Consider the following 230,686-nt stretch of genomic DNA (forward strand, 5'->3'; position numbering starts at 1 on the left):
AAGAACCCGCGACCACCTCCGAGAAGTCGATGGTCAGTTCGCCCGGACCGTGATCTCCTCGGAGTACGGCGGTCAGGCGATGACGGGCGGCGCCTCCTGCGGGGTGAGGTCGTCGCGCAGACGAACGAAGCGGACCGGGATGCGGTGGTGCAAGTCGTCAACGGCCGCCGCCGGATACGGGCGAGCACCGGCGTCGGCCGCGAGGAGGCGCATGCGATTCAGAGGCCCGCGGCGTCCCGGCCGCCTATGCCGAGCGGGCCAGGGCGCCTCGAACCCTTCGATAGGCCCTCGTGATGGAGTGGCCTCGCACCCGGTCGGAGTGCTCGCGAAGGAGAACCGGAGGATCGGAGCGCCGGGTGAGTTGTCGTAGCTTGGTGCGGCTGCTGTGCTCGACGAGAATCGGCACGTAGTTAGGGATACGAGCGTTGCTGAGCGGCTGGTAGCAGTCCTGCACCACATCCCGCACAACTGCAGCCGTCAGCAGGTCGGCGTAGGCGGCCGTCAGTCGGTCCGTCAGCTCATGAATAGGGTCAGGTACCGCGGCTTCGGCCGTGTTCGCGCCCATGGGGCGCTCCTCACTGTCGCAGAAGGCCGACTACGGCATCCGATCAGGATCCGGGTGCTCGGTGGCGGCCTGTCCACGTCCCATACTTGCACGGACCGCGGTCCGGGGACCGGCTCACCGGATCTGTTCATGAGCTCGACATGTCGGATGGGTCGACCTGCGGGCTGGGCGGCCGAGGGGTTCGCGATGGCCGCAGGAGCCACCAAGCCCCACCACCTCACCGACGCCGTCGCCGCGCTCGACGTCGAACTCACCGATGACGAGGTCACACAGGCCTTCTCACGTCATGCCCAGCAGCGCGCAGCCGCCGTCGCGCACCCCGGTCGGCGAAGGTTCCGAGCCCGGACTGGACCGGCGCGCCGAGCTACGGGAATTCCTCCGATCCCGCCGACCCCGGCTGAGACCCGAGGACGTCGGGCTGCCGCCATCCGGGCGACGCCGAGTGCCGGGACTGCGCCACGAGGAGCTCGCGCAGCTGGCAGGAGTGTCCCTCGCGTACTGCACCCGTCTGGAACAGGGGCACGGTGACACCATGTCACCCGAGGTGCTGGACGTTGTCGCCCGCGCACTGCGCCTGAGCGGAGACGAGCACGCACATCTGTTCCACCTTGCCTGGCCGGAAGTTCACGGGAAACGCCACGCCATGCTCCAGGGCCAGCAGTTGCGGCCCGGCGTTCAGCAAGTTCTGGACGCGCTGGACGGGGTCCCCGCGTACGTCTGCGGCCAGCACCTGGCCTCCTGGGCTGGAACAGGCTCGCCACCACCGTGTTCGGCGACTGGTCCCGGCTCCCGCCCCACGAACGCAATCAACTCCGGGCCACGGGATTCTAGGCGGCGCGTTGGGCGCGGTGGCGGACTTCCCGGATTCGGACCTTTGACGGGAGGCGGTCCAGGCCGGCCGAGTCTCGTGCGTGTGCGAGCGCTTCCTGGCTCAGTTGCCCCAGGGTCCATGCTGGATCCGCGTGCGGCTCCAGCAACAGCCGTACGCGTGCGGTGGGAGCGGTACTTCGGCCCGTCAGCCGTACATGAGCCCGTGAGACCCCGTCGAGGGCCTGCGCCTCTTCCTCGATCACGTCTTCCAGCGTGCGGCCGTCGAGTCGGGCCGCCGTGCCGTCTTCGCTGTTGACGAGGACTCGGCCCAGGCGGTGTCTGCGCTGTGCAAGGAGCCACCACAGCAGCAGCACCAGCAGCACGGCGAGCACCGCGATGACGGTGGGCCACCACCAGCCTTCATCCCGCCACCGGGTGCGGCCCTCGGCGCCCAGCACCACATCGTCCGGCCCGCGGAAGGGCCACCAGCCCGGCATGCCGAAATCCCAGTGGCGTTGCAGATCCAACCCGCCCACCAGCACGCCGCCGCCCAGGGCGAACAGTCCGAGGCCCAGGAGCCCCAGCAGCACCCGGTTCGCTGTCGCGAGCATCGGGATCACCTCAGCCCTTCTTCGGGCGCCGGACGTCGACGGTCAGCGTGGGTTGCCGGGCGAGGCACAAGGACGTCAGGGCTTCGCCCAGCGTGGCGTCCAGGTCCGTGCGCACCTCCGCGAGATCGCGGAAATGGGCCCATGCCCGAGCTTTGACTTTCCGGCGGCCGACAGCGACTTGTGCCGATTGGACACCGGGCACCCGCATGGCCCGGTCGCGTAGAACCAGCGCTGCCGCGCGGCGGTCGAGCCCGGCACGGACCTCCTCTGTCCCGGGGGTACCGGTGGGCTGCCGCATGGGCAGCAGCCTGCGCAGTCCCGGCGTCACCGCCAGCAGGAAGAGCCACAGGCCGAGAGCCATCGCCACTGCAGCCCCGACGATCATCCAGATGTCGTCCAGCGGCCGTGTGGCCAGTTCCTCGGCGAGCCGCCGTCGCCAGCGCATCCCGGGCCGGCCTGCCCGCACCGACACCACGTCGTACAGGAGCAATCCAATGGCCGCGACCGACAGCAGGGCCGCGATGGTCGCGGGGATCCGCCGCGCAGACCAGAAGCGGTGGGGCGACTTGCCCGATTCACGGGCTGTCGCTGTCGCGCCGGTGTCCGGGGGTTCCTCCGTGGACGAAGGCCCTTGAGGATCGGAGGGACGGTCGATGTCGCCGGTCGGCTGCCGCCGGGTGTTCGCGCTCATCTCACCCTCTCATGGTCCCTGTGCCGCGAGTGGAGCTTCTCCACCGACACCACGAGGTCGGACACCTCCATGGCGGCCCATGTTCTGAGCCGTTCGGTTACCTCCCGGCGCACCGCGGCGCACTGCGCCCCGATGTCGGACGGATAGCCGAGCTCGACGGTGATGCGCATCCGTGCCTCGAAGAGCAACGCCTGCCGTCCGGCAGCAGACTCGGCGTCTCGTCCTGCGGTGTTCCGCTCCGGCGCCCGCCGCACGGATGTGGTCACGCGTGGCGTCCTGCGGCCGGGTGGTACGTGGTCGGCCGACTCGTTGAACCGGCTCAGCGCGTCGCGCGCCACCTTAGACGCGATCTTCGCAACGACCCGGTCGGTGACGGTGATCGCGCCGCGCTCCCCGCGGGGGACGCCCGAACGCCGATCCGTTTCACCGGTCACTGCCGCTTCGCCGGTCACTGCCGCCAGTCTCCCCGAGACCGTCGCCGGTCATCGCGGATCCGATCCTGTCGGTCTCGGCGGCGAACGAAGTCGCCCGGTTCGAGATCGCCTTCCATGAACCGCCCGATCATGAGACCGACGACGCCCAGTCCCAGCACCAGCAGAAAGGCCCAGAAGTCACCGAAATACGCGGCGAAACCCAGGGTCATTCCGGCTATCAAGCCCACCACGGCCCTGCTCATCACGCGCTCCTTCACTCAACCGGGCTGCTCGGCCCCGGCTACTGGATCCGCTGCCGCTCTTCCCCTTCGTCCGCTTCGTCCTCCTCGTCGGGCAGCTTCACGTCACTGACCATGATGTTGACTTCCACAACTTCCCGACCTGCCATCCGCTCCACGGCGGAGATCACGTTCTCCCGCACCGCACCGGCCACGTCCGTGATCGAGACGCCGTAGTCGACGACGATCTCCAGATCGATGGCCGCCTGCAGCTCTCCGACCTCGACACTGACGCCACGCGTGACGGACTTGCCACTACCGGCGCCAGGCATCCGCTCCCGCATGGATCCCATCGAGCGTGCGAATCCGCTGCCCAGGGCATGGACGCCGAGCACGTCCCGTGCCGCCATTCCGGCGATCTTCTCCACCACCACATCGGCGATGGTCGTCCGGCCACGAGAACCGGGCGCACCGCCATACTTTGCGCCGGTGTCCTCAGTCATCGAGATATTCCTCCCTCGAAGAGGCGCACATGGCACTGCTTGTTGGAATTATAATCGCTTTAGGGCCTTTTGTTCGAGTTACGGACTTTGCGGTGGAGTGGCCAGACGAGGGGTTCGACCACCCTCCCCGAACCTCTCGCGGACACTCCGGGCGCAGCGCGACAGGGAGAGAACTGAGGCCATGGAAAGAAGGCGGGTGAGAGGCCGGTGACGGAGCCGTGGACGCAGGCAGTACGGCACCAGCTCGGCCTGGGTCGGCTGCTCCCGCTCGGTGGGCCCGGCGACGGGACATGGATCACCGAGCAAGCGGCCGTCCGTGCCCTCGGGCGTGCTGCCGCTGAGATTCCCGGTGTGTGGCTGGACTCTCTGCGCATAGGATCGGCGCCGCTCGCGCCAGTGTCCGAGCCGGCCGTCCGTCCGCCGGCCAGCGCGCTACCGCCTGGCCCGCTCAGGATCGAGGCCGCCTTCACAGCATCCCTCGAGCAGCCGCTGCCCGAAACCGCCGACCAGTTGAGAAGCGCACTGCTCAACGCGGCCACCGAACGGCTCGGCCTGGCCGCCGTGACAGCTGACCTACGCGTCACGGATCTCCATGAGGGCCCGGAGACAGACGCGAAGTCGCGGACCGCCACGAGGGCCGTGAGGTCGGAGCCGGAAGCGGCGGCCGCGCGAAGCTCGCCCCCGGTGACCGGAACAGGATCCATGCAAGGGCCAGCCAGGCAGTCCGCGGACGTCGCGGCGGCTGTTCCAGGTGTCGCCCGCCTCACCACCGTGCTGGGAAGCCGCCCGGTCAAGGTGTCGGACCATGACGATCCACCCGGCCGGCACATCGAAGTCCACCTCGCGGTCGCCCCCGGACACCATCCACTGGAAGTCGCCCGGGCCGTCCGGGAGGCCGTAGCCGCCGCAGCCACCACCGACACCCCGCGCCCGGTCACCGCCGCCGTCCTCATCACAGAGACCGCGACCTGACCAGCCAGGAGTCAACGGCAGCTCTACGCCTTCGGCCATCACCGTGCTGAGCGGACCGCTTCACCGGGCCGCGTTCGGTTCTGCCATGAAAGCGCACGGACCGCTCCACAAGCCTGTCCTGCCACGGTGTGAGACCTGCCTGGCAGGGAACCCGCGTTCAGATGAGGGCCTGCGCGGCCGCTGGCTGACCAAGCAAACGTCGTCCTCGCCCCTGCGATGTGCTTCCCCCAGCGGAGGAAGCACGTACCTACCTGCGGCCCGGTCTCAGCGGCTCCCAAGGCGGCGCCGAGCCATCCGCCTCCTTCGGAGAGAGCTTCACCACCATGAGCAGAATCAGCACGGTCCGTCCACCACTCTCGGAGACGTCTGGCAGCGACTTCGCCCGATTGTCGAGAAAGATCGCTGATGCCGGCCTGCTGGGACGCCGTCCCGGCTATTACGCGCTGCGGATCACGATGGTGGCCGGGCTCTATGTCAGTGGGTGGGCCGCCGTCGCCCTCGTCGGCGACAGTTGGTGGACACTGGCGGTCGCCGCCTTCCTGGCCGTTGTCTTCGGCCAGGTCGCCCTCCTCGCCCATGACGCAGCCCACCGCCAGGTGTTCCGGCGACGCCGGGCCAGCGAGGTGTCCGGCCGGATCGCCGGTGCCGGTATCGGGATGAGCTACGGGTGGTGGCATGACAAACACACCCGCCACCACGCCAACCCCAACCATGAGGAACTCGACCCCGACCTCGACCCCGACCTGCTGGTCTGGTCCCAGGATCAGGCCCGGGCCGCCAAGGGTCTCCCCCGCCTGATCGGCCGCTGGCAGGCGTTCCTGTTCTTCCCGCTCCTCACACTGGAGGGCTTCAACCTTCACGTGTCGAGCGTGAAGGCGCTGGCCAATCGCTCACTCAAGCACCGAACGCTCGACGGCGTCCTGCTGTTCGCGCATTTCGCGGCCTACCTGACCGCCTTGCTCTGGCTGCTGCCGCCCGGCATGGCGATCGCCTTCCTCGCCGTCCACCAGTGCCTGTTCGGCCTCTACCTTGGCTCCCTCTTCGCGCCCAACCACAAAGGCATGCCGATCCTGACAGGCGAAGACCGCCCGGACTTCCTCCGCCGCCAAGTGCTCACCTCACGCAACGTGCGCGGCGGCAGGTTCATCGACATCGCACTGGGCGGGCTGAACCATCAGATCGAGCACCACCTGTTTCCCAGCATGCCCAGCCCCAACCTGCCCAAGGCCCGAACCATCGTGCGGCGCCACTGCCAGGAACTGGGTCTGGACTACGTGGAGACCGGGCTGATCACCTCCTACCGGCTGGCCCTCGCAAGCCTCCATCAGGCCGGAGCACCACTCCGGCATGCCCGCGTCCCTGCCTAGAGACGTGCCCAAGCCATCGGCCGAAGGACCGGTGACCATGAGGCGGTGTATCAGCCCTCCCGGCGGACCTGCTGGAAGCGCCCCGAGGCCAACCGGGAGATAGCCGACGTCATGGCCACCGCTCCGGGTCATTCGGCTCACCAATTGTGGGCATTCGATCTGTTGGTCGACGAACCAGCCGCCCGCCTGTGGCAACGCGAGTGCGGTGAGCTGCCATCTGTAGATGCGCGTGAGCGATGCATGAGCGGACGGCGTGAGACGAGTCGTCACACACTGATCCTTACCTCCATGCCCCCAGGCCCTGATCGACCCACGGTGCAAAGTAGGGCGAGGCGAGAGAACGGGATGCGCAGGTCGGCCCGTACAACCATGCGCCCTTCTGCCCCGCACTGAGCACGACGCGGATCATCCGTCCGCTGACTCATGCCGTCGTTTCGATTCGGTGACGGGGCGGGGACTGGCTTGGTGAGGGGCCGTGCGTTGTATCGACATGAGACCCCGCATCGCCGTGATCGGCAGCGGCCCCGCCGGCCTTACCTTTGCTCGCGTCCTGCACCCGGGCGACCGGGCCAATCCCGAGATCGACCGCGGGCAACTCCGTGACTTGTTGCTGGGACCTCCGGACGTTCAGTGGGGGCGGGTCGTAACGAAGGTGGTGCCGGAGAGCCGGGATGGCGTGCTGGTCCATTTCGCGGACGGGCGACAGGAGACGTTCGACCTCGTGATCGGCGCGGACGGTGCCTGGTCCCGGGTCCGCCCGGCGGTCTCGTCCGCGACGCCCCAGTACACCGGCGTCACCTTGGTCGAGACCTCCCCCCGCCCCCTCTACGCCCTTCCCGTGTCCCACACCTGGGCCACGTCTCCCGGGCTGACGCTACTGGGCGACGCCGCCCACCTGATACCCCCGTTGGGGGTGGGCGCGAACCTCGCGAGGCTGGAAGGCGCCGAACTCGCCGAGTCCATCGCCGCCGCCCCCCGGCCCTGGAGATCTGGACGAGGCCGTGCGCGCCTTCGAGGAACAGATGTGGGCACGGGCCGTGAGGTGGGCGAACACCACGATGGCTGGTCTGGAACGCCTCGTAAGCCCGGACCTCTCCGATGCCCTCGCCCTCTTCGACGAGGTCCAGCCTTCCTGACACATTCGGGCCAACGAGACGTGGGCTGAACCAGAAGAGCCTGAGCCGCGCCAGTCCCCAGGGGAAAGCAGCTGAACCCGGCCTGCCTACAAGGCCCCTGTCCCACCGGGCCCCACGTGCGCAGTCGGGCCGACAGCAGGCAGGCGCTGAGCTGCCGCTCAGCACCGTACGTGAGCAGGGGTTACGCCCCCCGCCCACCCCTCCTTCACCTCGGGGCACACACACCCCACCTCAGCGTGCACGTCAAGGGCTGGCTGGTTGGGTCCTGGCGCAACAGGTCGGAGCGGGCACAGCGAGTCGGACACGTCCTGCGGGGGCGGGAAGATGGTGCGGAAGGTGGGCAGGACGGTGTAGAGGACAACGTCCTGCGGACTCATGCCGATCATCGCTCAGAAGGAACTCACCCAGGTGCGGCATTTGCCTGGCCGCCCTGTACAAGCGGCTGAGTGCGCTGCGTTCTGGCGTTCAGGGCTGGGTGGCAGCGTGGCTGTCAGGAAGAACGGGGAAGATCTGGTCGAGGCCGACGACGTTCAGTACGCGCAGGGTACGGGCAGGGACGGCGGCGAGTGCGATGTCTGCCCGGGCGGCGTGGGCGAGGTTTCGCGCGGCTATCAGGGCGGTGACACCGTTGGAGCCGCAGAAGTCCATGCCGGCCAGGTCCAGGACGAGGCGCTGGCCTGGCTGGAGGGTGAGAGTGGTGAGCAGGTCCCGCAGCTCGGCGGCGTTGGCGTAGCCGAGTTCGCCGGTGATCTCCAGAACGGGACCGGTCGCGGCGTCTCGGGTGATGATCTTCAGCAGGCGCATTCCGTGTTCTTCGTCGTAGAGCGGTCGGTGGGGACGCCGAGGGCCAGTAGCGCCGTGTCGTCGTCGAGGCCCTCACCGAAGTCGTCCAGCAGGCCGCCCAGGCCTGGATGACGGCATGTGCGGGCTTGCCGGCATCGCCGATGGCGAAGGCGCGTAGGGCCTCGTCGCCGTACAGGGTGGTGCGGTCGTCACCGGTACGGGCCTCTGTGAGGCCGTCGGTGTAGAGGAGGAGGGTGTCGCCGGGGTCGAGGTGGTGGCGGCGGTGCTGAACGGGGCGGAGGGCAGCAGCGTGGACAGATACCCGCACGGTGCGCTTTCGTACAACTCCTCGACGCTGTCCTCCAGCAACGCGGCGAACGCCGCATTGGATGTTCCCTCGTCGCCTGCGCCCGGCGGGTCGGGTAGCTGCCCGGTCCGGCACATCGGCGCATGTCCGCCAGGAAGGCGGTGATCGCCTCATCGGTGGCCTCGGGCGCGGACAGGTGCGGGCAGTGATCGGTCGCATCGAGAGTGACCAGCGTCGAGCCGGGAATCGCCTGGTGGACGAAGGCTCCGACCTCGCGGGGGGCGATGACGTCCTGGGTGCATTCCAGCACCAGCGTCGGCACCTGAACGGTTTTCAGGTCGTCCCTCGAATCCGACAGGAACGTGGTCCGGGCGAAGACACGTGCCATGTCCGGGTCGGTGGCGCAGAAGCTGTTCGTCAGCTCCTCACCCAGCTCGGGACGCTCCGCGTTACCCATGATCACCGGGGCCATCGCCGCCGACCAGCCCAGATAGTTCGACTCCAAGGACGCCAGCAACTCGTCGATGTCCTCCGCGCTGAACCCGCCCCGGTAGCCGTCGTCGATGTAGCGCGGCGACGGTGCGACCATCACCAGCGCCCCGATCCGTTCCGGCGCCATGTCTGCGGCGAGTCCCCCGATCATCGCGCTGACCGAGTGCCCCACGAACACCGCATCGCGCAGGTCGAGCGCTTCACACACATCCACCACGTCTCGGGCATAACCCCCCAGAGAGGCGTAACGGTCCCCCGAGAACGCGGACAGATCTGCGCGCCCCGAACCCACGTAGCCGAACAGCACCACCCGGTAGTCCTCGACCAGAGCCGGCACCGTGAGCCGCCACATGTTCTGGTGACAGCCGAACCCGTGAGCCAACACAACAATGCCGTTGCCGAAGCAGGCAGCCCGCCTGGCTCCGCCGCACACGCCTTGAGCCTGGCCCTTTGGGGCAGATAGGACACCGACCCGTCTGGCCGTCATCGCTGAGAGCTGGGATGGGCGCGCTCGCCGATGCCTGGCGGGCAACTATCGCTGTCCCCGCGGCAAGAGCGTCACCGCCTGCTTTCACGCACCCGCACACGCCCGGAGCGCAGCGATTGGTCTGGCGGGCGAAATGCGGCAGGAGGATGCGCGGGTTCTTTCGCGCGTGCCCGACCCGCAACCGTCACACCCTAAGAACGCCTAACATAATGAGTTGGATCGGCCCTGATGGCCGTGTCCGGGGCGGCAGTTGAGCGTTCGGCTCGGTGTGGGGACGTCGCCGTGGATCGTGTCGGATGAGCTGTGGGACTGCCTGGAGCCGTTGCTGCCGCAGCGAGAACGGCGCTTTCGCTACCCGGGCCGTAAGCCGTTACCGGACCGGGAGGTGCTGTGCGGGATCCTGTACGTACTGCACACCGGCATCCAGTGGGAGTACCTGCCCAAGGACCTCGGGTTCGGCTCGGGGATGACGTGCTGGCGCCGACTGCGGGACTGGAACGAGACCGGCGTCTGGCAGCGATTGCACGAGGTCCTGCTCGCCGAGCTCAACGCGGCTTCGCGACTGGACTGGTCCCGCTGCGTGGTCGACTCCTCCCACGTCAGGGCCCTAAAAGGGCGCAGCACACGGGCCCGTCGCCGGTCGACCGGTGCCGGGCCGGCTCGAAACACCACGTGATTACCGACGGGCACGGCACTCCGCTTGCGGTCCTGCTGACCGGCGGCAACCGCAACGACGTCACCCAGTGCCCCTGCTCGACGCGATCCCATCGGTCCGCGGCCGAGTCGGCCGCCCTCGCCGCAGACCAGACTCGCTGTTCGCCGATCGTGGTTACGACCACGACATCTACCGCGATCAGGTTCGCGTCCGCGGCATCGTGCCGGCCATCGCACGCCGAGGCACCCGGCACGGCACCGGACTGGGCACATACCGCTGGGTGGTCGAGCGCACCTTCGCCTGGATCCATGGCTTCCGCCGCCTGCGCATCCGCTGGGAACGACGGGCCGACATCCACGAAGCGTTCCTCAAACTGGCCTGCTGTCTCATCACCCACCGACAACTCGGCTCATTGTGTTAGCCGTTGTAAGTCTGTTTTTTTGCGCCTTCGCCCGGGGCTGATGCGCCGCGTTCCCGCGTTCGTTGGGCACAAACGTAGGGCCCGGCCGTCATGACGGCCGGGCCCTACGAAGGGTGCGCGCGAAGTTCAGATCACCATCGATACCACCGGCCGCGGCCACCGCCGGCACTGGTGGAGCGCATGACGAAACCGAGCAGCCACACCACCAGGACGGCAAGGGCCACCCACCAGAGGATCTTGACGGCGAAGCCGGCGCCGAAAAGGATTACCGCGAGAAGCAGAACAAGAAGCAGGGGAACCATAGTTATCAACCTCCTGCCCTCCGACTGCCCGGAAATTCACCACTCATTCCCGCGTAACACCTTGTTTATGAAGGGAAGGCCGGGGCACGCGTGGGTTTACCGCTACGGCGACACCAAAGGCTACGAGGAGGCATTCCAAGACTGCCGGCGAGAAGGCCAAGGCGAAGACCGAGCAGGCCAAGGGAAGACCAAGGAAGCCCTGGGAAGCGCCACCGGCAACGACCGCATGGCCGCCGAGGGACAGGCAGAAAAGAGCACGGGTGACGCCCGCGAGGCCAAGGAAAAGGCCAAGGACGCCTTCAAGCACTGACGTACCCTCTTTCCCCGACAGAAGGGCCTTCCCGCAAACACTCCGGGAAGGCCCTTCTCAATTCAGCAAGCAACCGCGCCTTGCTCGCGCTCTGACCGTCTGGTGACGACAGGTGCAGTCTGATCCGCTCGACGATTCAGACTGCTGCGGCCGACAAGTTCGAAGGCCGAGTCAGCATCGCGCCGTGTAACCGGGAGCGCATCATGAACAAGGCGACAGCGGGTACACGTAATTGCGCGATAACGACAACCTCGATGAAATCGACAAGGAACGACCCACGGGAAGAGTTCTATGGTCACACCGCTGGATAATCGGTCATCGTACGAACGAGACCCTGCGGCGCCCCTGCGACACAGCATCGCCTGGTACACGGACACATCGCTCGCCCAAGCCCGCGCGGCCGTACGCGCGCTGCTGGCCAGGGCCGGCTACGACCCCGACCACCGGCCTGGCCAGGACGCACAGCTCATCGTCACTGAACTGGTCACCAACGCGCTGCGCCACGCACCCGGCCCGGGAAGCCTGGCGCTGGAAGTGACACCCGACGCCGCCTTGCTGCGCATCACCGTAAGCGACAGTTCCCCTCGCCTGCCCGAACTGCGAACACACGACGGCCGCCGCGTCGGCGGTCACGGCCTGCGCCTGGTTGCCCGGCTGTGCGACCGGTTGCACACCGTCGCCCTGGATACCGGCAAGCAAGTCGCCGCTCACCTTGACCTGCGCAAGCCCGCCAATTAGCGGGCGTGTGAGGTAGCAAGAGCGCATTCGCATGTCCGCCATTCAGGAAGTCGCCGGTCCGTCGGCAGGCGTCAGGTGCCCGCCATGCCCGGGGCCTCCTCTCAGTTGTTGACGAGCATGCCTTCCCGCAACCGGGCGAGGGTGCGCGACAGCAGCCGGGAGACGTGCATCTGCGAGACGCCCAAGCGCTCGCCGATCTGGGCCTGGGTGAGTTCCTCCACGAACCGCAGGTGGATGATCTGCCGGTCCCGCTCTTCCAGTTCGGCGATCAGCGGAGCCAGGGCGTGGAAGTCCTCCACCAGCTCCAGCGCCTGGTCCTCGGTACCGATGAAGTCCTGCAGGACGCTCTCGCCGTCGTCGCTGGAGCCGACCGCGGCGTCCAGGGAGGAGGAGTTGTAGCCGTTGGCGGCCAGGCGGGCCTCGATGACCTCGTCCTCGGGCAGGCTCATCAGCTCCGACAGTTCCTTGACCGTCGGCGTGCGGCCCAGGCGGCTGCGGAGTTCCTCGGTGGCTTGGGCCAGTTGGACGCGGGCTTCCTGGAGCCGGCGAGGGACGTGCACGGCCCAGGTGGTGTCACGGAAGAACCGCTTGATCTCCCCCACGATGTAGGGGATGGCGAAGGAGGTGAACTCGACCTCCCGGGTCAGCTCGAACCGGTCGATGGCCTTGATCAGACCGATCATGCCAACCTGAACGATGTCCTCCATCTCCTCCGGCCCACGGCTGCGGAACCGCCCGGCCGCGAAACGGACCAAGGACATGTTCATCTCGATCAATGTGTTCCGCGCGTAGCTGTACTCGCGCGTGCCCTCCTCCAACACCGCCAGCTGATCGAAGAACATCCTGGACAGCTCGCGTGCGTCCTTCGGCGCCACCCGGGAAGGAGCGGCAACCTCCGGCAACTCGCACGCCTGCGCGTCCGTCGCCGCCGCGCTCATGAGCGCCATGACAAACCCCTCCCACCAACAAGACCAACCGCCGCTGCCGGCCGGATGCGACCGGCGCCGACGCGCGTCTACCCCCTCACCCTGCATGTATGCCGACTCGTATGGATGGAGGTGGGAACACACCGACAGGCGGCACGCAAGCGGTGGCCCGAAGCCGTCAGCACCGACTGGACCGTGTTCACCCCGACCGGCGAGCCACCCGCACGGCTGACCACTCAGGTGTTCCGAAGCAGCGGCAAGGCTGCCAGGCCGGCCACACTGCCGCGGGCGAAGGCACGAGGGACATGTTCATCTCGATCAGCGCGTTGCACGCGCCCTGGTACTCCAACGGCGAGGAGTATTGAGCCTCTGACGCTCACGAGGGAACGTGCACCGGTCAGAACGGCATGTGGCCGCGGGCCCGTCGACCAGCCGAACCGCTGCGGCCGGCAGCCTTGGAACTGCTGCGGAAGGGCTTACTGAGAACGCGCCCCAGGAAGCCGGGGGCCTTCCCGCCGGCCCGTGCTCCGGCGCCGAGTGTGCGCTGGGTGCCGCGTTGCGGATGGTGTGACAGGCGAGGTAGGAGGAAAGCGAGAAGCGCGAGAACGACGCATAGCGCGACGATTCCGACGATCATCATCATGCGACTCCTGAACGTGAGACGTGTCTGTCGGTTGCCCTCAGGGCACGAGGCCATGCGCGACGGGCAGGGGCGAAGGCGCCGATGCCACTGACGAGCAGATGTCCATGTCGGGTACCCGGGTACTTCACGGAACTACCGAACTCGCCGTGCTTTTATGCCTGGTCGTCGCGAGCGGAGCGTCGGCGAAGCCAGATGGGCAATCCGTACCAGCACATGGCGAACCACAACATGACACCGCCGACCAGCAATTCGGCGAGAAGGCTCGGCACGACGACGTGGAGGAGAAGCAGTAGCGTGCCGCCGATCGTCAACGCGAGAAGCACCATTCCGAACACCATCAGCCTGCCTGCAACCCTGACGATGTGGTCCTTCATGCGTTGCCCGGACAACAGCCGGTGTATGGACACCGGAGCAATCAGCGCCCCAGTAGCGGAGGCTCCGAGTATCACAGTGATCACGTAGACCACGTGATCGAAGGTTTCCAACTTGTGGAAGTGCGCAGTGAAGGCCACGCTCAGCAGGAAACCGAAGAGAATCTGCACACCGGTCTGCGCGACCCTTGTCTCTTGCAGGATCTCGTTCCACCTGCGATTCAGACGTTCCCGTTCCGGTTCCTGCGGTTCCGGGGTTCTGTGATCTCCCGCTTTGCGGCAACAGGGGCAGCCGGGCTGTGGCGCGTTGGACAGCGAACGGTCGGTCATGCTCAAGGCGTCCTCTCGTCGGGGAATACCCGGATGCCCGCCATCGGCGATTTCACGTCCCTCGGAGAAGGGCGACATGCTTGAGATCCGCGCCATGTGCCATGACGGGAATCGCTCCGTACCTCTGCCCCGAGGCACCTCTCGCTGGCCGAGAAGCAGCTCCGTAGTCAAGGGGGTTCACGGGGTACGCAGACCGGTGGGCGGGCCGTGCTGCGGCTGAGGAGCGCGGCGATGGCACCCGCCCCCCTGTGCCACGAGCTGCGATGATGGCGCCGATAACGGCGGCGAGTTCTGCGTCCCATCGCGCCACAGTGGCCGCTGGTGCGCGACCGGCTCGAAACGATGATCAGCCATCGGCGTCAACGGCCCTTGATGACCCGGCTGATCCCGTACGGAACCACCTCCGCCGCCCCTACGACGGTGAGGCGCGGCGCTATCTGCGGCTGGTCAACGCGGCGCACGAACGGGCCGATTCCTCGTGAGGGCCCGGCTTAGCCAACGCCCGGACCCGGGCCCTCACCCCTCTAATCGGGTGACAGAGGGCTCTGAGCAACCCGAGCGCTGGCTACTCGCGCGAGGCGGGGGTCGGACAAAAGCCGCAGTATGCGTCCTGCGGCCTGCGGGCCCGGAGGACGCATGCGTTGTGTCACACAGCAGGCAGGTGGATGCTGAAATGGACTGCGGGCAGGCGTGCGACATGACCGTGACCCGTTGCATCCGTGGATGAGCTCATGGCTACCTCCGAACGCTCCGACCAGGCGCTTCCCACCACAGACAGCAATCTGCGGGCGGAGGTGGAGCGGCTGAGTGTGGAGACCCAGCACCTGCACCAGGCAGTCGTCTCCCACGCCGTGGTCGACCAGGGCATCGGCGTTTTGACCGTCGTGGGCCAGATAGCGTCGGAGGACGGCTTCGCCATGCTGCGGGAAGTCTCCCAGCACACCAACATCAAACTGTCCGCCGTCGCAGAACACATCCTCAAGCACGCCCAAGGCGCCACACTCCCCGACATTCTGCTGGCAGAACTGCGCGCAGCCCTGGCCCGGCACGCCACCTCTCGGCCGGCTGGCCCGTGAACCGCACAGGCCGCCCATGCAACCTACTGAGGCCGGCCCCGGGGAGCGTCATCGCCGACCAGAGGGATACGGGCCGTGATGCGTTTGCCGACCGGCTCTCGCCGGGCATCGAAACCCTCAGCGACGGCCAGCACGATCTCCAGACCGTGCTGGCCCACCCGGCCGGCATCAGCGGCCCGCGCCACCGGCAGCACCGGGTCGGAATCCCACACCTCGACCTCCACCACACCGCCCTCGATCCTCAGATCCATCAGTACCGGACCGGGCGCGTACTTACAGGCGTTGGTGACCAGCTCACTGACAACCAACTGCGTGAGCTCCATACACCGCTGCGAGACCGCCACCCCGTGTTCGCTCTGGATGCGCCTCAGGAAGTCGACGGCCAGATGACGGGCCTGAGCAATGGTCGTGCCATCACCCTCCAGAGCCACCGTGCTCTGCAAGGAACAACGCCCGGCCCCGCCGTCCTCGCCCAGCGGCCCCGCTTGGCTCATCAATACCGTCGCTCCCCGTTCACACACTGCGCCTACCCGCCCGCACCCGATTGAGTCCACCGCGTACGGTGACACCGCAGCGGCGTGCAGGCTCCACTATCAAGACGGTTCACCCGAGCGATGCGGACAGTACTTGGGGCGAAACTCCGGGCGTGCCAGTATCGCCGACATGGCTAAGGAAGAAACGAAGGGTACGGAACAAGCTGTCCAACTGGGCCTGCTTTCGGTCGTTACCACCGTCAATGGCGATATCCGCGTGGTCTCCCCCACCGGCGAGATCGATCAGCAGACTGGCGAACCTCTACGGCAAGCCCTTGACGCCATCACTCCTCCCGGCCCCTGCGTCGTCGCCGACATGAGCGGCGTCAGCTTCATGGACTCCACCGGCATCAACATCCTCATCACCGCCCACCAGGATCTCGCGGAAGCCGGCGGCTGGCTGCGCCTGGCCGCACCCACCGAAGCTGTGCTGCACACCATCCAACTCGTCGGCATCGACACCGTCATCGACTGCCACAACACCCTGCGCCAAGCCCTCCACGCCTGACATCCCGCCCAGCGATGCTCACTCACTGCGTCCCAGCGCAGCAGGTCGGGCCGGGCGTCGGCGAGCTCGAAGGCCCGTTTGAGGCCCTCGTGAGGGCAGGTTCGATCCGGTGGATCCGCCTGCGGTCGGAGGTGCCGACCGGCAGGGGTGCGCTGCCGGTGACGGAGGTGATGGTGGCCAGGGCGAAGGGGCGTTGTTCGCGGCACCCAGGTGTGCAGTGTGTCCGCGATGTTCAGCATGGGGTTCTCCGTCGCGGGAGGCCGGGCGGATGGGGCGGGCCGCCGCACTGGAAGGCGTCCTGATCGATGAACGCCTGTTGCAGGGGGTGGAGTTGGTCGCCGTTGGCCAGGCCCTCGATCGTGGTGACCTCGGCACCTTCGGTCCGTACGGCGAGGGTGAGGCAGGCGTTCTGCCGACGTCCGTCGACCAAGACGGTGCAGGCCCCGCAGGCGCCCGGATCGCAGCCCTTCTTCGAACCGGTCAGGCCCAGGTGCTCGCGCAGCAGGTCCAGCAGGGAGGTGCGGTTGGCGACCGTGACCGTGTGGCGGGTGACATTGACGGTCGCGGTGAGGCGGCTGGAGGGCACCGAGGCGGCGGCTGCCGCCTCGGGCTGGGCCAGGAGGTCGGTGCCGAGGACGCCACCGGCGACCACGGCGGTGCCGACGGCCGTACCGGTGGCAATGAAGGTGCGCCGGGTCGGCGCTGTACGCGACTCCGGGCCGGCGGGTACGGCGACGGATTCTTGCGGGACGGGTTCGGTGGGCATGTGGGGAAACCTTCGCGTCGTGGAAACGGTCAACAGCACAGAGGTAGCGCCCGTGCGGGGCATGGCGGCATTGCCTCTTGGCGGCCAAGAGGCTTACGCGGGTTCGGTTCGGCTTGTACGAGAGCGGGACCGGGACGGGGGCCGGTAGGGCCCGGCCGGGGTGGTTACCGGGCGGTGCAGCCGCCGTCCACGGGGAGGCCGATGCCGGTGACGTAGCTGGCGCCGTCGCTGCACAGCCGCAGGACGGCCTGGGCAATCTCGTCGGCGGTGCCGAGCCGGTCGATGGCCTGGCCCGCTTCGGCCTGGCTGCGGTCGAGCTCTCCGCCTTCGACCATGGCGTCGACCATCGGTGTGCTGGTCGTGCCGGGACAGACGGTGCTGATACGGACTCCGCGGGAGCCGTATTCGAGGGCGGCGCTCTTGGTCAGGCCGATCACCCCGTCCTTGGTGGCGTGGTAGGCGGCGCGGGCCGGGTTGCCGACGAGGCCGCCCAGGGAGGAGCAGTTGACGATCGCTCCGCTGCCCTGGCCGCGCATGTGGCGCAGCTCGTGCTTCACGCTCGCCCGGATGCCGCGCAGGTTGATGGCCTGGACGCGGTCGAACTGCTCCGCGCTCTCGTCGGCGGCGTCGGTGGGCGGCGGCATGATCCCGGCGTTGTTGTAGGCCATGTCGAGCCGCCCGAACGTCTCCACGGTGCGGTCGACGGCGGCGGCGACCTGATCCTCGTCGGTGACGTCGCAGACCAGCGCGAGTACCTGGTGGCCCTCGTTGGCAAGCTGATTGGCGGCGGCGTTGACGCCGTCCTCGTTGATATCGGCGAGCGTGACGGCGGCCCCCGAGGCGGCGACGGCGCGGGCGGTGGCCAGGCCCATGCCGGAGGAGGCACCGGTGACGAAGGCGACCTGTCCGGAGAAGTCGTAGGTGGGATTCATGACAGGTGCGCCAGCACAGGTGTACGGACGTGGAGTTCAGCGGGCGCTCGTCGCGGTTGCATCGGCTGCCTGCTGCGGCTCGGCGGTGCAGGTGGTGTGGTGGGCGACGATCCGGGAGGGGCAGGTGGTGCCGCTGAGGGCGAGGGCGATCAGTGGCAGCAGGGTGAGTGCGGCGAAGACCGCGCCGGTCAGGGCTGGTCCGGTCAGCCCGAGCGAGGAGTCCAGCGCCTGGGCCGCGAGGGCCGAACCCGCGGCGATGCCGGTGTTGTATGCGGAAGTGGTCAGCGCCGAGGTGAGGGTGGGCGCGTCGCCGGCGAAGCGGACGGCGAGGGAGGTGACGACCGGGTTGACGGTGAATCCGGTCAGTGCCATGCCGAAGACCAGGGCCACGGCGGCCGCCGGGCTGTTCGAGGCCGGGATCAGGGCCAGCAGGATGAGGGCGGTGGCCGCCGCCGCGGCGATCGTCGTGGCCATCGGGTGGCGATCCCCGAGACGGCCGCCGATGGCGGTGCCGCCCAGCGCGCCGACACCGAAGGCGATCAGGACCAGTGGCACGGCGCCGGCCGGGATGCCCGCCCGGTCGGTCAGCAGCGGCGTGATGTACGTGTACGTCGCCAGAACCCCGCCCATGATCAGCACGGCAGCGCCGAGCGCCAGCCACAGCCGGCCCTGCCCAAGGGCCCGCACCTCGGCCTGCACCGACGTCACGGCCCGCTGCTCGGTACGGGGGATGAACCGGCCGACGAAGGCGGCGCCCAGGGCGGCGAGGACGGCCAGCGCCCAGAACGGGCCGCGCCACCCGGTGTAGTGGCCGACGAAGGAGCCGATCGGCACGCCGACGACGTTGGCCAGCGTGAGGCCGCCCATCATGACGCCGACCGCCCGCGTGGCGCTCGCGGGCCCGGCGGCGGTGGTGGCGATCACGAAGCCGACAGCCCAGAACGCGCCGGTGGCCAGGGCGGTCACCACACGGGCGGTGAGCACGACAGTGAAGGACGTGCTGAGCGCGGCGACGGCGTGCCCGACAGCGAAGACGGCCAGTGCGACGACAAGGGTGTGGCGCTGGGGCAGGCGCAGGGTGGCCATGGCCATCGTGGGCCCGCCGACGATCATCCCGACGGCGAACGCGGTGATCAGCAGACCGGCGTGCGACACACTCACATTCAGGTCGGCGGCCATCTCGGGCAGCAGGCCGGCGATGACGAACTCGGTGGTGCCCATCAGGAACGTGCCGCCGGCGAGCACCCAGACAACGAAGGGCAGTCGGCCGGGGGCAGGCCCGGTGGCGGAGAGCATGCGAAAACTTCTTCCCATACGAGGAGAGGTGGTGGGCGAGGTCAGGAGGCAGCCTCGATGGTGATCCGGTCGGCCCCGGACAGCAGGTCGGCGTCGGCGTCGATGTGGCCGAGGATCAGCAGGTCGGAGGAGGCGGAGGGGCCGTCCTTGTAGAAGATGGCGAGGTTGCCCCAAGGGGCGTAGTAGGTGAGGTCCCCGGTCTTCGGTGCTTGCGGTTCGGGGGCGTCCTCGGTGGTCAGCTTCCTCGGCGGGTCGGCGATCCGCTCGGTTCCGTGGAAGTCCTCCAGGTCCAGGATCAGCGGGAGCAGGGAGCCAAGGTCACGGGCGGCAGGACTGTCGTTCAAGGTCGCGTCGACGGGTCGGCCGTCGATGGTGATGCGGATGTCCATCGGAGTGCTCCTGTCTGTGCCGGACGGGCTCGCCGAAGCCGAGGTCTGCGGCTGCCCGGACGCCGGGGCGGACGATGAGGCGGAGGCTGTGGAGGAGGACTGCTCGGCCGGTGAGTCGTCGGAGCAGGCGGTCGCGGCAAGCAGCAGTACGCCGGTGGTGGCGGTGGCGGTCAGGGCCCGGCGAAGGGTGGAAGTCATGGGGTGCCGTCCTACGGCGCGGGCATGGGCTCGGCGTAGTGGCGGAAGCCCTTGCGGTCGGTGTGCAGGCCGTGCAGCCGCTCGGCGAGGACCTCGGGGCTGGAGTGCTCGGAGTCGGGGCTGATCGCGCCGGGGACGATGAGCTGCGCGGCGTGGATGTTCTCCGGGGCGAGCGCGGTGTGGAGCATCGCCGCATAGGCGCTCTCGGCGGCGAACGCGATCGAAGTGCCGGCCACGCTGGGCTTCGGGTGCACCGCGCTGCCGCCGTTGACGAACAACAGCGTGCCCCTGCCGAGCTCCCGCATACCGGGCAGAACAGCGTTCACGCAGGTGAGAGGGCCCTTCACGGAGAACGACAGCGGAGCATCCAGGTCGGCGGCACTGGTTTCCAGCACCGGCTTCATGAAGTCCGCCCGCGGCACCGGGCTGTACTGCAGGATCTCCACGGTGCCCAGATCCACAGCCGCCGTGTGCAGGGCCCCGGTCAGCGAGTCGGGGTCGAGGACGTCGGCAGAGTAGCCGCGGGCGCGGATTCGGTCGCTGCCCAGCGTCGCCACCAGTTCGTTGAGTCGAGCGGTGTGGCGGGCGAGGAGTGCGACGCTGTGGCCTGCCTTGCCGAATCGGCGGGCGGCAGCCAGTCCCAGGCCGGGACCTGCGCCGACCAGTGCGAACGTGGTCATGGTGAGTCCTTGGCGAAGAGAGGTACGAGGCGAGGGAAGGCGGCCAGCCGCAGCGGGTCAGCGGGCAGGGCGTGAGTGAGGTCGACCGACCTGTCCCGGATCAGCCGGTGGCCGGTGCGGCGGCGTATTCGTGGTCGGTGACGGGGTTCAGCCAGTGCACGACGGCGTGGTCGTCGTCGCCCTCGTTGATGGCCAGGTGGACCATCAGCCGGTTCGGCGCGGCGCCGTGCCAGTGCTCCTCGTCGGCCTCGAACAGGACACGGTCGCCGGGTCGGATGACGTCCACCGGTCCACCCCGGCGCTGGCACAGGCCGATCCCTTCGGTGATGAAGACGGTCTGGCCCAGCGGGTGGCGGTGCCAGTGGGTGCGGGCGCCGGGCATGAAGTGCACCAGGTTGGCGGTGACCCGGGACGGGGCCGGTGCTGCGGCTACGGCGTCGATGTAGACGTCGCCGGTGAACCAGTCGGCCGGGCCTTTCACGGTGTCGATCGAACTGCGGGTGATCTGCATGATCGCTCTCTGTGCGGTAGGAGGCTCAGGGGGTGAGGAGAGTCTTGATGGCGCGGCGTTCGTCCATGGCCTTGTAGCCCTCGGCGACCTGGTCGAGAGGCAGGGTGAGGTCGAAGACCTTGCCGGGGTCGATGGTGCCGGTCAGGACTCGGTTGATCAGGTCGGGCAGATAGCGGCGCACGGGCGCGGGGCCGCCACGCAGGCCGACATGGGAGAAGAACAGCTCCTGCCCATCGACGGCGACCTCGTGGGGGACGCCGACGAAGCCGACGTTGCCGCCGGGGCGGGTGGAGTGCAGGGCCTGCTGCATGGACTGGGCAGTGCCGACGCACTCCAGGACGCTGTCCGCGCCGATTCCGCCGGTCATCTCCTTGATCCGGGCCACACCCGCCTCGCCGCGTTCGGCGACGATGTCTGTCGCGCCGAACTCGCGGGCCAGCTTCTGCCGGGAGGCGTGGCGGGACATGGCGATGATGCGCTCCGCGCCCATCTCCTTCGCCGCGATCACCGCGCACAGGCCGACCGCGCCGTCGCCGACGACCACAGCGGTCGAGCCGGGCTTGACCTCGGCGGCCTCCGCAGCCCACCAACCGGTTCCCATCACGTCCGAGACCGCGAGCAGGCCGGGCCAGAACCGTTCGTCTGGAATCGCATCAGTGGCGACCAGCGTGCCCTGGGCGTTTGGGATGCGGACGTAGTCGGCCTGGCAGGTGGACATGAACTCGCGGTTCAGACAGCTCGACTGGAACCCGTTGCGGCAGTTCGCGCAGACGTTGTCCGAGGTGGCGAAGGAGCCGACGACGAACTGGCCGGGCTTGACCGCGGTGACCTCAGGCCCGACCTCCTCTACGAAGCCGACGTACTCGTGGCCCATCGGATGGGCGTGATCGGTCGGTTCCGCACCGCGGTACGGCCACAGGTCCGAGCCGCACACGCACGTCACCGCCGTGCGAATGATCGCGTCGGTCGGGTTCTCGATCTTCGGGTCTTCCAGAGTCTCGAAGCGGATGTCGCCGGGAGCGTGAATCACTGCGCCGCGCATGAGAGGTTCCTTTGCGTTACCGGGTACAGGGTGCAGACCCCAAGCACAGGCGGCGGACCGCCCGAGCCGGGTGCGGGGCCCCGCCCAGGTGGCAGGGAGGAGAAGCACCGCGTCCAGGTAAGCGCTTCTGCACACGCGTAGCGAGTCACTGACAAAGGGTGTACTGGCAGTACATCCCTATGACCTCGTTCGGGACGTACCGTCGATGGCATGGACAACCGTGAGGAGGTCCGCGAGTTCCTCACCTCGCGGCGCGCGAAGATCGCCCCCGACCAGGCCGGGCTGCCGTCCGGATCCCGGCGCCGTGTGCCGGGCCTGCGCCGCAGCGAGGTCGCGGCCCTCGCCGACATGAGCGTCGAGTACTACTCCAAGCTGGAGCGCGGCAACCTCGCCGGAGTCTCCCCCGCCGTCCTCGAAGCTCTCGCCCGCGCCTTGCAGCTCGATGACGCCGAACGCGCCCACCTGCTGAACCTGGCCCAGGCCGCCGACGGCTCCGAAGCCCTCGCGCGCCCCCGCCGCCGTGCCGCCACCCGGCAGTGGACACCGCACCGCAGCCTGCAATGGACCCTGGACGCGATCACCGCCGGACCGGCGTTCGTCCGCAACGGCCGGATGGACATCCTCGCCGCCAACCAGCTCTTCCGCGCCTTCTACACCGACGTCTACGCCTCACCCGACAACCAGCAGAACCTGGCCCGCTTCACCTTCCTCGACCCCGCCTCCCGCCGCTTCTACCCGGACTGGGACGCCTTCGCCGACATCACCGTCGCCATTGTGCGTGCGGAAGCCGGCCGCAACCCGCACGACAAGGACCTGCACGATCTCGTCGGGGAGCTGTGCACCCGCAGCGACGCCTTCCGCACCCGGTGGGGTGCGCACAACGTCCGCCACCACGGCACCGGCACCAAGCACTTCCACCACCACGCCGTCGGCGACCTCTCCCTGGCCTTCGAGGGCCTGGAGATGGCCGCCGTTCCCGGCCTCACCCTCACCATCTACACGGCCGAGCCCGGCTCACCCTCCGAAGAAGGACTGCGCCTCCTCTCGACCTGGGCCGCCACCCGGGAAACCGACCCGGACACGGAACGATCTGCGACCAGCTGAACGCCGACAGCGCCGAACCCAACAGGGGTCGGCGCTAGCGGTGCAGAGCTCCTCCGCTACCTCGTCGGCCGGCGTGGCGCATTTCGGGTCCGCAGGGCACCGGGCCTATCGCAGGGTGGCCTCGGTGCGCTGCGCGTAGGCGTCGAGCAGGGTGTCCTGCGCGCGGCTGTCGCCCACCGCGGGATGGACGTCGACCTCCGGTTCGCGGTGGAAGAAGAACCCGCCGAACCCTCGACTCGCCAGCTCTCTGCCCTCGGACAACCAGACCTGCGTCATGTAGCCCGCACGGAGACCATCGGGGGCGTACGGGCCGTTGGCGAACCCCATCAGCGTCGGCACCCCGCCCGGGGCCACAGCCGTGGCGCGGACCCTGGGCCGCCGCCGCGGGTGCTGCCTTCTCTTCCGGGGAGTCGCTTACAAGCCGGGACCCGTGAGGAAGCCCGGCGTACGGTGAGCCCGAGCACAGAGCAGCCGCCCTGGCCGCCACGCCCGCTTCCGCACCAGGAAGTCAACGCGCCAGCCGGCCTTCCCGGTGGTCCGTTCCCGAAGGGCGCGATGAGGCAGGCCCGGTTGATGGGTGTACTGGCAGGGCCACTGACCCAACTGGGCAAACCCCAAGCTCTACACGAACCACAGCCGCGCCCCCCAGTACATGGTCAACAGCAAGGAGCCCCGCGGCGGCCACACCATCACCTCGACCGCAACGCCTGGGACGCCCCGGTCGCCTCACCGGATGAGATCGAGCCTCACGCCGGGCTGAGGCTCTTTGCCAGCAAGCAGCCAATGCAGGAAATACGCCGCCCTCCTCGAACTGGCGCAGCTGCGCCGGACGGCCGGCGACCACCGGCATGCCGAAGCGCGCCCTGGGGGCGATACCGAAGTGGGCTGCTCTCCAGACTGCGCGAGTGGACCGGCGTGTCGACGCGGTCGAGGCCGGCTGAGTCGTGGTCGGCGCGGGGCGGCTCGACGTCGTGGGGCGGCGGCCGGTGGAGCGGGTGAGGGCGCTCCGCCAACCGCCGCTTTTCCTGCGTCAATACGTCAGTGCGTCAATACGTCAGTGCGTCAGACTTGACCGGCGCCTCCGCCATCGGGGCCGTATGACGCTGTCCCGTCACGCTGCCGAGCCAGCCGAGCAGGAACGCGACGGGCAGCGACACCAGGGCGACTGTCTGGAGCGGGAACCAGTCGATGTGCCACTCGGGCACCAGCGCCATCGGGTTGCCCGAGAAGACAGGGCTGCACACCTGGAGTCCGATCGCGGAGCCCAGGCCGCCGTACAGCGTCCACAGCAGCCCTCGGCGGGTGAAGCCCCTCCAGAACAACGCGTACACCAGCGCCGGGAGCAGGCAGGAGGCCGCCACGGCCAGGGAGAGCGTGGACAGGAAGCCCATGTTCCAGCCCTGGACCCACACCGCACAGCAGATGCTCAGCACCCCGACCAGAGCGGACGCGATACGGGCCGCGGCCACCTCCCGGCCCTCGGTGGTGCGCCCGCGGCGCACGACGTTGGTGACGAGATCGTGGGCGACCGCGCCCGCCGCCGCCAGGGTCACGCTCGCGACGACCGCCAGCGTCGTGAGGAACACCGCGCAGGCGACCAGCACGACGAGCCATGCCTCGCCCGTCTTCGCCGACGATCCTCCTGCCAGATCGCCGGTGAGCATCAGCAGGCTGCTGGTGGCTCCGGGGTCGGCGGCGAGAATCTTCGGGGCACCGATCATCGCCGCGGCACCGAAGCCCATCACCGTGGTGACGAGGCAGACGGCGCCGACGATGCCGATGGTGTGGCGGACCGTACGTCGGGCGGCGGCCGGGTCGGGCGCGGTGTTGAGCTGGGTGGCGACATGGGGCAGGCACGCCACTCCCAGCACCACGGTGATCATCAGGCCGATGAAGTCGAGCGTGCTCTCGACCGGGCCGCCGGCGGCGAAGCGCAGGCCCGGACGCAGATAGCCCTCGGGTCGGCCGCTGCCCTGAGCGGCGGCGTCGATGAGGGAGTCGGCACTCCAGTGGAAGCGGTGGAGCAGCACCGCGGCCACGGCGAGCGCCATGGCAAGCAGGAAAACTGTCTTGATCATCTGGAGCGCGATCATGCCTCGCATCCCGCCGAAGGCCGTGGCGCAGACGACGAGCGTGCCGATCATGACGATGACGGTCTGTTCCGCACCCGGCCCGGATAGGCCGAGCAGCATGGCGGTGGTCCGGCCCGCGCCGGAGAGCTGGACGATCAGATACGGGATACAGGCGCTCAGCGTGACGACGGCGGCCGCGATCCGCACGCCGGGCCCTGGGGCGCGCAGGGCGAAGGTGTCGCCGAGGGTGTAGCTGCCGCGCTCGCGCAGCGGACCGGACAGCAGGAGCAGGACGCCGAGCGACAGCACGGTGCACAGGGCGACGAACAGTCCGTCGAAGCCGAAGACCGCGACACTTCCCGTCGTACCGAGCACGGTCGCGGCCGAGAGATAGACGCCGGAGAGGACGATGGCGCCCTGCACGGGGCGCAGCCTGCGGCCCGCGGTGTAGAAGTCGTTGACCCGGTCGCGCTCGGGGCCGTTGAGCACACAGACGAGCAGCATCGGGACGATGAACGTCATGAAGCCGACGAGGACCCAGGAGCGGGTGTCCGCATCCAGGTCGAGGGAGCCGGGTGTCCCTGCGGCGAGCAGCATCTGAGGAAGCATCAGCGCTCCCCGTGCGGCTCGTACGCGGCCTCGCCGTAGGGCGCGCCGTCGTGGGCCTCGCCGTAGGGGGCCCCGTCGTGGGCGTCGCCGTAGGGGGTGCGGTCGTAGCGCGCCGCCGTCCACAGCAGGAGCGAACCCTGGGCGAGGAGTGCGACGACGCCGAGGGTGATCTGTCCGGCGACTCGCGTGGCCAGCAGGTCCTCGGCGGTGCAGGCGAGCAGGAGGTGGACCGCGAAGGTCAGTCCGTTGACGAGCGCGAAGGATCTGCCGGGCGGGTGGGGCCAGGGTCTTTGATGCGGCTGGGGGGTGTGCGGATGGACGTGCTGATGGGCCATGGAGCTCTCCTGGCGGGCAGGCAAGCGCGCATCGCCTGGCTCGGGCGATGCCTTGCGCGGGCATTGCCCCTGACGGCAGTGCCCCTGATGAGGGCTCACGAGAGCACGTACCGACCAGTCAGTCCATGCGCTTCGCGCGCGCCGTTGTCCGCTCCCAACGGCGGAGGGCGGTGACTGTGCTGATGCCCATTCAGCCACCCCCGGGAAGGGAACCGGCCACGGCGGTGCGGCCGTCGGCGGAGCCGAGGGGTATGTGCGGCGGGCCCTGCCTGGCACGCATCGCGTGTTCGCAGCGGGCCCACGTCGCTGTCTGCGGCCTCAGCCGTCGACGTCGCGATCCCAGGTGTCCGCGCAGCCGAGGACGGTCGCAGGCCCGAGCAATTGGAGTGCGTCGAACGCGAGCGTGAGCCGTACGAGGTCGCGGGGTCGGGACAGTTCGAGCCCTGTGATCTGCTCGAAACGGCGCAGCCGGTTCAGCACCGTGTTGCGGTGGCACAGCATGTGCCGGGCAGCCTGGACCGCCGAGCCGCCCTTCTCGATCCACACCCCGAGCGTGTCGATCAGCGTTTCGCGGTCGGCGGGCTCCAGTTCGTACAGCGGTCGGAGCACCCGAAGTGCGAGTCCGGCGGACAGGTCTGGCCGTGAGACGAGCAGGCCGTCGGGCAGACGGGCGTCCAGCCGGGCGACCTCGCCGTCTCCCCGGCAGGTGCGCAGGGCGAGTCCGGCCATGTCCCGCGCCCGGGGCAGGTTCTCCAGACCGTGCACGACCGGGCTGACGCCGATGCGCATGCCGGGACCGGCGTCGAGGGCGGAGACAAGCGCGTCGAGGGCGCGGTCGCCGAGATGGGCGACGAGCACATCGCGCCGACCCCCGGTGTGGCGCAGGACGCGCATGCCCCGGATCTCCGGGACGGCGTCGGGCGTGCGGCCGACGGGCGGCGTGGCCCGTATCTCCGCGACCGCGAAGCGTCCGTCGGGCGGCAGGTTGAGGATCGATGCCGCGTCTCGGATGAACGCAGGGTCGTTGCGGCTCTCCAGTACGGCGGCGAGGATCAGGCGTACGCGCTCGTTGTGGCGGCTGGCCACACCCTTGGCGACCTGGCGGTAGGCGTCGGCCAGCAGGACGCAGTCGCGGTCGTTGCTCTTCCAGACCAGCTCGGCCACATGCACGAGGTGACGCTGATCGCCGAGGCCGTCCCGCTCCACTGCGCCGATGATCCCGTTCCAGACCTCCGAGCCGGCCACCCGGAAGGCGTGCAGCACCTCGTCGAGGGGGCGGCTCTCTTCGGCCCGGCGGATGCCGAGCTCACGGGTGTAGCGCTCGACGTCCGCCATCCGGCCAGGGTCGAGAGCGGCCTCCAGGGTGATGCGTACGCCCTTGTACGCGGACTGCGGCAGGTCGGGGGGTGCGAGCACCGGGTCCGCGTAGTACGGCACCTCGCTGCGGATCTGGTCCACCACGATGTCGCTGAATGCCTGGCCGCGCCCGAGCAGGCGCCGACAGGCATGGTCGAAGAGCTGGTGCGGCGAGGGCTCGTCGGCGGGCTCCGGCAGGGGCAGCGGCGAGCCGACGGCAGTGGTGCCGGGGGGTGGCGGACCGACGGCAGTGGCGCCGGGGGGTGGCGGACCGACGGTGGCGGCCCCAGGCCGCGGACCGGCGGTGGCGGTGGTGACGCGGGGGCGGACCGCGCCACTAGCGGAACTGGTGTGCATGGACCCTCCAGACAGACGGGGCGTGCGAGAACACCACGGCGGGTCGCCATGTCTTGCGCTGCGCGGGGCGCAGGTGGGTGGCTCCACCGGTCGGCGATGGGCCTGTGCCGATGGAGCGCACTTCAAGGAATCCACATGCTAAGCAGTCGGTCACCCCCTGGGGCGAAACGGCCGTCAAATCGTGACGAGCCACGCACGGCAGGAGGTACGGATTGTGCCCCTTCACAAGCGGACCACGCCCCGGCTGGGAACTCACAGCGGCTCGCTCCCAGTCCATGGACGCCCTGCCACCGCCGTGTTCTCGTAACGCTCCAGCCCGGCGCCGGCACCCGCCCGCTCGACGATGAGCAAGGAGAACGCCCAGATGAGCCCACCAGAGACCGAGGTCGAGAGCGAGGCTGAGACCGAGGCCGGGACCCTTCGGGTCAGCGATCTGCACGTCAGCTATGGACGGTCCGTGCAGGCGCTCCACGGGGTGTCGCTGACCGTTCCGCAGGGTCGGATCGTGGCCGTACTCGGCTCCAACGGAGCGGGAAAGTCCACGCTGCTCCGTGCGGTCTCCGGGACCCTCGCCCTGCACCGCGGCACGGTCGAGCGCGGCACGGTGCACTTCGACGGCGCACGACTGAGCGGCGACGCCGCGCGGTCCGTGGCCGCCGGCGTGGTGCAGGTGCCCGAGGGCCGACGGATCTTCGGCGCCCTTTCGGTGGAAGACAACCTCCGGGCCGGGTTCCTCGGCTCGGCGTCCCGCTCCCGCGCCGAGCTTCGGGCGGCCCGCGAGCGCGTATTTGCGCAGTTCCCGGTGCTGGCCGAGCGGCGGCGCCAGGCCGCCGGGCTGATGTCCGGCGGTGAGCAGCAGATGCTCGCGATGGGCCGCGCGCTGATGGCGGCGCCGCGGCTGCTGCTCCTCGACGAGCCCTCGCTGGGGCTCGCACCGCTGATGGTCCAGCGCATCGCGGAGATCATCCGTGAGATCAACGCCCGGGGGACCTCGATCCTCCTCGTCGAGCAGAACGCCGCGATGGCCCTCGAACTGTCCGACCGCGCGTCGGTGCTGGACGTCGGCCAGGTGCGTCTGGAGGGGGCGTCGGCCGACCTCGCCGCGGCGGACGAGGTGCGACGGCTGTACCTGGGCGAGACGTACGAGACCGGCTGCGGCGCGCCCGACGCGGGCGGCGACGCCTCGTGCGCGACGGCCGCGAGCGCTCCGTCCGTGACGGGACCGGGACTGACCGAGCTTGGCAGGTGGAACGGATGAGCACAGGCACCACGCCCACGACCTCCGAGGCCGTCACGGCCCCCCGACCGGACAGCGGACCTGACCCGGTCCCGGCCCTCGCGGTCGAGAACCTGACCGTGCGTTTCTCCGGCCTGGTCGCCCTCGACGACCTGTCCTTCACGGTCGCGCCCGGCACGATCCACGCACTCATCGGCCCCAACGGCGCCGGCAAGTCGACCTGCTTCAACGTCATCTCGGGCGTCTACCGCGCCACCGCCGGAGCCGTCCGGTACGCGGACAAGGACCTCACCCGCCTCGCACCGCACCGCATCGCTCGGCTCGGCGTGGCCCGCACCTTCCAGAACATCGTGCTCACCCACGGGACCGTCGCCGACAACCTCATGCTCGGCCGGCACCGGCTGACCCGGGCAGGCTTCACGGCGAGCGCGCTGCGGCTGCCCCAGACGGTGCGCGAGCAGCGTCGCCACCGGGAGCGCGCGGCCGAGATCGCCGACTTCCTGGGCCTCGGCCCGGCGTTCGACAAGCCGGTCGGCGGGCTCGCGTACGGCGACCGCAAGCGGGTGGAGATGGCGCGTGCGCTCTGCATGGAGCCCAGACTGCTGCTGCTCGACGAGCCGGTCGCCGGCATGCATCCCACCGAGCGCTCGGCGATGGCCGAGACGATCGCCCGGGTGCGTGACGCCCTGAACATCTCGATCCTCATCGTCGAGCACGACATGGGGTTGATCATGCGGATCGCCGACGCGGTGACCGTGCTCGACTTCGGCCGCCTCATCGCCAACGGGCCGCCCGAGCAGATCCAGAACCACCCGGCGGTCATCAGCGCGTATCTCGGCACCCCGGTCCAGGACACCGAGCAGGAATCGGAAGCCGAGCCGCAACCGGAAACTGCCGCGGATACGGACGCGGGCACGGGCACCGGCACCGGCACGGACACCGCCGAGGCCACTGCCTCGCACACCGCCCCGGACACCGAGCGCGACTCGGAGGAAGCATCATGATCAAGCTCACCGAAACCGTCCTCAATGGCCTGGCGCTCGGCTCCGTCTACGCGCTGATAGCCCTGGGGTTCGTCGTGATCTTCAAGGCGTCCGGCGTCATGAACTTCGCACACGGCTCCCTGCTGCTCTTCGGCGGCTACGTCACGGCCCGCCTCCACGACACCATCGGCTTCGTCCCCGCCGTCCTCGTCGGCGCCGCGCTCGCCGCGGCTCTCGCCGGACTCGTCCAGCTGCTGGCCACCCGCGGCCTGCGCGGTACGGATATCCACACGCTGACCATCCTCACCATCGGCGTGGACGTCCTGCTCAGCACCGAACTCAACCGGCAGGTCGGCGCCGACTACCTCACCATGGGCGACCCGTGGGGAGCCGAAGTGACCCGGCTCGGCAGCGTCACCGTCGCCGACGCGCGGATCGCGAGCATCGTCGTCGCGGTCATCGTCATCGGCTCGTTCTTCGCCGCCTTCCGCTGGTCCCGCTGGGGCCTGTCCATGCGGTCCGCCGCCGCCGACCCGGAAGCCGCGGCCCTGATGGGGATACGGCTGGACCGCGTACGGCTCATCGCCTGGTGCGTCGCCGGGGCGCTGGCCGCGCTCGCCGCCGTGTTCCTCGCCGCGTTCCCCGCGCCCGGACTCGACCGTACGACCAGTCAGATCGCCCTGAGCGCCTTCCCCGCGGCGATCCTCGGCGGCATGGACTCGGCCGTCGGCGCACTCATCGGAAGTCTGGTGATCGGCCTGACCGCGGCCATGGCCGCCGGCTACCAGAACGAACTGAGCGTCCTCGGCGCCGGCTTCTCCGATGTGGCCCCCTACCTCGTGATGGTGCTCGTGCTCCTGGTCCGCCCCACCGGCCTCTTCGGATCGAAGGAGCTGACCCGTGTCTGACACCCGCGACACCACTGGCTCCTCTGACGCCACTGACACCACTGGCACCGTCGACACCGTGGTGGCTCCCGCCCCCACGCCCGCCGATTCCCCGTCCGTCCAGGCCCGGTGGTCCGACAGGCTCGCCCCCCGCGGGCGGCTCGCGGCCACTGTGACCGCCGGCGTACTGGTCCTGCTCGCCCTCCCCTTCTACGTCACCTCGTTCTGGCTCCAGACGGGCCTGTTCGCGATGGCCGCCGTCATCGGCGCCATCGGGCTGAACCTGCTCTCCGGAACGACGGGACAGCTCTCCCTCGGCCACGCCTTCTTTCTCGCCGTCGGCGCGTACGGCTATGTGTGGCTGGCGGCCGAGCCGTCCGGCACCGGTTCCAGCAGCCTGTACGGCCTCGGGCTCCCGCCGGTCCTCGCCTTCGTGCTTGCGATCGTGCTCGCCGGCGCGGCGGGCGGCCTGTTCAGCCCCATCTCCGGCCGGCTGCGCGGCATGTACCTGGGCATCGCGACCCTCGCCCTGGTCTTCCTCGGCCATCACATGATGCTCAACGCCCCGCACGTGACCGGCGGCTTCAACGGCCGTTCCGTACCACCGCTGGACATCCTCGGCTTCTCCTTCACCGACACCTCCCCCGACGGGCTCGCCGTCCTCGGCGTCCCCTTCGGCGGACTGGAGCGTCTGTGGTACGTCGGCCTGGCCCTGGTGGCCGTGGCCTGGCTCGCCGCCCGGAACATCCTGCGCGGACGTCCCGGCCGCGCCCTCGGCGCCGTACGCGACAGCGAGGTCGCCGCCGCCGTGATGGGAGTCCATCTCACCCGCTACCGCGCCTCCGCTTTCATCGTCTCCTCGATGTACGCGGGCGCCGCGGGCGCCCTGATGGCCCTGGTGTTCAAGCGCGTCGTTCCCGACCACTTCGGCCTGCTGCTGTCCATCGACTACCTCGCGATGATCGTCATCGGCGGCCTCGGCTCGGTGGGCGGCGCGGCCTGCGGCGCGGTCTTCGTCGCCCTGATCCCCCACCTGCTCACCAAGTACGCCGACGACCTGCCCCTGCTCACCGCTCCCGGCACCACGGGATCCGGCGTGTCCCCGGGCGACGCGGCCCGCTACCTCTACGGCACCGCGATCGTCCTCGTTCTGATCTTCGCCCCCGGCGGCCTGGCCGGACTGGCTCACAGACGGCCGCGCCGCAAGGGCGACGGCTCCCCCCGCACCCTGCGTTTCCCTCTGCGCACCCGCACCGCCCCGAAGGAGCACACCCAGTGAGAAGCACCCGACTTGCCCCGGCAGCAGCCGTCATCACCGCACTCGCCCTGAGCGCCACGGCCTGCAGCACCAAGAGCGGTACCGACGCGAACGGCGCCGGCAGCGACGGCGTCAAGACCGGCCCGGGAGTGACGGAGAAGACCATCACCCTGGGCGCGCTGACCGACCTCACCGGCCCGTACGCCTCGCTCGGCAAGAGCATCGTCAACGCCCAGCAGCTGTACGCCGACCAGCTCAACGCCTCCGGCGGCATCTGCGGCCGGACCGTCAGGATCACCGTCAAGGACCACGGCTACGACGTCCAGAAGGCGGTGTCCGCGTTCACCGAGACCGAGCCGAACGTAGCCGCCGTGTCCCAGATGGTCGGCTCCCCGGTGGTCTCCTCGCTGTCGCAGGAGCTCGAGTCCAAGCACCTGCTCACGTTCCCGATGGCCTGGGCCTCCACCCTGCTGGGCCGCGAATACGTCCAGGTGGTCGGCTCCACCTACGACATCGACATGATCAACGGCGTCGACCACGTCGTCCGTACGGCCAAGTTGAAAGCGGGCGACAAGATCGGCCACGTCTACTTCGAGGGTGAGTACGGCGAGAACGCGCTCGCCGGTGCCACCCACGCGGCGAAGAAGGCGAAGCTGACCGTCGTCGGGCAGAAGATCAAGCCCACCGACCAGGACCTGACCGCCCAGGTCACCGCGCTCAAGCAGGCCCGCGTCAAGGCGATCCTGATCAGCGCCGGTCCGCGTCAGACGGCCGCCCTGGTCGGCACCGCCGCCGCCGCGGGCTTCGCCGTCCCGGTTCTCACCAGCTCGCCGGGCTTCGCCCCGCAGCTGCTGGCGACCCCGGTCGGACCCGCCCTGGAGAAGATGCTCCAGGTGGTGAGCCCCGCCCCGGCGTTCAGCGCCGACAACCCCGCGATGCAAAAGCTCGCCAAGGACTACAAGGCGAAGTACCCGAATGACCCGCTCGACCCGGGTGTGGTCAGCGGCTGGAACGCGATCAGCGTCCTCGGCGAGGACCTCAAGGCGGCCTGCAAGGCGAAGGACCTGACGCGCGAGGGCATAGCCGCTGCCCACCGCAAGCAGTCCCGGCTCACCGTGCTCGGCGTGCCGCTGAACTTCTCGGACCGCACCAAGCCGGCGACGTACCAGAGCTTCATCCACAAGCCGGCGAAGACGGCCACCGGCGGCCTCGCGAACGTCGAACCGGCCCACGAGGTGCCCGCGGCGCGGACCTACACCCTGCCCAAGGCCTGAACCGGCCCGACCCAAGGGCACGGCCACGGAACTGTCCGGGCTGAGCAGGAGGAACTCGTGGGCGCGGAGAGGGCGCTGGCCCGGCTGCACGCGGAGGCGGCTGCCGGGCAAGCCCGCGGGCCGGGCGGCGTTGCCAGTGCCGCACCGAGAGAAAGGCAAGGACGAGAAGGCTCTGCCCGGAGAGCGCCGGAGGGTTCCGACGTAGTCCGCCCGTCCGACGAGCCGCTCATCCCCAGGGCATGCCGACTGCTCGGGAGCAGTACGCAACCGCGATTCCGTGGCCTGGCGCAGCGCAAGGGCGCGGCGAGGCCTCGGCTCCACATCGTCCGGGACGACGGCCACCCGCAGGGCGCCGACGTCTGACCGCAACGGCGGACCGACCGCGTGAAGACCGCCCGGGTGGCCGGGCGGTCTTCGGCATGCTCGTCAGGGGGTGGCGTCGGTCGGCGAGGACGCCAAGCAACACGGTGTTTCAACAGCCTGTCCAGGCCTCCGTCATGCTGCGCACTGTCCACCTCGTCTCCAGGGAGCGATGCCATCTCGGCTCGCGTCGATGAAGTCGATCCGGGGCGCCGCCACCCGGCGTCGGCACTGACCGCCCGGGGCGAAAAGCGCGACTAATCGCAAAAGTGTACGTTTGCACTGTTCCCGACTCCAATTGCGTTCTAGTCTCATGTACAGATGGCGGGCGGACGGCCGGCCAGTCGACCACCGCCGCCTGTGACGAGCGGAGGCGGAGATGAAAGCGTCGATACGGCGGTCCGCGATCTTCGCAAGCGCGGCTGCCCTTGTGATAGCCGTCTGCGGTGCGACGGGCACTGCCCAGGCCGAGCCGGGTGACGGCGAGCTCCAGTTCGGCTACGTCCTGCCGGAGACGGGACAGCTGGCCTACCTCGGCCCACCCCAGATCGAGTCGTTGAAGTTCGCGATACAGAAGATCAATGACGCCGGCGGGGTCCTGGGCAAGTCCGTGCCGACCGTGGTCTCCAGTGACGAGGCGGGCCAGGAGGCCGTTGCCGCGCAGTCGGCGGACCGGGTCCTCGCGGCAGGCGTGGACGCGATCGTCGGCGCCGCGGCTTCCGGAATGTCGCTGGCGTTCATCGACCGGGTGACCGGAGCAGGCGTCGTGCAGTGCTCGGGGTCGAACACCGCTCCCACCTTCACCGACTACGAGGACGACGGCTTCTACTTCCGTACCGTCCCGAGCGACGCACTGCAGGGGCCCATCCTGGCGGATGTCGTCCGCGATGACGGCCACAATCGGGTGGCCCTGGTCGCGCGGGCGGACGACTACGGTCGCGGCCTGATGGAGGCCACCCGGAAGACGCTGGAGGACCGCGGAGCGACGGTGACCCTCGCCGAGACCTACGACCCGAAGGCGACCAACTTCGACCAGGTCGTTCAGCAGATGGAGAACTCCAGGCCGGACGCCGCCGTGGTGATCGCGTTCGAGGAAGGCGCCCAGATCCTGCAGGGCATGATCGAGTCCGGACTCGGGCCCGACCGGATCGGCGTCTACGGCGCCGACGGACTGCGGAGCGAGGAACTGCCCTCGCTGGTCGCCCCGGGCCAGCCCGAGAAGCTCTCCGGGATGAAGGGGACCGCACCGGCATCGGCGTCGAACGAGCAGTATGTGAAGGAACTCAAGGAATTCGCGCCGGATCTGAAGGAGCTGCAGTTCGCACCGCAGGTCTTCGACTGCGTGACCACGATCGCGCTCGCCGCCGAGAAGGCGGAGTCCGACGACCCGGGCGAGTACGTGAAGGAGATGAACGGGATCACCAAGGACGGCGAGAAGTGCAACTCGTTCGCCGCCTGCAAGGAGCTGCTCGCCGACGGCAGGGACATCGACTACAACGGTGTGAGCGGGCCGCTCGACTTCACCGACCAGGGCGAACCCGGCCAGGCGTCAATCGAGGTGTACGGCTACGACGACGAGGGAAAGTTGCAGACCCTGCGCACCGAGACCAGCAAGGCCGAGGAGTGACCGGGAGGACTGACAGCGGGAGTCAACGGACACGGGCGAGCGTGCCGAGGTAGAGCTCGATCACCTTCTCGTCGTGCAGCAGGGCCGCACCCGTGCCCGTGTACGCGTTGCGGCCCTGGTCGAGGACGTAGCCGCGGTCGCAGAACTGCAGGCATCTGCGGGCGTTCTGCTCGACCATGAGCACGGCCACGCCCGCGCTGTTGATCATTCTGCACCGGTCGAAGACGTGGTCCTGATGGAGCGGTGACAGGCCGGCCGACGGCTCGTCGAGCAGCAGCAGTTGCGGCTCCATCATCAGGGCGCGGGCCATCGCGAGCATCTGGCGTTCGCCGCCGGACATCGCGCCGGCCTTCTGCTTGCGGCGGTCGGCCAGAACGGGGAAGAGCTCCTCGACGGCCGCGACGCGCCGCGCGTGGTCTTTGGGCCGCAGATACATGCCCATCCGCAAGTTCTCCTCGACGGTCAGCGTGGGGAACACGTTCTGCAACTGCGGTACATAGCCCACGCCCCGCCGGACCAGTTCGTGCGCGGGCCGGCCGGTCACATCCTCGCCGCGCAGCCGCACGGTCCCGCCACGCACCCGCAGCAACCCGAAGACTGCCTTGACCAGCGTCGACTTGCCGGCGCCGTTGGGGCCGATCACGCCGACCACCTCGCCCGGTCGCACCTCGACGCTGCATCCACGCAGCACATCGACACCGGGGACGTAACCGGCGACGATGCCGTCGGCCGCCAGCACCGGCGCCTGCTCCTCGGCGGACATCGCTACCCCTCCTTGCCCTTCTCGTCGGTCGCCTCCGGCTCGTCGTGCCGCTTGCCCAAATAGGCGTCCACGACGGCGGAGTTCCGGCCGATCGTGTGCGGTGGGCCCTCGGCCACGAGGCGGCCGTCGGCCATGACGGCCACCCAGTCGCTGATGCCCATGACCACGTCCATGTCGTGCTCGACGAAGCACACTGTCAGCCCCTCTTCGCGCAGCTGCGTGATGTGTCCGAGCAGCGACTGGGTCAGCGCGGGGTTCACCCCGGCCATCGGCTCGTCGAGCAGGAGCATGACCGGCCGGGTCATCAGCGCGCGGGCCAGTTCCAGCAGTTTGCGCTGGCCGCCGGAGAGCGTGCCGGCATGGTCGTCGCGCAGGGGCCCGAGCCGGAACCGGTCCAGCAGTTCGTCGGCCCGGCGCTCGAACTCCCGCTCCTGCCCGCGCCACAGCGGTCGCAGCAGCGCCGGCAACACCCGCTCGCCGCGTTGTCCGGGGGCGGCGAGCAGCAGGTTCTCCAGCACCGTGAGCCGGGCGACCGCCCTGGAGAGCTGGAACGTACGGACCATTCCGCGCCGTGCCACCCGGTGCGCCGGGGCACCGGTGAGCGGCTGTCCGTCGAACGACCAACGGCCGCCGTCGGCCCGGTCGAAGCCGCTCACCACGTTGAACAACGTCGTCTTGCCGGCGCCGTTGGGCCCGATCAGCGCCGTGATGGCCCCGCGCTGCACCTCCAGGTGCTCGACCCGCACGGCGACGAGGCCGCCGAAGGTGCGGGTCACCTGGTCCAGGACCAGCAGGGGATCGGGCTTGCGCACCCCCGGCTCGGGATCGATCGCGACGAGTCGGCCCCGTTGGGACACGACAGGGTCAGCGGCCACTGAGCAACATCTCCTTCCGGCTGCCGAGGATGCCCTGTGGCCGGAACGTGACCAGCAGGATCAGGGCCACCCCGACCAGGGCGAAGCGCACCGCGCCGACCTCCGAGGTGCTGATGAGGTCCGGCGAGATGTACTCGGCGTCGATGGCCTGGCGCAGCGCGCTGTCGAGGAAGCTGAGGACGAACCAGAACAGGATCGAGCCGACGACCGGCCCGAGGATGCGCCCGGCGCCTCCCAGCACGAGCAGCGTGTACAGGAAGAACGTGACGCCCGGATCGTAGTTGTCCGGGTTCACGGACTGCACCTGAATCGCCTGCATCATGCCCGCGGCCGCTCCGATGACGCCACCGAGCACGAGGCTCTGCATCTTGTACGCGTAGACATTCTTGCCGAGGCTGCGCGCGGCGACCTCGTCATCACGGATCGACCGGATGACACGGCCCCAGGGGCTGTGGATCAGCAGGGCCAGCAGACCTCCGACCACGAGCACCAGCGCCCATCCGACGATCATCACCCAGAGATCGCGGGAGCTGAACCTCACGAGCCACACGCCGTAGGTGCCTGGCTCGATGGGGCTGAGTTCGTAGAAGTCGTTCGCGAATCTCTGCAGCCCGAACACCCCGCCGGTGACCGGCTCGGCCCAGCTGGATCGGTAGAACAGCCGTAGCGCCTCGCCCGCCGCGATCGTGGTGATCGCGAGGTAATCGGCCCGCAGCCGCAGGGTGGGCAGGCCGAGGAGCAGGGCCAGCACGATCGCGCACGCGATTCCGCCCAGGACGCCGAGCCACATCGGGCCGCCGTACGTCGACACCGTGATGGCGAGTCCGTAACCGCCGACCAGCATGAATCCGACCTGGCCGAAGTTCAGCAGCCCCGTGTAACCGAAGTGCAGGTTCAGCCCCATCGCGGCGAGGGCGTAGACGGCGGCGATGGGGCCGATTCCGGAGCGGAGGGCGTCTGACACGATGGCCGAGAAGTCCATGGCGCGCTCCTCACCCGACGCGTTCGGCCCGGCCGAGGATGCCCTGCGGCCGGACGAGGAGAACGAGGATGAGGACGAGCAGCGCCCAGGCGTACTGCAGGTCGACCGGGAACCACAGGGTGGACATCTGGGCGACAATGCCGATGACGAGGCTGCCGACCATCGCACCGTAGGCGGAGCCGAGGCCGCCCAGGATGATCCCCGCGAACATGAGCAGCAGGAGTTTGAAGCCCATGTCCCAGGTGACGATCTCCACCAGGCCGAAGAAGACGCCACCGAGTGCGGCCAGTCCGCCGGCGAGCATCCACACGAACAGCACAACCCGCTGCACGTCGATGCCCGACGCCTCCGCGAGGTCACGGTTGGCGGAGACGGCCCGGACGGCCGTGCCGATCCGCGTCTTCTGCAGGAGCGCGGCTATGCCGAGCAGCACCAGCACGGCGAGCAGGGTGACCGTGAGGTCCCGTGGGGTGATTCCGGCCGGGCCCAGGTCGATCGTGCTCTGGATGTCGTACTGCGCGTAGGAGCCGGGGCGGGTTCCGTACAGCACGAGTACGACGTGGCGCAGCAGTAGCGAGAGCCCGATGGTGACGATGAACATGTTGATCAGCCCGGTGCCCCGTGCCCGCAGCGGGCGCCAGATTCCGCGATCGACCGCTCCGCCCAGCAGGGCGCCGAAGACCACCGCGGCGAGGGCGGCGGGAATCAGGTGCCAGCCCGGCCCGGCCGCGGAGGCGTTGAGGAAGAACGCGAGGGTGGCGCCGATCGTGACGAACTCACCGTGCGCGAAGTTGATCAGGTGGATGGTGCCGAAGATCAGCGAGAGCCCGACCGATGTGATCGCGATGATCACTCCGAACTGGATACCGTCGATCAGCGCCTGCAGAGCGCGCGCGGCGAACGTGGGGCCGCGCGGGACTTCCTCACCCTGTGCCCACGCGGAGATCGCGGGCACCATTACGAGGACCAGGGCGAGGGCCGGTACGAGCATCCGCTGACAGCGCACGATGGTTCCGGTACGTCACGAACGTCCCTTATGGGCTCAGTGTAAGCGCAGGTCGGGGCGGTGACATGGGCCGCGCTCCCTCCGCTTCGGCCCGCTGATCGCCGCGGAGGCCGGCCGGTGGCCGGCGCTCGCCGGCGCTCCGATCCGCCTGACCGGCACCGAGACCATCCCTACCGAGGTCGGCGATCCCCACGTCATGCTCACCGCCGTCCGCCAGCACACCGACGAACAGCACGCCGACGTGACCAGCGTGGCGAGGTCCGCAGAGGCACGCAGAGGCACGCAAGGACACGTTCTCCTCAGCGATCCGCTCGGCATTCCACACCACGTCGGTGCGGTCGTGCCCGCGCACTCCGTTGCACTCGCGGAGCAGGAACGCAGGATTCACGGGAAGCGGCTGCCCCAGCACACGTTCGGCCTCGGCCAATGCTTCGCTGGTCGCCGGCTCAGCAAGCTCCGCGTCCGCCCCGCCCTCACTTGAAGGATCCGTTCACGCCACATCCGGCGAGCATCCCTGGACCCTGAAGATCGCGACCACCCGATCACTGCGGGGGCTTTGCGGTGCCCGTGACATGCCGCGCCGACGGCCCGTCAGCCGCACCGGCCGCCGGTGTGATTCCACTGCCGCAAGCTGCATGCCACCACTGTTCGAGACCGGCCCCTGGCCGTGGCGCGTGCCCTATGCCGATATGCCGATACGCAGGGGCAAACCAGGCACTCCCCCGGCTCAGCGCACAGGGTAGGCGGACAGGCTCCGCCGTGAGCTTCTGAGTCACCAGCCGTGCGACCGGCGATGCGCCATGGACGCCAGTCACGTTCGCCATCAGGGCCCGACCGCCTGCGCGTCGGGTGCGAACCATGCGCGCGATGAGGCCCGGACCGAGCGGTCCGGGCCTCATCGTGGGTGACTTCTACTGTTCTGGATCGAGTCGGTGGTGTCCCGGGGAACGGATCAGCGCTTCGCGTGCACCCTGGCGTAAAGGTCCCCTGCGTGGACGCGGCTGCGCATTCGCCGCCGCGGGCGTCTTGGCCGTCCGTGATTCAGGACGGTTTCCGATATTGGCGCCGCACCCACCGGCCCGTATAGCCCCCGGGGCAGAAGGCCGGCAGTCCCGTCTCGGGCCGTGAGCAGACAGCCAGGGGTGAGGGGCAGGGATCGCGTCTGCTGTCGTCCCACGGCTCGACGGGCAGGGCCCGGCCCTAAAGCGGGCCGGGGTCCACATGGCACACGGGCCGGGTTGGCGCTGCCCCTGGGCCGGTGTGGGGGTCAGTGGTGCTTCCTGTCGACTGCCCGGAAGCTGCCGACGAGCGCGAACGGCACCACGCTGCCGTCGAAGACGACCGTTCCGGGGATTGCGCTGCTGGAGTCTCCGCGCCCGATGGTCGCAATTGCGGCACCGTTGTCGCAGGTAATTCCGGTGAAGAATTCGATCCTCTTGTCAGTTTCGTTCCGGACGTTGAAGCTGGTCGCCGGACTACTGATTACAGCGATGCACTCACCCCCCTTGACCGAATACGTCCGCTCGTTGACGTAGACCCGTTCGCGATCGTCGTCATCCCTCCAGTCGCCGTGATCCGACCGCCCGTCCCCGCCCGACCGCCCGTCCCCGCCAATCTGCCCGTCCCCGCCCGTCCGCCCGTCCCCGCCCGTCCGCCCGTCCCCACCAGTCTGCCCGTCCCCGCCCATGTCCCCTCCCTGCGGCAAGGAGGCAGCGGCCTCCTGCACCGACGCGGCGGACTCCGGAACGGAATTCGAAGCCGAGGCATAGTTCACGGTGGTTGCAGCGACGACGGTGATACCCACCGACAATGCGATCCCGACCACGGTACGCGTACGCATTCCGCTTCTCCCTCTCGCAGGCATATTGCTTTCTCCATCTCTCAGGGATGCCAGCCGACCCGGCCGCCTACGAAAGAACCTACTCACGCCGAATTCTGTCGCCACTTCAGAAATCTGTGGCAGACACCAGAACGGGGCCGATCGGGCGTTCAAGAACCCGGAACCGCACATGTGACGGACCATCAAAAAGTGACAGCAGAAGCGACTTGGCCACGACACTGAGCCATACGGGGGACCCCACTGACACCCCGTCACACTTCTGCGCGCGTGTCGGGCATTGACAACGCACCGCACGACGACTAAGACGCCACCCCCGGACATCTGGATATGCCCTGATCAGCGCCTCACAGCAGGAACTGTAGCGGGCACACACAGCCGCCACGGACAGACTTGCCGACACCCCCGCAAGAAGGTCGGACGAGCGCCGTCCAGTCGCAGCCTCCGCAGCCACGCAAGGGGAGCAGCCAGAGACCAGGACCATGACACCCCAGATAGCCGACGACAAGTCAAAAACCCGCGGACAGCACTGGAGCGGGGTGCCATCCGGCCCAGGCCCGACAATCCGCGCTGCCGAAACCCGAGCCCAGCCCTGGCCCAGGAACAGCCCACCGCACGACACGTGCCCCCGGCGCGGGAAACGCAACGGGGCGCCAACGCCTCTGGGGCCCGCTCCGGCATCTCGCGCGCATGCTTCGGCGAGTTACTCGAAGAACTCGCGCCCCGGTAGCGCAGGCCGCGCGGGAGTCGGCACTACACGAGCGGCGTGACGGAGACCGGAGGCGGGCGGCTGACGCCAGGCCCAAGCAGCGCCTGGTCCTCGCCGCTGCCGGCGATGCAGCGCGAAACACCGAAGAGGCACAGCGTATGGCCGCACTACCGGAGGACCGAAGAGTCCAGATCGCAGCATTCGTCCGCTGCGCCAGGGAAAGGCCCACACCTTCAGCCCGGTCACCGATTGGACCTCGACGGACGTACGGGACAGGCGTGCGTCGAGTCGTCGAGGTCGCGGGCGGCGTCGGTCAGCGAGGCGGGTATCCCGGTGCGGGCGGACATCGGGCCCGCCGCCACCTGCGACGGCCGGACCCGTGCCCTGGCCGTCCTGCTTACCGGCGCCGACTACCGGGGCGTGCGCCCGGCCGGCTTGCAGAAGGCCTTGTTCTTCCTCGGGCTGCCCGGCACGGTACAGCGGGACCTCGTACGGGAGTTCACCCAGCACCAGGGCTCGGAGGACTGGGCCCTGGACGGCGCCTTCACCACCTGAGAGGTCGGCGACCCGAACGGGATGCTCGTCGGATCGACCTGGACTGCGGGACGCTTTCCCACCAGCTCCGAGACACTGCCGAACCGGTAGACCTCGCGGGCATTCGGAGACACTCGTCTAGGATCCGATGCATGGCGCTGACAACGCACGACGTGGACCGGTTCCAGGCGACGAGGCCCCGCCTGGAGGCGATCGCCTACCGCCTCCTCGGCTCGGCGAGCGAGGCGGAGGACGCCGTGCAGGAGACGTTCCTACGGTGGCAGGCGGCCGACGTCGACCGGATCGAGGTGCCCAAGGCCTGGCTGACGAAGGTGCTCACCAACCTGTGCCTCAACCAGCTCACCTCGGCCCGCGCACGCCGGGAGACCTACGTGGGCCAGTGGCTGCCCGAGCCGCTGCTCGCCGGCGACCCGATGCTCGGCCCGGCCGACACTGCCGAACAGCGTGAATCCGTCTCGTACGCGGTCCTCACCCTGCTGGAGCGCCTCACCCCCAACGAGCGGGCGGTGTACGTGCTGAAGGAGGCCTTCGACTACCCGCACCGGGAGATCGCCGACATCCTCGACATCAGCGAGGCCGCCAGCCAGCAGATCTTCCACCGCGCGAAGAAGCACGTGGCGGCGGGAAAGGCCCGTACGGAGATCGACGAGGCGGCGGCCCGGCTGATCGTCGAGGAATTCCTCGCGGCAGCCACCAGCGGGAAGACGGAGCCGCTGGTCAAACTGCTCACCTCGGATGCAATCGCCGTCGGTGACGGCGGCGGAAAGGTCCCGGCCCGCGCCAAGGCGTTCGAAGGCGCCCTCGCGGTCGCGAAGTTCATGCGGGGCCTGTTCAAGCCGGCCCCGGTCAAGCGGGCCATGGTCGGCGGCTCACCCGAGATCCACATCTCGACGGCCAACGGCGGCCCCGCGATCCTGGCGGTCGTCGACGGCCGGGTCGTCGGGATCATCTGCCTGGAGCTCGGCGCGGACGGCATCGTGGCGTTCCGCAGCCAGGTCAACCCCGACAAGCTGGAACGCGCGACCGAGGTGTGGGCCGCCACCGAGCACGGGCAGCCCCTGTTCCACGCCTTCTGACGAACGCCGCGCAAGGGCTGTCCGATGCCCTTCCACGAACCGGGTCACACCGTTCAACAAGGGTGTGACCTGCTTCACATCCTGCTCCTGTCAGGAAAGCGCGGGCTGCCCGGTTCAAGGGACGTGACCGAGCAAGAACGAGCGTCGCACCCGCGCAGACAGGAGCAGGAAATGCAGCACCGCATCATCGTCCTCGGAGCCGGCTACACCGGGGCCACCGCCGCCGGGCGCCTCGCCAAGCGGCTGCACCGCGAAGACGTCGCCATCACCCTCGTCAACGCCGAGCCCGACTTCGTCGAACGCGTCCGGATGCACCAGCTCGCGGTCGGCCAGGAGCTCAAGCCCCGCCCCTTCGCCGAGATGTTCGCGGGCACCGGCGTCGAGGTGAAACTCGCCAAGGTCACCGGTATCGACGCCGACCGCAGGGCCGTCACCGTCGTCGAAGCGCACAGCGCCGGGGAGCAGGAACTGGAGTACGACACCCTCGTCTACGCCCTCGGCAGCGGCTGGAACCCCCAGAGCGTCCCCGGCACGGCCGAGCACGCCCACGAGATCTCCAGCCGCCCCGGAGCGCTCCGGCTACGCGAGCGGCTGGCCCGGCTGGACGCGGGACAGCCCGTGGTGGTCGTCGGCGGCGGACTCACCGGCCTGGAGGCCGCGACCGAGATCGCCGAGACCCGCCCGGACCTTGACGTCGCCCTCGTGGCCCGCGGCGGCTTCGGCGACTGGCTCTCCGACAAGGGCCGCGGACATCTGCGAAAGGTCTTCGCCGGGCTCGGCATCACCGTGCACGAGCACACCGCAGTCACCGCCGTCGAGGCCGACCGCGTCCTGACCGACGGCACGCCCGTCCCGGCCGCGGTCACCGTATGGGCCACCGGCTTCGCCGTCCACCCGATCGCCGAGGCCAGCACGCTGGAGGTCTCCCGCACGGGCCAGATCGTGGTCGACGAAACCATGCGCTCCCTCTCGCACCCCGAGGTGTACGCCGTCGGCGACGCGGCTCTCGTGACGGGCCCTGGCGACAAGCCGCTGCGGATGTCGTGCGCCTCTGGCGTCCCCACCGCGTGGCAGGCCGCCGACGCAATCGCGGCCCGCCTGACCGGCGAAAAGCTCCCGAAGGTTCCGATCCGCTACTTCCAGCAGTGTGTCTCGCTCGGCCGCAAGGAGGGCCTGATCCAGTTCGTCACCGCGGACGACCACGCCGTCCCCAAGGCACTCACCGGCCGCCTCGCCGCCCTCTACAAGGAAATCATCTGCAAGGGCGCGGCCTGGACCGTCGCCCACCCCACCGCGGGCATGCCGGTCCGCCGCCGCCGAACGGTACAGCCGACGCCGGAGCCGCCAATGTCGCGCGCACACTCTATGTCGACGCGCTGAGGACAGCACAGCACGGCAGCTGAGGCAGAACCTGGTCCAACTCCACGCTCCCACGCACCGGATGGACGCTCGGTCCGGGTCGCCCCCAGACGCCCTCGCGGCGCGGGCCGGCCCGGACCCTTCTCCATTCGTGTCGAAGCCATGGTGCGGTTCCGCACTCTCATGTAAGCGGTGCGCACCTTCCCGGCCAGATGGCAACGGCCATCGCCAGCCGCCACCTCATCGGCGAGGCCATGGGCATCCTCATGGGCGGCCACCAGCTCACCGAAGAGCAGGCATTCGATGTCCTGCGCCACTACTCCCAGGAGAACAACGGCAACCTCGCGAGGTCGCCCGCCTCAACTGCGAGCGGGGCAGCCTCTCGTGACCCCAGGCAACCGGCTCGCCCGGCACGTTGGCTGAACCAGACAAGCCTGAGCCGCTAGTCCCAGGGGAGCGCTGCTGCTCTGCGCCTGGGACGACCACACCTCCGGCACTCCGAGGTCCCTGAGGCACGGAAGGCAGTCAGCACAGCGCCCAGTTCGGAACGGGCGGTGACGCAGTGGCGGAGTCGGCGGACAGGCTGGCTGACATGCCAGATACCGCGCTGCTCAACGTCGACCTGCAGGGCGCCCTGGTGGCAGGCTCCCACGATGCCGAGGCTTGTCTTGCTCGCGTCGCCGAACTCATCGCCGTTCCGCTTGCGATCGTCTTCAAGCCTCTCCCGAGACGGTGGGGTCCTCGTTGCCCGTGCCGCGTCTCGCATGGCGTTCCCGGCCCGTCCTGACCGCCGTCGTGCTGCTCGGACCGAACCGTCAGGACGAGAACTGGCACCAGGGCGAGCCGGACCGGCTCGACGAACCGGACGATCCGCGTACGAGCGAGCCGCGTACGACCTCGCCCTGGAGGTGGGAACGTCCGCGTATGAGCAGGATGTCGAACTCCCGGCCTTGAATGGCGCAGGCGAGCAGCCCGATGACGTACGCCACGAGGACCAAACGCGGTCAGAAGGACACCGTCCACCCCTCGCGACGCGCCTCGGCCTCCGTGTACGAGACACCGTCGACCTTGAGCCCGGAAGGGTCGAGCAGGGTGATCGCCCCACCTCTGTTGCCGAGAGCGAAGCCGTTGCCCCCCTGCACGACCACGGTGGCGCCTGCGGCAACTTGCTCCGCGGGCAATGGGAACATGTGATCGTTCTCGTCGGCAAGTTGCCAGCCGTTGAGGTCGACGGATTCGGGTGAGGCGTTGATGAGGGTCACCGTCTCCCGCTCGGGGGCCGGTCCCTCGGGGTTGACCATGGCGGCGAGGATGCGCACTTCGGCTTCGCGCTGGACGGGCCGGGCAGGCGCTGTCTCGATGGGGTGGCCGGTTTGTTCGTCGGTGTGCCAGGCCTGCGACTGGAAGGCCAGGAACACGGCCGCCCAGCGCGATTCAGCGGGGAAATGGAGTATCAGCGCGCCGTCCTGCCAGACTCCGTTGCTCGAACGGAAGCGCCCTACGCTGCCCTGGTTCATGTGGATGTCGTGCACACCATTGCCGGGCTCGAAGTCGAACACCTTGTCGCGCTTGTTGCGTTCCGGTCCCCATCGCTCGCCGAAGAGGTACAGGGCGGCCGTTGGATCGCCGATGGCACGCTCGATGTAGTGGTCCAGCCTGTCGGACAGGTCGTTGTCGGGGCCGATCACATCGGGAGGCAGCTCGCGCATCGATTCCGGGGTGAAGAGATTCCCGCGGATGAAGTCCAGGCTCGCCGTGCCCGGTCGGGACTGCAGCTCCGTCCATCCACTCCCTGCCGGGGGAAGCTGTGCGGTCACGGGATGCCGGAAATCGTCGACGGCCAGGAATAGCAGCTCGGAGGGAGACTCCTGGGACAGGACGTTGACCGCACCGCGGTAGTGCGTGCCCCTGCTGTCGGTGAGGTGGAGCTGGTAGTGCGGGGTGTCGTCGGGCGCCCCTTCACGGCGCCGGTCGACGACCCGGCACGCCAGCACTCCGTAGTTGTTCAAAGGCATGAGTCTTCCCTCCGCCGGTGGTCGATCCGGAACAAAGCCGGTACGGAAAAAGGGGAAAGAGTCCAGAGATCGAGGACCACCCAGGCGGGATCGTGATCCGATCCGTCACCGCCATGCCTGGTACGTCGGTCGATGTGAGAGCTCTTGTGCCGCGCCCTGAGGCTCTTGCTAAGCCAGATCTGGTCGAACAGCTCGTACTTGGCGGGCTGTCCGTTCTCCTTGAATCGATGGGTCCACGACCCGGAGGCGGCGGCGGCGGATCATCAGGCTTTGGCGCTCGGGTCTCCTCCGGATGCGCGAGCGCCTCCGTCAGGCTCAACTGACCCGCAGACTCGGCCAGTTTGCTGAGTGTCGGTGCGTCAGGCGTGTCGTTCATGTCGCCCAGCACGATGTAGCGACTGTCGGGGCGGGTCCGTTCGCCGATGATCCGGACGATGGTCTCCGCCTGGCGGGTGCGTCGTTCGTCGGCGCGGCGCTTGCCCTCTTCGGGGTCGGTGTCCCGGTCGACGAACTGGCTCTTGAGATGGTTGTTGAAGACGGTCAGCAGATGCTTGTCGGGGTCACGGGGATCCAGTATGTGCGCTTCCAGCAGGTCCCGGCTGAATACGCGCTCACCAGGCACGTCCGGATGGACCGCGTGCTGCCAGGAAGCCACCGCCCCCACGGGGAACTTGGACAGAACGGCGACGTCAATCAGGCGGGGGTCATTGCCCTCGACCAGCGAAAGGTGCGGGTAGGCACCGCCAAGATGCTGCGCAACGAAGAAGCGTAGGGTGTCGATGTCCTCGACTTCCTGCACCGCCAATACGTCCAGGCCCATGTCACAGATCCGCCGGGCGAGCACCTTCTGTTCCTCGGGGTCTATGCCCTTGACCAGCTTGCCTTTGTACCTACGGATCCGCACGCTCTTGGGGTCGTCGAAGACATAGCTGGAGGTGAGCCGTCCCTCGTCATCAACCGGATGGACAGCCGATATCTCTGCCCGGAAGTTGAACCGTGAAAAGAGATTCTTGAGGTTGAATGTTCCTACGGCGACGTCCATGGTGACCTCCGAGATCGACCACCTGTCCCCTATCGCCTCGAACATGTCGAGCGTAACGCGTTCGGCCGACCGGCGAAAACGGAGCCGTTGCCCGTCCTGTTGAATCCAAAACCGGGCGGGTTCTCTCCCTCTGTCAACCTCTGTCACAGGCCGACCGGATGTGAGGCGGGCTGTCCACCTGTGGACTCCGTTCACGCCCACCCCCGCGCGCGACGGCGGTCTTGCTTCTCCGCGCATTGAGGGCCGTGAGCGTCGAACCACACGAGGACATGAAGCTGGAGGTGATGGGCCGGCTCCGGGTGACCGATCCGATCAGCGGGTTCCTCGGGCGCGGGAGGCTCGTGCCCGAGGACAAGCGCGGCATCACTATCGAGCACCTGCTCACGCACACGTCGGGTCTGGTCAATCTTGCCAGATCGTTCCGACCTGGAGCGCCGCTCTCGTCCGGGTCACCTCAGCATGTACGACCGCCCATGCCGGCAGCAGCTCTGCGATGCGTCGCAGCCACTCGACGCCGCGGGAGGATCTGTCGTACAGGAGCAGGCATAGGACAGGCGACGACGTCGGTGGCCTCGGAGTGGACTGCGGGGACAGTTGACACATCGTCGTGGCTGGCGGTGGCAACCGACCTGGTCAATCCCGGACCGAGCAGTCCAGGATCCGCCCGTCCACCGTCCCCACGACCAGACGCTGTTGCTCCGCGCGGTACGCGGCGGACACCGGCGTGACCGGGTGGCCGTGCGCGCGCAGGGTGTGCCGGGCTCGCACCTCTCCGGTGGCCGCGTCCAAGGTCTCCACCTCGCCGGTGAGATACACGACGTACACCCTCCGCTCGTCGCCGTCGAGATCGGCAAGCGGTTTGTCGGTGTCGTACACCCAGCGCGCCTCGCCGTCCGGCAGCCGGCGGCTCACGACGTACGTGCCCTCGCGGGCGTCCGTGTAGGTGGCGCCCCGTTCATACGACCGGCCGGCGTGGACGAGGGTGTCCGTCAGCTCGACGGCGGGGCCGTACCAGGGCTGGCGTGGCAACGCCGGGTCCCAGCGCAAGGGGAAGAGGGCGCGCAGGGTTGCGGGGCCGTGGGCGCCCGGAGGATCGATCACGTGGATCCACGGCGCGTCGTCCTCCGGGCCCGGGCCGTCCACGTACACCAGACGGGCGCTGTGTCTGACGCGCAGCGCCGGGGAGTTGGAGCGGTTGGGGGCAAGACCGACGCGTGCCGCCTCCCGGTGCGTGGGGTCGAGCAGCAGCGCGGCGGATCCGTCGCGCCCTTGCGGGCGCAAGGCGAGCCAGCCTTCGTCCGCGGCGCACAGTGCGGGAGCCGACGGCACCTCGACGCAGTCCAACGCACCACCGTCCGCCGTCGATATCCGCCGAACGGTCACCGCGCGATCGACCCGTCGACCCGTCACCTCGTCGCGCCGGTGGCCCCGGTACGTCACCCACGCCGACTCGCCGTCAGGGGCCGCCTCGACCCGTACGCTCCCCTCACCGTCCGCGGGAAGGGCCCACGCCGGCGCGCCTGACGAATCCCAGCATTCGAGGTCCGTGTGGCGCCCGGTGGCGAGTACCCGGCCGTCGGCCAGCACCGCCAGGTCCCGCACCTCCGCCCGCCGCCGCCACCGGCCGTCCGTCAGCCGCGCGAGGGCATCCTCCACACGGGGGTCGTAAAGGAGCCCGCTCTCGACCATCGGATGGCGTGCGTCGTCGGGGTCGACCAGACCGGCCGGAGCAGACAGCCAGTCGTCCACCGCGACGGCCAGCTCGAAGCCCTTTTGGAAGCCGCCGTCCTTGTCCTCGGGGGAGAGCAGCATCGCGAGCCTGCCGTCCTCCAGCCAGCGCAGGTGGCGCACTTGGCGGCTCTTGCTGAGCAGGCTCGTCACGCACCCGGTCTCCAGGTGCAGCAGGAGCAGCTCTCCCTGGAAGTCCCACGAGCCGTCGTAGCGGCCGGTGCCGATGGCGACGAGCGGCAGCTCGGGGTGGGGTTCGATGGCGCACACGGAGTAGCGGGAGGCGACGACGTGGCGCGGACGGAGGGTGCCGGCCTCGTACACGCCGATCCGGTGGCCGAGCCAGTCGCCCGTACCGCGCCACATGACGTGCCCGAGGTCACCGGCCGCGATGACGCAGCCGTGACGCTCGTCGGTCACCGCCCACACGGGCCGGCCGATCTCGGCGAGCGGCTGGTCCCCCAGTATCCGGCGGACGGTCAGCTCATCCTGCACGACAGTCTCCCCCCAAGGTGGCGCACAGTCTGCCAGGCCCGGCGCTTCCCCGCGATCTTCCGACGAAAGCGACTCATCCGTGTACGTGATCGGGAAAGACGGCTTTGCGGTCCGGTACCTGCGTCCTCGTGCGGCTTCGACGAAGCCCGGTCCTGCCCCCGCCGGCCGTGCCGGAGCCGTCGAGGCAGGTACGTCGGACCACGCGCATTCTGCACTCCTCACCCAGCGGTGGCCGTGGCGCCGTTTCCGGGCACGCCGCCGCGGTGCGGTGCTCCGCTCCCCCTGTCAGTGCCAGTCGCTGATCCGGACGTCGTCGGGCGCCGGCCTGCCGTGTCCGGATTCCACGTACTCCTTGAGGCTCATCAGGAAGATCGCCCACTTCGTGCTGCAGTGGTGCATGAACTCGACCGGCTCACGCCAGCCCTCGTGCCTGAACAGGACGATCGTGTAGTCCTCGCGACGGCTGAGGCTCCAGTCGATCTCGGTACCGATCCACTCCTCGGGGCCCTCCGTGACGCGCCACCGCACCCGGCCGACCGGGTCGAGTTCCAGGATCTCCATGTCGAAGCCACCGACGTCACCGAACCGGAACGCCAGGGTGCCGCCGACTTCGCTCTTGCCGGTGGTGTCGGTCGTCCACCAGCCGGCGATGCCCTCGGGCGTCGCGATGGCCCGGTAGACGTCGTCCAGCGGCGCGACGGCGCCGATCCGATGCAGGATGTCGACCATGGTCATGCTCCTTGAGTGTCGTTGCGGCTGCGTGCGATCGCCTCCGCGATGCTTTTGATCCGGCGCAGTCGGGCGTCCCAGGCGGCCCCGACCGTGGCCAGTTGCGCGGCGGCGCGGGCGAGTTGCGCCTGGTCGATCCGGTAGTGCCGCTCGCGGCCGGCCTGCTCCGCATGGATCAGCCCGACGCGGTCGAGAACGGCGAGGTGTTTCGACACGGCCTGTCGCGTGAGTGGGAGTCCCGCGCTCAGTGAGGTGGCCGTGCCGGTTCCGGACGCGAGGAGCAGATCAATGAGTGTGCGCCGGGTCGGGTCACCGATTGCCGACCACAACTCGTCGTTCTCGGCCGTGCTCATGGGCTCGACACCAACCGTGTGATGTACGCGCCCAGCCTGGGGATGTAGAGGTCCCAGCCACTCGTGTGATCGCGGTACTGCTCTTCGAGGACGGCGATCTCCCAGCCCATCTCGCGGAACCCGGTCTCGGTCATCCGCACCAGGGTCCCCTGGTCCCTCGCCACCAGATCGAAGGTGACCAGCAGCGAGTCCCCGTCGGGGTCGGCGCCGGAGTAGCACCACCTGAAGGAGAACCGCGACGGCGGGTCGACCTCGACGACGGTGAGCGCGACCGTCATCGTCTCGCCGGTCGCGTCGTCGCGCCAGAAGAGCTCGCCGGGCGCCCCTGCCACGGGTTCGAACCTGGCCTCGTCCGGCCACCACTCCCGCATGTGCTCCGGGCGGCTGATGACCTCGAAGACCACCTCGGGTGGCGCGTCGACGTGGATCTCGCGCTCGATGCTGCCGTACTCCATGACCCGACCCTTTCGCAACCTTTGGTTGCACGTCAGCATACGCCGCGCGGGCACAGATACGCAACAAAAGGTTGCGGATCGCCGAGGATCCGACCTCGGCTGTAGCGACGCACGAAGGGCAGCCGTGTCCGGTTCAGTGCATCCGTCCCCGCCCTGAGACGGCCGCGCCGGGACGGCGGCTTGCCATGGACCTGGTCAAACACGGGGTCCGTGCGCGAAGATCGCGCCCGCACCACGCCACCACTTCCACGCCACCCGCAACGGGAGGATGTACATGGCTCTGCGCACACCCCGCGGTCTGCTCGCCATAGCCACCGCCACCGTGGCCCTGATCGTCACGACCGGCTCGGCCTCCGCCACGGGAACCGTCCCCACCGTGGCCGACCCGCAGGCCCGGGTCTTCATGGTCAACCCCGTTCAGTCCTCGGGCGATCAGACCCTCACCGACGGCAAAGACGCTGCCGCCGCGGTCCCCGCCACCGCCTACGCCACCGTCGCGCTGCGCAACCTGGACGGCAGCGGCGGGCTCTCCGGCCGCTGGGCCTCGGTCCGTTCCGACACCGGCGCCTCCGCGCGGATCTCCGACGCCACCTCCTACGACCGGCACGACGACCAGTTCGAGCAGGTCATGGCGTACTTCTGGGTCAACGAGGCGCAGGAGTACCTGCAGGGCCTCGGCTTCGGCAGCGAGCTGCCCGGCGCCAACGACCGGGTGCAGCCGGTTCGCATCAACCAGTGGGGCGCCGACAACTCCTTCTTCACCGACAGGAAGGCCGAGATCCGCTTCGGCAAGGGCGGCGTGGACGATGCCGAGGACGCCGAGGTCGTTGTGCACGAGTACGGCCATGCCGTGCACCACGCCCAGGTGCCCGGCTTCGGCAGTTCCGTGGAGGCCGGCTCCATCGGCGAGGCCTTCGGTGACTACCTGGCCGTCGCCGTCGGCGAGCACGCCGCCGCACGGTACGGCTGGCCTCTGAAGGCCGACGTCGCCTGTGTCGCCGACTGGGACTCCGTCACGTACAGCGACGCCCCGCACTGTCTGCGCCGGATCGACTCCGACAAGACGTACGCGGACCGGGTCGGCGAGGTCCACGCGGACGGCGAGATCTGGTCTCGTGCGCTGCTCGACATCCGCACCGCCCTCGGCCCGCGCGCCGCCGACCGGATCATCGTCAACGCCCAATTCGGTTTCTCTCCCGACACCAGCTTCGCGGCTGCGGCGAATACGACGGTCGTGACGGCGCAGAAGATGTACGGCAAGGGCGCGGCGGACGCGGTCCGCGCCGCGTTCCAGGCTCGCGCGATCCCCGGCGTCATCTGACGGGCGTCATCTGACACGCGACGTCCCGGAGGCGGCCAGTCTGCTGCCTCCGGGACTCCAGCCGTCCTTGCCGTGGTCGACGACAGGGTCGTGGGCGCCGCGTCCTTCGATGTCAGCGGCGCCAAAGTCGTGTCCCTGCGTGGCATTGTCGCCGCGGACAAGCCCACGCGCCTCAGCGAGACTTGGCGGCAGCCCGAACCCGGCGCACCGGTCATCAACACATGGTGACCAGACCCACCGGATCCCAGTGGCTGGAGTCGGAGCCTGGAGGGGGGCGACCGTCGGCGCGGGGCATGCGAGGAGTTATGGCGTCTCGTGCGGGGCATGCCGTGGAGGGATTCCGCAGGACCCCTTTCACGCCGAGGCCAGCGAAATGAGTCGATGCTCTCGCTGACCCATTCGTCCTAGGAGCGCAGAGGGCGGCCGATGATCTCCTGCACGGACGGGCGCTGGTCGAGGGTCCACTGAACGAGTTCGGCGAAGCGGACGCCGTACTCTTCAAGTGCGAACAGCGACACGTCGATTGCTCCGTCTGGCCAGCCGAGTCGTCGCCGGTTCGCCCTGCACCGGTCCGGCGTCAGATCCAGGGTGTCGATGTCGGTGCCGAGGGCGGCGGCGATGCTCCGTACCCGTGAGCGTGTGCTCAGCGGCAGGCCCGCTGCCGGCAGAACACGCACAGCTGACCACGAGGGCGCCGTCAGTGGCCGACTTCGTGGTCGCCCGCTTCGATGAGGCCGCTTTCGTAGGCGAAGATCACGATCTGGATCCGGTCGCGCAGGCCGAGTTTGGTGAGGATGCTCGACACGTGTGATTTGACCGTGGCGGCTCCGATGACGAGTTGCTCGGCGATCTCCGCGTTGCTCGCGCCCCGGGCCACGGCGGTCATGATCTCGCGTTCGCGGCCGGTGAGGCGTTCCAGGCGGGCCGCGGCGACGGTGTTGACGCGGCGCTGCGCGAACCGGTCGATGAAGCGCCGGGTGATCGAGGGGGCCAGCAGCGTCCCGCCCTCGGCCACGGTGCGTACGGCGGTGGCCAACTGTTCGGGGGGAATGTCCTTGAGTACGAAGGCGCTGGCGCCGGAGCGCAACGCCTTGTAGACGTACTCGTCCGGGTCGAAGGTCGTCAGGATCAGTACCCGCGCTCCCCAATCGGCCTCCTCCAGGATCCGCGAGGTCGCTTCGAGGCCGTCCATTTCAGGCATGCGGATGTCCATGAGGATCACATCCGGGTGATGCCGGTGGGCCGCCTCGATCGCTTCGAGACCCGTGCCCGCCTCGGCCACGACCTCGATGTCGTGGTGGACCCGGAGAATCATGGTGAAGCCCCGGCGTACCAGCGCCTGATCGTCGGCGACGACGACGCGGATCGTCACGTGGGTTCTCCCTTGGTGGGCAAATGGGCGGTGAGCCGGAATCCTCCACCGGGGCGTGGCTGTGCGTCGAGGGTTCCGCCGAGCAGAAGGGCTCGTTCCCGCATGCCGACGATGCCGTGGCCCGGTCGGCTCTCGTGGATCGCCCCCATGGGCCCGACGGCGGCGCCTCGGCCGTTGTCGAGCACCTCGATGGTGATGCCCTCGCTTTCCCCGCGCAGGTGCACTTCGGTGCGGGTGCCAGGTCCGCTGTGCTTCAGCACGTTGGTCAGGGCCTCCTGGACGATTCGGTACGCCGAGAGATCCAGGCGGGCCGGGATGGGACCCTGGACGTTGCCTGAGACCGAGACCTCCAGACCCGCCTCGCGGACCTCGGCCACAAGCCGGGGCAGATCGGCCAGGCCCGGCTGGGGGCCCAGGCCGTCGCGTCCGGCGTCCGGTCGCAGCACTCCCAGCAGGTGCCGCAGTTCGTCCAGCGCTTGACGTCCTGCTTCCTCTACCGCGGCCATTGCTTCGAGGGCACCCTGCAGATCCTCGGCCGCCACCATACGGGCCGCACCGGCCTGCACCGTCATCATGCTCACCCGGTGGGCGACCACGTCGTGCAGTTCACGGGCGATGTGGGTGCGCTCCTCGGTCACGATCCGCCGTGTTTCGGCGGCCTGCTCCGTCAGGAGCCGGGCGGCACGCTCGGCACGCAGCCGTAGGCGCCGACCGAGGTACCAGGCCCCGGACATGACGAACGCGCCGAAGCCGATGTCCTCCCAGGGGACGGAAAGGAGCACCCCGTCGATCGTCAGCGCGGCGATGGCCGCGACGACGCCGAGGGGGCCCCACCGGTTGTCCTCGGCGTGCCGCCCGACGCTGTACAGCGCGAAGATCACCATCCCGCCCAGGGTGGAGTGGCTGCTGCCCAGGGTCACGGCCCACGCGCCGAGGACCACGCACAGCACCGCGACCGGCCTGCTCCGACGGCGGTACATCGCCGCGCCGGCCACCAGGAAGAGCAGGAGCGCGGGATGGAGGATGCCCGAGACCGGGCGGACGGCCACCCCGTCCCCCGGACCCTCCTCCAGGAGCGTCGTCGGCAGGAACAGCGCCGTCGCCAGGACGGCGTCGGCGCCGCGTGGCCAACGCGTGAACGGGCTGCGGAACCTGCCCGGCACACTGCGGCTCGGCGTCTCGGTGTGCCGCGCCGTGCTGTTCATCGTCGCTCCATGAAGGGAGGTTCAGTGCCCTGGCGCGGGTGATGGGGAGCGCACCGGACAGGTCATCGTATTTCCAGCTCCGAGGCACCGTCACCCGTCTGCGGACGGATATGGCCCTCCGCCCCCGGGTGGATGCACCGCTGCGTTCTTCCCGTCGACCGCGGGAGAGTCGAACCCCCCTGGCGGCGGGAGACGGGTCCGGGTCCGGCGCCCACGATGGAACGGCACAAGCCTCATGCCCCCGCGCTCCGAACGTGGTGCCGGTCGGCAACCGTCCACGCCCCGTGCCGCCGGTCTGCGGCCTTCCCACGCCCGGTACCGCCGCTCGGCGGCCGCCCCACAGGAGCCCCAGCCATGAACCGACTTACCCGCCGTATCGGCGACGCGAGCGCCCGCCGACCGTGGGTGACCATCGCGGCCTGGCTGGCCGCACTGGCCCTCGTACTGCCTCTGGCCGCCGTGGCCGGCGGCTCGTTCGTCGACGATCTCGTCGCTCCCGGCAGCCAGAGCGAGGAGGCGATGGAACTGCTCGAAGAACGCTTCCCGGAAGCGTCCGGTGGCAACGCCATGGCGGTCTTCGCCACGCCGGAAGGAGAGCGGATCGACAGCCACCGGGCTGCGATCGAGGCTGCGGTCGCCAGGATCGCCGACGTGGAGCACGTCGCCACGGTCACCGATCCCTTCACCGCCGGGACCGTCTCGCCGGACCGACGGATCGGCTTCGCCCAAGTCGCCTTCGACGTACCGGCGATGGAGGTGACTCCCGGGCACATCGCGACTTTGGGCCGCGCGATCGAACCCGTGCGCGGGAACGGTGTCGTCGCCGAACTCGGCGGCGATGCCGTCTTCATCAAGGCCGAGACGCCGACATCCGGCGCGGAGGCGGCGGGCCTGCTGACCGCCCTGGTCATCCTGATCGTGGCATTCGGCACGATCGTTGCCGCGCTGGTCCCGATCGCGCTCGCCCTGGCCGCCGTCGCCGCCGGTCTGGGCAGCATCGCGCTGCTGGCTCATACGATGGACGTGTCCCCAGCGGCGCCCACGATCGGCGCGATGATCGGCCTGGGTGTCGGCATCGACTACGCCCTGTTCATCGTGGCGCGCTGCCGCGAGAACCGCGCCGCCGGCCAGGACAACTCCACCGCCCTGTCGAACGCCATGGCTTCGTCGGGTGCGGCCGTCCTGTTCGCCGGCGGCACGGTCGTCGTGGCGATGACCGCGCTCGCGGTGACCGGCCTGGGCTTTCTGACCTCGATCGGCCTGAGCACCTCGCTGGTCGTGTTGTTCGCCGTGGCGACCGCCCTGACGCTACTGCCGGCGCTGCTGTCCCTGCTGGGGGACCGTATCCACAAGCAGCGGCGCCGACGCCTCCGAACGCGCCGAGTGAAGAAGCCCGAGGGACCTGAGACGACGGCATGGTGGCGGTTCGCCCACCACGTCTCCGGCCGGCCGTGGCCGTACCTGCTCGCCGCGTCAGCGGCGATGCTGGCACTGACGGTTCCGGCACTACGTATGGACACGGGTTTTCCCGACGCGGGCAACGACGCGACCAGCACCACCCACCGCCGCGCGTACGACCTGTTGGCGGAGGGGTTCGGCCCCGGCTTCAACGCCCCTCTGCTGATCGTCGCAGACCTCCGTAGCCCCGGAGTGGCCGCCGAGGGCATCCCCGAGCTGGCTCGGCGCCTTGCCGCCGACCCTGGCATCGCGTCGGTCGGCGAGCCCCAATTCTCCGCGGCCAAGGACACGGTCGTGCTGCCCACGATCCCGACCACCGCACCCGCCGACGCCGCGACCTCCGACACCCTCGCACGCGTCCGCGACCTCGTCCCCGACAATGTCGCCGTGTCGGGCCTTACCGCGATGACCGACGACCTCACCCGCCAACTCGCCGACACGCTGCCGGTGTTCATCGCCGCGATCCTCGTGGTGTCGTTCCTGCTGCTGATGCTGGTTTTCCGCTCCATCGCGGTCCCGCTGAAGGCCACCGTCATGAACCTGCTGTCCATCGGCGCCGCGTACGGCGTCGTGGTAGCCGTCTTCCAATGGGGCTGGCTGAGCGGGCTGTTCAACCTGGAGGAGACTCTGCCGATAGCCTCGCCCCTGCCGACGATCTTCTTCGCAGTCCTCTTCGGCCTGTCCATGGACTATGAGGTGTTCCTGCTCTCGCGCGTCCGCGAAGAGTACGACGCCACGGGAGACACCATCGAGTCGGTGGCCCGCGGCATCTCGGTCACCGGTCGCGTGATCACCTCCGCGGCGATGATCATGGCAGTGGTCTTCCTGAGCTTCGTGGCCAACCCCTCACCCCTGGTCAAGATGATGGGCCTGGGTCTGGCGACCGCCATCGTGCTCGACGCCACAGTCGTCCGGATGGTGCTCGTCCCCGCGGTCATGGCCTTGCTGGGCCGCGCCGCCTGGTGGATACCCCGCCCCCTCGACCTACGCCTGCCCCGCATCGGCGTGGAGACCGCCACCGTCCCGCCTCCGCCCGAGCGAGAGCGCGAGCCCGCGCTCGGTGCTGCCGGCCAGGATCAGGTCCGGTGAGTACTGGACGGTGGTGGGGCCGTGTGGTCGGAAGTGCTCCAGTTGGTTACGGTCTCGCTTCCGTGGTGACTACGACGCTCGAAGTGGAGCGCGGACGGCAGGTGCCGTGGGCCGACGGGCCATGGATCGAGAGAAACTGCCTGCAAAACCTCGGTTCTGAGCGTGCCGATTGCGGGCGCGCGGCCGGGGCGGGCCTCCGACGTCCACTGGCGCATGGAGCCAGACCCGCTCGGCACCCGCCGCCTCTATCCGAGCGTGAGCATGGCCTCGGCGACCTCGCCGACCGCCGCATCGGGGATCGCAGTGGCGGCCTCCTTGAGGACGAGCAGCCGTGCCCCGGAGATCTCGCGCGCGATCGCCTCGCCGTTGCCGACGGGGAAGAACGGGTCTCGGCGGCCGTGCACGACGAGTGTGGGGACCTCGATCTCGGGCAGTCGCTCGCGCCAGCGGGGTTTGCAGTCGAGTCTGGAAAACACCATGCCCATCTGGTTGGCCATCTGGACCGGGGGTGCGGTGCCGGGCGTGCGGTCCCAGATGCGCGCAGCGACTGCGCGCGCGGCGACCGGGTCGTCGCCGAGGATCTCCGCGCCTGCGGCGGCGAACTCCGCAGCCGCCTCGCGGTCGGTCCAATCGGGCATCGGACGCGCGAACAGTCGGCTCATCGTCGCCCGGTCGTGGTCGGGGAGGTCATCGTCGGGTGCGCCGGGCGCGACCGCGCGGGTGCCGACCAGGGTGAGCGCCGAAAACGCGCCTGGATGGTCGAGCACGGCCACCTGGGCGACCATCCCGCCGACGCCGATCCCCGCGAGGTGCGCAGGGCCCCCGCCGAGTGCGTCAGCAAGGGCTGCCGCGTCGGCGGCGAGGCTGCGTAGGGTGTAGGCGGGCGACTCCGGATCCGTCGTCGTCGACTCCCCACTGTCGCGCAGGTCGTAGCGCACCACACGGCGCCCGCCGGCGGCGAGACGCTCGCACAGCGCGTCGGGCCAGGAAAGCATCGTCGTCGCGCCCACGAGCAGGACGAGTGGCGCGTCGTCGTCACCGAACGACTCGATGCCCAAGGCGATCCCGTTGGCGTTGAGAGTGGTCATGGGATCACCGGGAGACGTCGCAGGTCAGGTGCGTCGCGGTCGCTGTCCGACGCTGCCTCGGCTCGCTCGCGCGCCGCGGTGACTGCGTCGGGCAGACCGGTGGTGACGAACATCCAGTCAAGGTCGGTTGTCCGCAGCGCCCCTGACGGCGAGTTCGTCACGGCGACGAATGCGGGCCTGCCGACCTCGCGGGCGCCGTAACCGGACATGTCGTCCCAGCCTTTCGGCCCGTCGGCAACGTCAAAGAGGCGGCGGCCGAGGAGGACAGCCCCCGAGCGGACGGTCCCCTCGTGCAGTGCCCGGCGATCGTCGGGGTCGTCGGAAAACGCCCACGTGTGCAAAGCATCGCCACCGGTGCCCAGGTCGATGCCCGGGCTGGTGGCGGGCCCGGTGACGCAGCCAGCAAGAGAGATGGAGGTGTCAGCGATGATTCTCGTCATGCCAGGGCAGACCTGATCCGCCGCCCAAACTCATCGCTCACGCATGAAGCCAGTGGCAGGTGCGAAATCGACAGCACGACGCGCGAGGCGGCACGTCAGACGTGCAACGAACGATCGCCCCAGCGCTCCAGGCCAGAACCCGCGAGCCGTTTCATCGGCTCCTCCGGAGCGTCAACGACCAGGAGACGCCCGGGACGTGGCGGACGGCCTTCGTCCGCGACACAAAACCAAAGGCGACCGCTCCGAACCAAAGGCGACCGCTCCGACATCTCAATACGCCGGCATCGGAAATCCGGCCACCCGGGGATTGCGGCTGGCGGAAGGCAGATCAGGACACACGGCGAACCCATGCGTTGCGGGGCTGGCCGGACGGCGCTCGGTCAACCAGTCGCACTGCCGGCGGATGCCGCCCGATCATGCCGGCTCCCGCTGCCACAAAGCCCGACATCCATCGCGTGGAGCAACCGCCTGCGGGCGGTTGGAAGTACTTCTTCGTCCCCTGTACCTGCATGGAACGCCCACACAGGCGGGGCAAGCGGTTCCCCTGACATGGGGAGGATGCCATGACCACCGTTGAGAGGAGAGCCACACCAGAAGGCAACTGCACCGCATGCTGCGCACAGGACGACAGCCCGAGCGCCAAGCCCGGCGGCGAAGCACCGGAAACAGCGCGTGAACGGGTCAACCGACGTTGGAACGAGATCCTGCAGGAGACGCGGGTCACCCAGACAGGCGTGCAGATCCTCTTCGGATTCCTGCTCAGTGTCGCTTTCACTCCCTTGTTCAGGGAGTTGGAGACGCTGGACCGGGCCATCTACGTCACCACCGTCGTACTCGGCGCGGCGGCCACCGGTTCGCTCATAGCACCCGTCTCCATCCACCGCTTCCTGTCCGGACAACGCATGAAAGACGAAGTGGTGGAGGCCGCCGGCCGTCTGATGATGTGCGGCATGATCCTCCTCGCCCTGACCATCGGCTGCACACTCCTGCTGATACTCCGTTTCGTCGTTCCCGGCGTCCTCGCTGAAATACTCGCCGGCTCGGTCATGCTGTGGTTCGCCCTGTGCTGGTACGTACTGCCCCTGTACCGACGCCCCGACGGCGCTCGCGGTCCGGGGGGTGCTGAAGCGGTGAGCGGGAGTGGCCGGCCCGCGGCTGACGGCTCCGCGATCGGAGGCGCTGAGGGCCCACCTCGCTGATGATTTCCACGCGGAGTCCGCAGTACAGGATCGAGTGACCTGAGCGTCTCCGAGGAGGCAACAGAGGCATGCCGAAAACTGCGTTTGGCGACGATCGCCTCCTCGTCGCCACCGCCAGGCCGCACACTCCCCTGACTTGGCTCCCAGCTCAACTTCTGTGCTGAACATCGCACTTCAGGCGCTGAAGCAAGGCGCCAGGGTCCATGATGATCGACCCCAGCCGGAAGAAGTCCGACCAGAGCACAATCGGCCACACGGTCATGCGGCCACTGCTATAAAAATCACCATGACCAGCCTGACAGTGGCCAGCAACGCAACCGACATAGCCGGTGCGGTGGGAACGATCGCCTCAGTGGTGGTGGGCGCCGCCGCGATCTACTGGGCTTATCGCGCGAACGTGCCGCGACGAAAGGCTGAATACTCCGTCGAGATCACACCGCTCCTCAAGAGCACGGTCAGCGACGTCACCGTGTACCGAGGACAACAGCGCCTCGCACACCCCCATACCATGACCCTCACACTGATCAACGTGGGTCACGGAGAATTCGAAGCATCCCACTTCAATGACAGGCCCGTTGAGTTCGCACTCGGATCCCGCATCGTCGCGAAACTGGCTGAGGAAACTGGGGGCAATCGAAGGGTCCCACCCGCAGACTTCAACGACGACACCTTCTATGTCCGACCTCACGTCATTCACAGGGGTCAAAAGATCACGTACAAGCTGCTCCTGGACGGCCCCCATCCTGCAGTGACGCCTCGCCACTCCTTGAGCGGGGACCTCCATCCCGCCCCCTGGCCGACGAGACTCGTCAAGCGCTGGCTGGTAGGGGCCTTCCTGCTGATCATCTGCGTAGGGGCATTGGCGACATGGGCTGAAGCCAATGCAGAGGCCGAGGCAAGATCCGCTATCGAGGAGGCCGTGAGAGATGCATATGGGCGCGGGCGGCATGACGGTCAGCAACTATGCCGACGGCTGCCGGACCATTGCACGTCGAACCCAGAGCCGGATGCCGTCGGTAGGCTGCCTACAGGCGTCGGCAGCTCGAGATAGGCAAGGCTCCATGAGCGCGATGCCTACTCGCGAAATCTTGACCTGAATGGCATTTAACTTTGAACCATGCTTTTTCAGTTTCACGCAATCGCACGCCAGTTGCCGGATACTCCGAACAGGTGAAGGATGGTTAGCGGGATAATCCTGCGCAGATCACGAGTTCGCGATCACGTCAGGCCCCGAAGATAGGATCATGGAGCGAGTGACGGCCTACCCTCCATCCGCATGTTGACCCAGCATGCGACAACAGAGCGGCGGCCAGTGACGTCGGGCAGCGCGGTGCCCAGCGCTCACGTCGTCGATAACACGCTAATCCGGCTCGTCGCCGTGGCCGACAATTAACCTGCCCGCCTCCGGGTCCCCAGGTGAGCAGGCCCGTCCGACCAGGCGCCGTGCCCGCCCCGCTCCCGATCAGTCACGCCCTGCTCTGTATATCGCCCGGGACGTGAAGATGCTCCGGGCGTAGATCCCCGGCAACAACCGTTCCTCAGGGCGAACAGCCATCGGAGACGACCATGGAGAAATTGACTCCCGTCGACCACAAGGTCAAGCACAAGTCGACCATCCCGGCGAACTTCGGCACCGAGATCGAGCTTTTCGTGCGGGAATACCAGGCCACCGGATCCGGGGGCACTCCCAAGCCGGTCCTCATGCTCCACGGCAGGAGCGTTCCGGCCCTGCCCGGCTGCGACCTCGTCATCCCTGCGGACGGCAGCCCCCCGCAGCCGGACAACAGCCTCAGCTGGGCGCAGGCCCTGGCAGGCAAGGGCTACAACGTGTACATCATGGACCTCCAGGGGTCCGGGCTCTCCCCTCGCCCGGAAATGCACGACCCGTGCAACGCGAACCCGGCCCAGCGGAGTCTCCTGAAGACCTACCCAGGTACGGATGACTGCGACCCGACAGCGAACTACCCGTTCCAGCTGGGGAATTCCCAGAGCGAATGGGACGAGCTGGGCACAGTCGTCAAGTTCATCAGGAAGCGGTGCGCCAACGAGAAGGTCGCCTTCATCGGCTGGTCCGCCGCCTCGTTCGTCATGGGCCCGTACGCTCTGCGGGCGCCCGGGGATGTGGCGAGCATGTTCCTTCTCGCGCCCATGTTCCCCCCCAACGGCCGATGGTCGACGAACATCGCAGACCCCTTCGCTCCGCCTCCCGGAACGCCCCTGCCCACGAAGCCCGAGTCAAAGCCGCCCGCGGTCTTCGGCTTCCCGATGAACCTGACCAGCAAGGCGGGACTCCAAGCCGGCATCAGTGACAAGGAACTGGCCGACCACGTGTGGCAGGCCATCATGGACTGCGACAGCATCGGCCAGAAGTGGGGCGGCTCGCCCCCGGGGCCACCCGAGGGCGTCATGCGGTGGCGCAATTCCTACTGGTGGGGCTGGAACGAGAGCACCGTGCCGCACGAATCAACGCTCGGCAGCACCGTACCGGTATGCATCGTCTACGGGGACCAGGACAGAACGGCCAACACCCCGGAGGAGCTGGGGCCGGTACTGCATTTCTCCGTTCCGAAGCTCTACAAGGCCATCCCAAAGGACGAAAAGTTGATGTTCCGTGTCGCGGGCTGGGACCACAACCCGGTCTGGGAACGCAAGGCCGCCAAGACCCTGCAGCACATGTCCTGGAAGTGGCTCAAGGACAAGAAGGTCTACGACGTCGAGAGCGGAAGCTGGTTCATGGACTCCGACGGCGTACTGACACAAATGGAGTGAGGCCAATCCCGCAAGCGATACACGGACGCGCCGGGGCCGGCCGACACCAGGCCCCGGCGCGAGCACAGGTCACCGGTACAGCCACAAGCCGTCACCGTCATCGAGGAAACAGGTAAGGAGCGCACGCCGTGTGCCGTCAGCACACGACGACAGTGCGGCTACTGTGTCTCTGGCACTCCAGGACAGCCGCACCGATGCCCAGTACACGAGCCTCCAATACAACTGGATTCGTTGCGCGGTGCTGCAGAGCAGGGCACAACGCAAAGTGGTGATCCTCGATTGCTGTTTCGATGGACAAGCCATCCACACTATGGCTGGGCCCGAGCCACTCCCCCTCGCCGATATCGAGGGCACCGTTCTCCTGACCGCAGCCTCGTCGAATCGTATGGCCCTCGCTCCGGCAGGCGAGCCCTACACCGCTTTTACGGGGAACTGATTGACATCCTCCGGCACGGCGTTCCCCACGGGCCGCAGGCCTAGACATCGACATGATCTTCCGCGAGATGAGCCGACGGGTCGCGACCAAGGCCCACCCTCTGCCCCAGATGCAGGCCCGAGGATCCATGGTCTGCTGCCCCTGGCCGGCAACCCGCAGTACCGCCAGGAACCGCCCTGCTGAACGCGCGTTCACCCCAGCCCCGATCCGAGACGGCCGGTCGATACTCTGCGGTCCGTACCGCCCTGGCAACCGGAGTCCGCCGGCTCAGATTGAGGGGAGGACGAGCGCGGGGAGCCACGGTGACCATGCGGTCCCACATGGCATCGACGGCCAGCCGGAACCACATACTCCCGCCGGTTCGACTTCGCAGAGGTCATCGGACGACGCCATGACGTATATGTCTCGTCGGTGTGGGACGGCACTAGCCCTGGCCTATCCGGCCTAATCTCGGTCGCTGAAGATTTGGCCGGTCCGGGGAACCCGGATCGAGAGGTGAGCGAGGAGTCCCATGGGTCTGCCCGGAATTCAGTCCTCGTCCCTTCAGACCATCGGCGGAACGCCACTGGTGCGCCTGAGTCGTGTCGTACCCGAGGGGGGCGGCTGACATCCTGGTCAAGGTTGAGGGCACCAACCCCACCGGCAGCTACAAAGATCGCATGGCTCTGGCCATGATCGAGAGCGCGGAACGCCGCGGTACATTGCGCCCGGGGCAGCGCGTCGTGGAGTTCACCGGCGGCAGTACAGGGTCTTCTTTGGCCTTCGTCTGCGCGGTGAAGGGCTATCCGCTGTCAATCGTGACCTCGGACGCGTTCGCACCGGAGAAGCTACGCACCATGCGGGCATTCGGCGCGGACGTGACGGTCGTGCCCAGCGACGAGGGCCGGATCACGCCTGAACTGTTCGTGCGTATGCGCGGTGAAGTCGACCGAATCATCGAGCGCGACGAGGCCTTCTGGACCGATCAGTTCCATAACCTCGACGCCCTCAACGGCTATGCAGAACTCGGTCGCGAAATTCTTCGGCAGACCGGTGGCGACGGTGTCACGGTGGACGTCTTCTGTGCCGCCGTCGGTACCGCCGGAATGTTCGCCGGCGTCAGCACAGCGTTGCGCAAGGGTGGCCTGGTCCGCGCCGTCGCCCTCGAACCGACCTCCTCGCCGATGCTGACCGCCGGTACAGCCGGACCGCACCGGGTGGAAGGAGTCGCCACCGGGATCATCCCGCCGCTGCTTACCGCGGACACGTTCGACGAAGCCCGCACTGTCGACGAAGAGGAGGCCCGTCGTCCGGCCTTGCCGCTCGCGCGGCAGGAAGGCATCTTCACCGGCACCTCTGGCGCCCTGAACGTCGCAGGCGCGCTTCACCTGGCCGGCGAGATCGGAGAAGGACAGATTGTCGTGACGGTCGCCCCAGACACCGGGCTCAAGTACCTCACGGGTGATCTGTTCATCGACTGACAGGACTCTGGCCCCCGCCAGTGGCGATGTCTGCCACGCGATTCCGGGCGAAACAACGGGGCGGAGGACACGTGCCGGGCGACGATCAGGTCCTGGAGGCGTCCCAACGGCCGTCTGGTGAGCGGCCCGGCTCGGGCAGCCGCTGCGCGGCCACGACCAAGACCACCAGTTCCCGAGGCCTTCGCCGAGGGACGGCAACCAATCACAGCCCCCACCGAACAGCCGGTCAGCATTCCTGGCATGGACATCAACCTCAAGGGCCAGACGGGGATCCGTGTTGCGCCTGTGCGAGATGTCGTTGCAGGTCGATGTGGCGAAATTGGTAGACCGTACCGACTTGGCGCAGAACGCCTCGATGCTCATGGGCATCTTGGAGGAAGGCCATCAACGACCAGGGCCCCATCAATGACCATGGAAGTCGGTTCAACACTGTGAGGCAGGTCGTGGTTACCGCGAACGCCGCCCACGCCGTCTCCCTGTATCCGGCGGCGACCCCGTATGCGAACCCGGCAGTGAGCCCGACGGCCAGCCCTCCGCCGATCCCGAACGCCGGTATGCCCGGAAACGGGCTCGTCAGCCCGCACAGGAACACACCCAGGAGTCCGAAGCCGAGAGGGTATACCAGCACGATCTGGAAGAGGTTTCGGCGATCTTGTGCCATCACTGTCCCCGGTCCGACCCTCTCGGCCAGATCAACTCGTCCCAGAGTCAGGTCTCCTGCCATGGACCAGAACGCGGCTCCGGCGATCAGGCCGGCGTATTGGGCGGCCCGGCCACCAGCGAACCCATAGACGAGAAGGGCTGCTACGAGAGCCGCCATGAGCCCAAGCATGAGGCCGGAGCGGTATCGGCGGCTTGGGTATTGCCCCGGTAGCGCGCTGTCCAACCCGTAGGGGGAGGCGCACGCGGCCACAAGGCCGGCGACCAGCATCCCGACGAGCCCCAGCACGAGCCCGAAACTGATGCCCACAACGAGGCCGACCGTCACAGCACCGAAGAGACCGGTCACAAGCGCCGCTGTGAGGTATTGAGGCACTGTAGGGACCGTCATGCCGAGTTCCCACCACGCCAGATCGGTACTGCCTCCCCGATGTGCTTCCAGATGGCGCGCAAGGACCGCGAGGGCCTGCTGAGCCTGGCCGGCAGACCAGCGGGGTGGCCGACGATGGTCGGGACCATAGGCAGCGGGGATAAAGGCGTCGAACAGGCGGGTGTATACGGCGGCGCGGGTGGGGAAGGCCGTGATGTCGCAGAGCTCGTTTGGGTGCGGGGGTTCGGGTACGGATGCGGCTTGTGGGCGGGGGGCGTAGATGGTGCGAGCCAGGAACAGCCCCAGCGGGGTGCTCAATGCCTGCCCAACTGGAGTGTCAGTGCCCAAGCGGGCGATCACCATGTCCCACTGGTGGCCGGCGCGCCCGTCGCCGTTACGGCGGAGATAGGCTGCTGCATGCGGCGGCTCTACAGGGAGCAATTGGATAGCAGCAGCACCATTGACACTCATCCCGGTATCAGGGTTGAGTGCCACGGCAGCCCGGTACACAGCGGTTCGGCTGGCCAGGACCAGGGGCTGATCGATGGGCAACTCCCGACTGAGGGCTTTGAGCGCTACCGGGTGCAGGGCGGGGGGAAGTTCATCGAAGCCGTCGAGCAGAGGCAGGATCCGGCCGTGGTCGACCAGTGCCTGTGCCAGGTCACCCGGCCCCTCTCGGGGAGGGGTGAGCAGAGTTGGTGCGGTGTCACTCAGACGCTCATACTCCCGCCGCAACTGCTCAGCCAGCCAATCCTTCAACGGGTGGCGAGGGTTCCAGGAGGCGAGGGAGAACAGAACGGGCACCGGGTCGCCGTCGCTGCGGCGTCCCATGAGGTCTGCGAGCAACCGGACCAGCAACACGCTCTTGCCTCCGCCAGGCTCTCCGAGGATCACCAGTCGGCGGGTGGGCACCTTTTTTAAGAACACGTCGCCGATTTCGGCATCCTGCCCAGACAGCCCTGCAGCATCCCGCGCCCAGTGCGCCTGGTCGCCGGGCCCTCCCCCCGGCCAGGACCGAGCCAAACCCGCAACATCCGGCCAGTCCTCGATCAAGTCCTCGTCCGCTGCCCGCCAGACCACCGGCAATGGCTGAGACTCGTAGATGCGGCGAAAGCGCGCCTCCTCGTTCAACCAATTCGTGACCGCCTTGGCCAGCTCCACAGCGGCCGTATCTTCGTCGAGAGCGGACGCCTCCGCCCGGTCGGCACGGAAGGCTGCCCAGGCCAGGTACACCGCAGGCAGGCCCAGCACCACTCCGGCCGCAATCGCGGGTGTTTCCAGTTCGTAGATCTCAGACAGCCCCAGCGCCACGGCCGAGCCCATCACGAACAACATCAGGTACCACACACTCACACGTCTTGGTCCGCCGCCAGGCCCCCCATGTCCCATAGCGCCTATTGTGCTAGGAACTGGTGAAAGATCATGGCATAAGTAGGGAAGACCCCCTCAGCGCTCTCACGGAGAGAGCGATACGAACGCCAAGGCGGGGCAGCGAGGGGCAGAGGTACGCGCTGACCTCGGACGAGGACCACGCTGACTTCTGGGGTTCTGCTCTTGAGGCCGAGGGGTTGTTCACACCGCTGCCGGGCGGAGAGGGAGCGCGAACGTCCGACTCCTGCGGACGGCGAGCAGGAGCCGGCTTCCAGAGTTCCGACGTGTCGCGTCTCCTCGCGGGGGCCAGGGGAAACTCTGACCGCCCGCTCGTTCGAGGCGGCGATCAGAAGAGGATCTCGCAGTCGATCCGAGTTTCGATGCGATGTCGCACCGGTCGGCCGTGCCGGCTTCGCCGTTTCCGTAGTCGGCGGTGCCGGTGGCGTCAGTGAGTATGCCGTTGCCTGCTCCGCCGCACAGGGCGTCGTTGGCCTCGCCACCGTTCAGGTCGTCCGGCCCCGCCTGTCCGTACCAGTTCACACCATTCCGCGTAGTTCGAGCTCCATCGCCGCACCGGCACTTGATGTCGAACCCCAGCCGCTCCCGCTCCGAGACGCAGCCGCCCGAACGACACACCCAATCGTGCGGCAGGCCAGGAGCGGCTATTCCTGAGTAGGAGCTGCTTAGCCTGGCGCACTTCAGGATACGTGCAGTTCATGAGGTTGCTGACGTGGCTGGGCGGTTGGCGTGGCCGTAGGGCCGCGGCCAGCGGCATGGCCGTCCTGGGCCGCGGCGCCGGACGCCCCCTGCTGGGCACGCCTGGAACGCACCTGGCGCGACGGCGACGTCGTCCGCATCCGCTTCCCCCTATAGGCCCGGGCTGCGCACCTGGCCTGCCCAACACGGCGCCCTACGCGTCGAAAGGGGCCCACTAAAATACTCGCTGGACATCGGGGAACGATACGAACGCATCTGTGGAGACGACACTTTCCCCGCCTACGCGGTCCACCCCACGACACCGTGGAACTACGGCCTGGTCTTGGACACTCGGCTGACCGTCACACAGAGAGGTTCCGCCGTGCCGGACCAGCCCTTCACTTCCCAAGACTCACCGGTGCGGTTCTCGGCACAGGCCCGCCGCATACCGGAGTGGATCGCGGATGACGAACATGTCGTCGCGCCGCTCCAGGACGGCCCGACGCGCACCGCCAACCGCCATGGAAACCGTCACCCTCATCCCCTCGGGTGCGGCCCGACTTCGGATCAACTCGTTCCCTACCGCGGCCCCCGACGGCAGGCAGTGGCCCCCGTAACCGCCCCTCCGCCGCCTCGCGGACAAGAACAGCGGCAAAGTCCTCGCCCCGAACGGGATGTCCACGGAGAACAGCGCCCGTGTCGTGCAGTTCGCCAACACCGGTACCGGCGACCACGCCTGGCAACTCATGGACAAGGGCGACGGCTGGTGCCTGATCCGCGACGGCCACAGCGGCAAGGTTCTCGGCGTCGACCACATGTCCGTGGAGAACAGCGCCGTCGTCGTGCAGTTCGACGACAACGGCACGGCCGACCAGCTGTGGCGCTTCCTGTGACGACGTGAGCAGAGGACGCCTTGTCTCAGTGGACGCTGTCCTTACCGGGTTGTTCGGCTGCCGTCGGCACCGGCCGTGAGGAGCCGTCGGTTTGCTGCAATTCGGCCAGCAGTTGGTTTCGCCCGGCCAGGAGCTCGGTCAGGATTCGGCGGGCCGCACGGAGCAGTTCGGCCACGTCGCCGCCAGCGAGTGCATAGCTGACGGTGGAGCCTTCCCGGATCGACACGACGATGCCCGCACGGCGCAGGACGGCCAACTGCTGCGAGAGGCTGGAGGGTTCGATTTCGATATCTGCAAGCAAGTCCCGCACCTGGACCGGGCCGTGCTGCAGCAGTTCCAGCACTCTGATGCGCGCCGGGTGCCCGAGCATACGGAAGAATTCCGCTTTGGCTTGATAAAGGGGAACTTGCATCACGCTCTTCCTGCCGGTCGGGGTGTGCCTCCCATGGCGCGACGGTACCCGAGGGGTCGGCCGCGCCATGGGTTTTCCCTGCTCATTCTCATCGGACCTGGCGGCTCTCGTTCATGAAGTGCGACCCTCTCCATCTGATGACTTGAAGAAGTCTTCAATTCGTGAGCGTGCGTCGGCCCGGTTGACAGGGTTGGTCAGACCTCGAGTTGCTCTTCAAGCCGCTTGAGTTGCAGGCGGGCCATCGCCAAGTTGGAGCGGGCCTTGTCGAGGACGAGGTAAAGGAACAGGCCGTTGCCGCTCCTGACGGCCACCAGCCGGATGAGGTGGTACTGGTTTCCCAGCGTGATCAAGATGTCCTCCACCTGACCCTTGAGCCCGAGATGCTCCATCGTGCGCACCTTGGCACGGATGACGTCCGTGTTCCCCGCTGCGGCGATGGTCAGGTCCAGGTCCTTGCCCCCGCCCAAGGTGCCGAGGGCCATGCCGCTCGTGTAGTCGACGACGGCCGCTCCCATCGCGCCCTCGATCCCGGTCATCATTTCCTTCAACGTCACTTCCACACTCGCCATCGGCGCCTCCCCTTGTTGTTGCTGTGGCGGGCACCGGTGCCGGGCCCGCCCCGTGAGCGGCACCGTAGGCGTTCGAACCTGGCCCTAGGCGGTTTCGTTTGGATCAGCGGGCGGACCAGAGGAAGATGCCTGCGACGTGAAGTCCGGCCAGGTAGATGGTGGCGGTCTTCTCGTAGCGGGTGGCGATTCCGCGCCACTGTTTCAGGCGGTTGATGCACCGCTCGACGGTGTTGCGCTGCTTGTAGGTCTCGCGGTCGAAGGCGGGTGGTCTGCCGCCTCGGCTGCCGCGACGCAGCCGATGGCCGCGCTGGTCCGCCGGAACAGGAATCACCGCACGGATGCCGCGCTTGCGCAGGTGGTCGCGGATCGCGCAGGACGAGTACGCCTTATCGGCCAGGACCACGTCCGGCCTGGTGCGGGGCCGTCCACGGCGCCGGGGCACGCGCAGGCGGGCCATGACGTCGGTGAAGGCCGGTGCGTCGCCGGCCTGTCCGGCGGTGAGGACGAACGCCAGAGGCCGGCAGCGGGAATCGGCAGCGAGGTGGATCTTCGTGGTCAGTCCCCCGCGGGACCGGCCGACGGCGTGGTCGGCCGGCTCGCCTGCCGGGGCCCCTTTTTGCGGGCCCCGGCCGCATGCTGGTGAGCACGCACGATCGTGGAGTCGACCGAGACCGCCCAGTTCAGATCCTCGTCCGCGTCGGCCTGGGCCATCAGCGCGGTGAACACCCGCTCCCAGGTGCCGTCAACGGCCCACATCCGAAGCCGGTTGTAGACGCCTCTCCAGTTGCCGTACCTATCCGGCAGATGGACCCACTGCGTTCCGGTCTGGAACTTGAAGGCAATGGCGTCGATCACTTCACGGTGATCCCGCCACCGGCCACCCCGCTTCGGCGTCCGGTCCGGGAGCAACGGCTCGATCCGCGCCCACTGCGCGTCAGTTAACGGCACACCCGGACCAACGACCGACCGATCCAAACGAAACGGCCTAGGTTGGCCTGTCCTCGAACGACAGGGACAGATCGAAATGGCAACCTGAACAGATCATCTGACGATCAGGCATGACCGTCCGTAGAGTTCTACGCAAGCCCTAGAGGGTGCTGGGAGGTCCCGGGCGTGCCTGCCGCCATGCACGACGCGGACGATCTGTTCTTCGACGGGGCCAGCCAGATCCAAATGCCATGCTGGTCCAGTGGCAGGGTCGCGCTGGTGGGCAACGCCGTGTACGCGCCCTCGTTCCTCACCGGACAGGGCTCCAGCCTCGCGCTGGTCGGCGCGTACATGTTGGCGTCCCTGGCCGACCGGGACCACACCGCGGGCTTCGCTGCGTACGAACACGACACCCGTGAGCTCGTGACCGTCGATCAGGAGCAGGTCGGCGAGGGCGATGCCGCGCTCTTCCCTGCCACCGCCCTTGCCCTGAAGCAGCGCAACGACATGCTGCGCAATCTCAGCGCCATGCCCGCCGCGGAGGGACGCCCTACCCAGCGGAGGGACGCCCTACCCATTCGGCCCTCACCCTGCCCGAGTTCATGCCCATGAGGTGATCCCGGGAGCGGCGCCGCCGGGACCGTATGCGCGCCGATGGCGGTGTCACATGTGGTCGAGGCGGCGGTCCGGACCCGGAACTGGGGACGGTGGGTGCGCTGGTCGCGCGCTCGCACTCCGGCAAGGCGAGGCGTGAGGGTTGGGGTGGGTGCCGGGGCTAGGAAGCAAGGTCTGCGACCCCGGTGGGCAGCTCCCGCCCGCGGAGTGAGCGGTGGGAGAGAGCCGGAGCCTTCGGCGTGTGGTGGATCGGCGTCCCCGAACCGGTCAGCGGGAGACCCGTTCCGCCTCTGCGGGTCGCGACGATCTCCGCGGCGATCGACAAGGCGGTCTCCTCGGGCGTACGGCCTCCGAGGTCGAGCCCGATGGGTGACCTCAGCCGAGCCAACTCCTCCTCACTCAGGCCCACTTCGCGCAACCTGCGGTCCCGGTCGATGTGGGTACGGCGCGAACCCATCGCGCCCACGAACGCGACCGGCAGCCGCAGCGCCACATCCAGCAGGGGGACGTCGAACTTGGCGTCGTGCGTGAGGACGCACAGCACGGTCCGGCCGTCGGTCCGGGTGCCCCGCAGATAGCGGTGCGGCCAGTCCACAACGACCTCGTCCGCCTCGGGGAAGCGCGCCGGCGTGGTGAACACCGGCCGGGCGTCGCACACGGTGACGTGATAGCCCAGGAACTTACCGACCCGCACCAGCGCCGCGGCGAAGTCGACCGCGCCGAAGACGATCATCCGCGGCGCAGGCGTGCTGGACTCCACGAGCAGGGTGAGGCCGTCGGGGCAGTGCGAGCCGTCCGGCGACAGCTCCACCGTGCCCGTGCGTCCGGCGTCGAGCGCGGCCAGGGCCTGTGCCGCGGCCGTGCGGTCGAGGTCATCGTGGATCCCGAGGCCGCCTTCCGTGGAGCCGTCGCCGTGGACGAGCAGGGTGGCACCGAGGTGGGCGGCCGGGCCCTCGACGACTCGGGCCATGGCCACCGGCTCGCCTTTGGCCACCGTCTCCAGAGCGGAGCGCAGCAGTGCACTGACGGGCGTGTCCGCGAGCACGGGCGTGACCATCACGTCGAGGACACCGCCGCAGGTCAGGCCTACGGCAAACGCATCCTCGTCGCTGTAGCCGAAGCGCTCCAGCACGGTGTGCCCGGTCTCCAGCGCCTGGGCACACAGGTCGTAGACCGCGCCCTCGACGCACCCGCCCGACACCGAGCCGATGGCCGTGCCGGCCCTGTCGACGGCGAGTGTGGCGCCGGGGCCCCGTGGGGCGCTGCCGCCGACGGACACGACGGTGGCGACGGCGACATCACGCCCCTCGGCCAGCCAGTTCTTCAGCTCCGGCAGAAGGTCAAGCATCGCAGCCTGCCGTCAGGACGCGGTCCGGGCGGATGGGCAGGCTGCGGTGCCGTACGCCGGTGGCGTGCCAGACCGCGTTGGCGATGGCGGCCGCGGCGCCGACGATGCCCACCTCGCCGATGCCCTTGATGCCGACCGGGTCGTCGGGGTCGGTGTCGTCCACCCAGTCCGCCTCGATGCGCGGGACATCGGCGTGGGTGGCCACGTGATAACCGGCCAGGTCGGCGCCGACGGGCCCGCCGAAGGCGGGGTCGCGCACGGCTTCCTCGTGCAGGGCCATGGAGATGCCCCAGATCATGCCGCCGGTGAACTGGCCCCGTGCGGTCAGCGGGTTCACGATGCGGCCGGCGGCGAAGATGCCGAGCATGCGTCGTACGCGCACCTCACCCGTGGCCGGGTCCACGGCCACCTCGGCGAACTGGGCGCCGTAGGAGTGCCGTTCCATGTTCGCGAGCGCGGCGATCTGCGCGGTGGTGTCCGAGCGCACGGTGATTCCTTCTGCGGGGATGACCATGCCGGGGACGAGTCGTTCCCGCAGCTCGCGGGCGGCCGCGACGATGGCCATGGACCAGGAGCGGGTGCCCATCGAACCGCCCGCGATCATCGCGAAGCCGAACTCGCTGTCCCCGATCCGCACGGTCACCCGCTCGGGTACGACGTCGAGGGCGTCGGCCGCGACGAGAGTGAGCGCGGTCCGCGCGCCGGTGCCGATGTCGGCCGCCGATATCCGCACGGTGAAGCGGCCGTCGGCCTCGGCGGTGATGGCGGCGGTGGAGGGGGCTGCGCCCGCGGGGAAGGACGCGGCGGCGGTGCCGGTGCCCAGCAGCCATCGGCCTTCGCGCCGCACACCCGGCCGGGGATCGCGCTCGGTCCAGCCGAAACGGCGAGCGCCCTCCTCGAAGCAGGCGCGCAGGTTGCGCTTGGCGAAGGGCAGACCGGAGACGGGGCCCTTGTCCGGTTCGTTGCGCAGTCGCAGTTCGATCGGGTCGATCCCGCACTTCTCGGCGAGTTCGTCGAGCGCGGACTCCAGCGCGAAGGCTCCCGGAGCCTCACCGGGCGCGCGCATGAAGGTGGGGCTGGGCACGTCGAGGCGTACGACGCGGTTCTCGGTGTGGTGGGCGTCGGCGTCGTACATCACCCGCGCCACGCCGGCGCTCGGCTCGACGAACTCGTACACGGTGGCGGTGCGGCTCACCGAGCGGTGGTCCAGGGCACGCAGCCGCCCGTCGGCGTCGGCGCCGAGCCTGACCCGCTGGACGGTGGGGCTGCGGTGCCCGGCCAGCGCGAACATCTGGGGCCGGGTCAGAGCGACGCGCACCGGACGCTGGAGGATCGTCGCGGCCATCACGGCCGCCACCTGGTGGGCGCGTACGCCCTTGCTGCCGAAGCCACCGCCGACGTGCTCCGAACGCACCCGCACCGACGCGGGATCCAGCGAGAACAGATTCGCCAGCTCGCCGACGACCCAGGTGGCGCCCTGGTTGGAGTCGACCACCTCCAGTCGGCCGTCCTCCCAGCGGGCGGTCGCCGCGTGGGGCTCCATGGGGTGGTGGTGTTCCTCCGGAGTGGTGTACTCCTCGTCCACGACGGCTGCTGACGTGGCCAGTTCGGCTTCCAGGTCGCCCTTGTCCGTCACTCCCGGCATGTGGCCGTCCACGGGATAGGAGTCCGGGTGCTCGCCGGTGAACTCGATGTCGTGCGGCAGCGGTTCGTACTCGACGACCAGGGCCTCGGCCGCCTCCCGCGCCTGCTCGGGTGTCTCCGCGACAACCAGGGCCACCGGCCAGCCCAGGTGGGGCACGGTGTCGTTCTGGAAGACGGCGCAGGTGGGGTCGGGCCTGCTGCCCAGCAGGCCGACGTAGTCGGTCTCCAGGCGCGGGGCGCTGCGGTGGTCCAGGACTGCGACGACGCCGGGCATCTCAAGGACGGGAGCGCTCGCGATGTCGCGGATGCGGCCCCGCGCCACGGTGGACAACACCAGCCAGCCGTAGGCGAGTTCGGTGAACGGTATGTCGCCCGCGTAACGTGCCGCGCCGGTGACCTTGTCCCGGCCCTCCACCCGGACGTGACCGGCGCCGACCGCGCGTACGGCGACTGATTGCGCGGTGGTGGTCATCGCGCGGCCTCCTCGGCGAGTTCGCTCAGCACGGCCACGGTCAGGTTGCGCATCAGGGTCACCTTGTATCCGTTGTGCGGCAGCGGCCGGGCCGCGGCGAGTTCGGCTTCGGCGGCGGCCGCGTACGTTTCGGCCGTGGCGGGCGCCCCGATGAGGAGCCGCTCTGCGGTGCGTGCGCGCCATGGCCGGGAGGCGACCGCGCCGAACGCCAGGCGTGCGTCGTGCACGACCCCGTCGCGGATGTCGAGCGCGGCCGCGACGGAGCCGATGGCGAAGGCGTAGGAGGCGCGCTCGCGCACCTTCCGGTACCGGGAGCGGGCCGCGACCGGCACCCGGGGCAGGGAGACGCCGGTGATCAGCGCACCCGCCGGCAGGGCCGTCTCGCGGTGCGGTGTCTCGGCAACGGGAAGATACAGCTGCCCGATCGGCAACTCGCCCTGTCCTCCAGCGGTTTCGTAATGCAGGACGGCGTCGAGGGCGGTCAGGGCAACGGCCATGTCCGAGGGGTGTACGGCCACACACGTCTCGGACGCGCCGAGGATGGCGTGGTTGTGGTGCTCGCCGCTGATGGCCGGGCAGCCGCTGCCGGGTTCGCGCTTGTTGCACGGCTTGGTCGTGTCGGTGAAGTAGGCGCAGCGGGTGCGCTGCAGGAGGTTGCCGCCGACCGTGGCCATGTTGCGCAGCTGGCCGGAGGCACCGGCGAGCACCGCCTGGGCCAGCATCGGGTAGTGGCTGCGGACTTCGGGGTGGGCGGCGAGGTCGCTGTTGGTGGCCGTCGCACCGACGCGCAGTCCGCCGTCCGCGGCCGGCTCGATGCGGTCCAGGGGCAGCTCCCGTACGTCGACGAGGCGGGCGGGGCGTTCCACGCCGCTCTTCATCAGGTCGACCAGGTTGGTGCCGCCCGCGAGGTAGCGCGCGTGCGGATCGTCGTCGAGGAGGGCGACGGCACCCGGCACGTCGGGGGCCCTGCGGTAGTCGAACTCCCTCATGCGACGGCCTCCCTGGACTGCGCCGGCACGTCCGCAGCTGACGAGGCCTCGGCCTCGGCCGCTCGTGCGACGGCCTCGACGATCGACGTGTAGGCGCTGCAGCGACACAGGTTGCCGCTCATCCGCTCACGGATCTCGTCCGGGGTCAGCGGTGGCGGCCCGGCCGTCGGGCGTACGTCGTCGGATGCGGCGCTCGGCCAACCGGCCGCGTGCTCCGCGAGCATGCCGATCGCCGAACAGATCTGTCCGGGGGTGCAGTAACCGCACTGGTATCCGTCGAGTTCGAGGAACGCCTGCTGCACCGGATGCAGGTGGTCGCCGTCCGCGACGCCTTCGATGGTGGTGATCTCACGCCCTTCGGCCGCGACCGCGAGTTGCAGACAGGCGACCGTCCTGCGGCCGTCGACCAGAACGGTGCAGGCACCGCACTGCCCCTGGTCGCAGCCCTTCTTGGTGCCGGTGAGATCGAGTCGCTCGCGCAGGGCGTCGAGCAGGGTGGTGCGGTGGTCGACGGGCAGCGTGTGCTTCTCGCCGTTGATGTGCAGGGTGATGACGCTGGACGTCGATAAGGCCATGAGCAACTTCCTTCAGGCATTCGGTACTTGAGGGGCCCGAGCCTCGGGCGGGCGTGGACCCGGAAGGCGCCGTCTCGGCTACCTGGGGTGCGCGTTTGCCGTGAGGGTCTGCGGTGGTGCGCGCCATCGCTGGTGATGGAGGGCGCTTGTATTGAGTTGGGGGTGATGGTGAGTGCTTGTGACAGTGGGGGCGTGACGGTGGGGCACTTGTGCTTGTGCGGGTGCGAGCGCATGGAGTGCACGAGGTACACGGCGGAAGATGAACAGCGCTGAACGGCGGCAGAGGACTGACGCGCCTGTCGCGTCCGGAGCTAGAGTGGACCCCAACCGGACATCTGTCCGCTACCCGGAAACGTAACGGACAGCTGTCCGCTTGGCAAGGGCGCGCTCCTGCCACGTGCCTCAAGGAGTGACGGTGCAGCACAGGAAAGACACCCCTCTGCGCTCAGACGCGCAACGCAACCGCGAACGCATCCTGTGCGTCGCCCTCGCCGAACTGACGCAGTGTCCGGACGCGCCCCTCAGCGCCATCGCCAAGAAGGCGGGGGTCGGCCAGGGCACGTTCTACCGCAACTTCCCCAACCGCGAGACCCTTGTCCTGGAGATCTACCGCCACGAGATGCAGCAGGTCGCCGACAGCGCGACGCAACTGCTCCAGGAGCTGCCGCCGCAGCAGGCCCTGCGCACCTGGATGGACCGACTGGCCGAGTTCGCCATGACCAAGGCGGGCCTGGCCGACGCGATCCGCCTCGCCACCAGTGCGCCAGGAGGCCCGGCGAAACCCTCCCCCACCCCCGTCGCCGAGGCAGCCGAACTCCTGCTCCGCACAGCCGAGGAGGCGGGCACCATCCGCCCCGGGGTCACGGCCGACGACTTCGTCCTCGCCATCGCCGGCCTGTGGCAGATGACCCCGACGGAGGACTGGCGACCGCGCGCGGCACGGCTTCTCGACCTGGTCATGGACGGGTTGCGGGCAGGTGCGGCGCGGCCGTGAAGGTCAGCGTCGTGTTACCGCAGGCGACCGTCATCGGTCGGGTGTGGGCCTCCGGGCGGCAGGCCGCCTGGATACCCCGAGGTGAGACGGTACGACGCACATTGCCGCGCCTGACACCTGACACGGACTGACGGCGCGAACTCCTTGAGGCCGTCGGCGTCATTGCCGCTGCCACCGGAGCAGGAAGCCCATGCCATGGCCCCAAAGACGGCCTCGGACGCCTCCGAACGGGGGTGTTGCGGCCAGCGAGTGCGTCGCGCTCAGCAAGCCCAACGCGGCTCGGGGCCCGCGATTATGAACCCGGTGGATCCGCTGCGATTCCACAACCACTTCATTGAGGAGTGGGTGCAGTGGAAGACCGAGCCGGGCTCACCGAGGAACACACCAACGAAATCAGGCTCGCCACGCTTGGCGACTTGGGCCAACACGCAAGGGCCCCAGTCCTGAGGGCCGGGGCCTTAGCGTGCAGGGGGCCGCCGTCAGAACCTGCACGGTACCTCGCGGTTGAGGTGGTGTCCGCCTGCGATCACTCCTCCGGAACGAGTTCGTCAGGCTCCAACGTTGCACGTCCGATGCCTCCTCCCGCCGGGCGATCGCACCGACCGGACGCCGCGAGCCCCGCGCCGATGTCACGCCCGCTGCTCGCAACATCGGTCCGCCGAACAACCTTCCGCCATGCCCAGGATCAACGGCGGGGGAATCCCCGCAGCTCGATCACCCAGACCCGCCCCCTCGGACTCCCAGCCCAGGGCCCGTCGCCCTCTTCGGCGCCGGCGGGCTGGGGACCGTTCTCACCGACGCCCCTTGGTGGTGCCGTCCTGTGGCTCGGCATCGCCCTCGTCCTTGGCGTCGTCCAGGTCCCCCCAGGACGCCGCCGACCACCTGCAGTGGTGGCAGAACCGCCGCCAGTCCCTCCAGCGCCGCTGTCAGTTGCGTATGGAAGATCGCGGGTGTGCGCCCCGGTTCGCCGTTCGTATTCCGACACCGAGGTCGCTGACCGGATCGCCGACCTTCGGCTTCTCGACCACCGCCGTAAGCCTCGGCGCATGGACATGGCGGAGTTGGCGTACGGGCCGTCGCTCCGGCCAATCCCTTCTTTGAGCCGCTGGTGCACCACGGGCTGATCACTCTCGGTGGCTGGCTCTGACCGCAACTCGACTTGCATGGGGACAGCGTTCACGCCAACTGCGGAACGACTGCGACCGGGCAGTACGCGTGGTGCAGCAGCGTGTGGCCCACGCGGCCGAGTTGCAGACCGAAGTGACCATGCCGGCGACGCGCCCCGATGATGACGAGATCCGCGGCGGCCGAACGGGTCACAAGGATGCGGCTGGCCGGGCCCTCGACAGTGGCTCGGCGCACTGGGACGCCCGGATGTTCGTCTATTGCCTCGCGCAGCACTTCGTCGAGCTGCGCTGCCGCTCGCCTTTCGCGCTCGCGCGCGGGATGGTCCGTGCCCTCTTGTGCGGACCAGCGCCAGGCGCGTACGGCGTCGAGAACACATCCGCGTGCCTCGGCCTCGCGGAAGGCGAAGTGCACGGCCAGACTGCCGGTGGCCGGATCTCCCGCGCCGAACAGGATCCGCTCGTGCATGCCGACCATGCCCGCCTCGTCACCCCGGACCACGATCACCGGGCAATGCGCTCGGGCGGCCACGCCCAGGCCCACCGATCCGAGAAGCAGACCCTTCAGCTCACCGCGGCCCCGATCTCCCGTCACCACGGCGCAGGCGTTGTGGCCCTCGCGCAGAAGGGCCTCGACCGGCTCGGCGGGGACGATGTCGGTGGTCACCTTCACCGCCGGGGCGCGCCGTGCGGCACGCTCAGCCGCCGAGGCGACAATGTGCTCGGCCAGCACGCGCTCAGAGGGGCGTTCCCGTTCGAACGACGGTACGGCGGCGTCGTAGCGCTCCCAGAGGGAGGCGTACACCAGCCGCAGCGGCAGATCGCCTCGTGCGGCCTCGTCCACCGCCCAGTCCACGGCCAGCAGACTCGCGTCCGATCCGTCGACGCCTACGACCAAGGGGAGTGTCATGGCCCTCACCGCCTTCTGTCGGGCTGCCTTGTCGGACAGCCAGGGCTCTGATCTCAGCGTCGTACTCGCGGGGGACCGTCACGAGAGGCGGATGGGGCAAGTACTGGGGACGCTCGGCCCATGCCCCGGTCCGAGTGGTGCCGACTTCACAGGACAGACCGGTCGGCCCCCTCCGGAGGGCTCTACTCGGTCGGCACGGGCACTCTCCACACCAACGTGGTGCCGCCCTCGCCCGGACTGCTCAGCTCCAGCCCCCCACCCAACTGCCGCGCCCGCTCCGCCATGTTGCGCAGCCCGCTGCGGCGGCCGTCGGCCGGGATGCCGACGCCGTTGTCGCTGACCGTGAGGCAGACCTGGTGGGAGCCGGCCGTCAGGACGATGTCGGCGCGGTCGGCGTGGGCGTGGCGGGCGATGTTGGTGAGGGCCTCGGAGAGTACGGCGACCACATGGTCGCCGATCTCGCGCGGCACCCGGGTGTCCACGAGGCCCTCCATGCGCACGCTGGGCGCGAAGCCCAGCACCGGCGCCGCCTCGCCCGCCACCCGCACCACACGGGCCCTCAGCCCGGACCCGCCGGTGCCCTCGCGCGAGCGCAGGCCGAAGATCGTGGACCTGATGATCTTGATGGTCTCGTCCAGGTCGTCCACCGCGCGCACCACACGCTCGGAAGCCTCTCGGTGCTCGATGAAGCGGCCCGCGCTCTGCAGGGTCATGCCGGTGGCGAAGAGCCGCTGGATCGCCAGGTCGTGCAGGTCGCGGGCGATGCGGTCGCGGTCCTTGAGGACGGCAACCTCCTCGGCGTCCTGCCGGCGCTCCGCGAGCTCCATGGCGACAGCGGCCTGCGCCGCGAAGCCTTGCAGCGGTTCGATCTCCTTTCCGGTGAACACCGTCTGCCCCGCCTCGCGGATCAGCAGGACGACGCCTCGTACGCCGCCTTCACCCGTCCCGACCGGAACAGCGACCGCCGGGCCCAGGCCGGTGAAGCGTGGTGGGCCCGCCGAGACGCGGTCATCGTGGGAGACGTCCGGGGTGGTGACGGGGGCGACCGTCGAGAAGGCTTCGCCGATCAGGCTTCCGTCGACGGGCAGCACCAGTCCGCGCAGCGTCTCCGCTTCCGACCCGATGGCGAGCTCCACACTGAGCGAGGCGGTGTCCTCCATCGGCATCGCGACCACCGCGAGCGCGGCCCCCGTGATCTCCCGGGCGCGCTCGGCGATCAGTCCGAGGACCTCGCCGCGCTCGCTGCCGGACATCAGGCTGTGAGTGATCTCCGCGTTCGCCTGCAACCAGCGCTCGCGCAGCCGGGACTCCTCGTAGAGGCGGGCGTTGTCGATGGCCACGCCGGCGGCCACAGCCAGAGTCGACAGGACGGACTCGTCATCCTCGTCGAACTGCGCACCGCCGCGCTTCTCGGTGAGGTACAGGTTGCCGAAAACCTGGTCGCGCACCCGGATGGGGACGCCGAGGAAGGTGTTCATCGGGGGGTGGTTGGGCGGGAAGCCGTACGACGACGCGTGCTCGGAGATCTTCGCCAGGCGCAGCGGCTCGGGATGTCTGATGAGCTCCCCGAGAATGCCATGGCCCTCCGGATAGTGGCCGATCCTGGCGATCTGGTCCTCGCTGACCCCGACCGTGTGGAAGGCCGAGAGGCGCTTGCCGTCGGGCCCGATCACACCCAGGGCTGCGTACTCGGCGTCGACCAGCATCGCGGCTGCCTCGACAATGCTGTGCAGTGCCTGTTCCAGGTCCAGCTCCCGGCCGACCGAAAGGACCGCCTCCAGCAGGTTGTGCACCCGGTCGCGCGTGCCACGGGCCGCGTCCAGCCGGGCCTGGAGCTCCTCCAGCAGCTCGTCCAGCCTCAGCTGCGGCAGCCGTACGCGGGCTCCCCCGGACTCCTCGGCGCTTCCCACCTGCGTCTCCTCCGGTCCCGTGGGCGGTCTGACACCGGCCGCTCCGGTCATGAGCCACGCTACCGGCCCGTGGCGCGGGGCGGTACGGGATCGGAGAGGGACGCGGGCCCGCAGTGGCCAGGTCACAGCTCGGGTGGTTGGGCCGTTCGGCCCTGACATGAGGACGGCCGGCACATGCCGACCAGGCCCCTGTCGTCCGACGCTGGAGAGGAGTCGCGGCCCGACAGCCGGACCGTACCCGCCGAGCCGAGGAGCGCAGCGTCATGGTCCGTTATGTGTACGACTTCCGCGAGGGCCGCCGCGACATGGCGGACCTCCTGGGCGGCAAGGGCGCCAACCTGGCAGAGATGACCCGGCTGGGCCTGCCGGTCCCGCCGGGGTTCACCGTCACCACCGACGCGTGCCGGGCCTTCCTCAGCACCGGAGCGGAACCGGACGGCATGCTTGCAGAGGTGTCCCGGCACCTGTCAGCCGTCGAGGACGCCGCCGGTCGGCGGCTGGGCCAGCGGGACGACCCGTTGCTGCTGTCCGTCCGGTCCGGGGCACGGTTCTCGATGCCCGGGATGATGGAGACGGTCCTCGACATCGGGCTGAACGACGACTCCGTCCAGGGGCTGGCCAAGGTCTCGGGCAGTGAGCGGTTCGCCTGGGACTCGTACCGCAGGCTCGTCCAGATGTTCGGCAGTACGGTCATGGGCGTCGACCCGGCGTTGTTCGAGCGGGCCATGACGGCGCTCAAGAGCCTGCGCCACGCCGCCGACGATCTGCACCTGGACGCCCGCGACCTCGCCGAGCTGGTGGAGGCGTACAAGCAGCTGATCCGCGACGAAACGGGGGAGGAATTCCCGCAGTCGCCCGCCGAGCAGCTGCGCAGGGCGATCCTGGCGGTGTTCGGCTCCTGGAACGGCGAACGCGCCCGCCTGTACAGGCGTCGCGAGCACATCCCCGACGACCTCGGCACCGCCGTCACCGTGCAGCGCATGGTCTTCGGCAACCTCGGCCCCGACTCCGGCAGCGGCGTCGCCTTCACCCGCGACCCGGCCACCGGCCGCAGCGGACTCTACGGCGACTACCTGCCCAACGCGCAGGGCGAGGATGTCGTTGCCGGCATCCGCAACACCGTGCCGCTGGCCGAGCTGGAGCGACTCGATCCCCGGTCGTACGAGGATCTGCTCACCCACATGCGGACCCTGGAGCGGCACTACCGGGACCTGTGCGACATCGAGTTCACCATCGAGCGCGGCACGCTGTGGATGCTGCAGACCCGGGTCGGCAAGCGCACCGCCGAGGCCGCGTTCGCCATCGCCGCCGAGCTGACCGACGAAGGGCTCGTCACCCCGGACGAGGCCCTGGCGCGTGTCAGCGGTGACGAGCTCGCCCGGCTGATGTTCCTGCGCTTCGACGCCTCCGCGACGGATGAGGCACTCGCCCACGGCATCCCGGCCTCACCTGGTGCAGCGGTCGGCGCCGCGGTCTTCGACTCCGCCGAGGCGGTACGGCGTGCCGCAGTCGGCGAGAAGGTGGTCCTCGTCCGCCAGGAGACCACCCCCGACGACCTGCCCGGCATGATCGCCGCCCAGGCCGTGCTGACCAGTCGCGGCGGCAAGACGAGTCACGCAGCCGTGGTGGCCCGGGGTATGGGCAAGGTCTGCGTGTGCGGCGCCGAGGAACTCGCCGTGGACACCGAGGCCCGGCGCTTCACCACCCGTGCCGGCACCGTCGTCGACGAGGGCATCGTCATCTCCGTGGACGGCTCCGCAGGTGCCGTGTATCCGGGGGCGGTCCCGCTGGCCGACTCAGCGGTCATGCGATTCCTGGAGGCCGGCGAGCGGCCAGCAGGCGTGGTCACCGCCGTGGCCCGCGCTCTCGAACACGCCGACGCCATACGACGGTTGGAGGTGCGGGCGAACGCCGACACCCCAGCGGACGCGCGGCGCGCCCGACGCTTCGGGGCGCAGGGCATCGGGCTGTGCCGTACCGAGCACATGTTCCTCGGCGAGCGCCGCAAGCTGGTCGAGGAGATGATCCTGGCCCGCGGCGACGCCGAGCGTGAGCGGGCGCTGGAGGCTCTCCTGCCGCTCCAACGGCAGGACTTCACCGACATCCTGGAGGCGATGGACGGTCTGCCGGTCACCATCCGCCTTCTGGATCCGCCGCTGCACGAGTTCCTGCCCGACCGCACCGAACTCGCTGTGCGCGTAGCTGCCGCCGAGGCGCGCGGTGAGCAACCCGATTCGCACGAGCAGGCATTGCTGGAAGCCGTGGGACGCATGCACGAGGAGAACCCGATGCTCGGCCTGCGGGGCGTCCGCCTCGGCCTGGTGGTTCCAGGCCTGGTCGCCATGCAGGTGCGGGCCGTCGCCGAGGCCGTGGTGGCACGCACGCGGGCCGGCGGCTCACCGCACGCCGAGATCATGGTGCCGCTGGTCGGCGCCGTCGAGGAACTGCGCATCGAGCGCGCGGAAGTGGAGCGGGTGCTCGCCGAGGTGTCCGGCGAATCCGGCGTGCCCGTGCGGTGCCCGGTCGGCACGATGATCGAGCTCCCCCGCGCAGCGCTCACCGCGGGCCGTATCGCCGAGGAAGCCGAGTTCTTCTCCTTCGGCACGAACGACCTCACCCAGACCACCTGGGGCTTCTCCCGGGACGACGTCGAGGCGGAGTTCTTCTCCGCCTACCTCGACAAGGGCATCTTCCCCACCTCGCCCTTCGAGACGATCGACCGAGACGGCGTGGGCCGACTGCTCCGGATCGCGGTCGACGAGGGCCGCGCCGCCCGCCCCGGCCTGATGATCGGCGTCTGCGGCGAACACGGCGGCGACCCCGACTCGGTCCACTACTTCCACGCGGCGGGACTGGACTACGTGTCCTGCTCGCCGTTCCGGGTGCCGGTGGCGCGTCTGGAGGCGGGCCGGGCGGCGCTTCCCGGAACCGAGGTCAGCGACAGCCGGTGAGGGCCATCCGGGCCCTGACCGGGGCCCATCGGCCCTGGCGCCCGATGACTGCCCGAGGGACCGTAGATGCGGGAGCGGCACCGATCCCCCGCGGTGTCGCTCCGCTGAGTAGGCAGACCGAGCAGTGAGCAACGACCCTCAACGGAAGTCAGCCATGACCCACGACGACGGGCGGCCGGTCCTCGCAGGACCGCGCCGGCGCATCGAGCTCGACAGCGCCGAGGCGCTGCGGCTGCTGGGCAGCGTGCCCCTGGGGAGGATCGTCTTCACCCGGCACGCGCTGCCGACCGTGCGACCGGTCAACCACGTCCTGGACGACGGAGACATCGTCATCCGCACCCACGAAGGCGCTGCCCTGATCTCACAGACCCAGTCGGCCGACGGCCCTGGTGTCGTCGTCGCCTACGAAGCCGACGCCATCGACCCGCAGACGCATCTCGGCTGGAGTGTGGTGGTGACCGGGTACGCGCGGCCGGTGACCGATCCCGACGACCTGGCCCGCTGCCGGGCGCTGCTGCAGCCGTGGGTGGAGCGGGCCATGGACCAGGCGATCCGCATCCGGCCCGACCTGGTCACGGGCATCCTGCTCACCGCGGGCGGCCGTGCGGGCGAGGCCTGACCCAGCCGCCTGCGGAGCAGGAGTCGGGGAGTACCCACAGGGGTGCCGAACGGCCCTTTGGGGCAGGGCCGTTCGGCTTGCGACGCGTGCGTGCGCGTAGGGCAGGGAACGTCACACTGCGATCCGCCTCCCGGTGACCGCCTTCGGTTCGCCCCGCACCCACAGATCGCGTCCGCCTCCCGCCCAGGGGCGGCTGTACGCGCTCTCCTCGAGTCGGGGTGCCTCTTCGGGTTCCGTCACCGCTCGGGCGCGCCCTCGCACGAGCACGCTCCAGCCCCGGCTGAACGCGTCGTCGATGCGGTCGACCTCGAAGGCCACCGGGCGGCCGGCAGCCAGCGACGGCGTCGTATCGGAGGCGGTGCGAAAAACGATGGCGCCGTCGACGATGCTGTGGTTGACGGGCACGACGACGGGGCCCGAAGCGGTGGACAGTGCGATTCTCATCACGCCGTGCATGCCGAGGAGGGACCTGCACTCATCGGGCTCAGTTCAGTGAACTCAGGTGCGCGAGCGGCCTGTTCAAGGCCGGGCGGCAGGTCGGTGTATCCGCCGGTGAGCTCCGAAACCGTGGTCTCCAGGGCTGCGGCCAGGATGAGGAGCGCTCCCCTGTCCGGCGCGGCGCCGGGATGTTCCTCCAGGTGCTTGAGGTAGCTGGGTGCCATGCCGGTCCGGGCGGCCGTCTCCCGCCGGGACAAACCGAGTTGTGCGCGGCGAGGCGGCGTCCCAGATCGCCCAGAGGCCGTTCGGTCTGTGTCCGTTCGGTCTGTGTCCGTTCGGCCATCGTCGTCACGCCCCTTCGTCACGCCGCGCCCACGGCGACGACCTCGTGCTGCTTCCCGCCGAGCACGACTTTGAGGGCGCCGGTGTCGGCGGCGCGGGCGAAGACGTCGTATGCCTCCTCCATGCGCTCCAGGGGGAAGGTGTGGGTGACCAGCTGCGACGTGGGCAGGCGGCCGGATGCCGTCATCCGCAGCAGGGTCGGGGTGGAGTAGGTGTCGACCAGGCCGGTGGTGATGGTGATGTTCTTGATCCAGAGGTCTTCGAGGTGCAGGGTCGCAGGGGCGCCGTGCACGCCGACGTTGGCGACGCGGCCGCCGGGCCGCACCATGCGGGTGCACAGTTCAAAGCTCTCGGGTACCCCGACCGCCTCGATGACGACGTCCGCGCCGAGGCCGTCGGTGAGGTCGGCGACCAGTTGCTCGGGGGTCTCCCGGGCATCGGCCACCGCGTCGGCACCGAGCTGCCGGGCGGCCTCCAGCCGGGCGGCGGCAAGGTCGACCGCGACGATCCGTTCGGGGGTGAACAGCCGTGCCGTGGCGATGGCCGCCAGTCCGATGGGGCCCGCGCCGACCACGACGACGGTGTCTCCGGGACGGACGTGCCCGTTGAGCACGCCCACTTCGTAGGAGGTCGGAAGGATGTCGGCCAGCAGGACGGCGTCCGCGCTGTCCATGGCGCCCGGCAGCGGGTGCACGGACAGGTCCGCGTAGGGCACGCGGACGTACTCGGCCTGGGTGCCGTCGATCAGATGACCGAGGATCCAGCCGCCACCGCCCCGGCACTGGCCGTACGCCCCCTGGCGGCAGTAGGCGCAACGTCCGCACGCGGTGATGCAGGAGACCAGGACCCGGTCCCCCGGCCGCACGGTCCGGACGTCACTGCCGACCTCGACGATCTCGCCGACGGCCTCATGGCCGAGGACGGTACCGGGGCGCACTTCAGGAACGTCGCCCTTGAGGATGTGCAGGTCCGTGCCGCAGATGGTGACGACTCCGACGCGCACGATCGCGTCGGTGGGATCCTTGATCGCTGGGTCGGGGATCTCTTCCCAGGCGGACTGTCCGTTGCCGTGGAACACGTAGCCTTTCATGACGTCCCTCTCCCACTCGATGGGCCGCGGGGCCGGGTCCGGCGACGGGATCCCGGCGCCACTACGAGCCCGGCGCCGACCTGCGTCGGATGTGCCCCGCAAGTCCAGCTTGGCCCGCATGCGGGCGGACCGCATGGGCCGGTCGGGCCCCTTGAAGGACCGGGCGGGGGCGGGTTCGTACGGCCGCCGCGGGTAGATTCACGCGGGCCCCACAGACCCACCCGGCAGGGACCGTTCGGCCCTTCCGCACGAGCACCCGCGGGTCTTTGATCAGGCTATGAACGAGATCCACACGAGGTTCGCACCGTCCCAGGCGGTACACACCGTCGACAGGACGACGGTCGTCGAGCTGCGCGGCGAGATCGACCTCGTGACAGCGATACCGCTGGCAGCACGTCTCGACGCCCTGTCCTCGGGCCCGCACCCGGACCTGGTGCTCGACCTGCGTCCCGTGGCCTTCATCGACTGCGCCGGCCTGGGCGTCCTGTGCCGGACGCGGAACCGCGTCCTGGCCCGTCACGGTCGGCTCCGGCTGATCACCGGCAGCAGACGCTTCCTGCGGATTCTCCGGGCGGCCGGCCTGGGCGAAGTGTTCGAAGTGCACCCCGATCTGTCCAGGGCACTGGCCCGTACGCCGATTGTCGACGCCCCTCCGGTCGCCATGGGCTGAACGGCCCACCCTCAGCCGTGAATTGGTGCCGGGCGGCCCGGGGGCATCGCCCTCCTCGGCCCATGGGGCCACCCTCCGGTGATACGACCCTGGTGCCCGCTGTCCGGGCACCAGGGTCGCCCAATTCCGTCTACCCGTCCGCTAATCACCACCCGCCAGCTCAGCGGCCACGCGCCCCGCCCACTCCTCGATCGCGGTGAAGTCCCGGAAGTCCCCGCCCTTCCCGGAGCGCAGGATCATCCCGGCCACCCACCCCTTCGCGCCTTCTTCCAGGCAGCCGCCGAAGGTGATGTGCTCCCTGGCATCCAGCCGCGTCATGACCTTCTGCACTCCGGGCACTGGCGGGATGTCGCGCTCGGAGGCCGAGGGGTCGAGGGGGCCGCTACTGAAGAGCCAGAGCGGGCGTTCGGCGAGGGCCCTGCCGTGTCGCCGGACGAAGCGGCGGGCGTCCTTGTGCCAGCGTCCGGCGTACAGCCCGCCGCCGACCACGACGGCGTCGTACGAGGACACGCTCGCCATGGTCCGGGCCGGCAGCGCATCCGCTGTCAGCCCGTCCTTGCGCAGGACGTCGGCGATGGCTTCGGCGATCTGCGCGGTCGATCCGTTGGTCGTTCCGTAGGCCACCAACACGTTGCGGGTCATGATGGTCCGCCTCCTCTCAGAGTCGGCGCAGCCAGTCGTCGGCCACGCCTTGCAGGGCCGGCTCGTCGGGTCGCAGCCCCGTGTCGTCCAGGCGCCAGGTGAGCTGGTCGACCACGGCGACCACGCCGTCGATCTGGCGGGTCATGGAGACGGCGATGGCCGTCTCGCTCTTGCGTTCCGTCTGGCCGGTGAGGATGACGACCCCTTCCGTGACGGAGACATCGATGCTGGGCGGAAGCAGCCACAGGGCGCGTATCAGCACCTCCTGGACGATCTCGTCGCGGATCTCCGCGTCGGGCCGCAGGAAGACCTGGAGCAGGTCGCGCCGGGTGACCATGCCGACCAACCGCTCCTCCTCGTCGAGGACCGGCAGCCGCTCCACGCGCCGCTGGCCATGGTCCGGGCGGCCTCGATGATGGTGTCGTCGGCGTGCACGGTGACCGGGGGTTCGGTCATCAGCTGACCGGCCGTACGGGCCTGGCCTTCGCGGCCTGCCGCCGGGCGCTGCACGTCAGGTCGGCCAGTCGGAAGCGGCGCTCCGGCTCGTACGGGTCGGGGGTCGTGGCCTGGCGGGCCATCAGGTCCGTTTCGGAGATGCCGCCGATGACCTTGTCGTCCTCGTCGACCTCAGGCAGTCCGCCGATCCGGTGGTCGGCGAGCAGCCGCGCGATCTCCTTGACCGGGGTGCCGTACTCGGCCCGGACGACGTCACTCGTCATCACGGAGCCGACCTTGTTGTGCTTCATCACCGTTCCTCCTCAGCGGATTCAGCGGAGTCGGCGCAAATAGGGGTCGTGGGGCCGGCGCGGCAGCAGGCGGACGCGTGCGTCGAGCACGGTGACCTGGTCCGGTGTCGCGAGGGCCGGGTTGAAGTCGGCCTCGGCAAGCTGCGGCAGGTCCGCGGCCATGCGGGAAAGCCGCAGCAGCAGCTGTTCCAGGCCCTCAAGGTCGACAGGTGCGCCGCCGTGCGTGCCGAACAGGAGCGGGGCGCAGCGCGGGGACGTGATCAGGTCGTGCACGTCGTGGTCGGTGAGCGGGGCCAGGCGGGCGGCGTGGTCGGCGAGCACCTCGGTGGCCTTACCGCCGAGCCCGAACAGCACGAGCGGCCCGAAGACCTCATCCTGGACGACGCCCGCGAACAACTCGGTGCCCCGGGCGGCGAGCGGCTGCACGACCACTCCGGTCATCAGCCCCGCGCATCGCGTCTGGAAGTCCCGGAACGCGGTACGGACCTGGGTGTCGCCCCGCAGGTCGAGGTGGACCGCGTGCTGCTGCGTCTTGTGCACCAGCCCCGGCCAGTGGGCCTTCATCACCACCCGTCCATCGACGCCGCGCAGCCGCTCGGCGGCCAGGACGGCGGCGTCCTCGGTCTCGGCCCAGGCCCATGGGATCTGAGGGATGCCGTAACAGGACAGGAGGTCGGCACAGGTGCTCGGGTCGAGCCAACCGCCGTCCGGATGCGCGCGGAGATGGTCGTCGACGACCGCGTGTGCGCGCGGGGCGTCCACGTCCGCAAGCTCGGGGACGGAACCGGCGGGGCGCCCGAGCCAGCCCGCGCGGGCGGCGGCGTGGGCCAGCGCACGTGCCGCCGAGTGCGGTTCCGCGTACGAGGGGATCGTTCCGCTGTCGGCGGTGGGCAGCAGTTCGACCGGCAGAGCCTGTTCCAGGCGTACGACGGCGACGGGCCGGGCACGGCGTCCGGGGGACCGGGTGAGTGCCCGCACCAGGTCGTCCCCGGTTGCCTCGGCGACTGCGGTGGGGACGAGGGCCACCAGTACGGCGTCGATGCCCGTGCACCGCATGAGCCGGTCCACGCACGTGCCGAGCTCTTCCTCGGTCACCGCGGCCGTGGCGTCGACGGGGTTGCCGATTGCGGCACCGTCCGGGAGTACGGCGAGCAGGTCGTCGACCGTCGAGGGCGTGAACGCCGGCAGGGCGAGCCCGGCCTCCCCGCAGGCGTCCGCCGCCAGGACGCCCGCGCCGCCCGCGTTGGTGACGATCGCGACCCGGGAGCCCTCCGGGAGCGGCTGGGAGTGCAACAGGGCTGCGGTTTCAAGGAGTTCGCCGACAGAGCGGGTAGCGGTGATGCCGGCCTGGGTGAACAGGGCCTGGCGGGTCATGGTGCGGGTCGCGGCGGCCGCCGTGTGCGAGGCGGCGGCGCGGCGGCCCGCGTCGGTGCGGCCGGCGTCGACGGTGAGCACCGGCATGCAACGGGTCACCCGGCGGGCCGTACGGGAGAAGGCGCGCGGGTTGCCGAAGGACTCCAGGTGCAGCAGGGCGAGGTCGGTGCGGCCGTCGCTCTCCCACCACTGGAGCATGTCGTTGCCGCTGACGTCGTACTTGTCGCCGAGGGAGACGAACGAGGAGACGCCGATGCCCAGGCGGGACAGTCCGTCGAGCAGGGCGATCCCGATGCCGCCGGACTGGACGGCGACGCCCGCCGTGCCAGGGTGCGGGTGACCGGCGGCGAACGTGGCGTCGAGGCGCAGGTCCGGCTCGGTGTTGGTGATGCCGAGGCAGTTCGGGCCGACGAGGCGCATGCCGTGGGTGCGGCAGGCGGACAGCAGTGCCTGCGCCTGATCGCTGTCGAGGCCCGCGGTCACCACAAGCAAGGCCCGCACGCCCGCCTTGCCGCACTCCTCGGCGGTGGCTGGAACGGCTGGGGCGGGCACGGCGACGACCACGAGGTCCGGCGTCCTGGGTAGCGCGGTGACCGAGGGGTGGCACGGTATGCCGAGGATGGACGTGGCGCTGGGGTTCACTGCGAAGAGCCGCCGGCTGAATTCGCCGGAGTGCAGATGGTGGAGGAGCGCCCGGCCGACCGAGCCGGGCTTGCGTCCGGCACCTACGACGGCAATCACGTGCGGCCGCAGCAGGGGCTGGAGGCTGGCCACATCGGCGCGGCGTCCGCGGGCCTCCACGGCTGACAGGTAGGCGTCGTCCTCGTCGAGCGGGACGGTGCAGCGCACCTCAGGGCCGTCGAAGCGACGGGTGACGCGCAGGCCGAGGTCGGAGAAGAGGCGGAGCACCTCATGGTTCTCGCCGAGGGCGTCGGCGGTGAAGGTGGTGATGCCTTCGGAGCGAGCGGCGGAGACCAAGTGCTCGACGAGCAGGGTGCCCACGCCACGGTGATGGAGTCCGTCGGCCACAGCGATGGAGATCTCGGCTGAGTCCGCCTCGTCCCCCGTCTCGTACTCAGCGAGGCCGATCACGTGGCCCTGTGTCTCGGCCAGCAGAGCCCGGTAACCCGGGCGGGCGGGAGCACAGGCCCGGTCGGCGGCCATGGTGGCCGACCGCCGGCTGGCCGCGAAGAACCTGAGGCGCAGGTTCTCGGGGGACATCTCGTCGTAGAGCTCCTCCAGCTGATCGTGGTCGGCCGGGACAACGGGGCGGATGCACACAGTGGTGCCGTCCGCGAGCAGGGCGTGGGCCGGGGATCGGTCGTGCTCGTCGTCGGTCGTCGTGATCATCTTGGTTCTCCTCCAAGCCTCTCGACACTTCGAGCATCCAGCGGACCGTCGAGGGGTCCCATGGGCTGTCCGGGGCGTTCCGGGGGCCGGTCGGCCCAACGTTTCTCGCTGGTCGTCCCTGCTCGTCCCAAGCATGCGGAAGGGACCGGTGATCGGCGCCACCGGTCCCCTCCACGGTGGGTGTCAGACATCGGCGACGAGGGCCGTGAGGTCCAAGAGCCGTCGTCGCCCCAGCCGAAGACCTTGACGAGGCTGCCGTTGGCCTGCGTGAGCGCCGGGTCGAAGATGCAGGAGGTGGGGTCACCGATGACGTCGCGGGAGACGATCGGGGCCTTGTCGGCGCCGTAGTCGGACCAGTGGAGCTGCGCCGGATCGTGCTCGGCACCGACGGCGATGCGGCGCCCGTCGACGGTGATCGAGCTGTCGTCGTGGACGACCTCGCGTCCGATGTGGCCGAACGTCGAGTCACTCCGGCAGGTGGGCCAGAGTGGAGGGTGCGGTGATGTCGTTGATCGCGACCACCGCCACGTCCTGAGTGCCCGCTTCGGCGCGGTCGAGGGCGGCACGGAGGTAGGTGCGGCCGATGCGCCCGAAGCCGTTGATACCGACGCGTAACGGTCATGATGGCGAACTCCTTCCGGGAGCAGGAGCGTTCAGCTGTTCCAGGTCCATTCGGCGACTTCGGGCAGGTCGGTGCCGTGTTCGCGGATCCAGGCGTGGTGGCGGGTGCGGGCGTCGGCCATCGACTGGCGTACGGCGGCGGCGCGGACGGCGAGGCCGGGGACGCGGTCGATGACGTCCATGACCAGGCGGTATCGGTCGAGGTCGTTGCGGACGACCATGTCGAACGGCGTGGTAGTGGTACCGGACTCCTTGTAGCCACGTACGTGCAGGTTCGGGTGGCCGGCGCGGCGGTAGGCGAGGCGGTGGACCAGCCACGGGTATCCGTGGTAGGCGAAGATCACCGGCTTGTCGGTGGTGAACAAGCCGTCGTACTCGAACTCGGTCATGCCGTGCGGGTGCTCCTCGCGCGGCAGCAGCCGGGTCATGTCGACGACATTGACCACGCGCACGGCGAGTTGGGGCAGGTGACGCCGGAGCAGTTGGGCGGCGGCCAGGACCTCCTGGGTGGGCACGTCGCCGGCGCAGGCGAGGACGACGTCCGGTTCGGCGCCGTTCTCCGTGCCCGCCCAGTCCCAGATACCGGCGCCGCGCGCGCAGTGGGCGCGGGCGGCATCCATGGACAGCCAGTCGAAGCAGGGCTGCTTGCCGGCCACGATCACGTTGACATAGTCCCGGCTGCGCAGGGCGTGGTCGGCCACGGACAGGAGGGTGTTGGCGTCCGGCGGCAGATAGACCCGTACGACCTCGGGGCTCTTGTTGAGGACGTGGTCGACGAACCCGGGATCCTGGTGGGAGAAGCCGTTGTGGTCCTGCCGCCAGACATGCGAGGTCAGCAGGTAGTTGAGGGAGGCGATGGGGGCGCGCCACGGCAGCTCCCTGGACGTCTTCAGCCACTTGATGTGCTGGTTGACCATCGAGTCGACGATGTGCACGAAGGCTTCGTAGCAGGAGAACAGTCCATGTCGGCCGGTGAGGAGGTAGCGCTCCAGCCAGCCCTGGCAGAGGTGCTCGGAAAGGATCTCCATCACCCGGCCGTGCCGGTCCAGGTGCTCGTCGACCGGAAGCGTTCCCGCCTGCCAGGCCTTGCCGCTGGCGTCGAAGACGGCCTGGAGCCGGTTGGAGGCGGTCTCGTCGGGTCCGACGACCCTGAAGTTCCGGTGGGCGCTGGTGTCCTTCATGACCTGTTCCAGCAGGTCGCCGAGGATCCGGGTCGGTTCGTGCAGGGTCGTGCCCGGCTTCTCGACGGGTACGGCGAAGGTGTCGAGGGATCGGATGGGCAGGTCGCGCAGGAGGAGACCGCCATTGGCGTGCGGAGTGGCCCCCAGGCGCCTGGAACCCTCGGGAACGCAGGCCAGGACCTCGGCGACCGGTCGGCCGTCCGGGTGGAAGAGCTCTTCGGGCCGGTACGAGCGCAGCCATGCCTCCAACTGACGTAGATGCTCCGGGTTTTCCCGTACGCCGGCGAGCGGGACCTGGTGGGCACGCCAGGTTCCCTCCACCGGCAGCCCGTCGACCTCGGCAGGGCCGGTCCAGCCCTTCGGGGTGCGCAGCACGATCATCGGCCAGTGCACACGCTCGGCGACGCCTCCCTCGCGGGCCGAACGTTGCATCAGGGTGATGCAGTTCAGCGCTTCGTCGAAGGCGTGGGCCAGCGCCCGGTGGACGGCTGCGGGGTCGTCGCCGGTGACATGGATTGGCTCATGGCCGTACCCCCGCAGCAACGCGTCGAGTTCGGGCTCCGGCAGCCGGGACAGCACGGTCGGGTTGGCGATCTTGTAACCGTTGAGGTGCAGGATGGGCAGGACCGCACCGTCGTGGACCGGGTCGAGGAACTTGTTCGAGTGCCAGGAGGCGGCCAGCGGACCGGTCTCCGCCTCACCGTCGCCGATGACGCATGCGACGAGCAGGTCCGGGTTGTCGAAGGCGGCGCCGTAGGCGTGAGCGAGCGAATATCCGAGCTCGCCGCCTTCATGGATGGACCCTGGCACCTCCGGCGCCACATGGCTCGGCACACCGCCCGGGAAGGAGAACTGCCGGAACAGCAGCTCCAGCCCCTGCCCATCGCGGGACACGTCCGGATAGGTCTCGCTGTAGCTGCCGTCCAGCCAAGAGCCGGCGAGGACGGACGGACCGCCGTGCCCGGGGCCCCACACGCACAGCGCGTCGAGCCCGCGCGCCTTGATGACCCGGTTGAGGTGGGTGTACACGAGGTTGAGCCCGGGCGAGGTGCCCCAGTGGCCCAGCAGCCGGGGCTTGATGTGCTCCGGCTTCAGGGGCTCGGTCAGCAGCGGGTTCGACATCAGGTAGATCTGTCCCGCGGCAACGTAGTTGGCGGCCCGCCAATGGGCATCGAGCGTAAGCAGTTCATCGTCGGAAAGTGCGGTGGCGTTCTGGTGTTCCACCTTGGACATACGGAGTCTCCGGAAATCGTCGATTCGGCTGGCAGGGCGGTGGAGCTGGAAGAGTCAGCGTCAGGGCTGTGGCCCTGACGCGCAGGGGGTCCCTCCTCGCATGCTCATGCCCGCTCGGGCACGATGGCGACAGGACAGGCCGAGTGGTGCAGCACCCCGTGGGCCACCCGGCCCAATTGGAGCCCGAAGTGCCGATGGTGGCGCTCGGCGCCGACGACCAGGACGTCGGCGTCACGCGAGGCAGCCACCAGGACGTCCCGGGTGTGGCCCTCGACCGTACGGCGGTGTGCCTCGACATCGGCGGGGACGTCGTGCAGCGCCTTGTCCAGTACCTCGACGGCCTGCTCCTCATGCATCCGCGCGGGTTCCCCGACGAGCAGGGGGTGGTCCGTGGTCCCGTGCGCGGGGCGCCGCCAGGCTCGTACGGCGTCCAGGACCGCGCCCCGCAGCCGCGCCTCGTCGCAGGCGAAACGCACCGCTGCCGGGGTCGTCGGCCTCTCGCCGACGCCGACGCCGACGCCGACGACGATGCGGCCGTGCGTCCCGGGCCGCACCTGTTTGTCGCGACTGTCGCGCACGACGACCATCGGGCAATGCGCGTGCCCGGCGACGCTCAGGCTCACCGAACCCAGCAGCGCCTCGGCGACTCCGCTGCGGCCACGGGTGCCCGTCACCAGCAGGGAGGCATGGCGGCTCTCCCGCACCAGTGTGTACTCGGGTTCCTCGGGCAGTGTGTCGATGGAGATCTTCAGATCGGCATGACGACGGTGGCCACGGCGGGCGGCGGTCTCCACGATGTCCTGGGCCCGTATCTGCTCGGACGACCGGCCCACGTCGTGGGCGAGGGCGGCGCCCTCGTACCGCTCCCACAGCGAGGCGTACACGAGCCGCAGCGACGCCCCGCGCAGCACGGCCTCGTCGGCCGCCCAGTCGACGGCCCGCAGGCTGGGCTCGGAGCCGTCGACTCCGACGACGATCGGTAGGTCCACCGCCGTCACCGTCCCGCACCGAGATCGAAGACGATGCGGGCCTTGACCTGGCCGCGCAGCACGTCGCCGATGGACTCGTTGACGGTGGCGAGCGGGCGCGTCTCGCAGATGACCCTGGTACGGCCCGCCGCGTGGAGTTGGAAGACCTCGGCGAGGTCCTGCCGGGTACCGACGATGGAGCCGATCACACTCGTCCCGTTCAGGACGGTGTCGAAGATCGGAACCTCGATGGCGCCATGAGCGGGCAGGGCGACCATGACAAGCTTGCCGCCGCGCCGCAGCCCGGAGTTGACCGCGGCGAACGCGGCCTCGTTCACCGCCAGCGCGATCGCGGCGTGGGCGCCGCCGTGGCGCTTCAGCACCTCGCCCACGTCGTGCTTGCGTGCGTCGATGACGAGGTCGGCGCCCAGCTCAGCGGCCAGTTCGAGCTTCTCGTCGGTGACGTCGATGGCCGCGACGGTGGCTCCGGCGATCTTCGCGTACTGCACGGCCAGATGACCGAGTCCGCCGATCCCGGAGATCGCAACGAGCTGCGTGGGCCGCACGTCGGCGACCTTGAGCGCCTTGTATGTGGTCACGCCGGCGCAGGTCAGCGGGGCGGCGTCAACGGCGGTGACGCCCTCGGGCACCGGCTGTGCGAAGTCGGCCCAGGCCAGCATCTTCTCGGCGTAGCCGCCGTCGCAGCCGTAGCCCGTGTTGATCTGCTGCTCGCACAGCGTCTCCCAGCCGGAAAGGCAGTGCTCGCATCGCCCGCAGGCCTTGCCCAGCCACGGCACGGCAACCCGCTGACCGACGCTGAGGTGGGTCACACCGTCGCCGAGCTTCTCGACGAGGCCGACCCCCTCGTGGCCGGGTACGAACGGCAGGCTGGGCTTGACGGGCCAGTCGCCGTGGGCGGCGTGGATGTCGGTGTGGCACAGCCCGGCGGCCTCGACCCGGACACGAACATGGCCGGGGCCCGGCTCGGGGTCGGGGCGGTCCTCGATGACCAGGGGCTCGCCGAAGGCACGTACGACCGCTGCCTTCATGGTTTCTTCTCCTCGGGTGCTTGTGTCAGTGGTGCGGAACGACAGCGACGGGTGCGGTGGAGTGATGCAGCACGGCGTGCGTGATGGGGCCGATGTGCGCGCCGACCGGGTTGCGGCGGATGCGCTTGCCTACGACGACCAGGGAGGCCTCGCGCGAGACGTCGACGAGGTGGCCCGCGGGGGTGCCGTAGTGGGACTCCTCGGTGACCTCGACGTCCGGGTACTTCTTGCGCCACGGGAGCAGGACCTCGGTCAAGGCGGTGGTCTGGGCCGCTGCCAGCGATCCGTGGAGTTCGAGGTCCACGGACAGGCCGTAGGCGTAGTACGGGGGTATGTTCCAGCCGTGTACCACCCGCAGGGAGGTGCCGCGGCGGTAGGCGGCTGCGAACGCGAACTCGATCAGCTCGTCGTCCGGGTTCTCGATGTCCAGGCCGAGGACGACGGGCCGGTAGGTGGTCGCGGCGGACGGGATGCCGACGGGATCCATCTCGTGCTCGTCGGCGGCCTGTTCGCCCGCGCGGACCAGGACGATCGGCCGCTCGGCGTGTGCCACGACCGAGAGTCCGACCGAGCCCACCAGGAAGCCGCCGATCCCGCTCAGTCCGCGGGAGCCGAGGACCAGCAGTTCGGCGTCCTTGGCCACATCGGCCAGCGCTTCGGCGGGTCGGCCGGACAGCTGCTCGGTGAACACGTCGAGGCCGGGGTGGCGCACTCGGATGCCCTCCGCCGCTTCGCGGGGGATCCTCCCCCAGCCTTCGGCCGGGGGTACCCCCATCTCGCTTCGCTCGGTCCAGTGCTGCCGGGTCTCGGCGCCGAGCAACGGGGCCTGCGCCATGGGCGCCGGTACGGGCTCCCAGACGTGGACCAACTTCAGCGGCAGCCCGAGCAACTGCGCTTCGCGGGCCGCCCACTCGGCTGCCGCGCGGCTCTCACGTGAGCCGTCGAGACCGGCGGTGACGCTGAGGGTGACGGTGCGGATCATGATTCCACCTCCTGAATCGGTGGTCCCGATTCGAGCTTCGTCTTCGGATGCGGCCTCCTACAGGGGCCGCAGGTCCCTTCAAGGGGCCGACCGGCCCCGGCCGGTGGTGTGCCGTTCGGATGGGCCCGCGGTCGGGCCCACCCGAACCTCTCCCCTCCTCTCGGGTCAGCGCAGCCAGGGGCTGCGGCGGACGAGCGGGAGCCTGGCCCAGAGCTTGCCGACGCCGAGGGTGTCGCCGGCGGAGACGGCGGCCAGGGCGATCAGGACGACGGCGTAGATGAGGTGGTACTCCGCGAACGGGTTCGTCGACATGCTCGGCGAACCATCGGAGAGGGTCTGGGCGGGCGGCCACTCGGCGACCCACATCAACGCCATCAGCACGGTCCCCGCGGCAGCCGCGAACCGCAGCGCCACACCCGCGATGAGCGCGAGGCCGATCCCGAGCAGACCGAGCATGAACAGCCAGTCCGCCCAGGCGGCCCCGGCCCAGGAGTGGAAGGTGGACTCCATCGGCCCGGCGGCCACCCCACCGAGGAAGCCCGTGGTCGGCGAGCCGCCGTCGATCCAGCCCTTGCCGGACTGGGTCGCGTAACCGAGGCCGAAGGCCTTGTCGAGGAACGCCCACAGGAAGACGAACCCGGTGAGCAGACGCAAGGACGCGAAGACGTAGGCCCGCACGGTGTGCGTCTGGCTGTGTACCGACACAGCGGACTCGGGGGCGGAGGAGGGAGCGGTCCGGTTCCTGGTGAAGGACGGCAGGCGGAGGCCCGCGCTCCGGTGAGGGTGCTCGTGCACGGCCATGGCGGTGATCCCTTCAGGGACGGTGAGGATGGTCCGTTCGGTGTCCGACGCCCTCACTCTCGTCTCGCGAGGCGGCGGCCGCCGGATGCCGAAGGGCCGTAGCCGCAGGGCTGAACGGCCCTGTCCGCAGGGCCCGTTGGGGTGCATGATCGGATGCCGGCGGATGGCGCACGGCCCGCTTCTCGCGGTACCGCTCGTGCCGGTGGATCCTGAGGCCAGGCAGAGGAGGGTGGCGTATGCCCCAGGGCACGGACGGGCACATTCCGGGGTGGCGCCGTCTGGTGCCCGGGGGCGTGGTCCTCCTCGGCTACCGGCGTGCATGGCTGAGAGGCGACCTGCTGGCCGGCCTCACGGTGGCCGCGTATCTCGTCCCCCAGGTCATGGCGTACGCGGGTGTGGCGGGACTCCCGCCGGTCGCCGGCCTCTGGGCGATCCTGCCCGCCCTCGCGCTGTACGCGCTGTTCGGGTCCTCGCGCCTGCTCTCGGTCGGCCCCGAATCCACGACCGCGCTCATGACGGCCACGGTGGTCGCCCCGTTCGCCGCCGGCGCCCCCGGGCGCTACGCCACCCTGGCGGCCACGCTCGCGGTCACGGTCGGCCTCCTGTGCCTGGTCGCACGGGCAGTACGGCTGGGCTTCCTGGCGGACCTTCTCTCCCGCCCGGTGCTGATCGGCTACATGGCGGGCGTGGCGCTGATCATGATGGCGGACCAGCTGCCCAAACTCATCGGAGTCGGGGCGACGGAAACCAGGTTCTTCCCCCAACTGTGGTCCTTCGCGAGGGACCTGACCGATGCCCACATGGCAACTGTCGTCCTCTCTGCCGCCCTCCTCGCGTTGCTCTTCACGGTGGCGAGGTACGTCCGTGCCGTGCCCGGACCGCTCCTCGCCGTGGTCCTCGGCACGCTTGCCGTGGTGACGTTCGACCTCGACGACCGGTACGGCATCAAGGTGATCGGCGAGGTCCCGTCGGGTCTGCCCGACCTCGTGTGGCCTGACTGGACCGTGGTGCCGCGTCTCGTCCTGCCTGCCCTCGGAGTACTGCTGGTGGCCTACACCGACTTCATCCTCACGGCGCGGGCGTTCACCGGACGAAACGACGGCGACGGACCCGGGCTCGACGCCAACCAGGAGTTTCTGGCGCTGGGCGCAGCCAACCTCGGCGCCGGCGCATTGCAAGGCTTCCCCGTCAGCAGCAGTGCCAGCCGCACCGCACTCGCCTCCTCGGCGGGCGCCCGCAGCCAGGCGTACTCGCTGGTCGCCGGGGCCGTGGTCCTCGCGGTCCTCCTCTTCCTCAGCCCGCTGCTCACCCGCACGCCCTCCGCCGTCCTCGGCGCGCTAGTCGTCTACGCCGCTGTCCGCATGATCGACCTCGCCGGTTTCCGCCGCCTGACGTCCTTCCGCCGCCGCGAACTCCTGCTCGCGCTCGGCTGCCTGGCCGGAGTGCTCGCCCTGGACATCCTGTACGGCGTGCTCGTGGCCGTCGGGCTGTCGGTGGCCGAGCTGCTGACACGTGTGGCCCGCCCGCACGACGCGGTCCAGGGAGTGGTGCCCGGGGTGGCGGGCATGCACGACGTCGACGATTACCCGCAGGCCCGCACGATTCCCGGCCTGCTGGTCTACCGCTACGACTCGCCGCTGTTCTTCGCCAATGCCGAGGACTTCCGCCGCCGTGCCCTGGCCGCCGTCGACGAACAGACCGACCCCGTCCACTGGTTCGTGCTCAACACCGAGGCCAACGTGGAGGTCGACATCACCGCCCTCGATGCCGTGGACGAACTGCGCCGCGAGCTCACCGACCGAGGCGTCGTGTTCGCGCTTGCCCGCGTCAAGCAGGACCTCCTGGACGATCTCCAGGCGTACGGCCTCACGGACTCTGTCGGCCCGGACCTCATCTTCCCCACCCTGCCGACCGCCGTGGCCGCCTACCGGAAATGGAGCCGCGCTCAGTAGGCCGACAGACCGTGGGCCCTGAATCGTGCACGGACGCGTTCGGCCGTGGAGATCACCAGGAGGACGGCGAGGAGCCTCCAGAAGCCGGGCGTGAGTGACGTGTCCACAGCACTCAGCCCCTCGAGCGGGTCCTCTCACGCCTCCGTGGAACCGCCGCATCGGGATCGCGGGACGGTGCCAGAGGTCTCCTCGTCGGAGCCGGCCGGCCCGCATCGAAGGGCCGGGTGGCCCATGGCCCGCCGCCCAGGGCGGGAAGACGCTGGTCATGGAAGTCCCTGCACCTCGTCGGGAGGCACGCCATGATCACTACGCCCACACCCAGCATGCTGCGCGCCCTGCCTGCCCAGCACCGGCAACGGCTGATGCGCGTCGCCCGCGAGGTGTCGTTCCCGCAAGGAACTCGCCTGTTCGAGGAAGGCGGCAAGGCCGACCGGTTCTGGATCATCCGCACGGGCACCGTCGAGCTCGACATGCGCGTACCAGGCCGCCGTCCCGCCGTCATCGAGATCCTCCGGCACAACGAACTCGTCGGCTGGTCCTGGCTCTTCACCCCGCATGTCTGGCACCTCGGCGCCGCGGCGACGACCCCGGTGCGGGCGTACGAGTTCGACGCCACGGCTGTCCGTTCGATATGCCAGGACGACCCGGCCATGGGCCACGCCGTCACCCAGTGGGTCGGCGACGTGCTCGCCCACCGACTCCGCTCCGCCCGGAGCAGGCTGCTGGACCTGTACGCCCCTTACGGCGCCGGTAGTTCCCTCTGATCGCGCGCGAGCCGAAGCGAGGAAGGAGCCAGCCGCCATGCACGGCACCCCGCACAGCGTCAGCGACGTCATGACCCATACGGTCGCCGCCGTCGGCCGCAGCGCCACCTTCAAGGAGATCGTGCAGCTGATGCAGGACTGGAAGGTCAGTGCCCTGCCCGTGCTCGAAGGCGAAGGCCGCGTGGTCGGCGTCGTCTCCGAGGCCGACCTCCTGCCCAAGGAGGAGTTCCGCGACAGCGACCCCGACAGGTACACACAGCTCCGCCGTCTGTCCGACCTGGCGAAGGCCGGCGCAATAACCGCTGAGGAGCTGATGACCTCCCCGGCACTCACCACCCGCCCCGACGCGACGCTCGCCCAGGCCGCCCGGACCATGGCGCACGCCAGGGTCAAGCGCCTGCCGGTGGTCAACGAGCTGGGCATGCTGGAGGGCATCGTCAGCAGGGCCGACTTGCTCAAGGTCTTCCTGCGCAGCGACGACGAGATCGCGGAGGAGGTGCATCGCGAGGTCGTGGCCTACCTCTTCCCCGCGCCTGGCTCGGCTCTCCGGGTCCAGGTACGCGACGGAGTGGTGAAGCTCGCCGGGCGCGTCCGGGACACATCCCTGATCCCCATAGCCGCCCGTCTCGTGCGCGCCGTCGAAGGCGTGGTGGACGTGGACTTCGAGCTGGAGGGGCGCAGCGATACGCCGGACGCGGGCGGTTCGTCGGGCATGAGGGCCGCGGGAAGCTCGGCTCCGGTCCAGCGGCTCAGCAATCCGATGCCCTCAACCGGTGCTACGCGCTACCTGACCCCCCACCTGGCCGAACGCCGCCGGGTTGGCCAGCCGGACCGTGGCCGTTGGGCCGGGTAGGGACATATACCAGGGCGGAGTGGGGCCGGACGGCCCTAGTGCATCCGGGCCCGGCGAGCAATGATCGTCGTCAGAGGCAGTCCGTCGTCCGCGGACCGTGAGCCACCGGGAACAAGGGGTCGTCATGACCGAGCCAGGCACCTTCACGGAGCAGAACCCGATCCGGGTGTTCCTGCTGGACGACCACGAGGTCGTACGACGGGGCCTGACCGACCTGCTCGACGCCGAGCCGGACATCTCGGTGGTCGGCGACGCGGCCACCGTTGAACATGCCCTCGCCCGCGGCCCGGCGCTGCGACCGCACGTCGCCGTGCTCGACGTACGCCTCCCCGACGGCGACGGCATCACGGTCTGCCGGGAGCTGCGCAGCCAGATGCCGGAGCTTGCCTGTCTGATGCTGACGTCGTTCGATGACGAGGACGCCCTGCTCGACGCCATCATGGCCGGGGCCTCGGGTTACGTCCTCAAGCAGATCAGGGGCTCCGACCTGGTCTCGGCGGTCCGCACGGTCGCCTCGGGCCAGTCCATGCTGGACCCCGCGACCACGGCGCGCCTGATGCGCTCGCTGCGCGCCGACCCGGCCGAGACACCCGCCTTGGCACCCGAGCTGGCGAGCCTGTCCCCGCGCGAACGCGACATCCTCGCCCTGATCGGCGACGGCCTGACCAACCGCGAGATCGGCAAGAAGCTCTACCTCTCGGAGAAGACCGTCAAGAACCACATCTCCCGGCTGCTGGCCAAACTCGGCGTCCAGCGCCGCGTCCAGGCCGCGGTCCTCGCCTCCCACCTGGAGCAGACGGATCCCGGCGACCGCCCGACGAGGTGAGCACCGGCTGGGCCGTCGGAGGATGTGTACGGGCCTCGCATCGCTTTTTGTCAGCGACGAAGACGCGGTCCTGCCCCAGGGCCGTCGTGGTTCCCACTGCGGGCAGGGGATCGCTGTCCCGTTGGAGTCGCGACGCGAGGGCCAGCTCCTACACGGCCGGTGTCTCGTTCTCTTGCAGCAATGCATCCGCTGCGGCCAGAGCCTCAACGGCGATCCGGGCTCCGGTCATCACGCAGAGCATGTACGTGGCGTCTTCAAGTGCGCGGCTGGTACGACCCGTGTGACACAGATCGTGCTCAATGCGCGCCTCGGCAAACCGGACCAGAGCGGTACGCAATTCCCTCTCCGCCGGAAGGGTCATGGCCGGTCCCCTCTCAAACACTGCCCGCATGCCGGCGCCGCCTCGAGCCCGGGCTACATGCATGGCGTCGCACGCGACCGCTCGACACCAACAGCTCCGAGTCGATCCCTGAGTGCCCCGCATTGAGGGATTTGCGTCCGAAACGACACTGGACGCTCGGGTCGCACGAGAGCGGTCGGGAGGCACTCAGCCATCGGCATGCCGGACCGGTGCACGCTCTGCCGGGCGGCCGAGCATCCGCAGCTGAAGCAGTGCCCCCTAGTCGCAGGGCCGCCACTTCGCGCAGGGGGGCGGCAGCGACGGCATAGGCGAAGGTGCGCAGTGGAGCCGGCATGCCGGGCGACGAACCCCGGGGTGTTGCCGCTGCTGTCCGAGATCACCCGGACGCGTGCTGGCTCGCGCCGTGTGTGGCAGCTGTCGGCGGCTAGCGTGGCCGTTTGTCAACAGATTGGGTGTGCCATGTCGGACGAGTCGTCGCCGAGCCCCCTGGGTACGACCATGCGTGAGGTGACGTTCCCTGACCAGTCACGCGGCATCATTCTCGTGAAAGCCGGTACGCCGCAGGCCGAAGCGGACGAGATGGCGGCCCGGATGTGGGCGGAGCGCTGCCCGACGCGGGGCAGGCGGGCACAGTAGAAGCCCCGGCCGGGCACTGTCTGTTTTGACGGTGGGGCGCTGCGTCCGTCACTCGCAACAGGCAGCGTCCTGGTCGATGGCCATGAGCCGCTCTCTTGTCCAGATAGTGTGGGTGGCCGCTATTTGTGTGGCGGGCGATCGCTCGGGTGATCTCGGCTGTCGTTCCGAGTCTGTCGCGGCGCTAGCGTCCCGTCCGATTGACAGCGAGGGGCCGTGCGGCCGGGGGGTTGGTGCAGATGGGCCAAGTTTGGGCGCCTTTTGGCTCCTGAGGATGTCACGCTCCCGGAGATGCTCTCGGGTCGCCGGGCATTTTCCCGACGTCATAGCGGGTTGCAGGGCGGCGATTCTGGAGCCAGTGGCCTTCCTGGGCCGGTGTTGAGGGTTCCGGTGCACGGAGTCAGCACCCCGGGGCCGGGGGGTGGCAACGCACTCCACATGTGAGTCATAGAAGAGAGGTCGGACCGGAAGAGTCACGAAGAACACCAGCTCAGGGGCCGTTTTTCGGCTCATGGCTCCGCGTGCGTGCGCCGAGAGCGTCAAACGACCGTCAAGTCCAGCAGCCCGTCCCTCCTCATCACTCGCGACCGGCATTCGGGACCTCAAGGACAGCTAGGACTGCTTCCTCCTGCACCGCTAGGGTGTGCTCGATCAGTCGCAGCAGGGCAGACGAGCCTTCGGTGCATACCGGCATCCGGTTGGGGTACTCGACGCGATTCGGGCTTGAAATCGAGGAGGGACATGGACGACGTCGCCGCTCCCGGCAGGGACAGTGTTCCCCTGTCCGGGCACCAGGCGCGTTCTGGCGCCCTGCTCGACGGAACGCTGGAAAACCTGCGGGCTGCCGCCATCGCGGTCGATGACGATGGCCTCATCGTCGCGGTCAACAGCGCAGCCCAAAGCCTGCTGCGCAGGGAAGCCTCAGAACTCATCGGTCAGGACTTCCACGACCTGCTGCACCGGGACAGATACGGGCACTCGGTGCCGCGCACACGCTGCCGGATAAGGAAGGCGCTCCTCACGGGGGACACCAGGCATGGCGACGCCGAGTGGTTCGCCCGCGGGGACGGCGCTCTCGTCCAGTTGTCCTGGCTCGTCACGCCCTACGCACCCGGTCCGGGCGGTACAGGTGCGCTGGCAATGCTGTACGAGCCGAAGCCAGGGGGCATGCGCGACAGCGACGGCGGGCACTCCGCGCCGCTGACGGAACTGGACCGTCTGGCACTGCTGGCGGAGACGACCACGCAGCTCACCTCCACCCTGGACGCGGACGAGGCGCTGCACCGGCTGGCGGCCCTGACCGTGCCCCGGCTCGCGGACTGGGCCGTGTTCGATCTGCTCACCGAACGTGACGAAGTACGACGCGTTCTCGTGATGGAGCACAAGGACGGCATTCTCGTCGAGCGGGACGACCTGCAGGGCCCGATGCCTCCCGTGCCGGCAGAGTCACCGATGCCCCTGTCACGGGCCCTGCGCGGCGCCGCCTCCTCCCTCGCCGGCCCCGCCACCTACCAAGGTCCGCCCGACTCCGGCATAGCGGTCGAGCAGCAGCGCCTGTTCACCGCGACAGGTATGCACTCCGCCGTCATCGCACCCATTCGCGGACTGCGCGACGTACTCGGCGCGCTGACCCTGGGCCGCGCCCAGCGTCATGACGCCTTCACGCCTGCCGACCTTCCGCTGCTGGAGGACCTCACCCGCCGGGCGGGCCTGGCGCTGGACAACGCGCGCCTGTACCAGCGCCAGCGCAAAGTCGCCGAGACCATGCAACGCCACCTGCTGCCCCAGCTGCCCGTCCTGCCAGGACTGGAGATGACAGCGCGCTACGTACCCGCTCCGGACGCCTCATCCGTGGGCGGTGACTGGTACGACGCCTTCGCTCTGGCCGCCCACGCCCACGCACTGGCCATCGGCGACGTCGTCGGACACGATCTCGACGCCGCAGCCGGCATGGCGCAGGTCCGCAACATGCTGCGGGCCTTCGCCTGGTCCCACCCCGAGGCCGCACCCAGCGCCGTCGTCACACGGCTCGACGAGGCAGTGATGCACATAGCCGAGGTACCCATGGCCACCATGATCCTCGCCAGGCTCACACTCGGCGACGACACACTGTGGCGCCTGCGCTGGACGAACGCCGGCCACCCGCCGCCCCTGCTCATCACCCACGACGGTCAGACCCGCTACCTCGACGAGGCTCACGGCATACTGCTCGGCACCGGAGTCACCAGACCTCGCCCCGACGCCGTCACCCTCCTGCCACCCCAGGCAACGCTCCTGCTCTACACCGACGGACTGGTCGAATCCCCGCACCACTCCATCGATCACGGGCTTGACCGGCTGCGCCGACACGCGGCCTCCCTCGCCCACCGCCCCCTCGACTCCTTCTGCGACTTGCTCCTGGACCAGGTCCGCCCGAGCGACAACGATGACGACGTCGCCATGATCGCGCTGCGCACACCCCTCGCATAGGACCCGCCTGACCCGCGCGTGCGCACCGATGATGGGACAGACTCTCGGCCGGCAACGAGGGCCCGGGACGAAGACCGTCCCCCTCCGTGATCACCCTGCCTGGGCTCTCGTCCCGCGGGACCACGGGGAGCGGGAAGGGCTGTGGTTGTGGAGGACGAGCAGCGCCAGGGCGCCGGTCGCTGCGGACCAGGTGAGGCAAAGCAGGCCGTGGGACCAGGGGATGTCTGGGGTGAGGGCTGAGCTCAGCGCCAGCTGGTTCACGCCGTACAGAGGAAGCGCGGATACGCCTGCCACATCCATGAGTGTGTTGAAGACGGGGGTTCTGCAGGCCGGTGTCGACCAGGCTGAGCATGATGATGAGGAAGAAGCCCTCCAACTCGCCGCGGACCAGAGAGCCGAGCAGAAGGCCGAATGCCGCCGAAGCGACTGACGGGAGCATCGGCAAGGTCGACAAGCACTCCGGCGATGTCGGCGCCTCCCACCTCGTGGCCGACACGGGGGTGTGGATCTTCGGCAAGCATGCCCTTATCCCGGTCGGCCTCGTCAGCGGCATCGACACGGCCGCCGAGACGATCTACGTCAACCGGACCAAGGAGCAGATCAAGAACGCTCCCGAGTTCGACAAGGACAAGCACGCTGAGGATGCGGGCTATCACGAGCAGTTCGGCGGTTACTACGGCAGCCACCGGGCCTGAGCCCTGAGTGGGTGCGGGCGTGAGGACGGCGCCCGCCCGCACCCTGGCCGACAACCAAACCGGTCCAGGCGGCAGGACACGGGGGGTGCGAGCCCGGACGAGCCATCGGCGTGCTGACAACGCTGGGCCAAGTACCGCCGTATGGCGGCTTCACGGTGCTCCGAGAGGTCTCACAGCACACCAATATCAAACTCAGCCAGGTCGCCGAAGACATCCTCAAGTACGCCCAAGGCGCCGCACCGCCCGAGGTGCTGGTCGGCGAGGCTGCGTGAGGGTGGAGACCGTACGGACGGTCCACCTGGTGCGCCGTGGGCGACGAGGCACAGGTGCCCGTGCCCGCCCCGCCGCAGGACCCCGGCCGCAATCCCGTATTCATGTGACCGGCATCACAGTATGCAGGGAGTTCGTCCTCAGGTCATCATATGACCCGATCGCCGCACGACCGGGCGAGCGAGCAAGGGCCGCGCGCGGTACGAGACCGGCCGCGCCCGGTGAGAGAGCCGCACAGCAGGACGAGGATGGGCATGAACGACCAGCAGATGCCGCACAGGTCGGCACGGCCGCGCGTGGGCGTGGTGGGGCTCGGGGCCATGGGTCTCGGCATGGCACGCAGCCTGCGCGGCGCGGGCCACGAGGTGGGGGTCCACGACCTCCGACCGCAGGTGGCCGCGGACTTCGCCCGGGACGGCGGCATCGCGTACGCCTCCCCCGCCGCCCTCGCCGCCGAGACGGACGTCCTTGTCGGCGTCGTGGTCAACGCCTCGCAGGTCGACGCCGTGCTGTTCGGCCCCGAAGGTGCCGCCGAACGACTCCGCCCGGGTGCCGTCTACGTGATGTGCTCAACCGTCGCCCCGGGTTGGTCCGCCGAGCTGGAGGGGCGGCTGGCCGAGAAGGGCGTGCTGTACCTGGACGCCCCCATCTCCGGCGGCGCCGTCCGCGCGGCCGCCGGTGAGCTCACGATGATGACCTCCGGCTCCCCCGCGGCGTACGCACTCGCCGACCCGGTCCTGGAGGCCATGAGCAGCACGGTCTACCGGCTGGGCGAGCGGGCCGGGCTCGGCTCCAAGGTCAAGATCGTGAACCAGCTGCTCGCGGGCGTGCACATCGCGGCGGCGGCCGAGGCCATGGCCCTCGGCATCAAGGCCGGGGTCCCGGCCGAAGCCCTGTACGAGGTCATCACGCACAGCGCGGGCAACTCCTGGATGTTCGAGAACCGCATGGCGCATGTGCTCGCCGGGGACTACACGCCGCTGTCCGCAGTCGACATCTTCGTCAAGGACCTCGGGCTGGTGCTCGACGCCGCGCGACCCGACAGGTTCCCGCTCCCCCTCGCCTCCACCGCGCACCAGATGTTCCTGCATGCCTCGGCTTCCGGGCTCGGCGGCGAGGACGACAGCGCGGTGATCAAGATCTTCCCGGGTGTGGACCTGCCGAAGCCGGCCAGCCTCCCGGATCCGACGGACCTGCCCAAGGCGGAGGCCTGACATGGGAATCCGACTCGGCTGCCTCGCCGACGACTTCACCGGCGCCACCGACCTCGCGAACAACCTCGTGCGTGCGGGCATGCGCGTCGTCCAGCTGATCGACGTACCGGAGGACCGGATCGACGGGCAGGCCATCGACGCCGACGCCGTCGTCATCGCCCTCAAGTCGCGGACGACCCCCGCGTCCGACGCCGTCGACGCCTCACTCCGGGCCCTCGCCTGGCTGCGGTCCGCCGACGCCGAGCAGATCTACTTCAAGTACTGCTCCACCTTCGACTCCACCCCCGCGGGCAACATCGGCCCGGTCACCGAGGCGCTGATGGACGCCCTGGGCGCGGACTTCACGATCGCCACTCCGGCGTTCCCCGACAACGGCCGCACTGTCTTCAAGGGCCACCTCTTCGTCGGTGACGTGCTGCTCAGCGACAGCGGGATGCGGCACCATCCGCTCACGCCGATGACCGACCCGAACCTCGTCTCCGTACTGCAGGCTCAGACCGGGCGGCCCGTCGGTCTCGTCGACCACACCGTCGTCGCGGGCGGCGGCGATGCCGTCCGGACCCGGTTCGACGAGCTGCGCAAGGAGGGTGTCGGGATCGCGATCGTCGACGCCGTGTCCAACCGCGACCTCGTGCGGCTGGGCGAGGCCGTACGGGACCTGCCGCTGGTGACCGCCGGTTCCGGACTCGCGATCGGGCTGCCCGCGAACTGGGGCTTCGAGCCGTCCGCCGCGGCCGCGCAACTGCCGCCGGCCGACGGGCACGCCGCCGTAGTCTCCGGCTCGGTGTCCGACGCAACGAACGGGCAGGTGCTGGAGTTCCTGCGCACCGGACGACCCGCGTTCAGCGTGGACCCGCTGCGGATCGCGGCCGGTGAGGACGTGGCCGGGCAGGCGCTCGCCTTCGCCGAGGCGCACCTCGCCGACGGGCCGGTCCTCGTCTACTCCACCCAGGCACCCGATACGGTACGGGCCGTCCAGGGCAGGCTCGGTGCCGCCGAGGCCGGTGAGCTGGTGGAGCGGACACTGGCCCGCGTGGCGCGGGGACTCGTGGACCGCGGGGTCCGCCGGCTCGTCGTCGCGGGCGGCGAGACCTCGGGCGCCGTCGTCCAAGCGCTCGGCATCACCCGCCTCCGTATCGGACCGCAGATCGCGCCCGGAGTGCCGTGGTGCGCGGCGACGCTGCCCGGCGGCGACACCCTCCACATCACCCTCAAGTCCGGCAACTTCGGCGGCCCCGGCTTCTTCACAGACTCGCTGGCCCTCCTGGACGGGGAAGCATCGTGACCACCGACACCGCACCGGACACCACCGTGGACGCCGCGCGCCGCGAGATCGTCCGGGTCGGCACCAGCCTGTTCGCCCGGGGATACGTGCACGCCAGCGCCGGAAACATCAGCGCGCGGGTCGGCGACAGCCACCTGATCACGCCCACCGACGCCGCCCTCGGCTTCCTCGCCCCCGACCGGCTCGCGCTGGTCGACGCCTCCGGTGAGCAGGTGGCGGGCGACCGCGCCAGCAAGACCCTCGCGCTGCACCGGCGCATCTACGAGGCCGACCCCACGGCCCGGTTCGTCGTCCACACCCACTCCACGCACCTGGTCGGGCTCACCCTGGCCGGTGTGTGGCACCAGGACGACGTGCTCCCGCCCATCACCCCGTACTACGTGATGAAGGTGGGGCACGTTCCGCTCGTCCCTTACCACCGGCCCGGCGATCCGCGCGTGGCCGACCTGGTGACCGCCCGAATCGCCGACCGAGCGGCGGGCGGCACCCCGATCAGGGCCGTGCTGCTGGAACGCCTGGGCCCCGTCGTCTGGGGTCCCGACCCGGCCACCGCCCTCGCCGTCCTCGAGGAACTCGAGGAGACGGCACGTCTCTGGCTCCTGACCGATCGTCGCCCTGAGCCGCTCCCCCGTCACGCGATCGACGAACTGAGGTCCACGTTCCGAGCAGCGTGGTGACCAGCCCCCCACCACGTCAGAGAATCCCCTGAGCCGCTTACGAAGGATTGCTCCATGTCCCTGTCTGCGACGACGGACGAGGCCGCCCCCGACCTCGCCCGTGAGAACGCCGTCTTCCGCAAGGTCGTACGACGCATCGTCCCCTTCCTGATCCTCTGCTACGTCTTCTCGTACCTGGACCGCGTCAACGTCGGCTTCGCCAAGCTGCAGATGTCGGACGACCTCGGGTTCAGCGAGGCCGCGTACGGCTTGGGCGCCGGTCTGTTCTTCATCGGCTACTTCCTCTTCGAGGTGCCGTCGAACCTGATGCTGCAGCGCATCGGCGCCCGTACCTGGATCGCCCGGATCATGATCACCTGGGGCGTGGTCTCGGCGTCGTTCATGTTCGTCAACAGCGAGACCACGTTCTACGTGCTCCGGTTCCTCCTCGGTGCCGCGGAGGCCGGCTTCTACCCGGGCGTGATCCTCTACTGCACCTACTGGTTCCCCTCGCACCGGCGGGCCCGGGTGATCGCGCTGTTCATGTCCGCGATCCCGGTCGCCGGCATCTTCGGCAACCCGCTCTCCGGCTGGATCATGGACCGTTTCCAGGGCGTGAACGGCTGGCAGGGCTGGCAGTGGATGTTCCTGCTGGAGGCCATCCCGGCGCTGATCATCGGTGTGGCGACGCTGTTCTACCTCGACAACGGAGTGCGCGACGCGAAGTGGCTCAGCGACGAGGAGAAAGGCATCGTCGAGCGGGCGATCGCCGAGGACACCGCGCACCAGACCGTGCACGGCAAGGTGTGGGACGCCTTCCGCGAGCCCAAGGTGTGGCTGATGTGCCTCATCTACTTCTGCTTCGTGATGGGCCAGTACGCCCTGACCTTCTGGATGCCCACCTTCGTCCAGTCCACCGGCATCGAGGGCGGCCTCACGATCGGTGTGCTGAGCGCCGTGCCGTTCCTTGCCGCGCTCGTCGCGATGAACGTGTTCGGGCGGTCCGCGGACAAGCTCCGTGAGCGCCGCTGGCACCTGGTGATCCCGTCGCTCATGGGCGCCGTCGGCTTCTCGCTCGCGGCGAGCTGGTCCGGGTCGACCGCACTGTCCCTCGCCGCCCTGTCCTTCGCCGCGGCCGGTGTGCTGACCTGTGCCCCGTTGTTCTGGTCGCTGCCGACCGCGTTCCTGGGCGGCACCGCCGCGGCGGCCGGTCTCGCCGTCATCAACTCGGTGGGCAACCTGGCCGGCTTCGTCAGTCCGTACATGATCGGCGCGCTCAAGGACGCGACCGGTTCGACCGAGCTCCCGATGTACGTGCTGGCGCTCAGCCTCGTCGTCGGCGCGGGCGCGGTCCTCACCACGAAGAAGCAGATCGTCAACCGCTAGCCGGGCCGGATCGTCAACCGCCGGCCCGACCGAGGAGCCACACCATGCCGAGGTTCGCCGCGAACCTGTCGATGATGTACACCGAGCACGATTTCCCCGACCGTTTCGCCGCGGCCTCGGCGGACGGCTTCGAGGCCGTCGAGTACCTCTTCCCGTACGCCTACGAGGCCGCCGAACTGCGCCGCCTGCTCGACGAGAACGGCCTGCGCCAGGTCCTCTTCAACGCGCCCCCCGGCGCCTGGGACTCCGGCGAGCGCGGTACCGCGGCGCTGCCCGGGCGCGAGGCCGAGACCCGCTCCGGGATCGAACGGGCCCTGGAGTACGCGGCGGCCCTCGGCAGCCCCCGGGTGCACGTGATGGCCGGACTGGTCGGGCCCGACGCCGTGCCCGCGGCCCGGGACACGTACCTGGCCAATCTCACCTGGGCCGCCGAGAAGGCCGCCGCGGTCGGCGTCGACATCCTGATCGAGCCGATCAACCGCCGTGACATGCCCGGCTACTTCCTGAGCCGGCAGGCCGAGGCGCACACCGTGGTCCAGTCGGTGGGCGCGCCGAATCTCAAGGTGCAGCTCGACCTCTACCACTGCCAGATCGTCGAGGGTGACCTCACCACGACCCTGCGCCGGGACCTGCCGACCGGCCGGGTCGGCCATCTGCAGATCGCCGGCGTGCCCGACCGCCATGAGCCCGACCAGGGCGAACTCGCCATCGACCATCTGTTCGCCGTCATCGACGAGTTGGGCTTCGACGGCTGGATCGGCTGCGAGTACCGCCCCCGCGCCGGTACGAGCGAAGGGCTCGGCTGGCTGAAGAACAACCTGCACGTCCGAGGATTCCGAGGAGAAGGAACCGCATGAGGATCGTCATCACAGGTGGCTTCGGCTTCCTGGGCCGCCGGGTAGCCGCGGCACTGCTGGAGCGCCGGACGTTCCGCGGCGCACCCGTCGAGCGGCTCGTCCTCGCCGACCGGTTCGTACCGCTGGAGGCACCCGAAGCGGCCGATCCGCTGGTCGACATCGTGCAGGGCGACCTGACCGACCGGATCGGCGAGGTGTTCGCGGAGCCGGTGGACGTGCTGATCCATCTCGCGTCCGCGGTCTCGGCCGAGTGCGAGGCGGACTTCGACCTCGGGATGGGCGCCAACCTGGACACGACCAGGGCGCTGCTCGACGCCGCGAGGGCGCAGTCCGCCGCCGGCGGGCCGACGGTACGCGTCGTGTTCTCCAGCAGCGTCGCGGTGTACGGCTCCGACCCGACGCTGCCGCTGCCGCAGGTGGTCAGCGAAGCGACGCTGCCGACCCCGCGGTCGAGCTACGGGACGCAGAAGCTGGTCTGCGAGCAACTCGTCGCCGAGTACACGCGGCGCGGTTTCCTCGACGGGCGGGTGGCCCGGCTGATGACCGTGTCGGTGCGGCCGGGCAAGCCGAACGCGGCCGCATCCGGCTTCCTGTCCGGGATAGTCCGCGAACCGCTCGCGGGCCTGCCGGCGACCTGCCCGGTCGATCCCGCACTGCGGGTGGCCCTGGCCTCGCCGCAGCGCACCGTCGAGGGCATCCTGCGCATCGCCGAGGCCGAGCGGGGCTCCGGTCCGGGCCGGATGGACGGCGGGCTGCCGGTCAACCTGCCGGCGCTCACGGTGTCCGTCGCCGACATACTGGCCACACTGCGTCGGGTCGCCGGGGACTCCGTCGCCGACCTGGTGACGATCTCACCCGACCCGGCGGTCGAGGCCATCGTGGGCTCATGGCCCGCCGAGTTCGACAACGCCCGCGCCGCCGCCCTCGGCCTGGAGCCCGACCCGAGCTTCGAGTCGGTGGTACGCGACTACATCGAGGCGCACCCGGAGGCGGTCGTCGAGCCGCTCGCGGCGAGTCCGACGGGGTCCGCGCCGATAGACTGAACACCATGTTTTCCAAGGTGAGCGGTCCCGTCCGGCTCGCGGATCAGGTCGCCGCGATCCTCGCGGAGGAAATCGAGTCCGGACGGCTGGCCGAGGGCGACAAGCTGCCGACGGAAGTCGAGCTGGTCAAGCAGCTCGGCGTCAGCCGTACGGTGGTGCGCGAGGCCGTGTCCCGGCTCCGCAACGCGGGCCTGGTCGAGCCGCGCCAGGGCCGCGGCGTGTTCGTCCTGCCGCGCCGCACCCGGCCGCTCGACCTGGAGGCCGAGGCCGCCGACACCAAGTCCAAGGTCCTTCAGATCGTGGAAGTGCGGCGCGCGATGGAGGGCGAGGCCGCGGCCCTCGCGGCCGCCCGCGCCACAGCCGCCGACCTCTCCCGTATGCGGGCGGCCCTGGACGCGATCGACGCGGCGGTCGCGGCCGGCGGTGACGGTGTGGAGGAGGACCTGGCCTTCCACCGATCCATCGCCGAGTCGACCGGCAACGCGGTCATGGTCTCGACCATGCGGTACCTGGGCGAGGTCATGCGCAGCGGCATCCGCGTCACCCGCGCCAACGAGGCCCGCCGCGGCGACTTCATCGAAGAGGTCCGCAAGGAACACCACGCCATCTTCGCGGCAATCGGCACCGGCGACCCGGACGCGGCCCGCGCCGCCGCGCTCACCCACATGAAGCACGCGTCCTCCCGGCTCCAGGACGCGGACGAACGGTTCTGGGCGGACACCGAGGACCTGGCCGTGGCCCTGGACGCTGCTCGCTGATCGGGTCCATGGCCGCTTGCCAGTGCGTCATGCGGCTCCAAGCAATCCTCGGAGGGGGCCCGCGCTCACGCCGGCGGTTCATGCTGCGCGTGCACTTCACATCCGACGATGTGGCGCGTGTACGGCTCGCGGCCGCACCGAACGGCCTGTGGGAGATCGCCAACGGCCTTCCGACGCTGGGCAGCTCGGACGGTTCTCCTGGACCGGAATCCTGGACGGCTGAGGCATTCTTCGAGGTTGCCTGGCGCAGCCACTTCAGGGATCCTTCTCGGCCGCCACTCGCCGAACGACCGCGATCACGCCGAGAGAAACGGCTCCGTCAAATGCGGCGTCGCCAGATGGAGCGTGGTGGCGGTTTCGCGGCCGAGCATGCGCTCCCTCGAGTGCCTGGCCGCCTCAGGGTCGGCCTCGTGCGCGTAGGCGAGCTCGGGGTGGAGCAGCTGCAGCGCGTGTACCAGGAGGTCGCCGGTGACGAGCGCCAGCTCGCGCCCCTCGGCGACCAGCACGCTCTGGTGTCCGGGCGTGTGACCGGGGGTGGCGACCGCGCGCCCTGCGCGCAGCGGTGTGTCCCCGTCGAGTAGCCGGAGCCGACCGGCCGCCGCGAGCGGGTCGGTGAGGGTCTCACGAAGCTGCGGGTTGAGCGCGTCGAGGGCGTCGAACTCGGCCCGCTGGAGAAGGTATTCGGCGTTCGGGAAGTAAGGGCGGCGGCCGCCCGTCGCACCGCCGGTCGAAGCGTTGCCGTCCACCGTGCCGCCCGCTTGCGGGCTGGCCGCCTCGGTCACGACCGCCCACCCGACGTGGTCGGTGTGCAGATGTGTGAGCACCACGGTGTCGACTTCAGCCGGGTCGATGCCCGCGGCGGCGAGCGACTCGGGGAGCGCACCGGGCACGGGCGCCCACGAGGCGGCCGGGCTGTCCGCAGGACCGATCCCGGCGTCCACGACGGTGAGGCCCTTGTCACCGCGTATCGCGTACGCACGAAACTGGAGCCGCCAGCGGCCCTCGGCGTCGACCGCGCCCGGGTCGTAGCGGTCGGCCTCGGCCCACTGAGCGGCCGTTGCCTCGGGGAAGGCATCGGCGCGCGGGGAGAAGAACGGGCCCTCGCCGTCGGCGAGGGCGATGATCTCGGTCGAGCCGATCCGGAGGCGGGGAACGCGGAGGGACATGGCCGCGATCCTGCCATGCATTCCACGTGGGTGGTGACTCGCCCCGTGGCGCGATGTTCTCGATGTGGGGCGAGCTGATCTCTCAGATGAACAGTGGGAAGTGCAGGGGTCGTTGCTGCCTGTGGCGCTGTCCGGGTAGGCCGTCGGTGTGCCATACGTGGGGCAGGGGCCCAAGGTGACGGGCCGGAGTTGCCTGTCGTCCGTCGCCGGGGCCTTCCGGAGGCTGGTTCCCTCGATGTCGAGAGCGGGCAGGATCCGGTCCAGCCGGCGCGGCAGCCACCAGGCGCCCCGGCCGGCGGGAGCGAGCACGGCCGGTACGAGCGTCACGCGGACGGCGAAGGGGTCGATCGCCACACCGATGGCCAGGGCGAGCGCGACGGGTTTTGATCAGGGAGCGCGTCTGTGCAAGGGGCACGTTGGAGGTAGCGCTCAAGCCACCGGCGGGCGGGCGGATGGGTCACGGCGGGCCGGGGCACGGATGAAGGAGCCGGGCCCGTTGATCTCGGGGAGGCGGCGAGTCCACGACGTGGCCCCCGGGCGCCGGGCCGAGAGGAGATGTAGCTGGATGGGGCCACGAAAGACAAGCCGGCGTGAAGGGCTGTTCGTCGGCCTGTGCACCCTGGATGTCATCCAGCTCGTCGATCACGTCCCGGCGCCCGACGAGAAACTCACCGCCCGCGAACAGACCGTGGCCGCCGGCGGCCCGGCCGCGAACGCGGCCGTGACCTTCACGTACCTGGGCGGCGCGGCCAGGCTGCTCACCGCGATCGGCTCCCACCCGCTGGGGCTCGCGATCAAGGCCGACCTGGAGCAGGCAAGAGTGACCGTGGCCGACCTGGCGGTTCAGTCGACCGACCCGCCCGCTGTGTCCTCCATCATGGTCACCGCCTCCAGCGGACAACGCGCCGTCGCCTCGACCAACGCAACCGGACACAGCCTCGCCCCACCCGACGATCTGGACGCGCTGGTGGCAGCCTGCGACATCGTCCAACTCGACGGCCATCACATGGAACTGGCCACGGCCACCGCCCGAGCCGCGCGAGACGCCGACCGCCGCACCGTCCTCGACGCAGGCAGCTGGAAGCCGGGGACACAGAACCTCCTGCCGTGGATCGACGTAGCCGTCTGCTCCGCCGATTTCCACCCGCCTGACGCCCACACCCCCACCGACACCCTGCAATTCCTCAAACGCCACGGGGTCGCGTGGACGGCGGTCACGCAGGGAGGCGGGCCCATCGTGTGGGCAGGCCCCGACGACAGCGGGACCATCGCGGTGCCCACCGTGCCGGTGGAGGACACTCTCGGCGCGGGAGACATCCTGCACGGAGCCCTCACCCATCACCTGGCCGACAAGCGGCACCTGACCTCACAGAGCTTCGTCCAAAGCCTGCACGCCGCCGCCCTCATCGCCTCACAGGCATGCGCTTCGTTCGGCACCCGAGCCTGGATGCACTGACCAACATCCGGTCCGGGTTTCGCCATTGCAAGATGCCGGCCACCCGCTGCCCAGCGGAACCGTTACGCCGCATCGTTCGGCATCTGAGCATCGGCATCCGACCAACCGCGGCGTACGGGCGCGGTCCCACGCCTCGTAAGCCAGGCTCCACGGCTTCGTCCTCGGCTGCCGCTGCAACGGCCCTGCCGTGCCTGCCCACCTCATCCTGCCCACGCTCCCGACAACGTCAGCACCACGCTCACCCCTGCGACGAGCACCATGCACAGGCGCAGCCACCTCGCGAAGTCGTCGCCGTCCTCCCACTGCTCCGCTTCAGGCCAGGCACCCTCAGTCGGGTATGCGGCCAAGAGACCGGCGCAGTACGGGCAGCCCGCGGGGTCGGTTGGGGTCTGCTGCGCGTCGTCCAGCGCTGCGAACCAATCGTCCATGCACCGTTCAACCCGCGATCGGCCGGGCGGGCAACGTCCTCAGCGGTGTTCGAGGCCGGACCGCAACCTCGGATAGCCGTACGGCACATACCGCCGACCACTGCCGCGCAAGGGGACTCCGTCGCCATGCATGTTCGCCGGAGTTCAAGCGCGTCCACACGGAACCCGCAGCCGGAAGAGCGCCCCTCCCCCGGGCGCGTGCTCGGCCGTCAGCTCGGCATCGTGTGCGTGGGCGATCTGGCGGGCCATGGCCAGTCCAAGGCCGGAGCCGGGCAGGGCACGAGCGGTGCGGGCGCGGTAGAAGCGGTCGAACACGTAGGGGAGGTCGTCGTCGGAGATGCCGGGGCCGTGATCGCGGATGGTCGGTTCCAGCGTGCCCGGGGCGGTGGTGAGGGTGACCTCGACGGGCCGGCCGGGTGGGCTGAACTTGGCGGCGCTGTCCAGCAGGCTCGACAGCAGCCGGGAGAGCCGGGCCGGCACACCGGCGACCGCGGCGGTACGCACGTCGGGGTCGGCCGAGAGCTCGAAGGGTACGGCCGGCCAGTGGTCACGGGCTGCGTCGACGGCATGCGCCACGACGTCAGCCAGACGTACGTCCTCAATCAGCGGGTCCGGTTCCTCGTCCCGGGCAAGTTCGATCAAGTCGTTGACCAGGAGGGTCACCTCTCGCAGCTGGCGGGCGAGCGCGTTCGCCGCGCGGTCGCGCTGGGCGTCGTTGAGGCGGGAGGCCCTGGTCAGCAGTTCGGCGTTGGTGCGCAGAGCGGTCAGCGGGGTGCGCAGTTCATGGGAGGCGTCGGCAACCAGGCGGCGTTGAGCGGTGAGGACTTCTCCAACTCGTCCAGCATGGTGTTGAAAGAGGCCGCGAGGCGGGTGATCTCGTCGTCCCTGCCAGGGCCCTTCGGCGGCAGCTCGATGCGGTGCCGGGCGTCGCGCGTGGAGGCGATGCGCTCGGCCGTGGCCGTGAGCCGACTGACCGGTGCCAGACCCCGTGCGGGAAACCCAGGATCCGAGCACCCCGGCCAGAACCACGCCGGCCCCGCCCATGACAGTGAGCAGCACCGCGGCCTGCCGGACCCCTCGGTCGACCGTGTCGGCACGCACAGCGACCTGGATGGCTCGGCCTTCGTCCAGTGGCGTGGTGAGCATCCTGGCGCTGCGGCCCGCCAGTCGCACCTCGCTGTAGTAGGGCCCGTGGGCGTCGGAGGCGACCTCGCGGGTGGTGTCGGTGACGGGCAGCAGGTACGGCTGCTCCGGGTCGTCAGCGGGCTGCGCGGGGACCAGCTTGGCGCAGGCCGGGGCGGCGAGGAAGCGGCACTGTCCCTGCACGACACCGGGTGGCTCGTGCCGGTACTGCTGGGCCGCGAGTCGCGCCGACTGGGTCAGGTGCAGGCGAGCTGGTGGACCAGTTGGTGACGGATGATCAGGAAGGCTGCGGCGCACAGGCCCACGGCGACGGCAGCCACCGCCAGGGACGCCGTCACGGTCAGGCGGGTGCGCAGGGGTCGGCGACGCAGCCATCGGGCGTGCCGGCGTCGACCGTTTCGTTGCGGCTCGGGCTGCGAGCGCTGTCGTCGTGGTGCGGTCATGGCAGGTCCAGCCGGTAGCCGACTCAGTGCACGGTGTGGACGAGCCGGGGCTCGCCGCCCGCCTCCAGCTTTCGGCGCAGATAGCCGACGTAGACGGCGAGGGAGTTGGACTCGGGGCCGAAGTCGCGGCCCCAGACCCGTTCCAGGATCGTCTCCCGGGGCAGCACCTGTCCGGGGTGCCGCAGCAGCAGCTCCAGCAGGAGAACTCGGTGCGGCTGAACTCGATCGCGCGCCCTGCCCGGCGTCCGGTCCGCGTTGCCGGGTCGACCACGAGGTCGGCAAAGCCCAGCTCGCCACCCGCGTCCGGCTCGGCCACGGCGGTACGGCGCAGCAGGGCCCTGATCCGTGCCACCAGCTCGTCCAGCGCGAACGGTTTCACCAGGTAGTCGTCGGCGCCTGCCTCCAGACCGTCCACCCGCTGGAGGATCTGGCGGTGAAGGCTCTCGCCCGCACGCGCTTGGCAAAGTCCGTGCACGATGCCGGATGGTCGGCGTTCGTGAGCATGCTGGAGTACAAGGCCGCCCGATACGGGCACGCCTTCGTGAAGTTCGGGCGGTTCGAGCCGACCTCTCAGGTGTGCTCCGTGTGCGGCGCCAACGACGGCCCGAAGCCCCTGCATGTGAGGGAATGGGCATGCCGGGCCTGTGGGGCGGTCCTGGACCGGGACATCAACGCGGCGGTCAACGTCGCCAAGGCGGCCGGACTGGCCGTGACAGCCTGTGGAGCGCAGGTAAGACGGGCCCCCGTGCCCGCACCGCGCAGAGAAGCAGGAACCCACTCGGCACCGCAGCCTTCAAAGCCACGGTAGGCGAGAATCTCCCCCTTCAGGAGGGGAGAGGATGTCGACAGGTCTGATCAAGCCGCGGTCGGTCCGCAGCATGTCGTCGGCGTCGGCGGCCTCCGCAGGCCGTGTGGGCCGCCGACGCCCAGACCACGATCCTGTTCGGCCAAGGTGTTGTGACACCAATTGAGGGATCACGGTCCCTGAGGTCTTGGTGTCGGTGCTCCGTGTTCGGGGTGTCTCCAGCCGTGTTGGCTGTCCCGCTGGGCCCAACGTTCGAAACCATGAAAGGGACGGCACACGCGGAGATCGGCCCCCCGGGGACGGAATGGCTCCTACACCAGATGTGGGCCAGGACGGTATGTCGACGTTCCCCGTGACGTCGCCACACGGCAGCGTCACGCCGCCCGGGACGAGGTTCCGGCAGAACACGCCCCGTTCGCCCTTCCCCTTCACGTTTCCGCCACCGGCGCGTACACCTGCTCCTCGAGCCCGAAGGTCCACGCAACGCCCGCTCGCGCTGTCCGCGTCGAGGGCGGTACCCGTAGCCAGTAGGTGCGCCGTGTCCCGTCCGGCTCGGGGGTCGAGTTGAGGACCTCCACCATGACGACCGGTTCGTCGTCCACCAGGTCGATGCGCCACAGGGTGCCTGTCTCGTCCTGGTGGAGGGGGCGGGCACCCGAGTCGGTCAGGTAGCGGTCGTAGCCGTAGTACTCCAGCATCACGCGCCGAAGTTCGGCGTTCTCCTCGACGCGGATGCGCTCCGGTGTGAGGGCGGGCAGTTCGGCGAGGAAGGCTGCGGGGACGGGCATGCCGCGCCAGGCGTGCAGGGCGAAGCCGTCCGGGTAGGCGAGGGCCGGGCCGTCGCCGTGGTCGAGTCGGCCGGCCTCGTCGCGGTGCAGGGCCACGGGCCGTTCGGAGAGGACCGCCACTCGGGCGTAGGGCCACCACCAGCCGGCGTTGCGGCAGACCGCCGTCAGCGCGTCGAGCGGGCCGGCGTCGGCCGGGAACGCGGCGAGCCACGGCGCGTCGTGCTGTCCGAGCACGGCGTCAAGGAGGAGCAGCCTGATCTCGGCGGCTTCCTTGCCGGTGTCCCGGCCGGCGAGATCCTCGATGACGCCCGTGCGGATCCGGTCCACGAGGGCCTGGGTGGAATCCCACAGCCGTCCGCCCGTCGCCGCCCAGTGCGCGGACCAGCCCTCGGCACCCAACTCGACGTGCAGGGAGCGTCTTTGCTGTGCCCAGGGGGCACTGCGCACCGCGTCCCGTACGCTCGGGCCGCGGTCCGAGAGGTCGTCCCGGATCAGGGTGATCGCCGCTCGCGGCGAACCCACCCACACCACGCGCTCCGGTTCGGCGAGTCCCGCCAGCCGGTAGGCCCGGCGAACGCCGTCCTCGGCGGCCGCGCGATCGGCTGGGCCGGTCGCCGAGGCCCACGCGCGCCATGGCCCCAGTTCGCCGGAGGCGATGTTCTCCGCCCCCTGCGTTTCCTCAATGTCGGTCTCGGACTCGACGTCTGTCGTGGTCATTTGCTGCCCCTCCACCCCGGTTCTCTCCACCCTTTGCCTCTGCGCCCTTTGCCGCTTGTCCCTCCCGGCCTTCGCCGTTCAGTCCGCCACGATGCGCACGGATCCGGGCACGTACTCCCGTTGCCGGATCACCCGGTACCAGCCCTTGGGCAGCGCGATCGCCGCGTGCTCCTCGTGGACGACTCGGCCGCCCTGGGGCAGACGCAGCAGCAAAGGGCCGAACGGCCCCGGCTCACGTATCAGTTCGCCCGGACCGACAATCGCGTGAGCGTGGCCGGTGACCTCGCCCAGCGCCAGCACGAGCCGCCCCCGCCCGTCGCGCTGCTCCCTGGGCGCGTGTGCCACATGCGCCGGTACCGCCTCCTCCGTCACCGGCACGATCAGCACGTCTCCCTGTCGGTACATGGCTGTCCCCTCACCGCCGGGTGCACCCGCACCGGCCTCATGACCACGACCGTAGGCGGCACCACTGACAACGCCCCGAACCCCGCCCCGCCGCACGCTGTTGTCAGTGGCTGTTGGTAGAACTGCCGACATCACAGACCGCACACTCTTCCTCCTCGGAGCGGCCGCATGACCATCGGTGACCACCTCGACCTTTTCCACGGGCTGCCCGCACACACCTTTCCGGGCCCGGACGCGACGACGGACGACCTGCCCGAGCCGGACTCCGTCGCCTGGCGGATCACCAGCGACGTGTACGACGCCGACGAGGAGTGGCAGAAGGCGTTCTCCCGGTTCTGCGCCGCCGTCGACACCACTCGGGTGCGGGCGCTGATAGTGGGGGCCTGGCAGGAGGCGTACGAATCCGACCCCTCCCCCGTCATCGAGGCACTGTTGGCCGCCCGGGACCGCTTCCCCGCGCTGCGTGCGCTGTTCCTCGGGGACATGGTGATGGAGGAGTGCGAGATCTCCTGGATCAACCAGACCGACGTGTCTCCGCTTCTCGCCGGGTTCCCGGCGTTGGAGGAGTTCGGTGTGCGGGGCGGGTCGGGGCTGGAGTTCACGGCACTGAGCCACAGCGCGCTGCGTACGCTCGTCGTGGAGACTGGCGGTCTGCCCGCCGAGGTGGTGCGCGGCATCGGCGCAAGCGACCTGCCCGCCCTGGAGTTCCTCGACCTGTGGCTCGGCACGCCCGACTACGGCGGCGACAGTGAGGCTTCCGACCTGGAGCCGATCCTGTCGGGCGCGCGGCTGCCGCGCCTGCGTCATCTTGCCCTGCGCAACAGTGAGATGCAGGACGCGGTGGCCGCGGCCGTGGCTTCCGCTCCCGTGGTGGAGCGCCTGGAAGTGCTGGATCTGTCCATGGGGGTGCTGACCGACGAGGGAGCCGCCGCGCTGCTGAGCGGTCAGCCCCTGACTCACCTGAGAAAGCTCGACCTGCACCATCACTACCTCAGCCAGGCGGTCGAGGAGCGGGTGCGCCAGACGCTCGAGGCCGCGGGCGTTCAGGTCGACCTCGACCGCGACGACGCGGACGAGGACACGGAGGACGACGGCACAGTCTGGCGTTACGTCGCGGTGGGCGAGTGAGTACACCTTCCATGGCCCCGCCGGATTCCCGTCCCGCCGCGTCGCGTTTCGCCGTGGTCGGCAATCCCGAGAACCGGCGAGTGTCCCTCTTCGCGGACGCGGTGCGCGCGGCCGGTCTGCCCGCCCCGCGCGTCGTCGCATGGAGGGACGTCCTGCGTGACGGCGGAGCCGACTTCGCCTCGTCCGAGTTCGTGCGGGTCGACTCCCCCGGCGAGAATCTCGAGGTCGACCGGCTGTTGCGGGGCACGACGGATCCCACCCGGGTCGAGGGCTCGGCCCGCTGGTACGCCCGCTTCACCGCCGCGCTGCGCACCCTGCGCGGCGGCATCCGCCTCGACCACCCCGACGATCTCGCCGTGCTGTTCGACAAGCGTGCCTGCCACGGCGTGCTCGACGCGGCAGGTGTGCCGGTACCCGCCTCGCCCACCTCAGGTCCGGGCGGGGCGCCGGTGCGCGGCTGGGACGACGTACGGGTGGTGATGCGGGAGCACGGTATGCCCCGGTTGTTCGTCAAGCTCGCTCACGGGTCCTCGGCGTCAGGAGTCCTCGCCGTCGAGACGGGCGGTGGCGGCCGGATCAGGGCCACCACATCCGTCGAGCTCGCCCCGGACGGCACGCTCCACAACTCCCTCCGGGTGCGTCGCTACGACAGCGAGCGGGACATCGCCACCATCGTCGACGCGCTCGCGCCCGACGGGCTGCATCTGGAGCGCTGGGTTCCCAAGGCCTCCCAGCAGGGCCGGGCCGCCGACCTGCGCGTGGTCGTGGTGGCCGGCCGGGCCACCCACGCCGTGGTCCGCACCAGCCGTACGCCCCTGACCAATCTGCACCTCGGCGGCAGGCGGGGCGACCTCGCCACCGCCCGGCACGCCGTCGGCGGGGCGGGCGGCCGCTGGACCGACGTACTGGAGGTGTGCGAGCGGGCCGCGGCCTGCTTCCCGCGCACCCTGTGCGTCGGTGTGGACCTGCTGCCGGCGATCGGCTGGCGCAGGGCCTTCGTCGGCGAGGTCAACGCTTTCGGAGACCTGCTGCCCCGGCTGACCGGCCTGCCCGGCAGCGGCGCGGAGGGCCTGGACACGTATGCCGCGCAGGTGACGGCCGCCCTGCGCGCACCAGCCGCACCCGGCCCGCTCCACCAGTACAGAACAGGAACATCCCATGCCTGAGCCCGACGTGCAGAGACTTCCTACGCCTGAGCCCGACCTGCGGGAAGGCCCCGTGTCCGAGCCCGACATGAACGAGGTCGTCGGCCACGACGACATCCTCCTGGTCACCCTGGACACGCTGCGCCACGACGTGGCCGTCGAGCTGGCGGCCGAGGGGCGTATTCCGAATCTCGCCCGCCACCTCCCCGGCGGCCGCTGGGAGAAGCGTCACGCGCCGGGCAGCTTCACCTACGCCTCGCACCAGGCGATCTTCGCGGGTTTCCTGCCGACTCCGGCCGAACCGGGGCCGCACCCGCGGCTGTTCGCGGCGAGCTTCGCCGGCAGCGAGACCACCGCGGACGGCACTTTCGTGTACGACACCCCGGAGTTCGTCTCCGGGCTCGCCCAGCAGGGCTACCGGACCGTCTGCATCGGAGGCGTCGGCTTCTTCAACAAGCAGGGCCCGCTCGGGACGGTACTGCCCGGGCTCTTCCAGGAGGCGCACTGGGAGAGGGAGTTCGGTGTGACCTCGCCGCAGTCCTTCGAGAACCAGGTCACCCGCGCAGAGAACGTCATCGCCGAACTCCCGGCCGAGCAGCGGCTGTTCCTGTTCATCAATGTCTCCGCCTTGCACCAGCCGAATTGGTTCCACCTGCCCGGCGCGACCCGCGAGGCCGGTGACACCCGCGAGACGCACGCCGCCGCGCTGGAATACGTCGACCGGCACATCGGCCGGCTCTTCGCCGCCGCGAGTTCCCGGCGCCGCTGCTTCGCGATCGTCTGCTCCGATCACGGCACCGCCTACGGCGACGACGGCTACACCGGCCACCGCCTCGGCCACGAGTCCGTGTGGACCGTGCCGTACGCCCACTTCTTCCTCGACCCCGTCAAGGCCCCGCGATGACCACCGCCCAGCTCACCAGCCCGTACCAGCACTATGTGTACGCCTACCCGCACAAGACCGCCTACCGTCGGCTGTCCGACCGGCCGGCGCTGCGATCCCTGTGGGCGGCGCAGGACAAGAGCGCCTTGGCCCTCTACCTGCACATACCGTTCTGCGAGGTTCGCTGCGGTTTCTGCAACCTGTTCACCCGCATCGGCGCCCCCGACGGCCTGACCGGCGCGTACCTCGACACCCTTCACCGGCAGGCCGACGCCGTACGCGAAGCACTGGGCGACAGCGAGCCGGTGCGGTTCGCCACCGCTGCCTTCGGCGGAGGCACCCCCACCTTCCTCACCGCGGCCGAGCTGGAACGCCTCTGCGACATCGCCGAGCAGGGCATGGGCGCCGACCTCCGTGCAATCCCGCTGTCCGTCGAGGCCTCCCCCGCCACGGCCACCGCGGACCGTCTCACGGTCCTGGCCGAGCGCGGCACCACCCGGCTCAGCCTCGGCATCCAGAGCTTCAACGACTCCGAAGCAAGGGCCGCCGTACGCCCGCAGCGCCGCGCCGACGTCGAGGCGGCGCTCGCCCGGATCCGCGATACAGCCATCCCGGTCCTGAACATCGACCTCATCTACGGCATCGACGGCCAGACCGAGCAGACCTGGCTGCGCTCTCTGGACGCCGCCCTGGCCTGGCAGCCGGAAGAGCTGTACCTCTACCCGCTCTACGTCAGGCCCCTGACCGGACTCGACCGCCACCGCGTCGCCGCGCAAGTCCCCGATCCGGCCTGGGACGCCCAGCGCTTGCACCTGTACCGCGCGGGCCGCGACCACCTCCTCGCGCACGGCTACACCCAGCAGTCGATGCGGATGTTCCGCCGTACCGACGCTCCGCAGCAGGGCGCCGACGACTACGCCTGCCAGAGCGACGGCATGATCGGTCTGGGTTGCGGCGCCCGCTCGTACACCTCCGACCTGCACTACTCCTTCGACTACGCGGTCGGCATGCACGAGATCCGCGGGATCATCGACGACTACGTCGCCACCACCGACTTCGCCCGCGCCGAGGTCGGCTACCGCATGGACCCGCACGAGGCGCGCCGCCGCCACCTGCTGCAGTCCCTCCTCCAGGCAGAGGGCCTGCCCGTCGACGACTACCAGGCCCGCTTCGGCACCACGCCCCTCGCCGACTTCGGGCCGGAACTCCACCGCCTGGCCGACCGGGGCTGGCTGGGCGAGGCGGCCTCCGCGCACCTGCGGCTCACCCCCGAGGGACTCGCCCACTCCGACGCCGTCGGACCCGAGCTGTTCTCCCCCGCCGTCCGGGCCGCCATGGCCGCGTACGAAAGGAAGTGACCGGTTCGCCATGGATCTGACCGTCCTCTACCGCGGCCCGCTCGCCTCCTGCGACTACGTCTGTCCCTACTGCCCGTTCGCCAAGCGACGGGACTCCACCGCTCAACTGCGCGCCGACCGGGCCGCCCTGGAACGCTTCGCCCACTGGGCGGCCGACAGCGACGACCGGTTGTCCCTGCTGTTCACACCGTGGGGCGAGGGCCTGGTCCGCTCCTGGTACCGGCGCACCCTCGCCGAGTTGTCGCACCTGCCGCACATCCGCCGTGTCGCCATCCAGACCAACCTCAGCTGCCGCACCGACTGGCTCGCCGACGCCGACCCCAAAACCCTTGCCCTGTGGTGCACCTACCACCCGGGCCAGACCCCCTACGACCGCTTCCTGGCCAAGTGCCACGACCTCGGCGACCGCGGGATCCGCTTCAGCGTCGGCGTCGTCGGCCTGCCCGAACACCTGGAGGCGGCCCGCCGCCTGCGCGCCGAGCTACCCGCACACGTATACCTGTGGATCAACGCAGCCGAGGGCCACACCTACCGGGACGCCGAGGCCGACGACTGGACCGCCCTCGATCCCCTCTTCCCCTACAGCCGCCACCCGCACGCCAGTGCCGGCCTGCCCTGCCGTACCGGGGAGTCCGTGATCTCGGTCGACGGCGACGGCACCGTCCGCCGCTGCCACTTCGTCCGAGCCGAGCTCGGCAACCTCTACGACGGCTCCTACCGCGCGGCCCTACGCCCCCGCCCCTGCCCCCTGGCTGCCTGTGACTGCCACATCGGCTATGTCCACCTCGAAACCCTCCCGCTCTACGACGTCTTCGCCGGCGGGGTCCTGGAACGCATCCCGGCGCACCGAACCGAGCGGCAGCCTGCCCAGTCCGTGACCCTCACACCCCGAACCAGCCGCGACGTCAGCCCGGCGTACTCGATACCCGGGCGCACGACCGATGGTGATTGTGCAAGCTGATCGTTTCGCAACGAGATCCCTCCAAGGAGCGCTGTGGTCAGGTTCGGCTTGTTCCGTAGGATCACTGCATGTCCACCGCCGAGCGCGTGACCCGGTCCACGTTTTCCCGTCGCATCCAGCCGATATCCACTCCTCAGACGATGTCGCAGCTGCCCCAACGGATCTGGTCAGATGAAGACTGGGAGCGGATCCAGCGCGGCTACGCATCGCGGGGCATGGACGAGAAGTGGAACGTCTTCGCGGAGGACGAGGTTGTCTTCCTGCACCGAAGCTGGACCGGTCACGGAGTCTTCGCGGCGACTTTCGCGCCGATGGATGATGGCGGTTGGCGCATTACTCGCGCGGCCGTAGAACGCGACCCCAAGCGCTATCGGAGCACGGACGACGAGTACGACTGCGTCATGCTTGAGCTGGTGATCAGCGGCATCGTGCTCGGCGAACCAGCGCATGACCTCCGCTCGAAACTGGTGGAGTTGACGCAACGGAAGTCCGGCTCGGACGATGCGCCCGCTGCGGCGATTCAGCACAGCGCGTTGGGGCTGCGCTCGGACTCATAGCCGATACGGCTGAAGCCGCCCGACGCCCGGCCCCACCCTCTGGGCCCAGGAGCCCGATCCTCCAAGCTTCGCGCCGAGCCGTCTTCGCTTGGATCAAAGGAAGGCCTCGGCACCCGGGTTAAAGCTGGATGATCCGGCCATGTCGCTGCTCTGCCCGGGGCTGTACGAGACCAACTGAGAGGTGGTCCGAAAGGCGAGGAGGCATCGGCCCTGAGCATGGCTCCGGGTACAGGCGAACCGATCACGATAGCCTCTGACATGATCCGTGTCCCCCAGGGTCCTCGAGTCCGCCTCTGACCAGTGACGCAGGCCGGTTTCGCAGCGATCCATACCCGCGACGCCGGCCAGCGGATCGAAGCGACCGCGACACCGATGCCCAATGGCGAGCCTCCTGACGCCCGCCACACCCCGCTGACGGCGGCCAGTTCTGCATTGTCCGACGGGACCGCGAGGTGAACGCGCTGCCTGCGCACCGGCCGCTCGCCCGCGAGCAGAAGCAGCGGAGCCTCGTCCCGCTGAGGGACAGTCTCAAGACCGGCGCCCGAACCACCGCCGCGGCGAACCCGGTCAGGCCGGTCCAGGGCAGCGGCCACAGCAAGGAGGAACCTGCAACATTTCCACGACAGGGTGCTGTTCACCTGCTCAGTCGACGTAAGCAGATGAGAGTTGCAGCTACGCCGACGAAGGCGATGAGGCGTTCGGCCTTGCGTTCATAGCGCCGGTGGAACCGACGGCAGCCGGCCATCCAGGACACGGTCCTCTCAACCACCCAGCGATGGCGGCCGAGCCGCTGTGAGGACTCGACGCCTTTCCGGGCGATGCGGTGACGAATGCCGCCCCTTCGAAGCCATCTGCACCGACACTCGTAGTCGTAGCCCCAGTTTCGCCGGGCGTCGGCGCCGCGATCCACGTCGCTCAACTTCGCGGCGCCAGGCCCACACCGGGTGCCGCCACATGCTTGTGGGGCGGCCGACGACACCGCTCCTGCCCTACGGCTCCAACCTCACGGAAGAGACCTGACCGGGGGCGGCCGACCCTCGTGCGGGTGGTTGGTCGGTGCGGCGGTTCAGTTAGTAGTGACCTGGAGGTGTGGCATAGGGACATGACCCGCGATCAAGACACCGGGCGGCTGCGCCGTCTGCTCCAGCGTCAGGCCTTGCGCCGTCGCCGACGGCTGCGCGGTCGACCGGCCGGCGCAGGGGCCGATGGCAGGCAACCGGGACCGCTGATCACCCTGGTGATTGTGAGCCTGCCCGGCCTCGCGGCGCTGGCCGCGCTGCTCTTTACCTGGATGCAGGTCAGCCAAACCCGTCAGGAACTGCAGATCGTCCAACAGGGACAGATCACTAGCAGGTACAACGCAGCGATCAACAATCTGGGGTCCAGTTCAGTCGACGTGCGCCTGGGCGGTATCTACGCGTTGGAGCGACTGATGCGCGACTCGTCGCGGGATCAGCCCACCGTCGTCTCAGTGCTCGCCGCCTACGTACGTCAGCACGCGCCCGCACGGGCTGACGTCGCGGTCGCCGAGACGCGGAGGCCACCCGCGGACATCGAAGCCGTCATGAACGTACTGGCCGAGCGCAGTACGGAACGAGACCAGGATCTGGTGCTCGACTTGAGCAGAATCGAGCTGAGTGGATGGAAGGCAGCGCGTCCCTTCGACGACACCGGCGTTCAGCTCGAATTGGCGGACCTTACCGGATCGAACCTCATCAATACCGACCTCAGCTGGGCCAACCTACGGAACGCATACCTGGACGAAGTAGATCTCCGCGGTGCCAACCTTGCGAGTGCGGACCTTCGCGACGCGTCCCTGTTCGAGGCCAATCTCCGTGACGCGGTCCTGTACGGCGCGAAGGCCACCGGCGCCTTCTTCTGTTACGACCGCAGTGCGGGCGAGTCGACTCCGTGCCCGGACATGACAGCAACGGATTTCACCGGTGCGGACCTGAAGCGTGCTGCCCTAGCCGGCGCGAACCTCACCAAGGCCGAGCTCTGCAGCACCTCCCTCGTACACATCCTCGACGTCGAGACCGGTCAAGAGTCCGAAACGACAGAGCGTCAGTGCGCCACCCTGGCACGCGCGGACCTCTCCGGAGCAAACCTCACCGGCATGAAGCTCGCCCAAATCAATCTTTCGGGCGCCAAGCTCGTCAACGCAGACCTCAGCGGCACCGACCTCTCCAAGGCCAACCTCACCGGCGCAGACCTGACTGGAGCAGATCTCTCCATGGCCAACCTAACCAGCGCACGCCTCGCCGGAGTCAAGCACAACGGCGCCAAACTCAACGGCACCAAAGGCCTGCCAAAGGGTTATCGCTGAGAGCAATGACTTCGTTCGGGACGCGGCCCTGCCCGCGCGATCGGCGTCGGCGCCGCGGCCGTCACCACCTGGCTCACCGCCCGCATCCGGGCCCGCCGGTGAGCCGCACGCGCCTGGTACGAGTCCGCGCCTCGGTCGGTATCGCCCCAACTCGCTTTCCAGCTACTCGAGGACGATCTGAGCGCCGACGACATCGACCCGGAAGAACTGGCCGCGATCCTGCGCGAGCTCATCGAGGACACCGACACGCCCCATAACTCATCCCGGCCCTTACGCCGTTGGTCGCCACCGCCGCGGGCCGAGCTGACCAGGTCGAGGCTGACCGCGACGGCGACGCTTCCTGCCCGCTGCGCTAGGCCGCTGCCCTGATCACCACCGATTCCTGGCACCGCCTGATCTTGGCTGCCCGCTTCCTGGGCCCGGAAGGCGATCCGTAGGCCCGACCTGACGTCGCCCTACCCGCAGCTGCCGGAGAACGCCCTGATCGTGCTGATCGGCGCCTCCGGGGCCGGGAAGACCACGTTGGCCCGCACCTGGCCCGCTTCCCAGGTCCTTTCCCTGGACGCCCTGCGCGGCTGGGTGGGCGACGACTTCTCTGTCAAATTCAGCGTGTCGAGCGATGGCCCCGTCCGCGTCTGCCTGCCGGGCTTGAGCCGTCAAGCATGGCCGTCACGAGTGCCGGGTAGCGAAGAGCTGCTCGGACCGCTGTAGCCGGACAGGGGGAGGGACGCCGCGGTGGCGCAGGACGACCCGCCGGAAGGATGGAGCCCGCAGGAGCGGCAGATGTGGGAGGCCTACCGGGTCGGCGAGTGGTGCGAGGTGGGGACCGAGGTGCGCGGCTGTGCGCTTCGCTACCTTCTGATCGCCGCGCCTTCGTCCCGACCCGGCTGCCAGGCTCGCTTGCGGCTGCGTGGTGCACACGTCGCTGGCGAGCTGGACCTTGCCGAGCTGACGGTTGCCGGCTCGATCCGCATGGAAGGGTGCCGCTTCGATGACGCTCCCCGCCTGGACAACGCGCAACTTGACGCTGCCTTGCAACTCCATGCCTGCACGATGCCGGGGTTGAGCCTGGTCGGTGCCCGCGTCGCTCTGGAGTGCGAGGTCACCGCCTGTACTGTCACGGGCACCGTGGACCTGCGCTCCCTCACTGTTGGAAACTGGCTGTCCTTGAAGGACACCGTTGTGCGCCCGGTCCCTGGCGAGGCCGCGATCGACGCTCAGTCCGTGGAGGTGGGTGAGGACCTCTGGGCACCGGGTCTGGTCTGCGCGGGCCCGGTTTTCCTGAACAGTGCCCGGATACAGGACGTCCTGGCCTTTCGGGGTACCCGCATCAGCGGCGACTCAGGCTGCCTCCAGGCGCCCGAACTGACCGTGGGCGGCGGGCTGTACCTCGATTCCGGTTTCTCGGGCTCTGGCCAGATCAACCTTTACGGTGCCTCCATCGGGGGCTCCGTCAGTATGAGCGACTGCCGACTGGACGGGCCCGGCGCAGGACCAGGCGCGTACGCCTTGAACCTGGCCTGCGCCGAGATCGGCGGTGACGTCCAGGCGGAGCGTGGTCTGGTGGTACAGGGCCCCGTCGATCTCCGGGACACCTCGGTGCGTGGCAGTGTGGTCCTCAAGGGCGCCCGCTTCGATATTTCTGCTGGCAGGGCGACCGCGGACGCCGCTTTGAACGCCTCCCGACTGCATGTCGGCGGTGACATCGATTGTCGCGACGGATTCGTCGCCCACGGCATGATCGACATGCGTGACTCCCGCATCGGCGGCTCCGTCCTCTTCGAAGGCGCGGTCCTGACCGCTCTCGATAACCGACACCCTGCTCTGCGCGGCAACGGAGTCGAGACAGGTGGTGTGTTCAACCTGTGTGACGGCTTCACCGCGCACGGCAGGATCTCCCTCATCAGCGTCACGGTCCGCAGCCGTGTCTGCCTTGATGACGCAGTCCTCGACACACCCGCCGACGAGTGGGCGGTGAACTTCGTTGGATCGTCCGCAAGTATCCTCTCGCTTCGCCTGCGCGAGGCACCGGCGGGCGTGATCGCTCTACAGCACAGCAGAATCGGGCTGCTGCGGGACGCCCCTGCCGCCTGGCCTGCTGGCCTGGTCCTCGACGGCGCCGTCTACGACAGCCTGCACCCCTCACTTCCGGCCCAGGCGCGCTTACCCTGGCTGGGCCGGGATCCTGCCGGATTCGTGCCCCAGCCGTACGAGCAGCTCGCCGCCACGTACCAACGCCAAGGCCACGACGCCGATGCCCGCACCCTCCTGGTCGCCAAGCAGCGCAGCATGCGCCGCACGCTGTCACCCGCGGCCAGGTTGTGGAGCCTGCTCCAGGACGCGGCGGTGGGCTACGGCTACCGGCCGCTTCGTGCCGTGTGGTTGCTGCTGTGTCTCCTGACCACCGGAACAGCTCTCTTCACCGCCTGGCCACCCACCACCGTGGGCGACGGCAAGGCACCACAATTCCAGGCCGCGATCTACACACTCGACCTGCTACTGCCCCTCGTCGATCTGGGGCAGGAACGCTCTTACGCTCCGACCGGCATCATGCAGTGGGCTGCCGTCGCGCTGATCGGCATGGGTTGGCTCCTGGCCACGACGGTCGCAGCGGGAGCGAGCAGGGTACTTCGCCGGACATAGGGCCCCTGTCCGTTTCTGCGCCCCGGGACGAATGCGGCGCTGCGACGGCGAGCCTCGACCCCACGACCCTCCTCCCACTGGCCTCATCAGGGCAGATTGGAGATGTCGGTGCCTGAAGGAAGTTGGAGCCCGGGAGGCAGTACCTGCAGGCCGAACTGCGGAGGATGGGCAAAGCCGCCGACTCGAGAGAAGTCGACGGTGCCGCCCCGGAAGTGGGCGGGCGGCGCCGTGCGGTAGATAGAAGGAAGGTGGTGCTCGCCGAAGTTCACGGAACTGCCGGTGAAGGTCGCCCCCGTGAAGTCGACGGGGCCGGCGAAGAACTCAGCGCCCTCGAAAAGGACGTCGCCCGCGGCGAACGAAGCCTCGCGGAAGTTCACGCGAGCGCCGGTGAAGCGGGCGCTGTCGAAGGTGACCCAGCCGCCGCTGAACGTGACACGGTTGAACCGGACGGTGCCGCTGCGGAATTCGGCGAGCCGGAAGTAGACGTAGCTGCCTTCGGCGAAGTCGGCGTCGTCGAAGATGATCTGGTCCGTGCCCTGGCCGGCGAAGAGGGTCTTGACGAAGAGGATGTCGCCGCCGGTGAATCGGGCGCCACGGAAGTCAGCTTCATCAAGGACCGCGCCGGTGAAGTCCAGGTCGTAGCCCTGCCAGGATGCGGGCGCACCGTCGCGCAGGTGGGCGGCTATTAGTCCCAGAATGGTCACGCGTACTTCCCGCTCGCGCTGCCATGATGCCAACGCCGGAGCATCGGCGGGGGGATCGGGAGCATGGGGCATTCTCAGATAGCCGCACAGCACGTCGATGCACATCTGGCGTTCCTGCGGCCACTCATCGGCAAGCCGCGCCATCGCATACGCACCAGCCATGCGTACAGCCGGCTGGTCTGTCCCGAGTTGTTCGGCTGCGGCGCCGAACCGTTCGATCAGTGCCCTGTCGTACTCGCGGGCGTCGGTGGCTTCGCTGAGGTGCTGGCGGCGATAGGCGACGACGAGTGCTACCACGCCGCCGAATCCTGCGACAACAGCTAAGGCGATCTTGATTGCGTCGTATGTATCGCTGGGTTTGAGCGGACCGGATACCCGCACACGAGGTGCCCCCAGCATCAGCCACAGCAGTCCCAGGACTGTGATCGCTGCGGTTAGGGCCAGAACCAGTACTGCGGCGATATGCAGGCTCAGTGGCCAGCGCATGACTCCGCGCGGAGTCGGACTCGAATTCTTCTCAGTGGCCGTCAACTGTCGATCCCATGGCAGTTGATCGTGTCGGCAGTCACGCAGCCGGGAACGATCGCGGTTTCCTTGTCACTAGGAAACGACCTCATCAGGCCCCCTCTCCGTCTGGTGACCAGCGTGGCGTGGCGTCTCGACGTGCACCAGAGCGCAACCCCACCCTGAGCCCGGCCGCGCTAGAGCGTGTCGCGAAAGTGGATCTTGATCGTTCGTGATCACGTCCTGCGAGGCGTGGAAATCTGACGACCGGCCACTGGGCCCGGCTTGAGCCGTTGCTGCCGCAGGGCATCAAGCCGGGTCGTCCGCCGGTATGGACGCTGCGGCAGCTGATAGACGGCATACGGTGGCGGACCCGGACCGGTGCCCCGTGGCGGGACGTGCTCGACAGGTACGGTCCGTGAGATCACGCCTACGACCTCTTCCGGCACAACAGGCCCTCGGCCCGGTCACCGCGGAGGCCAACCTCCCTGAGCCCCGGTTCCGCGCACCCAGGGCGGCAGCCGAACCAGGATTTGCGAGCCCAGATGCCCACCCACCAGCAGGTGAAGCCGCAGGGCAGGTAAGGGGCCGGACACGACCACGTAGCCGCCTGAACTGGGGGTCGTCAGTCCCCAACGGGGGCAACCGCTTGAGGCTTGATGCTTGATCAGGCGGCGCGTTTGGTCTTTCCAACAATGTCCCCGGGCTTCAGGTGAAGATCGTTCGCGCCTGCGCCAGTGAGGGCGAGGCGGGCGCCGTGAGGTGGATCCACTTCGTCGACCGTCACCTTGGGGTAGCGACGGATCTCGGCCACTACCAGGTCGACATCGTGTCCGTCCCGGCTGGTGCAGCGAAAACGCGCGCCCAGCCGTGTGGTCGCCAGGCATCGCACGATGACACCAAGGCGAGCGGCGTCAGTGGCGTCCACCTGCACGACCTTGGCTTCGGACCGGGGCGCTTGGGCGGGAGTCATCGTCACGCTGAATGATCTCAGGGCGTTCGGCGGCAGCCGGTCCGCCGTGTCGCCCACGGCATCGGTTGCGGGTGCCTCGAGCAGGGGCTGGTCCTCGTGCTTGGCTTCGATGATGTGGGCGAGCGCGCCGGTGTAGGTGTCCTGGACCTCTGGACCCGCGAGGTCGTCGCAGGTCATGCGTTCGGGGACACTCACCCAGGAGGTCCCGGCCCTGAACGAGAAAGGCGCCGAGATCGACCGGCTCATCGAGGCCCGGTTCCGGACACACTGGCTGGCCGAGGTCCTGGCCAACATGCCAGGCATGGGGCCACTGCTGGGCGGCGGCGCCCGATGCCGCAATCGGCAGCGGCCTCGAGGACTTCGGCGAGCCCGGACCGACTCACGGCTTTGCCGGCCTGGCCCCTGCACCGCACGACTCCGGGATGCAAAATGGCGACCTACACCACCCTCGCCACCACCATCGGGCCTCCAGCGGATCTTCTACATGTCCGCTCTGACGAGCGTGTGCTACGTCCCCACCTCCCGGACTTTCTACGAGCCCGCCGGCTAGGTTCTGCATCGAAAAATCGAGGCGAGGAGCCTTGCCCGCCCGGCAGACTGCGGGCATGTCCACCGAAGTCAGCGGAATGATCGAGTGCAGGCCCTTGGCCCGGATCTTCGGGGAGAACGACGAGGACGCGATATGGCACGCCGCCATTGACCTCTTCCTCCTCAACACCGGCAATGCCTATGACGCCCTTGCCTGTCTCTTCGGCATCCGCAACTCCTTCGGGTTCCAACCGCTGTCCGCGGACCGCGGCCTGCCGGAGGACGCTTCCGAGGGACTGCGAGAGGCGTTCATCGCCTGGGGTGGGCCACAGGACGCGCACGCAACGACTTGGATCAGCTGGGCCGAGTTGGCAGCCGCCGACTGGGACGAGACCGATCGGTCCGGCACACTCAGCCGAAGCACCGTGGCCGGGGCGGGGACCCACTGGGCGCCGGTCTGGGACGTAATGAGGATCCTGGCCGAGTTGCATGGCCCAGAGCACGTGCGCCTCACGGTCTGGTTCGACTGATCACGGAACTGAATGCTGCTCAATGCACGCGAACACGGCTTGATTTCTCCACCGGGAAGCCATTGCGTGCTGCATCCGGCCCGTTCGGTGTGCTTCGCACTCGTAGGCCAGCGACCTGCCTGCGGAGGCTCGCCGAGAGATTGCACAGGGCTCCGATGACGATGGGCCGCTCCCATGAGGTGATCTCGGAGTCCACGACTGGCTCAATGCGCTCCAACAGTTGGCCACGCGCATCGGGACCGCGTTCACTCGGCGGCAGCAGCCGATAGCGTTCGATGGCGGTATGCGGTCGGCCCCAAGCTTCTGCTGCAAGGACGTACCGTCCCCGCTGATCGAATGCCTGGCGTAGGTCCCCGAAGAATACGGCCGGGCCCGCGATGGTCGCCGTCACTGCGGCAGGCGCTTGGAGGCCCGCCGCGACCACCGTGACTGAGCTGGTGGTCAGTGCCCCGAATTCGATCGCGTAGTGCCCGAACCGTGATCGTCGCCGAGTGAACTCGAACCACGCCAACTCCCGTAGGGCGTAGTCGAGGAGCGGATCGTCGCTGAGCGAACCCGGTTCATGGGCAGGTGGCCGTCGAAGCGTCATGTCCCAAAACTGCCCGACTCCGACGTAACGCAGGCCACCGTGGGCCAGGTCAAGCGCTGTGCCCGACATGGTTGGCCATCGAGCGCTCCATCGGGCAGGCGAAGCGCTCCATGCTCCCGAGCAGGTCCCGCGTTTCCAGTCTGGGAATCCGGCGCAGCGCGGGCGCCGGAGGACACAGACCCTTCGCGGCGAAGCGTGCGTGTTCCCACTGACGATCGCGTGATCGTTACTATCCCCGCTCGCTGCCCAGCGCCTTCGAGCAAGGTGAAGCCAGGCAAGCGTGCACAACGGCAGTGCCGGTTGCGCGCCCCCCAGCGAGCCACAACTGGTGAGTCTGGGCCAGCCATATCAGCAAGTACAGGGCTGGCAAGCGAGGCCAATGCCAGCGAGCAGAACAGAGCCAGCCGGCCTTGAAAGGCTGCGCGCTGCGCGTTCAGAGCGCTGCCGAGTTCCCGTGAGAGTGCGCGCCCGACGCACACCAGGGTGAACAGCCGCAGGCTCGCCAGGGCCAGGATTGCGGCGATGGCCAGCCCGGCGTCTGCGGGCAGTTCGGTCTGCGTCCACCTCATTCGGGAGACTGCCCGCCCCGACGGCTTGGCGGCCGAGTACCTGTACTCAGATCCGCCCTCTTCCGAGGGACACCGCCCACGGCCACGGATAACCGAAGTCGGGGTCACCCACCCCCACCGGTACCGGGATGGCCCGGGGAACGTGCTGGGCGAGCCGGGGCAGCCACTGGAATTCCTTCCTGGCCTGCCCTATGGCCCCGGCATGGCATGGCAGGGCAACCGGACGGACAGTTCCTCGCCCAACCGGTAGATCACATGGTCCGAGCCGGCCGGGTCGAGCAGCTTCAGAGGCAGCCCTGCCCACTGCGGGAACTGCGTATCTACCAGACGCCTGACCAGTGCCTCATCGATCCAGGGGCGGGCATCTGCAGTTCTCACAGCTACCGAGAGCAGCTCCCGTGGTCGGCCCCCTGCGTGCGAGGGCAAGTCGCAACCATCACAGTGGTTCGCGGCTGCGCCTGTCGACCGATTTTGCGACGCACGGCAACCCCGTCGGGACGTGGCCTACATGCCTGCATCACAGACACTGAGAGCTCGTAACGCGATCTTCTGCGTCGACTCGGGTGCAGCCAAGGTGAGCGGTCGAGAGATCTTCGAGCCGTGGAAGACGACGGAGTGGCCTTCTGCGCTAATCGCTCGGTCGTTTTCCGTAGTAGGGCCTGACAGTCCGGGTCAGCTTCCTCTGGATCACCCGCAGCATCCTGATCGTCACCACATCGTCCCGCCCCGTGGTCGTTGACCATTCGACGCCAGAGCCGGCAAGGTCGCTGACGAAGACAATCTCTGTAGCGAGAAGTGTCCGGGCCCAGTCCGCTGCGCCGAGTGGGGCGTCTTCGCCAAGAGCCTTCCGGAGCCTTTGGCACTGGTCGAGTAGATCCTGCGCGTCGGTGAACCCCATGGCGACAGCGAGTTGAGCGCTGCACTGTGCAGGGCCGCCCCATTCCAGGAGCGCACGAGTCAGGAGTTCGACCTCGTGCGCGGTCAGCAGCTCGCTAGCTCTCACCATGTCTTGCGACACAGGTTCGCCCTTTCCCGTGCTCCGCCGACATGGCCGAGCCCGGTGCCTGGCCTGTACTCGAAGCCCTCGGGTGATCACGCTACCTGTCTCTTGAGTCGCCTCCAGCAGATGAGGCCACATGCCAGTGAGACGAATGCGTCGTGCAGTTCAAGGCGCTACTCCCAGCGGGCGGCGAGGCGCTTGAACTGGCGGAGCAGGGCGAAGGTCTGCTCCACGACCAAGCGGGGCTCGCCCAGCCCCTGGATCGTTCGAGGCGCCCTTGCGAGAGATCACCGGCATGAAGCGCCGGCGTTGCAGATCGCGCCGCACGGCTCGGGAACCGTACGCCTTGTCGGTCGGCACGGATTCGGGGCGGCGTCCTGGCCGGCCAGGACGTCCGGCCACCGGCGGGGGTGCCGTCGACCAGGTGGAGTGTCCGGGTGATGTCGTTGACGTTGGCCGCGGTCGTTGAGGGCCGCCGTACGCGTCGGCATCACCGGCTTGGCCGCTACCCGCACCCTGGCCGGCACGGACCAGCCCTCGGGGGATGCCCGGTGAACGGCGAGGCGGGGCCGGAGGAGACCGGCGGAGCGGTCGGCGTGCCGACGGTGCTCATCGACCAGTGGCCCATGGGCTGGCAGATGGCATTTTGGGGCTTCCACCAGGAGCGCCGCAGCGACCACATGAACTACGCCTACTTGCAGCTCGGCTCGGACGCCGACGCGGAAGAGGCCGTGGACCTGACCTTCGACCAGGTCATGGACCGCTGGCCACGGATGCTGCAGGTGGAGAACCTGGAGGGCTACGCCTGGACCATTCTCAAGCGCCGCATCATCGACATGCACCGCAAGCGCCGACGCCGCCCGGAGCTGGTGGACACCGCGGCCTCCCGAGGCCGCGCTCGCCGACCGGTCTGAGGATCCGTTCGACACGCTCACCGAGGTCAGGGGCGCGTGCCCTCGGGCGCCCCATCGATACTCACCACCTTGACGGGGCCTGACCTGCCCAAAGGGTCGGAGGCCTCGGATGCCGGTTCAAGCACGGCAACGCACTCCACAGCTCGTGTCCGAGCCGAGGACCTCCTGTCCGTGTGAAGGCCCTCTGACCAGTAACAGCGCGGACTCGATGACAGCCGCCCCCTCCACAACCGCAGATACTCGGCGGTAATGTCGCCCCCCGCCGGACGGCACGAGACCGGTGAGTGAGAGCGAAGGGGCCCTCATGGGGACAGAGACGCCTGCGGACATAGCCGCAGGGACACCTGCGGAGATGCACGCCGCCGCCGACCGTTGGCAGCGCATGTGGAGCCACCGCGAGCAGTTGCTCAAGGTGGCCCGGCGCAGGTCGATGAGTGCGGAGGACGCCGAGGACGCGGTGCACGAGGCGATGCTGCGCGCCGCCGAGCGCCCCGACCTGGACGACGAGCGGCTCGCGGCGTGGCTGACAACGGTGACGATGCGGCTGTGCGTCGACCGCTACCGGCAGGTGAACCGTGAGGCCCAGGTGCACACCAGCCCGACCCTCATCTCCCCTGGCCCGGTGCCCGTCGAGGAGGCAGTGTGCGACCGGGCCGAGGCGAAGTGGCTGGCGGTCCGCAGTGGTGAGCTGCCCGCTCGGCAGGCCGAGGCGCTGCGGCTGAAGTCGGAGGATCTCGACGTCGGCCAGGTCGCCGTCCGGATGGGGCTGAGCTACCGGACCGTCGAGTCGCTGCTGGCCCGGGCGCGGCGGACGCTGCGTCAGTCGCTGGCCGCGACGCTCGGGTGCGCGCTGTTCCTGATCGGGCGGCCGCGGGGCAGCGGCAAGGTGCAGGCCGTGGCGGTTGCTTCCACGGCGGCGACGCTTGCGGTGGCGGGGTTCGTGCTGCCGTACACGCTCGACGGGGGCGCGGGCGACGGCGGCACTGCTCCGCAGCCCATTGTTGCTTCGCCGGGTGTGGAGGAGTTGCGGCCGGACAGCAGCGCTGGGGGCAGGGCTCCTCAGGGGAACCGGACCACGGACTCGGCGGCCGAACCGAAGGCGACCGGGTCGCCGTCGGGAGAATCGTTCCGGCCGCTGTCTGTGCCGTCGCTGCCGGAAGTGGCGGTGCCGAAGGTCTCGATGTCCCCGCTGCCAGTGCTGTCCGCGCCGGAGGTGCCACGTGTGCCCGACGTACCGGGACGGCCCGAGGTGCCGGAACTGCCCGAGACCCCAGGCCTGCCGGTCGAGCCCCCCGCCGTGCCGTCCGAGTCGCTGCCGCTCCCCACGGCGCCCCCGCAGCCGTAACTCCGATCAAACAGTCGTAGACCCACCCGTCCCCCGCCTCGAATCCCGCTCGAAAAAAATCCACCACCCGAGCGACGGACGCCCCGCCCCTCCCCGTAGAGCAGGTGTCAGAGCTGCTCCATGGGCTGAAGGGTGGACCGGATGGGTGTCGAGATCTGTGTGGAAGGGCTGACCAAGTCCTTCGGTCACCAGGTCATCTGGCAGGACGTCTCACTGACGCTGCCGGCCGGGGAAATCTCGGTCATGCTCGGCCCGTCGGGCACGGGCAAGTCAGTGTTCCTCAAGACGCTCGTCGGACTGCTGAAGCCGGAGCGAGGATCGATCACGATCCAGGGTCGGGACATCACCAAGCTCCGCGAGCACGATCTGTACGAGGTGCGGAAGCTCTTCGGCGTGCTGTTCCAGGACGGCGCGCTGTTCGGCTCGATGAACCTGTACGACAACATCGCTTTCCCACTGCGCGAGCACACCCGGAAGTCCGAGAGCGAGGTCCGGCGCATCGTGCTGGACAAGATGGACATGGTCGGGCTGATCGGTGCCGAGGGAAAGCTGCCCGGCGAGATCTCCGGCGGGATGCGGAAGCGGGCGGGACTGGCCCGGGCCCTGGTGCTCGACCCGGAGATCATCCTTTTCGACGAACCCGACTCGGGCCTCGACCCGGTCCGCGTCGCCTACCTCAACCAGCTCATCGTCGACCTCAACGCCCAGATCGACGCGACCTTCCTGATCGTCACGCACGACATCTCCTCCGCCCGCCAGGTGCCGGACAACATCGGGCTGCTGTTCCGCCGCGAGCTGGTGACGTTCGGACCGCGCGAGAAACTGCTGACCAGCAACGAGCCCGTTGTGCGGCAGTTCCTGAACGGCCGCATGCAGGGCCCCATCGGCATGGCGGAGGAGAAGGACGCCGCACAGGTCGAGCAGGAGCTGGCCGCCCTCGGCGACGACGCCAAGGGCACGGAGTCTCCCGGCGGCCAGGCTCTGACTCCCCGCCTGCTGCCGGGGCCCGGTATCCCCCGGCCGCCCCGCTGGGAGGCGATCGCCCGGCGCGAGGCCGCGCTGCACCAGAAGACGGTGGTCGGCGCATGAGCCTTTCACCGATCGGAGCGCTGCGGCACTCGGGGAGCCTGTTCGCGATGGCGCTGGACGTCGCTCGGACGATTCCCCGGCGGCCCTTCCAGGCAAGGGAGTTCATCCAGCAGGCATGGTTCATCGCGAGTGTGACGATCCTTCCGACGGCCCTGGTCTCCATCCCGTTCGGCGCGGTCATCGCACTGCAGATCGGCAGCCTCACGCGACAGCTCGGTGCCCAGTCCTTCTCGGGCGCCGCCTCCGTGCTGGCCGTGCTGCGCGAGGCCTCGCCGATCGTCACCGCGCTGCTGATCGCGGGCGCCGGCGGCACGGCGATCTGCGCGGACCTCGGGGCGCGGAAGATCCGCGACGAGATCGACGCGATGCAGGTGCTGGGCATCGATCCCATCCACCGGCTGGTCGTGCCGCGGGTGCTGGCATCGATGCTGGTCGCGGTCCTGCTCAACGGCCTTGTGTCGGTGGTCGGCGTGGCAGGCGGTTACTTCTTCAACGTCGTCCTGCAGAACGGCACTCCGGGCGCCTACCTCGCTTCGTTCACCACCCTCGCCCAGCTCTCGGACCTGTGGGCGGCCGAGATCAAGGCACTCGTCTTCGGCGCAATCGCCGCGATCGTCGCCTCGTACAAGGGACTGACCGCGAAAGGCGGTCCAAAGGGTGTGGGCGACGCGGTGAACCAGTCGGTGGTGATCACCTTCATGTTGCTGTTCGTCACCAACTTCGTGATGACCGCGGTGTACTTCCAGGTCGTTCCGCAGAGGGGTTAGCCGATGAGACTTCTCGACCGCCCTCTGCGCTCCCTGGAAGCGCTGGGCACCCAACTCACCTTCTACGGCCACTCATTGGCGTGGACCGGACGTACCCTGCGCCGCTACAAGAAGGAGATCCTCCGGCTGCTGGCCGAGGTGAGCTTCGGCCGGGGTGCGCTGGCGGTGGTGGGCGGCACGGTCGGCGTGATCGCCTTCCTGTCATTCTTCACCGGCACCGAAGTCGGCCTCCAGGGCTACGCGGCTCTCAACCAGCTCGGCACCTCCAACTTCGTCGCGTTCCTCTCGGCGTACTTCAACACCCGCGAGATCGCCCCGCTGGTGGCCGGACTCGCCCTGTCCGCGACCGTCGGCGCCGGGTTCACGGCCCAGCTGGGCGCGATGCGGATCAGCGAGGAGACCGACGCGCTCGAAGTGATGGGTGTGCCTTCGCTGCCGTTCCTGGTGACGACGAGGATGATCGCCGGATTCGTCGCGGTGATCCCGCTGTACGTGATCGGCCTGCTGTCCTCCTACGTAGCCGCCCGCACCATCACAACGGTCTACTACGGCCAGTCGGCCGGCACCTACGACCACTACTTCCAGCAGTATCTGCCACCGGTCGACGTGTTGTGGTCCTTCGGCAAAGTGCTCGCCTTCGCCGTCCTGATCATCCTCGTCCACTGCTTCTACGGCTACTACGCCGGCGGCGGCCCGGCGGGCGTCGGCGTGGCAGTGGGCCGAGCGGTGCGGACCTCGATCGTGGCGATCAACGTCCTCGACTTCTTCCTGTCGCTCGCGATATGGGGCGCCGGCACGACCGTACGGATCGCGGGATGAGCCGCCGGATGAGGGTGCTGAGACTGCGGTTGTACGGCGTCGTCTTCATCGCCGTACTCGCATTGCTGCTGGGGCTGTCGGTCGCGGTCTACCGACAGGTGTTCACGCCGGTGGTGCGGATCACGCTGGAGGCCGACAGTCTGGGCAACCAGCTCGATCCGCGGGCCGACGTCAAGCTGCGCGGGCTGCTGGTCGGCGAGGTGCGCGAGGTGCGAGCGGACGGTTCGAAGGCGACGCTCGACATCGCGCTCAAGCCGGAGCATGTCGCGTACATTCCCTCCGACGTACACGCGCGCCTGCTGCCCAAGACGCTGTTCGGCGAGAAGTTCGTCGACCTGGTGCCGCCCGCCGGTTCGTCCGCCCGCCCCATCCGTGCCGGCGACGTCATCGCCCAGGACCGCACCCGTGCCGGCATCGAGGTGCAGCAGCTCATGAACGACCTGCTGCCCCTGCTGCGAACCGTCCAGCCCGGCAAGCTCAACGCCACCCTCTCCGCGTTCGCCACAGCCCTCGAAGGCCGCGGCGACCGGATCGGCGACAACCTCACGCGCCTGGAGGCCTACCTGCGCCGCCTCAACCCCCATCTGCCCTCCCTCACCGAGGACATCGCCCGCTTCGCCGAGGTCGCCGAGATCTACGGCGACGCGGCGCCCGATCTGATGGACATCCTGCGCAACACCGTCACCACCAGCCGCACCATCGTCGAGAAGAAGGACCAGTTGGCGGCGGCATTGAGAACCACGGCGACCGTCGCCGGCACCACAGAGGACTTCCTCGACGCGAACGGCGACCGGCTGATCGCCCTCGGCCAGGTCTCCCGCCCGACGCTGGAGCTGTTCGCCCGCTACTCCCCCGAGTACCCGTGTCTGCTGGCCGGTCTGGTCCGGCAGGAGAAGGCCTCGGAGGAGGCGTTCCGGGGCGGCAAGATGCACATCACGCTGGAGGTCGTGCGGCCGCAGGGTGCCTACGAACCGGGCGAGGAACCTCGGTACGGCGAGCACTCGGGGCCCGAGTGCCGTGATCTGCCGAGTCCGCCGGTACCGGCGCCCGGGGCCCGCCTCGATGACGGTTCGAAGTCCGAGGGTTCCTCCTCGGACGCCCCGCTCGGCGTGTCCGCCACGCGAGCCGAGCAGCAGGCCGTCGGCTCACTCGTCGCGCCCGCCCTGGGGGTGCCCGCAGACGAGGTGCCGCCGGTCGCGACACTGCTGTTCGGGCCGCTGGCGCGCGGGACGGCGGTGAGTGTGGCATGAGGACCGCAGGCGCGCGGCAGACCGCTGCTCCCCTCATCAAGTTCAGCGTTTTCGCGCTGGTGACCATCCTGGCCACGGCCCTCCTCGCCGCCACCATCGTGAACATCTCCTTCACCCCCGAGCATCGCTATCGCGCAGTGTTCAGCGACGTCACCGGCCTGGAGGAGGGCGACGACATCCGCGTCGCCGGAGTACGGGTCGGCGAGGTCGAGGGCATCCGGATCAAGGACCGGACGCTGGCCGAGGTCACCTTCACGGTCGGCCAGGACCGCCCGCTGCTGACCAGCACGGGCGCGGTCATCCGGTACCGCAACCTGGTCGGGCAGCGGTACGTCGCGCTGACCGAGGGCACGGGCGACGGCACCCGGCTGCTGCGGCCCGGCGCGACGATCCCGCTGGCGCGAACGCAACCTGCGTTGGACCTCAACGCGCTCCTCAACGGCTTCAAGCCCCTGTTCGCCGCGCTCAGTCCGAAGGACGTCAACCAGCTCGCCACCGAGATCATCAAGACCCTCCAGGGCGAGGGCGGCACCATCAACAGCCTGCTCGTGCACACGGCGTCGCTCACCTCGACGCTGGCCGGCCGCGACCAGCTGATCGGCTCGGTGATCGACAACCTCAACACCGTGCTGAAGACGCTCGACAAACGCGGAACCCGCTTCTCCGGCCTCCTCAAGCAGCTGCGACGGGTCATCTCGGGCCTGTCCGCCGACCGCAAGCCCATCGGGCAGTCGCTGGTGAACATCGGCGATCTGACCGAGGCCACCTCGGCACTGCTGAAGGACGCGCGTCCGCCGCTGAAGGGCGACATCGCCGAGCTGACCGAGCTCACCGGAACGCTGAACGACAACGAGAAGACCGTGGAGGGCGTCCTGAAGCGGCTGCCGAACAAGCTCAACGAGCTGACGGGGACGGCGTCCTACGGCTCATGGTTCAACTTCTACCTGTGCGACTTCGACGGGCGGATCGTACTGCCGAAGACGAAGTCGACGTCACAGCAGGTACTCACGCCTGATCTGCATGTGGCGAGGGCGAGGTGCGGGGCATGATCCGCAAGCAAGGTCCCGAGCCGCTGTTCAAGGTACGGGTGGAGCCACCGAGGCTGCCGAGGATACGTCTGCCGAAGACACGGCTCCTGGTGCAGCGCAGGCCCCGTCCGCAGCCGCTGTTCAAGGTGCGCGTCGAGCCGCCCAAGCTGCCGAAGCTGCGGATCCGTCGACCACGCCTCATCCCCTTCCGCGACCGCAACCCTGTCGTCATCGGCACCGTCGGCCTCACCGCCCTCGCCCTGCTGGCCGTGGCCGCGTTCAACGCCGACCGCCTGCCGGTGATCGGCGCCGGCGAGACGTACAGCGCGGCCTTCGCGGAGGCGGGCGGGCTCAAGCCCGGTGACGAGGTGCGGGTCGCCGGGGTCAAGGTCGGCAAGGTCGAGGAGGTCGACCTGGATGGCGACCACGTCAAGGTCACCTTCAAGATCAAGGGCGAGTCGGACTTCGGCACCGAGACCGGCGCGTCGATCCGGGTCAAGACAATCCTTGGCGCGAAGTATCTCGCGCTGCACCCCAAGGGCGCGGGCCATTTGGCGCCCGGGAGCGAGATCCCGCTGATGCGCACGGTCCCCGCGTACGACGTCGTACAGGCCTTCAGCGATCTCACCACCACGACGGAGAAGGTCGACACCGGCCGCGTGGCGAAGGCCCTGGACACGATCTCCACCACCTTCGAGGACTCACCGGAAGAGGTACGGGCGTCACTCAAGGGCCTGTCGCAGATTTCCCGGACGGTGGCCTCCCGCGACAAGGCGCTGCGCGAGCTGCTCGACCACGCGAAGGGCGTCACGGGCGTACTGGCCAAACGATCCGACGACTTCACCGCCCTGGTCAAGGACGGCGACAAGCTGTTCAAAGAGATCAGCAAGCGCCGCGAGGCGATCCACAGACTGCTGAAGAGCTCCGCCGCGCTCGGCATCCAGCTCTCCGGCCTGGTCCAGGACAACGACAAGGAGATCGGGTCCGCGCTCAAGGGCCTGAACCGCGTGGTGACGATGCTCGAACGGAACCAATCCAGTCTGGACCGGAGCATCAAGCTCCTTGCGCCCTACGTGCGGCTCTTCACCAACACCCTCGGCAACGGCCGCTGGTTCGACTCCTACGTCCAGAACCTGGTCGCGGCTCCGGTGGTGCCGCGTACGGGAGGGGGGCAGTGAACATCCCTGTCAAGCTGAGAAAGCGACTGGCCCTGCTCACCGCGCTGTCCCTCGTCGCCGCGATCACGTACGTCCTGTGGCCACGCCCCGAGCCAGTCCACGTCACGGCGTACTTCCCGCGCACGGTCGGCATCTACCCCGGCTCGGACGTCCGTGTCCTGGGCGTACGGATCGGCGAGGTCAAGGAGATCACGCCGGAGGGCGGCAGGGTGCGGGTGAAGCTGGAGTACGAGGCAGACCGCAAGATCCCGGCCGAAGCACAGGCGGCGATCATCAACTCCTCGGTGGTCAGCGACCGTTATGTGCAGCTGCTACCGGTGTACCAGGGCGGTCCGGTGCTGCAGGACGGGGACGAGATCCCCGAGTCGCGCACGGCCGTACCGGTCGAGCTGGACCGTGTCTTCGACAGCCTGCACACCACGGCCGAGGCGCTCGGCCCCGAGGGCGCCAACAAGGACGGGTCCCTGTCCCGGCTGCTCGGAGTGAGCGCGGACAACCTCGACGGCCAGGGCAAGAACCTCAACCAGACGGTCGAGGACCTCTCGAAGGCAGTGACGACCCTGTCCAACGGCCGCACGGACCTGTTCGGAACGATCCGGAACCTCCAGGTCTTCACGGCGGCGCTGGCGGCCGACGACAAGAGCGTGCGGTCGTTCAACGGCAGCCTCGCGAGGGTCGCCGAGCAACTGGCGGGCGAGCGCAAGGACTTGGCGGCGGCGCTGAGGAACCTCGGGACGGCGCTGGGCGACGTGTCCGGCTTCGTGAGGAGGAACAAGAAGTCGCTGACCGAGAACGTGGAGGGTCTGAGCAAGGTGACAAGGGTGCTCGTCACCCAACGAGCCGCGCTGGAGGAGCTTTTGGAGGTGGCCCCGACCGGCATGTCGAACCTCAACAACGCCTACAACCCGTCGGCCGGCACCCTCGACACCCGCAACAACGCCGATCAGGCGCAGGATCCAGCTTCGCTACTGTGCTCGCTGCTCAGGACGACCGGGGACGAGGGCGGGAAGAACCCGGGCTGTAAGGAGTTGGAGAAGCTCTTCGACTCCCTGCCGGAGTTGCCGCAGGGCGGCCCGGCGGTCACCGGCACGCTCGACCGCACCCTCGGCGGAATCCTGGGGGCCGGCGCATGAGCGTTCGGCGCGTGAGCGTGCTGCGCCGGGGCGGGACGGCGGCCTGGGCGGCCGTCGGTTCGCTGCTCCTCTCCGGCTGCGAGTTCAAGGGTTGGCACGACGTGCAGCTGCCCGGCGGAGCGGCCTCGGACGGCAACGCGTATCACGTCACAGTCGAGTTCCGTGACGTCCTCGACCTGGTGCCGCAGTCGGCGGTGAAGGTCAACAACGTCACCGTGGGCGCGGTGGAGAAGGTGGAGCTGGACGGCTGGCACGCGCGCGTACGCCTCCGGGTCGGCGACTCGGTCAAGCTGCCCGCCAACGCGATCGCGGAGCTACGCCAGACCAGCGTGCTCGGCGAGAAGTACGTGGCGCTGTCCAAGCCGACGGACACCTCACCGGTCGGACGCCTCGGCGACGGCGACGCGATCCCGTTGTCCCGCAGCGGCCGCAATCCGGAGATCGAGGAGGTGCTGTCCGCCCTGTCCGCGCTGCTCAACGGCGGTGGAGTGGCGCAGCTCAAGACGATCACCGTGGAGCTGAACAAGGCGCTGGAGGGGCGGGAGAACCGGGTCAGGTCGCTACTGAAGGAACTGAACACGTTCCTGGGCGGCCTGGACGAGCAGAAGGGCGACATCGTCCGGGCGCTGAAGGCCGTGGACCGACTCGCCAAGCGCCTTGGCAAGGAGAGGAAGACCATCGCCGAGGCCGTGGACGCGATGCCGCCGGCCCTGAAGGTCCTGGCCGACCAGCGGCGCGACCTGACGCGGATGCTCACGGCGTTGTCAAAGCTCGGAAAGGCAGGCACCAAGGTGGTCAACGCCTCGCACGACGACACAGTCGCGAACCTGAAGCGGCTGCGCCCGATCCTGCAACAACTCAACAAGGCCGGAAACAACCTGCCCAACGCCTTGGAGCTGCTGACCACTTATCCCTTCCCCCGCAACGCGGTGGACGCCATCAAGGGCGACTACGTCAACCTCCACATCACGGCTGACCTCGATCTGGCCGGGATCTACGGCAACTTGACGGAGAAGCCGGGCGGCAGTCGGGGTGGCGACGGGGAGACTCAGGGGCCCGAGCTCCCGAAGGCCCCAGACCTCCCGGAGGTACCGGATCTCCCGGACCTGCCGACCGTTCCGACACCCACCGCGCTCCCGAGCACACCGAGCGTGCCGTCGTCCCCCTCGGTCCCTTCCGGCGGCAGTGGCGACCCGCTGTGCCCACCGGTGTGCACCAGCAGCTACAGCGATTACGGCAGTTACGGCACCGGAAGCGACTGGCCGAAGGGGATCGACCTCGCACTGGCCGAGCTGATGCTGAAGGGGGTCCAGCCGTGATCACACGTACGGTCAAGGCCCAGCTTCTCGCCTTCACCACCATCACCGCCGTAGGCGTGTCGTACGTCGGCGCCGAGTACACGGGGCTGGTGGACGAGGTACTGGACCGCGGCTACACGGTCCAGGCGGACTTCACCGAATCCGGGGGCATTTTCCCCGGCGCCGAGGTGACGTATCGCGGGGTGCCGGTGGGCAGGGTGGGTGCGCTGCACCTGACGGGCACCGACGGCGTATCGGTTGCCCTGGACATCGAGGACGGGGCACCGCGCATCCCGGCGGACACATTCGCCGTGGTGGCGAACCGTTCGGCGGTGGGCGAGCAGTACGTCGACCTGCAACCTCGCAACTCCCACGGACCCCATCTGCTCGACGGCAGCACGATCCCGCGCGAGAGAACACGCGTACCCCTGCCGACGACGGACCTGATCCTCAGCCTGGACCGCCTGGTGAACTCGGTGGGCAAGGACGATCTGCAGGTCACGGTCGACGAGTTGGGCAAGGCGTTCGCGGGAACGGGCCCGAACCTCAGCCGTCTGGTGGACTCGGGCAACGAGCTGGTGGAGTCGGCGTCGGAGGCGCTGCCGGAAACGATCACGCTCATCGAGGACTCACGGAAGGTACTGAAGACACAGGCTGACCAGGGCTCGTCCATCAAGTCGTTCGCAAGCGATCTGGCGACGCTCACGGCGCAGTTGAAGGCGAGCGACGGGGACCTGCGCAGGCTGATCGGCAACGCGAGGCCGGCGGCACAGGAGGTGAACTCGCTGCTGAAGTCGGTTTCGCCGAGGCTCTCGATCCTGCTGGCGAACCTGATCAGCGGCGGCCAGGTGACGATGGCGCGTCTGCCCGGCGTGGAGCAGGCCCTGGTCACCTTCCCGGTGATGGTTGCGGGCAGCTACACGGTCATCCCCGGCGACGGCACCACCCACTTCGGCCTGGTGGTGAACGCCGACGACCCGCCGGCCTGCACGCAGGGCTACGGCACGGCCCGCCGCGACCCCGCCGACACCAGCACACGCGAGGCGAACACCAACGCCCGCTGCACGCTTCCGCAGGGCAGCGAGTCATCGGTACGAGGCGCCCAGAACGCGCCCTACGTGACCCCGTACGACCCGGAGACCGGCACCACCGCCGGCCCGGACGGAAGGGCCGTCGAGATCGGCTCGAAGGGCGGCCAGCAGGCCGTGTTCGGAAAGGAGTCGTGGCAATGGCTACTCGTTGGCCCCATGGCATGAAGAACTTGCGCAGCCCTGTATCACTGAAGGCAGGACTCGTCGCCTCGACGGTCCTGACCACCGCACTCACGACTTGGCTGGCCCTCGGCCTCCACGCCCAACACGAAGCGAACCAGGTCCGCCAGGACATCCTGGTCGCGGCCCGCCAGTCGGCGCTGAACTTCACTTCCCTCGACTACCGGCACTACGACCGTGACAGCGCGAACGTACTGGCAGGCGCGACCGGCGACTTCAAGAAGCAGTTCGCCGCACAGACGGAGCAGCTGACGCGACTCGTCGCGGTGAACAAGTCCGTATCCGAGGGCCAGATCCTGGAGGCAGGCATCGTCCGCTCCGACGAGGACTCTGCCCGCGTCCTGGTCGTCGCCGACAGCCAGGTGACCAACACGGCTGCGCCCCAGGGAGAGTCGCGCACGTATCGCCTGCAACTGGACCTGGTCCACCGGGACGGCCGCTGGCTGACGTCCGACGTCGAGTTCGTCGGCTGACAAGTAACAAGGAGTACGACCATGCCGAAGACGACCACCGGCCGCGCCCCCGGCATCACGACCGGGCGCACGATGACGGCGGCAGCCCGTGCGGCAGCCAAGCGCGCGGAACGCGGCCGCTACAACGCCGACTCAGTGGCGGCCTCCGAAAGTGTGGGCGGGGGCCGGTCCGAGCGCCCGCTCGCGGGCCGCATCGTGCTCGTCGAGGCCCCGAAAGGCGGCTGGCAAGACCCGCCGGAGCCGTCACCGGAGGCGTTCGAGGAGGCCGAGACGCCGGACAAGCCCGGCATACCCGGTCCCCGAAGGCTGCTCACAGCGCTGCTCGGCGCCCTGCTCGTGGCAGGTTTGGTGGCGGTCGCCATACTTGGGTGGCAGTACCGGGAGGGAGAGCGCACACAGGCTGCCCGCACCGAGGCGGTCGAGGCCGCACGCAAGGCGGCACCGATCGTCCTGTCGTACGACTACCGCCACCTGGATCGCGACTTCGCGAGGGCCCGCACCCACCTCACTGGGGACTTCAGCAGGAAGTACGGGAAGACGACGGAGACCGTGGTGGGCCCGACGGCGAAGAAGTACAAAGGCGTGGTGAAGGCGACGATCGCCGCCCCTCCTTCCGGCGGAACCCCGGCAGCCTCCGTCGCCTCGGCCTCCCCGGACGAAGTCGTGGTCCTGCTCTTCGTCAACCAGGTCACCGAGAGCACGCAGGTATCGGGGTCCCGGGTGGACCTGAACCGGGTGCGGATGACGATGGCCCGCACGACGGAGGGGTGGAAGGTGAGCGCGGTCGACGCACTCTGACAGGAAAGGCTTGCCATCGCTGCGCCGCCCTACGACCACTGCCGAGCCAGGCGCAGGATACGTCCGCCCCCGCGAGCCGCTCGTCCGGCCACCGTGCGCGTCGTGTCCGCCGAGCATCCAGCGGAGGCTGGCGTTGCCGGAGCGGCCGTCGGGGTGGCGGCCGACGTCGTCCAAAGAGGCCGTGGCCACGATTTCGTTGCTCCCGGCGCACTGGGCCTCGTACGACGCACACGCGCGGCCGGGAGTGCGCCCCATCGCTTCGAGGGAACTGGATGCGCACCACCGGCCGTGGTTCAGGCCCGGGTGTAGCCGCCGTCGGCGAAGAGTTCGGCGCCGGTGACGAACGACGAGGCCTCCGAAGCCAGGAAGAGGGCGGCCTCGGCGATCTCCTCGGCGTCGGCCAGCCGCCCCAGTGGCACGACGGCCTCGGCGAACCGGTCGGCGTCCGGCCCCGCGGCGCCCAGCAGGCCAGGGGTCCGCGTGGGTCCCGGGCTGAGCACGTTGACCCGGAATCGGCGCTCCCGCGACTGCCGGGCCCAGTTGTGCACGAGGTTGCTCACCGCCGCCTTCGAGGCGCTGTAGACCTCGAGTTGCTCATTGGGCCGCACGCTGTTGCTCGAGCCGACGACCAGGATGGAGGCGTTCTCCGCCAGCAGCGGAAGCGCCTTCTGAACAGTGAATAGCGGGCCCTTGACGTTGACGGCGAGCGTCAGGTCGACGTTCGCCTCGGTGTGGGCGCCGAGCGCGGCGTCCGCGACGATTCCCGCATTGGCCACCAGCACGTCGATGCGTCCGGCCTCCTCGCGGACTTGCGCGTAGAGCGCGTCCAGGTCGGCCAGGACCGAGACGTCGGATCGTACGCCGGTGGCCGCGGGGCCCAACTCCTTGACTGCCGCTTCGAGGCGGTCGACGTCCCGGCCGGTCACGAAGACCCGTGCGCCTTCCCGGACGAAGCGGTGGGCGATGGCCAGCCCGATCCCGCTGGTCCCTCCGGTGATCACGGCCACCTTCTCCTGCAGCACGTCCGGCATGTCGAACCCCTTCAGTTGTGGAATGGATCGTCCATAACGTAGGCAGTAATGGACGATCGAGTCAAGAATGGATACGCTGAGACCATGCCGAGACCACGCGCATTCGACGAACGCCAAGTCCTGGAGCGGGCCCGGGAACAGTTCTGGGCGACCGGCTATGCAGGAACCCGGATGGACGACATCGCCCAGGCGACCGGCCTGGGCAAGGGCAGCCTGTACGGCGCATTCGGCGACAAGGGCAAGCTGTTCCACCGAGTGTTCGGCGACTGGTGCACCGCAGTCGTTGAGGTGGCCGAAGGGCGGCTGGCAGGTGGCCCGGACGCAGAGGCCTTGGCCCGGCTGTCGGGATACGTGCACCTGATGGCGGAGAACACCGCCTCCGACACCGAGCGCCGGGGGTGCCTCTTGGCCAAGGGCGCGGCGGAACTGGCACAGCACGATCCGACGGTCGCCGGACGGTCGGCCGAGACCATGACGGCACTACTGACCCTGCTGCGGATGGAGATCAGCGCCGCCCAGCGCCACGGCGACATCGACAGCGGTGCGGATCCGGAGCGGTTGGCGGCACTGCTGCTGACGGTGGTCCGCGGCATCGAGGCGGTAGGCAAGGCCGGCCTGGACCCGGAGACGCTGCGGAACATTGCAGACACCGCACTGGCGGTTCTGCCCATGCCCGAGGGGCAGAACCGCCTCGCAACCGGGCGCGGTCCGGCCCGCGACAACTGACTTGGTGCCATCACGGCCACATGATCCGCCGGACAGTGCCTAGCGTGGATCTTGTTCAGCGGCCCCAGCGATCGTCGTACAGGAAGTGATCGGACAGTGGGTGGCCTCTCCCCCGTGCCGGACGGCGGCCGTTTGCCCTCGTCACTGTTCGGCCCTGGCCTTCGTCGCCGCTCGCGAGGCTCAAGAGTGCAGAGCGATACGGAACACCCAACACCGACGCGTGATCGAAAACGCGTGGGCAGAGATCATACGTAGGGAGAGGCACGGCCTGGACGACTGATCCCCGTTGTGTCAGCTTCCGTTCGGCCTGTCCCCGACCGGTATTGCGGATCCGACCCCCAGCGGGACATCCCCCACCTGGTCGACCTCTACATGGACGGCCTCCTCGACCTGGATTCCATGGTCTCCGGCCGTCGCCCGTTCGACCAGGCCCAAGCCGCGCTCGACGACCTCGCCGCCGGGCGCACACAAACGAAGAGGGCCTCTGGGCGCAACGGAGGTCGACGGACGGTCCGGGCATAGGAACAACGAGTCAAGGTTAGGTGGGCGGCATCGCCCAGGCATACAGGCGGCCCCATGGAGAAAGGCATGGCCGCCATACCTGCCCTGACACCGTGGGATCCACGCTGGCCAGGGGCGTTGTCAGTGGTGGCGGGCAGGATAGCGGGCATGACAACACCAGGTGCAGTGATCGTGGATGCCGCCGCCTATGCGCAGGCTGTCGAGGATGCGGTGAAGGCGGCGGCCGCGTACTACGCGGACGGTACGTCGATGCTGGACGATGACTCCTACGACCGGTTGGTGCGGGGCATCGCCGCGTGGGAGGCCGATCATCCCGACCAGGTACTGCCCGACTCGCCGACAGGGAAGGTCGCCGGCGGCGCCACGGAGGGCGACGTCCCGCACACGGTCGCGATGCTGAGCCTGGACAACGTGTTCTCGCCGGAGGAGTTCACCGCCTGGACCGCCTCGCTGGCCCGCAGGATCGGACACGAGGTGGAAAGGTTCAGTGTCGAGCCGAAGCTGGACGGCCTGGCGATCGCCGCCCGTTACTCCCGCGGCCGCCTGAGACAGCTGATCACCCGCGGCGACGGGGCGGCCGGGGAGGACGTCTCGCACGGGATCGGCACTATCGAGGGCCTCCCACAGGAACTCGCCGAGCCGGTCACGGTCGAGGTGCGGGGCGAAGTCCTGATGACAACCGCCCAGTTCGAGCACGCCAACGAGGTTCGCACCGGGCACGGCGGGCAGCCGTTCGCAAACCCGCGCGGCGCCGCGGCGGGCACCCTGCGCGCCAAGGAGCGCGCCTACACCGTGCCGATGACGTTCTTCGGTTACGGCCTGCTGCCTCTGGCTGACACTGAGGAGGCGCTTGCCGCGCGGCTGGGCGAGCTCGCGCACAGCGACCTGATGGCGCAGGCCGCTGCGTACGGGGTGAACACCACTGCCACCACCGCGGTGCCCGGCACCACCGCCGACAGCGTCGAGCACGTGCTGGCCCGGGTGCATGAGATCGCCGCCCTGCGACCCGGGTTGCCGTTCGGGATCGACGGCGTCGTCATCAAAGCTGACCTTGCCGCCGACCAGCAGACCGCCGGATCCGGGACACGTGCCCCGCGTTGGGCGATCGCCTACAAACTTCCGGCCGTCGAGAAGATCACCCGGCTGCTCGAGGTGGAGTGGAACGTCGGCCGCACCGGCATCATCGCCCCGCGCGCCGTCCTGGAACCGGTCGAGATCGACGGCGCCACCATCACCTACGCCACCCTGCACAACCCGGCCGACATCACCCGCCGCGACCTGCGCCTGGGCGACCACGTCATGGTCCACCGGGCCGGCGACGTCATCCCCCGCATCGAAGCCCCCGTCGCACACCTGCGCACCGGCGACGAACAGCCCATCGTCTTCCCCGAGGCGTGTCCACGGTGCGGTGCCGGCATCGACACCAGCGAGCAGCGCTGGCGCTGCGCGATGGGCCGCGACTGCCACCTGGTCGCCGCCCTGTCCTACGCGGCCGGCCGCGACCAGCTCGACATCGAGGGCCTCGGCACCACGCGCATCGTCCAGCTCGTCGACGCCCACCTCGTCGCCGACCTCGCCGACCTGTTCACCCTCACCCGCGAGCAGTTGCTGGGCCTGGAGCGGATGGGGGAGACCAGCACCGACAACCTCCTCACGGCCATCTCCGCGGCCAAGCAGCAGCCACTGTCGCGGGTGCTGTGCGCGCTCGGGTTGCGTGGCACCGGCCGCTCCATGTCCCGCCGGATCGCCCGGTATTTCGCCACGATGGACAACATCCGTGCCGCCGACGCAGACGCGATGCAGCAGGTCGAGGGCATCGGCACCGAGAAAGCCCCCTCCATCGTCGCCGAACTCGCCGAACTCGCCCCGCTCATCGACAAACTCGCCGCCACCGGGGTGAACATGACCGAACCCGGCGTCACCCCGCCCGCCCCCGCGGCCGACGAAGCCGACAGCAGCACAGAGAAGACGAAGGCGGCGGGAGGCCCGCTGGCCGGCATGACCGTGGTCGTGACCGGCGCGATGACAGGCGTACTGGAGAAGCTCAGCCGCAACAAGATGAATGAGCTCATCGAACGGGCGGGGGGCCGCTCCTCCTCCAGCGTCTCCAAGAAGACCACCCTCGTCGTCGCCGGAGACGGCGCCGGATCCAAGCAGGCCAAGGCCGAAGACCTAGGGATCAAACTGGCCAGCCCCGACGAATTCGCCACCCTCGTCGCCGACTTCCTCAAGTGATCCGCAGCTGTGAGGCCGGGTGCCCGGGTGCCCCACCTCACAGCGGGACTCCGGCAGGGGAAGGAACAACCCAGCGCGATAGACCGTCCATCCATATGTGGCTGCGGAGGGGACAGTGTCCCCGGGCCTCACCCATAGCCCATGGGGACGATCGTCCGGCTGAAGCCCCATGGAGCCCTCCCGCCGAGAGGCGACCGCCCTCCGCACGACACCGCACACGGCCCCGGCTGGTTTCCCCCGTCCAGCCGGGGGCTTCCCCATGAAGCCGTGTGCTGGCCCGTCAGCGACCAGACGCCTCCAGCCCGGCCTCGCCGAGGCCTGGGCCCTGAACAACCTCTCCATCGACCCTGAACGACCGAAGCAGCCGCCGGCCACCCGCTGGCCGACCTCGGCTTATGCCCGCGCCATCTCCAGTGCACCGGCCGTCCGAACCGCTCACGGTGCGGGTCGGCTGTTGGTCAGCAGGGTGCCCAAGTACCGGGTGTGCGCGGTAAGCAGCTTGATTGCGCGGTCGGTGCCGGCCGGGAGGAAGGGCAGCAGGGCCAGGGCCGGGAGTACGCGGCGAGGGCAGCCAGACGGGCAGCACGGAAGCCTCCTGTGGTCGGGGGTCGATGGGGTCCGCGGTGTGCGGTGTGCGGTGAAGGGTGTGCGGTGTGCGGTGTGCGGTGAGGCAACTGTGCCGCGCGGTTGGGTAGTTCACGCCCGTCCGGGGCATTGCCGCAGGTCGCTGGCCTTCTGGCGTGGGGATGCGGGGGACGCGGCCGGTGCCGCGAAGACGCTGGCTGAGCTGCTGCCCGTCGTGGAGCGGGTGCAGGGCGCCGAACACCCTGACGCTCGCACCACCCGGCACAACCTGGCCTCCTGGGGGACGCGCAGGGGAAGTAGCCGGTGCCGCCATCGCTCTCGCCGAGCTCCTGCCCGTCCGCGAGCAGCTCCTGGGCGCTGAACGCCCTGACACTCTCACCACCCGGCACGACCTGGCCGCCTGGCGGGGACAGGCAGGGGAAGTAGCTGGTGCCGCCATCGCTCAACACGATCACAGGCGGCCGATGCGCTGGCAGGACGGTATCTGACCGTCGGCAGGCAGCAGGTGTCAACGGAGCACGAGACGACGCCCTCCGGCAGATCTCTCCTTAACTGAATGTTCCCGTCATTCGTCGGTGCGTGGGTGTCGTCGAGACGGGACTGACGAGTCGGATACAGGGGATGGGACGTGTGGGATGGCCGGATCGGCGGAGTATGCCTCACACCTGTCTCATCCGAGGACGTCCGCCGCATGGTCCAGCTCAGTGCCGAGACGTCACCGCCGCCACCAGCACCGGCGGACCGGAGCCGATACATGTCCAGTTCTCAGACTGACTCCGAGGTATCGCTCGGGGTCGTCGGCGTCGCAGACTGCCACATCCGGCTCACCCGATGATTCCTTCTGCCCGACGGTGCTTTCTTCGCCACTCGTCGACTTCAGTTGCCGGTTTGCGTGCCGATAGCCCAGCTCCATAGTCTGAGGTATGGACGCGCGAGAGATGGCGCTCCACCGGGCGTACGAACACGCGGTGCGCTGGCTGGCCGGACTGTCCGACCGACCGGTTCCCGCTCGTGCCCCGGCCGAGGAGATCGTCCGCGCGCTGGGCACCGCCTTGCCCGACGACCCCACCCCTCCCGTCGATGTCATCGACTTGCTCGCCACGGCCTGCGAGCCGGGCCTGGCCGGCTTCCCTGGAGGCCGCTTCTACGGCTTCGTCGTCGGTGGCAGCCTCCCCGCCGCCGTCGCCGCGGACTGGCTGGTCACCGCTTGGGACCAGAACTGCGTGATGCGAACCGTCTCACCTGCCTACGCGGCAGCGGAGGACATCGCCGGCACGTGGCTGCTCGATCTGCTCCACCTGCCCCAGGCCTCCGGCGTCGGCTTCACCACCGGGGCCACCATGGCCAACTTCGCCTGCCTGGCCGCGGCACGTGACGCCGTGCTGAGCAACGTCGGCTGGAGAGCGGCCCGGGATGGACTGGCCGGCGCCCCCGTCGTACGTGTAGTCGCCGGCGCCGAGCGTCACATCGCCATTGACCTTGCCCTGAGCTATCTCGGTCTGGGCGAGCCCGAACTGGTGGCAACCGACGATCAGGGACGCATCCGACCCGACGACCTGCGCCAGACGCTGACCACCGGGGCGCCGGGACCCACCATCGTGATCCTCCAGGCCGGCAACCTGCACTCCGGCGGCTTCGATCCCTTCTCTCAAGCGGTCAGTGCCGCCCGCCAGGCCGATGCCTGGGTCCACATCGACGGGGCCTTCGGGCTGTGGGCCGCCGCATCTCCCCGGCACGCCCACTGGACTGCAGGGTGCTCCGACGCCGACTCGTGGGCCACCGACGCACACAAAACCCTCAATGTCCCGTATGACTGCGGACTGGCTGTCGTGCGGGACGCGGCAGCGCTCCGGGCGGCGATGAGCCGGAAGGGCGCCTACCTCATCCACGATACGCGCGGCGATCCGGTCGACACGGTGCCGGAACTCTCGCGACGCGGACGCGCCTTTCCGGTGTGGGCAGCCCTGCGATCACTGGGCCGCAAGGGAGTTGCCGACCTCGTCGACGGCTTGTGTCGGCATGCCGCACAGTTCGCCACCGGCATCGCCGCCATCGACGGCGCGACCGTCCTCAACGACGTCGTCTTCACCCAGGTCTGCGCCACGTTCGGCGACGACGCGCGCACCGACCGGGTCATTTCCCTGCTGCTCGACGAGGGCACCGCCTGGATCAGCGGCTCCACCTGGCAGGGTCACCGCGTCATGCGCATCTCTGTGAGCAACTGGTCCACCACTGACGACGACGTAGCACGCACCCTGACCGCGATCCGGCGTGCTGCGGCCGCCGCCTGACCCAACGGGGGCGTCGCGCGCGGGGCGCCACCGGCTTCGTCCACCATGGCAGGACTCCGCCGACTCCTGGATGCTCTGGCACCACTGAAGCGTCGAGGCTACGCCCTTGCCCAACCGTGAGAATGCGACGAGCACCCGCTCCGGCACCAACTGGACCCGCATGCCGGCGGGCACCTGGTCCGCCGCTGGCCGCAGGCCCCTTCAGCGAACGTATCCCGGAGCGCCGGGGGGTATGGCGCCCGGAGGGGACGCTCGGGTTCACCGCGACCGCCATCGGTCTTGCCGGCGTCTGCCGCTATTCCCTCGACGAAAACAACGCCTCTATCCACGCCCAACTGCGCACCGGTCAACGGCAGCGGCCGGGACAGGATCGCCCAGTTCGAAGCAAGTGCGTCGGCACTCGAATTCTTTAAAAGACGCACCATTTAAAGGATCCGAGCCGGGGAGTCGCCCTCCGGGCTGCAGCCCGCATGTGGTCTGGATACCCTGAAGAAAGGTGGAACGACAAGAGGTATCGCACTTGACAGGTCCGGAGGGGATTCACCATTCCGGGGCCCTTCGGGAGCTGTCTGCGAGGGCTCGACAGGCTCGAACCGGAGGGGATGCTCCCGACCTCAAGGCGACTAGGTGGGAGCCGTTGGGGGTTCAACGCCGTCGTTCCGCAGTGACGGCGCGAATGTCGGCGACGACGTCTCAGAACCGTGCGGGAGAACGCGATGGATCTGTTGCCGGTCGAGATCAAGGTGAACATTGAGGGTGGCGCCGCGGCGGCCCTGTCAGCCCTCGGCGCGTCGGGCCGGGCGATGACCATCCGTCGAATCTGGTTCGCCGAGGACCGCGACGGCATCGCCGAGGGGCGGGTGCCCCTACTGGACGACGGCGTGATCGTGCGTTTCAGGACCGGTGGCGGTTCGGACGACCTGACCGTCAAGTTGCGTCCCTGCCTGCGGGAGCAGCTCGTCGGCCGGTTCTCCGCTCCGTTCGAGGCGGATCCGCTCACCTACAAGATCGAGGAGGACTGGTCGGGGAGCAAACGTGTGCTGGCCGCCTCTCTGGTGCACGATCACAGGCCGGGAATGCTGTCGGCCGCGCTGGAGCCCGGGGGCGATCCGGCCGCGGCGATCGACGCCGTGCAGGATCAGTTCCTGCACGCGTGCAGCCCCGCCCTCCGGCGCGACGGGCTGGTCGCGCTGGGGCCAGTTCACTCGATGAAGTTCGACGACGTTCCGCTCGGTGACCTGGACGTGGACCTGGAAGCATGGTCGGTCGCCGGCCTCGACTTCTTGGAGGCGTCGATCCGGGTGAAGCCCAAGGACGAGGACGATGCCGAGGCGCTCAGGGCGCGGGCCGAACGCCGGCAGGGAAAGCTGAACGACGCGGTGCGGGAGCGTGGAGTGACGCCCTCCGAGCATCCCGACAGCAAGACCCAGCGCGTCCTCACCGCCTTGGCAGCGGCACACGTCTGAAAGCCCACAGCCAGGTCTTCGTGCCCTGGGCCTGTGAGCCATCGTGCCTGGGTTTCTCCCACCGTTGCGTTCTCCTACCTGCTGCAGAGGCAGTTCGCAATCCGTCCCCTCGGGCTTTGGTCAGGCCAGGGCCGAGCTTTGCTGCGCATGGAGCCGTTCGTCGCGAGGGTCAGCAAGAAAGCCCCTGCGCCGAAGTTGCACCGCTTGTTCGATCGACTCAAACTGATAACGGCGCGCCCTCCTGGAGCACGCCCCCTCCCGGAAGCGCACCGTACGAATACGCGCTGTAAAGCGCCGCACGCGAGGCGATCAATTTGGTGTCACCTCCCCCTCAGTTGCGCTTGCTCGGCCAGTTCCGGCTGGAATTCGGATCCGAGGCCGTGGAGCTGTGCCGCAACGGCCAACGGATGATGGCGTTCGTGGGGCTGCGAGGCCGGGTGTCGCGCACGGTCCTGGCCGGAACGCTCTGGCCGGAGGTGTCCGAAGAGCATGCCAGGGGCAGCCTCCGCACCACCCTGTGGAAGCTCCCCCGCGGCGAGCCGCCCCTGATTCGCTGTTGCGGCGACGACCTCGTCATCACGGCAACCGTGCGAGTGGACGTGCACACCCTCGCCGAAACAGCACTCAGCCTCATACAGGAATGCGACCCCCCGCTGAACGGCGGGCCGACCCTGGCAATGCTGTCGGGCGAGGACTTGCTGCCCGGCTGGGACGAGGACTGGGTGCTCCTGGAGCGCGAGCGTCTGCGTCAGTTGCGCCTGCACGCGCTGGACGCGCTCGCCGAGACGCTGACACGACAGGGAAGACCGGCACTGGCACTGGAGGCCGCGTGGGCGAGCGTCCGCAGCGAGCCGCTCCGCGAAAGCGCCCATCGAGCTGCCGTCTCGGCCCATCTCGCCGAAGGAAATCTCGCCGAGGCGGTACGTCACTACCACGCGTTTCGGCGCCTGTTGCACGAGGAGCTGGGCGTCGAGCCCTCCCCCGCGTTCGCCCGTATGCTCCGCCTCCGGGCGGGCACCGATGACGCCAGAATAACGCGGGGCTGACGGCGGTCCCGTAGCGTCGAATTGACCATCTTCCGCGCAGACGGAAGGGCACCGGTGTGACCGCCACAGCGCCCTCGAAGCGGTCGTGCGTCACGGTCGACGACATCGGCGCGGAAGGACACGGCCTGGCAGGCGGAGGTCGACCTGTCGGTGACGGGAGCCCTGAGATCAGCGGCGCCATCAGTGCCCCCGGTCCCAGGCCGGCCCCTCGCCGCCGTCCGGCCCTGGAGTCCGGATCAACGAGGTCGAACTGCCGACAGAGCCGACCCGCCCCCCGGCCAGAACGCGCGGATGCGGCTCTCCATGACCTCACCGCGACCCGCTGAGCACGTCGAGAGAAGGCGAATTCTCATGGTGGCCCTGTCCAAGGTCCAGTTCGGCAAACGGAACGAGGACGTACGCACCGTACAGAAAGCACTCATAGCCCGAGGCCGCAAGATCCCCGACGGCGCCACCGGCCTCTTCGGCCCCCAGACCAAGGCCGCCTATCGCGCCGAACAACTCGCCCAGGGCTTCAAAGGAGCCGACGCCGACGGCAACCCCGGTTGCACCTCCCTCACCACCCTCGGTCGCCACGCCGGCTTCAAGGTCAATTGCAAGGCCGCTCCCATCACCCCCCGTCACGGGAAACGAGTGCCGTCGCCCGTGCCCGGGCACAGAGTCACCTTCGCCTTCTACGAGCCCGGCCCGTACGCCTGGAAACCGGAGCGGGACGGGATCGGTCGACACACGGGCCAGGACTTCGCCGCCGATACCGGCACACCGGTGGTCGCCGTACGCAACGGCACCATCGCCTGGTCGAACAACGACGGCGGAGCATACGGGCAGTGGATCGGGCTCCGCGCCGACAACGGCCACATGTACACCTACTGCCACCTCTCACAACGGCAGGTGAGGACCGGCCAGAAGGTCAGCGCCGGAAAGCAGCTCGGACAGGTCGGCAGATCCGGCAACACCACTGGACCACATCTGCACTTCGAGATGTCCAAGAGCTCCACTTGGTCCTACGGCAATGTCGCCAAGCCCAGTTGGTGAAGGAGGCCGGTCATGACTCAGCACAATCCCCATTCCGTGCCGCTGGATCCGGGCGTGTTCGTGCCGGTCGGTGTCAGAGCCTGGCAGGACGGCTATGACGAGGCCATCAGCTCGCCACCGGACGTACCGCGCACTCCGCTGGTGCGCGACCCCGACTACGCGGGGGCCTGGGCGGACGGTGCCCTGGCAGGCAATGCCGACGGGCGGGCCGAGGGCTGGCGGTGGGCCTACTTCGAGGGAAAGGTTCGCCCTGAGCCCAAAGACGAGGCCATCGCCGGGTACGGACCACAGGACAGCGGCGAACCGGAGGGGACGACCTTCTCGTTCGCGCACTCCTGGCCGTGTGTCGGCGAGCGGCCACTGCTCGTGATGGTGGCGCAGTTCGCCCCTGGCGAGAGCGGCGGTGACGGTCTCACCGGCCGATCGCTCGCACAGGCCTGCGCGGACAAGGGCGTCCGGCAGTTGTACCTGCCGGTCAACCTGTCCTCCTCGCAGCCCACGAAGGAGCCGACCGGCGACGCGCTGCACGACGCGGGCTACTGGCACGGCACGGTGTCCGAGTCGCTGGAGGAGGCCGCACCCGAAGCGATCGCGCAGGTGACGGTCCGCGTCCCAAGCTTCGCGGGCCTCGTGCGGTACGCACCCGCGGCTGAACACAACTTCTTCGACCTGCTGCCGGTGGACGGGCTGCTTCCGCCGGAACGCTAGAGACGAAGCTCGGCGAAACTCCGGAGGGAACGACTCCACGAACCAACCGCATTCGGGGCGGTCTCGGAGGGATGGCCGAAATGACACTCCACCCTCTGTGTACATACACCGGGTCTGTCGGCATCAACACGAACAGCGACCACCACTTGAGGCCTGGAGGCGAACCACGGCCACGGCGGAACTCGCTTCCGAACGAGAATCAGACTACCTGTCACAACTCACCATGGCCGGGGCCCGCTACGCGAATCGCACCGAACTGCGCGAGGGGAACCAGTCCGTTCTCGAGTCACGTGGCGTGCTGTATGCGGACACCCCCGAGAGGGTCGAGAAGCGGCCGGCGCGCCTCGGTGCGGACTGAGCCGTGGCGCGGGCGATCGAGCGGACGCAGACGAAACCGGCCAGCAGCGCGGGAAGCACCCTGCAACCGCCCCGGAAGCCTTCACGAGTGACGCGCTGGGACTGGAGCGTCTGATCGGGCGCAACAATCTCACGTTCCTGGAGGAAGGTGTCCAGGTCTCGCGCTCGGTCGGCCGGATCACCATCAGCGGTCCCGGAGGTGGGCACGAAACCGGCTTCGCCCATCCGCAGCACATTGCCCACCGGCGCCTGCTGACGCCCCGCCAAGGCGCCGTCGACCACCAACTCCAGCATCCCGGTCGGGCGAGGGTGGGGGTCGGAGTCCAACTGGCCGGTACCGGTGAGTACCTCGAACTCCAATTCGCGCGCATCGGTGCGGAACACCAGCCGCACCCCCGAAGGCATCACGGTCACCCCGTAGACCGACGGGTCCTGGTACTGCTCCTTGGTCCACGCGGGCAATCGGCGCGGCATCACCCCTGCCGGTGTGGTCTCCAGGTCCAGCGCGCCCCGTACCTCCACCGGCCCGCCCACAAGCGGAAACGCCCGCAGCGCCACCGTCATCGCTCCTCTCCGGGTCAATGTGCTCCGGAGATGACATCGACCCGGTGCCTTCGTGGCTCATCGGCGCCCGCCGAACTCCCAGTCATGGACCTCGATGTCCGCGTACCGGTCCGGAGTCAGGACGGCTCGTGCCGTGTCCGGATCCGGGGCTCTGAGCAGCACCGCCGTACCCAGCCAGGTGTCACCGTCGTCGGACAGCAACGGCCCGTACGCGACCAGCTCGTCCCGGTCGAGCGGCAGGGCGAGGTCGGCGGCTGGGACCTCGCCGAGGCCGAGCACCAGGTACCGGTTGCCACCGGTCCGGCCACCGGGGAAATCCCACATGGTGCGCCCCAGCACGTTGCGCCACCGGCGCAGCAGCACGTCCCGGTACGCGCCGGCCTGGTAGTTGGGCTCGTCGAATGCGAACGCGCGGGCGGCGGCGGGATCGGGCAGGTCGACGATGTGCACGCTTCCCGTGGGTGTCTCACCATCATCGGCGAAGGTCGGGCCGCGAGCGATCAGCTCCTTCGCGTACCGGTCCATGTAGGACCAGTGCTCCTCCAGCAACTCCTCTCGTAACGCGAGGGAGCCGGGCCGATCACGGTGGTAGCAGAAGAACTCCATGCCCACAGACCCTTCCCCACCAAGGGCACCATCTCAACCGGCTTTTGGCCACGATGACCTCGCGCTTCAGACGAGCCAGCATTCCGTCAGACGGCGTAGCCATCACGGCCGCGCGCTCACAACCAAACGGCACGCGAACACGGCTGCTCTGCAGCCGAGTGACAGAAAAAGCGTCCGGCGCCGACATCCCCTAGTCGAGGACGACCCACAGCCGCCCAAAGATCACGCACCGGGCTTTGAAGCGGGCGCTGAGCAGTCGTAGCGGTGGGTGTACGGGGTGTCGGGGCGGTTGCGACAGATGAAGCAGTCCATGCCGCCGAGGTCGCCCATGGGCATGTCTTGCCCAAACGCGTCGAGGGCTGCGGGATCGGCCTCGGCCAGCCAGGGCGAGGTCGTGGTCCTGTCCTGGCTGGGGTCCCAGTCACCAGGGGAGCCACCGGCCCGTGCCCGGTTCGGTCGCGGTGACGCTGAACAGGTGTTCCATGCGGTGCCGCAGCCTGCGCAGTCGCGCCAGGCAGGAGGTGCCCGATCTTCTTGTGAGGGGCGCACCCAGCCCAGTCCGGCCATCCCTTCACCACGCCCTTCTGGTGGCTGGCTTAGGGCTGACTGGCTGACTGAACCATCCGTTGGAGTGGGATACCCGGTTGGGTCGGCCGGCGCGGCTTCCGTGGGGGCGAAGTGAGCCGTAAGGGCTGACCGAATTGCTGGGCGGCGTGTTCGCCTCGCTTGCAGCCCGCCAAGCTGCGTCGCATGTGACCACAAGGGACGGACAGGATCATGGAGATTCATCAAGACGGCCCGGACCCGGCCCACCGGCGCCCCGAAGGCGTCAGTGACGAGACTGTGGAAGCGCTCGGGGCGCTGTCCAAGGCTCTGGAGACCACCGAACGCGCCAGGGGCCACCTCTACAGCTTTCATCAGCTGACCGGCACCGCTGACTTCCAACTGGACCGAGCAGTTGAACTGCTGCGCCGAGCCGGCCATCCCGAGTGGGCCGACAGAGTGCAGTCGGAGATCCTGGGCCGAAACGTCATCCCGGGGCACTGGACCTTTCAGATCGTGGAGGCATACGACGTCACCTACCACCAGCCGTTCACGCTCCTGGAGCGTGAGGCCGTCGATCAGCTGGCCCAGGGCCGCAGCCACCTGTACGAGGCGGAAATGAAGGAGACACGACGCACCGTCGGCCATCCCCACCACACCGCCCGGCCTCCCAGCGGTCACAAACGCCTCGAATGAGCCCCGCACCCGCCGACATCAGAACCTCGCGTCTCTTGCGCGGCGGCCCATAAAGCGAGCGCTGGGGAGCCGTGCAACGGTGTCACTCCCGCCCGCCTACGCACCCGACTTGAACTCGCAGGAGGCATTTGGTCGCTGGTCAATACGTGACCTCGGCAAATTCGCCGCAGCCGACCTCGCCCAGATCACCCGGGCTATGAAGCGCAGACTCCAGCAGATCCAGTACCGGCCCGACCTGGTCGACGAATGTCTGGCCGGCACTGGCCTGACTGTGGGCACTGACCGACATGCCCCCGTGAGGTGAGAGGGTGTTCGATGGAAGTCCAAGCCTCCCGGCTGACAGGCTTTGACTGTGAGTCTCCAGCCCGACGACGTCTCCACTCCCCCCTGGCTGGGCATGCCGATCGACGCTGCCCGCTGCTCGCGCCAGAGCTGGCGTCGCTCCTCGACGTGCTAGCGCGGTCTGCGGCGCAAGGAGTGGAGCAGGGCCGCGGTCGCGGTCCCGGGCTGGACCGTGCATGACTGACCACTCTGTGGGCCGTCACTGATTCACCCGGCCTCCCCCAACGCGTGCCCGGGCTCACCGACGCGGCACAGCACGCCTGCCTCACCGTCCGCGTGGCCAACGACCTCGCCGGGACCGAACGCGACCACAGCGAAGACGCGATCAACGCCTTCAGCCTCGGCTTCTCCCGCCCCGACTCCAAACCAGGCTCGCGAGCGCGCTGCGGAGCCTGCGGGAGATCTGCCAGTCACTGATCGACGACGGGTACGCCCCCGCCACAGCCCTCAACAGGTTCACCACGGGACCGTACGGCTCTACCACCACCACGACACCAACCGCCCAGCCGCACCCACGCCACACCGGTCCGGGACCATCACGGGAACGACGTAGCCGAACAGCAGCCCGTCCATCCGGCCCTCCCAGAGGGTGTTCTCGCTCAGCGTCTCCGGGCGCGGCCGAGACACCGGCACGAGGGGGCACCCGGCCAGATTGTCATCCGTCTGCGATGTGACCGCGCGACGCGCGCGCAAAGCTGAGCTTGTCCAGGCGGAACGGGTAGCGGAGGGCAAAGGTGGACTGGGGTCGGTTCGCGCAGCAGATGGCGTCGATGGCACGGGACCTTCTGGCGCAGGATTCGGTGAATGCCACGTTGGAGCGGATCACCACGGCGGCCACCGAGCTGGTCGACGGCTGCGACGTGGCCGGCATCCTGGTTCTGCACGACCATACGGTGGAGACGCTCGCTCCCACCCACCAGCTGGTCATCGACAGCGATCAGCTGCAGCAGCGGCTGGGCGAAGGACCGTGCTTCGATGCCGCCCGCACCTCGCAAACAGGCCGTCACCACCCGCCACCTCATCGGCGAAGCCATGGGCATCCTCATCGGAGGCCACCTCCTCACCGAAGAACAGGCCTTCAACGTCCTGCGCCGCTACTCCCAGGAGAACAACGTCAAGCTCCGCGACGTCGCCCGCCGCGTCTGCGAAAAGGGCAGCCTCTCGTGACCCCGGCTGAGCGGCTCCCCCAGCACGTGGGCTGAACCAGAAGAGCCTGAGCCGAGCCAGTCCCCAGGGGAAAGCAGCTGAACGCGGCCTGCCTACCAAGTCCCCTGTCCCACCGGGCCCACACGTGCGCAGTCGGGCCGATTGCGGACAGGCGCTGAGCCACCACTCAGCACCGTATATTTGCAGGAGTAACGCTCCCGCCCACCCCTCCTTCACCTCGGGGCACATACACCCCACCTCAGCGCGTGCGTCAAGGGCTGGTCGGGTCCGGCGCAACAGGTCGAAGGTGTAGGGCATTGCCGGACGCTGCGGATAGCAGGAGCAACTTGATTCGGCGGGGCCGGGCCAGCGGGCCCGCTCGACGGTCCTCGCGATGATCAACAAGGGTGCGGGCCGATCCCAGGCAACTGGACCGCTGGCGGTCGTCAGCGACACGGGCCGGTCAGCGGCTGATCGCTGAGATCTGGTCGCGGTGGACGGGACGTATTGCGGCGTCGGGCCTCGTACGGGACCCGACGAGCGCCTGGTCGAAATCCCTACCGGCACCCGTGAGGCGATGGGACCGCACCAGGCGTGTGTACGGAATGGGGAACCGGGCGGGCTCGGGCGCGGTCCACGGATTTCGGCGCAGTTGGGCGTTCGGCTTCGGCTTCGCCGAGTGCCCGTTGCTCATTCCGGGTGGGTGGGGGTGCGGGCGGCGATGAGGGTGATGTCGTCGCGTGTGTCGCCGAGGTCGACGGCGAGTTCGGCGACGAGTTGGGGCAGGGGCAGACAGCGGCGGGTGGCGGCGTGGTGGCGCAGGCGGGTCATGCCGTTGTCGAGGGACTGGGTGCGGGATTCGACCAGGCCGTCTGTGTAGAGCAGCACGGTGGCGTCGGCCGGCAGGCGGGTGCGGGCGATGGGGCGCTCGGCGGTGGGGCGCAGGCCCAGGAGCATGGCGTGGCCGTCCGTGAGGTAGGTCGCGTGGCCGTCGGCGGTGATCAGCAGGGGTGGGGGGTGGCCGGCGACCGACCAGGTCATCTCCCAGGTCTTGTCCGGGGTGGGGTGCAGGCGGGCGAGAACGGCGGTGGCGGAGTCCGCGAGGGTGAGGCGGGCTTGCGCGGTGTCCAGGCGGCGCAGGATCTGTCCGGGGTGTTCTTCGGGGCGGTCGACGGCCAGGGCGCGAAGCATGTTGCGTAGTTCGCTCATGCGTGAGGCGGCCTGGATGTCATGCCCGGTGACGTCGCCGATGACCAGGGCGAGGTCGCCGTCGTCCAGGAGGAAGGCGTCGTACCAGTCTCCGCCGACTTCGGCCGCCCGCTGGGCGGGCCGGTAGTGGGCGGCAAGCTCCAGTCCCTCGACGGTGGGCAGGTCGGTGAGCAGGGCCCGCTGCAGGGTGGCGGCGATATCGGCCGTGGCGGCGTGCAGGCGGGTGTTGTCCAGGCTGAGCGCGGTGCGGCGGGCCACTTCCTCGGCCAGGACGCGGTCAGCCTCGTTGAAGGGCGGGCTGGCCGCCTCGCGGGTCAGGGTCAGGGCCCCGAACGTGGTGGCGCGCAGCCGGAGCGGGACGATCAGCGCCTCCTGGGCCTCCACCAGCGTGAACAGATCGGCTTCAGCCCTGTCGGCGGTCGGGGGGACCTTCAGGTTCTGGGTTCCCGCACCCTGCAACACCTGTGTGAGCGCCTGGGTGTGGGCGGGGTGGTCGGGCAGCGGTGCGGCGTCGTGCTGCGGATCGGGGAGGACGCCGGGAGCGTGGTGGGCACTGGCGGTCCGGTGGTGCGTGGGGCCGTCGGCCAGGTCGATGAGGGCGGTGTCCGCCAAGCGCGGAACCAGCAGCCGCACCAGGCGTTCCAGTGCTTCGTTCGCGTCCAGGGTGCTGACCATGGCCAGTGTCAGCTCGCTCAGCCAGGTGACCTCGGACAGGTCGTACTCGGCCTGCTCGCGCATGGTCTCGCTGTGTGCGTAGCGGTCCGCGCGGCGCCCGGCCCGTTCACGCTCGGCGGACACATCGTGGAAGACGACCACCGCTCCCGGCCCGTAACCCATCTCGGCGGGCAGCGGCGCCGCGGTCCACTGCACCTGCAAGGTGCCGCCGTCGGCGCGCAGCAGCACGGCCCGGTCTCCGCTGGCCTGCTTGCCCTGTGCGACGTCGGTGAGGATCGGGCGCTGAGCGGGCAGCCCGCTGCCTGCGCCTGCCGGCGGGTGCAGGGCACGGTGGGCATCGACGCCGATCAGCGTGCCCGGCGCATAGCCCAGCAGCCGCTCCGCCCACGGATTGCAGGCGATCACCCGTCCGGCGGCGTCCACCGCGTACACGCCGGCACCCGCCGCCTCGAACAAGGCGGCCATCAACTCCTCACTCGAGACGGCAGGGACGGCATCCGTCTCGGGAGAACTGTCCACGCCGCGTATTCTGCCCGCCCGCCCCGGAACAGCAGAAGACCGGCAGGTACCTGAAACATCAACGCCACGGTCCACGGCACGCCGCGGCGGCATCGGGGAACACTTCGACCGCCGTGTCCAGCCCCGTCAGTTCCAGCAGCCGCCGCACCTGGCAGCCAGGACCGGCCAGCCGCAGCCTGCCCCCTCGTGCCTCGGCACGGCGCATCCCGTACACCATCACACCCAGTCCGGCGGAGTCCATGAAGGTCACCTGATCCAGGTCCAGCACGATCCGCATCCGCCCTTCGCTGATCAACACAGCGAGGCTCTCCCGCAGGGCCGGAGCCAGGGCGAGAGCCACCTCGCCGGCCAGGACCACCACCGTCCAGCCCTCGCGGTCCTCAATCTGTCGTACGCCGGACATCGGAACCAGCACAGTGGTTCCTCCTCACCCTGGAATGCCCCGATCATCCCACCCGCCGGGCGCACCACCCACCGCTGCGGTTCCCTGCACGCAACGATTCTGAGGAACACCCCTGTGCTGGGGCGGGGGTTGGGGGCGCAAGGCCGCGCGGCGCTCTGCACTCGCCGCCCCAGGGCTGCCTCCTTTGATGACCGATGGGCGTCATCGCGGTCGGATATCGCGAGAGGGTTCCACAAGGCGATCAGCGGATCCGCGGTAGCGGCGATCAGGCCGTCCAGCAGCGTGTCTGCCCGGCGCTCGTCCGGCCCCACGGGCGCAGCAGCCTGTCGCCCAGGTCCAGCGTGCTACGGGCAGAAAGTCCGCGGGTCGGGAACTGCGGAGTGATGGCGGCCGGAGGTACTCATGACGCCCTTCCTGCCCGTTCAACGACGCCACGACGAGTCGAAGTGTGCGGCCGCGATCGCCTCCACCCCGGCCCCTCCGACCACCCCGACCACCCCGACCACCCGACCACCTCAGCCAAACGCACCTCCCTGCGCATCACGAAGCCTTCACGAAGAGACCCCAGCCACACCCTCCTGCAGCAGGCTATGAGGGTGCCGCCGCTGGCGTGGGCGCGCGGGAGCACCGGTCGGTGAGGGGCGCTCGGCCGGCCCAGGGTCCGAGCCTGGCAAGTCCTCGGCCCGGCCACCGCGATCGCCTCCTGCGTCGCGCTCGCCCGGTGAATTGAAATGGGATCAGTTTTGTCACGCCGTGGTCCGCGGGTTTGGATCGGTGCTGAAGAGGCGGGTGCGTTAACCGACTATTCCTGGTGCGGGAAACCCGAGGACAGTAGTCAAGTTACCCGTAGGTTTCTCGTGACTTGTTTCACGATTTTCAGTAGAACCCGTTTCTGTTACGTGAGAGAAAGGGGATCTACGTGGACTCCAAACCACTTGGAGCACTGGAGGGAAGAGGTCTCTCCCGTCGTCGCTTTATTGGTAGAACAGGTTCTATTTTTGGCGCCGCCGCTCTGGGCGCATTCGACCTGCCGGCCGCTGCCGCACTGCCTGAGGAGCCCGGCCTGATCGAGCCCGGTGCACAGGTCAGCGCACTCGTGATAGGCACCGGGTACGGAGGCTCCGTCACCGCGCTCCGGCTCGCCCAAGCCGGCATGGATGTGCACATGGTGGAAATGGGCATGGCTTGGGACACTCCGGGAACGGACGGCAAGGTCTTCGCCAACACCACCACCCCGGACTACCGGTCCTTCTGGCTTCGCACACGGACCAAGCAGCCCCTGAGCAACTTCCTCGGCTTCCCGCTCGACCGGGACGTGCCGCGATACACGGGCATCCTGGACGCCGAGGAAATGGGCGGCATCGTGGTGTATCAGGGGCGGGGTGTCGGGGGCGGCTCCCTCGTCAACGGCGGCATGGCAGTGACACCCGAGCGAAGCCGCTTCCCCGGAGTGCTCCCGTCGGTCGACGCCGATGAAATGTACGACGTCTATTACCCGCGGGCGAACAGCACCCTCGGCGTCACCACGATCGACCCGGCCTGGTTCGAGACGACCGAGGCCTACCAGTACGCACGCGTTGGCCGCAAACACGCCCAACGCTCCGGTTTCCGCTTCATGTTCGTCCCCAACGTCTACGACTGGGACTACATGAAGCAGGAGGCTGCGGGGTCGGTGACCAAGTCGGCGCTGGCCGGCGAGATCCTGTACGGCAACAACCACGGCAAGAAGTCGCTGCCCAAGACCTACCTCGCGCAGGCCCGCGCGACCGGGCGGGTCACCATCTCACCCCTGCACAGGGTCACCACGGTGACGCCCGCCGCCGGCGGCTACCTGGTGACCATGGAGCAACTCGACACGAGCGGAGCCGTCACCACCACCAAGACCGTGCGGGCGCAACGGGTGTTCTTCGCCGCGGGCAGCGTCGGCACCAGCAAGCTGCTGGTCCGTCTGAAGGCGACGGGTGCGCTGCCCGGGCTCAACAATGAGATCGGCAGCGGTTGGGGCGAGAACGGCAATGTGATGTGCGGCCGGGCCAACCATCTGTGGGACCCGACCGGGGCGCTCCAGTCGTCGATCCCGACGGCGGGCATCGACAACTGGGCTGCGGGGGGTGCGTTCGCCGAGGTGGCGCCGCTGCCGACCGGTATCGAGACCTGGGCGTCGTTCTACCTGTCGATCACGAACAATCCGCACCGCGGTCGGTTCAAGTGGAATGCGTCGGCGGGGAGGGTGGAGTTGGACTGGCAGACGGCGTGGAAGCAGCCGTCGATCACCATGGCGAAAACGATCTTCGACAAGATCAACGCCAAGGAAGGGACCATCTACCGCACGGACCTCTTCGGCGCGTACAAGATCTGGGGCGACCACCTCACGTACCACCCGCTCGGTGGGGCGGTTCTCGACAAGGCCACTGACAACTACGGCCGGCTGCACGGCCATCCGGGCCTGTACGTGATCGACGGTGCGCTGATTCCCGGCAACGTCAGCGTCAATCCCTTCGTCACCATCACCGCGCTCGCCGAGCGCAACATCGAGAAGATCATCGCCGAGGACTTCTGACCGCTACCGCGTCCCGTCGGTGCGCCGAGCGGAACTGTGGGCCGTGACCGAGGGCCCCGGCCCACAGCCTTGAGCACACCTCGTCAGGAACCCTGTGGCGACGGCAGCACACAGACGCTGTCGAGCCCCAGCACATGATTGAGGCGGCCGAACGCCAGCCAGGAGCCGATACTCATACTCAACTCCACGATCTCCGCCTGGCTGTAGTGCGCCTTCATCCGGTCCCAGAACTCGTCGTCCAGATTGTGATGGTCAAGTGCGTAGCGCTCCGCGTACTCGGCGGCGAGCCGCGTCCGTACGTCGAAGGAGTCCGTGGTCCGCCACTGGGCGACCGCGTCCAGGAACTCGCTCTCGACTCTCTCTCCGTTGCGTTCGGTGCGCCAGTCCAGGCAGAACAGGCATCCGTTGATCTGCGCGATGCGCAGGCGGGCGGCCTCGAACTCGCGCAGCCCGAGGGTCGTGTACTGGTAGACGGCCAGGGAGAAGGCGCTGGCTGCCTGGCCGATTTGGGGCACCAGGTCGCCCCAGACGTAGGGGATGGGTTCGGCGCCGTCGGGGATGTCGATCCGCATGATCACTTCTTTCCCAGTTTGCCCACCGCGGGGCGCAGCGGGATGTCGAGTGCGTCGTAGAGACCGGGTTCGGCCTCGGTGAGCCAGTCGATGGCGTTCACGAGGCGGCCGGCCGCCGTCGCATTGCCGCCGGCGGCTTTGTTGTGTCCCTCGTCGGTGGCTTCGACTGTGACCTCTATGCGGGGACGCCCCTCGATGATCACGCGGTGTGCGCCCGCTCCGCCGTCCGGTGGTGCGGGCCAGTCCGGGGCGCAGGTGGCGTGAATGCGGGTGACGTGCTCGACGATGATGCGGGGCTCGCCCTCCACCAGGCCCTGCACCTCAAGGCGCACCGCTCCCTGAGTGCCGGCGGAGAACTCCCCCATCGTGTCGGTGTCGACGGACGTTTCCAGGGGGCGGCGCTCCAAGGTCTCTTCGATGCCGTCGAGTTCGACGCCGAGGGCGCGTGCCATCATCCGCAGTTGTCCGCCCCAGATCATCGTCGGGATGCCGTCGGCGAGCATCAGCGGCTGGTACTCCAGGGGGTGTCCCATGCCGATCAGGTGGCGGACTGCTTCCTCCTGGTCGTATGTCGAGTAGTCGAAGACCTCCTGACAGCGGATGGCGTCGATGTCGGATCCCAGTCCGCTGATCAGGAGCGGGAGTACGTCGTTGGCCCAGCCGGGGTCCACGCCGGACACGAACAGCGAGCCGCCGCCGGTCTCGACGGCCTTGAGTAGTACGTCGCGGATCTCGTCCGGTGCGTTGGTGCAGTCGTACATGCCGTACAGGGACGGTGTGACGACTACGGCGCCGGTACGGAGCGCTCGACTGATGTCTTCGATGGCGCCGTCCAGGCGCACGTCACCGGAAGCCGCGTACACGATCGCGCGGGGGCTTTCGGAGAGGATCCCATCCACATCGTCCGTGGCCGCAACGCCCAGGTGCCGGTCGAGTCCGCTGAGTTCGCCCGCGTCCTTGCCGATCTTGGCAGGATTCGACACCAGCACGGCCACCAGGCTGAGCATCGGGTGTGCCGCAACAGCTCGGATGGCTGCGCGGCCGACGTTGCCTGTGCCCCAAACCACCGTGGGAATCATGGGCGGAGGGTAACGATGCGCCCTAAAACTTCCCATAGCCGTGCAAGAGGAATCGGGCCCCAGCGGGCGGAGGAGTCCGGCGCGGATGATGGCGTGCTCGGACGCTTGGGCACTCATCTGCTACGGCGGACCCGCCGAACTGGATGACGTCCAGGGAGCCTGATCTGGCGCGGAACCGGATTGCGGATCGCCGCGGTCTTCGGCCTAGGCCCGGCAGTGGACGTGGGCGCCGCGGGTGAGGGCTCCGCAGGGGTCTCCGTTGCTGCCCGGCTGGGGCGGGCCAGCACGGTGATGGTGGCTGCCAGGAAGACGGTCTGCATGGCGGTCCTGGGGCCGAGTTCGTCGTACCAGGGCACGTCGCCGGTGGCGGCGTGCACGTTGGCCGGGAACATGACGACCAGCATCACGCTGAGCACGGCGGCCGAGAGCCGGGCCGTTCGTGACCACAGCAACCCGAGGGCACAGGCGAGTTCGGCGATGCCGGTCAGGGTGACGAGCAGGCCGGGAGCCGGCAGGGCGGGCGGCACCATGGCGACGAGTTCGTCGCGCATGCCGACGAAGTGCGCGCCTGCGGTGAGCGCGAACATGGCCGCGAGGCCGCCGCGCAGGGCGGTGGTCGGCCGACGGAGCCGCATGGCCCCGAGCGCCCCGGCGAGCAGCAGCAGGCCTGTGACGGCGACGAGTGTGACGAGCGGTTCCATGCCGGTTCTTTCTGCCGTGACGGGTGCCGTGACGGATGCTGTGTCCGATGTCGTGACGGCCTGTCTTGGAGTTCGAGGGCCGGTGGGCGGGGCGTTTGCGGCGACGGGCCGGTCAGGCGGTCTCGTCGGCCACGGCCGCGGCCGACCTGCGGACGGTGTCGGGGTCGATGTGCTGGATCTGTATGACGACTCCGTCCGGGTCGGTGACGCGGATGCTGTGGCCGAAGTTCTCCTCGACGAGCTCGTAGGGGTAGCCGTTGTGTTCGAGGCGCTGCGCGACCTGTGCCAGTGGCTCGTCCGTCGTGAAGCCCAGTTCGGTGGTACCGGGTGGCCGGCTCTGCGAGATGGCGGCGGCGTGGACGCCGACGGCGCCGGCTGCGGCGTTCAGGCGGACCCAGACGGCGGTGCCGGGCTCCTGACGGACGGCGAGCCCCAGCCCGGCGTAGAAGTCGCGGGACGCGTCGACGTCGGCCACGTATCTGATGGGAAGGACGGTCAGCATGGTCTGCCTTTCTGCGGTGGGTTGCCGCCAGCGTCATGCCGGGTGCTCCGCTGCGCGCGGTAGGGTCGCCGAGTTGGACGTGATCGGACGTATGGAGGGGGTCTGGTGGCGCAATCGGTCACGCTCGACCTGCTGGACCGTCGTCTGATCCATGCTCTCCAGATCGACGGGCGTGCCTCGTTCAGCCGGATCGCCGCCGTGCTCAAAGTGCCGGAGCGCACTGTCGCGCGTCGCTACCGGCGGCTGCGGTCGGCCCTGGTGGTCCGGGTGGTCGGGCTTGTCGACAGCCGGCAGATCGGCATGCTCGACTGGTTCGTCCGCATCGACTGCACGCCGGAGGCCACCGAAGCGCTGACCGCCGCGCTCGCGCAGCGCGACGACACCTCGTGGATCGCCCCGCTCGCCGGCGGGACACGGCTGACGTGCATGGTCCGCACGCCGGGCGCGGGGGCGGAGGGCGGTCGGCCGCTTTTCGACCACTTGCTGCGGACCCCGGGGGTTCGAGATGTCGAGGCGGGCTGCGTGCTGCGGCCGGTCGCCGGGGTCGGCGGCTGGGCAGGCCGTACGAGTGCGCTGGAGGCGTCCGAGCAGGCAGCTCTCCTCGACTCCGCGCCCGAGTCACCGCAGGGCCCGGACGCGGTTGCCGAGGTGTCCGGCTGGGGTGAGGCGGAGGCGCGGCTGGCCGGTGAACTGGCCCTGGACGGCCGGGCGGACGTCGCACAGCTGGCCGCTGCCACTGGGTGGTCGGCCTCGACCGTGCGGCGCCGTGTCGCCGGGTTGCGGGCCGCCGGGGTGCTCCATTTCGAGGTGGATGTGAGTCCGTCGTACTTCGGCTTCCCGATGGAGGCACTCTTGTGGCTGGAGGTGGCGCCCGCCGCGCTGGGTGAGGTGACGCAGGCGCTGTCACAGCACGCTGCGGTCGCCTTCGCTGCCGTCGTGACAGGCCGGGCGTCGGTGTTCGCCATGGTGCAGTGCCGTGACACCGGCGCTCTGTACGACTACCTGGCCGTCGAGTTGGGCGCGCTGGCGGGCATCGGGCGGGTGGAGAGCGCTCTTGTTCAGCGGCGCGCCAAGCGTGCGGGGCCGCTCCTGCTGCCGACGATCGCGCAACGCGCTCCACGATTCGGATCACGGGCGACGGCGCACGGACGGTGAGGCCGCAGTCGCGGGCCAGTTGGTCGCGGGGGCGGACAGCCGGCCGGATCGGATGACGTCGCAGTCAGATTCTCCCCGTGGTGCGGACGCAGATTCTCCCCGTCCGTGGCGGAGCGTGTGAGGGCGTCGGCTGCCGGGCCGTTCACGATCGGATGCCCCTGTCTTCTGATGGGCAGTGCGTCTTCGAAGCGGGAGTCGGCTACGGCGGTTGGGGGTGGCGAGCCAACCATGACCGTGGGTGAACTGCGCGAGTTGAGGGCCGGGGTCGAGCGAGAGACGGCCATGGGGCGACACATCCTCCCGTCGATGCGTGGGAACGCCTTCGGCATAGTCCTCGGCCTCGGCCTTGTTGGCGTTCTCCTTGTGCCGGCTCTCGAAAGGCAGGGACTCCTTCGAACTGCGGGCAGGCGTACGTGCCGTAGCCGCGCACGCCGGACGGGAAGTCCGCCACGGGGCCCACGCCGGCCAGTGACCGTCGCGGGCGACACTCCCCCGGCCGGGGGTACGGGGTGCTTCTCCGGCAGCAGATGGTTCGTTCGAACTGGTCGACTCAGGTGGAAGATTGAAATCATGCCGGCCCTGACCGGGGCTCGCGCTGCGCGGCGGTCTCTCACGAGTGCTGAGTCAGCGCGCCGGCCGTGGACGGGCATCCTGTGGTTCTTGCTGATGGGCTCGTTGGCTCTCAGGCTGCCGCCCGCGAGCGTGCCGCGCTGCGCAACGTCCTGCTGCTCTGGGGCTCTGACGGGGTGCGGGCGGCCTGAGTATCCCAGGCTCTTGCGTTGCTGCAGGTCAGCTGGGGAGGGATGGTTCCACGGCAGGGTGGCGGGTGTGGGAGGTTGCGGCGGCTGCTGTGACCGGTGATGCTCTGGGTGTCGCGCCGACCGGGGCTGAACTGACCATCCGCCGCCGGGAGTTGCGATTTGGCGTGCAAATATCGCGTTGGGCCGGCGGTAACCGGTACCGCCTGTGCAGTCCTGGCGATCATTTCGGGGGGAGAGTCGGCATGGAAACGATCATTGTCCAGCCGTCCGGTCCGGTGCAGCCTGGTGCTGCCGGGGCGGGCGGGCCCGGGCTGCTGTACATGGGGCCGGGTGATGCAGCCGATTTCGGGCGGGGGCTGCCCGGTGGCGGGGACGTGTCCATCGTCCTGCCCGATCCGGGTATCTCCCGGCGGGCGGGGCGGCTGGAGGCGGCCGAGGACTACTGGCGGTTGTCGAACTTCAGCTCTGACTGCGCGTATGTGGTGGAGAACCTGGAGGGTGCCGGCGAGTACATCACCGTTGCGCCGAGAAGGCTCGGGGCGCCGGTGCCTTTCGAGTTCTCCCGGGTTGTGCTGCCGGCGCTGAACGGGACCGCGGAGTTCAAGGTGTTCGCCCCGCAGCACGCCTTCTTGGACGAGCGATCCGTGCCGGGTGCAGGTGAGCAGACCGTACTTCCCTACGCGCTCGATGTGACGGCCAAGTATTTCCTGGTGCTGGTGGCGTTGTGCGAGCCGCGGCTGCGTGAGGGGTCGGACGGTGCGCTGCCGGGGGCCGGGGACATTGCGGAACGGCTGCGTCCGCTGGAGAGCTGCCGTGGTCTGACCCGTTCCGCGGTGAACTACCACATCGACTATCTGGCCTTTGCGAAGCTGCGCCTGGACGTGGGCGAGGAGCCCGGGGCGGACGGCAACGGCCGTACCGGCGCCAAACGTGCCCGGCTGGCCTCGCTCGCTCTGCGTTTCGGTCTGGTGCGCGAGGAGCATCTCGCGCTGCTGCCGTCGCGCAGGCGCGCTGGGGCGCAGGGGGCTGAAGCGTGACCCCGTCAGGCGCCGGGGGCGGCGCGCTGGGGGCATCAGGAGATGGCGGCAGTGCGCTGCCGTCAGGGGACGGGGAGGACGTGCTGGGGGCATCAGGAGGGGACGGCAACGGTGCGCTGGGGCCGTCAAGGGACGGGGAGGACGCGCTGGCGGCGTCGGAGGACGGGGAGGGCCTGCTGGGGGCGCCGGCGCCGCGTCTGCCGGCGGGGTTCCGTATCGAGGGCTGGGAGCTGGATGCGGTCATCGGCTCCGGTGGCTGGGGCACCGTGTACGAGGCCCGGTCGGTCGCCGATGGTACGACGGTGGCGGTGAAAGTGCTGCCGACCGGCGCTCTGGCACCAGGCCAGCGTGCCGCGCTCGGTGAACTGGTGGCGCGTGAGGTGCGGTTCAGTACGGAGGCGGACCATCCGCATCTCGTACGGACCCGCGCCGTGTGCACCCTCGACGTGCCGGAGCTGCCCGCACTGGACGGTGCGATCGCGCTCGTGATGGACCGTGCCGAGGCCAGCCTGCGCCAGGTCCTGGACGCCGCCGAGACCGGCCGCCCTGTCCCCGACGCGATACGCATGCTGCGGGGTGTTGCTGCCGGGCTTGCCCACATGCATGACGCCGGGTGGGTGCACGGCGACCTCAAACCCGCCAACGTGCTGCTGGGCGCGGGTGGCGAGGTCTGGCTCGCCGACTTCGGCCTCGCCACCGAACTCGACGGCACCCACGCCCACATGCCACCGCTCGGCACACTCGACCATCTGCCACCCGAGTGGTGGTCCCAGCGCACCGGCGCCGACGGGTCGGTGGTCCGGCCGACCGCCGACATCTGGGCCTTCGGTGTACTGGCCCACCAGGTACTCACCGGGGGCCTTCACCCGTTCTCCGGCGCCACCGCCCGCGCCCGCTCGCTCGCCGCGCAGGCCTACGCCCGCGGCAGCGCGCCACTGCGTCTGGATGCCGGACTCGAGGAGGACTGGCGCCGACTCATCGGAGACTGCCTGGCACCGGACCACGCAGCCCGCCTCCCGCACACCGCCGCCGGCCTCGCCGCCCGCATCGACGCCCTTCCCAGCGGGCGTGACCGTCGGCGCCGGCTCCTGCCGGCCGCCGGCGTGGCGCTCGCCGGCGTCGCAGCAGCCACGGCCGTCGCCGTCGCCGGGTTCGCACTGTTCGGCAGCGACAGTGACGAGGATGGTGACCGCGGCGGCGGGCGTGGCACGCCGCCCGTCGTCACCGGTACGCCCGTCGTGGCAGCCGGGGAGATCCCGCAGGACTCCGACGTACCCGAAGCGCTGCGGCCGGTCATCGTCGGTGCCGCCCGGCGCTGCACCGACGCCGAGGTCACCCCCGCGCTGCTCGCCGCACTCCTCAAAGCGGAAAGCGGCTTCGACACCAACGCGGCCCGCCCGGCCACCGACGAGCACGGCATCGCCATGTGGACGCCATCGGTGTTCCGGGCCTGGGCCGTGGATGGCGACGGCGACGGCGACAAGGACCACCTGTCACCGCCGGACGCCATCCACACCATGAGCCTGTACGTGTGCTGGCTCGACCAGCGCTTCAAACAGGCCCGACTGCCCACCGAGGACCTACCCGCGCTGATCGCCGCCGGCTACCGCACTAGCGACCGCACCGTCATCGAGGAACGCGGCGTTCCCGAACGCGTACGGCCGCACGTGGAGAAAGTGCTCCGTTTCCTCGCCGACTACGAGCGGTGAGGAAACGGCCTAATTCCCGCCAGTCCAAGCATCGCGCGGCCTGCCCAATAGCCTCTGAGGCCCGCCAGGTCAGCAGTCCTTGACGTCCGGCAGCCGGTTGTCGGGCGAGCTGATGAAGATGTTGGAGACCCAGCCGCCGTACTGAGGCAGATAGGCCCACCAGTCATTGGTGTACGGCGGCACCTGCACCTCCTCCCCTCGCGCCTGGCAGCCCACCAACACCTCGGCCCCGGCGGGCAGTTGCGTGATCGGCGCGTTGCGTGTGGACGGGTCGCGGCGGACGTTCACATGGCTGCTCCACGTGCCGTACCACCACCCGGCAGGCCGCGCCGCACCCGGAACGTCCAGCGAGCGGGTCAGCCGGCCGATGTCCGTGAACGCCTTCCCGTACGACGTCCCGACCGGATGCAGCGTGAACACCGCCACGACGAACCGGTCACCCGCGCCCACCGTCCCCGTACTGTGCAACGCAGGCCGGGTCAGGTCCACACCCGCGGCAACCGGAGCCAGAGCCTGGAGCTGCTCCTGGGCGGCGTGGTCCTGGGAGGCCTGGGCCTGGGCAGTTGACGCGGTCGCCGCATCAGCCGTACGCGGCGCGGCCGCCGTGCCCGGCGGGCCGCACGTGCCCTCCTCGTACGACGACCCCGCCCAGCCCTGTTTGACGGCCCACGGCTTCTCGAACGCCCCGGCAATGCCGAAGTGCTGGTCGAAATCGTCCGAGGCGCAGCGGGTGGACTGGCGCAGGTTGCCCATGACGAAGTCGCGTACCGCAGCCGGTGCCGAGTCCAGGAGGTAGCGGTAGACGGTCACCGTGTCACGGGCCGAGAGCGAGGCATAGCCCCAGTAGCCGTCGTATCCGGCGGGCGGCCCCACCGTGTCCTTCAGGGCGAGACGGCCGGCCATACGGGTGATGATCGCCGGGCCGCCGTTTTGCGACCAGTAGTGATTGGCCGCGTCGTCCCAGCTGCTGCGGAGCATCGGCTCCAGCCGGGCCCGGTCGGCGGCGGGCACCGTGTAGTCGGGGCCGCGGTTCCACAGGAAGTCCAGTGCAAGCAGCAGTTTGACGACGGAAGCGGACCGGAAACGCAGACTCGTGTTGAGCTGCTCGGTGAAGGTACCGGTCTGCCGGTCGAACACGGCAGCCCCGGCGGTGACACCGTCGGGTACCTGGACGGACGCGGGACCGGCCTGCGCAGCCCGCCCGGCAGGGGCGACGACTGCGGCATCAGCGTCTGCCCGGGCGCGGGCGTTGGTGGGGGCGTTGGCGGTGGCGGACCCCACGGCCGCACCGCTGATCAGCAGCAGCGCGGCGGTGGTGGCGAGAAGACGGCGCTTCACTGGTAGTGCTCCTTGAGCAGGATCGAGTTGATCGGGGCGAGGTCGACGTAGAAGCCCTCCTGGGGACCGATCGTGAAATGACAGTCCGTGGTGAGGGACTTGCACGTCTCGGCCAGCGCGCCGTCGTACTGGTTGTTGAGGACCCAGTGGTTGCCGTACTGGTTGTAGATGGGATGGAAGCCATAGGAGTAGAAGATGTGGCTGGGGCTGACGGCGGGGTCCTGGTCCTGCGGATAGATACAGACGGCGCCGTACGGGCAGCCCGCCCACGAGCCGCCGTCGGCCTGCGCCTGGCCACTGCCGGCCAGGACAGCGACGGTGGTCAGGGCAAGCGCGGCGGCGCCATGAAGAAGTCTGCGCAAGGGTCACGCCTTTCACGGTCAACAGTGAGTGGCCAGAGGTGAGTGGTTCGTGATGAGTGGTGAGTCGGTGTCGGTACACGGCAGGAGCAGGGGCGGGGAGGGCGGGGGTTACTACCGGCCGGAACAGTGGGCCCGCCCGTCCGAGCCCACCGAGCCCCACCCCAGACTGGTAGTGGGGTTCGCTTGAAAGGCATGCTCAGGCCGACCGACGGACCGGACAGCGAACGGCCCGTACTCCAGTCAGGCAGACGCCGCCCCCTCGTGACTCCAGCGTCCGCACGCCAGCCCATCCCACCCACTGCCGCCCGGCCGGGGCCGCCACTGATCTTCCCGAAGACGATCTCCTGGGCCCCGAGATCGAACGGCGCGGCTTGCCGGTGTCACCCGCAGCGCTGCTGGGACAGTCAACAAACCACGCGCCCCGCCCTCACGGGCCACGGCGAAGGCCCCGTGCCGGCTACGTGGGCCGGACGAGGACCACACCGGCAGCGACCACGCCCAAAGCGGCAGCCGTGACGAGCGCGGAACGGGACAAGCGCCTACGCATCAATGCCATCCCTACCTGTCTGCGGAGGCTGCCCCGTGCTGCAGCCAGGGGCCGAAACGACACTCGAACCCTAGAAGACAGAGCGGCACCAGCGGCCCTGACAGATGACAGGGTGACAACCCAACACCACACCGATCCACGACGGCTGCGGGTCGGTACGGCGGCCGACCGGGATCGACGGCTCGACAGGATGACGCCGGGGCGGGGATGAACGCGGACCGCACGGATGGCCCCCACCTCCGGCCGTGTTCATCCGCACTCACGGAGACCCATCCACCACTATGGGGAAAATGTCCGATCCAACAGGAGGTCTTGCATGCACCGCGACGGCTTTCCCGCCCCGGATTCCGGGCTTCTCCTCACCCACTTTCTGACGGTGACCGACGTAGCCCGATCCCGCGCCTTCTACACCGACGTCCTCGGCGGTGAGGTAGTGCTCGAGGAAAACCCCTGCACCATCAAACTCGCCAACGGATGGATCATCATGAACCCCGGCGGCGGCCCCACTCCGGACAAACCAGACGTCACGCTGCGCCCGCCCACCGACCTCGCCACGGTCAGCAGCTTCCTCAACCTCCGCGTCGCCGACATCGAAACGTGCCACCGAGAATGGAGTGCCAAAGGCGCCGAATTCCTCACACCACCCATCGACCGCAAAGCAGAACTGCGCTGCTACCTACGCGACCCGGACGGCTACCTCATCGAAGTCGGCCAGGCCACCGGCATGCTTCACGGCACATACGCCGACACGCCTACCCACACCAACTGAACCCCTCGTACGGCCACTTGGATGGACCCAGGAACCGATCAATCCGCTGATCTGGGATTCTTGCGCTGGTTGGCATTGAAGCGCGCCTTCTTCTGACGGTTTCCACACGTGTTCATGTCACACCATTTGCGAGTGCGACTTTGACTGGTGTCGAAGAATGCGGCTCGGCAGGTTGGCGATGCGCACAAGGCCAATTTCCCGTCTCGTTCGCCTGCGATGATGCTGATCGCGTCGGCGGCGATCACGCTGAGAGCATCTTCCACGCAGGAAGCCGAGCTGAGCCGCCATCGCCGCTGGCCCTCGGGCGTCAGGATTGCCGAGGCCCGGCCCTGAGCGCTGCAGTCATTGATGACTTGGACAGCAGATGCAGGGAGAGCGTCCTGGAGCGCGGCCGCTGTCGCGGCGGCGTGAATCGACTCCCTCAGTTCCCGAGCGAGGTCGAGCTGGGCAGTGGTGCAGGAGTCCACGGCGAGGCCGCTCACTGCCAGCCAGTCGACGAGTCGGTGCGGCGTGGGACCGCTCCACAGCGTCGCCATGACGCTCCGACAGAGTCCCCGTGAAGCTGGTCGCCAGCACCTTACCGAGGCGGAAGTCAGGGAACCCAGCACGAGTGTCCGCGCCCCTGGGCACAGGAGCGGTACCGACAGATCGTCCGATGGAGGTCGCGCGAAAACGGGGGGCATTTCCCGTCGCTGGAGGTTCCCGAGTATTTCGTCAAAGATCTGCAAGAGGGCCTCGCGCAGCGCTGGCCGCTAATCGGTGAACGCGGCTCGGCGACCCGGCACTCGATCACCCCCGATCCGGCTGGAGGCGTTGCCCGACGGCTTCGAGACCGAGCTCATCGAGACGGCAGAACGTGATCAGGCAGGGCTCAGCGAAGATGGCGTGGGGCATGTCGAGGTCTTTCGGAACTGGTCAGCCGCCGCTCCCGGGTACGGGTACGGGTACGGACATGGTTCCGTAGCCGTGCAGGAGGGAGAACGATGACCAGCTCGCGCGGCGTCGCCAAGCCGCACTTTGGCCGAGGCTGGTTTTCGGGCCACTTGTTGGCGTCCCGCACCACTCCATCAAGGCTGTTGCGCTCGAGGCGAAGCCCGAGGACGAACGACCTTGACGCGGCCCGGGGTTCGGCCCAGCATCACCGACATCGGAGGATGAAGCCGCTTCAGGAGATCTGCCGGCCCAGACTCGCCGACCGCCTGTTACGGCCCTTGGTGTCCCACCACTCTTCCAGCAGGGCGTGAACGATGTGAACCATCTGCTGCAGCCGGTCGGGGTGGGGGGCGGGCGAGGTGAGCACGTCCACAAAGGACTTGTCGTCCCATGGAAGGGTGACCACCCAGCTTTCGTCCGGGTGGTCCGGTCGTTGCACAGTGACTCCGAACGTCAACGTCAGCGTGCGATCCGGATGGTGCTCGACGGTCAGTTGGGTGATGTGGAACTCGACTCCGTCAGCGGTGGTGTACGAGCGCCCCAGAGCCTGCTCCGCCGGCGTCCTATCCCCCATGCATCCCTCCGGCCCCTTCCCCCTGCTCCCACCTAGGCGCTAGCAGCGGCCTGCGGCGGCGGCCCTTTGGTCCACCTTGTAGGCGGTCAGAAGGGCGTTGATCCCGCCGGGCGTACCGATGGTGGTCCGGAACTTCTCGACCGTGGGCACTGGAATGGTGTAAGTGAAGTATCCCCCACGGCCATTGTCGGCTCCGGACGATATGGCGGTACTGATCTTCCTGTCCATCGTGTTGTTCCATCCGTCGGCGCTGCTTGATGTGCTTCCAGCCCCACGTCCTGGTGCCGCAACGCAGCGTGAACTTCTTGGGCACGGTTCCCGCAGGCGCTCAGCCCGCCGACTCCCTACCGCACGTCCACCTCGAGGAGTGCATCAGGCAGTCCGGGATCGTGATTGCGCTCGGCTTCAGATCGGCGCCAGCGAGCTCGCCGCGGCCGCCGTCCGGACTGGAAGCGGAAGCCCAGCCCACCGCCCTGACTCGCGAAGGCGGGGCCGCTAACAGGCAGGACAGGCCACAGGGTTGCAGTGTTCTGCGCTCCGGAATCCTCAACTGGGGCGACCTGGCAGAAGGCAGAAGCCCCCGGTCACGTCGGAAGGCGACGTGACCGGGGCGCAGAACCTCTTCTGAGTGGCAGCTACTTCAGGGTTACGGCGTCTCCGGCCGACACAACCCGCGCGGTGGTCGTCGTGCCGGGGAAGTACCAGCGCCAGCTTCCGGCCGAAGTCGCGGTGACCTTGGTACTCAGCTGGCCGGTATCGCCCGTCTTCACGGTCTTGACCGTGCTGTAGTGGGCGCTGCCGGCCTTCTTGAACTGAAGCTTCACCTCCTGCTTGGCGTAGCCGTGGTACTTGAGGTCCTCCCAGTTGGCCCGGGACAGCTTGCCGGTGACGGTGAGCTTGGCACCCTTGGCCACGGGCTCGGGCCCGGCGTTCGTCGTGAGCTTGGAAGCGCGCTTCATCTTGAACTCGGCGATGTGGTCGGAGATCCAGTAGTCCCCGTCCTTGGCTTTGACGGTGGCGTTGACCTGCCAGACGCCCGCTGTGCGGTTTACGTCCTCGGGCATACTGCCCGGGAGCCAGGCCGGGGCGATCGTCATCGTGGCTGTGCACACGGACGTGGTGGAACTCTTCTTCTCGCAGCGGGTGTCCACCCAGTCGCTGAAGCCCCGGCCGTTGGTCTTGTTGAACACACTGACGTGCGACAGGCCCTTGACTCCGGAGTTGTCCCGGATCGTGATGGCTATCGGATAGGTGACTCGCGCCGATGTGCCAATGATGACGTTGTTACCGCCGTTGACGACCGTCTTGGTGACCCGGATGTCCCCCCTGCCCTCCGCATGGGCCACCGTCGCGGACAGCAGCGTCAGGGCCGCCGCCCCACTCGCCAGGATCCAGGCCGTTCTGGCCGTTCTACCTCGCATGATTCCTCCCCTGTGATGCGGGAAGCGAGGTTACACAGCCAGCCGGGCCAGGTTCGCACAGAGGTTCGCCCCCGGGTCACGGCACATGCCGGCCGCGGCAGGCGCCGCGCGGCCAGGGTCCGCAGGACCAGCGAGCCTCGCTCTCGTGGAGGTGCAGCACCGGTCAAGAAGGCGGAGCAGCGCTGCACCTGCTGGAGTGCGGCGGCTGCCAGGAAGGGCCCGCGCCCGCCCTCACGTATTGCCCGGGGCGGAACTCGACAGTGGGCCGACCACCGAGTCAGGCCAGGCCGAACCTCTCCGCATGCACCTGTCGCGCGGGGACCCGCAGCTCTCGAAGGCCGGAGAGCACGGCCGCGGTCATGGCCGGCGGGCCGCAGACGTACACGTCGCGTGCGGTGATGTCGGGCACCAGCCGGTGCAAGCTGCTCGGGTCGAACGGCGGGACGCCGCCCTCGCCCGTCCTGCCGGTGAGCAGCTGCAACCTTCCGCCCCGTAGCGCGACCAGGTGACGCACCTCGTCGAGCAGCACGGCATCGGCCTCGCTACGAACCCGGTACAGCACGACGACGTCGCCGGTCGTCTGCTCCTCCAGCATGGCCCGCACGGGCGTGATTCCCACGCCTCCGGCGATCAGCAGCACGCCGGGCCGGGTCCGGTGCAACGACGTGAACGCCCCGTACGGACCCTCGACGAAGGCACGACTGCCGACCGGGACGTCCCGCAGGCCCGCGCTGGCGCTGCCCGCCGCCTTCGCCGTGAGGCGCAGTCCCTGGCCGCCGGGCGCCGCCGACAGGGAGAAGGGGTTGGCCAGCCACCAATGGTTGTGCCCGGGGAACCGCCAGATGCAGAACTGGCCGGCCCGGGCGGGGAGTTTGTCGAGGTGCCGACCGGTGACGTACACCGAGACCACGTTGTCCGACTCCGGCACCACGGCAGCGACGCGGAACCGGTGGTAGGCGTTGCGCCACAACGGCATGGCCACACGCCCGGTCAGCAGCGCGCCGAAGGCGAACAGCCACAGGATCCACCAGTAGGCCGTGGCGAACGCGGAGGACGTGAACGTCGTCGTCTCCTGCAACTGGTGGACGAACGCCAGGCCCAGGGCCACGTAGAGCAACAGGTGCAGGCCGTGCCAGACCTCGTACCGCAGTCGGCGCCGCAGGCCCCGCGTGGAGATCAGGGCTATCACGACGATGATCGCCGCTGCGAGCATGCCCAGCAGGGAGGCCGGCACCCCGCTCAGTGCGACGAACGTCTTCGCCATGGAGGCGTCGTCGAGAGTCGCGTAGCCGAGCACCACCAAAGTGGCGTGGGTGAGGACGGTCCACAGCAAGGAGAAGCCGACCCAGCGATGCCACACCGTGAGCCGGTCCATTCCGATGCGGCGGTCCAGCCACGGCAGCCGGGCCACCAGCAGCAGCTGGAACAGCATCAGCAGGGCTGCGTGCAGGCCGAAGAACTTGGCGACCGTGAGTACCCCGTTCTTGCCCTCACCGGCGCTGACGAACAGCACCTCGACGATCACCGCATTGACGATGACGAACGTCCACATCGCCCAGCGTGCCGCGTCAATCGGAAGCATGGTGCCTGTACGCACCGTGTTACTCGCCGCCGTCATGGTTGCCTCTCATCCCCCCATGGCCGCAGTACTCACGACCTGTGTGCACAAACCCCATGAAGACCGAGGAATTCGACCGAATGCGCACCTCGATCGGGTAAGGATACGGCGCGTGGGCCCGATCCGTTCATGCCGGAGCCCTTCCAATCTGACCGCCATTTGGGCGTTCGTCGGCTGTGGCTCTCCCTGCTCAGGGCAGACTCCGCTCGTCCCGAGTGGAGCGCCGGGTCCCGGGCGCCTCTGCTCTTCCCAACTCCGGCCACTAGGTTGCTCCTTGACCCTGAACGACCCCTGAATCGAGCTGATCTGGAGGGAATGGCGTGACCGGGATTCCCGCCGCCTCGGCCGAGGCGCACAAGCGAATCAGGACCGACCAGCCGCACACGGCCCGGATCTGGAACTACTGGCTCGGCGGCAAGGACAACTACCCGGTCGACCAGGCTGCAGGCGACCAGATCCGCAGCTTGCACCCGGGCATCGGCGACTACGCCCTCGCCGACCGGCAGTTCCTCGGGCGGGCCGTGCAGTACCTCGCCGGCGAGCGCGGGATACGGCAGTTCCTCGACATCGGCACCGGCCTGCCGACGGCCGACAACACCCACGAGGTCGCTCAGCGTGTCGCTCCGGAGTCCCGCATCGTCTACGTCGACAACGACCCCATCGTGCTGGCCCACGCCGAAGCCCTGCTGACCAGCGCGCCAGAGGGCCGCACCGACTATCTCGACGAGGACCTGCGCAACGTCGACACCATCCTGGAACAGGCAGGGCGAACCCTGGACTTCAGTGAGCCCGTGACGCTGATGCTGCTCGGCGTCGTCATCTTCATCGAGGACGACGACGAGGCGTCCGGCATCGTGCGTCGTCTGATGGACCGGCTGCCCGCGGGCAGCCACCTCGTCCTCTCTCATACGATCACGCGGCCGGACATGCCGGACGTCGACGCCGCGGTCGCGTTCTGGAACGAGCACGGCACGCCGAAACTGACCCAGCGCACGCCGGCCGACATCGCCGGGTTCTTCAACGGGCTGGAGCTCCTGGAGCCGGGTGTGGTGTCCTGCAACCGCTGGCGACCGGATGAAGGCGAGACCGATCTGCCCGCCGAGGTAGCCATGTTCGGTGGCGTGGGACTCAAGACCTGAGCGCGTTCGGCGTATTCGGCCGGGAGGGGCAGCGCGGGGGCGGCTGCCGAACCGGCACGTGACCAAGTGGTCAGGCAGGCACGTGCAATGAGGGGCCCGGAATCCCGAACCAGTGCGATCGCTGGGCCCGGCATTGATTGCAGTCCCTTGAAAAGTTCCGCATCTGCGTGGACACCTCAAGGTCCGGCTCCTACCGTCGCCGACCATATGGGAGAGCAGCGAGCGAGCCCCGTCCGTCGTGCCGAAGCTCTCCACCGCCAACGGTCTGATCTACCTGTACACCAAGGACCCGACCCCCATCGGCGTCGCCGCCTGGTATCTGACGGCCGTCGACTTCCGCACGGGCGCCACGCGGTGGAAGCAACTCGTCGGGACCGGCCTTCTCTACGACAACAACTGGGCACCGGTCACCATCGGCCCTGCCGGCACCGCGTACACGGGCGTCTTCAACGGACTGACCTCCGTACGCGACGGGTGCCAGGGCCGGCAATGAACGTGCTGGTCGCAGCCGGTTGTTGATGGCCGCGACCAGCGTACGGCGGTGAACGCCGTCCCGGTGACAGTTCGGCGTCCCCGCAGGCCTGTCGGCGCAGGTCGGCGTACCGCACGGTCCTCCGAAAGCCAGGTGCGTGACCACTCAGCACGCCGGGTCCGACGGGGACCAGACCGCAACAACGCCCCTTGGCTCAGTGAGCAGTTCCGGCGAGCAGCGCAGGCGCGCCCGCAACCGGGCCGCCCCCCAGGCTCGTTCCTCGGCAGACGCCCCGGCTCCGAGCATGGCCCCAATCACATATGCGAACCACATCTCTGTGAATGCCGAAGCAATTGTGGATGACGGCAGGGCTCTTGTAGCCCCAAGTGGGCTCTGGTTTTCTGGTTAGGAAAGTTTCCTATCAATCCCCCACCTGAACGAGGTTCATATGAGGGCATCACCTCTGTCGCTTCGGCGGGGTGCGGTAGCCGCCGCGCTCGGCAGCATGCTCCTGCTCCTCCTCAGCGTCATCCCGACCGGGTCCGCCCGAGCGGCCGGCACGGATCAGCGTGCCGCGGCCGCCACGCCGGTGTCCGTCAACGGCCAGCTCAGGGTCTGTGGCACCAAGCTGTGCAACAGCCGCGGGAACCCCATCCAGTTGCGAGGCATGAGCACCCACGGCACCCAGTGGTACCCGCACTGCCTGACCAGCGGTTCGCTCGACGCCCTGGCCGGCGACTGGAAGGCCGACGTCCTGCGCGTCTCGACCTACGTACAGGAGGGCGGCTACGAGACGAACCCGCAGCACTTCACCAATCTCGCGAACTCCCTCATCCAGCAGGCGACCGACCGCGGCATGTACGTGATCGTCGACTGGCACATGCTCACCCCGGGCGACCCCCACGCCAACCTCAGCAAGGCCCGGCAGTTCTTCACCGACATCGCCAACCGCAACAAGGACAAGAACAACGTCCTCTACGAGATCGCGAACGAGCCCAGCGGCGTGAGCTGGTCGCGGATCAAGAGTTACGCGGAGCAGATCATCCCGACCATTCGCAACATCGACTCCGACGCTCCCGTGCTGGTCGGAACCCGCGCGTGGTCCTCGTTCGGTGTCTCCGAGGGTGCCAACGAGTCGGAGGTGGTGAACAACCCGGTCAGGGCGTCGAACATCATGTACACCTTCCACTTCTACGCGTACTCGCACCGCGACGAGTACCTGGCGACCCTCTCCCGCGCCGCCGACAAGCTCCCGGTGTTCGTCACCGAGTTCGGCACCCAGAACTACGCCGGCGAGGGCAGCAACGACTTCGCCATGTCGCAGCGCTACCTCGACCTCATGGCCAGCAAGAAGATCAGCTGGACGAACTGGAACTTCTCCGACGACAACCGCTCCGGGGCCGTCTTCAAGACCGGGACGTGCGACAGGTCCGGCCCCTGGACCGGCACCTCGCCGCTGAAGCCCGCCGGAGTCTGGATTCGCGAGCGCATCATGTCCCCGGACAACTGGTAATGGGCGAACGTGAATCAGCGTGATCGAACCGGTGGCCTGTGTGTCTCACACAGGCCACCTCACATTGCGAAGCGACGTGGCCGACCGGTCATCCCTTGGCCGGTGTGGTGGGTGCCGCATCCGCCGGGGTTTCCGCAGCGGATGACGTGACCACTTCGGAGGTCGCGGAGCGTCCGCCGCGCCGGTCCATGAGGCCGCCCGTGAAGGCCAGGCCGAGGCCTGCCACGGCCAGGGCGGCGCCGACGAGGTTCGGTGACGCCCAGCCCCAGCCCGCGGAGATGGCCAGTCCGCCGAGCCAGGCGCCGCCCGCGTTGGCCAGGTTGAACGCGGAGTGGTTGGAGGCCGCGGCCATCGTCGGGGCGTTCTTGGCCTTCGCCATGAGCAGCATCTGCACGGGGGTGGTGATGAGGGCACCCATCGCGCCGATGAAGGTGATCGTGACCAGGGCCGGAACGGTGCTGTGGACCGTGAAGTAGAACGTCACCAGGCCGGCCGCGAGCAGGGCGAGCCCCGCGTAGAGAGTCGGGCGCAGGGCGCGGTCGGTGAGGGGGCCGGCCATCAGCGTGCCGACCGTCATGCCCACGCCGTACAGCGCGAGGACCAGGGTGGTCGAGGTGTCGGAGATGCCCGTCAGGTGCGTCAGCATCGGCACGAGGTAGCTGTAGACGGCGAAGAACCCGCCGAACCCGACCACTGCCGTGGCCAGGCCGATCGCAACCTGCCGGTTCTTCATGGCCCGCACCTCGTGGCGGATTCCGGCCTGCTGACCGCGGGGCTGGTGCGGGACGAACGCGGCCAGTGCTGCGAGCGCGACGAGCCCGATGACTGCGACGGCGACGTAGGCGGACCGCCAGCCCAACTGCTGGCCGAGCGCGGTGCCGGCCGGGACGCCGACGATGTTCGCGACCGTCAGGCCGAGGAACATCATCGACACGGCGCGTGCGGCCCTTTCGGGGGCGACCAGCCGGGATGCGACGACGGCCCCGACTCCGAACAGCGCCCCGTGCGGCAGTCCGGCCAGGAAACGCGCGGCGAACAGAAGGCCGAAGTTCGGGGCGAGCGCGGAGGCGATGTTGCCGACCACGAACAGCCCCGACAACAGCAGCAGCAGCTTCTTGTGCGGTATGCGTGCACCGATGCCGGTCAGAACGGGGGCACCGACGACGACACCGAGCGCGTACGCCGACACGAGGTTGCCGGCCTGGGGCACCGACACCCCGATCCCGTCGGCGATCTGGGGCAGCAGCCCCATCGTGGCGAACTCGGTCGTGCCGATGCCGAAGGCGACAACGGCAAGGGCCAGCAGAGCCAGAGGCATGGTGCGGGAGAACCTTTCGAAGACAGCGGTCCGAGGACGAGGGAGCAGAGAAGGCCGAGGTCGGGGGACTCCCACCTCGGCCGGCCGCGTCGAGCACCGTTGCCCAGCGCGCCCCCACACAGGGCGAGCCCATGAACAGTGCAGCAGCGGCCGGAGACCGCGCATTCCAAGATCGGACCTCGTCTTGACGTGACCTGTGTCATGCCGCCTCGATGACGCCCACTGTCAGCGGAAGTCGACGGGTCCGGGCTGGTCCGGCCTGCGCCTGGGCGTAGGCTTCGGTCGGCACGGACACAACGGGGGCGGGCGTATGGAGTCTGGGGAAGCGCAGCGATGGGCGTCGTCACTCGACGCGGTCGTGGTGTACGCACAGGGTGCGCTGTGCACCCGGGTGGCGCGGGGCACCGTGCCGGCGGACGGCAGGGTGCGGGTGACGGGACTGCCCAGGTCCATGGACCCGGGCTCGCTGCGCGCCAAAGTCGTCGGTGATCATGGCGTACGCGTCACCGAGGTGCGTGCGGAGGTGGATGCCGAACTCCCCGGCACCGACTCGGCTGTCAGCCTGCGGCACGAGATGGAGAGGCTGCGCGACGCTTGTGCCGCGGCACAGGGCCGCCGTGACCGGCAGTCGGGCCTGATCTCCGAGGTGACGGCGCTGCGCCCGGTGCCGCCGACCCGCAAGCGCGAGGACCCGCCCCGCCGTACGCCCGCCGACGCGTGGCTGCGACTCGCCGAGTTCGTCGACGAGCGGCTGCGGGGCCTGCACCTCCGGCTCGTCGAGTTGGAGGAGGAACTGCGCCGCGTCGAGCACGAACTCTCCATAGCCACGGACCGCTGGGTCCGCGCCTCCACCGACGTGCAGTCCGAGCGCGTCGCGACCACGGTCGTCGCGGTACTGACGCTCGTCGGAACCGGAACCGGAACCGGAACCGGAACCGGAACTGTGGAAGTGGAGCTCGAGTACGGCGTGCCGGGGGCTGTCTGGGTCCCTGCCTACCGTCTTACGCACCGTCAGGGCGACGACAGCGGCACCCTGGTGCTGCGTGCCTCGATCGCCCAGCGCACCGGAGAGGACTGGGCCGGGGTCCGCATCGGTCTGGCCACCGCGGATCTGCGACGCCGCACCGACCTGCCCTCTCTGCGTTCGATCCGGATCGGACGGCGGCAGCCCGCCCCCGCGCCCTCCGGCTGGCGGGAGCCTCCCGTGGGGCTCGCCGATCTCTTCTCCGGCTACGACGCGGCAGGTCCCCGCCCTGTCTCAACCGCAGTGCCTGTGCCCGTGGCCGCGGCAGGTCCCGTCCCCATGCCGCCGGTACAGCAGGGGTACGGCACGCCCGCCGCGCCCGCACCCGCGCCCTTCGCCCCTGCGCCGGCATCGCCGGGGTACAGCATGCCGCCCGCCATGTCCGGCCCCGTCCCTCCGCCGCCGCCGGCACCGCAGGGATCCGGCTTGCCGCCCGTCGCACCCGCTGAGCCCACAGGCTTCGCCGGTGCTGTGCCGGCAGCGTTCGGCACCGCCGTGGCGGCCCCGGCGGCGCCGAGGACGCCGTCGGGACGACCGAGCGGTGGGGCTGGGCCCGCCGCCAGGCGCGGCGCCGCTCCCGCCGCCATGGCCCCGGAGGCCGCGGTCCGGGCAGGCCCGCCGCCGTCACCGCCGGTGGCGGTCGGGCCGCCGCAGCCCAGCGGCGCGGAGCTCGACTACGCCGCGCTCGTGCTGTCCGGTGCCGAGGAGAACGCCGGGCGCCGGGGCAGGCTCTTCCCTCACACGCCCTACGACGCGGTGGCGGACGAGTACCGCCGCCGCGCCGATGCGGTGGCCGCGCTGCCGTTGCCCGGACACGCCGTGCGCCCCCGCGAGTCGGCGGGCTCCTTCGACCACCGCTACGACGCCGTCGCCCGCGCCGACATCCCCTCCGACGGCACCTGGCACACCGTCACCGTCACCGACATCCCGGTCGGCCTGCGCACCGAGTACCTGTGCGTGCCGTCCGTGGAGCAGACGGTCTACGCCACGCTCGTGCTCTCCAACGCCACCGACCAGGCCCTGCTCGCCGGGCCGGTGGAAGTCACCAGCGACGACGACTTCCTGACGACCGCCGCTCTGCCCACGCTCGCTCCCGGCGGCGTCCGCCGCATGGGGCTGGGACCGGCCGAGGGCATCCGGGTCACCCGCCGCACGAACCTGCGCGAGTCGACATCGGGTCTGCGCAACAACACGACCGTGCTCGCCCACCAGGTCCACGTGGAACTGGCCAACCGGCTGGCCCATGCCGTCGCCGTCGAGGTCCACGAACAGGTTCCGGTCACGACCGAACCGGACGTCCGGATCGAGGAACGGGCCGACTGGACAGGGCCCGAGCAGGACAGCGGCCCCGACCGGCACGCACCGGGAACCCGCGTCTGGCGAGTGGACCTGCCCGCCGGCGGCAGCGCCACCCTCGACGGCGGCTACGACATTCGCCTCCCGGCCACCAAGGCCCTGGTCGGCGGCAACCGCAGGAGCTGACACCATGCCCACGGACACCCGGCCGATCCCCCTGCCCGTCACAGCTGTCACCTGCCTGGAGGACCGCGCCCATGTCGAGCGGACCGCCGAGCTCGACCTGAACGCAGGCATCCAGCGCCTGCGCCTCGGACCGATCAGCGCACTCGCGGTCGACCGCACTCTCCACGCGGAACTGACGGGCGACCACAGGGCGACCGTCCTCGACGTGCGTATCGTCCGCACCTGGACACCGCGGGCGCCGCTGCCCTCCGCCGACGACTCCGCCCTGCGCATGCGGATACGCGCCCTCGAAGAGGAACAACTCGCCCTCGGCCACGCACGCGACCGGCTGCGCGCCCGCCTCGACCTCCTCGGCCGGCTCGCCGCCGATCTCCTGCGGGACATCGCCGAAGGGACCGGCTACGGGGAGACGGACGAGACCCGTTGGACCCGCGAACTGGACCGGATCGACGCCGAGCGCGACTCGTACGCCGAGCAACTCCGCACCGCCGAAGCACGGTTGACGATCCTCTCGACAGAGTTGACGGAGGCCCAGCAGGCCATCGACCTCTCCGAGGAACAGCCCGCCGAACTGGTCGGCCATGTGGAGCTGACCGTGCAGGCCGCAGTCGCCGAATCGGTCCGGCTGCGCCTGACCCACCTCACCTCCTGCGCTCTGTGGCGCCCCGCCTACCGGGCCGTACTCGACGGGGAATCGCTGACGCTGGAAACCGACGCGATGGTCTGGCAGCGCACCGGCGAGGACTGGTCGGACATACGCCTCACCTTGTCCACGGCCCGCTCGGCACTGACCACCGACCCGCCGCGGCTGACCGAGGACCGTCTGACCCTCACGGATCGCTCCGCCGCTGAGCGCCGGACCGTTGACGTGGAATTGCGCGAAGAGGAGACCGCGGACCTCGGGCCGGCCCCGGTACTCGGCCTTCCTGGAGTGGACGACGGCGGCCGGACGCGTGTGCTGCACTCCCCCGCACCCGTCACCGTCCCCGCGGACGGCCGCGGCCACCGGGTGTCGCTCACCGCCGTCACCGCCACCGCAAGCAGCGAGTACTGCTCCTCGCCCGAACTGTCGCCGCTGGTCACCCAAGTCGTGCGGTTCGACAACACCTCCGGCCACACGCTGCTGGCCGGGCCCGTGGACCTCGTCCGCGGCAGCGGATTCACCGGCCGCGGCACGCTGAGCTTCACCGCACCGGGTGCCCCTGTCGAGCTCGCCTTCGGCAGCCACGACGACTACCGCGTGATCCGGCAGGCCGAAGAGTCCCGGGACACCGCGACGTTGACCCAGCGAACCGTGATCACCCGCACGGTCCGACTGCATCTGTCCCGCTTCTCCGCGCCCGGAGACCGGATCGAGCAGGTCGTCACGCTTCGGGAGCGGATCCCGGTCTCCGAGGTCTCGGCGGTGGAGGTACGCCTGCGCAAGGAAGCCTGCGCGCCGGAACCCGATGCGGTCGACGCCGACGGCATCGCACGCTGGGACCTGCGCCTGGCCCCCGGCGGGCACCGCACGGTCACCCTGGTCTACGAGATCTCGGCGAGCGGCAAGGTCGCGGGACTGTGAGTTGCCGTGCGGTGCGCCGGCTACCGCTTCCCGACGGTGTAGGTCAGGTGGGTCACCCGGGATGATGCGTCCGTGCGGGTCTGCTCGAGGGCGAGGCGGTCCGGGTCCACGCGGTCGAACAGGCGGATGCCGGTACCGAACAGCACGGGCGCGAGGGTGATCGAGAACTCGTCGATCAGGCCGCCGTCCAGGTACTCCTGGATCGTCTCGGCGCCGCCGGCGATGCGGACGTCGCGGTCACCGGCGGCCTCGCGGGCCTGATCGAGGGCGCTGGTGATGCCGTCGTTGACGAAGTGAAAGGTGGTGCCGCCCGGCCGCTCCCACGGATCACGCTTGGTATGGGTGACGACGAACACCGGGGTGTGGAACGGCGCCTCCTGAGGCCATGCGAGCTCGCCGGCGTCGAACATGCGCTTGCCCATGACGCTCACGCCGGTGCGCTCGTACGTCGCCCGTGCGATGTCGTTGTCGAGTCCTTCCTCGCCGCCCTCACCGAGCTTGAGGTTCTCCCTGAACCACCGCTGCGGGAACGCCCACGCCTGCAGTTCCGACCACTTCGCCATCCAGCGCTGGACCCTCGGGTCGTTCTGCCCTTCGGGCGAGAACACGTCCTCGACGGGCACGGCCTCCGGCGCCATGAAGCCGTCGAGTGACATCGTCACGCTGAAGAACACCTTCCCGGCCATCAGCCCTCCGCTCCCTTCGGTGTGGTCTCGTTCCGGGCGGTCTCGTTCGAGGTGAGTCGGGCGACGTAGTCCGCCAGGTTGCGCAGCGTCTGCTCGCCGCCCTCGATCGCGTGGTACTTCTCCACCGCCTCGTCGCGCAGTTCCTTGCTGGGGAACACCGTGCGCAGCACGATCCGGGTCTCCTCGCCGGCCGGCTCGAAGGTCAGGACCGACTCGAAGGCGTGGGGGTCGTCGCGGAACTCGCCGTGCACCAGCGCGATCCGCTCCGGCGGGACGATCTCGGTCCAGGTGATCCACTCCTGGTAGTCGGTCCCGTCCGGCCCGTGCATCACGAAGTCCCAGACCCCGCCCGCGCGGAACTCGAAGGACCGCGTCGTGGTCGTGAACCCGTCCGGTCCCCACCACCGCGACAGGTGGCGGACCTGCGTGAACGCCTCGAACACCAGCTCCTGTGGGGCGCCGATGTCCCTGGAGACCACGATCTCGCGGTCCGCGGTCGTGTGATCATGCTCGCCGCCGCTACTGGTCATCGTCATCAGGTGATTCCTCCCGCCTTGCCCTGTTTCAGGTCTCGCACGTACTCGTCCAGCCGGTCGAAGGTCTCGTGCCAGAACTGTTCGAAGCCGCCCACCCACTCGTGGACCGGCCGCAGCCCGCGGGCGTCCAGGGCGTACAGCCGCTGCTTGCCCGCCCCGCGGACCCGCACCAGCCCGACCTCGCGGAGCACTCGCAGATGCTTGGACGCCTGCGGCTGGGTCATCCCCAGGTCCCGCGCCAGCTCGGTCACGGGCCGCTCGCCGCTCCGCAGCAGCAGCAGGATCTCCCGCCGCTGCGGTTCGGCGATCGCGTTGAACGCGTCCGAGGTCGTCGCCGCTCGTGCCATGCAGCAATCATATGCCGATATCGGCATGCGTCAACGCGAGGGCCGCGTGACCAACGAACGCCTCGGGCTGTGCCGTACGTGGACGACTACAGAAAGGTCCGTCGCCCATGCAGTCGCCGCCGCAGGCTCGACGCCGTTCTCCGAACTGCATGCAGAACTGGGGGCGCTCATCGCGATACGGGTCGACATCAAGACTCGCCGACCCGGCGGCGCGCTTCCGTCGTGGGTAGCGGTGTGTGCCGTGTCACGAATCCCAGTCCGCGCCTAAGTTGTCTGCATCACAGCGCAAATGTCCATTTAGCGCCAGGCTCGGGACGGACGCAGACGCCCGAAGTGGGGCCCCACTGCATGCTCTTGGGCGCGAAGTTCCTACGTGGCCCAGGACACAGCACTTGTGGCCCTCCCCTCGATTTCCCCCTCCCCCGTTCCCCGTTCCCCGTTCCCCGTGGAAGGTGCCCCATCATGGCCGCTTACCTCTCTCCTCCTGCCGTGATACACGGCGAGCACGTCGTGAAGACCAGCCAGATCGTGGCCGAGGTGAGCGACCGGCACCCGGACGCGGCGTGGGCGCCGCGGGTCGACGGCATCGCGGCCAGTACGGGCATCGAGACCCGCGGGTGGATGCTGCCGTTGGAGACCGCCGTCGCGCCCGGCAGCGGCAGCGCCCTGCAAGCTGTGGGCATCGAGCCGACCCAAGAGGCGCTTGTACGCGACGGGTTCACACAGCAGGACGTGGACCGCGTGATCGCCGCCCTCGAGGCCATACCCGCGCCGCAGACCGTCCAGGAGCGCACGGCGCCGGCCTGGGAGGCCGTGCAGTCCTACGGGGAGCGTGCGGCACGCGGGGCCCTGCAGACAGCCGGGCTGGACGCCTCGGACGTCGACTGCCTGATCACCAGTCACTCCACCACTCCGGCGCTGCCCGGACTGGACATAGCCCTGGCCAACAGGCTTTCGCTCCGCAACGATGTGATGTTGCTGCCTGCCACGCAATGGGCCTGTATCGCGGGGACCCGCTCCCTGGCGCTCGCGGCGGATCTCGTGGCCGCAGACCCCGACCGGGTGGTTCTGATCGTCATCTCGGAGGCGCTGAGCACGACCTACCAGCCCGCGGACGACACCCTTGAGTCGCTGATCGTCCGGTTGCTGTTCGCGGACACGGCAGTGGCCGCGGTGGTCACGGGCCGCCCGAGGCCCGAGTCGGTGCTGCGGCTGGACGCCGCCTGGAATCACACCCTGCCCGGCACCCAGGACCTGCACCGCCTGGAGACGCGGTCGGACGGCACCCACTTCGTGATGGACCGGCGTGGACCGCGTGCCGTGCAGGAGACGGTCACGGCAATGTGGGACTGGCTGCGCGAGCGTTACCAGGACGACCCCGATTCCTGGCACCCCGATGTGCTGCTCGCCCACCCCGGCGGGACCCGGGTGCTGGAGTACATGGAGCAGACGATGCCCGAGGCGTGGCCGTCGGGGCTGCTGGACTACAGCCGGGACAGCTACACCAGCGGCAACCGCGGAGGCGCCGCCGTGTTCGACATCCTGCGGCGGGCGCATGACGCGGGGAAGCAGAAGCCCGGCAATCGCGCCGTTCTGTACGCGGCGGCGCCCGGTCTCACCGCCACCGCCCTGGAAGGACAGTGGCTTTGACCCGCTCCTCGCCCTGAAGGGCGAGGATTCCGGCCTTTCTCGACTAGCTGCTGTGCCGCTACGCGGCACGGTTTCCGGTCGGGAATCCGTGGCTTCCTGTTTCGTCACGCTCTGCCAGAACGGGTTCTGGTCCTACCGGCGCTCCGCAGGCCGATGCCGCCGGTCCGGCGGCCGTTTCACATTCCGTGCGGTGTTGACGTCGCGGTCGTGGACGGTGCCGCAGGCGGCACAGGTCCACTCGCGGACGTCGAGGGGCTTGCGGCCGTCCTTGACACCGCAGGTGGAGCACGTCTGGGAGGTCGGCTCGAAGTGAATCCCGGTGGCACGAGTTCCCGCCACCCGTGCCGCAAGAACCCTCGCCCCACCCGCCGCGTCCCCGACGCGGAGTCGCTTCACCTCGCGACTTCCGCCCAGACAACCTTCCCGGTGTCCGTCCACCGCACCCCCCACCGGGTGGTGAGCCGGTGCACGATGCTCAGGCCACGCCCGCCGTCGTCGAGCAGGTCGCCCCGCCTCAGGCGTGGCCTGCCGTTGCCGGTGTCGCCCACCTCGCACAGCAGGCCGTTGCCGGATCTGATCAGCCGTACCGTGATGGGGCCGGCGGCGAAGCGGACCGCGTTCGTGACCAGCTCGCTGACCAGCAGCACCACCTTGTCCCGGGTGGCTTCCCTGGTACGCCATTGCGTCAGCAGCGCGAAGACCTGCGCTCGGGCGCGAGCGGGGGCGTCGTAGCGGGCGGCCAGCCGCAAGGTCGCCGTGTCCCCCTTGCGGTAGCCGATCGTCCGCGCGAGGAGCAGGGTCACATCGTCGCGCTGGTGCATGGGGGCCAGCTCGGCGACGACGTGCCGTGCGGCCTGCTGCAGGGTGTCCCAGGGGTGCACCGTCGACACGGCGGCCGCCAGCCTGTCGATGCCCTCGTCGATCGACAGGGCGGGATCCTCGACCAGGCCGTCGGTGTAGAGAGCGAGCAGGGAGTCCGGGGCGGCGACGAAGGTGTGGACGTCGAACGGCTCCCGCAGTGCGAACTCGGCGCCCAGGCCGGGGTGAGGACGCAGCGGGAGCGGACCGGCGTGCCCGTCCGGGGTGACCAGGATCGGGGGGAGGTGGCCGGCGCTGGACAGTGCCACGTGGTGGCTGACCGGGTCATAGAGGGCGATGCAGCAGGTCGATCCGAGGGCGCTGTAGCCGGCCGCCAGCCCGGACTCGGCGTCGTCCAGCAGCGTCACGGTCTCGTCCAGGTGCTCCAGCACCTCGTCGGGCCCGAGCCCGGCGGACAGCAGCGCGCGGGCTTCCATGCTCAGCTGGCCCATGGTTGCGGCAGCTCCCAGGCCGTGCCCGACGACGTCGCCGACTACGAGCGCGGTACGGCCGTCCGGCAGCGGAAAGCTGTTCACCCAGTCGCCGCCGACGCCGGCGCTGTCGGGGGTGGCGGGCTGGTAGACGCTGGCGATCTCGATGGTGTCGCCGCCGGTGCGTGGCAGGAGTCGGCGTTGCAGTGCGAGCACCTGGGTGTGCTCGCGTTGGTGCTGGCGAGCCAGGTCGACGTGGTGGGCGGTCCTGGCCACCAGTTCCTGCAAGTCGAACAGCTCGCTGTCGCGGAAGGGGCGGTCCGCTCGCCGCCAGACTTCCGCCACGCCCAGTACGACGGGCGGCGCGCCGTCCAGCACCAGTGGTATGCACGCCACGCCCGCCGACCGGTCGACGGGCACGAGGGCACGCACAACCCGTGGGCTGTCGAGCACTCGCTCGACAGCCTCGCGGTCGGGTATGACGATGATCTGCGGCGCGTCGTTTTGCAGCACCGCCTGCGCCAGCAGGCGGCTCGCGTCGCTGGGGAGGTCGTCGCCCGGTGTCACGTAGCCCTCGGGCCATGCCCGGTCCGGCACCAGGGCCGCCCGCCGCAGTCGGATGCGCCGCTGCACCTGCCCGGTGACTCCCTCGCCCGTCCACACGGCGAAGTCGAGGTCCACGGCCGCCACGTCTCCCCAGGCCAAGAGGGACTCCGCCAGCGACTGGGCGGTCTCGCCGATGTCCAGCGAGGTGCCGATCGCGGTCTCTGCGGCGTACAGGTGCAGCCTCCGGGCCATGGCGATCACGGAGACGGTCAGGCCCTCCTCGGGCACCGCGGCGGGCAGGATGCTCAGCGAGACCACCAGCTCCGACCCGTCGCTGCGGCGCAGGCGCTGGATTCGGGCGACGTGTGCCTCACCGCTCTCCAGGACCTGCCGCAATCGCCGTGTGACCGTCGGTACGTCCCAGGGGGGCAGGAGATCGATGAACGGTTTCCCGGGCACGGCGTCCAGACCCGCGAACACGGGGGCGTCCAGATTGCAGCGGGTGATGATCAGATCCCGGTCCACGTTGACCGCGCCGAGGATCTGCTCCTGATGGCTCGCTGCCGAGTTGTCCGGTACGGGGTGGCGCGTGGTGCGGTCGCCCTGCGCGTCGGCGGGACCGGCGGGTCCGGCGTCCGCTCCACCGCGGGGGATGTAGCGCCCCAGGGCTCGGCTGACCAGGTGGAACGCCGACGAGGACGAGCGGGAGGGTGTGGAGTCCATACGACTCTCTCAGCAATCCCCGGCGCAGCACCGGGGCCGTACTCGGACCGCGCGACGGGGCCCCGAGATCCCTGACCGCACACCTCATTGAATAACACCGGGCGCGGCTTCGCCCACACCGACCTCTGACGGCTCTACGAGACGATTCGAATCGTCTCTGTGGGTTTCACCCCGTGCGCGGTACCCGCCGCGGCAAGGGCTACGGCGGGTACGTGGCGACGTCGGCGATACGGCGTCACTGCTCCGGGAGACCATGCCCGTCACGTGTCGACGAGCCCCCGGAACTCACTGTCACGGCGCCATCTCGTACACCCCGGCCAGCGCCTCGACACGCTCCCAGACGCGTCCCGAACGCGCTTCGTCGATGACGGGACGCCGGACGGCACCGAGCGCCCAACGCTGCTGATCCGCGGTGGCGGAGTCCTTGCCGTGCAGTTCGACGGCGAACGCGGAGAAGTCGCGGACGAGGACGGAGAACAGTTCGTCGAGCACATCCTCGTCGAGGTCCGTCAGGCGGGCCTGCTCAAGGATCAGCTGGCCGTGCACCACGAGTGCGAACAGCTGGCCGACGGCGAGCAGAAGATCGAGGTCCCGGCTCTGCTCCTCGTCGGGGGCTGCGGTGGTGACGAACTCGCACAGGGCGTCGGCCTGCTCCCGGAAGCGGGCGACGTTCGGGACGCCGGCGTACGCGTCGTAGGCGGGGCGCCAGTCGTGGAAGCGCACGGAACCCAGGCCCCGGGCCGGTCCCTGCTCGAAGAGGAACGTGTCGTCGGCCGCGTCGAGGCGGGTCGGCACCGGTGCGAACTCGGCCGGGTTCAGGAGGTGGTTGCGCATGAACTTGAGGATCAGCGCGAGGTTGACGTGGACCGTGCCTTCGAGCTTGGGCAGTCCCCGGATCTCGACGGCGGCCTGTGCGAAGTAGGTGTCCTTCTCGAAGCCCTTGGCGGCGATCACGTCCCACATCAGGTCGATGACCTTCTCGCCCTCCGTGGTCACCTTCATCTTCGTCATCGGGTTGAAGAGCAGGTAGCGGCGGTCGTCCGGCGAGGCGGAGCGGAAGTAGTCGACGGCGCGGTCGCTGAAGAGCTTCATGCCGACCAGGCGGACGTACGCGTCGGCCAGCTCGCGGCGCACGTGCGGGAAGGCGGTGACGGGGCGGCCGTACAGGATGCGAGTGTGCGCGTGAGTGACCGCCTCGTACATCGCATGCTCACAGATGCCGATCGAGGCGGTGCAGAGGTTGAACTTGCCGACGTTGACGGTGTTGAGGGCGGCGTCGAACGCGGCGCGGCCCGTGTGCAGGACGTCGTCCGGTCCCACCGGGTAGTTCTCGAGGCGGAACTCGCTGACGTACTTCGATGAGTCGACGACGTTCTTCACGAGGTGATACGCCGGGTGGCGGCTGTCGGCTGCGAAGAAGACGTAGCCGTCCGGGCCCTCGATGTCGGTGCGTCGGCCGAAGACCGAGACGAGCCCGGCGGCATTGCCGTTGCCGATGTAGTACTTGGAACCCTCCGCCGTGAAGCCGCCGTTGCCGTCCGGCGTCAGCAGCATGTCGGTGGAGTAGATGTCGGCGCCATGGGTCTTCTCGGAAAGGCCGAAGGCGAACACCTCGCCCTGGGTGAGGAGTTCCGCGGCACGGGTGCGAGCCGCCGCGTTGTCGCTCTGCCAGACCGGTCCGAGCCCGAGGATGGTCACCTGCCAGGCGTACCAGTAGTCGAGACCGTAGAACCCGAAGATCTCGTTGAGTGCGGCGATCCGGGCCGTGTCCCAGCGCCGGTCGTTGTCGCGGGCGGCGGACGCCGGGGTGAGGAAGGTGGCGAACAGCCCTTCCTTGGCGGCGAACGCGAGGAAGTCGGCCAGCCAGGCGCGGGAACGGTAGTCCTCGATGAGCCTGCGCTTGCCCCGGTCCTCGAACCAGTCAACGGTGGCGCGCAGCAACCTGCGGGTCTCGGGGTCGAACTGTGCCGGGTCGTACGTGCGCGGGTTGAAGAGGAGGGAGTCGGCCATGGAGGTCCGCCTTCCGAAGGTTGAGGGTTGAGGGTTGATGGTGCGGAACTGAAGGTCGCGGAGACGCGCGGCCGTGGCCGGCAGTTCAGGGATGCGGGTCCGACGTGCCGAGCCGATGGAGGGTGGCGAGTACGTCGTCGAGCCAGGCGACAGTCATTCGCTCGTACGCGATGCCGCCGCGCAGCACGACATGCTGCAGTTCCTGACCGGCGTCGAGCGGGGCGGGGGCCGCCGGGCCGGTGAAGTCGCGCAGTTCCCCGGCGAGATAGTGCGCCAGCCGGTCGCTGTGCACCTGCCGGTGCCGTTCGACCTCACGGATCAGCACGGCCGGGTCGTCGAAGGCCGCGCCGCGGATCTTCACGGCGAGTTCGTGCCGGATGCTCTCGGGTTCGATCGATTCGTGCAGCCACCGTGAGAGGGCGGCGCGGCCGGGCCCCACAACGGAGTACTCCTTCTTGTCCGGCCGGCTCTGCTGCGGCAACCCGCGGACGGCGAGCAGGCCGTCGCTCTCCATGCGCTTGAGGACGCGGTAGATCTGCTGGTGCGTGGCGGTCCAGAAGTATCCGATGGACCGGTCGAAACGCCGGGCCAGCTCATAGCCGGTGCCCGGCTTCTCCAGCAGGGAGACGAGGATCGCGTGCTCGAGCGCCATGCCTCGATCTTTCTATGCAACTCGTTGCATAGCCAAGTGGCACCGCCCAGGTGAGACGGGGCTCACGCGAGGCAGCGGCCGTGCCCGATGGACGGCCCCCTCACGCGCTTGAGCGAATCAGCCTCACCCGCTCGCGCCCGCCTTGCCGCCGCGCGAGGCCGTGGCCCTGTTCGGAGTCGGTCGCCGCGGTATCCCGCGACGGACGGCCGCCGCCCTCGGGGTCACCGTCGCGCGGCTGGTCGCCGGCCCTCGGTCCACCCGCCGGCCCAGAGGGCGTCGGCGAGTGGCAACACCGCCCTCGCACCCACCAGTAGGGCGCGCGCCGGGTGACTGCGCCGTTTGTGGTTACTCGCCGCGTATGGCGAAGCTCATGAAACCGGGACACAGACGCGAGGACGGTCGCAAGGGCCGTGGCCCCACGCAAGGCCTGGAGGCCGGCGAACAGGAAGCCCCTGAGAGGCACGGCCGCGCGAGCGAGCCGGAAAGGTTCGGTCCGGGTCCGGACGTGGAACGCAAGGAGCCGGACGCACCCACCGAGATGCCGAAGAAGTCGTGGCCGGCGGTGCTGCGCGGCACGCTCAAGGAGTTCAAGGACGACGAACTGACGGACCGTGCGGCAGCCCTGACCTACTACGGCATCCTGTCGATGTTCCCCGCCCTGCTGGTGCTGGTGTCCCTGCTGGGAGTTGCCGGGCAGTCGGCCACCAGCACCGTGCTGGACCACGTCCAGCAGCTCGCCCCGGGCGCCGTCCGGGACGTGATCGGCGACGCGGTGCGCCAGCTGCAGGGCAACTCCGGCATCGGGTCGATCATGGCGATCGTCGGCCTGGCCCTGGCAGTGTGGTCGGCGTCCGGCTACGTGGCGGCGTTCATCCGCACCTCCAACGCCGTCTACGACGTGCCGGAAGGCCGCCCTGTGTGGAAGGTGCTGCCGCTGCGGCTGGCCCTGACGATCGTGCTGGTGATCCTCGCGGTGCTCAGCGCCCTGATCGTGGTCTTCACCGGTGCCGTCGCCCGCCGGGCCGGTGACGTGCTCGGTGTGGGTGACACCGCTTTGACGGTGTGGTCGATCGCGAAATGGCCGGTCCTGGTCGTCCTCGTGACCCTTATGATCGCGCTTCTTTACTGGGCCAGTCCCAACGCGAAGATCCGCGGCTTCAAATGGGTCACGCCGGGCAGCTTCCTCGCCCTGGTCGTCTGGATGATCGCCTCCGCCGGTTTCGCGTTCTATGCCGCGAACTTCGCGTCCTACAACAAGACCTACGGCACGTTCGCCGGAGTGATCGTCTTCTTGGTGTGGCTGTGGATCACCAACATCGCCGTCCTGCTGGGCCTTGAGTTCGACGCCGAGACCGCCCGCCAGCGCGCCATCGCCGGAGGGTACCCGCCGCAGCAGGAGCCGTACGTCGAGCCGCGTGACACCCGCTCGTGGGACGAGGAAGACCGGTGCCGCTTCGAGTAATCCGGTGCCGCTTCGGGTGGGCGCTGCGGGTGCTGCCGGTGATGGGGCGTCACTCGAACGCACCGGGCTGAGCCGCGGCCGTATGCCCCTTTGATGAAGAGTGATGACGAGGAAGAAGGAGTGACGAGCAGATGAGCACGCTCACTGGATGGGAACGGACTCTCGAGCGCGCCGGAGAGGCGCTTTGGGCACAGTTCTTCCGCAGGGACCCCGTCGAGTTGGTGGATGCGTTGCGGCGTGAGTGTGACAGCAACGCCGTGGTGTGCAGTGAAACCCGGGTCGTGGTCCCGAACGCGTACGACGTGGAACTGGCCGAACACGTCCACGACGAACTCGCCCGCAAGGCGGGCCAGGTGGGGCAGGTTCTCACCGACAGGCTGGCACAGCACGGCGAGCGCCAGGGGTATGAATGGGCCGGACCATTGGCTGTGCACGTCACCAAGTCCTGCGACGTCCCCAACGGGCGCTACCGCGTGACGAGCACGGTGATGCGGCACGTCAGCGCCGAGGGTTTCCAGGCCGCGAACCACTGAAGCGCTGACGCTTCGGCGATACCCGCACCGGTGGGTTGCGCTGGGTCCACCGTCAGTCGGCCGTTGCGTCCTTGGTGTACTCAATCCTGGTCGGCGCTCGCCCTCAAGCCTCTGCCCGTACCGCCATCCGCACGCCTCATAGGACGACTTGGCCGCAGCGTTGTCCGCGAAGCTCTCCAGCCGGATGGTCGCGTACCGAGCGAGGAGCGTTTCCTCCGCATGCCGAAGCAGGAGCCGGCCAAGCCCTCGGCGATGATGATCCGGGTCGATCATCATCAGGTCCATCGTGGAGCCATCGAGGATGGAGAAGCCGACGATCCGCCCCTCCTGACTGAGGCAGTGCTGTCACCGCCCTCCCCGCTCCCGCTACGGTCGCCCCGATACGCGCCGCAGGTGGCGATTACTCCGGTTTGACATGGTTCGGGGCGGTGGCATGGTGGTAGGCGGGGGTGAGGGTCAGGAGGCTCGGCATGGCATCCGGTTCGGCTTGGCGTTCCGCAGCGCGGCAACTGCCGCTCAGGCTCACCGTCGGTGCGTTCTTCCTCGACTCCGGACTGTCGAAACGCCACGCGGACCAGGCCACCGCTGAGCGACTCCAGCAGTTCGCCACCGCCACCTACCCCTTCCTGGGCAAGCTTGACGCCCGGAGGTTCACCCGGCAGCTCTCCACCGAGGAGATCGCCGTTGCCGCCGCGCTGCTCCTGCCGGTCGTCCCGGCCGCTGTCGCCGGGACCGCGCTCACCGCATTCTCTTGCGGCACTCTCGGGCTGTACCTGCGTACGCCAGGCATGCGTCGGGAAGGCAGTCTGCGCCCCACTGAGCCGGGAACCGTGCTGGCCAAGGACGTCTGGTTGCTGGGCATCGGTATCGCCCTCATCGCCGAGGGCGTGACCCGCCACCGGGGACCCGCGGCCAGTACCCTGGGCCCGTGGCGCGGCATGCTGCGACGCTGATCACGCCCGTGCGCCCCAGCCGTACCAGCGCGGAGTTCCGAGAGCGGCACCGTCGACGGCAACGCGGATGAGGCTCAACGTTCACCGACAGATCGGGTACGCGCGGGGCGGAGCTCGTAGGGGCCGGGCGCCAGGCCCACCCTTGTCCGGAGGCGCTGCCGAGCTCACGTAGTGGTTCGTGGTTCCCGCCGTTGCGCCTCCCTTTGCCCGTCGCAGCGCGGGTTCCCCGCAGTCGAGCCGGTCCTGGAGCCAATCCGGGTACCCAGCTCGACCTGGGGCGATCGCGCAAGGACCCGGACCGGGGTGCGGGCCGATAAGGCGTACGACTCCCCAAGAACCGCACCCATCCCCGGCCAGTCAGCCGGTCATGCGCAGCAGCGCAACATCTCCAGCGGCGGGTAGGCGAGGAGGTCAGCCCAGAAGTTCTCGCCGAACTCGCGGATGCCGGCTTCGGCCACCTGCAGTGGAACCCACTCCACCTCACTGAATCCGGCCGCCTGCAGACACTGCTCGTAGACCTCGCGGCGCGGTGCATTGGCGACGATGCTGACTGGCTGCGGGTCGAGGAGAGCCGTGACCCGCACCTGCGGACCCGTCTCCCCTTGCTCGCCGGTCGGCTCGCAGCGGAACCCGTACTTGTCCAGGGACGGGCAATCGAAGCGGTAGTCAGGCTTCTGCGCGAACACGAAGAACTCTCCACCCGGCACGAGACTTCGGTGGATGTTGCGGCACATCCGCTCCATAGCCGCGATGTCCTCGGCGTAGTTGAGGCACTGCACTGCCACCGCGATGTCGAAGCGCCGGTCGAAAGGCCGCAGTTCGGCCACGTCACCGACCTCATAGCGCACACCCAGCGGGTCCCGCTGCTCGAACTCCCGTGCCGCGGCGATCATCTCGACGGAGATGTCGACACCAAACACATCCGTGGCGCCACGCCGCTTGAACTCCCTGCTGTAGAAACCGGTGCCGCACGCCAGGTCGAGAACCGACCTGCCGCTCACGTCCCCGACCAAGCCCAGGAAGCTCGGCACCTCCCCATAGCGCGTCAACGGCAGGGACTTGAATCCCTCGAATGCCTCGCCGATCTCGTCGTACTGCTGCACACTCACGGCTGCAATCCCCTGTTCGTCGTCGTGTACACGACCACCCCGGCCCGCCTGATCCACAGGCTCGCCGGGCGAGGTCATGACCGACAGTCTCCTGCGCAGCTGCTCGGCTGCCGTACAGACCGATGACACAAAGAAGTCAGCCTGTTAGTGGGCAAACACCGGACACTCCTCCAGCAGACATGCCCCATGCCCCCTGATCCCCGGCGCGAGACGAACGCACCGGGGATCAACGACAAGCTCAGTACCTCGTGGGGAACAGTTGCAGGTTGGCCTTGTTGCCGGAGACCGACTTCACCCAGATCTTCAGGTTGTTGAACTTGACAGTGCCGCCCGGGCTGGTGCTGCCGGTAAGGCTCCCGCCGGCGGCCGACATCTTCACGGATCGGGAGCTGACACCCGTGATCTTCAAACTCCCGAACCCGAACTTACGGCTGTCCACCTTGATGGTCTTGGGCGCCGACACGGTGGTCTTGCACCGCCCGTCGTAGCAGGGCCCGTTGGCAGCGGACGCCGGCGTCATCAGGCCGAACCCGAGTGTGCCCGCCATGGCCAGCGTCACGGCAGTCGTCGTGGCCCGGCGGCCCGTACCGGCGGTGTTCAGCAGGCCGGCGGCTGTCAGTCGGCGGATACGGTTCACGTCATCGCCCTTCGATGGGTTGGAAACGGTACGACGGGAGTTCCAGCCGCCGCCGGAGCCCGGACGCGCTGGTGAGCACGGATCCGAGTCGGGCGGCTGGTGGCCCCGATGTACCGATTCCAGCGGCCGCCCGTTTGTTCAGAAACCCGCTCCCTCACCTGAACAACCCGCGGCGAACCCGAAGAAGGGACTGCGCCGGCGACAAGACGCGGTTCGCGGGTGGCGTTCCCACGGCGGATGAGAATTCACGTTGGCGGGCCGCCGCCGAGCTGCGACCATGCAGCTGTTTCCCTTACGGAGAGGGCCTTTGTTCGTCTTCATTTGTGCGCGCTGCGGTGCCGAGCTGACAGTCCCTTTGTCTCAGGTCCCCCTTCCCGCCCATGCCCGTCAGACGTACGGGAATGGGGTCCAACTACCGGTGCTCATGGAGTCAGGGACGTTTGCCGTGGACCCGGACCCCTGGGGAGGGCCGTGGCGGATGTGGGACGAGATCGATCCGGGCGAGGCGGAAGCACGCGGCATCTACGCGCCGGTCTACGCCCTGTCCGACAGCACGCCCGGGGCGATTGTCATCGCTCCCGGTGATATCCGCGGAACCCGGCTGATTCCCGAGAAGCGCGGCGGTGCCTGCTGCGGCCTCGACGGGGCCGACGGGCCCAACATGGCCTGCGAGACGTGCGACCTGCCTGTGGCAACCAGGATCGACGACTGCTCGCTGTGGCAGGCAGTGCGGCTCGGCTCGGACGCCGTGCGCCGCGTCCTGGTCGATGGTGTCCACACGGCGCCGTACTCCTGGGCGGAACTGGTGGAGAGGGGGGAGAGCACGCCCCCGTTCGAAGCGATTGGCACGTGGGGAGGGCGGTTTGGGTCGAGCCACTACTGGTCGTGGAGTCCGCAATGGGAGGCGGCAGCCGGCCAGACGCTCGCCCACCTGTTGGTGGCCTCCAAAGGGCAGCCGGTAAAGGTCCCCAACGGTCTGACCGCGGACGTGTTCCAACGCTCGCTCGACACCCTGCTGCCCGCAGGCCCCCCGAGGCGACGCGCCGTCCTGGCTGGACCGGGAGAACCCTCCGCCGGTGCGGACGTCGACATCCTCCTCGTACCGGTCCATCCCCAGACGGGACAGACCTGGACTCCCGCCGGCCCGGCCGCATCGGCATACCCGGTGCCCCTGCCGCTGGGGGTGTGGCTGTGGCTGGTCTCTCCCCACCCGTACTTGCCTGTCCCCGCATCGGGCGGCATCCCCCAAGACGTGCTCCGCGACGACCCGCTCCCGCCGCGCCCCAACTACCTGTTCCGCGCCGACCGAGGAAGTTTCCAGCACACCTTGGTCCGGCTACCGGCCGTTCGCAGCCCATGGATACGCACGATCCTCGAGAACCTCCAGGAAGGGTCGGCCGACATCTTCTAGCCGTCTGGCAGCGATCGAACAGCGCCAGAGTGTCGTACCTCCCGAAGTGGCGAACATCCCCTGTCCATTCTCGGGCTCTGGCTCGGCGTCCGTGGTGGGCGCACGCTGAGTGACGGCTGGGTTCCGGCCGCTTCAGGTGCCGGAAGCCGTGGCCTGGTTTCGGTGGAGATAGCCGTCACCAGGGCAGCCGGCATCCGGGTCCCCGGTCGGACACATCACAGGGTCGTCTTCGTCACCGAAGAGGAAGGCGTCCACCTCGCAGTCTCCGGTGGAGAAGATCAGCGACAGCACGGTGCCGCGTGCTCCGGTCTCCTCAGCGGTGTTGGTCTGGTCGGTTTCAGCGGGGGCATAGAAAGCCCAGTGGCCGGACGACAAGGCCGAGGGGTTCTCGCAGTCATGGGCGACGGGCAACTCGTCGAAGTGCTCAGCGGTGAAGGTGCGATCCTCGTGGAAGGTCAGGGATGTGCCCGCCTCGCTGGTCCATCGCCCGTCAACCTGGTCCGCCGAAATCTCCGCAGCATGGATCGCCGCGGCCCAGCCGCATGACACCGTCAGCGCCGCTACCGCCCCTGTGCAAGCGATTGCGCACCACAACTGTCGGCCCACTCCAACCCCTCCCCGCATACCCCCGGCAGCCGCCATCCGGCCTCGTTGGCCGGACCCCGACTATATTTGAACGCGCTCAAAATCACGCACCGGTCGGCCACCGGGAAGCAGCTGTGCTGTCGGCCCACCTACGGCACCGCCGCTCCCCCGAGTCAAAGCCGGTGGGACCGGCCCACGGCGCCACCCGCGGAGGGCTGAGCAGACCGACGCATTTGTCTCCACGGCCCCAGGTCTCAGCGGCGCCGCTCCTCAGGCCACGGTCGGAACCTCCGTCGCCCCCACTCCTGCGCCTGTTCCGTCATGCGACGGCGCAACCAGATCATCCATAGACCGAGCGGCGTCGCCACAAGCGCACCCAGCAAGGCATTGCCCCAGCCGACTCCCCCGCCTCCGAACCGGATCACCACGGCCAGCAGCGCAAAGAACGCCAGAGCAAGGCCTGCATGCATCACCCTCTTCGGCATGCGGTCCCGGGTACCCCCGAGGCCGGTGCACATGACGCCACGCGGAGACCCGTTCGCCGCTTCCGAAGGCCGGGCGAACCCCGCCGAGTACCTCGTATCCCGCCGGACATGCCTTGCGGAGGGGAGGGTTTCCACTCAGCCGGAACGTCCGCATCGGGCTTTTGTTGTCGCCCGGCAACTGAGTTAATCTTCACGGGATTTTCTCATCCGGTCGAGCCGTGTGAACAGCGGAAACCGGACGGTGAGGGGGCCTTCACAGCCCCGGCGCGGTTCCGAGTCCTCGGGGTGAGGGCTCTTGGGGAGCGGAACGAGGGTGCGCATGACCAGCAAGATGATCGAGGCCGTCGACGGACCCCCGGGCGAGCAGGAGCTACGGCAACTGCTGGCCGGACTGACCGCCGTACGGGACGGTGACTTCGGTACCCGGCTGCCGGACGGCGAGGGTCTCCTCGGCGACATCGCCACGGTCTTCAACGGCATGGTGGACCAGCTGTCCGTCTTCACCTCGGAAGTCACGCGAGTGGCGCGGGAGGTGGGTACCGAAGGCACGCTGGGCGGCCAGGCCGAGGTGCCGGGCGTCTCGGGGACCTGGGCCGATCTGACCGACTCGGTCAACGCCATGGCGGGGAACCTCACCACACAGGTGCGTGACATCGCGCAGGTGGCGACGGCGGTGGCCAAGGGCGACCTGTCGCAGAAGGTCGACGTGCCCGCACGCGGCGAGATCCTGGAGCTCAAGGAGACCGTCAACACGATGGTCGACCAGCTCTCCGCCTTCGCCGACGAAGTCACCCGCGTCGCCCGAGAAGTCGGCAGCGAGGGGCGCCTCGGCGGACAGGCCCGGGTGCCCGGTGTCGGTGGTGTGTGGCGAGACCTGACCGATTCGGTCAACTTCATGGCGGGCAACCTCACTTCCCAGGTCCGCAACATCGCCCAGGTGACGACCGCGGTCGCGCAGGGCGACCTGTCGCAGAAGATCACCGTGGACGCCCGCGGCGAGATCCTCCAACTGAAGAACACCATCAACACGATGGTCGACCAGCTCTCCGCCTTCGGCGACGAAGTCACCCGCGTCGCCCGAGAAGTCGGCACCGAGGGACGCCTCGGCGGACAGGCGGACGTCAAGGGCGTGAAGGGCACCTGGCGCGACCTCACGGACTCCGTGAACTTCATGGCGGGCAACCTCACCGCGCAGGTCCGCAACGTGGCCCAGGTGGCCACTGCCGTCGCGAAGGGCGATCTCTCGCAGAAGATCACCGTGGACGCCCGCGGTGAGATCCTGGAGCTCAAGACCACCATCAACACCATGGTCGACCAACTCTCCGCCTTCGCCGACGAAGTCACCCGCGTGGCCCGTGAAGTCGGCACCGAGGGCAATCTGGGCGGCCAGGCGACGGTCCGGGGCGTGTCGGGGACGTGGAAGGACCTCACCGACAACGTCAACGTGATGGCGTCCAACCTGACCGGCCAGGTCCGCTCGATCGCCAAGGTCGCCACGGCCGTCGCGCGCGGTGACCTCTCGCAGAAGATCACGGTCGAGGCCAAGGGCGAGGTCGCTGCCCTGGCGGACGTCATCAACACGATGGTCGACACGCTTTCAGCGTTCGCCGACGAAGTCACGCGTGTCGCCCGCGAAGTCGGTACCGAGGGACGCCTCGGGGGTCAGGCGCACGTGCCGAACGTGGCCGGTACGTGGAAGGACCTCACCGACAACGTCAACTCCATGGCCAACAACCTGACCGGGCAGGTCCGCAACATCGCCCTGGTCACGACCGCGGTGGCCAATGGTGACCTGTCGAAGAAGATCGACGTGGACGCCCGCGGCGAGATCCTGGAGCTGAAGACCACCATCAACACGATGGTCGACCAGCTGTCGTCGTTCGCCGCCGAGGTCACCCGCGTGGCCCGCGAGGTCGGCAGCGAGGGACGGCTCGGCGGACAGGCCGAGGTGGAGGGAGTCGAGGGGACCTGGAAGCGGCTGACGGAGAACGTCAACGAACTGGCCGGGAACCTCACCCGCCAGGTCCGTGCGATCGCCGAGGTCGCGAGCGCCGTCGCCGAGGGTGACCTGACCCGCTCCATCACCGTGGAGGCATCGGGCGAGGTCGCCGAGCTCAAGGACAACATCAACTCCATGGTGGGGTCCCTGCGTGAGACCACGCGGGCCAACCAGGAGCAGGACTGGCTGAAGACCAACCTCGCCCGGATCTCCGCACTGATGCAGGGCCACCGCGACCTGCCCGTCGTCGCCGAGCTCGTCATGGACGAGCTGGCGCCACTGGTCTCGGCGCAGTACGGCGCCTTCTACCTCGCCGAGGACACCGAGGGCGGCCCCGACCTGCGGCTCGTGGGCTCGTACGGCTATCCCGACGACACCGGCCGGCCCGAGCGCATCCGCGTCGGGCGCTCCCTGGTCGGGCAGGCCGCACGCAACCACCGTCCCATCAGCGTGGAGGAACTGCCGCCGGGCTATGTGACGATCTCCTCCAGCCTCGGGCAGGCCGTGCCCAGCGCCCTGGTGGTCCTGCCCATCGTCGTCGAGGACCAGGTCCTCGGTGTCATCGAGCTGGCGTCCATCGCTCGCTTCACCCAGATCCACCAGGACTTCCTTGGCCAGCTGATGCCGACCATCGGCGTCAGCCTCAACACGATCGTGGCCAACGCCCGCACCGACGAGCTGCTGGACGAGTCCCAGCGGCTGACGGCCGAACTACAGGCGCGCTCGGAGGAGTTGCAGGTCCAGCAGGACGAGCTCCAGCGCTCCAATGAGGAACTTGAGGAGAAGGCTTCCCTGCTGGCCTCGCAGAACCGCGACATCGAGGCCAAGAACCTGCAGATCGAGCAGGCGCGGCAGGAGCTGGAGACGCGTGCGCAGGAGCTGGCGCTGGCGTCGAAGTACAAGTCGGAGTTCCTGGCGAACATGAGCCACGAGCTTCGTACGCCGCTCAACAGCCTGCTGATCCTGGCTCAGTTGCTGGCACAGAACCCCTCGCGCAACCTCACCCCGAAGCAGGTCGAGTACGCGGGGATCATCCACTCGGCGGGTTCGGACCTGTTGCAGCTGATCAACGACATCCTCGACCTGTCGAAGGTCGAGGCCGGCAAGATGGACGTCGCCCCCGAGCGCATTCCGCTGCGCCAGCTCCTGGAGTACGTCGAGGCGACGTTCCGGCCGATGACGACGCAGAAGAGTCTGGCCTTCACGGTGGCCACCGCGCCGGGCACCCCGGCCGATCTGCTCACCGACGGCTCCCGGTTGCGTCAGATCCTGCGCAACCTGCTGTCGAACGCGGTGAAGTTCACCGAACAGGGCGGCGTCGAGCTGCGCATCGAACCCGCCGCGGACCGGGAGGTGCCCGTGGGCGTCCTGCGCGGCGCGCCCGTGGTGGCCTTCCGGGTGAAGGACACCGGCATCGGCATCCCTCAGCAGCAGCTCGAGACGATCTTCGGGGCGTTCCAGCAGGCGGACGGCACGACCAGCCGCAAGTACGGCGGCACCGGCCTCGGTCTGTCGATCACCCGGGAGATCGCCTATCTGCTCGGCGGCGCCGTCACGGTCGACAGCACGCCCGGCCAGGGCAGCACCTTCACGCTCTACCTCCCGGTGACACGCGCCGACTTCGAGGATCTGCTCGACGGTGGCAACCTCGGGGCGGACCAGCCGCATGCCACCGCCGCCGAGCTGTTGCCGGCCTCCCCGCCGGAGGCCGCCGCCCTCAAGGCTCCCGAGCAGCGCAGGCGCCGTCTGCTCGTCGTCGAGGGCCGTCCACGCGGGCTGCTCACCCTGGTCGCCGAGCGCGCCGTGGCGGACATCGCCACCGACCCCCACAACCCGCTCGGGGCGATCGACGTGATCACGGCGGTCGGGGCGCAGGAAGCGGCGAGCACCCTGGCCGCCGAACCCTGCCACTGCGTCGTGCTGGAGCTCGACATGCCCGACGACGAGGGCGCGCGTCTGCTGCAGGCCATGGAGGGCGACTCGGCGCTGGCCAGCGTGCCGGTGCTCGTGCACACCGGTCATCACGTGGACCTGGCGCAGGAGCAGATGTTGCGCTCCCGCGCGGAGGGCCGCCCGCTGGACTTCCTCTCCAGCCTGGACGATCTGCGCGAACGCATCACCCTGCACCTGTCCGCCGAGGAGCCGGGCGACGTGCTGTCGCTGGTACGCGTCGAGGAACCCCAGCGGCCCATCGCGCAGGTCGTCGACAAGGCCTTCGTCGGCAGTACGGTGCTCGTGGTCGACGACGACGCGCGCAACCTCTTCGCGCTCAGCGGGGCGCTGGAGCTCCACGGCTTCCGTGTCCTGCACGCCGACAACGGCCGCAGGGGCATCGAGACGCTGCTGGCTCATACGGACGTCTCGCTGGTCCTGATGGACGTGATGATGCCGGAGATGGACGGTTACGCCGCCACCGCGGAGATCCGCGCGATGCCGCAGTACGCGAACTTGCCCATCATCACGGTCACCGCGAAGGCCATGCCCGGGGACCAGGAGAAGAGTCTCGCGTCCGGCGCGAACGACTACGTCACCAAGCCTGTCGACACCAACGAGCTCATCGGACGCGTCCAGCACTGGCTGTCCGTGTGACGGGCCGTCACGCCGCCGTCCGCACCAGCCGACCATCCGGCGTCCCCGGACGTCCGAGCCGAGGAACAGGTCAACCGTGACCCATCCCCATCAACCTACCGACCCGGAATCCGCCGGTGTTCCGGCTGAAGACAGCGAACGGCTTCCCATCGGCCGGCCCGTGCCCGCACCCGTCGCCGGCCGCGGCGACCCCACGGCTGGGGTCGACGTGGAAAGAGAGATCGGAGACGGTCGCCCCTCCCCCGTCGGCAGGCTCGCGGCGACCGTGGAACGGTTGCGACGGCAGGTGCGGGCGGCTCAGGCGGAGGCGGACGGGCGTGCCCTGACCGAGCTGGCCAAGGGCATCCTCGTCGAGCGGCTCAGGTGCGGGCCGGCGCAAGCTGCGCGACAGCTCGCCGAGCTGACCGAGCAGGCGGGCATGACACCGCTCGAGTTCGCCGTCGAGGTCATCAACCAGGCCTCGCGCGACCGGCTCTCCGAAGTGACCTCCGCGTTCCTCGCCACCACGGTGGGCGGCACCGACGCCACCGCCCCGCCGAGGAGCGACTCCTCCGCCGTACGGCTGCGGGCCGCCGAGAGCGGGGCGCTGGCCGCCCGCGACGCCCAAGCCGTGGCCGACTCCCTGATGGAGCACGCGCTGAGGCCCCTCGGCGCGGAAGCAGTGGCCATCTGGACGCTGGGCGGCGACGGGTCGCTCACTTTGGCGGGCAGCGCGGGATTCTCGCTCGCGGAGGCGGGGCGCTGGCGATATGTGCCGCCCGGTGTGGCGACCGTGGCGCGTCGTGGGCTCGGCGAGCGAACGGGCCAGTGGATCGGTTGTCTGTCGGAGACCGGGCTGCCCTCCATCGGCCGGCACCACTACCCCGACGGCGGCCGGGTCGCTGTGCCGGCGGGCACCGGCGGCCGGATCCACGGCGTACTGGAGATCGTCTGGCCCGCACCGCTCGCGCCTCAGCCGCCGCAGATCGTCCGTCAGGTCGAGGCCCTGGCCGAGCTGTGTGCGCACACCCTGGAGACGTCCGCCCCGCACCACCCCGACGGCGCCGCGCGGCCCGCAGTCCTGCCGGACGTCGCCGAGCTGATGGACCTGGCCGACGGCCTCCACGACCCGGCGCTGGTGCTCGTCCCCCGACTGGACGCCACCGGGGAACTCGTCGACTTCCACATCCACCACGTCAACAGCCGCTTCCTGGACCCGGCCGGCCGGCCGCGCAGCGTGGTCAACGGCTCCACGCTGCTGGAGGCCTACCCGATGGTCGCCGGCGAGAGCGAACTGTTCGAGCAGATCGAACGTGTCTACGCCACCGGCGAGCCGTTCCGTGCCCACCGTATGCGGCTCACCGCACTGGTCGATGAGGTCCCGCTGGCAGCGGTCGCCGACATCAACATCAGTCGGCACGGCGGCAGCGTCCTGCTCCTGTGGCGCATAGAGGACGAAACGGCGCGGCTGGCGAGCCTGCTGCAGCACGCCCAGCGCCTCGGCCGCATCGGCGGCTTCGAGGAGAACCTCCTCACCGGCGAGATCACCTGGAACGTCCAGCTCTACAGTCTCTACGGCAAGCCCTCCGCGAGCGGTCCGATCCCGTTGGAGAACCTGCCGGCCCATGCCCACCCCGACGACGCGGTCGCCATCGGCAGATTCCTGCGCACTCTGATGCACCACCGCCGTCCCGCGTCCACGGCCTTCCGGCTCCAGCGGCCGGACGGGGTTACTCGGCACATCCGTGTCGTCGCCGAGCCGGAACTCGACTCCGACGGTCGGCTGTTCGTCGTACGGGGCGCCTACCAGGACATCTCCGCCCACCACTGGACGGAGGTCGCGCTCGCCGCCACGCGTGACCAGCTTGCCCACACCGAGCAGCAGGCCATCGAACGCGCTCGCCTCACCCTTCAGTTGCAGCACGCCATCATGCCGCCGGAGCAGGCCCCGCTGGAGGCTCCCGGGCTGCGCGTGGCCGTGCGTTACCGGCCCGCGGAGACCCAGCAGCTCGTCGGCGGCGACTGGTACGACGCGGTCGTGCTGCCGTCCCGGCTGGTGCTGCTGTGCGTGGGAGACGTCGCCGGGCACGGGATCGAGGCGGCCACCACCATGGTCGTGCTGCGCAACGCGCTGCGCGGACTCGCCGTGACAGGCGCCGGACCGGCCCAGTTGCTGGCCTGGCTCAACATGGTGGCCCACCATCTGACCGGCGCCGTCACCGCCACGGCGGTCTGCGGCCTGTACGACCCCGAGCGCCGTACCCTGCGCTGGGCCAGGGCCGGCCATCTGCCGCCGGTCCTGGTGCGTGACAGCGAAGCGACGCCGCTGCCGTTGGTGAAGGGCATGCTGCTCGGTGCCGTACCCGAGGCGGTCTACCAGGAGCACGAGGTCCAACTGGCCGTCGACGACACGCTGCTGATGTACACGGACGGTCTGATCGAACGCCGTGACCGTTCCGTGGAGGAATCGCTGACCCAGCTGCTTGCGGCTGCGCGCACCGTTCCGCCCACGCTCGAACAGCAGCTGGACCGTCTGCTCACCTACAGCAAGTCCGACACTGACGACGACACCTGCATCGTGGGCGTCCGAGTGGCCTGAGCCGCGCCGACCGCCTCACCCGACCGGGCCCGGCGCGGTGGTCCGTTCAGTGGGTGAAAGCCAGATCACAGGTCTGTGGTCGCGAAAGCAGGGCACCTGAACTCCGACTTCACGCTACGGAGAAGGAGTTGCGGACATGGCAAGGGATCTCACCCCCAAGTACACGGTGCCGGGCATCGAGCGCGCTGCCGCCGGTCGGATCATCGACGTCCTCCGGCTGCGGTTGCACGCCCTCAATGACCTCCACCTGACGCTGAAGCACGTCCACTGGAACGTGGTGGGACCGCACTTCATCGCCGTGCACCAGATGGTCGACCCTCAGGTCGACCGGGTGCGCGACATGGCCGACGACGTGGCCGAGCGCATCGCCGCGCTCGGCGGAGTCGCGCAGGGCACGCCGGGCTCTCTGGTCAAGGAGCGGACCTGGGACGACTACTCGATCGGCCGTGAGGACGCCATCGCTCACCTCGGCGCTCTGGACGTGGTCTACACGGGCGTGATCGAGGACGTGCGCGCCGGGATCAAGGTCGTCGGGGAGATCGACCCGGCGACGGAGGACCTGCTCATCGAACAGCTGCGGGATCTGGAGCAGTTCCAGTGGTTCGTCCGGGCGCACCTCGAGAGTGCGGGCGGCACGCTGTCGACGGCTCGTGCCGACAGCGAGCAGGACGGCGCCAAGGCCGCCAAGGGCTGACCCGGCGGGGGCGGGCCTGCGAGAGTGACGTTCGGGTCGAGCGACGGGAGGGAACCGGGTGAACGTCCAGGAGGCCATGCAGGAGCCGGACGAGCACGTCCGCTTCGCGGTCTACGTGGACGAGCTGCGGCGGGTCTCCGACGCGGATGAGGCCGACCTGGTCGGCCTCGTTCTCACCGACGCCGACCGGTCGATGGCCCAGTCCGCCGTGCTACGGCACCTGGATCGCCGTGCCGCGGACCTCTGCCTCGAACCCTCCTACCCGGCGTGGGCGGAGACGATGAAGCACGTTGTTCTCAACCGGCCCTTCCTGACCAGGCGCCTGTGGGAGTGGTCCCTCTTGCGAGCCATCGGCCTGGAGCAGCCGTGGCACCCGGGCGACCTGCTCGCGTCCTCCGACTGGCTGCAGCTCAAGGCCGCCGCCGCGCCGAGCGGCAAGGCCATGGAGATCCTCGCCGCGAACGGCCGTACCAAGCGGATCCGCAACACGGCCAGGACCGCGCTCAGGCAGCGGAGCGAGCACTGAGAGTGCCTGGTCAGGCGGGTATTTCGCACAAACCTCCGGAACACCGGATAGGCGGTGTGAGAGTGGAAACCCGGGGCGAAGACCCTTGGAGACCTGCGGAGGGAGTACGAGATGAACCAGGTCAGGACGAGTCCGTCGGTTCTGTCGTTTCCGTTGCGGGTCGTCGGCTCCGGGCTCCGGCGTCTGCCCGGGGCTGAGCAGGTGGGCAAGGTCGCCGGCAGTGCCCTGGACCGGATCGGGGCGGTGTCTCCTCGGGGCCGCCGGATCGCGGTCTACACCGGCGCCGGAGTGCTCGGCGTGGCCGGGGTGGTGGAATGGCCCATCGCCGTCACCGGCGCGGCCGTCGCCTGGCTGACCCAGCCGCGTCCGCCACACGGCGGGCAGGAGGAGGCGGTCCAGAACGGCAGGCCGCGCCCTGCGGCCCGATCCGGCCCTGCCCCCACGGAAGCCGCCGACACCCATCCGGAGCCCCACGGTCCCGGCAACAAGCTGGCCTCCTCCCACTTCCACCAGGACCGTACTGCGGGGCCCGTGCACGACGAACCCGCCAAGGTCGGGGACCCTGCCACCGCATCCGGGCTCAAGCGGGTCGCGGAGGCCTCCGCACACGACCACGAACCTGGCTACTCCGACGAGCGTCCCTGAGGAGACCGGGCAAGGGTGACCCGGCATGCGCTGTCACCCCTGTCCTCAGTGGTGCGTCGCGTGCTGCAGGACGAGCAGTGCGATGTCGTCCGTGCGCTGCACGGTGGTGGCGGCCTTCCTCAGCAGCGTGTCGATGAGCCCGTCCAGGTCCGTGTCGTCGACGGCGGCGAGATGGCGCGCGAGCTGGGTGATGGAGTCGTCGAGGTCGGTGCCCGGGGTTTCGACGAGGCCGTCGGTGTAGAAGGCGAGCAGCATCCCGGGGGTGAGCGGGATCCCCGTAACGGGGAAGACGGCGTCGGGGTCGATGCCGAGCAGAGGCCCGGGCGGGACGGCGACGGGTCGCGTGTCCCCGTCGGGGAGGCGCAGAAGGGGTGGCGGGTGCCCGGCACTGGCAAGGGTCACGTGTGCGCGGGCGAAGTCGAGGCGGGCGTAGAGGCAGCTGGTGAACAGGTCGGGGGCGAGGTCGGTGAGGAGCCGGTTGAGCCGGTGGAGGACCTGGTCGGGGGGCGTGCCGAGGGTGGCATGGGCGTGGACACCGGTACGTACCTGACCCATCAAGGCGGCGGCTGCGACGTTGTGTCCCTGGACGTCGCCGATGACGGCTGCGGCCGCACTGTCGCCGAGCCGGATCAGATCGTAGAAGTCTCCGCCGATCTCCATGCCGCGGGTGGCGGGCAGGTAGCGGGCGGCGACGCGCAGGCCGGCGATGGTGGGCAGGCTGCGCGGGAGCAGCGCCTGCTGGAGGCCGTGGGCGAGCTCGTGTTTGATGTCGTACAGGCGGGCGCGGTCGAAGGCCTGGGCGATGAGCCCGGCGAGTGAGGTCATGACGGCGCGTTCCTCGGCGGGGAACTCGTGAGGGCCGTCGTAGGACAGGATGCACACGCCGACGGGCCTGCCGGAGACGATCAGCGGCAGGAACGCCCAGGCCTGCTTGCCGCTGATCAGCGGTGCCTCGGGGTAGTCGCGCAGCATCTCCTCCACGCTGGCGAAGAACGCGGGGATGCCGCTGCTCAAGGCCTTGCCGGGGTGAAGGCGGTGTCGAGGGGGAGGCCGTCAAGGCGCCTGATGGTGTCGGCGGCGTAGCCCCGGTGGCCGGTGATCCGCAGTCGGCCTGCGTCGGCCGTGCTCATGACCAGCCCCTGGGCACCGTAGGCGGGCATGATCTGGTCGGCGACGAGGTCCACGACATCCTGGACGCCGACGACCTCGGTCAGCGCGGCGGCGAGGTGTGTGAGTTGGTACAGCTGGCCGCCGCGGGCCGGCGTGGCGGTGCGCGTGGACCGGCGGGGCGCCGGTGAGGGCGGCGCGGGCCCACCGGTGGGAATGATGCGGACGCTGATGCCGCTCGCGTCCGGGTACAGGTGGATGTCCAGCCATTGGTCCGGCGGACGGCGCGCCGTGAACGAAACGGGTTCCCGGCTGATCAGCGCGGCGCGGTAGCCGTCCTCGTAGGTGGGGTCGTCGAGCCAGCGCAGGGATTGCCAGGGTTGTGTGCCCAGCAGCCGACCTTCCTCGCAGCCCAGCAGTTCGCAGGCACCGGAGCTGACGTAGGTGAAGCGCCCCTCCAGGTCCAGGGCGCAGCTTCCGCCGGGCAGACGCTCGACGAAGTCGGCGACGGCCGGATCGGTGATCGCGGATCGGCGATCGGCTGCGACGGTGACGACGCGCGGCTGTTCGCGGCGGGCGGGGGATCCGGTTCTCTCGGCGGCCTCCTCCAACAGCCGGGCCAGCCGTCGGCAACTGGACGTGATGTTGCCCCGCTCCCGCTGGGTCATGCAGGGCGGGCGCGTGGCGGGCCACATCAGCAGCAGGGCTCCGCGCGGCCGCACGCCGGTGACCGGTGCGGCGACCAGCGCCAACGGGTACGGAAGTACCACCGCGGTGCGCGGGTAGGAACGAACCATCTCGTCCTGGCTGCCGACCCACACCAGGCGGTCCTCACGGACGGCGTCGGCCACGGGCGCCGGGGAGGCTAGCGGAACCCTGGCCCATGGTGCGGCGAACTCGATCGGCACCCCGCACAGCACGTCCAGACACAGCAGCCGCTGGTCCGGTGCGAGCAGGTACAGCGCGCCGATGGACGCACCGGTTCGGCGCACCGTTTCTGCGAACGCGGCGTCCAGTGCACCGTCGTCCGAGGTCGGATCACCCGTACCGGTCATGCCGACTGCTCCCCTCGGGGCGCGGCACTCGGGCGCCGCACGTACCGGTGCTCGCCCATATGAGGACGCTACGCCCATGCGGAGCTCTCGGCACACGGTCCGGTGGGGGCGCCGGCAGCGGGCCCCGCGGCCGTCTGGGCCGTCCGTTTCCTGTGTCTCGTACGGGGGACTCGCCTGCTGTGGTGGCGTGCGGAGTGCGGGCGCCGGTGACTGGCGGATGAGCCGGATCCTCGGCGGAGCCGGGCGGTCGCGGCTGCGCTTCGACGGCTGGATCGCCGGTCTGGGCACGGCCTCCGGGACGCGGATCGTGCTCGGGCACTGGGAGGTGTCACCGTTCGGACGGTTCAGCGACGTGATGCTGGAGCGGGCCGACGGGGAACGGCTCCTGTTCGCGCCCACACCGGAGACGGCCGGCTTCATCAGCGGCATCTACACCTTCGACACCGTACGCATCGCCCCGGTCGACGTAAGCGTGGCCGACGGCACCTGGACCGTCACGGCGGGGCCTGTCGACCTGTGCTTCGCCACCGGTCGACGAGGGGCGCTGGGGCTCTTGCTGTGCGCCGTCCCCGGTGTTCTCGCCCGCCGTCCGGCATGGAGTGCGCTGACGGACCGGCCTGCCGGTGTGCTCCTGCCCGGCGTGCGGACACGGGGTAGCGCTGGTGCGGGCCGCCGCGAGTGGTACGGCGCACGCGATCTGCGGCCGGTCTGCGCTCTGTCGGCCGCTCTGGAGGGCCGCGACCTCGGTGAGCTGGCGCCCGTCGAACCGCCGGTGCGCTTCGGGTTCGGTTCCGTGCCGGCCAAGCCCGCGGTCACCCGGGTCACGACCACGGTGGAGGCGGGTCCCGAGTGAGGCCGGTTCACACGTGGAGGTGGCCTTCCAGCCAGTCCGCCGCAGCCCGGCGGAACAGTCGCCGGTTGTCCGCACGCAGGAAGTCGTGGCCCTCGTCGCGCAGAGTCAGCAGTTCGGCTTCGATGCCGCGTTCCTGCGCGGCGCGCACGAACTGCTGGGACTCCCCCGGCGGCACGTTGGTGTCGTGTTCGCCGTGGACGGCGAGCAGCGGGACACGCAGTGCGTCGATACGGCTCATCGGCGACAGGCTGCGCAGGAGTTCGCGGTCGCGGTCCGGGTGGCCGTACTTGTGAGCGGCCGATTCAGCGATCCAGGGCTCCGTACCGGCGAAGAAGGTGAGGAAGTCCGACATGCCGCAGACGGCGACCGCGGTGCGGAACAGATCCGGGTGCCATACGACTGAGGCGAACGTCAGATAGCCGCCGTAGGAGCGGCCCATGACGGCCAGCCTCGTCGGATCGGCGGGGCCTGCCATGACCGCGTGGGCCGCGCAGTCGGCGACGTCGTCGAACGCCGCGAAGCGCCCTGCGCCCAGGTCGGCGTCGACGAACGACCGGCCGTGCCCCAGGGAGCCGCGGACGTCGGGGGCGAAGATGTCCAGGCCACGCCCGACCAGCTCGTGGTAGAGCGGGCTGAACACCGGCCGTTCCTGTTCCTCGGGACCGCCGTGCAGGTGGATCACACAGGGCGCCGGTTCGTCCCGGGCACGGCCCGGCGCCCGGTAGTACCAGCCGCTCAGGGGCAGCCCGTCCCTCGCCGTGAGACGCAAGGGGACGGGGCGTACCGGTGGACGGCCCGGCGGGACGGCGTCCTCGTCCTGGGAGGACCAGGGAGTGCGCAGCATGGACACGCCCTCGTGGGCCCGCCAGAGGCCCGGTCGGCGCTGTGATCCGGACAGCGCGAGCAGCAGGCCCCCGGCGCCGGCGGCCGTCACCCGTGTGGCGACCTCGTGGGGCAGGGGCAAGGGCCGTGCCGGGCCCGTGTCGTCCGGGGGCTGTCGGGTCGGGTGGGTCTCGACGAGTTCCAGCTCGCTCGCGCCCTGGACGTTCCACGCCAGCGCGGCCGTGCGGCCGTCGTGCGCCAGTGTCAGGAGTTCGAGGTCGACGCCCTCGCGTTCGGTCACCAGGGACACACCGCGCGGGCCGCCGTCGGCGTCCAGCGCGACCGCGAGGAGCGCGGCGTACTCCCGATCGGCGTTGCTGCGCAGCCACAGGGTCCGGCCGTCGGGAGAGAACCGGCCGATCCAAGGGTCGCCGTCGGCGACCGGCATGGCGAAGGTGCTCTCCGAGTCGGCGGTGCGTCGGACCACCGCCTCCCTGCGTCCGCGCGGTCCGCGGCGCAGCAGCGCGAGGCTGCCGTCGCGGCTGAGGTCGCACACGCGGAGGGAGGCGGCGTGGGTCTCCGTGGTGAGCAGGGCGGGGGAAACCAGACCGTCGGGATCGATCAGGTAGACGGACAGGCCGCCGTCGGGACGTACCGTCGGCGCCGCCGGGGCCCAGGCGTCGGTCGGCGTTCCGCTCGGCTCCTCCCCCACTGCCCCGTCGTACGCGGCCGGGCCCAGGAGTGTCGCGCGACCGCCGCGGTCCGCCCAGTCGGCGGGGCGGCCGTCGGCAAGGTCCGGTGCCGTCGCGACGTGCCCTGTGGTGATCCCGTACTGCGGGGCGGCCGGGGCCGCGAACGTGACGGCGACGGACGAGCCGTCGTGGGCCCAGCAGCCCAGATAGGCGGAACTGGCCGGGTCGGCCCCTGCCAAAAGGCGTCGGCCGGTGCCGTCGGGCCGCACGCACAGGACCCGGGTGTGCTCACCGCCGCCCGGCGCGGTGGTGTACGCGATCCACTGTCCGTTCGGCGACCACAACACCTCTTTCACGGGGTCCGGCGAGGAGTCGAGCAGCCGCACGTCGTCACTGTCGACGGAGCCGGACCACAGCTGGGGGACGCCACCCCGGTCGCAGATGAAGGCCACCTCGGTGCCGTCGGCGTTGGCCGAGGGATACCAGCAGCCGTGGGCGCGCAGCCGGGTCACGGCGTCTCGGGGCCCGCCCGCCTCGGGCAACGGCACCGGGGCCGGAGCGGCGGCGCGGGCGGTACCGCGCGCGTCCCCCGTCCGGCTGTCCGGGGGCTGCACGGTGACCGACGTGAGTGGCCCGGGACGCGCGAACACAGGCGCCGGGCCGTGCGCCACCCGCATGCCCCCGTCGTCGGTCACTTGATTCCGTGGGTCTGCAGCCATATCTCCAGCAAAGCTATCTGCCACAGGGCGTTCGCACCCCGGTTGGTCCGGTGCTCGTCGGGCGCCGCGAGGAGCTCGGTCACGTACGACTCCTGGAACAGGCCGCGTTGTTTCGCCTCCGGTGCCTCGAGCGCTTCACGTACGCGCTCCAGGACCGGTCCCGCCATGTGGCGGATGGCCGGCACGGGGAAGTAGCCCTTGGGCCGGTCGACGACCTCGCGGGGCAGGAGCTTGCGGCCCGCCTCCTTCAGCACGCCCTTGCCGCCGTCGGCCAGTTTCAGCTCCGGCGGACAGGCCGCCGCCAACTCGACCAGCTCGTGGTCGAGGAATGGAACCCGTGCCTCCAGGCCCCAGGCCATGGTCATGTTGTCGACCCGCTTGACGGGGTCGTCGACGAGCATGACGTGCGTGTCCAGCCGAAGTGCCGCATCAAGCGCGGTCTCGGCCCCCGGTACCGCCATGTGCCTGCGGACGAAGCCGCCCGATACGTCGTCGCGCGGCAGCATGTCCGGCCGCAGGACCCTGGCGAGGTCGGCATGCGGTCGATCGAAGTACGTCGCGGCGTACCGCTCCGGTTCGTCCTCGCGGGAAACCTCCGCCAGCTGGGGGTACCAGTGGTAGCCGGCGAAGACCTCGTCGGCCCCCTGGCCGCTCTGAACGACCTTGACCTCCTTGGACACCTGCTCGGACAGCAGGTAGAAGGCGACCACGTCGTGGCTGATCATCGGCTCGCTCATCGCGGCGACCGCGCCGTCCAGAGCCATCGACACCCGGTCGGAGGGGACCATCAGCTGTCGGTGGTCGGTGGCGAACTCGCGGGCGATCAGGTCCGAGTACCGGAACTCGTCGCCCTTCTCGCCGCCCTCCGTCTCGAAGCCGACGCTGAACGTCATCAGGTCGTGCCGGCCCTCGTCGGCCAGCAACGCGACGATCAGGCTGGAGTCGAGGCCGCCGGAGAGCAGGACACCGACCTCCACGTCGGACACCATCCTGCGGCGCACGGCCGTGCGGAGCGCGTCCAGCACCGCGTCGCGCCATTCGTCGGTGCCCATGCCGGCGTACTCGGGCCGGCGCGTGTACGACGGCTGCCAGTAGCAGTGATCCCGATGTGTGCCGTCCGGTTCGACGATCCGCACGGTGGCGGGCGGGAGCTTCTGCACCCCGTTGAGGACGGTGCGCGGCGCCGCGACGGTGGCGTGCCAGCTCAGGTACTGGTGGACGGCGACCGGATCGAGCGAGGTGTCCACGTCTCCGGCGGCGAGGAGGGCGGGCAGCGTCGAGGCGAATCGCAGCCGCTCCGGTGTCCGCGCCAGGTACAGGGGCTTGATTCCGAGCCGGTCCCGGGCGAGGACGACACGGCCGGTCCGGTGCTCGACGAGCGCGAACGCGAACATGCCGAGGAAGTGCTCGACGCAGGCGGTGCCCCACTGCTGGTAGGCCTTGAGTACGACCTCCGTGTCCGACGTCGACTCGAATCGGTGCCCGAGGCTGCGCAGCTCTTCGCGCAGCTCCGGATGGTTGTACACGCAGCCGTTGAAGACGCCGGTGACCTCCCCACGGGCATCGGTCATGGGCTGCGCTCCGCGGTCCGAGAGATCGATGATCTTCAGTCGCCGGTGTCCCAGCGCGACCGGGCCCCGCGCCCAGGTGCCCTGTCCGTCGGGCCCCCGGGCAGCGAGCCGGTCAGCCATGCGTTCGACGGCCGCCAGGTCGGCTCGCCGGCCGTCGAAGCGAACCTCACCGGTCAGACCGCACATGACGCCCCGCCTCCCTTCCTCGCGTCGACGTGGGCGCGCCTGCACGGTGGTGCCGGTGCGCGGACGCCGGTCAGGAGGGCCTGGGTGGTGGTGCGAGACATCACGAGACCTTTCTGCGCGGGGAAGGGAACTTCGCCGACGGCCGCCGGGGCGGCCACGGGCACCTCAGCTGCCGATGCCGTCCGGTGACCCGGGAACGACGGAGGAGGGCGGTCCGCCCAGGACGACGGCACGGGCGAGACTGCGGTCGAACGATGGGGACCTGCGCCGTCCGTGTTCGCCGCGGGTCTCGGCGATCAGCATGTCGACACAGCCCAGCAGGTCCTCGTCCTGTGCCGCACGGCGCATACGCCGGGCAGCGCTTCCGTTCGCGAGGGCCTCCTCGGTGAGCTCCCGGACGGTATGCCAGTCCCCGTGGGCTTCCAGCGCGGGCCGCAGCCGGACGAGCAGCTTCCGCACCACCGCGGGCGCGGGTGCCTCCTCGTGGGTCTCGGGGTCCACCAGCATCCCTTCGAGCCCCGATCGGGCGGCACGCCATGACGCGCCCCGCAGCCACTCGTGCCGCCCCGCGCACCCGGGGGCATCGCGTCGGCCGAGGCGTTCGCGGGCCTCGGTCACCAGGGCACGGAAGAGACCGGCGATGAGCACGACGGTCTCCGGGCGCGGGCAGGCATCACATATGCGCAGTTCCAGCGTGGGCAGATGGGCCGAGGGGCGAACGTCGTAGTAGATCATCCCCGCGTCGCTGACGATCCCGGCTCGTACGAAGTCCTCCATGGTCGCGTCGTACGCGGCCGCGTCCGGGAAGCAGCCGACCGGCCCCGCGGTGGGCCAGCGCTGCCACAGCATGGTGCGCCAGCTCGCGTACCCCGTGTCGGCCCCCTGCCAGAACGGTGAACTCGCGGAGAGGGCCAGGAGTACCGGCAGCCAGGGCGAGACCTCGCACATGGTCCGTACGGCGGTGTCGCGGTCGGGTACGTCCACGTGAACCTGGGCGCCGCAGATGAGCTGCTCGTCGGCGACCTTGCGGTACTCCTCGGTCATGTGGCGGTAGCGTGCCCCGGCTGTGGTGTGGGCCGCGGCCGCGGGCGCCAGCGGGGCCGTGCCGGCGGCCACCACGGCCAGGCCCAATGAGGAGGCTGCCGCGTCGAGCCTCCGTCGCATGCCGGTGAGGTCGGCGTAGAGATCGTGCAGGGACGTGTGTACCGAGCTGTTGGACTCCACGGTGCATTGATGCAGTTCGGTGGTGTAGGTCCGTCCGGGAAGCCGTCTCAGGATCGCGTCGGCTCGCGGCACGAGCAGTCCGCTCTCCACCTCCAGGACGTGAAACTCTTCCTCCACTCCGATGCGCATGCTCACGTTCACTCCTGAATCCCGGCACCTGCCGCAAGGGAGGGGGTGACCCGACCCCGAGCGGTGGGGCGGCTTGTGGTGTGCTCTGAGTTCCCAGTCCCCGCGGACGTAAGCCTGCCGCCTGCACGTTTGAGATGCGGTTCGCACATGCGTGCGTACGCGAGGGAATCCGTGGAGACCGTCTGCGGGCTGTCCCTCGGCGGCGGTGCCACCGCGGAAGCGAGGCGCGGCCCCGGTGGCACCGCACCGATCCCCGGCCCTGGTCCCGCCGCCGATGCGACGCTTGCCCGCTGACACCACGCGATCAGAGAGCCACCACCATCGCGATCAGCCCGATCGCCACCAGCGCCACGACCAGCATGATCAGGACGATCGGCATGGGGCCCCAGCCCCTGCGCAGCTCAGACTGCGGATAGGAGATGGCGGACGTGGTATCCGCCTCGGCGGGCGGGGTCTCACCGGGTGGTACGCCGCGGCCGGGTTCGCGGCCTGGATTTCGTGTCTGCTCGGGTTCAGGGTTCGTCATGGCGCGCCCTCCTCTCGGTCACAGGCAGGCCATGGGACGTTGCAGGTTCACTGATTGGGGCGCGCAGCGCTGATGTCGCCGAGAGCCGAGCCGGGATCACGCTCGATGGCCAGGTCGGCGATGGCGACGATGCCCACCGGGTGACTTTCCCGGTCGACGACAGGTACCCGCCGGACGGAATGCTCGCGCATCACCTGCACCGCGAGAATCAGGTCGTCGTCGGGCCCGACCGTGACGAGATCCTCGCTGCACGCCTGGGCCACGGTCGTACGGTCCGGGTCGCCGCCCTCGGCCACCGCGCGTACCACCAGGTCACGGTCGCTGACCAGCCCGCGCAGCCGCCCGCCCTCGGTG

At 69.3% G+C, this 230,686-nt stretch carries 188 protein-coding genes and 30 pseudogenes (1 of these 218 only partly in view); 106 read left to right on the forward strand and 112 right to left on the reverse strand.

Annotated elements, in window-relative coordinates:
* Positions 1-72 precede the first annotated feature (72 nt).
* The gene (locus tag AB5J55_RS00340) at positions 73-213 is read right to left on the reverse strand and encodes a hypothetical protein (protein WP_369268687.1); all 141 of its coding nucleotides are present in this window, start codon (positions 211-213) and stop codon (positions 73-75) included.
* A 31-nt stretch (positions 214-244) separates the two neighbouring features.
* A complete protein-coding gene (locus AB5J55_RS00345) occupies positions 245-565 on the reverse strand; it encodes a three-helix bundle dimerization domain-containing protein (protein ID WP_369268688.1) in 321 nt (106 codons plus the stop codon).
* Positions 566-851: 286 nt separating this feature from the next.
* On the opposite strand from AB5J55_RS00345, the pseudogene AB5J55_RS00350 reads away from it, so the two are divergent.
* Positions 852-1,372 (forward strand): annotated as a pseudogene (locus AB5J55_RS00350) (helix-turn-helix domain-containing protein); the annotation flags it as partial.
* A 20-nt stretch (positions 1,373-1,392) separates the two neighbouring features.
* On the opposite strand, the gene amaP reads toward AB5J55_RS00350, so the two are convergent.
* The 5 genes from amaP to AB5J55_RS00375 are packed head-to-tail and all read right to left on the reverse strand — an operon-like array spanning position 1,393 to position 3,832.
* Complete coding sequence (gene amaP / locus AB5J55_RS00355) at positions 1,393-1,986, reverse strand: alkaline shock response membrane anchor protein AmaP (RefSeq protein WP_369268689.1); 594 nt, start codon at positions 1,984-1,986, stop codon at positions 1,393-1,395.
* A gap of 10 nt (positions 1,987-1,996) precedes the next feature.
* Positions 1,997-2,677 carry a DUF6286 domain-containing protein gene (locus tag AB5J55_RS00360; RefSeq protein WP_369268690.1) on the reverse strand — a complete coding sequence of 227 codons (681 nt, stop codon included), beginning with the start codon at positions 2,675-2,677 and terminating at the stop codon, positions 1,997-1,999.
* The gene (locus tag AB5J55_RS00365) at positions 2,674-3,111 is read right to left on the reverse strand and encodes an Asp23/Gls24 family envelope stress response protein (protein ID WP_369276037.1); all 438 of its coding nucleotides are present in this window, start codon (positions 3,109-3,111) and stop codon (positions 2,674-2,676) included. Before AB5J55_RS00365 ends, AB5J55_RS00360 begins: the two co-directional genes overlap by 4 nt.
* A gap of 14 nt (positions 3,112-3,125) precedes the next feature.
* Entirely contained in the window at positions 3,126-3,353 is a 228-nt protein-coding gene (locus AB5J55_RS00370; RefSeq protein ID WP_369268691.1) for a hypothetical protein, read from the reverse strand.
* 38 nt (positions 3,354-3,391) lie between these two features.
* Positions 3,392-3,832, reverse strand: a complete 441-nt coding sequence (locus AB5J55_RS00375) for an Asp23/Gls24 family envelope stress response protein (RefSeq protein WP_369268692.1) — start codon at positions 3,830-3,832, stop codon at positions 3,392-3,394.
* A 702-nt stretch (positions 3,833-4,534) separates the two neighbouring features.
* Here AB5J55_RS00375 and AB5J55_RS00380 point away from each other — a divergent pair.
* The 3 genes and pseudogenes from AB5J55_RS00380 (at position 4,535) to AB5J55_RS00390 (ending at position 7,307) form a co-directional block, all read left to right on the forward strand.
* Entirely contained in the window at positions 4,535-4,804 is a 270-nt protein-coding gene (locus tag AB5J55_RS00380; RefSeq protein ID WP_369268693.1) for a hypothetical protein, read from the forward strand.
* Between the two features lie 323 nt (positions 4,805-5,127).
* Positions 5,128-6,171 carry a fatty acid desaturase gene (locus AB5J55_RS00385; protein WP_369268694.1) on the forward strand — a complete coding sequence of 348 codons (1,044 nt, stop codon included), beginning with the start codon at positions 5,128-5,130 and terminating at the stop codon, positions 6,169-6,171.
* Positions 6,172-6,661: 490 nt separating this feature from the next.
* Positions 6,662-7,307, forward strand: a pseudogene (locus tag AB5J55_RS00390) (hypothetical protein).
* A 465-nt stretch (positions 7,308-7,772) separates the two neighbouring features.
* Here AB5J55_RS00390 and AB5J55_RS00395 read toward each other — a convergent pair.
* From AB5J55_RS00395 to AB5J55_RS00405, 3 genes and pseudogenes are all read right to left on the reverse strand, one after another.
* Positions 7,773-8,111, reverse strand: coding sequence for an STAS domain-containing protein (locus AB5J55_RS00395; RefSeq protein ID WP_369268695.1), 339 nt, complete (start codon positions 8,109-8,111; stop codon positions 7,773-7,775).
* Positions 8,099-8,399 (reverse strand): annotated as a pseudogene (locus tag AB5J55_RS00400) (SpoIIE family protein phosphatase); the annotation flags it as partial. The gene AB5J55_RS00395 and the pseudogene AB5J55_RS00400, both read right to left, overlap by 13 nt.
* Before the next feature lie 137 nt (positions 8,400-8,536).
* Positions 8,537-9,322: pseudogene (locus AB5J55_RS00405) on the reverse strand (alpha/beta fold hydrolase); the annotation flags it as partial.
* Between the two features lie 322 nt (positions 9,323-9,644).
* Here AB5J55_RS00405 and AB5J55_RS00410 point away from each other — a divergent pair.
* Positions 9,645-10,452 (forward strand): annotated as a pseudogene (locus AB5J55_RS00410) (IS5 family transposase).
* 131 nt (positions 10,453-10,583) lie between these two features.
* On the opposite strand, the gene AB5J55_RS00415 reads toward AB5J55_RS00410, so the two are convergent.
* Positions 10,584-10,754 (reverse strand): hypothetical protein, encoded by a 171-nt coding sequence (locus tag AB5J55_RS00415; protein ID WP_055495969.1) that lies wholly within the window; start codon positions 10,752-10,754, stop codon positions 10,584-10,586.
* Between the two features lie 149 nt (positions 10,755-10,903).
* On the opposite strand from AB5J55_RS00415, the pseudogene AB5J55_RS00420 reads away from it, so the two are divergent.
* Both AB5J55_RS00420 and AB5J55_RS00425 read left to right on the forward strand, forming a co-directional pair.
* A pseudogene (locus tag AB5J55_RS00420) lies at positions 10,904-11,064 on the forward strand (CsbD family protein); the annotation flags it as partial.
* Between the two features lie 291 nt (positions 11,065-11,355).
* The gene (locus tag AB5J55_RS00425) at positions 11,356-11,802 is read left to right on the forward strand and encodes an ATP-binding protein (RefSeq protein ID WP_369268696.1); all 447 of its coding nucleotides are present in this window, start codon (positions 11,356-11,358) and stop codon (positions 11,800-11,802) included.
* A gap of 101 nt (positions 11,803-11,903) precedes the next feature.
* Here AB5J55_RS00425 and AB5J55_RS00430 read toward each other — a convergent pair whose 3' ends face one another.
* The 3 genes from AB5J55_RS00430 to AB5J55_RS00440 form a co-directional block, all read right to left on the reverse strand.
* Complete coding sequence (locus tag AB5J55_RS00430) at positions 11,904-12,749, reverse strand: RNA polymerase sigma factor SigF (protein ID WP_369268697.1); 846 nt, start codon at positions 12,747-12,749, stop codon at positions 11,904-11,906.
* A gap of 376 nt (positions 12,750-13,125) precedes the next feature.
* Positions 13,126-13,368: a DUF6411 family protein gene (locus AB5J55_RS00435; protein ID WP_369276038.1), complete on the reverse strand. Its 243-nt coding sequence runs from the start codon at positions 13,366-13,368 to the stop codon at positions 13,126-13,128.
* 155 nt (positions 13,369-13,523) lie between these two features.
* Entirely contained in the window at positions 13,524-14,150 is a 627-nt protein-coding gene (locus AB5J55_RS00440) for a DUF6328 family protein (protein ID WP_369268698.1), read from the reverse strand.
* 653 nt (positions 14,151-14,803) lie between these two features.
* On the opposite strand from AB5J55_RS00440, the gene AB5J55_RS00445 reads away from it, so the two are divergent.
* The gene (locus AB5J55_RS00445; protein WP_369268699.1) at positions 14,804-15,148 is read left to right on the forward strand and encodes an ANTAR domain-containing protein; all 345 of its coding nucleotides are present in this window, start codon (positions 14,804-14,806) and stop codon (positions 15,146-15,148) included.
* Positions 15,149-15,171: 23 nt separating this feature from the next.
* On the opposite strand, the gene AB5J55_RS00450 is transcribed toward AB5J55_RS00445, so the two are convergent.
* Complete coding sequence (locus AB5J55_RS00450; protein ID WP_369268700.1) at positions 15,172-15,642, reverse strand: ATP-binding protein; 471 nt, start codon at positions 15,640-15,642, stop codon at positions 15,172-15,174.
* 169 nt (positions 15,643-15,811) lie between these two features.
* On the opposite strand from AB5J55_RS00450, the gene AB5J55_RS00455 reads away from it, so the two are divergent.
* Positions 15,812-16,189 carry an STAS domain-containing protein gene (locus AB5J55_RS00455; RefSeq protein WP_369268701.1) on the forward strand — a complete coding sequence of 126 codons (378 nt, stop codon included), beginning with the start codon at positions 15,812-15,814 and terminating at the stop codon, positions 16,187-16,189.
* Between the two features lie 127 nt (positions 16,190-16,316).
* Here the strand turns inward: AB5J55_RS00455 and AB5J55_RS00460 are convergent.
* The 8 genes and pseudogenes from AB5J55_RS00460 to AB5J55_RS00495 all read right to left on the reverse strand — a co-directional run.
* Positions 16,317-16,428: pseudogene (locus tag AB5J55_RS00460) on the reverse strand (XdhC family protein); the annotation flags it as partial.
* A 41-nt stretch (positions 16,429-16,469) separates the two neighbouring features.
* Positions 16,470-16,955: pseudogene (locus tag AB5J55_RS00465) on the reverse strand ((2Fe-2S)-binding protein); the annotation flags it as partial.
* A gap of 164 nt (positions 16,956-17,119) precedes the next feature.
* Entirely contained in the window at positions 17,120-17,887 is a 768-nt protein-coding gene (locus tag AB5J55_RS00470; protein WP_369268702.1) for an SDR family NAD(P)-dependent oxidoreductase, read from the reverse strand.
* Between the two features lie 36 nt (positions 17,888-17,923).
* On the reverse strand, positions 17,924-19,183 hold the full coding sequence (locus AB5J55_RS00475; RefSeq protein WP_369268703.1) for an MFS transporter: 1,260 nt from the start codon (positions 19,181-19,183) through the stop codon (positions 17,924-17,926).
* Positions 19,184-19,224: 41 nt separating this feature from the next.
* The gene (locus AB5J55_RS00480; protein WP_369268704.1) at positions 19,225-19,770 is read right to left on the reverse strand and encodes a cyclophilin-like fold protein; all 546 of its coding nucleotides are present in this window, start codon (positions 19,768-19,770) and stop codon (positions 19,225-19,227) included.
* A gap of 11 nt (positions 19,771-19,781) precedes the next feature.
* Entirely contained in the window at positions 19,782-20,450 is a 669-nt protein-coding gene (locus AB5J55_RS00485) for an SDR family oxidoreductase (RefSeq protein WP_369268705.1), read from the reverse strand.
* 100 nt (positions 20,451-20,550) lie between these two features.
* The gene (locus AB5J55_RS00490; protein WP_369268706.1) at positions 20,551-20,961 is read right to left on the reverse strand and encodes a cupin domain-containing protein; all 411 of its coding nucleotides are present in this window, start codon (positions 20,959-20,961) and stop codon (positions 20,551-20,553) included.
* A gap of 25 nt (positions 20,962-20,986) precedes the next feature.
* On the reverse strand, positions 20,987-22,003 hold the full coding sequence (locus AB5J55_RS00495; RefSeq protein ID WP_369268707.1) for a zinc-dependent alcohol dehydrogenase family protein: 1,017 nt from the start codon (positions 22,001-22,003) through the stop codon (positions 20,987-20,989).
* 210 nt (positions 22,004-22,213) lie between these two features.
* Between AB5J55_RS00495 and AB5J55_RS00500 the strand changes: the two genes are divergently transcribed.
* Positions 22,214-23,107 (forward strand): helix-turn-helix transcriptional regulator, encoded by an 894-nt coding sequence (locus AB5J55_RS00500; protein ID WP_369268708.1) that lies wholly within the window; start codon positions 22,214-22,216, stop codon positions 23,105-23,107.
* A 105-nt stretch (positions 23,108-23,212) separates the two neighbouring features.
* Here the strand turns inward: AB5J55_RS00500 and AB5J55_RS00505 are convergent, their stop codons facing one another.
* Positions 23,213-23,434, reverse strand: coding sequence for a hypothetical protein (locus tag AB5J55_RS00505; protein WP_369268709.1), 222 nt, complete (start codon positions 23,432-23,434; stop codon positions 23,213-23,215).
* Between the two features lie 292 nt (positions 23,435-23,726).
* Between AB5J55_RS00505 and AB5J55_RS00510 the strand changes: the two are divergent.
* Positions 23,727-23,833, forward strand: a pseudogene (locus AB5J55_RS00510) (peptidoglycan-binding protein); the annotation flags it as partial.
* A 320-nt stretch (positions 23,834-24,153) separates the two neighbouring features.
* On the opposite strand, the gene AB5J55_RS00515 reads toward AB5J55_RS00510, so the two are convergent.
* The 3 genes from AB5J55_RS00515 to AB5J55_RS00525 form a co-directional block, all read right to left on the reverse strand.
* Positions 24,154-25,788, reverse strand: a complete 1,635-nt coding sequence (locus tag AB5J55_RS00515) for a cation acetate symporter (RefSeq protein WP_369268710.1) — start codon at positions 25,786-25,788, stop codon at positions 24,154-24,156.
* A complete protein-coding gene (locus AB5J55_RS00520; protein WP_369268711.1) occupies positions 25,788-26,123 on the reverse strand; it encodes a hypothetical protein in 336 nt (111 codons plus the stop codon). Before AB5J55_RS00520 ends, AB5J55_RS00515 begins: the two co-directional genes overlap by 1 nt.
* A 318-nt stretch (positions 26,124-26,441) precedes the next feature.
* Positions 26,442-27,836 (reverse strand): helix-turn-helix domain-containing protein, encoded by a 1,395-nt coding sequence (locus AB5J55_RS00525; RefSeq protein WP_369268712.1) that lies wholly within the window; start codon positions 27,834-27,836, stop codon positions 26,442-26,444.
* 364 nt (positions 27,837-28,200) lie between these two features.
* Here AB5J55_RS00525 and AB5J55_RS00530 point away from each other — a divergent pair, with 364 nt between their 5' ends.
* The 6 genes from AB5J55_RS00530 to AB5J55_RS00555 all read left to right on the forward strand — a co-directional run bounded on the left by AB5J55_RS00530 (position 28,201) and on the right by AB5J55_RS00555 (position 35,462).
* Positions 28,201-29,094 carry an ABC transporter ATP-binding protein gene (locus tag AB5J55_RS00530; RefSeq protein ID WP_369268713.1) on the forward strand — a complete coding sequence of 298 codons (894 nt, stop codon included), beginning with the start codon at positions 28,201-28,203 and terminating at the stop codon, positions 29,092-29,094.
* Positions 29,091-30,077 (forward strand): ABC transporter ATP-binding protein, encoded by a 987-nt coding sequence (locus tag AB5J55_RS00535; protein ID WP_369268714.1) that lies wholly within the window; start codon positions 29,091-29,093, stop codon positions 30,075-30,077. Before AB5J55_RS00530 ends, AB5J55_RS00535 begins: the two co-directional genes overlap by 4 nt.
* On the forward strand, positions 30,074-30,964 hold the full coding sequence (locus AB5J55_RS00540; protein ID WP_369268715.1) for a branched-chain amino acid ABC transporter permease: 891 nt from the start codon (positions 30,074-30,076) through the stop codon (positions 30,962-30,964). Before AB5J55_RS00535 ends, AB5J55_RS00540 begins: the two co-directional genes overlap by 4 nt.
* 151 nt (positions 30,965-31,115) lie before the next feature.
* Positions 31,116-32,222: a branched-chain amino acid ABC transporter permease gene (locus AB5J55_RS00545; RefSeq protein WP_369276039.1), complete on the forward strand. Its 1,107-nt coding sequence runs from the start codon at positions 31,116-31,118 to the stop codon at positions 32,220-32,222.
* Positions 32,219-33,475 (forward strand): ABC transporter substrate-binding protein, encoded by a 1,257-nt coding sequence (locus AB5J55_RS00550; RefSeq protein WP_369268716.1) that lies wholly within the window; start codon positions 32,219-32,221, stop codon positions 33,473-33,475. The genes AB5J55_RS00545 and AB5J55_RS00550 overlap by 4 nt, the downstream gene beginning before the upstream one ends.
* 739 nt (positions 33,476-34,214) lie before the next feature.
* Positions 34,215-35,462: an ABC transporter substrate-binding protein gene (locus AB5J55_RS00555; RefSeq protein ID WP_369268717.1), complete on the forward strand. Its 1,248-nt coding sequence runs from the start codon at positions 34,215-34,217 to the stop codon at positions 35,460-35,462.
* Positions 35,463-35,484: 22 nt separating this feature from the next.
* Here AB5J55_RS00555 and AB5J55_RS00560 read toward each other — a convergent pair whose 3' ends face one another.
* The 5 genes from AB5J55_RS00560 to AB5J55_RS00580 all read right to left on the reverse strand — a co-directional run bounded on the left by AB5J55_RS00560 (position 35,485) and on the right by AB5J55_RS00580 (position 40,928).
* Positions 35,485-36,225, reverse strand: a complete 741-nt coding sequence (locus AB5J55_RS00560) for an ABC transporter ATP-binding protein (protein ID WP_369268718.1) — start codon at positions 36,223-36,225, stop codon at positions 35,485-35,487.
* Between the two features lie 2 nt (positions 36,226-36,227).
* On the reverse strand, positions 36,228-37,100 hold the full coding sequence (locus tag AB5J55_RS00565) for an ABC transporter ATP-binding protein (RefSeq protein WP_369268719.1): 873 nt from the start codon (positions 37,098-37,100) through the stop codon (positions 36,228-36,230).
* Positions 37,090-38,082: a branched-chain amino acid ABC transporter permease gene (locus tag AB5J55_RS00570; RefSeq protein WP_369268720.1), complete on the reverse strand. Its 993-nt coding sequence runs from the start codon at positions 38,080-38,082 to the stop codon at positions 37,090-37,092. The genes AB5J55_RS00565 and AB5J55_RS00570 overlap by 11 nt, the downstream gene beginning before the upstream one ends.
* A gap of 10 nt (positions 38,083-38,092) precedes the next feature.
* Entirely contained in the window at positions 38,093-39,088 is a 996-nt protein-coding gene (locus AB5J55_RS00575; protein ID WP_369268721.1) for a branched-chain amino acid ABC transporter permease, read from the reverse strand.
* A gap of 1,267 nt (positions 39,089-40,355) precedes the next feature.
* Positions 40,356-40,928, reverse strand: coding sequence for a hypothetical protein (locus AB5J55_RS00580; RefSeq protein WP_369268722.1), 573 nt, complete (start codon positions 40,926-40,928; stop codon positions 40,356-40,358).
* A gap of 1,054 nt (positions 40,929-41,982) precedes the next feature.
* Here AB5J55_RS00580 and AB5J55_RS00585 point away from each other — a divergent pair.
* From AB5J55_RS00585 to AB5J55_RS00600, 4 genes and pseudogenes are all read left to right on the forward strand, one after another.
* A pseudogene (locus tag AB5J55_RS00585) lies at positions 41,983-42,186 on the forward strand (hypothetical protein); the annotation flags it as partial.
* A gap of 134 nt (positions 42,187-42,320) precedes the next feature.
* Positions 42,321-43,265, forward strand: a complete 945-nt coding sequence (locus AB5J55_RS00590) for an RNA polymerase sigma-70 factor (RefSeq protein ID WP_369268723.1) — start codon at positions 42,321-42,323, stop codon at positions 43,263-43,265.
* A gap of 171 nt (positions 43,266-43,436) precedes the next feature.
* Entirely contained in the window at positions 43,437-44,645 is a 1,209-nt protein-coding gene (locus AB5J55_RS00595; protein WP_369268724.1) for an NAD(P)/FAD-dependent oxidoreductase, read from the forward strand.
* A 188-nt stretch (positions 44,646-44,833) separates the two neighbouring features.
* Positions 44,834-45,012 (forward strand): annotated as a pseudogene (locus AB5J55_RS00600) (ANTAR domain-containing protein); the annotation flags it as partial.
* A 427-nt stretch (positions 45,013-45,439) separates the two neighbouring features.
* On the opposite strand, the gene AB5J55_RS00605 reads toward AB5J55_RS00600, so the two are convergent.
* The 7 genes from AB5J55_RS00605 to AB5J55_RS00635 all read right to left on the reverse strand — a co-directional run bounded on the left by AB5J55_RS00605 (position 45,440) and on the right by AB5J55_RS00635 (position 51,441).
* On the reverse strand, positions 45,440-45,613 hold the full coding sequence (locus AB5J55_RS00605) for a hypothetical protein (protein WP_369268725.1): 174 nt from the start codon (positions 45,611-45,613) through the stop codon (positions 45,440-45,442).
* Between the two features lie 15 nt (positions 45,614-45,628).
* Positions 45,629-46,639: a DUF2278 family protein gene (locus AB5J55_RS00610; RefSeq protein ID WP_369268726.1), complete on the reverse strand. Its 1,011-nt coding sequence runs from the start codon at positions 46,637-46,639 to the stop codon at positions 45,629-45,631.
* Positions 46,584-47,726, reverse strand: a complete 1,143-nt coding sequence (locus tag AB5J55_RS00615) for an endonuclease/exonuclease/phosphatase family protein (RefSeq protein ID WP_369268727.1) — start codon at positions 47,724-47,726, stop codon at positions 46,584-46,586. The genes AB5J55_RS00610 and AB5J55_RS00615 overlap by 56 nt, the downstream gene beginning before the upstream one ends.
* Positions 47,727-48,314: 588 nt before the next feature.
* Positions 48,315-49,904, reverse strand: coding sequence for a hypothetical protein (locus tag AB5J55_RS00620; RefSeq protein WP_369268728.1), 1,590 nt, complete (start codon positions 49,902-49,904; stop codon positions 48,315-48,317).
* A gap of 285 nt (positions 49,905-50,189) precedes the next feature.
* Entirely contained in the window at positions 50,190-50,633 is a 444-nt protein-coding gene (locus AB5J55_RS00625; RefSeq protein ID WP_369268729.1) for an SRPBCC domain-containing protein, read from the reverse strand.
* Between the two features lie 2 nt (positions 50,634-50,635).
* Complete coding sequence (locus AB5J55_RS00630) at positions 50,636-50,986, reverse strand: ArsR/SmtB family transcription factor (protein ID WP_369268730.1); 351 nt, start codon at positions 50,984-50,986, stop codon at positions 50,636-50,638.
* Positions 50,983-51,441 carry an SRPBCC family protein gene (locus AB5J55_RS00635; RefSeq protein ID WP_369268731.1) on the reverse strand — a complete coding sequence of 153 codons (459 nt, stop codon included), beginning with the start codon at positions 51,439-51,441 and terminating at the stop codon, positions 50,983-50,985. Before AB5J55_RS00635 ends, AB5J55_RS00630 begins: the two co-directional genes overlap by 4 nt.
* A 274-nt stretch (positions 51,442-51,715) precedes the next feature.
* Between AB5J55_RS00635 and AB5J55_RS00640 the strand changes: the two genes are divergently transcribed.
* Positions 51,716-52,762 (forward strand): M4 family metallopeptidase, encoded by a 1,047-nt coding sequence (locus tag AB5J55_RS00640; protein ID WP_369268732.1) that lies wholly within the window; start codon positions 51,716-51,718, stop codon positions 52,760-52,762.
* 72 nt (positions 52,763-52,834) lie between these two features.
* Complete coding sequence (locus AB5J55_RS00645; RefSeq protein ID WP_369268733.1) at positions 52,835-52,990, forward strand: hypothetical protein; 156 nt, start codon at positions 52,835-52,837, stop codon at positions 52,988-52,990.
* Positions 52,991-53,459: 469 nt separating this feature from the next.
* On the opposite strand, the gene AB5J55_RS00650 is transcribed toward AB5J55_RS00645, so the two are convergent.
* Positions 53,460-54,134 (reverse strand): response regulator, encoded by a 675-nt coding sequence (locus tag AB5J55_RS00650; protein ID WP_369268734.1) that lies wholly within the window; start codon positions 54,132-54,134, stop codon positions 53,460-53,462.
* Positions 54,131-55,339 carry a sensor histidine kinase gene (locus AB5J55_RS00655; RefSeq protein ID WP_369268735.1) on the reverse strand — a complete coding sequence of 403 codons (1,209 nt, stop codon included), beginning with the start codon at positions 55,337-55,339 and terminating at the stop codon, positions 54,131-54,133. Before AB5J55_RS00655 ends, AB5J55_RS00650 begins: the two co-directional genes overlap by 4 nt.
* Before the next feature lie 354 nt (positions 55,340-55,693).
* Here AB5J55_RS00655 and AB5J55_RS00660 point away from each other — a divergent pair, with 354 nt between their 5' ends.
* Positions 55,694-57,886: an MMPL family transporter gene (locus tag AB5J55_RS00660; RefSeq protein WP_369268736.1), complete on the forward strand. Its 2,193-nt coding sequence runs from the start codon at positions 55,694-55,696 to the stop codon at positions 57,884-57,886.
* Positions 57,887-58,131: 245 nt separating this feature from the next.
* On the opposite strand, the gene AB5J55_RS00665 is transcribed toward AB5J55_RS00660, so the two are convergent.
* Positions 58,132-58,974 (reverse strand): alpha/beta fold hydrolase, encoded by an 843-nt coding sequence (locus tag AB5J55_RS00665; RefSeq protein ID WP_369268737.1) that lies wholly within the window; start codon positions 58,972-58,974, stop codon positions 58,132-58,134.
* Positions 58,975-59,015: 41 nt separating this feature from the next.
* Positions 59,016-59,414, reverse strand: a pseudogene (locus AB5J55_RS00670) (dihydrofolate reductase); the annotation flags it as partial.
* Positions 59,415-59,977: 563 nt separating this feature from the next.
* Between AB5J55_RS00670 and AB5J55_RS00675 the strand changes: the two are divergent.
* From AB5J55_RS00675 to AB5J55_RS00690, 4 genes are all read left to right on the forward strand, one after another.
* Positions 59,978-60,613: a DUF6328 family protein gene (locus AB5J55_RS00675; RefSeq protein ID WP_369268738.1), complete on the forward strand. Its 636-nt coding sequence runs from the start codon at positions 59,978-59,980 to the stop codon at positions 60,611-60,613.
* A 157-nt stretch (positions 60,614-60,770) separates the two neighbouring features.
* Positions 60,771-61,664 carry a hypothetical protein gene (locus AB5J55_RS00680; RefSeq protein ID WP_369268739.1) on the forward strand — a complete coding sequence of 298 codons (894 nt, stop codon included), beginning with the start codon at positions 60,771-60,773 and terminating at the stop codon, positions 61,662-61,664.
* A 515-nt stretch (positions 61,665-62,179) separates the two neighbouring features.
* Positions 62,180-63,382, forward strand: coding sequence for an alpha/beta hydrolase (locus AB5J55_RS00685; protein WP_369268740.1), 1,203 nt, complete (start codon positions 62,180-62,182; stop codon positions 63,380-63,382).
* Between the two features lie 1,017 nt (positions 63,383-64,399).
* Entirely contained in the window at positions 64,400-65,278 is an 879-nt protein-coding gene (locus AB5J55_RS00690) for a PLP-dependent cysteine synthase family protein (protein WP_369268741.1), read from the forward strand.
* A 253-nt stretch (positions 65,279-65,531) separates the two neighbouring features.
* Here AB5J55_RS00690 and AB5J55_RS00695 read toward each other — a convergent pair whose 3' ends face one another.
* Positions 65,532-67,661, reverse strand: a complete 2,130-nt coding sequence (locus AB5J55_RS00695; protein WP_369268742.1) for an NACHT domain-containing NTPase — start codon at positions 67,659-67,661, stop codon at positions 65,532-65,534.
* 822 nt (positions 67,662-68,483) lie between these two features.
* Here AB5J55_RS00695 and AB5J55_RS00700 point away from each other — a divergent pair.
* Positions 68,484-69,268 (forward strand): annotated as a pseudogene (locus tag AB5J55_RS00700) (RICIN domain-containing protein); the annotation flags it as partial.
* A 25-nt stretch (positions 69,269-69,293) separates the two neighbouring features.
* Here the strand turns inward: AB5J55_RS00700 and AB5J55_RS00705 are convergent.
* From AB5J55_RS00705 to AB5J55_RS00715, 3 genes are all read right to left on the reverse strand, one after another.
* Positions 69,294-69,680 carry a metalloregulator ArsR/SmtB family transcription factor gene (locus AB5J55_RS00705; protein WP_362385566.1) on the reverse strand — a complete coding sequence of 129 codons (387 nt, stop codon included), beginning with the start codon at positions 69,678-69,680 and terminating at the stop codon, positions 69,294-69,296.
* A gap of 194 nt (positions 69,681-69,874) precedes the next feature.
* A complete protein-coding gene (locus tag AB5J55_RS00710; protein ID WP_369268743.1) occupies positions 69,875-70,249 on the reverse strand; it encodes a hypothetical protein in 375 nt (124 codons plus the stop codon).
* Between the two features lie 103 nt (positions 70,250-70,352).
* A protein-coding gene (locus AB5J55_RS00715; protein ID WP_369268744.1) for an IS5 family transposase occupies positions 70,353-71,224 on the reverse strand; the annotation gives its coding sequence in 2 pieces (ribosomal slippage) (positions 70,353-70,864 and positions 70,864-71,224; 873 coding nt in all).
* Positions 71,225-71,347: 123 nt separating this feature from the next.
* Here AB5J55_RS00715 and AB5J55_RS00720 point away from each other — a divergent pair.
* Positions 71,348-71,793 (forward strand): annotated as a pseudogene (locus AB5J55_RS00720) (FAD-dependent oxidoreductase); the annotation flags it as partial.
* Positions 71,794-71,951: 158 nt separating this feature from the next.
* Here the strand turns inward: AB5J55_RS00720 and AB5J55_RS00725 are convergent.
* The 4 genes from AB5J55_RS00725 to AB5J55_RS00740 are packed head-to-tail and all read right to left on the reverse strand — an operon-like array spanning position 71,952 to position 76,819.
* Positions 71,952-73,139 carry an XdhC family protein gene (locus AB5J55_RS00725; protein ID WP_369268745.1) on the reverse strand — a complete coding sequence of 396 codons (1,188 nt, stop codon included), beginning with the start codon at positions 73,137-73,139 and terminating at the stop codon, positions 71,952-71,954.
* The gene (locus AB5J55_RS00730; protein WP_369268746.1) at positions 73,132-75,255 is read right to left on the reverse strand and encodes a xanthine dehydrogenase family protein molybdopterin-binding subunit; all 2,124 of its coding nucleotides are present in this window, start codon (positions 75,253-75,255) and stop codon (positions 73,132-73,134) included. The genes AB5J55_RS00725 and AB5J55_RS00730 overlap by 8 nt, the downstream gene beginning before the upstream one ends.
* Positions 75,252-76,244 (reverse strand): xanthine dehydrogenase family protein subunit M, encoded by a 993-nt coding sequence (locus AB5J55_RS00735; protein WP_369268747.1) that lies wholly within the window; start codon positions 76,242-76,244, stop codon positions 75,252-75,254. The genes AB5J55_RS00730 and AB5J55_RS00735 overlap by 4 nt, the downstream gene beginning before the upstream one ends.
* Complete coding sequence (locus AB5J55_RS00740) at positions 76,241-76,819, reverse strand: (2Fe-2S)-binding protein (RefSeq protein ID WP_369268748.1); 579 nt, start codon at positions 76,817-76,819, stop codon at positions 76,241-76,243. Before AB5J55_RS00740 ends, AB5J55_RS00735 begins: the two co-directional genes overlap by 4 nt.
* 415 nt (positions 76,820-77,234) lie before the next feature.
* Here AB5J55_RS00740 and AB5J55_RS00745 point away from each other — a divergent pair, with 415 nt between their 5' ends.
* Positions 77,235-77,813: a TetR/AcrR family transcriptional regulator gene (locus tag AB5J55_RS00745; protein WP_369268749.1), complete on the forward strand. Its 579-nt coding sequence runs from the start codon at positions 77,235-77,237 to the stop codon at positions 77,811-77,813.
* 1,176 nt (positions 77,814-78,989) lie between these two features.
* Here the strand turns inward: AB5J55_RS00745 and AB5J55_RS00750 are convergent.
* Both AB5J55_RS00750 and AB5J55_RS00755 read right to left on the reverse strand, forming a co-directional pair.
* Complete coding sequence (locus tag AB5J55_RS00750; RefSeq protein WP_369268750.1) at positions 78,990-79,847, reverse strand: universal stress protein; 858 nt, start codon at positions 79,845-79,847, stop codon at positions 78,990-78,992.
* A gap of 182 nt (positions 79,848-80,029) precedes the next feature.
* Positions 80,030-81,757, reverse strand: coding sequence for a GAF domain-containing protein (locus AB5J55_RS00755; RefSeq protein ID WP_369268751.1), 1,728 nt, complete (start codon positions 81,755-81,757; stop codon positions 80,030-80,032).
* 263 nt (positions 81,758-82,020) lie between these two features.
* Here AB5J55_RS00755 and ppdK point away from each other — a divergent pair, with 263 nt between their 5' ends.
* Together ppdK and AB5J55_RS00765 are read left to right on the forward strand one after the other, a co-directional pair.
* Positions 82,021-84,708 carry a pyruvate, phosphate dikinase gene (ppdK, locus tag AB5J55_RS00760; RefSeq protein ID WP_369268752.1) on the forward strand — a complete coding sequence of 896 codons (2,688 nt, stop codon included), beginning with the start codon at positions 82,021-82,023 and terminating at the stop codon, positions 84,706-84,708.
* 154 nt (positions 84,709-84,862) lie between these two features.
* Complete coding sequence (locus tag AB5J55_RS00765) at positions 84,863-85,327, forward strand: pyridoxamine 5'-phosphate oxidase family protein (protein WP_369268753.1); 465 nt, start codon at positions 84,863-84,865, stop codon at positions 85,325-85,327.
* A gap of 111 nt (positions 85,328-85,438) precedes the next feature.
* Here the strand turns inward: AB5J55_RS00765 and AB5J55_RS00770 are convergent.
* Positions 85,439-86,108 (reverse strand): annotated as a pseudogene (locus AB5J55_RS00770) (pyridoxamine 5'-phosphate oxidase family protein).
* Between the two features lie 18 nt (positions 86,109-86,126).
* Positions 86,127-87,197 (reverse strand): zinc-dependent alcohol dehydrogenase family protein, encoded by a 1,071-nt coding sequence (locus AB5J55_RS00775; protein WP_369268754.1) that lies wholly within the window; start codon positions 87,195-87,197, stop codon positions 86,127-86,129.
* 277 nt (positions 87,198-87,474) lie between these two features.
* Between AB5J55_RS00775 and AB5J55_RS00780 the strand changes: the two genes are divergently transcribed.
* Complete coding sequence (locus AB5J55_RS00780) at positions 87,475-87,867, forward strand: STAS domain-containing protein (protein WP_369268755.1); 393 nt, start codon at positions 87,475-87,477, stop codon at positions 87,865-87,867.
* Between the two features lie 141 nt (positions 87,868-88,008).
* On the opposite strand, the gene AB5J55_RS00785 is transcribed toward AB5J55_RS00780, so the two are convergent.
* The 9 genes and pseudogenes from AB5J55_RS00785 to AB5J55_RS00825 form a co-directional block, all read right to left on the reverse strand.
* Positions 88,009-88,509, reverse strand: coding sequence for a flavodoxin domain-containing protein (locus AB5J55_RS00785; protein ID WP_369268756.1), 501 nt, complete (start codon positions 88,507-88,509; stop codon positions 88,009-88,011).
* A gap of 16 nt (positions 88,510-88,525) precedes the next feature.
* A pseudogene (locus AB5J55_RS00790) lies at positions 88,526-89,255 on the reverse strand (CBS domain-containing protein).
* Positions 89,256-89,276: 21 nt separating this feature from the next.
* Positions 89,277-91,979, reverse strand: coding sequence for a GNAT family N-acetyltransferase (locus AB5J55_RS00795; protein WP_369268757.1), 2,703 nt, complete (start codon positions 91,977-91,979; stop codon positions 89,277-89,279).
* Positions 91,980-92,314: 335 nt separating this feature from the next.
* Positions 92,315-92,582: pseudogene (locus AB5J55_RS00800) on the reverse strand (glyceraldehyde 3-phosphate dehydrogenase NAD-binding domain-containing protein); the annotation flags it as partial.
* 50 nt (positions 92,583-92,632) lie between these two features.
* Complete coding sequence (locus AB5J55_RS00805) at positions 92,633-95,014, reverse strand: phosphoketolase (protein ID WP_369268758.1); 2,382 nt, start codon at positions 95,012-95,014, stop codon at positions 92,633-92,635.
* Positions 95,015-95,118: 104 nt separating this feature from the next.
* Positions 95,119-96,003, reverse strand: coding sequence for a universal stress protein (locus AB5J55_RS00810; protein ID WP_369268759.1), 885 nt, complete (start codon positions 96,001-96,003; stop codon positions 95,119-95,121).
* A gap of 5 nt (positions 96,004-96,008) precedes the next feature.
* Positions 96,009-97,031, reverse strand: coding sequence for a zinc-dependent alcohol dehydrogenase (locus AB5J55_RS00815; protein WP_369268760.1), 1,023 nt, complete (start codon positions 97,029-97,031; stop codon positions 96,009-96,011).
* Between the two features lie 25 nt (positions 97,032-97,056).
* Entirely contained in the window at positions 97,057-98,013 is a 957-nt protein-coding gene (locus AB5J55_RS00820; RefSeq protein ID WP_369268761.1) for a universal stress protein, read from the reverse strand.
* A 165-nt stretch (positions 98,014-98,178) separates the two neighbouring features.
* Complete coding sequence (locus tag AB5J55_RS00825; RefSeq protein WP_369268762.1) at positions 98,179-98,814, reverse strand: hypothetical protein; 636 nt, start codon at positions 98,812-98,814, stop codon at positions 98,179-98,181.
* A gap of 236 nt (positions 98,815-99,050) precedes the next feature.
* Between AB5J55_RS00825 and AB5J55_RS00830 the strand changes: the two genes are divergently transcribed.
* The 4 genes and pseudogenes from AB5J55_RS00830 (at position 99,051) to AB5J55_RS00845 (ending at position 103,209) form a co-directional block, all read left to right on the forward strand.
* On the forward strand, positions 99,051-100,766 hold the full coding sequence (locus AB5J55_RS00830) for a SulP family inorganic anion transporter (RefSeq protein ID WP_369268763.1): 1,716 nt from the start codon (positions 99,051-99,053) through the stop codon (positions 100,764-100,766).
* 299 nt (positions 100,767-101,065) lie between these two features.
* Positions 101,066-101,530, forward strand: a complete 465-nt coding sequence (locus AB5J55_RS00835) for a cyclic nucleotide-binding domain-containing protein (RefSeq protein WP_369268764.1) — start codon at positions 101,066-101,068, stop codon at positions 101,528-101,530.
* 37 nt (positions 101,531-101,567) lie between these two features.
* Positions 101,568-102,206 (forward strand): annotated as a pseudogene (locus tag AB5J55_RS00840) (CBS domain-containing protein); the annotation flags it as partial.
* Positions 102,207-102,507: 301 nt separating this feature from the next.
* On the forward strand, positions 102,508-103,209 hold the full coding sequence (locus AB5J55_RS00845; RefSeq protein ID WP_369268765.1) for a response regulator: 702 nt from the start codon (positions 102,508-102,510) through the stop codon (positions 103,207-103,209).
* A gap of 148 nt (positions 103,210-103,357) precedes the next feature.
* On the opposite strand, the gene AB5J55_RS00850 is transcribed toward AB5J55_RS00845, so the two are convergent.
* Positions 103,358-103,570, reverse strand: coding sequence for a DUF5133 domain-containing protein (locus tag AB5J55_RS00850; protein ID WP_369268766.1), 213 nt, complete (start codon positions 103,568-103,570; stop codon positions 103,358-103,360).
* Positions 103,571-104,944: 1,374 nt separating this feature from the next.
* Between AB5J55_RS00850 and AB5J55_RS00855 the strand changes: the two genes are divergently transcribed.
* The 10 genes from AB5J55_RS00855 to AB5J55_RS00900 all read left to right on the forward strand — a co-directional run bounded on the left by AB5J55_RS00855 (position 104,945) and on the right by AB5J55_RS00900 (position 114,836).
* Entirely contained in the window at positions 104,945-106,672 is a 1,728-nt protein-coding gene (locus tag AB5J55_RS00855; RefSeq protein WP_369268767.1) for a SpoIIE family protein phosphatase, read from the forward strand.
* A 350-nt stretch (positions 106,673-107,022) separates the two neighbouring features.
* Positions 107,023-107,367, forward strand: a complete 345-nt coding sequence (locus AB5J55_RS00860) for a PRC-barrel domain containing protein (protein ID WP_369268768.1) — start codon at positions 107,023-107,025, stop codon at positions 107,365-107,367.
* A gap of 104 nt (positions 107,368-107,471) precedes the next feature.
* Positions 107,472-107,639, forward strand: coding sequence for an ANTAR domain-containing protein (locus tag AB5J55_RS00865; RefSeq protein ID WP_369276040.1), 168 nt, complete (start codon positions 107,472-107,474; stop codon positions 107,637-107,639).
* Between the two features lie 150 nt (positions 107,640-107,789).
* A complete protein-coding gene (ltnD, locus tag AB5J55_RS00870) occupies positions 107,790-108,851 on the forward strand; it encodes an L-threonate dehydrogenase (RefSeq protein WP_369268769.1) in 1,062 nt (353 codons plus the stop codon).
* Between the two features lies 1 nt (position 108,852).
* A complete protein-coding gene (otnK, locus tag AB5J55_RS00875) occupies positions 108,853-110,136 on the forward strand; it encodes a 3-oxo-tetronate kinase (RefSeq protein WP_369268770.1) in 1,284 nt (427 codons plus the stop codon).
* On the forward strand, positions 110,133-110,813 hold the full coding sequence (locus AB5J55_RS00880; RefSeq protein WP_369268771.1) for an aldolase: 681 nt from the start codon (positions 110,133-110,135) through the stop codon (positions 110,811-110,813). Before otnK ends, AB5J55_RS00880 begins: the two co-directional genes overlap by 4 nt.
* Before the next feature lie 54 nt (positions 110,814-110,867).
* Entirely contained in the window at positions 110,868-112,178 is a 1,311-nt protein-coding gene (locus AB5J55_RS00885; protein WP_369268772.1) for an MFS transporter, read from the forward strand.
* 44 nt (positions 112,179-112,222) lie between these two features.
* Positions 112,223-113,035: a 2-oxo-tetronate isomerase gene (otnI, locus tag AB5J55_RS00890; protein ID WP_369268773.1), complete on the forward strand. Its 813-nt coding sequence runs from the start codon at positions 112,223-112,225 to the stop codon at positions 113,033-113,035.
* Positions 113,032-114,078 carry a D-erythronate dehydrogenase gene (gene denD / locus AB5J55_RS00895; protein ID WP_369268774.1) on the forward strand — a complete coding sequence of 349 codons (1,047 nt, stop codon included), beginning with the start codon at positions 113,032-113,034 and terminating at the stop codon, positions 114,076-114,078. The genes otnI and denD overlap by 4 nt, the downstream gene beginning before the upstream one ends.
* A 5-nt stretch (positions 114,079-114,083) precedes the next feature.
* Entirely contained in the window at positions 114,084-114,836 is a 753-nt protein-coding gene (locus AB5J55_RS00900) for a FadR/GntR family transcriptional regulator (RefSeq protein ID WP_369268775.1), read from the forward strand.
* A gap of 296 nt (positions 114,837-115,132) precedes the next feature.
* On the opposite strand, the gene AB5J55_RS00905 is transcribed toward AB5J55_RS00900, so the two are convergent.
* Positions 115,133-116,002, reverse strand: a complete 870-nt coding sequence (locus AB5J55_RS00905; RefSeq protein ID WP_369268776.1) for an MBL fold metallo-hydrolase — start codon at positions 116,000-116,002, stop codon at positions 115,133-115,135.
* Between the two features lie 565 nt (positions 116,003-116,567).
* Here AB5J55_RS00905 and AB5J55_RS00910 point away from each other — a divergent pair.
* A complete protein-coding gene (locus tag AB5J55_RS00910; protein ID WP_369268777.1) occupies positions 116,568-117,458 on the forward strand; it encodes a PfkB family carbohydrate kinase in 891 nt (296 codons plus the stop codon).
* A 200-nt stretch (positions 117,459-117,658) separates the two neighbouring features.
* Here AB5J55_RS00910 and AB5J55_RS00915 read toward each other — a convergent pair whose 3' ends face one another.
* From AB5J55_RS00915 to AB5J55_RS00925, 3 genes and pseudogenes are all read right to left on the reverse strand, one after another.
* A complete protein-coding gene (locus tag AB5J55_RS00915; RefSeq protein ID WP_369268778.1) occupies positions 117,659-117,886 on the reverse strand; it encodes a hypothetical protein in 228 nt (75 codons plus the stop codon).
* A gap of 144 nt (positions 117,887-118,030) precedes the next feature.
* Positions 118,031-119,472, reverse strand: a pseudogene (locus AB5J55_RS00920) (sensor histidine kinase).
* Positions 119,473-119,495: 23 nt separating this feature from the next.
* Positions 119,496-119,899: pseudogene (locus AB5J55_RS00925) on the reverse strand (response regulator transcription factor); the annotation flags it as partial.
* On the opposite strand from AB5J55_RS00925, the pseudogene AB5J55_RS00930 reads away from it, so the two are divergent.
* A pseudogene (locus AB5J55_RS00930) lies at positions 119,891-120,280 on the forward strand (zinc ribbon domain-containing protein); the annotation flags it as partial. The pseudogenes AB5J55_RS00925 and AB5J55_RS00930 overlap by 9 nt on opposite strands.
* A gap of 425 nt (positions 120,281-120,705) precedes the next feature.
* Here AB5J55_RS00930 and AB5J55_RS00935 read toward each other — a convergent pair.
* Entirely contained in the window at positions 120,706-121,782 is a 1,077-nt protein-coding gene (locus tag AB5J55_RS00935; RefSeq protein ID WP_369268779.1) for a DUF6745 domain-containing protein, read from the reverse strand.
* A gap of 78 nt (positions 121,783-121,860) precedes the next feature.
* A complete protein-coding gene (locus tag AB5J55_RS00940) occupies positions 121,861-122,187 on the reverse strand; it encodes a hypothetical protein (RefSeq protein WP_107906371.1) in 327 nt (108 codons plus the stop codon).
* 168 nt (positions 122,188-122,355) lie between these two features.
* On the opposite strand from AB5J55_RS00940, the gene AB5J55_RS00945 reads away from it, so the two are divergent.
* The 6 genes from AB5J55_RS00945 (at position 122,356) to AB5J55_RS00970 (ending at position 128,219) form a co-directional block, all read left to right on the forward strand.
* On the forward strand, positions 122,356-123,315 hold the full coding sequence (locus AB5J55_RS00945) for an STM4015 family protein (protein ID WP_369268780.1): 960 nt from the start codon (positions 122,356-122,358) through the stop codon (positions 123,313-123,315).
* 11 nt (positions 123,316-123,326) lie between these two features.
* Positions 123,327-124,481 (forward strand): STM4014 family protein, encoded by a 1,155-nt coding sequence (locus tag AB5J55_RS00950; RefSeq protein ID WP_369268781.1) that lies wholly within the window; start codon positions 123,327-123,329, stop codon positions 124,479-124,481.
* Between the two features lie 67 nt (positions 124,482-124,548).
* Positions 124,549-125,364: an STM4013/SEN3800 family hydrolase gene (locus tag AB5J55_RS00955; RefSeq protein WP_369276041.1), complete on the forward strand. Its 816-nt coding sequence runs from the start codon at positions 124,549-124,551 to the stop codon at positions 125,362-125,364.
* The gene (locus AB5J55_RS00960) at positions 125,361-126,701 is read left to right on the forward strand and encodes an STM4012 family radical SAM protein (RefSeq protein WP_369268782.1); all 1,341 of its coding nucleotides are present in this window, start codon (positions 125,361-125,363) and stop codon (positions 126,699-126,701) included. The genes AB5J55_RS00955 and AB5J55_RS00960 overlap by 4 nt, the downstream gene beginning before the upstream one ends.
* Before the next feature lie 10 nt (positions 126,702-126,711).
* Positions 126,712-127,662, forward strand: coding sequence for an STM4011 family radical SAM protein (locus AB5J55_RS00965; RefSeq protein WP_369268783.1), 951 nt, complete (start codon positions 126,712-126,714; stop codon positions 127,660-127,662).
* A 140-nt stretch (positions 127,663-127,802) separates the two neighbouring features.
* Complete coding sequence (locus AB5J55_RS00970; RefSeq protein ID WP_369276042.1) at positions 127,803-128,219, forward strand: hypothetical protein; 417 nt, start codon at positions 127,803-127,805, stop codon at positions 128,217-128,219.
* A 634-nt stretch (positions 128,220-128,853) separates the two neighbouring features.
* Here AB5J55_RS00970 and AB5J55_RS00975 read toward each other — a convergent pair.
* Positions 128,854-129,093, reverse strand: a pseudogene (locus tag AB5J55_RS00975) (IS5/IS1182 family transposase); the annotation flags it as partial.
* Between the two features lie 228 nt (positions 129,094-129,321).
* Here AB5J55_RS00975 and AB5J55_RS00980 point away from each other — a divergent pair.
* The 3 genes and pseudogenes from AB5J55_RS00980 (at position 129,322) to AB5J55_RS00990 (ending at position 133,188) form a co-directional block, all read left to right on the forward strand.
* A complete protein-coding gene (locus AB5J55_RS00980) occupies positions 129,322-130,545 on the forward strand; it encodes a pentapeptide repeat-containing protein (protein WP_369268784.1) in 1,224 nt (407 codons plus the stop codon).
* 444 nt (positions 130,546-130,989) lie between these two features.
* Positions 130,990-131,136: pseudogene (locus AB5J55_RS00985) on the forward strand (AAA family ATPase); the annotation flags it as partial.
* Between the two features lie 144 nt (positions 131,137-131,280).
* Entirely contained in the window at positions 131,281-133,188 is a 1,908-nt protein-coding gene (locus AB5J55_RS00990) for a hypothetical protein (RefSeq protein WP_369268785.1), read from the forward strand.
* An 86-nt stretch (positions 133,189-133,274) separates the two neighbouring features.
* Here the strand turns inward: AB5J55_RS00990 and AB5J55_RS00995 are convergent, their stop codons facing one another.
* Positions 133,275-134,378, reverse strand: coding sequence for a pentapeptide repeat-containing protein (locus AB5J55_RS00995; protein WP_369268786.1), 1,104 nt, complete (start codon positions 134,376-134,378; stop codon positions 133,275-133,277).
* Positions 134,379-134,656: 278 nt separating this feature from the next.
* Here AB5J55_RS00995 and AB5J55_RS01000 point away from each other — a divergent pair, with 278 nt between their 5' ends.
* A complete protein-coding gene (locus AB5J55_RS01000) occupies positions 134,657-134,818 on the forward strand; it encodes a transposase (protein WP_369276043.1) in 162 nt (53 codons plus the stop codon).
* Between the two features lie 245 nt (positions 134,819-135,063).
* Here the strand turns inward: AB5J55_RS01000 and AB5J55_RS01005 are convergent, their stop codons facing one another.
* On the reverse strand, positions 135,064-135,546 hold the full coding sequence (locus tag AB5J55_RS01005; RefSeq protein WP_369268787.1) for a hypothetical protein: 483 nt from the start codon (positions 135,544-135,546) through the stop codon (positions 135,064-135,066).
* Positions 135,547-135,974: 428 nt separating this feature from the next.
* Between AB5J55_RS01005 and AB5J55_RS01010 the strand changes: the two genes are divergently transcribed.
* On the forward strand, positions 135,975-136,427 hold the full coding sequence (locus AB5J55_RS01010) for a hypothetical protein (RefSeq protein ID WP_369268788.1): 453 nt from the start codon (positions 135,975-135,977) through the stop codon (positions 136,425-136,427).
* Between the two features lie 1,225 nt (positions 136,428-137,652).
* Here the strand turns inward: AB5J55_RS01010 and AB5J55_RS01015 are convergent.
* Positions 137,653-137,963: pseudogene (locus AB5J55_RS01015) on the reverse strand (phosphotransferase); the annotation flags it as partial.
* 250 nt (positions 137,964-138,213) lie between these two features.
* Positions 138,214-138,483, reverse strand: coding sequence for a hypothetical protein (locus AB5J55_RS01020; RefSeq protein ID WP_369268789.1), 270 nt, complete (start codon positions 138,481-138,483; stop codon positions 138,214-138,216).
* Positions 138,484-139,136: 653 nt separating this feature from the next.
* On the opposite strand from AB5J55_RS01020, the gene AB5J55_RS01025 reads away from it, so the two are divergent.
* The 13 genes from AB5J55_RS01025 (at position 139,137) to AB5J55_RS01085 (ending at position 151,948) form a co-directional block, all read left to right on the forward strand.
* On the forward strand, positions 139,137-139,499 hold the full coding sequence (locus AB5J55_RS01025; protein ID WP_369268790.1) for an RNA polymerase sigma factor: 363 nt from the start codon (positions 139,137-139,139) through the stop codon (positions 139,497-139,499).
* Positions 139,500-139,803: 304 nt separating this feature from the next.
* Positions 139,804-140,844 (forward strand): sigma-70 family RNA polymerase sigma factor, encoded by a 1,041-nt coding sequence (locus AB5J55_RS01030; protein WP_369268791.1) that lies wholly within the window; start codon positions 139,804-139,806, stop codon positions 140,842-140,844.
* Between the two features lie 141 nt (positions 140,845-140,985).
* Entirely contained in the window at positions 140,986-141,933 is a 948-nt protein-coding gene (locus tag AB5J55_RS01035; RefSeq protein ID WP_369268792.1) for an ABC transporter ATP-binding protein, read from the forward strand.
* Positions 141,930-142,700: an ABC transporter permease gene (locus AB5J55_RS01040; protein ID WP_328430308.1), complete on the forward strand. Its 771-nt coding sequence runs from the start codon at positions 141,930-141,932 to the stop codon at positions 142,698-142,700. Before AB5J55_RS01035 ends, AB5J55_RS01040 begins: the two co-directional genes overlap by 4 nt.
* Before the next feature lie 3 nt (positions 142,701-142,703).
* Positions 142,704-143,519: an MlaE family ABC transporter permease gene (locus tag AB5J55_RS01045; protein WP_369268793.1), complete on the forward strand. Its 816-nt coding sequence runs from the start codon at positions 142,704-142,706 to the stop codon at positions 143,517-143,519.
* Positions 143,520-143,527: 8 nt separating this feature from the next.
* The gene (locus AB5J55_RS01050; protein ID WP_369268794.1) at positions 143,528-144,769 is read left to right on the forward strand and encodes an MCE family protein; all 1,242 of its coding nucleotides are present in this window, start codon (positions 143,528-143,530) and stop codon (positions 144,767-144,769) included.
* On the forward strand, positions 144,766-145,818 hold the full coding sequence (locus AB5J55_RS01055) for an MCE family protein (RefSeq protein WP_369268795.1): 1,053 nt from the start codon (positions 144,766-144,768) through the stop codon (positions 145,816-145,818). Before AB5J55_RS01050 ends, AB5J55_RS01055 begins: the two co-directional genes overlap by 4 nt.
* Positions 145,815-146,975 (forward strand): MCE family protein, encoded by a 1,161-nt coding sequence (locus AB5J55_RS01060; RefSeq protein WP_369268796.1) that lies wholly within the window; start codon positions 145,815-145,817, stop codon positions 146,973-146,975. Before AB5J55_RS01055 ends, AB5J55_RS01060 begins: the two co-directional genes overlap by 4 nt.
* 26 nt (positions 146,976-147,001) lie before the next feature.
* Complete coding sequence (locus tag AB5J55_RS01065) at positions 147,002-148,108, forward strand: MCE family protein (protein WP_369276044.1); 1,107 nt, start codon at positions 147,002-147,004, stop codon at positions 148,106-148,108.
* Positions 148,105-149,427: an MCE family protein gene (locus tag AB5J55_RS01070; protein ID WP_369268797.1), complete on the forward strand. Its 1,323-nt coding sequence runs from the start codon at positions 148,105-148,107 to the stop codon at positions 149,425-149,427. Before AB5J55_RS01065 ends, AB5J55_RS01070 begins: the two co-directional genes overlap by 4 nt.
* On the forward strand, positions 149,424-150,662 hold the full coding sequence (locus AB5J55_RS01075) for an MCE family protein (RefSeq protein ID WP_369268798.1): 1,239 nt from the start codon (positions 149,424-149,426) through the stop codon (positions 150,660-150,662). The genes AB5J55_RS01070 and AB5J55_RS01075 overlap by 4 nt, the downstream gene beginning before the upstream one ends.
* The gene (locus tag AB5J55_RS01080; protein WP_369276045.1) at positions 150,659-151,150 is read left to right on the forward strand and encodes a hypothetical protein; all 492 of its coding nucleotides are present in this window, start codon (positions 150,659-150,661) and stop codon (positions 151,148-151,150) included. Before AB5J55_RS01075 ends, AB5J55_RS01080 begins: the two co-directional genes overlap by 4 nt.
* A 21-nt stretch (positions 151,151-151,171) precedes the next feature.
* Positions 151,172-151,948 carry a hypothetical protein gene (locus AB5J55_RS01085; RefSeq protein WP_369268799.1) on the forward strand — a complete coding sequence of 259 codons (777 nt, stop codon included), beginning with the start codon at positions 151,172-151,174 and terminating at the stop codon, positions 151,946-151,948.
* A gap of 293 nt (positions 151,949-152,241) precedes the next feature.
* Here AB5J55_RS01085 and AB5J55_RS01090 read toward each other — a convergent pair whose 3' ends face one another.
* A complete protein-coding gene (locus tag AB5J55_RS01090; protein ID WP_369268800.1) occupies positions 152,242-152,979 on the reverse strand; it encodes an SDR family NAD(P)-dependent oxidoreductase in 738 nt (245 codons plus the stop codon).
* Positions 152,980-153,063: 84 nt separating this feature from the next.
* Here AB5J55_RS01090 and AB5J55_RS01095 point away from each other — a divergent pair, with 84 nt between their 5' ends.
* The 7 genes from AB5J55_RS01095 (at position 153,064) to AB5J55_RS01125 (ending at position 163,593) form a co-directional block, all read left to right on the forward strand.
* On the forward strand, positions 153,064-153,705 hold the full coding sequence (locus AB5J55_RS01095; protein ID WP_369268801.1) for a TetR/AcrR family transcriptional regulator: 642 nt from the start codon (positions 153,064-153,066) through the stop codon (positions 153,703-153,705).
* 669 nt (positions 153,706-154,374) lie between these two features.
* A complete protein-coding gene (ligA, locus tag AB5J55_RS01100; RefSeq protein ID WP_369268802.1) occupies positions 154,375-156,462 on the forward strand; it encodes an NAD-dependent DNA ligase LigA in 2,088 nt (695 codons plus the stop codon).
* A 1,508-nt stretch (positions 156,463-157,970) separates the two neighbouring features.
* Positions 157,971-159,338 (forward strand): aspartate aminotransferase family protein, encoded by a 1,368-nt coding sequence (locus AB5J55_RS01105; protein WP_369268803.1) that lies wholly within the window; start codon positions 157,971-157,973, stop codon positions 159,336-159,338.
* A gap of 716 nt (positions 159,339-160,054) precedes the next feature.
* The gene (locus AB5J55_RS01110; protein ID WP_369268804.1) at positions 160,055-160,804 is read left to right on the forward strand and encodes a hypothetical protein; all 750 of its coding nucleotides are present in this window, start codon (positions 160,055-160,057) and stop codon (positions 160,802-160,804) included.
* A gap of 341 nt (positions 160,805-161,145) precedes the next feature.
* Positions 161,146-161,850, forward strand: coding sequence for a BTAD domain-containing putative transcriptional regulator (locus AB5J55_RS01115; RefSeq protein WP_369268805.1), 705 nt, complete (start codon positions 161,146-161,148; stop codon positions 161,848-161,850).
* 351 nt (positions 161,851-162,201) lie between these two features.
* Positions 162,202-162,885, forward strand: a complete 684-nt coding sequence (locus AB5J55_RS01120) for a peptidoglycan DD-metalloendopeptidase family protein (protein ID WP_369268806.1) — start codon at positions 162,202-162,204, stop codon at positions 162,883-162,885.
* A gap of 12 nt (positions 162,886-162,897) precedes the next feature.
* Positions 162,898-163,593: a hypothetical protein gene (locus tag AB5J55_RS01125; RefSeq protein ID WP_369268807.1), complete on the forward strand. Its 696-nt coding sequence runs from the start codon at positions 162,898-162,900 to the stop codon at positions 163,591-163,593.
* Between the two features lie 237 nt (positions 163,594-163,830).
* On the opposite strand, the gene AB5J55_RS01130 is transcribed toward AB5J55_RS01125, so the two are convergent.
* Positions 163,831-164,514: a hypothetical protein gene (locus AB5J55_RS01130; protein WP_369268808.1), complete on the reverse strand. Its 684-nt coding sequence runs from the start codon at positions 164,512-164,514 to the stop codon at positions 163,831-163,833.
* Between the two features lie 57 nt (positions 164,515-164,571).
* Positions 164,572-165,120: a YciI family protein gene (locus AB5J55_RS01135; protein WP_369268809.1), complete on the reverse strand. Its 549-nt coding sequence runs from the start codon at positions 165,118-165,120 to the stop codon at positions 164,572-164,574.
* A 777-nt stretch (positions 165,121-165,897) separates the two neighbouring features.
* Here AB5J55_RS01135 and AB5J55_RS01140 point away from each other — a divergent pair.
* Positions 165,898-166,359, forward strand: a complete 462-nt coding sequence (locus tag AB5J55_RS01140; protein WP_369268810.1) for a hypothetical protein — start codon at positions 165,898-165,900, stop codon at positions 166,357-166,359.
* Positions 166,360-167,178: 819 nt separating this feature from the next.
* On the opposite strand, the gene AB5J55_RS01145 is transcribed toward AB5J55_RS01140, so the two are convergent.
* Together AB5J55_RS01145 and AB5J55_RS01150 are read right to left on the reverse strand one after the other, a co-directional pair.
* Positions 167,179-167,328, reverse strand: coding sequence for a hypothetical protein (locus AB5J55_RS01145; protein WP_369268811.1), 150 nt, complete (start codon positions 167,326-167,328; stop codon positions 167,179-167,181).
* 28 nt (positions 167,329-167,356) lie between these two features.
* Positions 167,357-167,572, reverse strand: coding sequence for a hypothetical protein (locus tag AB5J55_RS01150; protein ID WP_369268812.1), 216 nt, complete (start codon positions 167,570-167,572; stop codon positions 167,357-167,359).
* On the opposite strand from AB5J55_RS01150, the pseudogene AB5J55_RS01155 reads away from it, so the two are divergent.
* A pseudogene (locus tag AB5J55_RS01155) lies at positions 167,472-167,708 on the forward strand (GAF domain-containing protein); the annotation flags it as partial. The gene AB5J55_RS01150 and the pseudogene AB5J55_RS01155 sit on opposite strands and share 101 nt — an antisense overlap.
* Positions 167,709-167,733: 25 nt before the next feature.
* Complete coding sequence (locus AB5J55_RS01160; protein ID WP_369276046.1) at positions 167,734-167,868, forward strand: ANTAR domain-containing protein; 135 nt, start codon at positions 167,734-167,736, stop codon at positions 167,866-167,868.
* Between the two features lie 669 nt (positions 167,869-168,537).
* Here AB5J55_RS01160 and AB5J55_RS01165 read toward each other — a convergent pair.
* Positions 168,538-170,250, reverse strand: a complete 1,713-nt coding sequence (locus AB5J55_RS01165) for a SpoIIE family protein phosphatase (RefSeq protein ID WP_369268813.1) — start codon at positions 170,248-170,250, stop codon at positions 168,538-168,540.
* Positions 170,251-170,308: 58 nt separating this feature from the next.
* Positions 170,309-170,665, reverse strand: coding sequence for an STAS domain-containing protein (locus tag AB5J55_RS01170; protein WP_369268814.1), 357 nt, complete (start codon positions 170,663-170,665; stop codon positions 170,309-170,311).
* 907 nt (positions 170,666-171,572) lie between these two features.
* On the opposite strand from AB5J55_RS01170, the gene AB5J55_RS01175 reads away from it, so the two are divergent.
* The gene (locus tag AB5J55_RS01175; protein WP_369268815.1) at positions 171,573-173,213 is read left to right on the forward strand and encodes a GMC oxidoreductase; all 1,641 of its coding nucleotides are present in this window, start codon (positions 171,573-171,575) and stop codon (positions 173,211-173,213) included.
* An 83-nt stretch (positions 173,214-173,296) separates the two neighbouring features.
* Here AB5J55_RS01175 and AB5J55_RS01180 read toward each other — a convergent pair whose 3' ends face one another.
* From AB5J55_RS01180 to AB5J55_RS01195, 4 genes are all read right to left on the reverse strand, one after another.
* Entirely contained in the window at positions 173,297-173,785 is a 489-nt protein-coding gene (locus AB5J55_RS01180; RefSeq protein ID WP_369268816.1) for a carboxymuconolactone decarboxylase family protein, read from the reverse strand.
* Positions 173,786-173,787: 2 nt separating this feature from the next.
* Positions 173,788-174,864, reverse strand: a complete 1,077-nt coding sequence (locus AB5J55_RS01185) for a dihydrodipicolinate reductase (RefSeq protein ID WP_369268817.1) — start codon at positions 174,862-174,864, stop codon at positions 173,788-173,790.
* Between the two features lie 113 nt (positions 174,865-174,977).
* Complete coding sequence (locus AB5J55_RS01190) at positions 174,978-175,565, reverse strand: DoxX family membrane protein (RefSeq protein WP_369268818.1); 588 nt, start codon at positions 175,563-175,565, stop codon at positions 174,978-174,980.
* A 112-nt stretch (positions 175,566-175,677) separates the two neighbouring features.
* On the reverse strand, positions 175,678-176,040 hold the full coding sequence (locus AB5J55_RS01195; RefSeq protein ID WP_369268819.1) for a VOC family protein: 363 nt from the start codon (positions 176,038-176,040) through the stop codon (positions 175,678-175,680).
* Positions 176,041-176,172: 132 nt separating this feature from the next.
* Here AB5J55_RS01195 and AB5J55_RS01200 point away from each other — a divergent pair, with 132 nt between their 5' ends.
* From AB5J55_RS01200 to AB5J55_RS01210, 3 genes are all read left to right on the forward strand, one after another.
* Positions 176,173-177,222 carry an Lrp/AsnC family transcriptional regulator gene (locus tag AB5J55_RS01200; protein WP_369268820.1) on the forward strand — a complete coding sequence of 350 codons (1,050 nt, stop codon included), beginning with the start codon at positions 176,173-176,175 and terminating at the stop codon, positions 177,220-177,222.
* 1,003 nt (positions 177,223-178,225) lie between these two features.
* Entirely contained in the window at positions 178,226-179,020 is a 795-nt protein-coding gene (locus AB5J55_RS01205; RefSeq protein WP_369268821.1) for a serine/threonine protein kinase, read from the forward strand.
* A complete protein-coding gene (locus tag AB5J55_RS01210) occupies positions 179,017-180,729 on the forward strand; it encodes a serine/threonine-protein kinase (RefSeq protein ID WP_369268822.1) in 1,713 nt (570 codons plus the stop codon). Before AB5J55_RS01205 ends, AB5J55_RS01210 begins: the two co-directional genes overlap by 4 nt.
* A gap of 69 nt (positions 180,730-180,798) precedes the next feature.
* Here the strand turns inward: AB5J55_RS01210 and AB5J55_RS01215 are convergent, their stop codons facing one another.
* Together AB5J55_RS01215 and AB5J55_RS01220 are read right to left on the reverse strand one after the other, a co-directional pair.
* Entirely contained in the window at positions 180,799-182,067 is a 1,269-nt protein-coding gene (locus AB5J55_RS01215) for a hypothetical protein (RefSeq protein ID WP_369268823.1), read from the reverse strand.
* On the reverse strand, positions 182,064-182,429 hold the full coding sequence (locus AB5J55_RS01220; protein ID WP_369268824.1) for a hypothetical protein: 366 nt from the start codon (positions 182,427-182,429) through the stop codon (positions 182,064-182,066). The genes AB5J55_RS01215 and AB5J55_RS01220 overlap by 4 nt, the downstream gene beginning before the upstream one ends.
* Before the next feature lie 863 nt (positions 182,430-183,292).
* Here AB5J55_RS01220 and AB5J55_RS01225 point away from each other — a divergent pair.
* Positions 183,293-183,745 carry a VOC family protein gene (locus AB5J55_RS01225; protein ID WP_369268825.1) on the forward strand — a complete coding sequence of 151 codons (453 nt, stop codon included), beginning with the start codon at positions 183,293-183,295 and terminating at the stop codon, positions 183,743-183,745.
* Between the two features lie 38 nt (positions 183,746-183,783).
* On the opposite strand, the pseudogene AB5J55_RS01230 reads toward AB5J55_RS01225, so the two are convergent.
* Positions 183,784-184,375, reverse strand: a pseudogene (locus AB5J55_RS01230) (ABATE domain-containing protein).
* On the opposite strand from AB5J55_RS01230, the pseudogene AB5J55_RS01235 reads away from it, so the two are divergent.
* Positions 184,354-184,485: pseudogene (locus AB5J55_RS01235) on the forward strand (epoxide hydrolase); the annotation flags it as partial. The pseudogenes AB5J55_RS01230 and AB5J55_RS01235 overlap by 22 nt on opposite strands.
* Positions 184,486-184,910: 425 nt before the next feature.
* Here AB5J55_RS01235 and AB5J55_RS01240 read toward each other — a convergent pair.
* From AB5J55_RS01240 to AB5J55_RS01250, 3 genes are all read right to left on the reverse strand, one after another.
* A complete protein-coding gene (locus AB5J55_RS01240) occupies positions 184,911-185,252 on the reverse strand; it encodes a hypothetical protein (RefSeq protein WP_369268826.1) in 342 nt (113 codons plus the stop codon).
* 635 nt (positions 185,253-185,887) lie between these two features.
* Positions 185,888-186,673, reverse strand: coding sequence for a hypothetical protein (locus AB5J55_RS01245; RefSeq protein ID WP_369268827.1), 786 nt, complete (start codon positions 186,671-186,673; stop codon positions 185,888-185,890).
* Positions 186,674-186,950: 277 nt separating this feature from the next.
* Positions 186,951-188,255 (reverse strand): ferric reductase-like transmembrane domain-containing protein, encoded by a 1,305-nt coding sequence (locus AB5J55_RS01250; RefSeq protein ID WP_369268828.1) that lies wholly within the window; start codon positions 188,253-188,255, stop codon positions 186,951-186,953.
* Positions 188,256-188,611: 356 nt separating this feature from the next.
* Between AB5J55_RS01250 and AB5J55_RS01255 the strand changes: the two genes are divergently transcribed.
* From AB5J55_RS01255 to AB5J55_RS01265, 3 genes and pseudogenes are all read left to right on the forward strand, one after another.
* Positions 188,612-189,430 (forward strand): SAM-dependent methyltransferase, encoded by an 819-nt coding sequence (locus AB5J55_RS01255; RefSeq protein ID WP_369268829.1) that lies wholly within the window; start codon positions 188,612-188,614, stop codon positions 189,428-189,430.
* Positions 189,431-189,632: 202 nt separating this feature from the next.
* Positions 189,633-189,923, forward strand: a pseudogene (locus AB5J55_RS01260) (hypothetical protein); the annotation flags it as partial.
* A gap of 427 nt (positions 189,924-190,350) precedes the next feature.
* Positions 190,351-191,415 carry a glycoside hydrolase family 5 protein gene (locus AB5J55_RS01265; RefSeq protein ID WP_369268830.1) on the forward strand — a complete coding sequence of 355 codons (1,065 nt, stop codon included), beginning with the start codon at positions 190,351-190,353 and terminating at the stop codon, positions 191,413-191,415.
* Between the two features lie 88 nt (positions 191,416-191,503).
* On the opposite strand, the gene AB5J55_RS01270 is transcribed toward AB5J55_RS01265, so the two are convergent.
* Positions 191,504-192,733, reverse strand: a complete 1,230-nt coding sequence (locus AB5J55_RS01270) for an MFS transporter (RefSeq protein WP_369268831.1) — start codon at positions 192,731-192,733, stop codon at positions 191,504-191,506.
* Between the two features lie 310 nt (positions 192,734-193,043).
* Here AB5J55_RS01270 and AB5J55_RS01275 point away from each other — a divergent pair, with 310 nt between their 5' ends.
* Positions 193,044-195,239, forward strand: a complete 2,196-nt coding sequence (locus AB5J55_RS01275) for a DUF4139 domain-containing protein (RefSeq protein WP_369268832.1) — start codon at positions 193,044-193,046, stop codon at positions 195,237-195,239.
* Between the two features lie 4 nt (positions 195,240-195,243).
* Positions 195,244-196,803, forward strand: coding sequence for a mucoidy inhibitor MuiA family protein (locus AB5J55_RS01280; RefSeq protein ID WP_369268833.1), 1,560 nt, complete (start codon positions 195,244-195,246; stop codon positions 196,801-196,803).
* A gap of 20 nt (positions 196,804-196,823) precedes the next feature.
* Here AB5J55_RS01280 and AB5J55_RS01285 read toward each other — a convergent pair whose 3' ends face one another.
* The 3 genes from AB5J55_RS01285 to AB5J55_RS01295 are packed head-to-tail and all read right to left on the reverse strand — an operon-like array spanning position 196,824 to position 198,372.
* On the reverse strand, positions 196,824-197,489 hold the full coding sequence (locus AB5J55_RS01285; RefSeq protein ID WP_369268834.1) for a dihydrofolate reductase family protein: 666 nt from the start codon (positions 197,487-197,489) through the stop codon (positions 196,824-196,826).
* On the reverse strand, positions 197,489-198,025 hold the full coding sequence (locus tag AB5J55_RS01290; protein ID WP_369268835.1) for an SRPBCC family protein: 537 nt from the start codon (positions 198,023-198,025) through the stop codon (positions 197,489-197,491). The genes AB5J55_RS01285 and AB5J55_RS01290 overlap by 1 nt, the downstream gene beginning before the upstream one ends.
* The gene (locus AB5J55_RS01295; RefSeq protein ID WP_369268836.1) at positions 198,025-198,372 is read right to left on the reverse strand and encodes an ArsR/SmtB family transcription factor; all 348 of its coding nucleotides are present in this window, start codon (positions 198,370-198,372) and stop codon (positions 198,025-198,027) included. Before AB5J55_RS01295 ends, AB5J55_RS01290 begins: the two co-directional genes overlap by 1 nt.
* 462 nt (positions 198,373-198,834) lie before the next feature.
* On the opposite strand from AB5J55_RS01295, the gene AB5J55_RS01300 reads away from it, so the two are divergent.
* Positions 198,835-200,022: a type III polyketide synthase gene (locus AB5J55_RS01300; RefSeq protein WP_369268837.1), complete on the forward strand. Its 1,188-nt coding sequence runs from the start codon at positions 198,835-198,837 to the stop codon at positions 200,020-200,022.
* Between the two features lie 58 nt (positions 200,023-200,080).
* On the opposite strand, the pseudogene AB5J55_RS01305 reads toward AB5J55_RS01300, so the two are convergent.
* The 4 genes and pseudogenes from AB5J55_RS01305 to AB5J55_RS01320 form a co-directional block, all read right to left on the reverse strand.
* Positions 200,081-200,331, reverse strand: a pseudogene (locus AB5J55_RS01305) (zinc ribbon domain-containing protein); the annotation flags it as partial.
* An 83-nt stretch (positions 200,332-200,414) separates the two neighbouring features.
* Entirely contained in the window at positions 200,415-202,580 is a 2,166-nt protein-coding gene (locus AB5J55_RS01310; protein WP_369268838.1) for a SpoIIE family protein phosphatase, read from the reverse strand.
* A gap of 291 nt (positions 202,581-202,871) precedes the next feature.
* Positions 202,872-204,590, reverse strand: a complete 1,719-nt coding sequence (locus AB5J55_RS01315) for an acyl-CoA dehydrogenase family protein (protein WP_369268839.1) — start codon at positions 204,588-204,590, stop codon at positions 202,872-202,874.
* Between the two features lie 85 nt (positions 204,591-204,675).
* Positions 204,676-205,242: a PadR family transcriptional regulator gene (locus tag AB5J55_RS01320; RefSeq protein WP_369268840.1), complete on the reverse strand. Its 567-nt coding sequence runs from the start codon at positions 205,240-205,242 to the stop codon at positions 204,676-204,678.
* A 358-nt stretch (positions 205,243-205,600) separates the two neighbouring features.
* On the opposite strand from AB5J55_RS01320, the gene AB5J55_RS01325 reads away from it, so the two are divergent.
* Together AB5J55_RS01325 and AB5J55_RS01330 are read left to right on the forward strand one after the other, a co-directional pair.
* Positions 205,601-206,704: a YihY/virulence factor BrkB family protein gene (locus AB5J55_RS01325; RefSeq protein ID WP_369268841.1), complete on the forward strand. Its 1,104-nt coding sequence runs from the start codon at positions 205,601-205,603 to the stop codon at positions 206,702-206,704.
* Positions 206,705-206,835: 131 nt separating this feature from the next.
* Positions 206,836-207,237 carry a DUF3662 domain-containing protein gene (locus AB5J55_RS01330; protein WP_369268842.1) on the forward strand — a complete coding sequence of 134 codons (402 nt, stop codon included), beginning with the start codon at positions 206,836-206,838 and terminating at the stop codon, positions 207,235-207,237.
* A 180-nt stretch (positions 207,238-207,417) separates the two neighbouring features.
* On the opposite strand, the pseudogene AB5J55_RS01335 reads toward AB5J55_RS01330, so the two are convergent.
* A pseudogene (locus AB5J55_RS01335) lies at positions 207,418-207,522 on the reverse strand (GNAT family N-acetyltransferase); the annotation flags it as partial.
* 185 nt (positions 207,523-207,707) lie between these two features.
* On the opposite strand from AB5J55_RS01335, the gene AB5J55_RS01340 reads away from it, so the two are divergent.
* Positions 207,708-208,190, forward strand: coding sequence for a hypothetical protein (locus AB5J55_RS01340; protein WP_369268843.1), 483 nt, complete (start codon positions 207,708-207,710; stop codon positions 208,188-208,190).
* Between the two features lie 365 nt (positions 208,191-208,555).
* Here AB5J55_RS01340 and AB5J55_RS01345 read toward each other — a convergent pair whose 3' ends face one another.
* Both AB5J55_RS01345 and AB5J55_RS01350 read right to left on the reverse strand, forming a co-directional pair.
* On the reverse strand, positions 208,556-209,299 hold the full coding sequence (locus tag AB5J55_RS01345) for a class I SAM-dependent methyltransferase (protein ID WP_369276047.1): 744 nt from the start codon (positions 209,297-209,299) through the stop codon (positions 208,556-208,558).
* Between the two features lie 238 nt (positions 209,300-209,537).
* Positions 209,538-209,936 (reverse strand): hypothetical protein, encoded by a 399-nt coding sequence (locus AB5J55_RS01350; RefSeq protein ID WP_369268844.1) that lies wholly within the window; start codon positions 209,934-209,936, stop codon positions 209,538-209,540.
* 307 nt (positions 209,937-210,243) lie between these two features.
* Between AB5J55_RS01350 and AB5J55_RS01355 the strand changes: the two genes are divergently transcribed.
* Complete coding sequence (locus AB5J55_RS01355) at positions 210,244-211,347, forward strand: hypothetical protein (RefSeq protein WP_369268845.1); 1,104 nt, start codon at positions 210,244-210,246, stop codon at positions 211,345-211,347.
* Between the two features lie 132 nt (positions 211,348-211,479).
* Here the strand turns inward: AB5J55_RS01355 and AB5J55_RS01360 are convergent, their stop codons facing one another.
* Entirely contained in the window at positions 211,480-211,953 is a 474-nt protein-coding gene (locus AB5J55_RS01360) for a hypothetical protein (RefSeq protein ID WP_369268846.1), read from the reverse strand.
* A 783-nt stretch (positions 211,954-212,736) separates the two neighbouring features.
* Between AB5J55_RS01360 and AB5J55_RS01365 the strand changes: the two genes are divergently transcribed.
* From AB5J55_RS01365 to AB5J55_RS01385, 5 genes are all read left to right on the forward strand, one after another.
* Positions 212,737-217,005, forward strand: a complete 4,269-nt coding sequence (locus AB5J55_RS01365; RefSeq protein ID WP_369268847.1) for a HAMP domain-containing protein — start codon at positions 212,737-212,739, stop codon at positions 217,003-217,005.
* 208 nt (positions 217,006-217,213) lie between these two features.
* Positions 217,214-219,583, forward strand: coding sequence for a PP2C family protein-serine/threonine phosphatase (locus tag AB5J55_RS01370; protein ID WP_369276048.1), 2,370 nt, complete (start codon positions 217,214-217,216; stop codon positions 219,581-219,583).
* 136 nt (positions 219,584-219,719) lie between these two features.
* The gene (locus tag AB5J55_RS01375; protein WP_369268848.1) at positions 219,720-220,277 is read left to right on the forward strand and encodes a Dps family protein; all 558 of its coding nucleotides are present in this window, start codon (positions 219,720-219,722) and stop codon (positions 220,275-220,277) included.
* 58 nt (positions 220,278-220,335) lie between these two features.
* The gene (locus AB5J55_RS01380; protein WP_369268849.1) at positions 220,336-220,803 is read left to right on the forward strand and encodes a hypothetical protein; all 468 of its coding nucleotides are present in this window, start codon (positions 220,336-220,338) and stop codon (positions 220,801-220,803) included.
* Between the two features lie 111 nt (positions 220,804-220,914).
* Positions 220,915-221,448, forward strand: a complete 534-nt coding sequence (locus AB5J55_RS01385) for a hypothetical protein (protein ID WP_369268850.1) — start codon at positions 220,915-220,917, stop codon at positions 221,446-221,448.
* Between the two features lie 45 nt (positions 221,449-221,493).
* Here the strand turns inward: AB5J55_RS01385 and AB5J55_RS01390 are convergent, their stop codons facing one another.
* Together AB5J55_RS01390 and AB5J55_RS01395 are read right to left on the reverse strand one after the other, a co-directional pair.
* Positions 221,494-222,462 carry a GAF domain-containing SpoIIE family protein phosphatase gene (locus AB5J55_RS01390; protein ID WP_369268851.1) on the reverse strand — a complete coding sequence of 323 codons (969 nt, stop codon included), beginning with the start codon at positions 222,460-222,462 and terminating at the stop codon, positions 221,494-221,496.
* Positions 222,459-223,610: a PAS domain-containing protein gene (locus AB5J55_RS01395; protein ID WP_369268852.1), complete on the reverse strand. Its 1,152-nt coding sequence runs from the start codon at positions 223,608-223,610 to the stop codon at positions 222,459-222,461. Before AB5J55_RS01395 ends, AB5J55_RS01390 begins: the two co-directional genes overlap by 4 nt.
* Before the next feature lie 217 nt (positions 223,611-223,827).
* On the opposite strand from AB5J55_RS01395, the gene AB5J55_RS01400 reads away from it, so the two are divergent.
* Positions 223,828-224,463 (forward strand): hypothetical protein, encoded by a 636-nt coding sequence (locus AB5J55_RS01400; protein ID WP_369276049.1) that lies wholly within the window; start codon positions 223,828-223,830, stop codon positions 224,461-224,463.
* 7 nt (positions 224,464-224,470) lie between these two features.
* Here AB5J55_RS01400 and AB5J55_RS01405 read toward each other — a convergent pair whose 3' ends face one another.
* From AB5J55_RS01405 to AB5J55_RS01425, 5 genes are all read right to left on the reverse strand, one after another.
* Positions 224,471-226,672, reverse strand: coding sequence for a prolyl oligopeptidase family serine peptidase (locus tag AB5J55_RS01405; RefSeq protein ID WP_369268853.1), 2,202 nt, complete (start codon positions 226,670-226,672; stop codon positions 224,471-224,473).
* Positions 226,669-228,453: an N-acetylglutaminylglutamine amidotransferase gene (locus tag AB5J55_RS01410; protein WP_369268854.1), complete on the reverse strand. Its 1,785-nt coding sequence runs from the start codon at positions 228,451-228,453 to the stop codon at positions 226,669-226,671. The genes AB5J55_RS01405 and AB5J55_RS01410 overlap by 4 nt, the downstream gene beginning before the upstream one ends.
* Positions 228,454-228,618: 165 nt before the next feature.
* Positions 228,619-229,806: a glutamate--cysteine ligase gene (locus AB5J55_RS01415; RefSeq protein ID WP_369276050.1), complete on the reverse strand. Its 1,188-nt coding sequence runs from the start codon at positions 229,804-229,806 to the stop codon at positions 228,619-228,621.
* 304 nt (positions 229,807-230,110) lie between these two features.
* Complete coding sequence (locus AB5J55_RS01420; protein ID WP_369268855.1) at positions 230,111-230,332, reverse strand: DUF6480 family protein; 222 nt, start codon at positions 230,330-230,332, stop codon at positions 230,111-230,113.
* A gap of 47 nt (positions 230,333-230,379) precedes the next feature.
* A protein-coding gene (locus AB5J55_RS01425) for a CBS domain-containing protein (protein ID WP_369268856.1) crosses the window boundary here: on the reverse strand, positions 230,380-230,686 show its 3' portion. It continues 116 nt past the right edge of the window; 307 of the gene's 423 nt are visible here — the last part of the coding sequence; its start codon lies beyond the right edge, outside the window — the gene reads right to left on this strand; the stop codon is at positions 230,380-230,382.

It is taken from the genome of Streptomyces sp. R11 (assembly GCF_041051905.1).
Lineage (GTDB): Bacteria > Actinomycetota > Actinomycetes > Streptomycetales > Streptomycetaceae > Streptomyces.

Coding starts and splice junctions, on each gene's coding strand:
- AB5J55_RS00340 (WP_369268687.1), bottom strand. CDS start 213: ATGCGCCTCCTCGCGGCCGACGCCGGTGCTCGCCCGTATCCGGCGGCG.
- AB5J55_RS00345 (WP_369268688.1), bottom strand. CDS start 565: ATGGGCGCGAACACGGCCGAAGCCGCGGTACCTGACCCTATTCATGAG.
- amaP (WP_369268689.1), bottom strand. CDS start 1,986: ATGCTCGCGACAGCGAACCGGGTGCTGCTGGGGCTCCTGGGCCTCGGA.
- AB5J55_RS00360 (WP_369268690.1), bottom strand. CDS start 2,677: ATGAGCGCGAACACCCGGCGGCAGCCGACCGGCGACATCGACCGTCCC.
- AB5J55_RS00370 (WP_369268691.1), bottom strand. CDS start 3,353: ATGAGCAGGGCCGTGGTGGGCTTGATAGCCGGAATGACCCTGGGTTTC.
- AB5J55_RS00375 (WP_369268692.1), bottom strand. CDS start 3,832: ATGACTGAGGACACCGGCGCAAAGTATGGCGGTGCGCCCGGTTCTCGT.
- AB5J55_RS00380 (WP_369268693.1), top strand. CDS start 4,535: ATGCAAGGGCCAGCCAGGCAGTCCGCGGACGTCGCGGCGGCTGTTCCA.
- AB5J55_RS00385 (WP_369268694.1), top strand. CDS start 5,128: ATGAGCAGAATCAGCACGGTCCGTCCACCACTCTCGGAGACGTCTGGC.
- AB5J55_RS00395 (WP_369268695.1), bottom strand. CDS start 8,111: ATGCGCCTGCTGAAGATCATCACCCGAGACGCCGCGACCGGTCCCGTT.
- AB5J55_RS00415 (WP_055495969.1), bottom strand. CDS start 10,754: ATGGTTCCCCTGCTTCTTGTTCTGCTTCTCGCGGTAATCCTTTTCGGC.
- AB5J55_RS00425 (WP_369268696.1), top strand. CDS start 11,356: ATGGTCACACCGCTGGATAATCGGTCATCGTACGAACGAGACCCTGCG.
- AB5J55_RS00430 (WP_369268697.1), bottom strand. CDS start 12,749: ATGGCGCTCATGAGCGCGGCGGCGACGGACGCGCAGGCGTGCGAGTTG.
- AB5J55_RS00435 (WP_369276038.1), bottom strand. CDS start 13,368: ATGATGATCGTCGGAATCGTCGCGCTATGCGTCGTTCTCGCGCTTCTC.
- AB5J55_RS00440 (WP_369268698.1), bottom strand. CDS start 14,150: ATGTCGCCCTTCTCCGAGGGACGTGAAATCGCCGATGGCGGGCATCCG.
- AB5J55_RS00445 (WP_369268699.1), top strand. CDS start 14,804: ATGGCTACCTCCGAACGCTCCGACCAGGCGCTTCCCACCACAGACAGC.
- AB5J55_RS00450 (WP_369268700.1), bottom strand. CDS start 15,642: ATGAGCCAAGCGGGGCCGCTGGGCGAGGACGGCGGGGCCGGGCGTTGT.
- AB5J55_RS00455 (WP_369268701.1), top strand. CDS start 15,812: ATGGCTAAGGAAGAAACGAAGGGTACGGAACAAGCTGTCCAACTGGGC.
- AB5J55_RS00470 (WP_369268702.1), bottom strand. CDS start 17,887: ATGAATCCCACCTACGACTTCTCCGGACAGGTCGCCTTCGTCACCGGT.
- AB5J55_RS00475 (WP_369268703.1), bottom strand. CDS start 19,183: ATGCTCTCCGCCACCGGGCCTGCCCCCGGCCGACTGCCCTTCGTTGTC.
- AB5J55_RS00480 (WP_369268704.1), bottom strand. CDS start 19,770: ATGACTTCCACCCTTCGCCGGGCCCTGACCGCCACCGCCACCACCGGC.
- AB5J55_RS00485 (WP_369268705.1), bottom strand. CDS start 20,450: ATGACCACGTTCGCACTGGTCGGCGCAGGTCCCGGCCTGGGACTGGCT.
- AB5J55_RS00490 (WP_369268706.1), bottom strand. CDS start 20,961: ATGCAGATCACCCGCAGTTCGATCGACACCGTGAAAGGCCCGGCCGAC.
- AB5J55_RS00495 (WP_369268707.1), bottom strand. CDS start 22,003: ATGCGCGGCGCAGTGATTCACGCTCCCGGCGACATCCGCTTCGAGACT.
- AB5J55_RS00500 (WP_369268708.1), top strand. CDS start 22,214: ATGGACAACCGTGAGGAGGTCCGCGAGTTCCTCACCTCGCGGCGCGCG.
- AB5J55_RS00505 (WP_369268709.1), bottom strand. CDS start 23,434: ATGGGGTTCGCCAACGGCCCGTACGCCCCCGATGGTCTCCGTGCGGGC.
- AB5J55_RS00515 (WP_369268710.1), bottom strand. CDS start 25,788: ATGCTTCCTCAGATGCTGCTCGCCGCAGGGACACCCGGCTCCCTCGAC.
- AB5J55_RS00520 (WP_369268711.1), bottom strand. CDS start 26,123: ATGGCCCATCAGCACGTCCATCCGCACACCCCCCAGCCGCATCAAAGA.
- AB5J55_RS00525 (WP_369268712.1), bottom strand. CDS start 27,836: ATGCACACCAGTTCCGCTAGTGGCGCGGTCCGCCCCCGCGTCACCACC.
- AB5J55_RS00530 (WP_369268713.1), top strand. CDS start 28,201: ATGAGCCCACCAGAGACCGAGGTCGAGAGCGAGGCTGAGACCGAGGCC.
- AB5J55_RS00535 (WP_369268714.1), top strand. CDS start 29,091: ATGAGCACAGGCACCACGCCCACGACCTCCGAGGCCGTCACGGCCCCC.
- AB5J55_RS00540 (WP_369268715.1), top strand. CDS start 30,074: ATGATCAAGCTCACCGAAACCGTCCTCAATGGCCTGGCGCTCGGCTCC.
- AB5J55_RS00555 (WP_369268717.1), top strand. CDS start 34,215: ATGAAAGCGTCGATACGGCGGTCCGCGATCTTCGCAAGCGCGGCTGCC.
- AB5J55_RS00560 (WP_369268718.1), bottom strand. CDS start 36,225: ATGTCCGCCGAGGAGCAGGCGCCGGTGCTGGCGGCCGACGGCATCGTC.
- AB5J55_RS00570 (WP_369268720.1), bottom strand. CDS start 38,082: ATGGACTTCTCGGCCATCGTGTCAGACGCCCTCCGCTCCGGAATCGGC.
- AB5J55_RS00580 (WP_369268722.1), bottom strand. CDS start 40,928: ATGCGTACGCGTACCGTGGTCGGGATCGCATTGTCGGTGGGTATCACC.
- AB5J55_RS00590 (WP_369268723.1), top strand. CDS start 42,321: ATGGCGCTGACAACGCACGACGTGGACCGGTTCCAGGCGACGAGGCCC.
- AB5J55_RS00595 (WP_369268724.1), top strand. CDS start 43,437: ATGCAGCACCGCATCATCGTCCTCGGAGCCGGCTACACCGGGGCCACC.
- AB5J55_RS00610 (WP_369268726.1), bottom strand. CDS start 46,639: ATGCCTTTGAACAACTACGGAGTGCTGGCGTGCCGGGTCGTCGACCGG.
- AB5J55_RS00615 (WP_369268727.1), bottom strand. CDS start 47,726: ATGTTCGAGGCGATAGGGGACAGGTGGTCGATCTCGGAGGTCACCATG.
- AB5J55_RS00625 (WP_369268729.1), bottom strand. CDS start 50,633: ATGGTCGACATCCTGCATCGGATCGGCGCCGTCGCGCCGCTGGACGAC.
- AB5J55_RS00630 (WP_369268730.1), bottom strand. CDS start 50,986: ATGAGCACGGCCGAGAACGACGAGTTGTGGTCGGCAATCGGTGACCCG.
- AB5J55_RS00635 (WP_369268731.1), bottom strand. CDS start 51,441: ATGGAGTACGGCAGCATCGAGCGCGAGATCCACGTCGACGCGCCACCC.
- AB5J55_RS00640 (WP_369268732.1), top strand. CDS start 51,716: ATGGCTCTGCGCACACCCCGCGGTCTGCTCGCCATAGCCACCGCCACC.
- AB5J55_RS00655 (WP_369268735.1), bottom strand. CDS start 55,339: ATGAACAGCACGGCGCGGCACACCGAGACGCCGAGCCGCAGTGTGCCG.
- AB5J55_RS00660 (WP_369268736.1), top strand. CDS start 55,694: ATGAACCGACTTACCCGCCGTATCGGCGACGCGAGCGCCCGCCGACCG.
- AB5J55_RS00665 (WP_369268737.1), bottom strand. CDS start 58,974: ATGACCACTCTCAACGCCAACGGGATCGCCTTGGGCATCGAGTCGTTC.
- AB5J55_RS00675 (WP_369268738.1), top strand. CDS start 59,978: ATGACCACCGTTGAGAGGAGAGCCACACCAGAAGGCAACTGCACCGCA.
- AB5J55_RS00685 (WP_369268740.1), top strand. CDS start 62,180: ATGGAGAAATTGACTCCCGTCGACCACAAGGTCAAGCACAAGTCGACC.
- AB5J55_RS00705 (WP_362385566.1), bottom strand. CDS start 69,680: ATGCAAGTTCCCCTTTATCAAGCCAAAGCGGAATTCTTCCGTATGCTC.
- AB5J55_RS00710 (WP_369268743.1), bottom strand. CDS start 70,249: ATGGCGAGTGTGGAAGTGACGTTGAAGGAAATGATGACCGGGATCGAG.
- AB5J55_RS00725 (WP_369268745.1), bottom strand. CDS start 73,139: ATGCTTGACCTTCTGCCGGAGCTGAAGAACTGGCTGGCCGAGGGGCGT.
- AB5J55_RS00730 (WP_369268746.1), bottom strand. CDS start 75,255: ATGACCACCACCGCGCAATCAGTCGCCGTACGCGCGGTCGGCGCCGGT.
- AB5J55_RS00735 (WP_369268747.1), bottom strand. CDS start 76,244: ATGAGGGAGTTCGACTACCGCAGGGCCCCCGACGTGCCGGGTGCCGTC.
- AB5J55_RS00740 (WP_369268748.1), bottom strand. CDS start 76,819: ATGGCCTTATCGACGTCCAGCGTCATCACCCTGCACATCAACGGCGAG.
- AB5J55_RS00750 (WP_369268750.1), bottom strand. CDS start 79,847: ATGACACTCCCCTTGGTCGTAGGCGTCGACGGATCGGACGCGAGTCTG.
- ppdK (WP_369268752.1), top strand. CDS start 82,021: ATGGTCCGTTATGTGTACGACTTCCGCGAGGGCCGCCGCGACATGGCG.
- AB5J55_RS00765 (WP_369268753.1), top strand. CDS start 84,863: ATGACCCACGACGACGGGCGGCCGGTCCTCGCAGGACCGCGCCGGCGC.
- AB5J55_RS00775 (WP_369268754.1), bottom strand. CDS start 87,197: ATGAAAGGCTACGTGTTCCACGGCAACGGACAGTCCGCCTGGGAAGAG.
- AB5J55_RS00780 (WP_369268755.1), top strand. CDS start 87,475: ATGAACGAGATCCACACGAGGTTCGCACCGTCCCAGGCGGTACACACC.
- AB5J55_RS00785 (WP_369268756.1), bottom strand. CDS start 88,509: ATGACCCGCAACGTGTTGGTGGCCTACGGAACGACCAACGGATCGACC.
- AB5J55_RS00795 (WP_369268757.1), bottom strand. CDS start 91,979: ATGATCACGACGACCGACGACGAGCACGACCGATCCCCGGCCCACGCC.
- AB5J55_RS00805 (WP_369268758.1), bottom strand. CDS start 95,014: ATGTCCAAGGTGGAACACCAGAACGCCACCGCACTTTCCGACGATGAA.
- AB5J55_RS00815 (WP_369268760.1), bottom strand. CDS start 97,031: ATGAAGGCAGCGGTCGTACGTGCCTTCGGCGAGCCCCTGGTCATCGAG.
- AB5J55_RS00820 (WP_369268761.1), bottom strand. CDS start 98,013: ATGATCCGCACCGTCACCCTCAGCGTCACCGCCGGTCTCGACGGCTCA.
- AB5J55_RS00825 (WP_369268762.1), bottom strand. CDS start 98,814: ATGGCCGTGCACGAGCACCCTCACCGGAGCGCGGGCCTCCGCCTGCCG.
- AB5J55_RS00830 (WP_369268763.1), top strand. CDS start 99,051: ATGCCCCAGGGCACGGACGGGCACATTCCGGGGTGGCGCCGTCTGGTG.
- AB5J55_RS00835 (WP_369268764.1), top strand. CDS start 101,066: ATGATCACTACGCCCACACCCAGCATGCTGCGCGCCCTGCCTGCCCAG.
- AB5J55_RS00845 (WP_369268765.1), top strand. CDS start 102,508: ATGACCGAGCCAGGCACCTTCACGGAGCAGAACCCGATCCGGGTGTTC.
- AB5J55_RS00850 (WP_369268766.1), bottom strand. CDS start 103,570: ATGACCCTTCCGGCGGAGAGGGAATTGCGTACCGCTCTGGTCCGGTTT.
- AB5J55_RS00855 (WP_369268767.1), top strand. CDS start 104,945: ATGGACGACGTCGCCGCTCCCGGCAGGGACAGTGTTCCCCTGTCCGGG.
- AB5J55_RS00860 (WP_369268768.1), top strand. CDS start 107,023: ATGATGATGAGGAAGAAGCCCTCCAACTCGCCGCGGACCAGAGAGCCG.
- ltnD (WP_369268769.1), top strand. CDS start 107,790: ATGACCCGATCGCCGCACGACCGGGCGAGCGAGCAAGGGCCGCGCGCG.
- otnK (WP_369268770.1), top strand. CDS start 108,853: ATGGGAATCCGACTCGGCTGCCTCGCCGACGACTTCACCGGCGCCACC.
- AB5J55_RS00885 (WP_369268772.1), top strand. CDS start 110,868: ATGTCCCTGTCTGCGACGACGGACGAGGCCGCCCCCGACCTCGCCCGT.
- otnI (WP_369268773.1), top strand. CDS start 112,223: ATGCCGAGGTTCGCCGCGAACCTGTCGATGATGTACACCGAGCACGAT.
- denD (WP_369268774.1), top strand. CDS start 113,032: ATGAGGATCGTCATCACAGGTGGCTTCGGCTTCCTGGGCCGCCGGGTA.
- AB5J55_RS00900 (WP_369268775.1), top strand. CDS start 114,084: ATGTTTTCCAAGGTGAGCGGTCCCGTCCGGCTCGCGGATCAGGTCGCC.
- AB5J55_RS00905 (WP_369268776.1), bottom strand. CDS start 116,002: ATGTCCCTCCGCGTTCCCCGCCTCCGGATCGGCTCGACCGAGATCATC.
- AB5J55_RS00910 (WP_369268777.1), top strand. CDS start 116,568: ATGGGGCCACGAAAGACAAGCCGGCGTGAAGGGCTGTTCGTCGGCCTG.
- AB5J55_RS00915 (WP_369268778.1), bottom strand. CDS start 117,886: ATGGACGATTGGTTCGCAGCGCTGGACGACGCGCAGCAGACCCCAACC.
- AB5J55_RS00935 (WP_369268779.1), bottom strand. CDS start 121,782: ATGACCACGACAGACGTCGAGTCCGAGACCGACATTGAGGAAACGCAG.
- AB5J55_RS00940 (WP_107906371.1), bottom strand. CDS start 122,187: ATGTACCGACAGGGAGACGTGCTGATCGTGCCGGTGACGGAGGAGGCG.
- AB5J55_RS00945 (WP_369268780.1), top strand. CDS start 122,356: ATGACCATCGGTGACCACCTCGACCTTTTCCACGGGCTGCCCGCACAC.
- AB5J55_RS00950 (WP_369268781.1), top strand. CDS start 123,327: ATGGCCCCGCCGGATTCCCGTCCCGCCGCGTCGCGTTTCGCCGTGGTC.
- AB5J55_RS00955 (WP_369276041.1), top strand. CDS start 124,549: ATGAACGAGGTCGTCGGCCACGACGACATCCTCCTGGTCACCCTGGAC.
- AB5J55_RS00960 (WP_369268782.1), top strand. CDS start 125,361: ATGACCACCGCCCAGCTCACCAGCCCGTACCAGCACTATGTGTACGCC.
- AB5J55_RS00965 (WP_369268783.1), top strand. CDS start 126,712: ATGGATCTGACCGTCCTCTACCGCGGCCCGCTCGCCTCCTGCGACTAC.
- AB5J55_RS00970 (WP_369276042.1), top strand. CDS start 127,803: ATGTCGCAGCTGCCCCAACGGATCTGGTCAGATGAAGACTGGGAGCGG.
- AB5J55_RS00980 (WP_369268784.1), top strand. CDS start 129,322: ATGACCCGCGATCAAGACACCGGGCGGCTGCGCCGTCTGCTCCAGCGT.
- AB5J55_RS00995 (WP_369268786.1), bottom strand. CDS start 134,378: ATGCGCTGGCCACTGAGCCTGCATATCGCCGCAGTACTGGTTCTGGCC.
- AB5J55_RS01005 (WP_369268787.1), bottom strand. CDS start 135,546: ATGACCTGCGACGACCTCGCGGGTCCAGAGGTCCAGGACACCTACACC.
- AB5J55_RS01010 (WP_369268788.1), top strand. CDS start 135,975: ATGTCCACCGAAGTCAGCGGAATGATCGAGTGCAGGCCCTTGGCCCGG.
- AB5J55_RS01020 (WP_369268789.1), bottom strand. CDS start 138,483: ATGGGGTTCACCGACGCGCAGGATCTACTCGACCAGTGCCAAAGGCTC.
- AB5J55_RS01030 (WP_369268791.1), top strand. CDS start 139,804: ATGGGGACAGAGACGCCTGCGGACATAGCCGCAGGGACACCTGCGGAG.
- AB5J55_RS01035 (WP_369268792.1), top strand. CDS start 140,986: ATGGGTGTCGAGATCTGTGTGGAAGGGCTGACCAAGTCCTTCGGTCAC.
- AB5J55_RS01040 (WP_328430308.1), top strand. CDS start 141,930: ATGAGCCTTTCACCGATCGGAGCGCTGCGGCACTCGGGGAGCCTGTTC.
- AB5J55_RS01045 (WP_369268793.1), top strand. CDS start 142,704: ATGAGACTTCTCGACCGCCCTCTGCGCTCCCTGGAAGCGCTGGGCACC.
- AB5J55_RS01050 (WP_369268794.1), top strand. CDS start 143,528: ATGAGGGTGCTGAGACTGCGGTTGTACGGCGTCGTCTTCATCGCCGTA.
- AB5J55_RS01055 (WP_369268795.1), top strand. CDS start 144,766: ATGAGGACCGCAGGCGCGCGGCAGACCGCTGCTCCCCTCATCAAGTTC.
- AB5J55_RS01060 (WP_369268796.1), top strand. CDS start 145,815: ATGATCCGCAAGCAAGGTCCCGAGCCGCTGTTCAAGGTACGGGTGGAG.
- AB5J55_RS01070 (WP_369268797.1), top strand. CDS start 148,105: ATGAGCGTTCGGCGCGTGAGCGTGCTGCGCCGGGGCGGGACGGCGGCC.
- AB5J55_RS01080 (WP_369276045.1), top strand. CDS start 150,659: ATGAAGAACTTGCGCAGCCCTGTATCACTGAAGGCAGGACTCGTCGCC.
- AB5J55_RS01085 (WP_369268799.1), top strand. CDS start 151,172: ATGCCGAAGACGACCACCGGCCGCGCCCCCGGCATCACGACCGGGCGC.
- AB5J55_RS01090 (WP_369268800.1), bottom strand. CDS start 152,979: ATGCCGGACGTGCTGCAGGAGAAGGTGGCCGTGATCACCGGAGGGACC.
- AB5J55_RS01095 (WP_369268801.1), top strand. CDS start 153,064: ATGCCGAGACCACGCGCATTCGACGAACGCCAAGTCCTGGAGCGGGCC.
- ligA (WP_369268802.1), top strand. CDS start 154,375: ATGACAACACCAGGTGCAGTGATCGTGGATGCCGCCGCCTATGCGCAG.
- AB5J55_RS01105 (WP_369268803.1), top strand. CDS start 157,971: ATGGACGCGCGAGAGATGGCGCTCCACCGGGCGTACGAACACGCGGTG.
- AB5J55_RS01110 (WP_369268804.1), top strand. CDS start 160,055: ATGGATCTGTTGCCGGTCGAGATCAAGGTGAACATTGAGGGTGGCGCC.
- AB5J55_RS01120 (WP_369268806.1), top strand. CDS start 162,202: ATGGTGGCCCTGTCCAAGGTCCAGTTCGGCAAACGGAACGAGGACGTA.
- AB5J55_RS01125 (WP_369268807.1), top strand. CDS start 162,898: ATGACTCAGCACAATCCCCATTCCGTGCCGCTGGATCCGGGCGTGTTC.
- AB5J55_RS01130 (WP_369268808.1), bottom strand. CDS start 164,514: ATGACGGTGGCGCTGCGGGCGTTTCCGCTTGTGGGCGGGCCGGTGGAG.
- AB5J55_RS01135 (WP_369268809.1), bottom strand. CDS start 165,120: ATGGAGTTCTTCTGCTACCACCGTGATCGGCCCGGCTCCCTCGCGTTA.
- AB5J55_RS01140 (WP_369268810.1), top strand. CDS start 165,898: ATGGAGATTCATCAAGACGGCCCGGACCCGGCCCACCGGCGCCCCGAA.
- AB5J55_RS01150 (WP_369268812.1), bottom strand. CDS start 167,572: ATGCCGGCCACGTCGCAGCCGTCGACCAGCTCGGTGGCCGCCGTGGTG.
- AB5J55_RS01160 (WP_369276046.1), top strand. CDS start 167,734: ATGGGCATCCTCATCGGAGGCCACCTCCTCACCGAAGAACAGGCCTTC.
- AB5J55_RS01180 (WP_369268816.1), bottom strand. CDS start 173,785: ATGCGGATCGACATCCCCGACGGCGCCGAACCCATCCCCTACGTCTGG.
- AB5J55_RS01185 (WP_369268817.1), bottom strand. CDS start 174,864: ATGATTCCCACGGTGGTTTGGGGCACAGGCAACGTCGGCCGCGCAGCC.
- AB5J55_RS01190 (WP_369268818.1), bottom strand. CDS start 175,565: ATGGAACCGCTCGTCACACTCGTCGCCGTCACAGGCCTGCTGCTGCTC.
- AB5J55_RS01205 (WP_369268821.1), top strand. CDS start 178,226: ATGGAAACGATCATTGTCCAGCCGTCCGGTCCGGTGCAGCCTGGTGCT.
- AB5J55_RS01225 (WP_369268825.1), top strand. CDS start 183,293: ATGCACCGCGACGGCTTTCCCGCCCCGGATTCCGGGCTTCTCCTCACC.
- AB5J55_RS01240 (WP_369268826.1), bottom strand. CDS start 185,252: ATGGGGGATAGGACGCCGGCGGAGCAGGCTCTGGGGCGCTCGTACACC.
- AB5J55_RS01245 (WP_369268827.1), bottom strand. CDS start 186,673: ATGCGAGGTAGAACGGCCAGAACGGCCTGGATCCTGGCGAGTGGGGCG.
- AB5J55_RS01250 (WP_369268828.1), bottom strand. CDS start 188,255: ATGCTTCCGATTGACGCGGCACGCTGGGCGATGTGGACGTTCGTCATC.
- AB5J55_RS01265 (WP_369268830.1), top strand. CDS start 190,351: ATGAGGGCATCACCTCTGTCGCTTCGGCGGGGTGCGGTAGCCGCCGCG.
- AB5J55_RS01270 (WP_369268831.1), bottom strand. CDS start 192,733: ATGCCTCTGGCTCTGCTGGCCCTTGCCGTTGTCGCCTTCGGCATCGGC.
- AB5J55_RS01275 (WP_369268832.1), top strand. CDS start 193,044: ATGGAGTCTGGGGAAGCGCAGCGATGGGCGTCGTCACTCGACGCGGTC.
- AB5J55_RS01280 (WP_369268833.1), top strand. CDS start 195,244: ATGCCCACGGACACCCGGCCGATCCCCCTGCCCGTCACAGCTGTCACC.
- AB5J55_RS01285 (WP_369268834.1), bottom strand. CDS start 197,489: ATGGCCGGGAAGGTGTTCTTCAGCGTGACGATGTCACTCGACGGCTTC.
- AB5J55_RS01290 (WP_369268835.1), bottom strand. CDS start 198,025: ATGACGATGACCAGTAGCGGCGGCGAGCATGATCACACGACCGCGGAC.
- AB5J55_RS01295 (WP_369268836.1), bottom strand. CDS start 198,372: ATGGCACGAGCGGCGACGACCTCGGACGCGTTCAACGCGATCGCCGAA.
- AB5J55_RS01300 (WP_369268837.1), top strand. CDS start 198,835: ATGGCCGCTTACCTCTCTCCTCCTGCCGTGATACACGGCGAGCACGTC.
- AB5J55_RS01310 (WP_369268838.1), bottom strand. CDS start 202,580: ATGGACTCCACACCCTCCCGCTCGTCCTCGTCGGCGTTCCACCTGGTC.
- AB5J55_RS01315 (WP_369268839.1), bottom strand. CDS start 204,590: ATGGCCGACTCCCTCCTCTTCAACCCGCGCACGTACGACCCGGCACAG.
- AB5J55_RS01320 (WP_369268840.1), bottom strand. CDS start 205,242: ATGGCGCTCGAGCACGCGATCCTCGTCTCCCTGCTGGAGAAGCCGGGC.
- AB5J55_RS01325 (WP_369268841.1), top strand. CDS start 205,601: ATGGCGAAGCTCATGAAACCGGGACACAGACGCGAGGACGGTCGCAAG.
- AB5J55_RS01330 (WP_369268842.1), top strand. CDS start 206,836: ATGAGCACGCTCACTGGATGGGAACGGACTCTCGAGCGCGCCGGAGAG.
- AB5J55_RS01340 (WP_369268843.1), top strand. CDS start 207,708: ATGGCATCCGGTTCGGCTTGGCGTTCCGCAGCGCGGCAACTGCCGCTC.
- AB5J55_RS01365 (WP_369268847.1), top strand. CDS start 212,737: ATGACCAGCAAGATGATCGAGGCCGTCGACGGACCCCCGGGCGAGCAG.
- AB5J55_RS01375 (WP_369268848.1), top strand. CDS start 219,720: ATGGCAAGGGATCTCACCCCCAAGTACACGGTGCCGGGCATCGAGCGC.
- AB5J55_RS01385 (WP_369268850.1), top strand. CDS start 220,915: ATGAACCAGGTCAGGACGAGTCCGTCGGTTCTGTCGTTTCCGTTGCGG.
- AB5J55_RS01395 (WP_369268852.1), bottom strand. CDS start 223,610: ATGACCGGTACGGGTGATCCGACCTCGGACGACGGTGCACTGGACGCC.
- AB5J55_RS01400 (WP_369276049.1), top strand. CDS start 223,828: ATGAGCCGGATCCTCGGCGGAGCCGGGCGGTCGCGGCTGCGCTTCGAC.
- AB5J55_RS01410 (WP_369268854.1), bottom strand. CDS start 228,453: ATGTGCGGTCTGACCGGTGAGGTTCGCTTCGACGGCCGGCGAGCCGAC.
- AB5J55_RS01415 (WP_369276050.1), bottom strand. CDS start 229,806: ATGCGCATCGGAGTGGAGGAAGAGTTTCACGTCCTGGAGGTGGAGAGC.
- AB5J55_RS01420 (WP_369268855.1), bottom strand. CDS start 230,332: ATGACGAACCCTGAACCCGAGCAGACACGAAATCCAGGCCGCGAACCC.